Source organism: Photobacterium swingsii (assembly GCF_024346715.1).
Taxonomy (GTDB): Bacteria; Pseudomonadota; Gammaproteobacteria; order Enterobacterales; family Vibrionaceae; genus Photobacterium; species Photobacterium swingsii.
Genome location: NZ_AP024852.1, coordinates 576597 through 807282, shown reverse-complemented (window position 1 = coordinate 807282; position 230686 = coordinate 576597). Strand labels below are relative to the sequence as shown.

Sequence of the window (230686 nt, the reverse complement as noted above, 5' to 3'; positions counted from 1 at the left end):
CATAATCAGACGATGACAGCACGACCCTATCGTGCCATGTCTGTGGATCAAAGGTATCGAGTTGCAGAATACTTTGACAATCACTGAGCATAGCATCAACCCGCACCTTCAACTGCTCCGCCTTTGGGGTTTTCAGTAGCTGATTACCATCACGAACTAACAAGGGATCACCAAAAATATCACGCAGTTGCGTCAACTGGCGGCTAACCGCTGACTGCGTCAGATGTAACTTGGTCGCTGTTCGGCTAACGTGACATTCTTCAAGCAAAACTTGTAACGTCACCAGTAGGTTTAGGTTGATGTTTTTCATACTGCGTTTGCTATCTCATCTAAGTATTGGCGCTTACACTTTAGCAATCGGAGCAAAGTTACCTTGAGTTAGCTTCGCCAAGTCTTGTGGTGCTAATTCAATTTCTAGACCACGACGCCCCGCACTAACACAAATGGTATCGTAGCCTTGTGCAGAAGCATCGATGAAGGTTGGTAAGCGTTTCTTTTGCCCCAACGGACTAATACCGCCCACAATGTAACCTGTGGTTTTCTCTGCAATTGTAGGATCAGCCATGTCGGCTTTCTTACCACCTGCCGCTTTTGCCGCCGCTTTTAAATCCAACATCCCAGCCACAGGCACCACAGCAACAGCCAGTTTTTTCGGATCGCCATTTAGGCTAAACAGCAGGGTTTTAAACACTTGTTCAGGGTTTTGCCCTAACGCCTCTGCCGCTTCTAAGCCAAAATTAGTGTTAGCCGGATCGTGCTGATACTGGTGCACGTCATAATTAATGCCTTGTTTTTTAGCCAATTTAATCGCCGGCGTCATAATAATATCTCTCTTTTATTTGTAATACGCCAGTATGATGCTGGCATCCAAATATCATACGCTTTTCATCAAATAAAAAAATGGCTCCTTAATAGGAGCCATTCATTAACGGAAAAATATCAGAGTTTAAAGGTAAGTGATTTCACCTTTTGGTGCGAACTTGTTCACATCGACTGGGCTGTTTTTCTCTAGGAACTCTTTTAGAACTTCAGCATCCACAAAGCCAGTATTTACATAGCCAGGGTGGTCAGCCAATTTAGGGTAACCATCACCACCTGCAGCATTAAAGCTAGGCACGGTAAAACGGTATGTCGCTTTAGGATCGAGTTTCTTACCGTTGAGAACAACGTTGCTTACTTTACCATCTGCAACTGTCATTGAAATACCGTAGAACTGTGCATAAGCGCCTGAATCAACAGGTTTAGTCGCAACAACATTTAAGTAATCAAGTACTTCAGCACCGCTCATGTCAGTGTAAGTCACGATATTACCAAACGGCTGCACAGTTAATACGTCTTTGTAAGTGATATCGCCTGCTGCGATAGAATCACGCACACCGCCAGAGTTCATTACTGCGAAGTCCGCTTTAGCACGTTGCATGTGCGATGCCGCAATTAAGCGACCTAGGTTCGTCTGCTTAAAGCGAACAACGTTGCGATCCCCTTCCAACTTACCGTTTGATTCCGCAATCTTAACGTTAAGCTGTTCTTGGCCTTTTTCTTGGTAAGGCGTTAGGAAATCAAGTACTTCCTCATTTTGCGCAATTTCATCTTGAATGAAGACACGTTTCTTCGAGCCATCGGCTAGTTTCACTTTTTTCTTCAAGTTCACTGGCACTAAGTCATAGCTCACCATGCGTAACTCACCGTTTTGGAATTCAAAATCGGCACGACCTACGTATTTACCCCATTCATGAGCTTGAACAATCCAAGTGCCATTTTGATTATCTGGCTTACATGCATCACCTGGCTTGAAATTCTTGTTGTACATGTTTGGACCTTCCATGCACACAGGTTCTTGCGAGTGACCACCCACGATCATATCCAGATCGCCTTCTTGCAGGTAACGAGCCAACGCCACATCACCCGGTGCATTCACACCACGGTTACCATTTTCATAGTGGCCCATGTGCGTCGCCGCAATAATCACGTCTGGATTTTCAGTTTCGCGTAACTCAGCAATGATCTTTTTCGCTTCAGCTTTAGGATCGCGGAATTCAACCCCGCCAATGTATTCTGGGTTACCAATTTTCGCTGTATCTTCAGTTGTTAAACCAATAACCGCGATTTTAATACCTTGCTGTTCGAAGATTTGGTATGGCTGGAATAAACGTTTACCCGTTTTCTTATCGTAGATGTTAGCCGACAAGAATGGGAAGTCAGCCCAACCTTCTTGCTTGCGCAGTACATCAAGTGGGTTATCAAATTCGTGGTTACCCAATGCCATCGCATCGTAACCCAGCATGTTCATGCCTTTAAAGTCGGGTTCTGCATCTTGAAGATCAGATTCTGGTACACCCGTATTGATATCACCACCAGAAAGAAGCAACGTGGTGCCACCTTCAGCTTTTACTTCCGTGCGAATTTGGTCAAGCAAGGTTTTACGTGCTGCCATACCATACTCACCGTATTTGTTTTCCCAAAAACGGCCATGGTTATCATTCGTGTGAAGGATAGTAATTTTGTAAGCTTTATCAGCATCCCAAGTCGGCGCGTTACTATCAGCTTGGCTTGCACAACCACTAAGTACTGCAAGTAAAGCTGCACTTAATGCAGTTTTCGCGAATAGGCGTTGCTTCATGAATATCACCTTAAGTCAGTTATTATTATTCCTTTATGCCACTACTCTTTGTCGTGCCTAAAAGGACAACTATTAGAAGTAGAAATCAGCGTTAGTTTAAAAGAATTACTGTTACCAAGGGCATCCATTTCATGAATATGTTGGTTAGATCACCATACTATGGTGCTAATTGCCTGATTTATTGCAAAATTGCATAAAAAAGCTCTACCGAAGTAGAGCTTAATAAAAATTGGCGTCATCTATGCTAGCTAATAATAGCTTCTATACCATTTAGGCCGTTGTTGCTTCACGTGCCGCGTGTTTTACAAATACAGCAGCAATCGCAGCAATGGCTAAGAAGAAGCAGTAATAAGAGTGGCTAACCACTTCTAGCGGCGAAAGCCCAAAGACTGACCCCAATAACAAACCTTGGGCACCGTATGGCAAAATACCTTGAACAACGCACGAGAAAATATCAAGTAAGCTGGCTGCACGACGTGGCGTTACACCATTCGTTTCCGCCAGTTCACGCGCAACACCGCCCGAAACGATAATTGCAACAGTATTATTGGCTGTACAGCAGTTTGTTAAGCTCACAAGGCTAGCAATACCTAGCTCACTCGCTCGCAAGTTTTGCCCTTTAGAATGCGCTTTACTAAACACATTGATCACACGGCTAATCAGCTGGGTAAGGTAGGCTAAGCCACCCTGTTGACGCATGAGTTCCCCCATACCACCAATCAACATCGACAGTAAAAAGATCTCTTGCATGTTACCAAAGCCTGCGTAAATATCTTTAGCATAAGTCGCAAGGCCGTACTCTTCTGTCACGGCTAAACCAACACCACCAGCCAGAACAATACCTAAACTCAGAACAACAAACACGTTAACACCTGATACCGCAAGTACCAAAATGGTGATGTACGGCAATACTTTGAGCCATTCAACATCGCCAGTTGCAGGCACTTCAGTCGCAGTGCTACTAAACGCAAATAACAAAATCGCCGCGATCGCAGCAGGCAAAGCGATACCGATATTCTCTTTGAATTTATCGCGCATCTGGCAGCCTTGCGAGCGTGTCGAAGCAATCGTTGTATCAGAGATAATGGATAAGTTATCACCAAACATTGCGCCGCTTAACACGACGCCAGCAGTCAACGCAACGTCCATACCTGCCGCTTGCGCAATACCAAGTGCAACAGGTGCGACAGCAGCAATCGTCCCCATAGAAGTACCCATTGCCGTAGCAATAAAAGCAGAAATAACGAAGATACCCGGTAGGATCAAGCTTGACGGTAGCATCGACAAACCAAGATTAACGGTCGCATCAACTCCCCCTGTCGCTTTCGCTACAGAAGCAAATGCACCCGCTAATAAATAAATCATACACATAGCGATAATATCGCCATGGCCGACCCCTTTAATAAACTGCTCAATAGCTTTGTTCAGCTTATTTTTGCTGATCAATAATGCAACCACAACAGCAGGCAATGCCGCTACAGGTGCTGGTAATTGATAGAAAGCAAAATCTACACCTTGAAAGGTTAAATAACTCCCTACACCAATAAAAAGTGTTAAGAAAACACCGAGTGGTAAAAGAGCAAGTGCTGACGGAGCAATAGGCTGGCCAGACTGAGATTGTGTTGTGTTCGACATGATGGCTATAGACATCTATTTTAGAATTTGGCTTAGACTAAAACTAACCTCTAACAGAGTCAACATCTAGACGTCTAAACATCCAAATAACCATTAAAATCCTAAATGGTATGAAATCACAAAATTACTATAAAACCTGATGAATAGATTGCTCATTAACTATAGAATATACCGATCGACATACCATAAATCGGTTTTAGAGCATCCTTCATGAATCTAACAATGAAACAAAAAATACTCGGTAGTGTACTAACTGCAATACTGCTAGTTACGGGTACTTTGACTTGGCTTGCCGCTGGCGAACTTTTCTCACAAAGTCGCAGTGGTATATATGCCCGCGCAACCAGTGTCACGAATGTGGCAACCAACGCGATTAATTATTGGATCAACGAACATAAAGCCATCCTAAAATCCACATCCCAAATTACAGATCCAAAACAGCAGCAAGCTGTTATGCAAAATGCTAAAGAGATAGGTAAATTCAATGATGTCTTTTTCGCTGATCTAAATGGCAACATGTACCTTGCTGGTACAACTCAACCTCTTGCGGGGTTTGATGCCCGCTCTCGTGACTGGTATCAACAAGCATTAAATGCATCTAGCGTTGTAACTTCAGCTCCCTATAAAGGTGCAAACAATAACCAAACGATGCTGACTTTTTCTACCCCTGTACGAGAAAATGGTCGAACTATTGGTGTTATGGGCGCAGATATTACCCTAAGTTCACTTCAAAACACGATCACCAGTTACAACTTAGGAGAAAACGCCCATGCCATGCTTTTAACTCAGCAAGGCACCATTCTGGCTTACCATAATAACCAGTTAATACTAAAATCCCTTTCTCAACTCGCTCCTGAGCTAACTGTTGAGCAGATCAATAGCGCGATGAATGAGCACAGCATTCAAATTTATGAAGAAAATAAGCAACAAAAGCTTATCTATTTTGGTCAAATTGCCGCAAGTAACTGGATTTTTGCCATTCAAATGGATCGTGCAACAGAAGAAGCCAGCCATAACCAACTACTGCAAAACCTTATTTTGGCTGCCGCTCTAGGTACGATTGCATCAATAGTTGCCACTTATTTCATCATTAATTATCTATTTAAAGATCTCGCCAAAATATCAGCGGCATTAGCTGATATTGCAAATGGTGAAGGCGATTTAACTCAACGTATTGAACCACATAGCGAAGATGAAATCGGCCAACTCGCCCTGAACTTCAATCGATTTGTTAGCAACATGCACCAAATGGTAATACGTCTACGCGATGTATCTGATTCATTGGGTCAACAAGCACAAACAACAGCCTCGCAAGCTGAAGAGCGCAGCACGAGGATTCAGCACCAACAAGATGAAATCAATATGGTTGCAACGGCGATTAACGAAATGGCAGCGGCAACCCAAGAAATCGCAGGCAATGCTGACAACACAGCGCAGACATCCGGTGAAACAGTTAGCGCTGCGGAACATGGTTCAGAGCAAGTTATCCAAAGCCAGCACTCTATTTCAAGCTTGGCTGGCGAGGTAGAAACGGCAACAGGTGTGATTGGTGAATTGAACACTCATGCTCAAAGCATCAATACTATCTTGTCTACAATTCAAGGCATTGCCGAACAAACTAACCTACTTGCACTGAATGCCGCCATTGAAGCCGCGCGTGCCGGTGAACAGGGACGTGGATTTGCCGTCGTTGCCGATGAAGTCCGCGTACTCAGCCAACGCACGCATGCATCAACCCAAGAAATCCAGCAGATGATAGAAACCTTGCAGCAAACAACAGGCCGTGCGGTGGGCATCATGGAAAACAGTCGCCACCTAGCCGAAACCTCAGTTGATGATGCAAATGCTGCCTCTGCCAGCCTCTCGCAAATTAATAATGCCGTAACCAATATCAGTGATATGGCAACGCAAATAGCCTCTGCTGCTGAAGAGCAGTCATCGGTTACAGAAGAGATCACCCGAAATACGCAAGGTATTCGTGATGTGTCTGATGAGTTAGCACTTGAAGCCGATGAAGCCGCGCGACAGGCCGCTGAGCTATCTCAGCTATCACATGAATTACAGCAAGAGATAAACCGCTTTAAACTGTAACGCGTTAGCAGTATTAGGTTATTCGCACTAACTTTGCCCATTTAAAAGCCTGATGTTCAGTAACAGCATGAGCATTAGGCTTTTTATAACGTATATACGATTTATTTAAGCCAAACACCCATTTATGTTTATACATAATTCAATATCACTGCAGCTAATTTATATCATTGCCCCACATTTATATTTTTTCCCAAACCCCACCATTTATAAATCTTAATAAGCAATTAAATGCAACTTAGTTAGCATCACCTCAGTAACATTTCTATTTTACCGCATTATTTTTGACGTTTTATGAATGCCACGCGTCATAAAAAACACGCGTCATTTCCTATAAATAAAAATATTAATAAATTAATTAAATACCCGTGCATATTAAAAAGTATGTTTATAAACTTAGGTTCCCTAATCGTTCCTGAATACTACAGTGAAGTAGACCATGACATTAACATTAAAACAAAAACTCATTGGTGCTAGCCTCTCGGCAGTTGTACTAATGGCAACAGCCTTAACTTGGCTGGCAGCAAGCCAACTCAACGACCAAACCCGAAATGGTGTTTATTCACGCGTTAACAGCCTATCAGCAGCTGCAACTGATGGGATCAGTGACTGGGTTAACATCCGCCGTGACATCGCCAGTGCATTTAACGATCATACAGAGCAAGCTGATGTTGTCCCTTTCCTGCAACAAGCACGTAATGCTGGTGGGTTTGACGATATTTTCTTTGGTACACCACAAGGTGACATGTACCGCTCTCATCCTGAACGTAACCGAGCTGACTACGATCCACGTACTCGCCCTTGGTACAAAGATGCAAACAGTGCTGGCAAACAAATTATTACTACCGCCTATCAAGACGCCATCACAAACGCACTATTAGTTACGATTGCTGAACCGGTTCGTAAAAATGGTCAGCTGCAAGGTGTTGTTGGGGCAGATGTTTTAATTGATCAGCTGATTGAAGATGTCATTAACCTAGACGCAGGCAAAAATGCTTACGCTATGTTGATTAATAAGCAAGATGGCACCTTCTTAGCACACCCAGATAAGTCTTTATTACTGCAACCGATTAATCGCTACAGCAGCGCCTTTTCACTATCGACAATCGAAGCACAAATGCGCTCAGAGCAGATTGAAGATATGCAAATCAAGGGTGTTGATAAGCTAGTTTATTTTGCTGCTATTCCAAATACTGATTGGATTCTTGGCATCGAAATGGATCAAGCAACAGAAGAAGCCAGCATGCATAGCTTAATGAGCCAGCTATTCATCACTTCTATTATTATTACCATTATTGTGGTTGCAATCGTTGCTTGGTTGGTGAACTTCTTGTTCCGCGATCTTATGCGTGTTTCTGACGCCTTAGCTGAAATTGCATCAGGTGAAGGCGATCTAACACAACGCCTAGAGCCTCGCAGCGAAGATGAAATTGGTATGCTAGCGCATAATTTCAACCGCTTTGTCGGCAATATGCATCAAATGGTGATTCGCTTACGTGATGTATCGGATTCATTAGGCCAACAAGCGCAAACTACCGCAGCACAAGCAGAAGAACGTAGTACACGTATTCAGCACCAACAAGACGAGATCAATATGGTTGCCACTGCGATTAACGAAATGGCAGCAGCAACACAAGAGATCGCAGGCAATGCAGATAACACCGCGCAAACATCAGGTGAAACGGTGAGTGCAGCAGAGCATGGTTCAACTCAGGTGACTCAAAGTCAGCACTCTATCTCTAGCCTTGCCGGTGAAGTTGAAACAGCAACCGGTGTGATTGGCGAGTTAAACACACACGCCCAAAGCATCAACACTATCCTTTCAACCATTCAAGGGATTGCCGAGCAAACTAACCTACTTGCATTGAATGCTGCGATTGAAGCTGCTCGTGCAGGCGAACAAGGCCGTGGTTTTGCCGTAGTTGCCGACGAGGTACGTGTACTGAGCCAACGCACTCATGCTTCCACCCAAGAAATTCAGCAAATGATTGAGACACTGCAGCAAACGACTGGTCGCGCTGTTGGTATCATGGAAAATAGCCGCCACTTAGCTGAAACCTCGGTTGATGACGCAAACGCAGCCTCTGCAAGCTTGTCACAAATTAATACTGCTGTGACCAATATTAGTGATATGGCAACACAGATTGCTTCTGCTGCTGAAGAACAATCCTCAGTGACTGAAGAGATCACCCGTAATACCCAAGGTATTCGCGATGTATCCGATGAACTCGCTTCTGAAGCCGATGAGGCAGCACGCCAAGCCGCTGAACTGTCTTCACTATCACATCAGCTACAACAAGAAATTAACCGCTTTAAGCTGTAAATAGAAAAAACACGATAAACAAAAAGGGTATCACTGATGAAGTGATACCCTTTTTTATCGTCTGTTAGTAATACCTAACTAGGCAACGATTAACGATCTGCGCTGTTCTAGAAATTAAATAAAATTGCCGATACCGCTAATACCCCAACCACCAAAATAAAGTGGTTACTCACCTTGCCACGGTAGTGACGTAAAGACTCCACTTTATAAACCGCAATAACAGGCATAATAAATAAAATCATAGCAATCACAGGGCCAGAGAACGCCTCCATCATACCGAGAATACTTGGGTTCATGACTGCCGCCCCCCAAATGCTCAGCATCATAAAGACAATGCCCACTTTATCCGTTGCGTTAGAAGATAAACGTGAGTGCTTACGCACCAGGCCGTTAAAGCTTTCGCGTGCCCCTAAAAAGTGGCCGAGGAAAGAAGAAGAAATAGCGATAAAGGCAATCACTGGACCAAGCAGAACAATGAATGGATTATCATGAATGTTCGCAAGATAAGATAACACAGAGACATTTTGCGCTTTGGCTTCTAATAACTGTGCAGGGCTGAGACTTAACACACAGGAAAAAACAAAAAACAGTACAAAACCAATGAGCATCATCGAGGTGCGCTTTAGAATATGCTCTGCTTTTTCTGTTGCCGCTTTCGCGTAATGACGACGCTGTGCTTGAGCAAAACTTGAAATAGCAGCGGCATGACTGAAAGCAAAGACAGTCACAGGTACAGATAACCATACCGTCAATGAAAAATCACCGATGCTCGGCATTACACTCATAGTGGGTAAATGCCAATTAGGGATCATGTACAGTGAAAGACCAAATAGAATGGCAGCCAGAGGGTAAACAATTACCTCGAATGCTTTGAGCATCACTTTCTCACCAGCCAACATAATAGTGATCATGCCCAAGACTAATAAGCCAGAAAGCACAATACGAGATGGTGAAGCAAAACCAAGCTGGTTAACAATAAAACTATCGACTGTGTTGGTTAAACCCACGCCATAGATCAACAAGATTGGAAAAATAGATAAAAAATACAAAACCGAGATCACCAAGCCCGCAGAGCGGCCAAAGTGCTCTTCCACAACATCAGTAAAATCGGCTTGATCATTGCGTGAAGATAGCACAAAACGCGCTAAACCCCGGTGTGCGAAATAGGTCATCGGGAAAGCAAGCAATGCCATTAATACCAAAGGCCAAAAACCACCCGCCCCAATATTAATCGGTAAAAATAAAATACCCGCGCCAACGGCGGTACCAAACAGGCTAAGCATCCAACTTGTATCGTGTTTACTCCATGAAGAACTGGACACGCCTTCATTGCTTAATGGTATATCTTGAGATAATGACACGTTACAACCTACTTCTGCGGAATTAAAATCTGGTCGAAGTATATCGGCTTGGCATTTAATTCTCACAAAGTGAACGACAAACATCTCGCTCCACAACCATGAAATATATAGTTACATAACCCACTATAAAAGCGATGAATAACTCATTAACCTAGAAAAATAAGATGCCACAGAGTTATTCACCGAATTTTTCCAATTTTCATTTTTTTATTACTGAACAAAAAAGCCCCAGTAAGCGAACTTACTGGGGCTTTCTGCTAGTGTCCTAGCGTACAAGCACTGACAATTAGTTAATTTCGATTGGCTCGAAAGACTTCACTAGATCATCAAGTTGTTTAATTTGTTTCAGGAACGGCTCTAGCTTATCCAATGGGAAGGCCGATGGTCCATCACAAAGCGCCTGATCCGGTGTTGGGTGTGCTTCCATAAATAGACCTGCAATACCAGCTGCAAGACCACAGCGTGCAAGATCAACTGTTTGCTCACGACGACCACCAGAAGCGGCACCAAGCGGATCACGACACTGCAGAGAGTGTGTCACATCAAAGATAATAGGGCTGCCTTTTGAGGCTTTTTTCATCACATCGAAGCCAAGCATATCGACAACTAAGTTATCGTAGCCGTGTAGAACACCACGTTCACAAAGGATGATGTTTTCATTACCACACTCAGCAAACTTTTCTGTGATATTGCCCACTTGGCCAGGGCTCATAAACTGTGGTTTTTTCACATTAATCACAGCCCCTGTTTTCGCCATAGTTTCAACAAGATCAGTTTGGCGAGCAAGGAAAGCAGGAAGTTGAATTACATCAACCACGTCAGCAACAGGCTGTGCTTGGTGGTGCTCGTGGATATCCGTAATGATCTTCACGCCAAACGTATCTTTTAGCTCTTGGAAGATCTTCAGGCCTTCTTCCATACCAGGACCACGGTATGAATGTACAGATGAACGGTTAGCTTTATCGAAAGATGCCTTAAATACATAAGGGATACCAAGCTTATCTGTCACCTCAACATAGTGCTCACAGATCTTCATCGCTAAATCGCGAGACTCTAGCACATTCATGCCACCAAATAGGACAAATGGCTTATCGTTTGCTACATCAAGATCGCCAACGCGAACTACTTTCTGTTCCATCATTATCTTTTCTCTTTATTAGTGAAGGGTCAGCGGCTCTTCGTTCAGGGCTGCGACTTGCAACTTCAATAATTCAGCTGCGGGGTCTTCAGGGCATTGTTCTATAAAATAGCTATAGTCAGACGCGGCAGCATGGCTACAGTCCAACTTTTGGTAGATATAGCCGCGATCACGGATTTCATGTGGATCATCAGGCTGCATCTTCAAAGCAAGATCACTACAACGCAATGCATCGGTGTATTGTTCTTCACGCAACAACGCGCTTTTCATGACTGTTAACCAACGCTTAATGATGTCGCTATTGGTCGCATTGGCTAAGTCAGCATCACCAATTTGAGCGAATGGGCCTTTTGCCCCTTTAAGCCAACCGCGCAAAGTACGCATGCTCAAAAACTCGCCATCAAACGGGTTGATATACTGAACCTCACCTTGGTACCACGTTACTTTTAAAATAAACTGAGTTGGAAAGCCGACACTACTAACGGGTAAATCAAGGTGATTAGCCAAATAAAGAAAAATAGCGCCTAAACTAACAGGAATGCCACGCTTACGATCTAATACTTTGTCTAAGTAGATATTATCAGACGAGAAGTATTGCTGCTCATCACCTTCAAAGCCCCACTCTCGATAGAATAAACGAATTAAACCATCCAATCGTACATGTGGGTTAGGCTCATCCATCAAAGCATGCTCAGCTTCTTTCGCCATACGCTCAAGTTGGATTTGTACCCAACCTTTCGGAAAGGCAGGGTCCGTCAAAGCAGTCATGGCTAATGCCCCTTCAACAAGCGGCATTTGCTCTAATTCTTCATGGCTAAAGTTCACGTTAATCACCCTAGAAATGATGTTTTGGTCATCGCAATATTTGCAGCTGCCACAACCCAGCCTAACGCACCAAAATAGGCGAACGTTTTAAAGACTTTGTTCTTACCATATTTCAATGTGAAAAAGCCCAATGCAATGTACGCCAGAACACAACTTAGTTTTTGTGTTAACCAGCTACCTGCTTCGGTAAAAGGCATGAAACCCGTAATGAAGATCAGCGCCACACCTGACAGCAATAAAATAGTATCAACCACGTGCGGGGCTATTTTGAGGAATTTTTTCTCATTCAACGTTGAGTTTGCCATCATCAAGCAGTAGCGGATCGTAAATAACAATACACTTAAAACAATGGCCAACATGTGAATGTGTTTAGCAGCTGCATACATAGTTTTATCTCTCTATCCTTGCCAACACCCAAAGGTTACGCGATCTAACCCTGCGTAATCTTGAGCGGTTTCTACTTGGGTATACCCCAAATCCTGTAAAATCTGACGAACGGCTTCACCTTGCTCGTAGCCATGCTCCATCAACAGCCAACCATTAACCTGAAGGTGCTGACGACCTTGCTCACTGATAATACGAATATCAGCAAGACCATTATCAGGCGCAACCAATGCCGTTAATGGTTCAAAGCGAACGTCACCTTGCGATAAATGCGGGTCTTGATCGTCAATATAAGGCGGGTTACTCGCAATCACCGCAAACTGATCATCTGCCGTTAATGGGCTATACCAGCTACCGGATAAAAACGTAGCATTGGTGATACCTAAACGCTGACCGTTTTCAGTTGCGAGTTGTGCGGTCTCAGGACGAAGATCAATACCAACCACAGATGCATCAGCACGCTCAGAGGCTAACGCTAATGCAATAGCCCCTGTTCCTGTCCCTAAATCCAAGACTCGGCATGGCTGGCTTGGCATTTTATCTAAAGCAAGCTCCACTAAGCGTTCGGTATCAGGGCGAGGGATCAAGGTGTGCGGTGCAACTTTCAAAGGCAGTGACCAAAATTCGCGTTCGCCAATAATATACGCCACCGGTTCACCATCAAGACGGCGGGCAAGCAAAGTATCAAATGCAATTTGCTGTTGGTCGTCTAAGGTTTTCTCTGGCCATGTCAGCAAATAACTGCGTGGTTTATCGAGAACATGACAAAGTAATACCGCAGCGTCAATATGCGGGCTATCAGAGCCCGCATCGGTCAATTGCGCTGTAGTTTGCTTAAGCAAAGCGTCAATCGACAGCGCCATTAGTTTTGTTCAGCCATAGCAGCAAGCTGATCCGCTTGGTGCTCAACCAATACTGGTTGAATCAAGCTATCTAAATCACCTTCCATAACTTCGTTTAGACGGTAAAGAGTCAGCGTGATACGGTGATCCGATACACGACCCTGTGGGTAGTTGTATGTACGAATACGGTCTGAACGGTCACCCGAACCTAGCAGGTTACGACGTGTGCTTGCTTCCGCTTCTTGACGACGCTCTTCTTCTGCTTTGATGATACGCGCAGCCAATACAGCCATCGCTTTAGCTTTGTTTTTGTGCTGTGAACGCTCATCCTGACACTCCACAACAGTGCCTGTTGGTAAGTGCGTAATACGAATTGCTGAATCCGTGGTGTTAACGTGCTGACCACCCGCGCCTGATGCACGGAATGTATCAATTTTTAAATCTGCCGCTTTGATCTCTGGAAGCTCAGCTTCTGGGATCTCTGCCATGACAGCAACGGTACAAGCCGATGTATGAACGCGGCCTTGTGATTCTGTCGCTGGTACACGCTGTACACGGTGGCCACCAGATTCAAATTTTAAAATACCGTAAGCGCCTTCACCGTTTACTTTCGCGATCATCTCTTTGTAACCGCCTTGCTCTGAACGGTTTTCGTTGATCACTTCCATACGCCAACCTTGACGTTCTGCATATTTGCTATACATACGGAACAAGTCACCCGCGAAGATACCTGCTTCATCACCACCCGCACCTGCACGGATTTCGACAAAACAATTGTAATCATCGTTAGGATCTTTCGGGATCAATAGAACTTGCAGCTCATCTTCCAGACGAATGATGTTCGCTTTCGCGTCTTTCACTTCTTCTTGCGCCATTTCACGCATTTCAGGATCGTCTTCTTGAGCCATTTCTTCAGCCGCTTCCAAATCTTCTTTCGCTTGCTGGTATGCTTGGAAAGCTTTGGTCACTTCTTCTAACTGAGAATATTCACGTGACAAAGCACGGAATTTATTTTGATCAGCCAATACATCAGGATCACCAAGAAGGTGTTGAACCTCTTCGTAACGCTCAACCAAAGTTTCTAATTTAACTAAAATGGACGGTTTCATAATTCACTACAAATCAATGTTCTGTTTATGGCGATAAGCAACATCTCTGTTCAAGATGCTTAACTTACCGCCTCGAATAGGACGTCGTTATTTACTTTTGGCGCTTAGACTCTGCGAATCTAACCCTAGGCTTTCACGAATCACGGCTAGCTTTTCCGGTTCACCATGGTGAGCCGCTTGCTGCATAGCGCGCGTTGGGGCATGAATCAACTTATTGGTGAGCTTGTTACTTAACTCGGTTAATACCTTTTCAGGATCACCACCATTCGCCAGTAACTGTAGACTCCGACCCAACAAATCTTGTTTAATTTCATCAGCATGGCAGCGATATTGACGAATACTATCAACCGCTTCCAACGAGCGTAACCAGCTCATGAAAGCAGCACTTTCTTCACTAACAATGGCTTCAGCCTGAATCGCTGCAACTTTACGCTGTTCACGATTTCGATTCACAATACTTTGTAAATCATCCACCGTGTAAAGGTACACATCGTTCAGATCACCCACTTCTTGCTCAATATCACGCGGTACGGCGATATCTACTAATAGCATAGGCTGATGACGGCGTGCTTTGATCGCTTTTTCTACCATCCCTTTACCCACAATAGGTAATGGGCTAGCAGTTGAACTGATAACAATATCCGCACGGTGAAGATGTTCAGGGATCTCAGGGAGTCCGATCACCTCGGCACCGAATTCTTTCGATAATCCCGCTGCGCGTTCTTTGGTGCGGTTAGCAACTATCAGGTTATTACAGCCTTGCTCAACAAGGTGGCGCGCCACAAGCTCAATGGTTTCACCAGCACCAACCAGTAAAACCGTTGCTTCCGACATCGACTCAAAGATCTGTTTCGCTAAAGTGCAGGCAGCAAAAGCGACAGATACGGCATTACCGCCAATATCAGTTTCTGTTCGAACTCGCTTCGCTACAGTAAAGGTTTTGTGAAACAGTTTCTCAAGCATGCCATGCACAGCTTGGTGCTCACCAGCATCAGAATACGCTTGTTTAACCTGACCTAAAATTTGCGGTTCACCTAATACCAATGAATCTAAACCACAGGCAACGCGCATTAAATGGCGTACTGCAGCTTGTTCTTCATGGAAGTAAAGGCTTGGCATGAGCTCATCAGCAGACAACTGATGAAATTGGCTTAACCAATCAATAAGCACACCTGGCCCTGCCTGAGTGACGTCGCAATACAGCTCCGTGCGGTTGCACGTAGAGATGATAACGCCACTATTCACGTCAGGGTGTGCGCCTAGCTCATGTAGGGCGGCTGTTAGCTTATCTGGAGAAAAAGCCACTTTTTCACGCAAGTCTACAGTCGCAGTATTGTGATTGATGCCTAATGCAAGCAAGGTCATGGAGACGGTGTACCAACTTCGCCAAATGAAAAGATCTAGGGCGGGATTTTACTTGATGCCCCACCGTAATAAAAGGAATCAGGCAGAATCATTCATCATAGAGTGCACATTTGTCGCTTTTCAGATGCTATTTTATCCAGTCATCGACAATAAACATCATAAATGGAAGCGCATAAAATTGCTCATCAATTCAATGCTAAGCATGTGCTTATGTTGAATATTTTCACTTTATCACCTCGGCTTTTATTTGGCTTATCGCTCATTTACCGCTATTGTTTGCCCAAACTAACGAATGAGTCATGTGCCATGAATTTATCCGTACCCGCACTGTTTAAACGCCCTTATCGCATGCTTAGCAGTGCCTTAATGCTAATTTTTTTGGCCGGTTGTGCCCAACAAGCTCCGATTCAATCGACCAATTGGCAAACCCATAAGTATGCCTTGGAGCAGCTCAGTCAATACCAAGCAAAAGGCAAACTCGGCTATAAAGGCCCCGATCTGCGCTTCGGTGCCAACCTCGTTTGGAAAACGGCCCCACAAAAAGACCATCTACTACTCACTAACTTTTTGGGGAGCACTTTATTAAAACTCGACACAACGGAATCTGGTGCAACTTTAATCGACAACAATGGACGTCGCCATCAAGGATCCAATGCCGCGGTATTAGTTCAGCAACTCACAGGCATTAATCTTCCCATTGAACAAATGCGAGATTGGCTGATTGGTCTGCCAACAGCTGCGGATAGCTACCAGCTTAATGAGCAAAACCTTGTCAGCTATTTGGCGAAAACGATGGGCAGTCAAACCTGGGAAATGACGTTTGATGAATACGACTATACTACCCAGCCTATACTCCCTAAAAAAATGCAGCTCACCCAAGGCGATCAACGCATTACCCTTATCATTCACTCTTGGTCTTTGAAATAAGTTATGAATAGCCCAGTACTTACCCAAACCACTCGCTGGCCTGCGCCTGCAAAACTCAACCTATTCTTATACATCACAGGTCGTCGCCCTAACGGCTATCACGATTTACAGACCTTATTTCAGTTCTTGGATCACAGCGATACACTTACCATCACCGCCAATAATAGTAATGAAATCACTATTACCCCGGCGATTGAAGGTGTACCAACAGAAGAGAACCTGATTTACCGCGCGGCCGATGCACTCCGTAAAGCAGCAGGCATTGAAGCCGGTGCCGATATTCATATCGACAAGATTTTACCTATGGGTGGCGGTTTGGGGGGCGGTTCATCTGACGCCGCGACCACTTTGGTTGCTTTAAACTATTTATGGCAAACCAAACTAAGCGTTGAACAACTGGCCGAGATAGGCTTAGCACTCGGTGCGGATGTGCCCGTTTTTGTCCGTGGTGTCAGTGCGTTTGCTGAAGGTGTGGGAGAGCAATTACAGCCGGCGCAACCAGAAGAAAAGTGGTATTTAGTTGCCAAACCTGATGTGAGCATCGCAACCGTCGATATTTTCACCCATCCTGATTTAACGCGAGACAGTGAAAAACGCAGCTTGAATGCACTATTGGCAGGCACTTACGAAAACGATTGCGAAAAAATAGTAAGAAGACTGCACCCTGAGGTTGATAAGGCGCTTTCTTGGCTGTTAGAATATGCGCCGTCAAGATTGACTGGTACTGGCGCATGTGTGTTTGCTGAATTTAGCACTCATCGCGAGGCCATTGCAACACTGGACAAATTACCTAACTGGCTCCACGGATTTGTCGCAAAAGGTGTCAACACATCTCCCTTATTGACAGCCTTGAGCACACTTTCTTCGGATGGTCAGTAACTACAACTTGGACGCAACCCTGAGGTTTCCACCGTGCCTGATATGAAGCTGTTTGCTGGTAACGCTACACCAGAACTAGCCCAACGCATTGCTGACCGTCTATACATCTCTCTTGGAGATGCGACTGTTAACCGTTTTTCTGATGGTGAAGTATGTGTTCAGATTAATGAAAACGTTCGCGGTAGCGACGTATTTATTATTCAATCAACTTGTGCACCAACTAACGACAACCTAATGGAGTTAGTTGTAATGATCGATGCACTTCGTCGTGCATCTGCAGGCCGTATTACTGCTGTTATCCCTTACTTCGGTTATGCTCGCCAAGACCGCCGCGTCCGTTCTGCTCGTGTGCCTATTACTGCAAAAGTCGTTGCTGATTTCCTTTCAAACGTTGGTGTTGACCGCGTTCTGACTGTTGACCTACACGCTGAGCAAATCCAAGGCTTCTTCGATGTTCCAGTTGATAACGTATTCGGTAGCCCTGTGCTACTTGAAGACATCCTGGCGAAGAAACTGGAAGATCCAGTTGTTGTATCTCCAGACATCGGTGGCGTTGTTCGTGCTCGTGCTATCGCTAAATTACTAGACGATACTGACATCGCTATCATCGATAAGCGTCGCCCTCGTGCGAACGTTTCTCAGGTAATGCACCTGATCGGTGACGTTGAAGGCCGTGACTGCATCATCGTTGATGACATGATCGATACTGGCGGTACGCTATGTAAAGCAGCAGAAGCACTGAAAGAGCGTGGCGCTAAGCGTGTATTCGCTTACGCAACTCACCCAGTATTCTCTGGTACAGCAGTACAAAACATCCGTGAATCAGTAATCGATGAAGTTATCGTCACTGACTCAATTCCACTATCCCAAGAAATCAAAGACACAGGTCGCGTATCTGTTCTGACACTTTCTGGCATGTTAGCGGAAGCTATTCGTCGCATTAGCAACGAAGAATCAATTTCAGCAATGTTCGAGCACTAATCGAGCGAAGCAGGAACTGATAAACGCCTCGCTTTTGCGGGGCGTTTTGCTTTTAGGGCTATAACAACCTTATTGGGCAATAACCGCGATCCGTATCAATCTTTCCTCGTTTGGTATAACATAGCGCGCGTTTTCAGCCTAAGACGAGAGAAATCAAGCGTGAGTAACCAAATTCGTCTACTAGTTGGCCTGGCAAATCCGGGCCCTGAGTATGCTAGAACTCGCCACAATGCCGGCGCATGGGTCGTCGAAGAATTAGCGCGTGTTCATAACATCAACTTGCGAGAAGAATCAAAATACTACGGTCTGACTGGCCGGATCATGGCGAATGGCCAAGATCTCCGCTTGTTGATCCCAACAACATTCATGAACCTGTCAGGTAAATCTGTGGCAGCACTGGCGAATTTCTACCAAATTAAACCGGAAGAAATCCTAGTGGCGCATGACGAGCTCGATCTTCCGCCTGGAGTAGCGAAATTCAAGAAAGGCGGTGGACACGGTGGGCACAATGGTCTGCGTGACATCATCAGTAAAATGGGCAACAACAAAGATTTCTATCGCTTACGCGTTGGCATAGGCCACCCTGGCGACAAGAATAAAGTCGCCAATTTTGTTCTGGGTAAAGCGCCTGCTAAAGAGCAAGAATGTATCGATGCTGCGGCCGATGAAGCCGTACGTTGCATGGACATCTTACTCAAAGATGGGCTCAATAAAGCACAGAACCGACTACATTCATTCAAAGCAGAGTAGAATTTTTTAATCTGCTTGTGAGTTTTTATTAGTAATGTTTGTCACGTGAGGTTTTATCTACCGTTAACGTGACACTGAGTAATCACCAAAAGGGTTTAATACCATGGGTTTTAAATGCGGCATCGTTGGTCTTCCAAACGTTGGTAAATCAACACTATTTAACGCTTTGACAAAAGCAGGTATCGAAGCAGCTAACTTCCCGTTCTGTACTATCGAGCCAAACACTGGTGTCGTACCTGTGCCAGATCTACGTCTTGACGCGCTAGCTGAAATTGTAAATCCAGAGCGTATTTTACCAACAACAATGGAATTCGTAGATATCGCGGGCCTAGTCGCTGGTGCATCTAAAGGTGAAGGCCTTGGTAACAAATTCCTAGCAAACATCCGTGAAACCGATGCTATCGGCCACGTTGTACGTTGTTTTGAAAACGACAACATTGTTCACGTTGCAGGTAAAATCAACCCGCTAGACGATATCGAAGTGATCAACCTTGAGCTAGCACTGGCTGACCTTGACACGTGTGAGCGTGCAATTCAGCGTCAAGCTAAGCGCGCTAAAGGCGGTGATAAAGATGCTAAATTCGAAATCACTGTGCTTGAGAAGCTACTGCCTACATTAACTGAAGGCGGTATGGTACGTTCAATCGAACTAGCCAAAGAAGAGCTAGCAGCAATTGATTACCTTCACTTCCTAACAATCAAACCAACCATGTACATCGCTAACGTAAGCGAAGATGGCTTCGAAGATAACGAATTCCTAGACATGGTGATTGAATACGCTGCTAAAGAAAATGCAGTAGTAGTACCGGTTTGTGCGGCTATCGAATCTGAAATTGCAGAGCTTGACGATGCAGATCGTGAAGAATTCCTTGCTGATATGGGTATTGAAGAGCCAGGCCTAAACCGTGTTATCCGTTCGGGCTACGAACTACTGACGCTACAAACTTACTTCACAGCTGGTGTTAAAGAAGTACGTGCTTGGACTATCCCTGTAGGTGCAACCGCGCCACAAGCAGCAGGTAAGATCCACACCGACTTCGAAAAAGGCTTTATCCGTGCTGAAGTAGTAGGTTACGACGCATTCATCGAGTTCAAAGGTGAAAGCGGTGCAAAAGAAGCAGGTAAGTGGCGTCTAGAAGGTAAAGATTACATCGTTAAAGATGGCGATGTGGTTCACTTCCGCTTCAACGTATAACTCTAAAGACGTTACAAGCGCATTTTGATGCATAATTTATTATAAGCCAGCATGATTGCTGGCTTATTTTTTACCTCTCGTTTAGCGATAACTTCTTCTAATAACCCAGACAAAGCAAGTGTTTATCCGCATAAACAAGCTAGCTTCGTGTGCCAATCATTCATTTCGCCCAAATATCCATCGAACAAGGCGATTTTATTGAGATTTTCAAAAAAACTGTTGACGCTTTTCGCTGGTATGAGCATAATGCGCCCCGTTCCCAAGTTAGCGGTCAGTCATCTGGCAGCAAGATTTGAAGAACGATTATGGCTACGTAGCTCAGCTGGTTAGAGCACATCACTCATAATGATGGGGTCACAGGTTCGAATCCCGTCGTAGCCACCATTTCTCTTCTTGAGAAATCATCGAAAGATGTAAAACTTTACCAGATGCGGACGTGGCGGAATTGGTAGACGCACCAGATTTAGGTTCTGGCGCCGAGAGGTGTGAGAGTTCAAGTCTCTCCGTCCGCACCATTCTCTTGACTCAGTTAAGAGGGCCTAAACAAGAATTTAGGCAAGTTGCTTGGTTATGTAAATAATCGCTAGTAACGCTGTAGGGCTATCGCCAAGCGGTAAGGCAGCGGCTTTTGATGCCGCCATTCCCTGGTTCGAATCCAGGTAGCCCTGCCACATTTTATTATGTGGCTTATATTCAGAGTCTTTACTTTGTATACTGAGCGGCATGATCAAATAACTACTCATTGAGTAGAACAAAATGGCTACGTAGCTCAGCTGGTTAGAGCACATCACTCATAATGATGGGGTCACAGGTTCGAATCCCGTCGTAGCCACCATTTCTCTTCTTGAGAAATCATCGAAAGATGTAAAACTTTACCAGATGCGGACGTGGCGGAATTGGTAGACGCACCAGATTTAGGTTCTGGCGCCGAGAGGTGTGAGAGTTCAAGTCTCTCCGTCCGCACCATTCTCTTAACTCGGTTAAGAGGGCCTAAACAAGAATTTAGGCTAGTTGCTTGATTATTTGAATAATCGCTAGTAACGCTGTAGGGCTATCGCCAAGCGGTAAGGCAGCGGCTTTTGATGCCGCCATTCCCTGGTTCGAATCCAGGTAGCCCTGCCACATTTTATTATGTGGCTTATATTCAGAGTCTTTACTTTGTATACTGAGCGGCATGATCAAATAACTACTCATTGAGTAGAACAAAATGGCTACGTAGCTCAGCTGGTTAGAGCACATCACTCATAATGATGGGGTCACAGGTTCGAATCCCGTCGTAGCCACCATTTCTCTTCTTGAGAAATCATCGAAAGATGTAAAACTTTACCAGATGCGGACGTGGCGGAATTGGTAGACGCACCAGATTTAGGTTCTGGCGCCGAGAGGTGTGAGAGTTCAAGTCTCTCCGTCCGCACCATTCTCTTAACTCGGTTAAGAGAGCCTAAACAAGAATTTAGGCAAGTTGCTTGGTTATGTAAATAACCGTTAGTAACGCTGTAGGGCTATCGCCAAGCGGTAAGGCAGCGGCTTTTGATGCCGCCATTCCCTGGTTCGAATCCAGGTAGCCCTGCCACATTTTATTATGTGGCTTATATTCAGAGTCTTTACTTTGTATACTGAGCGGCATGATCAAATAACTACTCATTGAGTAGAACAAAATGGCTACGTAGCTCAGCTGGTTAGAGCACATCACTCATAATGATGGGGTCACAGGTTCGAATCCCGTCGTAGCCACCATTTCTCTTCTTGAGAAATCATCGAAAGATGTAAAACTTTACCAGATGCGGACGTGGCGGAATTGGTAGACGCACCAGATTTAGGTTCTGGCGCCGCGAGGTGTGAGAGTTCAAGTCTCTCCGTCCGCACCATTCTCTTAACTCAGTTAAGAGGGCCTAAACAAGAATTTAGGCAAGTTGCTTGGTTATTTAAATAATCGCTAGTAACGCTGTAGGGCTATCGCCAAGCGGTAAGGCAGCGGCTTTTGATGCCGCCATTCCCTGGTTCGAATCCAGGTAGCCCTGCCACATTTTATTATGTGGCTTATATTCAGAGTCTTTACTTTGTATACTGAGCGGCATGATCAAATAACTACTCATTGAGTAGAACAAAATGGCTACGTAGCTCAGCTGGTTAGAGCACATCACTCATAATGATGGGGTCACAGGTTCGAATCCCGTCGTAGCCACCATTTCTCTTCTTGAGAAATCATCGAAAGATGTAAAACTTTACCAGATGCGGACGTGGCGGAATTGGTAGACGCACCAGATTTAGGTTCTGGCGCCGAGAGGTGTGAGAGTTCAAGTCTCTCCGTCCGCACCATTCTCTTAACTCGGTTAAGAGAGCCTAAACAAGAATTTAGGCAAGTTGCTTGGTTATGTAAATAACCGTTAGTAACGCTGTAGGGCTATCGCCAAGCGGTAAGGCAGCGGCTTTTGATGCCGCCATTCCCTGGTTCGAATCCAGGTAGCCCTGCCACCATTTAACTTAATGGTGTGCACAACGTAAGTTGAATATCATTGCTGAGTATGCGGACGTGGCGGAATTGGTAGACGCACCAGATTTAGGTTCTGGCGCCGCAAGGTGTGAGAGTTCAAGTCTCTCCGTCCGCACCATATTCTTTGTTCTCTTTCACTAGAGTCCAAAGTAAAAAAGATCATAATCATGCTCACCAATTGCTGATTATGTGATGCAATAAGTAAGAGACAATTCGTTAAGCAATTAACGATATAAAATGCGGACGTGGCGGAATTGGTAGACGCACCAGATTTAGGTTCTGGCGCCGCGAGGTGTGAGAGTTCAAGTCTCTCCGTCCGCACCATTCTCTCTTATCTTATTCTTTCTCCTCGCCGAGAAAATTCGTTCTCTTAATCGAGTAACGCTGTAGGGCTATCGCCAAGCGGTAAGGCAGCGGCTTTTGATGCCGCCATTCCCTGGTTCGAATCCAGGTAGCCCTGCCATCATTTATACTTAATGATGACAGACAACGTAAGTTGAATATCATTGCTGAGTATGCGGACGTGGCGGAATTGGTAGACGCACCAGATTTAGGTTCTGGCGCCGCAAGGTGTGAGAGTTCAAGTCTCTCCGTCCGCACCATATTCTTTGTTCTCTTTCACTAGAGTCCAAAGTAAAAAAGATCATAATCATGCTCACCAATTGCTGATTATGTGATGCAATAAGTAAGAGACAATTCGTTAAGCAATTAACGATATAAAATGCGGACGTGGCGGAATTGGTAGACGCACCAGATTTAGGTTCTGGCGCCGCGAGGTGTGAGAGTTCAAGTCTCTCCGTCCGCACCATTCTCTCTTATCTTATTCTTTCTCCTCGCCGAGAAAATTCGTTCTCTTAATCGAGTAACGCTGTAGGGCTATCGCCAAGCGGTAAGGCAGCGGCTTTTGATGCCGCCATTCCCTGGTTCGAATCCAGGTAGCCCTGCCATCATTTATACTTAATGATGACAGACAACGTAAGTTGAATATCATTGCTGAGTATGCGGACGTGGCGGAATTGGTAGACGCACCAGATTTAGGTTCTGGCGCCGCAAGGTGTGAGAGTTCAAGTCTCTCCGTCCGCACCATATTCTTTTTTCTCTTTCACTAGAGTCCAAAGTAAAAAAGATCATAATCACGCTCACCAATTGCTGATTATGTGATGCAATAAGTAAGAGACAATTCGTTAAGCAATTAACGATATAAAATGCGGACGTGGCGGAATTGGTAGACGCACCAGATTTAGGTTCTGGCGCCGCGAGGTGTGAGAGTTCAAGTCTCTCCGTCCGCACCATTCTCTCTTATCTTATTCTTTCTCCTCGCCGAGAAAATTCGTTCTCTTAATCGAGTAACGCTGTAGGGCTATCGCCAAGCGGTAAGGCAGCGGCTTTTGATGCCGCCATTCCCTGGTTCGAATCCAGGTAGCCCTGCCATCATTTATACTTAATGATGACAGACAACGTAAGTTGAATATCATTGCTGAGTATGCGGACGTGGCGGAATTGGTAGACGCACCAGATTTAGGTTCTGGCGCCGCAAGGTGTGAGAGTTCAAGTCTCTCCGTCCGCACCATCATTTAGAAACCCACCTTTTGGTGGGTTTTCTTTTACCTACTGCAAGTTAAAGATACATCTATCAGTAGTTTCATTGGATTGATATTTTGTATCTTTGCAAAAGACTTAGAGTGGCTTTCCACTCTTTTTACAACCTCAAAAATCGTATCTCTCTGGTTGTTAAGCCGAATGTTTTTAATAACATTCGGCTTTTTCTTTATCTGACTATTCGTTACCCCAATAAATGGATATAAAAAAGACGAGCATTTAGGCTCGCCTCTTTCTGTAAAGTCATTATTTTAAGCGACAGTTACATTCCCATCGCATACTTCAACACTTGTTTTTTTATTGGTCCTGCTTTCTCGGCCACTTTTAAGCCAATGTTGCGAGCAATTTTCAGCGGTAATAAATCATTGCTGAATGTGGTGTAGAAAAAATCCATCCCCGTTTGCATGACTAGATTATCGGGGCGACGACGGCGTTCGTACTTTTTAAGTACATCTTGTTCTGCCCAATTTTTCCCAGCTTTCTCTACTTCATGTAACAGCACATCTACATCTTTAAAACCGAGGTTAACCCCCTGACCGGCTAATGGATTAATCGTATGTGCAGCATCGCCCAATAGCACAACATTATCTTGGTAATACTGTTGAGCATGACGACGCGTTAACGGAAAACTTCCCCAGTTAACCACAGTGAACTCACCAACCTCAGCAGGAAAATGCCCTTTCACTTCCACAGCCAGTTGCTCGGCTGTCATGGCTGACAATTGCTTGATACGCTGCGGGCTGTCATACCACACCAAAGACCCCTGATGGCCGACTAACGGCAAAAACGAACGCGGCCCTTTGGGTGTAAACCACTGCCAAGTGATATCTTGCTGAGGCAGAGCGGTTTCAATATTAATCAACATACAGTGCTGTCGGTAATCCCACGCTGTAATACCTATGCCTGCTTGCTGACGCACCTGTGAGTTCGCCCCATCAGCGCCCACAAGTAACTTAGCTTGTAACTGACGCCCATCGTCCAATGTGACAACAACGCCATCAGTCACCTTTTCGCTACCGGTCATTCTGGTTGGACACAGCAAGGTAAGATTAGGGTAATCCACAAACTGCTGCCAAAGCCCAAGTTGAATCAAACGATTTTCAACGATAAAGCCTAGACGATCCAGTTGCATCTCATCGGCACTAAATCGTGTACGGCACTCAGGATGATCCCAGGTTTCTAAGCGCTTAAACGGACACACACGCATCCCTTGAATCGCTTCCCACGCCCCAAGTCGATTCAATAGTCCTACCGAGTTAGGCGAAATTGCCGAGACACGCAAATCCATCGGCTGGCTTGCTTCAAACTCTTGGGGTTGCTGGCCTTCTAATACCGCTACACGTAAGCCGTATTGCGCCATACCAACAGCCGTTGCTGCCCCCACCATGCCGCCACCGGCAATCACTACATCAAACTGTTCCATACACTTATCTCATTGTTTGGCTGCTGATATTTTACCTTGCTAGAACCATAATGCGAGTACTCAACCTTAGCAACTGAACTCACCCCAAAAAACCACAATTTATTCGGGGTGGCGAGGATCTAGTCAGACACCTGATAAAGCAGTACAATACGCGGCTTGCTGGCGGTCTCGCACTCAAAATGAGGCCTACCGCCTTCCGAGCAATGTTGAATGCAATAATTGAACACTACGAGCGAAGAGTTAGACATGGCTAAGAAACTGCTTATTAAAACCTGGGGCTGCCAGATGAACGAATACGATTCATCGAAAATGGCCGATCTTCTCAATGCCTCAAACGGCTTCGAGCTAACGGAAATCCCAGAAGAAGCAGATGTTCTGCTACTGAATACCTGCTCAATCCGTGAAAAGGCGCAAGAAAAAGTTTTCCACCAGCTAGGCCGTTGGAAAACCCTAAAAGACAAAAAACCTGATCTTGTGATTGGTGTGGGTGGTTGTGTAGCAACCCAAGAAGGCGATTCTATTCGCAAACGTGCACCTTATGTTGATGTTATTTTTGGCCCACAAACCCTACACCGTTTGCCAGAAATGATTAAGCGTTCAGGTACCGATCATGCACCTGTTATGGATATTTCTTTCCCTGAGATTGAGAAATTCGATAACCTACCAGAACCACGTGCCGAAGGTGCAACGGCTTTCGTTTCTATCATGGAAGGCTGCTCTAAGTACTGTACTTACTGCGTAGTACCTTATACGCGCGGTGAAGAAGTCAGCCGCCCATTAGATGACGTGCTATTTGAAATCGCCCAGCTTGCAGAGCAAGGCGTACGTGAAGTTAACCTACTGGGCCAAAACGTTAACGCATACCGCGGTGCAACACACGATGATGAAGTGGCAACGTTTGCCGAATTATTACGTCTAGTGGCAGCCATTGATGGTATCGACCGTATTCGTTACACCACCAGCCACCCTATCGAGTTCACTGACGATATTATCGAAGTGTACAAAGATACACCGGAAGTGGTGAGCTTCCTTCACTTACCAGTACAAAGTGGTTCAGACCGCATTCTGGCTAACATGAAGCGCCCACATACTGCGATCGAGTACAAATCAAAGATCCGTAAATTGCGTAAAGCACGCCCAAATATTACGATCAGCTCTGATTTCATCGTGGCATTCCCGGGTGAAAGCGATCAAGACTTCCAAGATACCATGAAGCTGATCCGCGAAATTGATTTTGATATGAGCTTTAGTTTCATCTTCTCAGCACGTCCAGGTACGCCTGCTGCGGATTATCCATGTGATCTTCCTGAAGAAGTGAAGAAAGAACGCTTGTATGAACTACAGCAACAGATCAATACTCAAGCTATGCGTTACTCACGTCAAATGCTAGGTACTGAACAACGTATCCTTGTAGAAGGCCCATCACGCAAAAACATCATGGAGCTTCGCGGTCGTACCGAGAACAGCCGTGTTGTGAACTTTGAAGGTTCTGCAGAGCTTATTGGCCAGTTTGTTGATGTTAAAATCACAGATGTGTTCACTAACTCACTACGTGGTGAAATCGTACGCACTGAAGCTGAAATGAACCTACGTATTGCTGTCTCTCCAACCGAGATGATGGAAAAAACACGTAAAGAAGATGAATTGGGTGTTGGCGTATATACTCCATAGTATAAGACGCACGTCCTAAAGCTCGCCTTTAGGCCAATGCCCTGATACGAAAGCCGCCCGTCACTGTGGGCGGCTACAATGAGAGGCAAATCTTGAGCAAAATTATTACTGTTGAATTAAACCTGGAACCTATCGATAACCAGCGCCTTTCCAGCCTTTGCGGCCCTTTCGACGATAATATAAAACAACTAGAACGCCGTTTGGGTGTCGAAATTAACCATCGCAGCAGCCATTTCTCTGTTGTTGGCCAACCTCATACTGCCGACGCCGCTGCTGAAATACTGAAAAACCTGTATGTCGATACCGCACCTGTTCGTAATACGATTCCTGATATCGAACCTGACCAGATCCATCTTGCGATCAAAGAGTCTGGTGTATTAGAGCAAACTACAGAGTCATCAATCCCTTACGGTAAAGAAATTCATATCAAAACCAAAAAGGGGATCATTAAGCCACGTACGCCAAACCAAGCGCAATACATAGCTAACATGGTAACCCATGATATTACCTTTGGTGTTGGCCCTGCCGGTACGGGTAAGACTTACCTCGCAGTAGCTGCGGCAGTTGATGCACTAGAGCGTCAAGAAATCCGTCGTATTCTGCTCACACGACCTGCAGTTGAAGCGGGTGAGAAACTAGGTTTCCTTCCGGGTGATTTAAGCCAGAAGGTTGACCCTTATTTACGTCCGCTATACGACGCACTGTTTGAAATGCTCGGCTTTGAGCGTGTTGAGAAGTTAATTGAACGAAACGTAATTGAAGTTGCCCCATTAGCTTATATGCGTGGTCGTACTCTTAACGATGCCTTCATCATTTTGGATGAAAGCCAAAACACCACAGTGGAACAAATGAAAATGTTCCTAACACGTATAGGTTTCAATTCGCGTGCAGTGATCACAGGTGATGTGACCCAAATCGATTTACCGCGTGGCGCCCGTTCAGGTTTACGTCATGCGATTGAAGTATTATCGGAAGTTGATGAAATCAGTTTTAACTTCTTCCAAGCTGACGACGTTGTCCGCCACCCTGTGGTTGCTCGTATTGTTCAGGCTTATGAAGTGTGGGAAACCGCCGATCAGAAGCAGCGCAAACAAGCAGAGCAACGCCGACGTGATGAACAAGCTGCACTGCTTGCAGCCGCAACACCAGCAATAGAACCAGAAAAGAGTAATTAATGGCTATTTATCTCGACCTGCAACATGCAACCGAAAATCAAGCAGGCTTACCAAACGAAGCTGATTTTCAGCAATGGCTAGATGCAGCTGTCACCCTATTTAAAGCCGATGCGGAAATGACTATCCGTTTGGTGGATGAAGAAGAAAGCCATGCGCTAAACCATGAGTACCGTGGTAAAGACAAATCAACCAATGTGTTGTCTTTCCCATTTGAAGCGCCCCCAGGCGTAGAGCTTGATCTGCTAGGTGACCTCATCATCTGCCGTCAGGTTGTTGAGAAAGAAGCAAAAGAGCAGAATAAACCGCTAAATGCCCATTGGGCACATATGGTTGTACACGGCAGTCTCCATCTGCTAGGTTATGACCATATTGATGACGAAGAAGCAGAAGAAATGGAAGCGTTGGAAACAGAAATCATGCAAAAAATGGGATTTGCTGATCCCTACGCTGACGACAATCTGTAACTTGTTACACCAATCGCTATCCATCATTCAGTTGGATAGCTACCGTGGCTTAGACCACTTAATTGACATGAAAAGTGATGAACGAAGATAACTCGCAAAATTCTGAAGGTCCGAGTAGAAAGTCCTTCTTTGAACGTATTGGCCAATTGTTTCAAGGTGAACCACAAAACCGTGAAGAGCTGGTCGAGGTATTCCGCGATTCGGAAGAAAATGATTTGATAGACCACGACACCCGCGACATGCTCGAAGGTGTGATGGAGATAGCAGAAATGCGTGTGCGGGACATTATGATCCCACGCTCTCAAATGGTCACGATCGAACGTTCTCAGAAGCTTGAAGACCTTATTGATTTAATTGTTGATGCTCAACACTCACGCTACCCTGTGATCAGTGACGACAAAGACCATGTAGAAGGTATTCTACTGGCTAAAGATTTACTGCGTTACTTGATCCCAGACTCTGAACCTTTCGATATGGACAAAGTCCTCCGCCCTGCGGTGGTTGTGCCTGAAAGCAAACGAGTTGATCGCTTACTCAAAGAATTCCGCGAAGAACGCTACCACATGGCGATCGTTGTGGATGAATTTGGTGGTGTATCGGGTGTTATCACTATCGAAGATATTCTTGAGCAAATCGTTGGCGAAATCGAAGATGAATTCGACGACGAAGAAGAGCAAGATATCCGTCAGTTAAGTAAGCATACCTATTCGGTAAAAGCACTGGCGACCATAGAAGATTTTAACAACTTATTCCAAACGGCATTCAATGATGACGAAGTGGATACTGTAGGCGGCTTAGTCATGACCAGCTTTGGTCACTTGCCAGCCCGTGGTGAAGTTGTTGAATTAGATGGTTACTCGTTTAAAGTCACGTCAGCTGACAACCGCCGTGTGATCCAGCTTCAAGTCACGATCCCACATGAAGCGCATCAGCCAACGACGACTACTTAATTAGTTTTAGATGATGAATAAAGCCTTTTTCATCTCCCTTGGGCGGCCTTTATTGGCCGCTTTTGCGGGAGCGTTAGCGACCTTATCGTTCGCACCGTATAATATCTGGCTCCTTGCCCCTGTATCACTCGCACTCTTTTTCTGGTTACTCCTCAATCAAAGTATTAAGCGCTCTGCCGTCATTGGCTTTAGCTGGGGCTTAGGCTTATTTGGTACAGGGATCAGTTGGGTGCATGTCAGCATTGACACCTTTGGCGGTATGCCAAAAGTAGCCAGTGTCTTCCTCATGACTTCACTGATCAGCTACCTGGCGCTGTATCCTCTGATTTTTGGTGCCCTATTCAATCGCTTTAACCAAGGTCGCCCTTTCCAGCAGCTCCTACTGAGTGGGCCGGTATTATGGCTCTTGCTCGATTGGCTTAGGGGATGGGCATTCACAGGCTTCCCATGGTTATGGATGGGCTATGGTCAAATTGATTCTCCACTTTCAGGCTTAGCACCCATCTTTGGGGTAGAAGGGATCACCCTCGCTTTAGTGCTGATCAGTGCTGGTATTGTGGCGGCAGTTTCAGATCGCAACTGGAGACCTTTACTGGTTCCCGCTGTAGTGATCGCTTTTTCACTGCTTGTTCACGGTGCGCAATGGGTCACTCCCAATAACGATAAAACCGTCGATGTTGCGTTAGTGCAAGGTAATGTACCGCAAGAGCTAAAATGGCTCCCGAGCGAACGCTGGCCAACCCTGATGAAATATATCGACTTGACCCGCGAAAACTGGGACGCTGATTTAATCATTTGGCCTGAAGCCGCAATTCCAGCGCTAGAAGCGCACCTTCCTTCGTTTTTACAAAACCTAGATGAAGTCGCGCGCGAAAATAACAGCACTGTGATTACAGGCGTTTTAGATCAAAAAGACAACGGTGAATTCTTTAATAATATCTTAACCTTAGGTAAAAATAACGATGATGGCTACGACTACGATCACGCCACCCGTTACAGCAAGCATCACTTGCTACCTTTTGGTGAATTCGTCCCATTCGGTGATTTGTTACGACCGATTGCGCCATTTTTTAATTTACCCATGTCCTCATTTAGCCGAGGTGACTTTGTTCAACCAAACTTAGCAGCGAATGGCTACAACCTTGCGCCTGCATTATGTTATGAGGTGGCATTCAGTGAACAGGTTCGCCAAAACGTGAATGTCGATACCGACTTGCTGTTAACCCTATCGAATGATGCGTGGTTTGGTACTTCTATTGGCCCATTCCAGCACATGGAGATTGCGCAAATGCGTTCACTCGAATTGGGTAAGCCTCTATTACGTGCCACCAATACAGGCGTAACGGCAGTGGTTGATCATATGGGACAAATCACGAAACAAATTCCGCAATTTGAAACGGCAGTCCTACGGGCGAAAGTTACCCCTACGGATGGCTTAACGCCTTATACCAGCTTAGGAAGTTGGCCGCTCTACGGTTATGCCTTATGGTCGCTGGCATTATCTATGGTCTTGATTCGCCGTCAACGTGGTGGGTTTAGAGAGATCCAAACGGATCAACCGTAACAAAGCCTAACAAAACCTGAAAAGACGAAGATTAACGCTTCGTCTTTTTTTTCATCTTGCTAAGATAGAAATAATTACCGCTGTAAAGGATGCCGCCATGAAAACCGTTCACCGCCTCTTCACTATGTTTAGCGCGCTAGCATTACTCTGTATCGCAACAGGATCTGTTGCAAAAGAAGATATCGAAACCCGCGCATCTCTTGAACACTTTCAGCAAGCACAACAAACCCAGCCCTTTTTTGATTCCGCTTATGGCTACGCTATTTTTCCGTCAGTCGGTAAAGGCGGCTTTTGGGTTGGCGGCGCATACGGCACAGGCACAGTATATAAAGATCAAACCATCGCAGGTTTTGCCAAACTGTATCAAGTCTCAGTCGGACTTCAATTTGGTGGCCAGTCATACAGCCAAATCATGTTTTTCCAAGACCAACGCTCGTATGAACGCTTTATCAGCGGCAGTTTTGAACTTGATGCCCAGGCCTCTGCTGTGGCACTAACGGAAGGTGCACAAGCACGTGCGGGGACGACAGGTGTTGGAGCTGGCTCAGGTAAGAACTTTGTTGAAGCTAACTACACCAACGGCATGGCTATTTTCACCTATGCTAAAGGTGGCATGATGATCGAAGCATCTTTGGCTGGGCAAAAGTTTAGCTACGAGCCCATCAGCGCGGCCACAGAGCAAGTGAAAGCACTTAATCAAGATAATACAGCACCGGCTGAACAAGGTGCGCCCGTCAGTGATCTAACCTCACCTGTAGGTGAAGATAACGCACCTACCGTAATTTTAGCGCCACCGTTAGAAGAATAAATAATAGTGAAGTCATAAGGCGGTTCTTATTGCCGCCTTCCTTCGAAGAATCGAACCTGCAATACACCATAATTCATCATGGTTCTAACGATGAATATCCCTCATATACAACAAAAATGCTCACCTTTTACATCAACGATACTCGCTAGGTTAAATCACGCCACCCATATAAAGCCGAACGCATATCACCATAAGCAGATTAACGCTTGCAACCCATTTATTATTTACTTGATACCCCTTCCTATTCCCGTTTTTTATCCTGCAAAATAAAATAAAAGGAGAACACTTGGTTGTGAGGAAGCCCTTCCTCATCACAATAAAACCAAACGAATAAGCCTTGTCTTGTTCTATTTGGTATCACAATCAAGGATAGAAAATGAGAACCATACCGACTCTTCTGGCTATGCTCATTGCTAGCAGCCCTGTTTTTGCCAATAACAACACCCTCATAACCGATCAAGTCATTGTTAAATACCGTACTAGCAGCCCTGTTATGCGAGCAACGGCGTCACCAATGATTGATGGCATCACCCACTTACAGCAAAGCCTCAGTGCCGATGTCCAATACATCCGTCCAAGTGCAAACGGCACTCACGTACTCAAGGTTACCGATCAGGCCAAACTCGAAGCCGTAATCGAGCAACTACAGCAAGATCCAAATATCGAATATGCCGAGCCTGATCGCATTATGTGGCCAACAGCCATCCCAAATGATCCTGGGTATAACCTTCAATGGCATTATTCTGATCCCACCAGCGGTATCAATATGCCCAAAGCATGGGACGTTACAACTGGCGGTTCAGAAGTCATTGTTGCCGTGATCGATACCGGGGTTCGTTTCGATCACCCAGATTTAATCAACAACTTACTTCCTGGTTATGACTTCATTAAAAATGCAAAGGGGGCGCGAGATGGTGATGGCCGCGATAGCGATGCTACCGATGAAGGTGATTGGTTAGTCGCAGGACAATGTGGACAAAACTACCCGCCACAAGATCGAAACTCATCGTGGCACGGAACCCATGTTGCAGGCACCATTGCAGCAGAAGGCAATAACAGCCAAGGGGTGACTGGAGTAGCTTGGAATACCCGTATCGTCCCAGTGCGAGTCCTTGGTGCGTGCGGTGGCTACACCTCTGACATTACCGATGGTATGCGTTGGGCTGCTGGTTTGCCAGTTCCCAATGCGCCAGCCAACCCATATCCAGCACAAGTCCTTAATTTAAGCCTTGGTGGTCAAGGGGCTTGTGGCTATGCTTATCAGCAAGCCGTTAATGATGTACGCGCTCAAGGCGCAACCATTGTCGTAGCTGCTGGTAATGACAACCTGAATGTTCGTGATTTTAGTCCAGGTAATTGCCAAGGCATTATCTCGGTTGCTTCTAATAACAAGGAAGGCAATCGTGCATTCTATTCCAACTATGGCGATCTCATTGATATCACAGCACCAGGCGGCGGCCGCTCTGGTGGCATCCTATCAACCTTTAACTCGGGTAAACGTCAAGCAGGCGAAAACAGTTACAGCTACTCAATGGGCACCAGTATGGCTGCCCCACATGTAGCAGGTATCGCTGCGCTTATGTACTCACTCGATCTAAGCCTGACACCAGATCAAGTCGAGCAATATATCACTGAAACATCACGTCCTTTCCCTGCTGGTAGCAGTTGCAATACTTCAGAGTGCGGTACAGGTATTGCCGATACTTTTGCAGCACTACAACGCGTGAAAGGGATCAGTCCAAACCCGCAACCCGGTACTGTCGATTGCAGCACCTATCAAGTATGGGCAGAAAATACCGTATACCAGAGTGGCGATCACGCTCAACAAAATGGGATTGCTTACCGCGCACAATGGTGGACTCAAAACCAACCACCCGCTGATAACCACACCAACTGGGGAGTATGGGCCAAACTCGGGCAGTGTAAATAACGAATAGATGCGAGTGAATACGACAAGCGGGCTTAATCGCCCGCTTCTTATCGTCGATTAGAGTATAAAAAAATCATGGCGCTAAAGGTTGACGGGTAAATTGCTCGTGCCCACAGCGTATACAGGGTTCTAAACGTTTCACATGCGTATACATTTGATGGTGACCACAGTGCTCACAAACCAAATTACCCAAGCCAATGATCTCTCCCGCTTGATAAACCCCCTGGTGCTGGATATCCCCCATGACCTCACGCCACTCTAATTGGGTTTTATCCGTAATTTCAGCCAAACCGCTCCAAATTGTTTCGGACACCGCCTGATAAAATGGGCTTTCATCGAAAGGCTCTGAACTTTCTTCCACATTTTGCCCAAATTCAGCTAAATCACGTTTTAAATACGCAGAAATTAACGCCAACTCATCTTTGGTCATGTCACTAGCGGCTTGACGGTATTTTTCTGTCGTATCAATCCATTGATTAAGCTCCTCAGGGCTATGCTTCAAGGCTTCAGTTACTTTTTCAAGTAATGCTTCATATTCTGCTTTTTGCTTCGCCATATGTACCTCCTCCCCTTGAACCGACAACACAAGGCACCCAAAACACCACCTTAGGCAGCGATAAAGCAACAATAACTGTATCGAATTACCCTCAGCTATTGTTGACACCTTTACCTTTAGTTATTCTATGTCGATTATATTGAATGTGTTTGTACTCAACTCACAAAATCCTGGATGTCATCGATGCAAGAACAATATCGCCCACAGGACATTGAACAGAAAGTTCAAGAACACTGGGACAACAACAAGACCTTTGTTGTAAGTGAAGACCCTAATAAAGAAAAATTCTACTGTCTCTCCATGTTCCCGTACCCAAGCGGTCGACTGCACATGGGTCACGTTCGTAACTACACCATCGGTGATGTTGTTTCTCGTTACCAGCGTCTACAAGGCAAAAACGTAATGCAACCTATCGGTTGGGATGCATTCGGCCTACCTGCAGAGAACGCCGCGGTTAAAAACAACACCGCTCCCGCGCCATGGACTTACGAAAACATCGAGTACATGAAGAACCAGCTTAAAGCACTAGGTTTAGGCTACGATTGGGATCGTGAATTCGCAACCTGTACGCCTGAGTACTACCGTTGGGAACAAGAGTTCTTCACTAAGCTTTACAATAAAGGCTTGGTTTACAAGAAAACCTCTTCTGTAAACTGGTGTCCGAACGACCAAACTGTACTGGCTAACGAGCAAGTAGAAGACGGCTGTTGCTGGCGTTGTGATACCCCAGTAGAACAAAAGAAAATCCCTCAGTGGTTCATTAAGATCACCGAATACGCTCAAGAGCTACTCGACGATCTAGACAACCTAGACGGTTGGCCTGAAATGGTAAAAACCATGCAGCGCAACTGGATCGGCCGCTCTGAAGGTGTTGAGCTATCTTTCGCGGTTAACGGCGAAGAAGCACCATTAGAAGTGTACACAACACGTCCAGATACTCTTATGGGCGTATCTTACGTGGGTATTGCTGCGGGTCACCCTCTGGCAGAGAAAGCGTCTAAGAACAACCCTGAGCTTGCTGCATTCGTTGATGAATGTCGTAACACCAAAGTTGCTGAAGCTGAACTAGCAACAATGGAAAAGAAAGGCATGGATACTGGCCTAACGGCTATCCACCCGCTTAACGGTCGTGTTGTTCCAGTTTACGTGGCTAACTTCGTACTGATGGATTACGGCACAGGTGCTGTAATGGCGGTTCCAGCTCACGATCAACGTGACTTTGAATTCGCGACTAAGTACGGCATCGACATCATCCCTGTGATCAAACCAGAAGACGGTTCTGAGCTAGATGTATCAGAAGCCGCATACACTGAAAAAGGTGTACTGTTTGATTCTGGCGAATTCGATGGCCTAACTTTCCAAGCCGCGTTCGATGCGATTGCAGCGAAACTTGAAGCGGAAGGTAAAGGTAAGAAGACAGTTAACTTCCGTCTACGTGACTGGGGTGTTTCTCGTCAACGTTACTGGGGTGCACCAATCCCAATGGTAACAACGGAAGATGGTGAAGTTCACCCAGTTCCTGCTGACCAACTACCAGTAATTCTTCCAGAAGACGTGGTAATGGACGGTGTAACGAGTCCAATCAAAGCAGATAAAGAGTGGGCTAAAACCACCTTTAATGGTGAACCAGCACTGCGTGAAACCGATACCTTCGATACCTTTATGGAGTCGTCTTGGTACTACGCGCGTTACTGTTCACCACAAGCTGACGATATTCTAGACCCAGAAAAAGCGAACTACTGGCTACCAGTAGACCAATACATTGGTGGTATCGAGCACGCTTGTATGCACCTACTGTACTCTCGCTTCTTCCACAAACTGCTACGTGACGCAGGTTACGTAACCTCTGACGAGCCGTTCAAACAACTGCTATGTCAAGGTATGGTACTGGCTGATGCTTTCTACCACACTAATGACAAAGGCACCAAAGAGTGGATCGCACCAACGGATGTAGAAATCGAGCGTGATAGCAAAGGTCGCATCGAGAAAGCCGTCGATAACCAAGGCCGTGACGTAACTCACTCAGGCATGATCAAAATGTCTAAGTCGAAAAACAACGGTATCGACCCACAAGAGATGGTAGACAAGTACGGTGCAGATACCGTTCGTCTATTCATGATGTTTGCGTCACCTGCAGACATGACGCTTGAGTGGCAAGAGTCTGGCGTTGAAGGAGCTAACCGCTTCCTAAAACGTGTATGGAAATTGGTTAATGAGCATGCATCAAAAGGTGCTGCAGAAACTGTTGATGTCTCTGCGCTATCTTCTGATCAAAAAGCACTACGCCGTGATGTTCACAAGACCATTGCAAAAGTAAGCGATGATATTGGCCGTCGTCAGACATTCAATACTGCAATTGCTGCTATCATGGAACTGATGAACAAGCTAGCGAAAGCATCTCAAGAATCAGTACAAGATCGTGCACTGCTTGATGAAGCCCTAAAAGCAGTCGTTCGTATGCTTTACCCTATGACTCCACACATTTCTTACGAGATGTGGGAAGCGCTAGGTGAATCAAACATCGATTCAGCAATCTGGCCAACATTCGATGAAGCTGCGCTAGTTGAAGATGAAAAGACCATCGTCGTGATGATCAACGGTAAATTACGTGCAAAACTAACTGTTGCAGCTGATGCAACCGAAGAACACGTGAAAGAACTTGGTCTTAACGATGCAAACGCCGTGAAATTCCTTGACGGCCTTACCATTCGTAAAGTGATTTACGTTCCTGGTAAGCTACTGAACATCGTTGCGAACTAAGTTCACAACCTGATGACAGACTATCCCCGCTCAGGCGGGGATATTTTTATCTAGCATCGTCATAGCAACTACCAGTCAATCTAGGTTCTAATCAGATTGATTTCCCGCTATAGTCGATAAGTTTTCACTCTACTTAGGAGCTAATTTGGTGAAGGCTTTCTTTTCTTTAAAAAGCACCCTTAGACTACTTTCAGTCGCCCTACTTTCTCTTACTGTGTCTGCTTGTGGCTTCCACCTTCGTGGCACCTACATGCTACCCGATGAAATCGCCAAACTATCACTGACTAGCTTCGACCAATACGGCCAACTGACCCGTCTAGTAAAGTCACAATTTAAGTTGCATGGTATTGAAGCCGTGCCACCCTCAGCGACTGTACCTAATCTTCACTTAATCAGTGAAAGCAATGGTGAACGCACCCTGTCGCTCTACCAAAACAGCCGCGCCGCTGAATACGAGCTGAATTACTCAGTACGCTATAGTATTACGATCCCTAACAAAGCCAGTAAAACCTTCTCAACCAAAGTAACCCGTACTTTCCTTGATAACCCATTAACGGCACTGGCAAAGTCGGTTGAACGTGACATGATCAAAGACGAGATGCGAGAGCAAGCATCACGTCAAATATTACGTCAAATGGCGCGTCTAACGGCGACAATTGAAGCGCTTGACGAGCAAGAACTCGAAGCAAAACTGGCAGAAATGGAAGACACCAAAGCGGAAGATATGCCCGTATCAGGTACAAGTGCCAGCTACAACAGCACTAACACTGTCAACACAGAGGAAGTGAGCACAGTTGAGCCCGGCACAGAGGTAGGCACAAGCCAACCATGAGAGTTTACCCAGAACAACTGACGCAGCAGCTCAATAAAGGGCTGCGTCAAGCCTACTTATTATTTGGTAATGAACCACTCCTAAAGCAAGAGTGCGGTGACCAAATTAAGCAAGCAGCACAACAGCAAGGTTTCGATGAACGCCATAGTTTCACCATCGACCACCAGCTTGATTGGAATCTAGTACTCGATTGCTGTAACGCAATGAGTCTTTTTGCTGCGCGCCAAATCATTGAGCTAGAAATCCCAGAGTCTGGACTGAACGTCAACCAAGCCAAGTCACTGGTCGAAATATGTGACAGCTTACACAATGACATTCTGTTGCTGATCACTGGACCTCGTCTCAATAAAAAGCAAGAATCAGCCAAGTGGTTTAAAGCATTAGATAACCAAGGTTTATACTTACCTTGCAATACGCCTGACCCTCGTCATTTACCACGCTTTATTCAAGCGCGTTGCCAGCAACTCGGCCTTAAAGCGGATCATGAGTCCGTACAAATGCTGGCGCAATGGCATGAAGGGAATATGCTGGCACTTGCACAAAGTCTACAAAAACTCACCTTGCTATACCCAGATGGTGAGCTCAATATTGTTCGCTTAGAAGAAGCATTAAGCCGTCACAACCATTACACGCCTTTCCAACTGGTTGATGCCGTACTAGCAGGTCAAGCGAAACGCAGTCAACGTGTATTACGCCAACTTGAAGGCGAAGGCATTGAGGCAACCATTATCTTACGTACCCTGCAGCGCGAATTAACACAGCTGTATAAAATGCAAGAAATGGGCAAGAAAGGCACACCGCTGAATATCATTTTTGAACAATTTCGCATCTGGCAAAGTCGCCGCGAGATTTACATTGGCGCCCTTCACCGTCTTCCCTACGCCAGAGTGGTCAGCTTGCTACGCTTATTGACCCAACTAGAGATCCAAGTAAAAACGGATTTCGACACAAAACCATGGCCAGCACTGAGTGCGCTCTGTGCGGAGATGTGCGGGATAAGTACCCATACCGAGCCGACACCTTTTTAGTGCTTGTGTCGGATCAGGCTGTGCGTGTTATACTGCGCCGCTAAATTGTGACAGAGATCGATTTGTCGCAAACTATTAATCTATTATCACCAAATGAGGGGATTCCTTTGCAGGTTCAAGAACTACACGATTTTATTGTTGATAAAGTTGACGATATTAAAGCCCAAGACATCGTAACGATTGACGTACGTGGTAAGTCAAGCATCACTGACTTCATGGTTCTATGTACAGGTACATCAAACCGTCACGTATCTTCTATTGCAGATCACGTAAACAAAGAATCAAAACTGATTGATTTCCCTCCATTTGGTATCAGCGGTGAAGATGATGGCCAGTGGGTTATCGTGGATATGGGCGACGTTATGTTGCACATCATGCAGGAAGATTCACGTAGCCTGTACCAACTGGAGAAGCTTTGGAGCTAATCAATTATGAAGCTTCAATTGATTGCCGTTGGCACAAAAATGCCCAAGTGGGTTGAAGAAGGCTATAAAGAATACAGCCGTCGATTCCCAAAAGATATGCCGCTGGAACTCATTGAGATCCCAGCAGGTAAGCGTGGGAAAAATGCAGATATTGCCCGTATCTTACAAAAAGAAGGCGAAGCAATGCTTGCAGCGGTCCCTAAAGGTAACCGCATTGTCACCTTGGACATTCCCGGTAAACGCTGGGATACCGAACAACTGGCTGAACAGCTTGAAAGCTGGAAGCTAGACGCACGCGATGTTTCCATTTTGATCGGCGGCCCTGAAGGGTTATCACCTGCTTGTAAAGCAGCAGCCGAGCAAAGTTGGTCGCTTTCGCCACTCACACTACCGCACCCTATGGTACGTGTTGTCATGGCTGAAAGCTTATATCGCGCGTGGAGCATCACCGCAAACCATCCTTACCACAGGGAATAAGTGTCAATGAGACGACAGCGTACCCAGATCCGCGACCATCGGGCTGAGTCGGCGCTCTTTTTTCGCCGTGCTCTTGTCTCATTTATCGGCATTATCGTGCTGGTAGGCGTGCTGCTCACGAACTTGTACCACATTCAAGTAAGTGAGCATGACGACTATCAGACACGATCAAACGATAACCGTATTAAGGTTGTGCCTGTCGCGCCTAATCGCGGCATGATCTACGATCGCAATGGCATTTTACTGGCAGAAAACCGCCCAGTTTATGCGCTTGAAATTACCAAAGAAAAAGTACCCAATATTGAGGATACCTTTACACGCCTCAAAGTCCTGATGGGTATTACCGATGAAGACATCACTCGATTTGAAAAAGAACGCCGACATACACGTCGCTTCAAATCTATTCCTATAAAAGGCCAGCTTACCGAACAACAAGTTGCCCTATTCACGGTCAATCAGCACCGTTTCCCAGGGGTTGAAGTCAAAGCCTACCTCAAACGTTACTATCCTTACGGCGATGCACTCACGCATGTATTGGGTTATGTAGCCAAAATTAACGACCGTGACCTTGAGCGCCTCGAACGTGACGACAAAATCAGTAATTATAAAGCAACCCGTGATATCGGTAAGCTTGGTATCGAACGTTACTACGAAGATTTGCTGCACGGCACATCAGGCTACCAAGAAGTCGAAGTAAACAGCCGTGGCCGTATTATTCGTACCCTTAAGTATGTGCCGCCAATCCCAGGTAAAGACATCAAACTAAACTTGGATATTGATCTGCAACTGTTCGCGAAAGAACAACTTACCGTGCGCAGTAAAGATCCTGAAACAGGTGAAGAAATCGTAAAATATAAACGCGGCTCTATTGTCGTGATGGATCCTCGCGATTCAGCAGTTCTCGCCATGGTGTCTAGCCCAAGCTACGATCCTAACTTGTTTGTCCACGGTATTTCAGGGCCGAAATATCGCGCCTTGCTGAATGATATTAATCGCCCATTGGTTAATCGTGTCACGCTCGGTATTTACCCACCAGCATCAACGGTTAAACCTATGATCGCTGTCGCTGCCTTAACGGAAGGCGTAGTGACTGAGCGTACCGTACGAAATGACCCTGGTTATTGGAAAATTCCAAACTCGAATAGCCGACCATTCCGTGACTGGAAACGCTGGGGACATGGCAAGGTCAACATTCACAAAGCCATCGAAGAGTCAGTGGATACTTACTTCTATCAAGTGGCTTACGATCTCGGTATCGACCGATTGTCGGCTTGGATGACTAAATTTGGCTACGGTGAATACACAGGCATTGATATTCATGAAGAAAGTAAAGCCAACATGCCAACCCGTGAATGGAAACAAGCCCGCTTCCGCCAACCTTGGTATCAAGGCGATACCATCCCTGTCGGTATAGGCCAAGGGTATTGGACAGCAACCCCGCTGCAGATTGCCAAAGCGACAACGGTATTAGTGAACAATGGCATCGTTAGGGCGCCACACCTGCTGAAAGATATTATTGATGATAATGTCGAAAAGCCCGCCGTCTTTGACGAATACCCGCCAATCACAGGGGTTGACGACGAATACTGGGAAATTGCAAAAGATGGCATGAAACGCGTGCTATTTGGTGTCCGGGGTACCGCGCGCCGCGCCTTTTATGGTGCGCAATATAAAGCCGGTGGTAAATCAGGCTCGGCACAGGTATTTGGTTTGGCTGAAGATGAAAAATACAACGCTGAAGAGCTTGCTGAGCACTTACGCGACCACGCTCTCTTTACTGCCTTTGCACCATACGATAAGCCTGAAGTTGTAGTCTCTATGGTATTAGAAAATGCAGGGGGCGGTTCATCAAATGGTGGCCCTGTCGCTCGTCATATCTTTGACCATATGCTATTAAAACCACACCCACAAACAACCGACACAGTCTCGAACACTGAGGTGACCCAATGAGCATTATGGCCACGACAGGCAATAAGCGAACCCTGAGTGATCGCTTACATCTCGATTTTCCATTGCTGATGGGGATCTTGGCATTAATGTGTTTCGGCTTGCTTGTGATGTACAGCGCCAGTGGTCAGCACATTGAAATGATGGAACGCCAAGCTGTACGTATGGCGCTCTCACTGAGTGTCATGTTTGCCCTCGCACAAATCGCACCTCGTCACTATGAAACTTGGGCCCCTTATCTATTTGGCATCGGCTTGCTCTTATTGCTTGGAGTCTTGTTCTTTGGTGAAGCCTCAAAAGGTGCACAACGCTGGCTAAACCTCGGCTTTGTCCGCTTTCAGCCATCAGAGCTTATCAAGTTAGCCGTCCCACTGATGGTCGCCCGCTTTATTGGTAACAAACCCTTACCTCCAAGCTTTCGTAATATCGTGGTTGCATTAATGATGATCTTTATTCCCACGATATTGATCGCGAAACAGCCTGACCTCGGTACCTCTATTTTGATTGCGGCATCAGGTATTTTTGTTTTATTCCTATCAGGGATCAGCTGGCGCATCATTTTTTCTGCTGGTGTGCTTCTTGGGGCCTTTATTCCTGTTTTATGGTTCTTCCTAATGCGGGATTACCAACGAACACGGGTATTAACCCTGTTTAACCCAGAATCAGATCCTCTGGGTGCGGGCTACCACATTATTCAGTCAAAAATTGCCATAGGTTCAGGTGGACTCATAGGGAAAGGCTGGTTACATGGCACCCAGTCACAACTGGAGTTTTTACCTGAACGCCATACCGATTTCATTTTTGCGGTTATTGCCGAAGAATGGGGCTTAATTGGTGTAATGTGTTTATTGGCTATTTATTTATACATTATTGGCCGAGGGCTATTACTCGCGAGCCGAGCACAAACGGCCTTTGGTCGTATGATGGCAGGCAGTATTGTATTAAGTTTCTTCGTTTATGTTTTCGTTAATATCGGAATGGTCAGTGGTATTTTGCCTGTTGTCGGTGTACCGCTGCCATTAATCAGTTATGGAGGCACTTCAATGGTGACCTTGATGGCTGGTTTTGGCATTCTGATGTCTATCCATACCCATAGAAAAATGTTGTCAAAGGCGACCTAAATGCGTGTTATCTCCTTACTTATTGTCTTAATTCTGGCAGGCTGTAGCTCTACCCCTAGCGATGAGCGCTACGATATTGCTGAAGATGTGGCACCGGAACAATCGCCAACCTTAGATCATATTGAGGATGCACAACCTCGCTACGAGCCTAAAAGCCTCGCGGGCAACAAAGATTACACACTCCGTGGTCAGCGTTACGAGATCGTCAAAGACCAAAAAGGCTTCACTCAAGAAGGCAATGCGTCTTGGTATGGCAAAAAATTCCATGGCCACAAAACCTCCAACGGTGAAGTCTATGATATGTACTCAATGACTGCAGCACACAAAACGCTACCGTTACCGAGCTACGTCAAAGTCACCAATACCAACAATGGTAAAACCGCCATAGTACGTGTGAACGATCGTGGTCCTTTCCATGAAGGGCGCATTATCGATCTCAGCATGGCTGCCGCTTCCAAGCTTGATGTTATTAAGCACGGTACAGCGCCTGTAAAAATTGAGCTCATCACGATTGAAAAGCCAGCGTCTAGCGAAGAGTGGCACAGCGCTAACCCAAATCAGTATTTTGTTCAGCTTGCTGCAGTAAGTAATGAAGAAAAAGCGCAAAAAATTGCTGATCAACTAAAGGCCCAATTCCAAACCAAAGTGGATTTAATGAAGGTAGAAAAAACAGACATTTACCGTGTACGCTTAGGGCCTTATATCGATCGTGATGAAGCAATTTCACAACGTGACAAAGCAAAATCACAACAATATCCAAAAGCGTTTATCATTACATCCCAACGTTCTGTGGAACAAAAGTAACGTTTTACACTCAAATAAAACTAGCTGGATAATAGTCCTACCTTTTTCGGTCATCTTGCATCCAGCTGGTCAATAATACGGCCGAATATCTAGTCCGTAAGTTTGTCTCTGTCAGTTTTTCGCTAATCCCACCATAAGGAGCGATGTCAAAGGTGGTTGATTACTCTCAATCTGATATAGTGTGTCCAGTTTTTGACATCGCCCAATAAAGTTACATCAATCATGAAGAAATCTGCTGCAACTTTTCGATCGGTCGCTGCATCAGCTTTGATGCTGGCGTCGGTATCTGCCGTAGCGGCTCCAGCCGTTGTTCCTGAAGCCCCACAAATTGCTGCGAAAGGCTATGTTCTAATGGATTACCATTCAGGCAAAGTCCTTGCGGGCAACAAAGAATTTGTACAAATCCCACCTGCTAGCTTAACGAAAATGATGACCAGTTATGTTATTGGTCAAGAAATTAAGCGTGGCAACATCTCGATGGATGACACCGTTGTTGTCAGCAAAAATGCATGGGCGAAAAACTTCCCTGGCTCATCGAAGATGTTCATTGAAGTTGGTAGCGAAGTAAAAGTCTCAGATCTTAACCGTGGCATTATTATTCAATCCGGTAACGATGCCTGTGTTGCTATGGCTGAGCACGTTGCCGGCTCTGAAGATTCGTTCGTTGATCTCATGAACGGATGGGCAGAAAATATTGGCATGGATAAAACCCATTTTGCCAATGTTCATGGCCTAGATAACAACAACTTATACACCACACCGTATGACATGGCGCTACTCGGCCAAGCGTTAATTCGCGACGTACCCGATGAGTTCGCTATCTACAAAGAAAAATCATTCACTTACAATGGTATCACTCAGTACAACCGTAACGGTTTATTGTGGGATAAAAGCCTCAATGTAGATGGCATGAAAACAGGCCACACTAACAATGCGGGTTACAGCCTAGTTAGCACCGCGACAGAAGGCAAAATGCGCCTGATTGCTGTTGTGATGGGCACGAAGAGCGCCAATGCACGTAAAGCTGAAAGTAAGAAATTACTGAACTACGGCTTCCGCTTCTTTGAAACTGTATCACCACACAAAGCGAATGAAACTTTCGTCTCAGAAAAAGTCTGGATGGGTGATCGTAATGAAGTATCTTTAGGTGTTGATCAAGATACCTTTGTAACGCTTCCTCGCGGCCAAACTAAAGACTTGAAAGCCAGCTTTGTGCTAGAGAAAGAACTCAAAGCGCCAATTCAAAAAGGAACAAAAGTTGGTACGCTTTACTACCGTGTTGGTGATGAAGATATTGCTGAATACCCGCTAATTGCACTGAATGATGTAAACGAAGGCAGTATCTTTAGCCGTCTTGTTGACTACATCATGTTGCTCTTCAAAGGCTGGTTAAGCTAAGTTTTCTTCTCGAAAACAAGCAATTAAAAAGAGGTAGCTGAGGCTACCTCTTTTGCTATCTGCAGCTAAATCTCGCTAAACTGGCAGTCGGTAGCAAGATAGGTATAATAGCTCGCCTGAAATTGAGTTATCCCTTGCGGAATCCTGGAGTACAGAATGCAACAACAAGAACAGCCTAAACTAAAAGATCTGCTTGAGTTCCCTTGTAAGTTTTCATACAAGGTAATGGGTTTCAATAAACCTGAACTACCGGATCTTGTAGTTGAAGTGATTCAACGTCACGCGCCAGGCGACTACACCCCAACCGTTAAACCAAGCGGTAAAGGCACTTACAGCGCTGTTTCTGTCACAATTACAGCAACCTCTATCGAGCAAGTTGAAATTCTTTATAAAGAATTAGGCGAGATCGACATCGTTCGCGTTGTTCTGTAACTAGCGGCATCTAATACCCCTACAAATTGGCGGCTGAAATTTCAGCCGCCAAGCTTTATAATGCCAACCAAGAATAGCTCGGCCTAGCCGATATGAATTGGGTGATACAGTGCAAAAACATCTCATTATTCGACACCTAGGACGCCGTGACTACGAACCAACATGGCAAGCCATGCATGCGTTTACCGACGAGCGTACACCGGAAACAACCGATGAAATTTGGTTGGTCGAACACAATCCTGTATTTACTCAAGGTCAAGCTGGGAAAGCAGAACACCTGCTAAATACTGGCGATATCCCTGTGGTCCAAAGTGATCGTGGTGGCCAAGTGACCTATCATGGTCCTGGCCAATTGGTTGCGTATATCCTGCTCGATTTACGTCGTAATAAGCTAGGTGTACGTGATTTAGTCACACACATTGAAAATACAGTCATTCAAACGCTATCCCATTTTGGGGTAACGTCTAACGCCCGCCCTGATGCGCCGGGAGTGTACGTCAATAATCAAAAAGTATGCTCACTCGGTTTACGTATCCGTCGCGGTTGCTCTTTTCATGGCCTGGCACTCAATATAAATATGGATTTGGCGCCTTTCCTACGTATCAACCCTTGTGGATATGCAGGAATGGAAATGACGCAGCTTGCGTCACTGAATGGCCCATCAGAACTGACGGAAGTTCAGCCGGTACTTGTCGAAGAGCTTGTAAAACTGCTCGATTACCAGAGCGTTGAGTGGATAACGGAAAGCAATTAATTATGAGCAAACCTATAAAAATCGAACAAGGCGTCAAATACCGCGATGCCGATAAGATGGCCCTAATTCCTGTACGTAATGTGGCAGAAGAAGAAACGCCACAGGAAGTGCTGCGTAAACCTGAGTGGATGAAAATCAAACTTCCGTCAGACAGCAAGCGTATCCAAGAAATTAAATCAGCAATGCGTAAGAACAAACTTCACTCGGTATGTGAAGAAGCGTCTTGTCCAAACTTGGCTGAATGTTTCAACCACGGTACAGCAACCTTCATGATCTTAGGTGCTATCTGTACTCGTCGTTGCCCATTCTGTGATGTTGCCCATGGTCGTCCATTACCGCCGAATGCAGAAGAACCAGCGCACCTTGCTCAAACCATTGCTGACATGAAACTGAAGTATGTAGTGGTGACATCAGTTGACCGCGATGATCTACGTGATGGCGGTGCTCAACACTTCGCTGATTGTACGCGTGAGATCCGTGCGAAAAACCCATCAATCCACATTGAAACTCTCGTGCCAGATTTCCGTGGTCGCATGGATCGCGCACTTGAGATCCTACGTGATAACCCACCTAACGTTTTCAACCATAACTTGGAAACAGCGCCACGCTTGTACCGTAAAGCGCGTCCTGGTGCAAACTACCAGTGGTCACTGGATCTATTGAAGAAATTCAAAGAAATGCACCCAGAAGTACCAACAAAGTCTGGTGTAATGATGGGCTTAGGCGAAACCAAAGAAGAGATTATTCAAGTACTGAAAGATCTTCGTGCTCACGGCGTGACTATGCTGACACTAGGTCAATACCTAGCACCAAGCCGTCACCACCTACCCGTTGAGCGCTACGTGCCACCGTCAGAGTTCGACGAACTTAAAGAGATTGCATTAGAACTTGGTTTCACCCATGCAGCATGTGGTCCATTTGTTCGTTCTTCTTACCATGCCGATATGCAAGCGCAAGGTATTGAAGTGAAATAATTCAAACGAATTATCGCGACAATAAAAAACCGCTTCAGGCTTACGCCGAAAGCGGTTTTTTTGTATCAGATTTTCAACTAACCGTTAGCTTTTGCGGTTACTTGATTCAATCGCCTTACCAAAAACAGGGGCGATACTTTCTAATGCACGCTCTGTAATCGGCTTACCATCTGAGTCTGTGACGCTGAGCGAAGTTCGGTTACCCAAGTCACCCAATTGAAGCTTGTAAGTCGAATCATCAAGTTCTATTGGTTTAACACCAAGATCGGTCCAGAACTGATCATCAGGTGAACGGAATTTCACTTCAACGATACCTTGTGAACGGTTACGACCTTCGACGGTGAAGCCTAACTCATCAAGTAATGATGGCAAGCGTTCCCAGAACACGTTATACGGTGCACGTGCAATAATAACAGGCAGACCGCTACGATCTTGTCCCATTGTAATTGGGATTTGTTTCACCAACTCTTGCGCACGTAAACGGGCTTCTTCACGCACTTTTGCATCGTAGCGTGACGTCACCAAGTTAGTCATCAAGATGCTATAACGCTCTTTATTAATCACCGATACAGGCTCGTCTTTTTCGCCTTCACGCCAATCAATTAACGTAATTTGATAACTGTTGTCACCTGGCTTTTCAGACTTTTCGATCGTGTAACGGCTACTTACTTGCGTTTCGTCATCTTCATTGGTCCAAGAAACCCACTCAGTTTCTAAGCGACTTGCCGTTTGCTCTCGCAATGCGATGCCTTGCTCCGTAAGCATGGTTTTCGTTAATGACCAAACACCCGCTAACTCTTCGCTATTTGCTAATACCAAGGTAACACCGTCAGCATTTTTAACAACGCGAGCACCAGGGATCAATGCGAGCACTTGCTGCGGTGAGCGAATATCAACGCCCGCACCAATTTCACCGGCAAACGCTTGATTAGGGATTGCATACTCATTAGTAGCATAAGGCTCTGTACCTTCAGGCAACACCCAGTTGCTTAATGGCTTAGTTTCAAGATAAGTAAAATCCTGATTTGCCTGACGACGGCGTTCTTCACTACCCGAACATGCTGCCAAGCTGGCAACCATTAATGTCGTTAGTACGAACCTGTGTTTAGAATTCATTAATGCTCCTGCGCTCCTACGCGTTGCAAACTATTGCAGCACACCGCTCTCTTGCAATGCTTCAACCACTTTGGGTTGTGCTGACTCACTTAATACGGTTAATGGCAGACGTAACTCACCCAGCTCAATCAAACCTAGTTTATGCGCTGCCCATTTCACTGGGATTGGGTTAGATTCTACAAATAAGTTTTTATGTAAGCTCATTAAACGTGCATTGATTTCACGTGCAGCCTCAAACTGACCTTCGCGCGCCAATTTGAACATTTTTGCCATATCAGCCGCTGCAACGTTTGCCGTAACAGAAATCACACCATGACCACCGCGTTCAACAAACTCTAACCCAGTGGCATCATCACCGCTTAGTTGGATAAAGTCTTCGCCACAAAGTTCCCTAATTTGCTGCACGCGATCTAAATCAGCCGTTGCATCCTTAATACCCACGATATTGTCGATTTTCGCTAAACGCGCAACCGTCTCTGGTAATAGGTCAACAGCAGTACGACCAGGTACATTATAAAGGATTTGTGGTAAATCAGTGGCTTCAGCTATCGCTTTGTAATGCAGATATAAACCTTCTTGCGTTGGTTTATTGTAATAAGGGGTGACACTTAAACAACCCGCAACACCAGTACCAATGAAGAGTTTACTGAATGTAATGGCTTCGTGCGTTGCATTGGCGCCAGTTCCTGCAATAACAGGAATGCGACCGTTGGCAAGCTCGATAGTCTTAACAACAACTTTTACGTGCTCATCAACCGTTAATGTGGCTGATTCACCCGTAGTACCAACAGATACAATTGCATCTGTGCCTGCTGCAATATGATATTCCACCAAATTTGCTAGGCTAGTGTAATCCACTTCGCCCGCTTCATCCATTGGCGTGACTAGCGCAACCATGCTTCCTGAAAACATGTCCATCTCCCCTGTATATATATAACTTCATGGTACGATTGAGTGAATATAAACTCAAGCACGAGCGTAGGTAAAAGTACTATCTTGACAATAACTTGATAAGAAGTTGCTAGCGATGTCAGTTATCCCTGCTTAATACCTGTGCTACCATGCTTAAAAGCTAACAATACGACGTAGAGAATATGGAACATTACCTAGTTATTACTGCAGTTGGTACGGATCGCCCTGGCATCTCAGATGAAGTTACTCACTTGGTGACTCAATGTGGCTGTAACATCATAGATAGCCGTATTGCTCTGTTTGGCCATGAATTTACGCTCATCATGTTATTGTCTGGCAATGGCAATGCCATCTCACGCGTGGAAGTAACGCTGCCGCTCAAAGCTCAAGAGCATGAGTTACTCACCGTCATGAAGCGAACCTCTAAGCATAAAGCGCGCTTGTTCTCATACACTGCAGATTTTCATATCGAAGCAGATGATATGCCGGGGCTCATCGGCCAATTCACCCATTTTCTTGCCGCTCGAAAAGTCGATATCGCCTCATTAAGTGCCCATACTCATGAAGCCAGCGATACTGATAATACTGATCGTTTATTTATTCAAATCAGTACTAATATTCCCGAGGGTTGCAATCTCATGACATTACAAGAAGAATTCGAAGCCCTTTGCACCGATTTACTGGTGACAGGCACAGTCAATTTTGTTGGCCATAATCAATAAGGAAACACCATGAATACGTTGACCGCAGGTACTTTAGCCCCTGCTTTCACTTTACTTAATCAAGATGGCGAAGCGGTAAACTTAGCTGACTTTAAAGGCAAAAAAGTCTTGGCTTATTTTTACCCTAAAGCGATGACACCAGGTTGTACCGTTCAAGCTTGTGGCTTACGAGATAGCAAAGCAGAGTTAGATGCGCACAATGTTGTGGTATTAGGTATCAGTATTGATCCTGTAAAACGTCTGCCTAAATTTATCGAACGTGATAATTTAAACTTCACTTTATTATCCGATGAAGACCATGCCGTTGCCGATCAATTCGGTGTTTGGGGTGAAAAAAAATTCATGGGTAAAGTATACGATGGTCTTCACCGTCAAAGTTTCTTAATCAATGAAGAAGGTGTGATTGAACACGTTTTCAATAAGTTCAAAACCAAAGATCACCATGAAGTCGTACTAAGCTACCTAAATGAACAAGCGAACGCTTAATACATTATAGTGGTCTAGAAAGACTCAATGCCTGCGTTGCTCACCGCAGGCATTTTTATATGTTCGCACCCACCCTACGCTCAGCCATTAACGGCAAATCATAAAAATCGATATAATTCGACTTTCATCACTTTATTCATAAAAATCATCAATCAAACCTTGCTCTACAACCTCTACCTCAGATATAAAACCAGCCAGTTTGAAGTAAAACCAACAAGTAATATTAAGGATGATATTAATGAATGATACGCTACTTGGATTGATCTGGAACACCTCTCGCGCCGTACAAAATAAAGCGCAAAACACCGTAGGTTTAGTTTCGCCAGAACTCAATGCCGAACAAACGCTGATGCTGCTGAAAGAAGAAGACGGTTTACGCCCAATCGATATTGCCGAGCGTCTTATGCGCTCTAAAAGCTCAGTCACGAGTATCATTAAGACCGCACAACGCCATGGTTTAGTGGCGACTCGCCCTCACCCCCTGAAGGGCAACTCTAAGTGTGTTCACCTGACGAAAAAGGGCGTAATGATGTGCGATTCAGCGGGAAATAACATCCACTCACTGCTCGCTGAAGTACCGCAAGGTTTAACGCAAAAAGAAGTGGATACATGTCGTAAGGTGCTAGAGGTTACCCTCAACTGCTATCGTTAATACTTCTCTGGCTCGGTTAATATTCAGCTCTTACTGACGGCAGGGGCGTCATCGCCACTGAGGATAATGCTTAGATAAGCATAACTGGCGAAAACGCAGAAAAAATATAAAAAAATGGCGCATCTCAATGCGCCATTTTTCTCTATTAGCAAAATGTTATTACTCGGATTGTTCTATCAACTCATCCGCTTCTGTGGCTGAAAAAGCACTCCACACCGCTTTAACTAGGGTTGCTAATGGAATCGCAAAGAACACGCCCCAGAATCCCCAAAGCCCACCAAAGACCAACACCGCGATAATAATCGCCACTGGATGAAGGTTAACAGCCTCCGAGAATAAGATAGGCACAAGCACATTACCATCCAACGCTTGGATGATGCCATAAGCGACTAATAGCCACCAAAAGTCCGGCGAGATACCCCATTGGAACAAACCAACCATGGCCACAGGAATCGTCACCGCTGCCGCACCGATATAAGGGATCAACACCGAGAATCCGACTAAGACGGCCAGTAATAGGCCATAGCGTAAGTCTAAAATCACGAATGTGAGATAGCTGACCGAGCCGACGATAAGGATCTCTGTCACTTTACCGCGAATGTAATTCGAGATTTGCTGATTCATTTCCGCACCGACTTTACTCGCAAGACGGCGATTCTTTGGCAAGACGGAGCCTAAGATAGACAGCATTTCTTGCTTATCTTTAAGTAAGAAAAAGACCAGCAAGGGTACCAAAATAAGGTAAACACCGAGCGCAGCTAGACTTACCAACGAAGCAAGCGAACCTTTCACAACACTTTCACCCATACCCAAGACTTTTTCTCGTAGGGTACTCATGAAAGTATCAACTTGGTGTGGCTGCACAAAGTCAGGGTATCGTGACGGCAATGACGACACGTAACTCTGCAAATCATTAAACATGGTCGGCACATCAGACATCAAGTTACCAATCTGATGCCAGATAGTAGGCACAAGGCCAAATACCGCCATCACCATGAGTCCGACAAAGATCAATAAGACAACCGTCACAGACAAGGAGCGAGGCAAACCTATCTTATGCAAACGCGCAACGGGCCACTCCAGTAAATAGGCTAATACAATCGCCACCAATAGTGGTGCAATCAAATTTCCTAAGAAATAAATCGTTAAAAAGCCACCCACAAGGATAACCACCAGACTGGCTGCATCTGGGTCTGAAAAACGTCGCTTATACCAGCGATTAAACATATCGAGCATAACTGTCTCTATCTTTGCATTTTGGTGACAAAAAGAATCAGTGACTGCGGCGAGTCACTCTGTATTTCAATAGCATAACCATTATTGATTAAGTATCGGGGAATATCTTGTCTCGCGCCTGAATCAGAAACATGAATTTCCAGCTTTTGTCCCAAACTCAATGCGTTAACCGCTCTTTTGGCTAATAATAAGGCCATAGGGCAACGTTCAGTCATCAAATTAAGCAATTGCGTTTCCATTCCAGTGTGCTGACAGTTATTATCCATTCACGCATTGTAAATGACATCAGCTCGACAAAAAAGAAACCTGTACGGTGTTCTATTGTCTTATTGCTAATAGTCCCTGTTTTTCCTGGGCTAGCCCCAACAATTCAGACCAAAGGCGATTGTATTATTTCTATGTCCCGATTGAAGAAAGCCCCAGCTTATTTACTGATCACAGCATTGTTGAGTAGCAGTTTACCTATTCATGCTGAGACGTTTAACAGCTTACCAGAAATTGGTACAACTGCGGCTTCAACCCTTACAATAGAAAAAGAGCTAGAATATGGTGATGCCTACATGCGCATGCTACGTGCTAGCCGCCCGATCATCAGCGATCCTCTTTTGGCCGATTACGTCCAAGATTTAGGCCACCGTTTAGTCGCCAATGCCAACGATGTCCGTACCCCATTCAACTTTTTTCTGATCCAAAATCGTGAAATCAACGCCTTTGCCTTCTTTGGTGGTTATGTTGCCCTTCACAGTGGCTTATTTTTATATGCCAAATCAGAAAGTGAGTTTGCTTCGGTTGTTGCGCACGAAATTGCTCACATTACTCAACGCCACCTTGCGCGGAGTATGGAAGATCAAGCCAAGAAATCACCGGCGACCATGGCGGCAATGATAGGCTCACTCATGTTAGCAATCGCGTCACCTGAAGCGGGAATGGCTGCGTTACATGCAACCACAGCGGCTTCAGTTCAAGGCCAGATCAACTATACCCGCAGCAATGAAAAAGAAGCCGATCGCATCGGTATTGCAACCTTGGCTAAATCAGGCTTTGATGTACAAGCCATGCCACGTTTCTTTGGCCGCCTTGCCGATCAATACCGTTACGCCAGTAAGCCACCAGCCATGCTGTTGACTCACCCCTTACCGGAAGATCGTATTTCCGATACCCGCAGCCGTGCCAATCAGTTCCCAGCACGTCGTGTTGAACCTTCAGATCGCTACCTGCTTGCTCGCTCACGCATCGTGGCTCGCTTTGCAGGATTAGAAAGCGAAGCAGCTTTAGATTGGTTTGATCGTAAATTAAGAAAAGCCAAAGGCCAGCAAAAACTCGCGCTCAATTATGGTAAAGCACTGGTCTTGATTGACACAGGTAAGTACCAAGAAGCGCATGCCTTACTCGATCCTTTGCTTGTCGCTGAACCCAATAACCGCTTTTTCATTGACTCTGCAACCGATCTCGACATTGCAGAGAAGAAATATGATACCGCGATCAGTCGCCTACAAAGTGCATTAAAGCAAAGCCCAGAGCAAAAAGTATTGCGGTTAAACCTTGCCCATACCTATCAAGAAGCAGGAAAAGTCGACGACAGTCTCTCGATGTTATTACGCTACACCTACGATAATCCGAAAGATACCAATGGTTGGTATATGCTTGCTCAAGCGCAAGGTGAAAAGGGTAACCGTGCCGCCGAGCTCGCGGCTAGAGCAGAATTACTCGCACTACGTGGGTTGTGGGATAAAGCGATTAAAAACTACATTCAAGCGAGCCAACTGGTTGAAGTTAATTCTCTCGACCAAGCCCGTTACGATGCCAGAATCGATCAGCTGCGTTTATCTCGTGAGAAATTTGCAGCGTTGTAAGCACGCATAGCCCCTTACAACAACTGAAACCACCTATCGCGATCACACATCCCACGTGATCGCGATAGCAAAGCCACTGACACACGCCTTTCAATACCCCTGTATTCCCTTACAATGAAGCATAACTCCCACTTCGCTCAACACGTTACTGGGAGGTCTAAAATAAAATGGAGAAAATATGTCTATCTCAATCTACCACAACCCTCGCTGTTCAAAGAGCCGTGAAACATTAGCGCTACTTGAAGAGAAAGGCATTACCCCAACTATCATCAAATATTTGGAGCAAACGCCAACCGCAGCAGAACTTGAAGTCATCCTAAAACAACTAGGCTTTGATTCTGCCCGTCAAATGATGCGCACCAAAGAGGCTATTTATAAAGAGTTAGCCTTGGGTGATGCCAGCGTGACTGAAGCCCAGCTTTTTACTGCCATGACAGAAAATCCTAAATTGATTGAGCGCCCAATTGTTGTCAATGGCAATAAAGCGGCCCTTGGTCGCCCACCAGAGCAAGTATTGGATATTCTTTAATGCATTCTATATTGGTGCTGTATTACAGCCGTCATGGCAACACGCGACAGCTAGCGCGTCAGATAGCCCGTGGCATCGAGCAAGTCGATGACTGTGAAGCGGTGTTAAGAACAGTGCCAGACATTAATGAACAAGGGCTGCAAACGCAGCCCCCTCTTGATGGTGATCCTTGGGTTAGCCAACAAGACCTACAGACATGTTGTGGGTTGGCATTAGGTAGCCCAGTGCGTTTCGGTAATATGGCAGCACCGCTCAAACACTTTATTGATTCCACCAGCGCCCAATGGCTATCAGGTACCCTAATAGGGAAACCTGCGAGTCTCTTTACGTCATCATCGTCAATGCATGGCGGTCAAGAGACCACCTTGCAATCCATGATGTTGCCATTACTTCATCACGGCATGCTCGTCCTTGGTATTCCGTATTCGGAACCGCAACTGCACACCACAGAGCATGGTGGTACACCCTATGGCGCTTCTCACTTGAACCTGGGGGCTGGATTACATCAAGATGAAATGTCATTGGCACAAGCGTTAGGCAAACGTCTGGCACAAACGGCGAAGAAACTCGCGGAATAAGTACGTGGTGAGCTCAGTCAATATACCGACTTCACAAGCGACTTTAGCAACAAAACGGATCATCGAGATTAACAAGGAAGGTGTTCATGATCGCAATGCAACCCTTAACTCAAAACCTACGTTACTTTGCGCTAACCAGCAACCTGAGCTTATTGCTATGGGTGGCGCTATGGCAAGGTGTCATTTCGCCACACCCTCATCTTAATAACATCGTTATTATGATTATGTGGGTATTCCCGCTGCTATTGCCATTAAAGGGAATACTAGAAGCGAAACCTTATACCCATGCATGGGCAAATTTCATTTTGATGTTTTATTTTCTGCATGCACTGACCATTCTATGGGTGGAACCTGCAGAGCGCTGGCTCGCCGCCGTTGAGCTTGTGATTACATCTTGTGCCTTTGTTGGCAATATCATTTTTGCTCGCCAACGCGGCCGAGAGCTAGGCACAAAACTGCCGCGCCTGTCGCAAGTTGAAAAAGAAGAGCGAGCAAGGCATCAAGACAAGTAACATCTACATCCACACAAAATAAAACGGCTGCATCATAAATGCAGCCGTTTCTTTTAAAGGTTCTCTAATTCAATACACGTGCAGCACTAATGATTATGGCTGCCAATAAAACTGATTGTCTGCCGATACGCTTGATGGCACCACCTCAGAGCGTGTTGGCAGAGCGATATCGCTTTGCGCAGGTATGACCGCTGCTGGCGAATTTGTACCATCACCCACAATCACAGTATTGGTAGTGACATCTTCATTTGAACGCGTCACATCTAGATTGTCGCTGCTTCCACTTGCATCCATATCATTACCAGCCAAAGCCTGACCTGTGTAACTCCCCTCAGAAACCTGACTAATACGACGATCTAACAAAAGTTCGCGTTTGAAGGCCTCTTCTGTTGTCAGTAAGTTCACACCAAATAACACCTGATCAGCATGTAGACGCTGTACATCCACCGACGCAACAGAGCTCAAGCTTGTTAGCATACGTTCAAGCGTGAAAAAGTCTTCTGTTGTCTGAATGTTAGCAACACTAATGCTAAATAAACCTCGGCTTTCTCCGCCAAGCTGCACTGCGTATTTTGCCGCGAGTTGATCCGCAATTTGATTAACCATATCACGAGTAGCAGCGACTAACTCTCCGCTTACCTGGCCTTCCTTTGGCACCACTTGTGATGCAACTAAACGATCGGCCGACTGCTCAAAAAGCTGCCAAGATAATGAAACATTACTACCATCTTCACGAGCACGAACAATCAAAATGGCTTCAGGGTTATAACGCAAACTTGCATTGGCAACAGGTTCTACGAAACCACCCCATAAATCAGGCACGCTCACTGCGGTAATATCTTCAAAATCACCAATAGGCATTAAGATAGGCACACCACGTTGATTCGCCGCAGCATTCATTTCTGTTTGCAGCGGGTTGCTCGATTGATCCCACACAATTTCACGTTCACGGTTATTTTCTTTCACTAACCACACCAACACAGCTGGGCGCTGATCGCTCCATAACGTTGCGTTAGCTTGAGTTAATAAATTATGAACTTGCACGCGATCGAACGTCATGTCTAAAGTCTGCTGACCATTCAGTGAGCCAACACCGAATTGGCTGATGTATTGGCTAGAATTCGTTAGTGCCTTACGAATGACCTCATTGTCGACGACTTTACTTTGACCAGACACCTTCACCAGCACCTGCTCTAAGCCTTGCTGACGAGCGGTTTGTTCCGATTGCTTATCAGTGTCAGGAAGTACAACCTGAGCCTGATACAAGTTATTCACTGTGGCAGCATTCAAAGGCAACGCCAATAACGCCAACATAAAAAAAGCAAAACGCAGCATAGAAAACTCATTCATCATCTAGATATGTTCCGATCATAAGGTGATTTGCCTATCAGCAGCAACCTCTTAGCCCCGATATCGTGACAGATTTTAGTCAATCTTCATGTTTTTATACCTTTACGTCTTAATAACAGGCTTCTATAGGAAAAAAGTACGCTATCACCACAAAACCAAAGTGAAATATTGCATCGCTTACAGGAATTAGTGATACCTCGTACAAAAGGGATTAATCCACATCAGTGATAGAAAAAACTCTATTTCAAAGCATAGGTAATCGTTTGCTGCTGTGATAGGATTGCGCGATTTTATTTTTAGAAAACCAAATTTAGACAAGGTGGGTGAAAAAATGATGCAGGTACTCCAAGGCGCACAAATGTTATTTGTCGCATTCGGTGCATTAGTGCTGGTTCCGTTACTGACTGGCCTCGACCCCAATGTCGCCCTATTTGGTGCGGGTATAGGTACCCTTCTTTTCCAAGTGATCACCAAACGCTCTGTTCCTATCTTCCTCGCTTCATCTTTCGCTTTTATTGCTCCTATTATGTACGGCATCCAAACTTGGGGTGTGGCTAGCACCATGGGTGGCCTTATGATGGCGGGTATCGTATACGTCTTGATGGGCGCGGTGATTAAGGTACGCGGTGTAGGTATCATCCATAAATTGCTACCTCCTGTTGTCGTTGGCCCTGTGATCATGGTGATAGGTTTAGGCCTAGCACCTGCTGCAGTCAACATGGCGGTGGGTAAAAGTGGAGACGGCGGTATTCAACTGGTAAACGGTGACGCTGCCATTTGGATTTCAGCAGCTTCTCTATTAACCACGATTGCATTCAGTGTTTTCGCAAAAGGCTTCTTTAAGCTAGTACCTATCATGGCGGGTGTCGTGGCTGGTTATTGTGTGAGCCTAGGGTTTGGTGTTGTCGACTTCACACCTGTTACACAGGCAAGTTGGTTAGCGATGCCTAACTTCACTTTCCCTGAGTTCAATATCAATGCCGTGCTATTTATGATCCCTGTTGCGATTGCACCTGCGGTAGAGCACGTCGGGGATATGCTGGCCATTTCAAACGTTACTGGTAAAGACTACCTGAAAAAGCCGGGCCTACACCGCACAATGGCAGGCGACGGAATCGCAACCATTGCAGCATCTATGTTTGGCGCGCCACCAAATACTACATACTCAGAAGTTACGGGCGCAGTAATGCTAACCAAAGCCTTTAACCCTATCATCATGACATGGGCAGCCGTAACGGCACTGGTACTGGCGTTTGTGGGTAAACTTGGCGCAGTACTACAAACTATCCCCGTTCCTGTAATGGGCGGCATCATGATTCTACTGTTTGGTTCAATTGCTACCGTCGGCTTAAACACACTGATTAAAAACCAAGTTGATCTTCATAAAGCACGTAACCTAGTGATTGTGGCCGTCACCTTAGTATTTGGTATTGGCGGTATGGCTTTTGGTATCGGCGAATTCAGCCTTCAAGGTGTAAGTTTGTGCGGTATTGTCGCTATCTTGCTTAACCTTGTGTTACCCAACGATCTCGGTGAATCACACGTTGTTGATAATGCACAAATTGATAGCATTGAAAAATAACTGCTATTAACAAGCATAAAAACGGCAACCAAGATGGTTGCCGTTTTTTATCTAAGCCAAACTAATCGCTTAAATGACAAGATCAAAAAAGCCGAACCTAAGTTCGGCTTTTCATTATTTATAAATCAATTCGGCTTATTTAGTACCGAAGATTTTATCACCTGCATCACCAAGACCTGGAACGATGTAACCTTTATCGTTTAGCTTCTCATCGATTGCAGCGGTGTAAAGTTCAACATCAGGGTGCGCTTTTTCTAGTGCAGCAATACCTTCAGGCGCAGCAACAAGTACTAGTACTTTGAATGATTTACAGCCTTTCTCTTTAAGAAGATCCAGTGTTGCAATCATAGAACCGCCAGTTGCCAGCATAGGGTCAACAACCAGTGCGATACGCTCATCAATGTTAGATGCTAGTTTGTTGAAGTAAGGTACTGGCTCTAGTGTTTCTTCGTCACGGTAGATACCAACAACACTGATACGTGCGCTTGGCATGTGCTCAAGTACGCCATCCATCATGCCTAGACCAGCACGAAGAATTGGCACTACTGTTACTTTTTTACCTTTCAGTTGATCGATTTCTGCTGGACCATTCCAACCATCAATCGTCACTTTTTCCGTTTCGAAGTCTGCCGTTGCTTCATAAGTCAGCAAGCTACCAACTTCCGTCGCTAATTCACGGAAACGCTTAGTGCTGATATCACCTTCACGCATAAGGCCAATCTTATGTTTTACTAGCGGGTGTTTAACCTCAACGACTTTCATCTGTGACTCCTAACAGCAAAAAAATATAAAATCGAGCTATTGTACACGATACCCTTATAAATTTTAGCGACTCATTCACTTAAATACGCTTTTTTTGCGTGTTTGTTGCTTCTTTAAGCAAACGTTTGTCTGAATCTGTTTTTTCTCTCGATAAATCCGGCTTAAACCATAACCCATCATTCAATCCAAGCAATCGACCCCGCCATTTATCCACCCAGTTATTCGCATCGCGTTGTTTACCACCAGCCTAAATGGTCGAAAAAGCGAGTACTATTACGGAAAATGGCCAAACAAAAAATATTGACGCAAACGTTTCCCTTTCCGCCACGACTGCTGTTATCATACCCACGGTTTCTACTTCAGCAGCATTAAATAATCGCCTAATCAGTACGATTATTTAATGTGTTTGGTGTACATACCGTGAGGAAACTCTTGTGAGCGGCAATAATTCTTCTCTTAGTTACAAAGATGCTGGTGTTGATATCGATGCGGGTAATGCATTGGTTGATCGTATTAAAGGTGTGGTTAAGCGCACTCGTCGTCCTGAAGTCATGGGCGGCATTGGTGGTTTTGGTGCTTTATGCTCACTACCAACCAAGTATAAAGAGCCAGTATTGGTATCAGGCACCGATGGCGTAGGAACAAAACTACGTTTGGCGATGGATCTGAAACAACACGATACCATTGGTATCGACCTTGTTGCTATGTGTGTGAACGACCTTATCGTTCAAGGCGCAGAGCCGCTATTCTTCCTTGATTACTATGCGACAGGCAAACTCGATATCGATACAGCAGCGGCTGTTGTTGCGGGTATCGGTGAAGGCTGTGTGCAATCAGGTTGTTCTTTGATCGGTGGTGAAACGGCAGAAATGCCAGGCATGTACCACGGTGAAGATTACGACGTTGCGGGTTTCTGTGTCGGTGTTGCTGAAAAATCAGAAGTTATCGATGGTACAAAAGTAAAAGCTGGCGATGCGCTAATCGCAGTTGGCTCAAGTGGCCCACACTCAAACGGTTACTCGTTAATCCGTAAAATCATCGAAGTTTCAAATGCGGACCTAAACGAAGAACTTGAAGGCAAGTCATTAGCAGAACACCTGCTAACACCGACTAAGATTTACGTTAAGTCGACCCTGAAAATGATGGAAAGCTGCGATGTTCACGCGATTTCTCACATTACAGGTGGTGGCTTCTGGGAAAATATCCCGCGCGTATTACCTGAAGGAACAAAAGCCGTTGTTGACGGTTCAAGCTGGCAGTGGCCATCAATCTTCAACTGGCTACAACAGGCTGGTAACGTTGAAACTTACGAAATGTACCGTACTTTCAACTGTGGCGTTGGCTTAGTTATCGCACTCCCTCAAGAGCAAGCAGCACAAGCAATCGAAATTCTAAAAGCAGAAGGCGAGAATGCTTGGTTGCTAGGTGAAATTGCCAATGTAGGCGCTGGCGAAGAGCAAGTTGAAATCAAGTAAGGCAGTACGGCAATGAAAAATATCGTTGTTCTGATCTCAGGAAATGGCTCGAACCTTCAAGCAATCTTAGATGCTTGTGACAATGGCGCGATTGCAAATGCAAAAGTCGCCGCTGTACTATCTAACAAAGCAGATGCCTATGGTTTAGAGCGAGCTCGACAAGCAAAGGTCGATGCTTTACACCTCTCTGCCGCTGACTTTAGCGATAGAGAAACCTTTGATAAGGCGATGATTGATAAAATCGATGCCTATCAGCCTGACCTCATTATACTTGCTGGCTTTATGCGGATCCTAAGTGGCGATTTTGTTCGCCACTATCAAGGTAAGATGATTAACATTCATCCCTCGCTACTGCCTAAATACCCAGGGCTTCACACACATCAGCGTGCATTAGATGCCGGTGATGCTGAACACGGTACCAGTGTGCACTTCGTGACTGAAGAGCTCGACGGTGGCCCGGTAATTTTACAAGCTAAAGTGCCTATTTTTGCTGATGATAAGGTAGAAAACATTTTCTCTCGTGTCCAAGAGCAAGAGCACCGTATCTATCCGCTGGTCGCAAACTGGTTAATCAATGGCCGGCTTGCCATGATTAATGGACAAGCCGTGTTAGATGGTAATATTTTAGCGTCGCATGGTTACGCCACCGACGATTAAATTTGCTGAAACCATAAATAATAAAAAACGCAGCCAATGCAAATTGACTGCGTTTTTTTATAAATCGTGAAAAGCGAACTCGACCTTAAGCCTTTGCTTAATGGCTTTATTGCGATGACACTTGGTGAAAGATTTGCTCACCGAAGTGGAAAACATTCATCTCGCCTGCCGCCATTTTGTGCCAATTTTCATCATTGGTCAGCGGCTGGGTCGCAACAACAGTCACGACATCATTCGGTGTTGTTTCTTGATTGAAGTCGATAGTCACATCTTCATCAATCAATGATGCTTGACCAAACGGTGCTCGGCGGGTGATCCAATGCAAATTATTAGTGCAATATGTCACCACATCGTCACCATCACTCAGTAGCATGTTATACACGCCAAGCTGACGCAGTTCATCACAGCACTGTGCCATGAAACTATACAGTTCATCAGAATCCGTTGGGCGCTTAGGGAATTTCGCCTCAAGTTGATTCAGTAACCAACAAAAAGCCATTTCACTATCTGTATCGCCCACAGGCTGAAAACGCCCTGTCGCGAGCGATTGGTAACCTGTCAATTGACCATTGTGAGCAAAAGTCCAATATCGTCCCCACAGCTCACGGGTAAATGGATGAGTATTCTCTAAACAGACACCACCACGGTTCGCCTGACGAATATGGCTGACCACAGCACAGCTCTTTATCGGGTATTCCTGCACTAACTCAGCGATACGCGATTTACAGCTTGGGTTAGGATCTTTAAAGGTACGAAAGCCTTTCCCTTCGTAAAAGGTAATCCCCCAGCCATCACGATGTGGGCCGGTATTTCCCCCTCGTTGCATCAAGCCAGTAAAGCTGAAGCAAATATCGGTTGGCACATTGGCGCTCATGCCAAGCAATTCACACATATTCCTTTATGCCCTTTCTTAAAAGCTAAGCTTAATTGTATTTTACATAAGGTTAGTTGTACTTGCTCAGCCAACTAACCTCAAGTAAAAGGGCTATTCAGCGGCCATTTCCTTTTCAACAAGCATGATCAAGATGTGAATGATCTTAATGTGTACTTCTTGAATACGGTCAGCAAAGCCAAAGTGTGGAACGCGAATTTCAACATCCGCAAGGCCAGCCATTTTACCGCCATCCTTACCTGTTAATGCAATCACTTTCATGCCTTTCGCATGTGCCGCTTCAATCGCTTTTAAGATGTTACCTGAGTTGCCTGATGTTGATAAACCAAACAACACATCACCCGTTGAGCCAACAGCTTCTAGGTAACGTGAAAATACGTGGTCATAGCCAAAATCGTTACTTACACACGACAGATGACTTGGATCGGAAATCGCGATACCAGGGTAACCAGGGCGGTTTTCACGGTATCGACCCGTCAATTCTTCTGCGAAGTGCATAGCATCACAGTGAGAGCCACCATTACCACATGACAATACTTTACCGCCCTGCTTGAAAGACTCAGCCAGTAATTTAGCAGCCGCTTCAATATCGGCCATGTTTTTGTCATCACTTAGAAAGCGGTTTAATACGTCAGCAGCTTCGGTTAGCTCTGCACGAATAAGATCTTGGTACATAGGCTATTCTCTTATTATTCGTTAATGCGCGCTGAAAAAAGGGCGATTTATCGCCCCTTACAATTACGCGCCAGTACCAGCAGTGTACAAAGAAACAGTCGCAGGTGTCGACTCCTGAACCGAGACATTGTCAGCGTTTTGCGCTAATTGCTGACGTAATGCTGCAACATCCGCCACTAGCGCAATATTTTCACCCATCAACACACCGGCATTGGTCAGTTTTACTGCCACATGTGGGGCGACACCGTAAAGGTACACGGGATAATCACGGATACGGTCTACCGCATTTTCCAAAGCATGTATCGCCGTAATATCTATGGTTGTTACATCGGTAAAATCCAGTACCACAGCGCGTGTATTGCTGAGCGTGTTATCGATCACAGCGAAGGCTTTTTCACTGGCGGCAAAAAATAACGGGCCATTAATATCATAAACCACCACATCGTCACCTAATTCTAGGTGTTGATGAGATTGGCTGACTGAAACCGTTGTCAAACTCGCAATGCGTTGAATGAACAGTACACCCGCAAGCAATAAGCCCACGACGACGGCAACCACCATATCGAACACTACAGTTAAGCTGAAGCAGGTCAACAAAACCGCAACGTCACGGCGTGGGGCAACTTTGAGTGTATGAACAAAATGCGGCGCTTCAGACATATTCCAAGCAACCATAATCAGCAAGCCCGCCAAAGCACTCATCGGTACGTAAGACAAAGCCGGCGCCAACACTATCATGGCCGCTAGCACAAATAACGCATGCACTATCGCTGACAATGGTGAGAAACCACCAGCACGAATATTGGTTGCGGTACGTGCAATAGCAGCAGTGGCTGGAATACCACCAAAGAATGGTACTACCATGTTTGCTAAACCTTGCCCCACTAGCTCGGCATTCGGGTTATGCTTTTTACCTGTCATACCATCGGCTACGACAGCACAAAGTAAAGACTCAATACAGCCTAACATCGCAATAGTGAAAGCCGCTGGTAACAAATCCATGACCAAGGCCCAGTTCATGCCATCATCACCCCAAGGCAAAATAAACTGAGGTAAGACTTGTGGGATACCTTGACCAATTAGGTCACCAATTTGATATTGGAATTTTTCACCCAATAAGCCGACATGCGATCCTGTCATGTTATTCACAAATAAAGCGATAACAGTACCGGTTAGCAAAGCTACAACATGCGGTGGAATACGGGTTTTCAACTTAGCCCAACCAATGAAGATCGCAATAGTCGCTATACCTACCGCAGCATCCGCACCATTAACCGTAGGCAGCGCATGTGCATACGCCATCACCTTTTCAGGAAAATGAACAGGATTAGTGGCAACCTGTAAACCCAACAAGTCTTTCAGCTGCAAAAACGCAATCACAAGGCCAATACCCGCTGTGAATCCCGTGGTCACAGGGTAAGGTACATACGCCACTAACTGACCAAGGCGTAATACCCCCATCACAACCAAAATCATGCCTGACATTAACGTCGCCAGCATCAAGCCAGATAAGCCGTACTGCTGAGTGATCGGTAATAAAATAACGACAAACGCCGCTGTGGGACCCGTAATATTAAAACGAGAACCACCAAATAAAGCAGCCAGTAAACCAGCGACAATAACCGTATATAGACCATGCTGCGGCGGAACGCCCACAGCAATCGCTAGAGCCATACCCAATGGAATAGCTACAACACCTACGGTAATACCCGCAATTAAATCAGCACGAATTTTGGAGAAAGAAAAGCCTTCCTCCCACGCTTGTCGCAAAGCATGAAATAACAACACAACGAGCTCCTGCTATTAAGCAAAGATTCAACAGAAATAGCTGTCAACCCGAGAGAGGGATTCCGGCGGGCATGTGTCAGTCGGAGTTCGGGTAAGGCAACAAATATAGATGGATATTGTCACTGAGGATGAGCAGTTAACCGACAATTCATCACACTTAAGCAAGGAAGTATGATGGGTGGCTTAATAACAAACGGCTCAGGAACGTGAGCAACATCACAAGATATGCGTATGTTAGACCTATTTACTTTTTTAGCAAGGTCAAAAATGCATCTTACTGATCTTAGTCAACCCCAGTCATAGCAAGGGCTTCACGGCGTCTGGTTATGTAACTGTTCACTTTCAGAGCAGAAAAGTATTTTACATTTCATTAAAAAAGCACTTACAATTATCACAAGTGGTAAGACCTCTTACCTAGCATAAAACGTACCTACAACGACACACATAATTAAAAAATTAGTCGCACCAAGATTAAGGAGAATCACCATGGTCACTTTTGTGTACCTGCTCGGTCTGATCGGTTTAATCGGGTTACTCGCCTACCATCGCGCGAACCTACGTACTTTTACGCTCGCTATTGCAGCGGGTCTCGCTATTGGCACTGCGCTCAATGTCACGGGGCAGTTTAGCTGGCTAGCTTTCTTAGTCTTGGCTATCCCTTTAAATATTCCATCGGTGCGCAAACAGCTACTCAGTAAACCCGCTTTAGGCATGTTTAAAAAAGTGATGCCGGAAATGTCACGCACTGAAAAGGAAGCCATTGATGCCGGCACTGTGTGGTGGGAAGCTGACTTGTTCCGCGGTGCACCTGACTGGAACAAAATGCATGATATTCCCGCGCCACGCTTAAGTGCAGAGGAAAAAGCTTTTCTTGACGGCCCTGTCAATGAAGTGTGTCGCATGACCAACGACTACCAGATCACCCATGAACTCGCAGATTTACCCCCTGAAATTTGGCAATATTTAAAAGATCACAAATTCTTCGCCATGATCATCAAGAAAGAATACGGTGGTTTAGATTTCTCTGCTTATGCGCAATCTCTTGTCCTGCAAAAACTGACCGGTGTCTCGGGGGTACTATCGTCAACCGTCGGTGTGCCTAACTCTTTAGGCCCAGGTGAGTTGCTGCAACACTACGGTACGGAAGAACAGAAAAATCACTACTTACCTCGCCTTGCAGAAGGCAAAGAAATTCCTTGTTTCGCACTGACCAGTCCTGAAGCGGGATCTGATGCAGGATCTATCCCTGATTTTGGTATCGTCAAGAAAGGCATGTGGCAAGGTGAAGAAGTACTAGGGATGGAGCTAACGTGGAACAAGCGTTACATCACACTGGCTCCTGTCGCGACTGTGCTTGGTCTCGCTTTCAAACTCTTCGATCCTGATCACCACCTCGGTGATGAAGAAGAGCTAGGTATCACCTGTGCGCTTATTCCAACCGATATTCACGGGGTAAAAATCGGTCGCCGCCACTTCCCGCTCAATGTGCCGTTCCAAAATGGACCAACTCAAGGTGAAAAAGTCTTTGTGCCTATTAGCTTTATTATTGGTGGGCAAGAGATGGCCGGTCAAGGCTGGCGTATGTTAGTGGAATGTTTATCGGTCGGGCGTGGTATCACCTTACCGTCAAACGCCACTGGCGGTTTAAAAACGGCTGCACTCGCTACAGGGGCGTATGCTCGTATCCGTCGCCAATTCAAATTACCTATTGGTAAAATGGAAGGTATTGAAGAACCATTAGCACGTATTGCTGGTAATACTTATGTTATGGATGCCGCGAGTAGCCTAACGGTTGCTGGGATCGATCTTGGTGAAAAACCCTCGGTGATTTCCGCTATCGTCAAATACCACTGTACCCATCGCAGCCAACAGAGCGTGATCGATGCAATGGATATCGCGGGTGGTAAAGGCATTTGTATGGGACCAAGTAACTTCCTCGCGCGGGGTTACCAGGGGGCACCAATTGCCGTTACGGTAGAAGGCGCAAACATTCTCACTCGATCCATGATCATCTTTGGACAAGGTGCTATTCGCTGCCATCCTTATGTGCTGGCGGAAATGAATGCGGCCTATAATGATAATGAAGAACAGGCTCTCAACGAGTTTGATAACTCACTGTTTGGCCATGTTGGCTTCGTGATCAGTAATGTTGTGCGTTCTTTCTGGTTTGGTTTAACGGATGGTCGCGGTTCAAGCGCACCACGCAAAGATCAAACAACCCGCTATTATCAACAGCTCAACCGCTATAGTGCCAATCTTGCGCTACTTGCCGATATTTCTATGGTTGTCTTAGGCGGTTCACTGAAACGTAAAGAGCGTCTATCTGCACGATTAGGCGATGTACTGAGTCAACTCTACCTAGCGTCTGCCACACTGAAACGCTTTAGTGAGGAAGGTGAGAAAAAAGATGACCTACCGTTAGTTCACTGGGGAATGCAAGATGCATTACACCAAACAGAACAAGCCTTAGACCAGTTTTTACGTAACTTTCCGAATCGCCCTGTCGCAGGCTTATTGCGTATTGTCCTTTTCCCTACGGGGCTTGGACGTCAAAAGCCAACCGATAAATTAGACCATAAAGTCGCTCGTATTTTACAAACACCGTGTGAAAGTCGTAGCCGCTTAGGTCGTGGTCAATTCTTCGAAGCTGTCGAAAACAATGCAGTGGGTATGATGGAGAAAACCTTGAAAGACATCTTGGCTGCTGAGCCTATCTACGATCGCGTCTGCCAAGCTGCAGGAAAAAAATACCCATTTATGCAGCTAGATAAATTAGCGGATACAGGCTTAAGCCTCAATGCAATCAATGAGCAAGAAGCCGAGCTATTACGTAACGCTGAAATCGGGCGACTCCGTACTATTAACGTCGACGATTTTGACCCGCAAGAACTCGCAGCAGCACCATTGCAAGCCGATAAACCTATGGGCAATGCCGCATAATAACTCGTCATCTCTCTAAACAGAGATAGAAACTGGATCAAAAAAGGGAAGCTGCGGCTTCCCTTCTTGTACTTGGCGACTTAAAGCAATAAGTCAGACCTGTATTACGTACTTTCTATTAAGAATTCAGTATCGCACTAATGACTCAACCACAGGCTTTCACTAAGCGGATTTTGCCTCTTCTTCCGCGCTATCGCCTTCGCTTTCCACTTCATCCAAGGCTTGTGCTATTACTTTTTTCGTTTTCCACTTACGCCAAATAAAGCCACCAGCGACCACTAAGACAATCAAAACAATATTGCCACCAATAATGACCTTCATCGCCTTTGAGCGAGCTTGTGCTCGTTCTGCAGCTAAGCGAGCATCTTCTTCCGCCTGTGCCTTGAGTTGCTGTTGATGACGGAAGTCTTCTAAGTTTCTATCCAGCTGTAGCTCAGCCTGAATCGCAAAATGTTTTGTCGGCAGACCAAAAATCAGTTCACGATTATTCAGTAAATCTGTCGCGTACAACCAACCAGACCAAGCGTACTGACCGGGTTCACCAATATTAGGAATGGTGAATTTCAACCCTTCTTGCTCACCTGTCGCATGGCCTTGGGTAATTGTTGACTTGCCTTCGGGATCGACCTGCTCAATATGAGCCGCTAAGGAGCCAGGCACAATTGCTCCCATCTCAGGCGTCACCACAAACTGGTGAGGCTCCACTTGATCACGCCCTTGAATAAAATCAGCCGTCAAAGGGGGCGGATAAATCAAAACTTGCTGTTCAAATGTTCGTAAAAATATGCCATTTCGCGATGATACCCGAGCTCGGTATTTTCCTGGTTGAATATCGACTGGTAGTGCAATAGTGAACACGCCATCACCAGGATATTCGTCAAACCCAATACCGTCATCCGCAAATTCACCCAAGATAATCGGACTTGGACGGGATTTTTCAGGGAGTTCATCAGGGTTTTCGACGTATTCTAAAAATTCAACTTGCAGCTTTACTCGATCAAGGAAATCACGAGACGTGAGCAACTGATCATTTTGTAGTAAGCGCGCAGTAAATTTCAACGTTTCTGATTGATAAAGGCGAGATGGTAAGTCATCAATATCTAAGCGAAGGTTCGATAGGACATCAATTTTATTTTTAGGTGTTACACGCCCAACAGCTTGCCATGGCCCGGGCATTGGATTTTCGATAGAAATAATATCGATCCCCTGCTCTTCGTACCAGGATACGTTGTCAGGGTGGCGCCACGCATAATACTTAGTGCCATCAGGGCGAACCAGCACGACAGAATTACTCTCTTTGTCGCGCTTCACCATAAAAGAAACCTGATCAACAGTCGGATCAACACGGAAACGGTTATCGAGCCATGACATCTGCGTACTTTCTTGCCCCCAAGAAAGTAACGGTAGAAATAGCAGCAATATCAATAACCGTGGCATATATCTCCTACTGGCGCCACATCGGGTCACCTTTGATCACATCTAAACGCTCTTCATGCGCTTTTAATTCATCGGCAGATGCACGGATAACCTTTAATGTTTTGCGACCAGAAGCCAAACGTTTGATGACTTTTTCGACACCATCCTCATTACTATCATCTGCACTTAATGCGAGGGAGGTTTGACCACCCGTCATCATTAAGTAGACGTCAGCAAGGATCTCGGCATCGAGTAAAGCGCCGTGGAGCGTACGGTGTGAGTTATCTATACCGTAACGAGAACATAAAATATCAAGGTTATTTCGTTTGCCCGGGAATAGCTTTTTAGCCATATCCAAGGTATCTGTAACCTTACAAAAATCTTCGGTTTTCCCTATTGATGGATCGAGCTTACTAAACTCATAATCCATAAAGCCGATATCGAAGGGCGCATTATGCGCGACAAGCTCGGCCCCTTGAATAAAATCCATAAACTCTTGGTGGATCTCACCATAAGTCGGTTTATCCAATAAGAATTCATCGGTAATACCATGAACACCGACCGCTTCTTCATCAATGGCACGATCCGGTTTGATGTAAACGTGGAAGGTGTTACCCGTGAACTTGCGGTTGACGATTTCAACAGCACCAATTTCAACAATACGGTGGCCCTCATAGTGTGGGCCCGTCATATTCATACCTGTGGTTTCGGTATCGAAGACTATAATTCGGTGATCAGTAGCTTTTTTCATAATGGCGATTGTGTCAGACTCAAGTTTTCTCTAAGACGCATACTATCAAATATGGCCAAGCAGGTAGACATTTTCACAGACGGATCGTGTTTAGGTAACCCAGGTCCAGGTGGATACGGGACAGTTTTACGCTATAAACAACACGAAAAAGAACTTTCCGCAGGCTATTTCATGACAACAAACAATCGTATGGAGCTACTCGCAGCCATCGTAGGATTAGCCAGCTTAAAAGAACCGTGCATGGTCGATTTAACTACCGATAGCCAATATGTCCGCCAAGGCATTACGCAGTGGATTCATAATTGGAAAAAACGTGGATGGCAAACCGCAGATAAGAAGCCCGTCAAAAATGCCGATTTATGGCAGCAACTCGATGCTGAAACCCAACGCCATACCGTGAGTTGGCACTGGGTTAAGGGGCACGCAGGTCACCCAGAGAATGAGCGTTGTGATGATTTAGCACGTGCGGCAGCTGAATCGCCAACACAACCAGATGAAGGTTACCAAGCCGCTTAGTTAACACGTAATGGGGCTAATTGACGCCGCAATTTCCACGTCGGTTTGATCGGTTTCAGTGGGTAAGTCCGTTTTCTTGCAACAATAAAGTACAGCCCACCTAGCGATGGAAAGTGCTCCGACAGTGCACTTTCCGCCCACGCTGAACATGCAAGATGGCGAGTAGCTGGAAGTATGGCAAACTTATCGCTGTAAACCACTTCATAATTCAGAACGCCCAGCCAATCTTTTACCCGCATAGGCATGAACATTTGCCCATTCCACGGATACTTCTTCCTATTCCAAGGCAGTAGACCTTTCACACCGAGCCAGCTCACAGGGTTTGACCCCGTTAAGATCAAATAGCCATCATCAACCATAACGCGATCAACTTCACGCAACAAACGGTGAGGATCATTACAATAATCAAGCTGGTGCGCGAGTAAACAGGTATCAAACGATTTTTTTACAAAAGGCAAGTGCAGCGTATCTGCGATGACGTTATGTAACGGATTATACTGATCAATACATACCTGATGTTGGATGTTACAATGCCCACTAGCGAGTTCACAACTGAGCCCTCCAAGTTTCAGCATATGATAGCCAAACAGCTTTGGACACCACTCATCAAGATGTGCCTGTAGCTGCTCCGCCATCCATTCGCCATGCTTCACTTGTGACCAAGTGTATGGCGCTTCAATATGTTTTAATGTCCGCGCTGGCTTCATATGTATTGCTCAATACCTTAAAGGTTGGAGACAAATTTAATGCTAACGATTCAAAGCATACCTGCATTTAATGACAATTACATCTGGCTAATTCACAGTCAAGATAATCATTGTGTGGTTGTCGACCCCGGCGATGCCACCCCTGTTATCAAGGTATTAGAAGAGCAACAACTCACTTTGGATGCCATCTTAATTACGCACCATCACCATGATCACATTGGTGGGATCAGCGAACTAAAGCGCTATGCACCACAGTGTAATATCGTAGGGCCAGCCAACGAGCCGATTCCAGGGTTATCCCAGTCAGTATCTGACGGTGATCAGGTCGAACTCTTTGGCGAGCGTTTTATGGTATTGGGCTTACCTGGACACACCCTTGGTCATGTCGCTTATGTCGGTGATGAAAAGCTTTTCTGTGGTGACACTCTCTTCTCTGCAGGTTGCGGTCGTTTATTTGAAGGCACACCTGAACAAATGTTTAATTCACTACAAAAGCTTGCTGCGCTGCCTGACGAAACTGAAGTCTATTGTGCGCATGAATACACCTCGAGCAATTTATCTTTTGCGCTAGTCGCAGAACAGACCAATCCACATCTACAACGCTACCGTGAAGAAGTCAGCCGTAAGCGAGCCCAAGGGATTAGCACTATCCCATCCACTATGGGACAAGAAAAATTAATTAATCCTTTCTTACGCTGTGATCAACCAAGTATCAAAAAAAGCGTTGCTGATAAGGCAGTTAATGACAGTGACCTTGAAACCTTCGCAGCACTACGTCGTTGGAAAGACGAATTTTGACCTGTGTCACTTGTCACTAAGGTGGTTGGACAAGTATTATCACCAACCATTTTGGCTTTAGGCAGGAACAATGAAGTCCCGATTTTTTTTAGCAAGTGCGCTATTTCTGGCTGGTTGCCAATTAACAAATACAGTAGAAGAACAAGCAAATACAAATCAAGAGCCCAAAGAGGCTTCAACGCAGATTAAACCTGCGAAGACTGTTGTCACTCCTCCTGTTGTCAAACCAGAAATCAAAGTGATCACGCCACAAGAACAAGAAGACTTGTGGCTTCGTATTGGTATGCAAATCGATACCGATGCCATCCCAGAAAATAAAGATGTTCGACGCTACCGCAACTGGTACCTAAAACATCCAAACCATCTTGAAACTGTCGCGAAACGCGCAGAACCTTTCTTGTACTTAATTGTTGAAGCGGTTGAAGAGCGAGATCTACCGCTCGAGCTTGCACTCTTGCCTATCGTTGAAAGCTCATTTGACCAATTTGCCTACTCGCATGGCCGTGCTGCTGGTCTTTGGCAAATTACGCCCCCTACAGGCCGTAGCTTTGGCTTAGAGCAAAACTGGTGGTATGACGGTCGCCGCGATGTTGTAGAGTCAACACGTGCTGCGCTAGACCTTCTCGAGTACCTTAACCGTAAGTTTGATGGCAACTGGCAGCATGCGCTTGCCGCCTACAACACAGGGGAAGGTCGAGTATTCCGTGCAATTCGCAATAACAAAGCCGCAGGCAAGCCTACTGATTTTTGGTCACTGAGTTTACCAAAAGAAACCAGTGGCTATGTTCCTAAGCTTTATGCCGTTGCTGATGTGATTAAAAACCAGAAGAAGTATGGTTTGTCTATCCCTATGGTAGCGAATAAACCTGCTGTGGCCGTCGTTAAACCCGGCATTCAAATGGATTTAGGCATGGCAGCGCGTTATGCCGGTATTAAAACGGCTGAGTTACAAAAACTAAATCCAGCGTATAACTCTTGGGCGACATCGCCTGATAACAATAACGACCTGCTACTGCCTATTAATAAGGTGGCTCGCTTTAATAAACAATTTGCTGCGAGTAACCATCAAGGCATGAAAGTTGTTCGCCATAAAGTCAAGCCTGGTGACTCACTCAGCGTATTAGCGAAGCGTAATCACACTTCAGTGAAGCAAATCCAACGTGCAAACAACATGACAAACACAAACATTCGTGTTGGTAAGCACATCCTGATCCCTGTTGCACTTCAAGATGGTCAAAGTAGCGAACTATCAACAGCACTTCAGCAAGTACGCAGTCAAAGTAGTCATGGCGGTGGTTACCGTACCATCTACAAAGTAAAATCTGGTGACAGCTTGTGGACCATTGCCCGCAAACAGAATGTATCCATCGACCAATTAACCAAGTGGAATGGTTTAAGTAAAAAGAAAACTCTGCGTATCGGTCAGAAACTAACCATTTGGAAAGACAGTAACGATGGTGAAATAATCCGCACGGTTTATTACAAAATCCGCCAAGGCGATAATCTAAGTACGATTGCAAAACGTTATAAAGTTAAAGTCGCTGACGTTGTAAAATGGAACCAGCTAAGTGGCCAAAAATACCTAAAGCCAGGCCAGCAACTCAAACTGTATGTTGATGTGACTAAGGTAAGCGTATGAGCCCGTCTAAAAACCCACTCGTAGCAATAGTCGATATTTTCCGTTCTCCTATCGACTGTTTTGCGGCTGTTCATGAACGTCCCAAATGGTCATGGCTAGCGTATCTTCTGATCATGTTTGGCTCCGTTATTATGTGGGGGGCCTATTTCAACAATGTTGATTTACCTTGGTTACAGCAAGCACTGACAGCACAGCTAAGCAATGTTGATCATGAGGTCCAGCAAGCTTGGCTCACCAAAGAAGTACTGCTTGCCGGTGAAGTATTCAGTGATCTTGTTGGGCGTACCGCTGTACTATTTATCTTAGCGCTATGGTTAAACCTTGCGACTAAAGGTAGCCAGTACACGATCAGTTTTGGCAAATGGCTAGCAGCATCATGCTTTATCATGATGCCATCGGTTATTGGCGATCTCGCCAGCTATATAAACATTATGTTTAATCCGGCAAACATATTGCCAAATGCAGCCGATCTAAACAGCTTTAACGGCCTACTTAAGTTACCACTAAACAATCCATGGTCGCCTTTCATGACGACCATGCCATTGTTAGCACCTTGGTATATTGCACTGACCTATGCGGCTGTTGGCGCATGGACAGACTTTGATCGTGCCAAAGCTATCATAGTTGCAGCACTACCTTGGTTGCTGGTTATTGTTGTGTGGCCACTGATGATCGCGCTGGCGTAATCTTAAAGCTCGCAATAATAGGATTATGATCGGAGGCATCAGTTAATGGTGCCTCCGCTTTTTTAAGTATCAAACCTCGGTAATACAAATGATCTAATGGCTGGCCAAGTATTTTGATCCGTTGATCATTACCCAGCTCTATCTCTCGTAGCCCTAGCCTTTCCCTCATCGCCTCTACAATATCTAACCTTGCTTGACGCCAGCTATTAAAATCACCTGCTAAAATCATAGGGCCAGTATGGCTCGCTAATACACGTTCCAGCTTTGCCATCTGGTCTTCATATTCTTCAACACCCAAGGTGAAATTCACACCATGCAAATTAACAACCGCTAAAGCTTGCCCGTTAGATAACTGATAACGTGCAAAGAGCGCCGATTTAGGTAACCGTAACCAAGGCTCCATTGACAGGTAAGCACAGGTTTTATTTGCACTCGCACTCGATAAATTCATAACGCCTGCCGATGTATCTAAGAACTTAAATGCATTAGCCATGGTAACTTGCCATGAAGCATTGCGTAGATACTCAGCTAAACCAAGAGTAAGATTAGCTTCTTGTAATAATACCAACTGACTATCGGCACTGTATTCTTTCAGTGCTTTTTGCCAGTTTTCACGCTGCTGTTTATAAATATTCCATACAGTAACGTCCAGCTCACCATTACGATCAAGCGGTAAGACATGATCCTTGTCTACGCAGTTGTATGAATACTGTGGCATCACACTCTTTATATCAGCAGCCACTTCAGGTGTTTCAGTCACTTTAAATGACCACTCTGTAAAACTAACAACGCTTATTATCGCTAGTAGAATAATAGATACTAAAATTCGTATATAACGCGCCATTTTACCTCCAATAAAAAAGCATAAGTTCTCACTTATGCTTCATCTAACAGTAGCGTCACTTATCGACGTATCTTACCGCGCACCTATTAATAATGCTCGCCATTATCATAATAAGCACCTGGTGTTAGCGCTGTAAAAATAACAGCAACATCTTGGTTCTCATTTGCCATCGCTTGACGAACAAGCGCTGTAAGATGCACAGCAACAGCATCTTGAACCTCTTGGCCACGATCGAACCAAAATACTTCAACAAAAGGATATGCTTGAGAAACCTTACCGTCAAAAACGAAGGTTGAAGGTATATGTTCGATCGTAAAATCTTCTCGAGGGCAGTTCATCAATGGTTGTAGCGCATCAACAAGCTGAATAGAGATCGCTTGTACATGCTGCGTATCGATTGCACGAAAACGAAGGTGAGGCATGGTTGTTCCAGTGTTTATATATGAAAATCACAAGATATCACCTCCTATGCGTTTTCCACACCAACTTTAGATGCCTTTTACTGGTTATTTTGTCTTAAGGTAAATTTTGTTAAGCTCAAACACACAATAAAACAGCGAACAATTAAACCACTCCCATGAATAAACTTATACCGCTATTATTCCTAATCTTTGTACCTGCTCTATATGCAAACAGCGATCATGATAGTCGCATCACTGCACTGGAGTATCAAGTAAGCCAACTGACTCAGCAAGTATATAAACTTCAGGCTCAACTGAATAACCAAAATCAGAACAGCAACTCAGCACAGCATATGTATCAGTGCCGACTGAGTGTCTTTACTAAGGAATACAGAGAACGTTCAACCAGCCGAGGGCAAGCAATCGCAAGCATTATCGATCAATGCACTGACTCTAACGATGATATGTTTTGTAAACCAGAAAGCGTTGAATGCTCAAAATACTAAGGGCATTGCCTTATAAGCCTAATGATCTTAGCAAATCATCAACTCTAGCAATAAACACAGCCTATCTTTTGATCATAAACACTCGAAATGAAAAGGCGCCAGCACTTCAGCTAGCGCCTAAAACCGATAAAGCCCCTCTTAACGGCCAAAATCAAAAAGATGTAACTGCACTGATGAGAACTCATTACAGATACACTTCATAAGACATACAAATCGCGATTTCGAAATAATTATATATATAAAAACAACTGAGAAGTGGATTCAGCTGTATATAAATAAGTAGAAATACTGGAGTCAATACCAAACCAGAACCACATCAAATTTACAGATAACAAACAAACTAAGTAACTTTTACTTTATCGATATCATCTAATTAAAGAGTGATAGTTATTATCTCAGTCGAAAGTGTAATAAAGCAACACTCGTTAAGTCATTAATACTTAGAGAAAAAATAAATTTACACTTATCACTTACAAAGCTAATTTTCGCACCTACCACCAACTATTTCATGCTAGGATTGCCGCTTTTGATAAACATATTACTTTAGACATTCATATGAAAGAGAACGATAAAAAAAACTTTCTATTTAGCCCTTTCCAGCAAGTGGTTATTAACCTAAAAGAAACCTATAACACATTTTTGTTTAGTGGCTTACTGACTATTGCGATTGCTTTATCTTACGCTGCTATGTCTTTTGAAACGACAGGCATAGTCGATACTATCTATTTATATAGTATACCACTGTATTATTATGCTCTAGTTTTAATAATACCTATTATTACTTCTTCACTTCATATATGGAGAGTTGGGGTTTACTTCTCTTTATTTTCAAAATCCATATTAGATCTATTTCTTTTGACCAATCTAGCTGTTTTCAAGATTTATAATTTTCACATTGATATTGTGTTTTTAGAAATGGTAATGAAAGACTTTCAAGGATTTGGATTTTCTTTCGGAGCGCTATTATTATCAACGCTGGTAACTACAATTATATTTTTCGTTAACTTCCTACCTGTATTGTTCAACAGTAAAGCTCGTAAAACCCTATTAATAAACATGCTTGCTTTGATAATACTTATTTGTAATCAGATCATTCATGCTGTTGGTTTTTATTACAATACTACCAATATAACAAGTCATACTCCTGTATTTCCTTACTACTATCCAACAACATCACATGGACTAGTAAGTGATATCTCTGAAGTGATACCTAGTATCGGTTATCAAGCTAATACTGATAACGTAGGTTTAAACCTAGATTACCCCAAAAAAGCTCTTAAATTTGAACATGTAGCAGATAGAATGAATATCCTTCTAGTTGTGCTTGAAAGTTGGAGGTTTGATAGCTTAACCCCTGATGTTATGCCAAATATGTATCAGTTTTCAAAAATAGCGACAAACTATACCAACCACTATAGTAGTGGAAATGTGACTGTATCAGGATTATTTGGATTGTTTTCTGGTTTGCATCCAACATATCTAACGTATGCTCAATCTCAACCATTGCAAAACCAAAGCTTACTTACAAGGCGTCTAAGTGACTTAAACTATGATATTGATATTTATACATCAACAAACTTAGAGCGATTTAATCTTAAGCCTATTTTTTTTGGCGATATAAATGATGATAATTACCATTATATAGATGATGGACGATCGTTCGAAAATGATAAAGCTTTAAATGATACATTAATTTCATCCTTATCAGAGCAATCTATTACCCCTTGGTTTAAGTTTATATTCTATAATTCTTCACATAGTTTTTATGACTACCCTGAAAGCCATGAAAAGTACACCCCTGTCGCAATGAATGAGTCTGCATTTTTAAACACAAATGAAGAGTCTATCACCTCTGTATTTAATAAATATAAAAACTCACTACATTATATTGATACGTTATTTGAATCTATAGAAAATAAACTTCGTGAAACAGGGCAACTGGAAAAAACCGTTATTATTATTACAGGCGATCACGCTGAAGAGTTTAATGATAATAAGGTAGGTCATTGGGGTCATGGTTCAAACTATAGCAAATACCAATCGAAAGTACCGCTAATAATCTATCGACCAAAAAACAAATCACAAAGCGTCGAAGCTAAGACAACAACCCACGTAGATATCGCTCCAACTTTATTAAAAAACTATTTAGGCGTTAAAGATGATGCCAATTCGTTTAGTTCTGGCATAGATATATTAGATAATAACAAATCTGATGATCAACGTTCATTCATCATAACTAGCTATAAAGACACCGGATACTTTATTGAAAATAAAATATATTCAAATGGTGTCATTTACTCTCATTACAATGTAGATAATGTCATGAGAAAAATAAGCGAAGTAGATACTCAAGCTATACTTAAGTTAAAACAAGAATCTATAAAATTCATATCTAATCCATAAAGTAATTCACTTATTTTACTCTAAAACAAAGAACGGCCCCATATTGTGAGCCGTTCTTGTGTATCAAATAACTAAATATTAGATCAACATATCATCTCCACACGCCAGTGCCTCTGCAAGCGCCTTAAAGATGGCAGGGGTGGAGAGAGCCGAACGTCCAACACGCGCTGATTGTCGGTAGCGGTGAATCCGCTGCTTGAACACTAAACACCAGAAACGAAAAAGGCTCCAGCATTTCTGCTAGCGCCTTAAAGGTGGCAGGGGTGGAGAGAGCCGAACGCCCAACACGCGCTGATTGTCGGTAGCGGTGAATCCGCTGCTTGAACACTAAACACCAGAAACGAAAAGGCTCCAGCATTTCTGCTAGAGCCTTAAAGATGGCAGGGGTGGAGAGAGCCAAACTCCCACACGCGCTAATTTTCGGTAGCGGTGAATCCGCTGCTTGAGCACTAAACACCAGAAACGAAAAAGGCTCCAGCATTTCTGCTAGAGCCTTAAAGGTGGCAGGGGTGGAGAGATTCGAACGCCCAACACGCGCTGATTGTCGGTAGCGGTGAATCCGCTGCTGAACACTAAACACCAGAAACGAAAAAGGCTCCAGCATTTCTGCTAGAGCCTTAAAGATGGCAGGGGTGGAGAGATTCGAACTCCCAACACGCGGATTTGGAATCCGCTGCTCTGCCAATTGGAGCTACACCCCTATTAGTTATTTTAAAGACTTAACTCTGTCTGAATAAGTGGCGGAGCGGACGGGACTCGAACCCGCGACCCCCGGCGTGACAGGCCGGTATTCTAACCAACTGAACTACCGCTCCACACGGTGATAAACAGTCAACTGTCTATCCGATACACGTTGTTCAATACGTATATCTAAATTTGAAGCCTGGCGATGACCTACTCTCACATGGGGAGACCCCACACTACCATCGGCGCTATTACGTTTCACTACTGAGTTCGGCATGGGATCAGGTGGGTCCATAATGCTATGGTCGCCAAGCAAATTCGGGTTATTTACCGCCATCAGGCGATAAATACAATCTGGGAAAATCTAACTAGTGTTTACAATATCGTTCAAACACGTCATTCAAGTGCTTATGGAGTCCGTAAAACCCCTTGGGTGTTGTATGGTTAAGCCTCACGGGCAATTAGTACAGGTTAGCTCAATGCCTCGCAGCACTTACACACCCTGCCTATCAACGTCGTAGTCTTCGACAACCCTTTAGAGACCTTAAAGGTCTAGAGATGACTCATCTTGAGGCTCGCTTCGCGCTTAGATGCTTTCAGCGCTTATCGATTCCGAACGTAGCTACCGGGCAATGCGATTGGCATCACAACCCGAACACCAGCGGTTCGTCCACTCCGGTCCTCTCGTACTAGGAGCAGCCCCTCTCAATCATCTAACGCCCACGGCAGATAGGGACCGAACTGTCTCACGACGTTCTAAACCCAGCTCGCGTACCACTTTAAATGGCGAACAGCCATACCCTTGGGACCGACTTCAGCCCCAGGATGTGATGAGCCGACATCGAGGTGCCAAACACCGCCGTCGATATGAACTCTTGGGCGGTATCAGCCTGTTATCCCCGGAGTACCTTTTATCCGTTGAGCGATGGCCCTTCCATTCAGAACCACCGGATCACTATGACCTGCTTTCGCACCTGCTCGAATTGTCATTCTCGCAGTCAAGCGGGCTTATGCCATTGCACTAACCTCACGATGTCCGACCGTGATTAGCCCACCTTCGTGCTCCTCCGTTACTCTTTGGGAGGAGACCGCCCCAGTCAAACTACCCACCAGGCACTGTCCGCACCCCCGATAAGGGGGCGACGTTAGAACATCAAGCATACAAGGGTGGTATTTCAAGATTGCCTCCACCCCATCTAGCGACGAGGTTTCAAAGGCTCCCACCTATCCTACACATGTAGGGTCAATGTTCAGTGCCAAGCTGTAGTAAAGGTTCACGGGGTCTTTCCGTCTAGCCGCGGGTACACAGCATCTTCACTGCGATTTCAATTTCACTGAGTCTCGGGTGGAGACAGCGTGGCCATCATTACGCCATTCGTGCAGGTCGGAACTTACCCGACAAGGAATTTCGCTACCTTAGGACCGTTATAGTTACGGCCGCCGTTTACCGGGGCTTCGATCAAGAGCTTCGACCGAAGTCTAACCCCATCAATTAACCTTCCGGCACCGGGCAGGCGTCACACCGTATACGTCATCTTTCGATTTTGCACAGTGCTGTGTTTTTAATAAACAGTTGCAGCCACCTGGTATCTGCGACTCCCTACAGCTTAGAGAGCAAGTCTCATCACCGTGAGGAGCGTACCTTCTCCCGAAGTTACGGTACCATTTTGCCTAGTTCCTTCACCCGAGTTCTCTCAAGCGCCTTGGTATTCTCTACCTGATCACCTGTGTCGGTTTGGAGTACGATTACGTATAACCTATCGCTTAGAGGCTTTTCCCGGAAGCATGGCATCAATGACTTCATCACCGTAGTGACTCGACATCAGGTCTCAGCCTTAAGATAGTCCGGATTTGCCTAAACTATCAGCCTACACCCTTGAACTTGGACGACCGTCGCCAAGCCCACCTAGCCTTCTCCGTCCCCCCATCGCAGTTATAAGCAGTACAGGAATATTAACCTGTTTCCCATCGACTACGCCTTTCGGCCTCGCCTTAGGGGTCGACTTACCCTGCCCCGATTAACGTTGGACAGGAACCCTTGATCTTCCGGCGAGGGAGTTTTTCACTCCCTTTATCGTTACTCATGTCAGCATTCGCACTTCTGATACCTCCAGCAGCCCTTACAGACCACCTTCAACGGCTTACAGAACGCTCCCCTACCCAATATGACAAGTCATATTGCCGCAGCTTCGGTGTATAGCTTAGCCCCGTTAAATCTTCCGCGCAGGCCGACTCGACCAGTGAGCTATTACGCTTTCTTTAAATGATGGCTGCTTCTAAGCCAACATCCTGGCTGTCTGAGCCTTCCCACATCGTTTCCCACTTAGCTATAACTTTGGGACCTTAGCTGGCGGTCTGGGTTGTTTCCCTCTCCACGACGGACGTTAGCACCCGCCGTGTGTCTCCCGGATAGTACTTACTGGTATTCGGAGTTTGCAAAGGGTTGGTAAGTCGGGATGACCCCCTAGCCTTAACAGTGCTCTACCCCCAGTAGTATTCGTCCGAGGCGCTACCTAAATAGCTTTCGGGGAGAACCAGCTATCTCCAGGTTTGATTGGCCTTTCACCCCTAGCCACAAGTCATCCGCTAATTTTTCAACATTAGTCGGTTCGGTCCTCCAGTAAGTGTTACCTCACCTTCAACCTGCCCATGGCTAGATCACCTGGTTTCGGGTCTAATCCTAGCAACTATGACGCCCAGTTAAGACTCGGTTTCCCTACGGCTCCCCTAAACGGTTAACCTTGCTACTAAAATTAAGTCGCTGACCCATTATACAAAAGGTACGCAGTCACCCAACAAGTGGGCTCCTACTGCTTGTACGTACACGGTTTCAGGTTCTATTTCACTCCCCTCACAGGGGTTCTTTTCGCCTTTCCCTCACGGTACTGGTTCACTATCGGTCAGTCAGGAGTATTTAGCCTTGGAGGATGGTCCCCCCATGTTCAAACAGGATATCACGTGTCCCGTCCTACTCGTTTTCACTTGTAATGCGCTGTCGGTTACGGGGCTATCACCCTGTATCGCCAAGCTTTCCAGCTTGTTCACCTAACGCAAGACTAGCTTAAGGGCTAATCCGATTTCGCTCGCCGCTACTGTCGGAATCTCGGTTGATTTCTCTTCCTCGGGGTACTTAGATGTTTCAGTTCCCCCGGTTCGCCTCGTTACGCTATGTATTCACGTAACGATAACTGCTTATGCAGTTGGGTTTCCCCATTCGGAAATCCCAGTCTCAAGTGATTTTTACTATCTAAACTGGGCTTATCGCAAGTTAATACGTCCTTCATCGCCTCTGACTGCCAAGGCATCCACCGTGTACGCTTAGTCACTTAACCATACAACCCCAAGAGGTCTGTATGTTCAAACAACCAAGGTTGTGTGTCTGATAAGGACACAAATTGGTTTTTCGCCGGACTCATACACAAGACACTTGAATGTGTGTTGTTTTGAGAACTCGTATTTTCTTTCGAAAATACTATTGTCATTCAATCATTCGATTGAATGTACTAGTCAGCTTTCCAGATTGTTAAAGAGCATGTGTTTCTGATTCTATAAAATAGAAACGAGATCCACTTTTTAACGACACTCGCTTCAAAAAGAAGAAAATGCATTTAAAGAGTGGTGGAGCTAAGCGGGATCGAACCGCTGACCTCTTCGCTGCCAGCGAAGCGCTCTCCCAGCTGAGCTATAGCCCCATAGGGTATTCATTTTTACGTTTAAGAAAGAATGGTGGGCGATACCGGGCTCGAACCAGTGACCCCCTCCTTGTAAGGGAGGTGCTCTCCCAACTGAGCTAATCGCCCACGTGTCTAATAAGATATTAATTATCTTAAAAGAAAGTGGCGTCCCATAGGGGAGTCGAACCCCTGTTACCGCCGTGAAAGGGCGGTGTCCTAGGCCTCTAGACGAATGGGACTAAGTCTTTCTTGCTAAATGTTGTTGGGCAACATTTAGCGCTCTTTTACATTTCGACCAAGCAATCTGTGTGGACACTGCATTAAACAAGCAGTCTATCGTTAAGGAGGTGATCCAGCCCCAGGTTCCCCTAGGGCTACCTTGTTACGACTTCACCCCAGTCATGAACCACACCGTGGTAAACGCCCTCCCGAAGGTTAAGCTATCTACTTCTGGTGCAGCCCACTCCCATGGTGTGACGGGCGGTGTGTACAAGGCCCGGGAACGTATTCACCGTGGCATTCTGATCCACGATTACTAGCGATTCCGACTTCATGGAGTCGAGTTGCAGACTCCAATCCGGACTACGACGTACTTTCTGGGATTCGCTCACCATCGCTGGTTGGCAGCCCTCTGTATACGCCATTGTAGCACGTGTGTAGCCCTACTCGTAAGGGCCATGATGACTTGACGTCGTCCCCACCTTCCTCCGGTTTATCACCGGCAGTCTCCCTGGAGTTCCCACCATTATGTGCTGGCAAACAAGGATAAGGGTTGCGCTCGTTGCGGGACTTAACCCAACATTTCACAACACGAGCTGACGACAGCCATGCAGCACCTGTCTCAGAGTTCCCGAAGGCACTAAGCTATCTCTAGCGAATTCTCTGGATGTCAAGAGTAGGTAAGGTTCTTCGCGTTGCATCGAATTAAACCACATGCTCCACCGCTTGTGCGGGCCCCCGTCAATTCATTTGAGTTTTAATCTTGCGACCGTACTCCCCAGGCGGTCTACTTAACGCGTTAGCTCCGAAAGCCAGTGTTCAAGACACCAACCTCCAAGTAGACATCGTTTACGGCGTGGACTACCAGGGTATCTAATCCTGTTTGCTCCCCACGCTTTCGCATCTGAGCGTCAGTCTTTGTCCAGGGGGCCGCCTTCGCCACCGGTATTCCTTCAGATCTCTACGCATTTCACCGCTACACCTGAAATTCTACCCCCCTCTACAAGACTCTAGTCTGCCAGTTCAAAATGCTGTTCCGAGGTTGAGCCCCGGGCTTTCACATCTTGCTTAACAGACCGCCTGCATGCGCTTTACGCCCAGTAATTCCGATTAACGCTCGCACCCTCCGTATTACCGCGGCTGCTGGCACGGAGTTAGCCGGTGCTTCTTCTGCAGCTAACGTCAAATGATAGCGCTATTAACACTACCACCTTCCTCACTGCTGAAAGTACTTTACAACCCGAAGGCCTTCTTCATACACGCGGCATGGCTGCATCAGGGTTTCCCCCATTGTGCAATATTCCCCACTGCTGCCTCCCGTAGGAGTCTGGACCGTGTCTCAGTTCCAGTGTGGCTGATCATCCTCTCAGACCAGCTAGGGATCGTCGCCTTGGTGAGCCTTTACCCCACCAACTAGCTAATCCCACCTGGGCTAATCTTGACGCGAGAGGTCCGAAGATCCCCCTCTTTGGCCCGTAGGCATTATGCGGTATTAGCTATCGTTTCCAATAGTTATCCCCCACATCAAGGCATATTCCCAGGCATTACTCACCCGTCCGCCGCTCGTCAGCGAAGTAGCAAGCTACTTCCTGTTACCGCTCGACTTGCATGTGTTAGGCCTGCCGCCAGCGTTCAATCTGAGCCATGATCAAACTCTTCAATTAAAGTTTTGTTGGTCTTGCGACCGGCTCAATGAATACTGATTGAACATCGATAACTAGAAGCTAGTCATGATATTCGAATTGACTGTGCCAACTTACTCTCACTACCGAAGCAGTAAACTTAAATTGTATTGGTCACTCAGTTCATTGATATAATCTTTTTTGACTATTCATTTCACGAGTGCCCACACAGATTGCATGGTCAAATTGTTAAAGAACATACTGACAAATCATTCAGGCGAACCGTCTTATTCCGTGTCAGTGAGGACGCATTATAGGGAGTTCCCAAAAGCTGGCAACCCCTAAATTCAAAAAAAAACACCAACCGCACACTTTTTAAACAAAAGCGATTTAATCTGTACTTAAAACCTCTACTTTCCCGCTTTCAATCGGGTATTGCTCTAAAGGGAAATGGCAAGCAACACTATGATTCATTGATAAATACTGTTTTTGAGGCTGGTTTGTTCGACACTTTTCCGCAGCATAGCGACAGCGGGTATGAAAGCGACAACCATCGGGAGGATTTATCGGTGAAGGCAGCTCACCTTTAAGCATTATTCTAGTTTTATTACGTAGCCTTGGGTTAGGTATAGGTATTGCCGACAATAGTGCTTGGGTATACGGATGGAGAGGCTGGCGATACACGCTGTCTGTCGGGCCTGTTTCTACAATCTTTCCCAAATACATAACGGCAACACGATCTGATATGTGTTTTACAACTGATAAATCATGAGCGATAAATATCAGCGATAAATGAAGCTCCTGCTGCAAAGACAAGAGTAAATTAATAATTTGCGCCTGCACAGACACATCCAAAGCCGATACCGATTCATCGCAGACTAACAACTTCGGCTTTAGCGCAATAGCGCGTGCAATCCCAATACGTTGCTTTTGCCCACCTGAAAACTCATGAGGGTAACGCTCGGCAGCGCTTTCAGACAAACCTACCTTTACGAGCAGCTCTTTCACCCAAGTCTTACGCTCTTTGGCTGTGCCTATATTATGAATGATGAATGGCTCTTCGATAATCATGCCAACAGTGTGGCGAGCATTAAGTGAGTCGGTCGGGTCTTGAAAGACAATTTGCATATCTTGTCTTAATACCCGCATCTCTTTTACTGATAACGCCGTAATATCTTTACCTTCAAAATATATCTGCCCGGCAGTCGGCTCAAATAATTTCAGTAGCGTTCGTCCTAGCGTACTTTTACCACATCCAGACTCTCCGACCAGCCCTAGTGTTTCGCCTTTTTTTAAACTAAGGCTAACCCCATCGACGGCTTTTACTGAATAGCCTTTTCGTAAGATACCGCCCCCCGAATGAAAGTGCTTTTCAAGGTTTTCAATCTTTAATAATTCCGTCATTAGTCTACCTCTCGCCAATGATGGCAACTTACACGATGCGTTTTGTCTAACAACTCCCAAGGTGGTTGCTGATACTCACATTTCGTCGACATAAATTGACACCGCGTGCAGAAACGGCAGCCTTCAGGCATTTCATCTAATTGAGGTACATTACCAGAGATGGTTTGTAGCGGCTGTTTATGGCCAACATTCAATGTAGGCATTGATTGCAATAAGCCCCTACTATATGGATGTTTAGGTTGTTCAAATAAGGTGAACACATCACAGACCTCAACGGCTCTCCCCGCATACATCACCACAACCTCATCACACATTTCTGCCACAACGCCTAAATCATGGGTGATGAAGATGATAGCCATCCCAGTCTCTTGCTGTATCTCTCGCATCAAATCGAGGATCTGCGCTTGAACAGTCACGTCCAGTGCTGTAGTTGGCTCATCACAAATCAACACATCAGGCTGGCATGCTAACGCAATCGCAATCATCACTCGCTGGCGCATACCGCCAGATAAGTTGTGCGGATATTCAAAAATACGTTGCTCTGGTGACGGAATACCGACTTTGGTAAACATAGACAGCGCGTAATCGAATCGTTGCCGTTTATTAAGCTCTGGTCGATGAAGCTCTAATACTTCATTGATCTGTTTGCCTATGGTGTGTACTGGGTTCAGCGCTGTCATTGGATCTTGAAAGATCATTGATATTCGATTACCCCGCATCTGGTAGAGCTCATGCGGGGCTAATCCGAGCAAATCAATACCATCAAAATTCACTTTTCCCGCAACAACTTGCCCATAAGGCCGTGGTAAAAGCCCAATGATCGACATGGCTGTCACACTCTTACCACAACCTGATTCACCAACGATGCCTAATGTTTTTCCTTTTTTCACCTCAAATGACACACCATCGAGCACCCTAACCACACCATTATCCGTAGTGAACTCGGTCTCAAGATCACACACAGATAAGATTACCGAGTCTGCCATTTATTCTTTCTCCGGTGCTAAGCGCTTATAAGTTTCATCGACAACCGTCATAGGTTCAAACGCCTCGCCTTTTTTCACTGCTGCTTTGGTATTTTTGTATTCCACAGGGTCGATCCAAAACGTACCATAATCACGGAAAGTCCCAGTTGTGAATAAGAATTTGGTCAGTTTTGTCATCGCAGGTTTAGGATATTTCAACCAACGCCAGTAACCTTCACGGGTATAAGGCACCATGTAGCCTGGAATAATGACATTAGCCTCACTCACTAGCTGTTGAATTTGGCGAGAAACCGCTTTTTTCTTTTCAAGATCGAATTCAGAACGGTAAGACATGATGAGGGTATCGAGTTCAGGAGAACTAAAATTGGTAAAGTTGTTATTTTGAATCTTATTCGCATTATCTGAGTGGAAATACTCCCAATAAGCAGGGATTTCAGACGTGCCCATTCGATGAAAAGACAGCTGGTGCTTTTTCTCTAGTACATATTTAAATGCTGACGAACCATCCACAAGGTTAAGTGTCAACTCTAGCCCTGCTTCTTTGGCTTGCTCTTTTAAATACGCAATTCTCGGTGTGTGTTGGGCGTAACCATAAGTCACTGCAAAGGTTAATCGCTCCCCTTTGCTATTGATGCGAATACCATCGCCACCGACTTTATCAAAGCCAGCCTCTGCAAATTTTTGCGCTGCCAATTCAGGGGCAAAGGTCGGTGCAGTAATAGTATTATTGGTATAGTCACCGTGTCCAACTCCGACTCCATTAGGCAGGCGCGTGTAATCATTGCGAAGCAACTTAGAAATCATGCCATCAAAGTCAATAGCATGTGCCAACCCTTCTCGAATAACTGGGTTATCGAGCTTATCTTTGGCTGTATTGATCCATATACCGCCAGCCCCCTCTGGCACTTGGTTGTAGCCCCAAAACTTATGAATATAACCTTGCTGATAAGGCTTGGTATTTGATTTTTCATGCCAAAGCGATGGAATAAGTAAGGCAAACGTATCTATGTTTCCTTTCTCAAAATGCTTCTTCGCGATATCGTTATCACGGATGACTTTGATGCTGATTTTTTCAACGTTATAACGGTTCTTAAAATAGCGGTTAGAGTATCCCCACCAATCTTGGCCGATATGCTTAAATGTGAGTGACTTGCCTTTTTTCACTTTATCTAAGTAATAAGGGCCTGCAGATGGTTCAGCTTTGAAATTGTATCTACGAACAAAGTTATCATCGATGCCATCATTATTTTTATCATCTTTCGGTTGATAAAAGTGCGCAGGACGAGGTTGGAAATTACTATAAATCATCAAGTCTTCACGGTTTCGCGGTTTTGTCGACACAACCGCAAACGTATGATCATCGTACTTCACAACTTCTTTGATCTGTTCAGTGTAATGCTGGTTATACCAAGGGTCGATGATGTCTTTTGAACGCATCAGTGTCAGAACAAAAACGAAGTCATCCGCTGTTATCGCTTCACCATCAGACCACGTCGCTTTCGGGTTGATTTTAAAGTAAACCGTTTTGTTATCATCCCCGTAAGCCCATTCATCGGTAATTTCAGGAATCCACTTATTTGTAACTGGGTGACGAGTAACAGAGGCAGGGCGATTATCCACGAGCCATGAACGAAATGCCCCATTTGAGTCAGGGCCGATCACACGAAATGTCTGAGGGAAACTTTGGATATAAGTCCGAAATTTGCCACCAAACTGTGCTTCTTCAGAGGCAAATAATGGCTCATTTGAATTCGAGATCCAGGTTAGGTTGTCAGGTAGTTGCGCCGCTTGCACAGTAAAATGAAAAGCTGTCGCAGCCATTGCAACAGAAAGCGTTAAACACTTCATCGTTATACATCCTTGTGTTAGTGATGAATCAAATTTTCGTATCAGCCTGATTTAAATATAGCGGGTGTATTTTTTAGGGTCGAACGCCTCTCGTATGGCTTCACCGATAAAGGTCACCATGACCAATACCACTACGATGGCCGTAACGACAGATATCACAATCCATGGAGAATCAAGGTTTGATTTCCCTTGCTGTAATAAGTCGCCCCAACTCGGCGTCGGTGGCATGAGCCCTAACCCTAAATAATCAAGCGCCGTCAACGCAGTAATGTTTGCGGCTATCGTAAAGGGAGCGAGTGTGACTATCATCACCATGGTATTAGGCAAGATATGCTTAAACATAATCCGTGTCGTCGATGCCCCTAAAGCTCTCGCTGCCATCACATATTCTCTCGCTGATTCTTTATAAGTCATGGTTCGCATATACCAAGTCATCCCCATCCAGCCAAAGAGCACATTGATGGCGACAAAGAGTGAGAATGTTGGCTGAGTTATCGATACGAGAATCATGATGACGTATAAAAATGGCACCATCGACCATATTTCAATCACACGTTGAGCAATAAGATCAAACTTCCCCCCCAAAAATCCCATCGCACAGCCAACCGCGACGCCTATGGTGTAAGAAATAAGCATGGTGCTTAATGCAAACCCCATTGCGATACGAAAGCCATATACCAAACGCGCAACAATGTCTCGCCCAATAGTGTCGGTTCCTAAATAATGCCGGTCTGTCGCACTTGGTGCTGTCGGTGGGAAATCACCGCTAAAATCTTGCTCATAGGGATCCCATGGAATAATAGGCAGTAATACCCAATTACCCTCCTGTTGCTGCTGATATAAAGCTTGAAGCTCGCGGTAATTAGCTTCTTTTTCATAGCCCAAACCAAAGTCAGAACCTGATCGCACATCACTTAATACGGGAAAAGACCACTCACCGTTATAGCTTACGATTAACGCTTTGCTATTGATAAACAGCTCTGCGACCAATGAAAATAGTAATAAAAAAGACAAGGTAATAAACGAATAATAACCACGTTTAATTTGTTTAAATCGACGTAACTTACGGCGAGTAAGAGGGTTAATATTCATCAGCTTAGGCTCCAAACTTCACACGAGGATCGACCACAGCAACACACATATCCGACAGTATGTTACCTATCATCAACATGACAGCATTTATCGCGACTATCCCCATCACAACGGGGTAATCACGCTCCATGATGGCCTCATAGCCAAGCAACCCTATCCCATCGATATTGAAAATAACTTCAATCAAAAAAGAGCCTGTCATAAAGAAAAGCAACGAATTACCAAAATGACTCGCAATAGGAATTAAGCTATTACGCAAAGCATGCTTACGAACAGCCACTTTGAACGGCAACCCTTTGGCAATCGCTGTTCGGACATAATCTGCCGATAAATTTTCCATCAGGTTATTCTTCATCGTCATGGTTAGCGTGGCAAAATCACCAATGAGGTAACAGATTAACGGTAGCACTGCATGCCACATAATATCTTTCAGCTGTTCTGCAAACGTCTCATAATCATCAAAGTCATCACCTACAAAGCCCCCCATAGGAAACCATTCAAGGTGATAACTAAACAAAGTAATTAATAAGATACCCACCACATAACCAGGTAACGCGTAGCCAACAAAAATCAAAATAGAAGAAGAGGAATCAAACACGCTGCCATGGCGCATGGCTTTAAAATAACCAAGGGGAATAGAAATAAAGTAGCTGATAAAGAAGGTCATGCCGCCATAAAAAGCAGACACTGGAATACGCTCAGCAATCATATCCCAAACAGGTTCGTAGTAACGCGTTGACTCGCCAAAGTCGAAAACAACAAGTTTACTCAACCAATCACTGTATGCTTCAAAAACCGGCTTATCTAAACCATAAAACGCATTTAGCTCAGCAATTTGATCATCAGAGAGCGCATTACTTCCTCCAACTGCTGTACTTGTGGCTTGTACATCACCTTTCGCTTGCATACTCGCCAGCAAGCGCTCAACAGGGCCGCCAGGCACAAACCGCGTAATAGTAAATATCAGTAGGGTTACACCAAGAAAAGTTGGGATCACCAATATTAATCGGCGTAAAAAATATGACAACATCGACGACACTCCTTGTCGTTATTTATTTTGTCGCACTATATTGGAGTTTAATACTATATCAAAACCAATAACAAGGATTATCACTCAACTCAAATATGTCACATCATAGGCGCTAACTATGTCCTAGGTGATTTATTGCTAACAATGAAGAATGAAAAAGTAAATACCGTGTCAATTTCAACTCAATAAAAACATAAAAGTAAAATAGCACTCCCAAAGGAAATTAAGTCACATCATCAACGAAATAACTATATTTCAACTCAATTCACCATGACAAGCTACTAAGTCAACATTTAACTATCACCCCCTCCCTAATAATTAGAATAATCACCATAAAATGAACATTGACCATGCCATATACAAAACTGTAACAATATTAAAGTAAACACCGTCAATAATATGGTTAATGGATGAACATGATGGACATAACAAATATAAAGAGGAAAGGAATTCCCAAAAGGTATGACTATCTATTGCTAATAATTAGCTTGCTACTTGCCAATACTAGTTATGCAGATATGAGTAATGTCAGCGGTTATGTATCAATGACATACTCTTCAAATTATGTTGATACAAATGATCACCGTAGTATTCGAAATTTAAATTGGTCTGGTAACCTTAATTACACATTTAGTGATAATACTATTTATGTCGATTCTGGGGGTTACCGTGTATATGAAGATGACGTCGGCACATATTTAACCGATACGATAATTGGTATTAGAAACAATCAGTATTATCAATGGGAAGAGACAGGTAACATTGGATATGCAATTCAATTTACGTTACCAACTTCAGAATTCTCTAAAAAAGATAAACTCTATACTGCACTGCGACTTTCAATACCAATCACCAATAAATGGGGAAATATTAACTATTTTTTCACCCCGAGAGTTAAAAAGAATTTTCATAAATATAAAACAGCGGGAGACAAAAACTTAACCGAGTGGGTTGCATCTATCAACACAGGTATTGGCTATCAATGGCATGATTTTACAGCTAAGCTTTCACTGCTTGGTGGAACAGCTTGGAGCTACCACGGTACACGTAGAGACTGGAACTATTCAGGGGCACTCTCTGGTATTTGGCAAATAACACCACATTTTTACACCGCACTATCAACATCCAATTCTGGCGTTTATTTTGATGCTGAACGTGGCACTGTTGGCAACATAGACATCTTCGATCTTAATACAGCGAACTATTCCATAGCTGTTGGGTATTCATTTTAAATACAAAAGGAGTTTGTATGAAACGATCACTGGTCGCATCAAGCATTATCTCTGCGTTATTTCTCGCAGGATGTGGTGCTGATAATCAAAGCTATGATCTTGTTGAAAGAGATCCTCATCAAGTAACCAAGCGAGAAATAAAAACGGATCAAGTTTATCTTTATATGCCATCGATGGCGAAAGCGCCACGTTATGCAGTTAGTATGGCGCCATTCATGCAAGGGCAAGAAAAACTGGTTCGATTTTTCTATACCGAAGAAGGATTAGAAGTACGTCAACTTAGTCCTGATGTTATTAGCCAAGCACAAATTAATAATAATGATTTTGGTCGCTGGTCTGATGTTGATACAAATTTAAGTCCACTAATAAAACTGCCGGGTACATATCAAGATTATCGCTGTAAAGAAGATGCATACGATGACTGTACAAATAAAGAAGAAGAAAATACAGACGATAATGTCAATTGGAAAGATAAGAAATTCTTTACTCCTGACTATACAAAATTGGCGGTATTAGAAAGAGACTGGGATGATTTATTCACCTATTCAACGGGATGTTATACCGCAGTAGGTCCAGCCCGACTGGCGACTGATTGGGAAGGTTATGAATTAAAAGATGGTGCGCTGAATATAGAACTGGAACAAGATTATCAAATATCTAATCAGTGGAGCTGTCTCGTTAATGCTTTATTCCAAGGTGATGATGGTATCGACTTTAATAACCTGACTTTTACGGTTTCAAACTTTTATTCGTTTGTCCCTCTGAGTGCCGTGCAGAGCCAAGATTATGAGCCTGTTCTTTACCCTAAAGGCGATGAAGATACTTTTGGTATGTTTGCCTCACAAGTCTCTCGCCCCGACCACCTAGGAAACAATACCCAAGATGGTAACCGTATTCACTACATGCACCGTTTCAACCCGACACAAGGAAGTGTCGACTATCACTTATCCGATAGCTTCGATATAAACCCAGCAACCCAGTTTTATAAGCAAATCACCATAGATGTGATAGACAGGATCAATCCGCAACTAACTAAAGTTGGCGTACCTAGTATTACTTTGCATCAACCTTCTGGTAAGCGCTCTGGCGATCTACGCTACAACGTGATCAACCTTATCCACGAACCGCTACAAAATGGATTAGCAGGATACGGACCTTCAGCAGTCAACCCCGTTACAGGGGAGATTGTTCATGCACATGTTAACCAATATTCAGGTGTATTAGAGAGCATCGCTTACCGTTTATGGGATCGCATCGCGATCCAATATAACCAAGGTAATGTTAAGCCAATGCCAAAACAGGAAAACGAGCAACTATCTGCTGCACCCGTTGCTTTATCGTATTCCACTCCTGATGGCACCCCCCTCGAAAGCAATGCTGATTTAATCGTATCGGTCGCCTCAAATACTTTACCACCAGCAGCACAAATGCAGGCCAGTGAACCGATTGATAACGCATTAAAAGCCTTAAACGAACTTAACCAAATCCCTCAAGATACGCTGACCCCGCTTGACCTAGTCGAAATTAACGAACTCGAAAAGCGCCTATGGGCCGAACACAATATGTTTCCTGTTTCGAGCTTATGGTCGAGTACCACGGAAAAAATGCTGCCCACTATGGTCGTTGCCGGTCAGTCAATCGATTTTACCTCTGAGGATGCCTATGTATGGTCAGACAATGAACGTACCCAACTGAAACGCTGGGACCAGCTAACCATAGAGCAACAGACACATGTCGGTCGTATTTTGGCTGGTATTTACTATGCAAAAACCTTAGTTCATGAAATAGGTCATAACTTAGGGTTACGCCATAACTTCCAAGGCAGTAATGACGATACCAACTTCTTCACCAAACAGCAGGCGCATAATCACGGCCTAAAATACATCCCAGCGTACAGCTCTATCATGGACTATAACCCATCAATGATGGATGCATTACCTGTCTTTGGCCTCTACGACAAAGCCGCATTGCGTTTCGCTTACAAACGCCAAGTTGAAGTATCCACATTCGGTTCAGCATCAGAGGCCGATGCCGTATCACCAAAATACTTTGACTTAAGTGTTTATGATAAAGAACTCAAAACTGCTTTCTTTGCTGAAAATACTCACTTAGATCCACGCTTAAGCGATGGTGTTTTAAGTGCTGCAGTTAATGACGCCGTATTAGACGATAAGTGGAGTGATAAAGTCCCAGGCGATAAGGTTTTGCGTGAATTCAAATACTGCACCGATGGCAATGTCAGCTTAAACACTGACTGTAATCGCCATGACGAAGGTCGAAATCATAGTGAGATCAACAATTATAACTGGCAGCGTTACTACGAACATTTCTCGCTAAGCACCCAGAGAAATAATCGTAAAAACTTTGATGAATCAACACTAAGTGATTACGCCATTGGCCGCGTCAACACTTTCATGAATTGGCGTGAAAACATTCAAATGTTCGATCGTATGTCACAATACATAGGTTGGAGTGATGCCGACCGTCTATTCATTGCTCAAACGGACCCTGTCTGTACCGGCCAAATGGAAATATGGCCAGTGTCAGATTTTAACTTCGATTACTTCTGTGGCATGGCGCAAGGCATTGATGAACTCAGAAATAACCTTGTAAATCTGGTTATTCAGCCAGATCATCAGTGTGAAGTTCAAAATGCAGTTGGTGAAGTGAGTTACCGTACACTGAACGATGTCATTTACCAAAGTGCGGTGCGCAGCCAGCTCGCTCAAGGGGAAGTACCACAAAGCTGCTTCCATCCAGCGATTGAGTCCTACTTAACCAGCCAAGGGCAAACACTGTTAGCTGAAGCGGGCAAAATGCTCAACAGCGGTAAAGCCCCCAATGTGAACCCGAAGTTTAATTATGTCGGTATGTTTGATTACTACGGTTTCTGGCCCGATAAATTTGCCGCAATGGCAGCCTTGTTAGAGCGAGATGGTATCCGACGCACCACTGATCGGACCGATAGTGCTTTGGTTGATTTGCCTTACATTGTCCCAACGGGTGGTAATGGTTATATCAACTACGATATCTTTACAATCTTGCTTGATGATATCGCCCTTGGTACAAACAATGCTCAAACCATACTCGGTACTCAATTATTCAGAGACCGAGAAGGCAACGCAGTTGCACCACAAGGTGACTTCACAACCTTTGAGCTAAATACCAAAGTAGAAGCGGCCCCTTACTACGCCAAGAACCTCAAGCGCTTCTATAACTTGCCTCACAAAGGTGAATACAGCCAAATTGAAGCACTACTCAAGCTGGTAGTGCAGTTTAGTGATAGTCAAACAGGCTATTACACCCATGGTGATAAGTTAGCGCAGTATGTTTCATTACGTAGCAGTAACGATCATGTGAGCCAACTCGAAACCTTTGTCCGTAAAAATGGCCAAAGCTACTACGCCAGTCCTGCCAACGGGTTGGCATTCCAGATGATTCAGTTTATCAAGGAACTAAACCAGCTTCTTGATCCCAATATCGATAACAGCACACTCAAGTTAAAGCACATCACACTGGCTCAGTTTGACGAGACTAAACAGCAAGCGAAACTCCTTAAGCTCGCCAACCGTTATCAACAGGTACTAGAAATTTTACCACTGGATAACCGCTAAGTAAGTATTATCCAAAACGAAAACAGGTCGCCTAAGCGACCTGTTTTTTTAGCAATAGGTAAAGAATGCGACTTACTTCGCTGCAACCCATGCTGGTACATCTGCGACGCTATCTAGCACAACCGATGCAAGGCTCTCGCCTTCTTCAGTCACAGGCTTACCTGTACGAACCAGAATTTTAGTGCCTACGTTGGCTGCTTGCGCCGCTTTCATGTCATCGGTTTTGTCACCGATCATGATTGAGTTTTCCATATCAATTTTTAGGAAATCTCGCGCAGAAATAAACATACCTGGGTTCGGTTTACGGCACTCACATGCTTGTAAGTAATCGCCTTGGCCTTCCGTTGGGTGGTGAGGACAGTAGTAAATACCATCGAACTCAACGCCATTATCAACAAAGTTCCAATCCATCCACTCTGTTAACGATAGGAATTCATCCTCAGTGTACATACCACGTGCGATACCCGCTTGGTTCGTCACCAGTACCAGCATGTAACCCATTTCTTTTAATTTCTTACATGCTTCGAAGACACCCTCGATGTATTCAAAATCATCTACAGTGTGAACATAACCGTGGTCAACATTAATGACACCATCACGATCGATAAAAACTGCTGGTTTGGCCAAAGGAAAGCCCTCTATATATCATTTAGCTTGATTATGGCACGGCAGCAGTTGCGATTCATCTATTTACAGCTTTAAGGGAGCATATAGAGAGGAGGGATTTAACTTGGTATTTCAAATCACGATTTCATTTAGCCGTCTAGACGTAAAAATATCTATTGACTTAGCCATCCAGACTGCTAATCTCGGTATCAACATAACGCGATTTAATTCAACTTTTCGCACAAACGCGTTACAAATACAATACGTATGACGACAAAACGCATTATTTTATCTGGTATCTAGGAAGTTCGATGATAGAAATAAAACGAGTAGACAAAGTGTTTTATCAGGGAGAGTTAGAAATACATGCTCTGCGTGATATTAACCTTACCATTGAACAAGGTACCATCTTCGGTGTTATTGGCTCATCAGGTGCTGGTAAAAGCACACTGATCCGCTGTGTCAATTTACTTGAGCGCCCAAGCAACGGCCAAGTGATAGTCGATGGCGTTGATCTCACGCAGCTATCTAACCACGAGTTAACCCTTGCTCGCCGTAAGATCGGTATGATCTTTCAACATTTCAACCTGCTTTCATCGCGTACTGTATTTGATAATGTCGCCCTACCCCTTGAGTTGGCGAATAAACCAAAAGCAGATATCAAAGCCAAAGTTACTGAATTACTTCAACTTGTTGGCTTAGCGGATAAACACCACAGCTACCCTGCCAATTTAAGTGGTGGGCAAAAGCAACGTGTAGCGATTGCGCGTGCTCTGGCCTCTGATCCCAAGGTACTGCTGTGCGACGAAGCCACCAGCGCTTTAGATCCAGCAACAACCCAATCAATTTTAACCTTACTCAAAGAGATCAACAGCAAACTAAAACTCACCATTTTGTTGATCACCCATGAAATGGATGTCGTGAAAAATATCTGTTCAAAAGTCGCCATCATAGGTGATGGTGAGTTAGTAGAAAAAGGGCCAGTTGGCGATATTTTTGCTCATCCCAAAACGGAACTTGCTCGTGAGTTTATTCGCTCAACATTGGATCTGTCGATTCCAGAAGATTACAAAGCACGCATGACACCTGAGCGTATTGAAGGCAGCTATCCGCTGATCCGCTTAGAGTTTACTGGCGCATCTGTCGATGCACCGCTTATCAGCCAAGTAGCACGTGAATTCAACATTGACATCAGTATCTTAAGTTCAGATATGGATTACGCAGGTGGTGTCAAATTTGGCCTGATGCTGGCAGAGTTTTATGGAACGGAACAAGCAGCCGATAATGCGGTAGCCTTCCTTCGTGATCACAAAGTTAACGTGGAGGTGCTAGGTTATGTTGCTTGATTCTATTGCGACTTGGTGGCAAACCAACGAACGTCTGGTTCAACTACTAATTGAAGCCCTGGGCCAAACTCTTACCATGGTATTAGCATCGGGACTGATTGGCTTTATACTGGGTATTCCACTCGGTGTGGCACTGCACCTCACTAAAGATAATGGCCTCATGGCCAATCCTAAATTTAATAAAGTATTGGGCATAGTGGTCAACATCGGTCGCTCTATTCCATTCATTATTCTATTAGTCGCGATCATTCCCTTTACTCGCTTTATTGTCGGTAGCTCAATCGGAACCGCAGCGGCAATTGTTCCACTCACCGTCGGTGCCATTCCGTTTATTGCTCGCTTAGTGGAAGGTGCCTTACTGGAAGTGCCAACGGGTCTGGTTGAAGCCGCGCAAGCGATGGGAGCTAAACCAACTCAAATCATCACAAAAGTGCTTTTGCCTGAAGCGCTGCCAGGCATCATTAACGCAGTAACAATTACACTCGTGACGCTAGTTAGCTATTCCGCAATGGCAGGAACTGTCGGCGGTGGTGGCCTAGGGGATGTGGGCATTCGTTATGGTTATCAACGCTTTGATGGCACTGTAATGGCAATCACCGTCATTATGTTGGTTATCTTAGTCCAACTGATTCAATCGATAGGTGATCACTTAGTCAAACGTGTCGACCACCGCTAATCTTAGTATCAGGTAATAAAAACGTATCATTCAAACACAACAACATATTATGACAGCGAGTTAGCTGAATTAACTCGCTAAAAAAATCAGGGAATACCCCATAAAGGAGAAGCAACATGGCGTTTAATCTAAAAAACATTTTTGCCGTCGCAGGCCTAGCCTCTGCACTTGTACTAACAGGCTGTGGTGAAAAAGAAGCTGCGGTTGATAATACCAAGATTAAAGTTGGGGTAATGGCAGGGTCAGAAGCACAGGTGGCAGAAGTCGCAGCTAAAGAAGCCAAAGATAAATATGGTCTTGATGTTGAGCTAATCACCTTCACAGACTACGTATCACCAAACGCAGCGCTTGAAGAAGGTTCGATTGATGTCAATGCGTTCCAACACAAGCCTTATCTTGATCAGCAAATTACTGACCGTGGCTACAAATTCACAGTCGCTGGTAACACCTTTGTTTACCCAATCGCGGGTTACTCAAACAAAATTAAATCGGTTGATGAGCTTCAAGATGGCGATCAAGTAGCTGTTCCAAACGACCCAACTAACCTTGGTCGCTCACTGCTGCTACTGCAACAACAAGGTCTACTAACGCTAAAAGACGATGCTGGCCTAGCGGCAACAGTGCTTGATATTGTTGATAATCCAAAGAACCTAAAGATTGTTGAACTAGAAGCCGCTCAACTTCCACGTTCACTCGATGATGTGAAGCTTGCCATTATTAACACCACTTACGCGAGCAGCATTAATCTAACGCCTGAGCGTGACGGTGTATTCGTTGAAGATAAAGAGTCGCCATATGTAAACCTGATTGTTTCTCGCCAAGACAATGTTGATGCTGAGAATGTAAAAACGTTTGTAAAAGCATACCAATCAGAAGCAGTTTACACGGCAGCCAAAGACATCTTCCAAGGCGGTGTAGTGAAAGGCTGGTAATCCACCCTTCTCTATATGCGTCACTAGAGACTCACTGACCAATACAAAGCCCCTTACTAGGGGCTTTATTGTATCTAGTTTTTGTTATACCTAGCCTTTGCTATATAACTCACGACCCACAATAACAGACTACTTTTTCTTACCACCGCTGCCTTGCACAGCCTTAAACCGTGGATTTGATTTGCAAATCACGTAAACGCGGCCTTTGCGCTTTACAATTTGGCAATCACGGTGGCGCATCTTCGCACTCTTAAGCGAGCTTAATACTTTCATCATCTTATCCCTTTACTGAACCAATCTGACCAAAGCGACGGTTAAAGTTAGCCATACGCCCTTCAGCAGAAATAACACGCTGTCTACCGGTATAAAATGGATGTGATTCCGACGATACATCCAAGGTGTAATACGGGTAATCCTTGCCATCTTGCCAAGTGATTGTGCGATCGGTTTGAAGTGTTGACCCAATCAGAAAATATTTATCAACGCTAGTGTCGTGAAACACAACGGTTCGGTATTCAGGATGGATACCCGATTTCATGATGCTATCCTTATTATTTACTTTTGGTTTAAACGTTACATTATAACAATTGTTATAATGTAACACTTGATAGCTATTCTCAACAACTCCTTCCTTGTATATTTATGATAAAGTTTCTGCATCCTCGTTAACTTGAATGCGTGTATGTCTGTTTCTATCGAACCTATTGGTGTTATTCACTCTCCATACAAAGAGAAATTTGCGGTGCCTCGCCAACCTGGACTCGTGCCCAGTGCGCGCGCTGAAATCGTATTGCAAGGTGACGCTAACAGTGCCGAAGCGGTTCGCGGCTTAGAGCAATTTAGCCATTTGTGGTTGTTATTTTTATTTGATCAAAATCTCGAAGCCGGATGGCGCCCAACGGTTCGACCACCTCGTCTTGGTGGTAATGAGCGTATTGGCGTATTTGCTAGCCGTGCGACCTTCAGGCCAAATGGCATCGGTATGTCTGCGGTAGAATTAAAAGGGGTACGTCATCAAAATGGCAATGTGATCATTGAACTAGGCGGCGTTGATTTGGTTGATGGGACCCCTATCGTCGATATCAAACCTTACATCCCGTATTCCGATAGCTTACCGGATGCACAAGGCGGATTTGCGGCTGAAGAACCAGAAACCTTACCAGTGATGTTTAGCGATTCAGCCATTAAGCAGCTACAACCAAGCAAAGCCAGTTATCACCAGGCCGTGATCAGTGAAGTGCTGGCGCAAGATCCACGCCCAGCCTACAAAAAAGGGAAAACTGACAATAAACAATACGCCGTACATCTGTTTAACTATAATGTCAGGTTCACCGTGAGTTTTGACGCCATTACCGTTACCGCGTTAGAGCCAATTGATGACGAATCCTTTGGCGCGTAATGGATTAGCTGATAATATAGATCCCTTCACATAAATTTTTATCAACAAACGGATACCATCAATGCGTACCAGTAAATATCTTCTTTCTACCCTGAAGGAGACCCCAAATGACGCAGAAGTTATTAGCCACCAGCTAATGCTTCGTGCAGGTATGATCCGTAAGCTGGCTTCAGGTCTTTACACTTGGCTGCCTACTGGTCTGCGTGTTTTACGTAAGGTCGAGAACATCGTTCGCGAAGAAATCAACAATGCAGGTGCAGTTGAAACTTTGATGCCCGTTGTTCAGCCATTTGAACTTTGGGAAGAAACAGGTCGCTCAGAAAAAATGGGCCCTGAACTACTTCGCTTTACTGATCGTCACGCTCGTCCGTTTGTACTTAGCCCAACAGCTGAAGAGGTTATCACTAGCCTTGTACGTAACGAAGTTAGCTCTTACAAACAGCTTCCGCTAAATCTGTACCAAATCCAGACTAAATTCCGTGATGAACGCCGTCCTCGTTTTGGTGTAATGCGTGCACGTGAATTCAGCATGATGGATGCTTACAGCTTTGACATCGATAAAGAAGGCCTACAAAAGTCTTACGATGCAATGCACGACGCTTACTGTAAAGCGTTCGATCGTATGGGTCTTGAGTACCGTCCAGTTCTGGCTGACTCAGGCGCAATCGGTGGTAGTGGCTCTCAAGAGTTCCACGTACTGGCTGAGAGCGGCGAAGACTTGATCGCATTCTCAACAGAATCTGATTACGCAGCAAACATCGAAAAAGCAGAGGCACTTGCACCTGCTACTGAATGTGCTGCACCAACACAAGAAATGACGCTTGTTGATACGCCAAATGCAAAAACAATTGCTGAACTTGTTGAGCAACACGGCCTGGCTATCGAGAAAACAGTTAAGACACTATTTGTTAAAGCATCAGATGACATTGATGCCGACATCGTTGCACTGATTATCCGTGGTGATCACGAGCTTAACGAAGTAAAAGCTGAAAACTTGAAAGAAGTTGCGGCTCCACTAGAGATGGCAACGGAAGAAGAAATTCGTGCACTGATCGGTGCTGGCCCAGGTTCACTAGGCCCTGTTGGTCTAGAGCTGCCATTCATTGTTGACCGCACGGTTGCAGTAATGAGTGACTTTGGCGCAGGCGCTAACGTTGACGATAAGCACTACTTCGGTATTAACTGGGGTCGTGACGTTGAACTAGGTCAGGTTGAAGATTTACGTAACGTTGTTGAAGGCGACCCTAGCCCATGTGGTAAAGGTACCCTGCAACTAAAACGTGGTATCGAAGTAGGTCACATCTTCCAATTAGGTACAGCCTACTCGGAAGCTATGAACTGTGGCGTGCTTGATGCTAACGGTAAGCACTCAATCCTAGAGATGGGTTGTTACGGTATTGGTGTATCACGTGTTGTTGCATCAGCTATCGAGCAAAACTACGACGAAAACGGCATCATCTGGCCAGCAGCAATTGCACCTTTCCAAGTGTCTATCGTACCGATGAACATGGCGAAGTCTGCAGAAGTTAAAGAAGCCGCTGAAAAGCTATATGCTGATCTAACCGCAGCTGGTATCGACGTGCTATTCGATGACCGTAAAGAGCGCCCAGGTGTTATGTTTGCGGATCACGAGCTGATCGGTATCCCTCACACTATCGTTATCGGTAACCGTAGCCTTGAAAATGGCGAGATGGAATATAAAAATCGCCAAGACGGCAGCAAGGTTGGTGTACCTGTTGCTGAAATGGTTGAGTTTATTAAGCAGAAAATCGCTTAACCCCTCTCTCTAAATCATACCTTAAAGCCTCCCTTACGGAGGCTTTTTTATTGGCTCTAACCCGTCCTTACCGAAAAAGACTTATCCTGCCTAGCAAGACCTTGTATAGTTAAACAAGGATAGTTAGGGTGTTGATATGGCAAAGGATAAGCCTAAAATCAGTTTATTACTCAGCGGTGGTGGTGCGCGTGCAGCCTACCAAGTCGGTGTGCTCAAAGCCATTTCAGAATGGTATCCTCGTGTGCATCACAGCCCATTTTCAATCTACTGTGGAACTTCTGCAGGGGCGATTAACGCGACCTCTATAGCCTGTTACGCATCCTGCTTTCGCCTTGGAGTGAAAAAACTAGAATGGATTTGGGGGCGACTACATAGCCGCCGAATATTCAAATCCAGCCCGCTAGGAATGACAGGTTACTTAGCTCATCAATGGTATGCTCGCATGCAGGCCCAGCACCATGAAAGGCCGCCATTTGGGCTGCTCAACAACCGTCCATTACGTGAATTACTCAATCAAGTGAACAATTATGAACGGCTTGAGAAACAAATTATGGCGGGCAATTTAGACGGGCTCTCTATTACCGCATCTAGCTATAAAAGCGGCTTATCCGTCAGTTTCTTTCAAGGGCAACCTTATCTGAGTGAATGGGATCGGGCGAAGTCGAAAGGCCGCCGCGCTATGCTCAATACTGATCACTTAATGGCATCCGCCGCTATTCCCCTTGTATTCCCTGCCAGTCGTATCGGCCGACATTATTATGGGGATGGCTCCATTCACCAACTCGCACCACTGCGCCCTTCTCTCAAAATGGGCGCAGATAAAATCCTGATCATTAACTTAATCAACCAAAAGATAGAGCCCTCAGAGCACACCCAAACACCAGGACTCGCCACACTGGGAGGCCATTTAATGGATACTATCTTCAGTGATACCTTGACCGCTGATTTAGAGCATCTCGATCGCACCAACCGTTTATTGCAAACCTTACCTAACGATGCACGTGCTAAGCTCAACATGAAGGTAGTCGACCATATTCACCTTTTTCCTAGCCAGTCTTTTGAACCTCTCGCGCAAGATAATTACTGCTACCTCCCCCCCATGACACGTGCGTTAATGCGAATGATAGGAATCAGCCCACAAGATGATGCCGCTATTACCAGTTATATATTATTTGAACCGAGCTATATCAAATCACTCATACAGCTGGGATATGAAGATGCATTAAGCCAAGAAGTCAAACTGAGAAACTTTTTAAAATAGAATCAGTTAATTATTATCAAATTTAACAACAAACAGTTGATCGACGCTGAATTTTGCATATAGTAATTGCCCACCCTTTATTTCGATGATGATATGGATCCAGCTCTTTGGGATAAATTCGCTGACGCGCCACAGAAACCGAGACGAAAGCCACTCGGGGCTGACGTACGCTTATTGATCCTGCAGAAACTCCAAGGCAAGCTTGATTTAGCATTGTTATTTGAAATTTTCACTCGTGAAATGGAAAAGCAAGTTGATATTCATCGACTAATTTGGGAGCTAGAAGGAACAGCGACCCTGATCCGTCGTGGTAAAGCGACCGAGTTTCGCCAGACCTTTGTACTACGTTTTGGTGAAAATGAACTTGGCAAGCTCCAGTACTGCACCCCTTACAAATTAGACAAAGATGAAATTAACTTACTCCACACCTACCATCGCCTATTTGCGGGTCCATTAGCGAACGCAATTGAATACCGTCGAGTAAAGAACCTTGCGCTACAAGACTACCTATCAACCTTGGGTAATCGCACCAGCTTTGAGCAAGATATTCGTCATGCCATCGCCTTAAGCGAGCGTCGTAATGTTGGTTTAGTACTGATCATTTTTGATTTAGATAACTTCAAGCAGGTCAATGATCGTTTTGGTCATCTCGATGGTGACAAGGTAATACGCCGTTTTGCGACGATTTTAAAAGATGCTGTTCGCGCGACTGATCGCTGCTACCGTTTAGGTGGCGATGAATTTACAGCACTATTACAGCCAGCCACAGGTGAATCAGCAGGAAAGGTTGCAACACGTATCCAGCAGTTAATGAAACAAGATCAGACCTTGCGAGCACTTAATATCAGTGTGTCTTTAGGTTATGCGCATTACCAAAAAGGCGATACTTCAATCTCCTTGATTGATCGCGCTGATCGCCAGCTATACCAACACAAGCGTCAAAAATAACCGCCTAGCACATCAACATCCCTTTAAATCCTCTTTCTTAATATTGATCAAAGCCTGATTATTCACGGTATACTAATCTGCAAATGTGAATCATTCGCTGAATGTACCACCGCCCATACTGGTACCTTGAGCTAATGATTTAATTAAGGATGAACCAATGAAAGTACATGAGTGTTGTGAACTAATCCGAATGAACTATGCCCAAATTGGTGGCGGTGAACTCGGGTATATCCCTAATGCCATTCACTGTGCGGTTAAGGCGCTGGACTACGTGGCTGCTAATACAGATTTACCCAAAGAAGTTCGCGAGCGTGCCGCATACGCTGCTGCTAACCTATTGATGAGCGATCACGAGGACTAAGCATGAAGCTAACCAACTTTGAAACCATGGATCCGGTAATGCTGATGAGCATCGTCAATATGAAGATCCGCGATGAATTTGGCGATCTTGATGGCCTAGTTAAATATTACGAAATCGACAAGGCACAGCTAATAGCACGTTTAGCAAGTGCAGGGTTTGATTACTTACCTGAAGCAAAGCAATTTCGCTAAAGCGCCTCCCGCTCAGATTCACGGATTTAACACCATAAAAAACGGAAGCTAATGCTTCCGTTTTTGTGTTCATGTAGCGAGATATAACTAGCCTTTAAAAACAGGCAGTAGGTTTGCCATTGCCAGTAAATGGAAAGCAGCCGTCAATACCCCAAATGCAATCACAACATAAATTGTCACATTGCCACCTGGTACGACAAAGCCTTCTTGCTCTGGCACTCTTTGGCGCAATGTTTTAGCCAATATCGCCGGAATAATACAAGTCCAAATCGTTGCAGCCGCCCCCGCAAGACCAATTGCAGCAACAAAACCAAATGGCGCAACTAACGAGAAAACCAAAGGTGGCAAAAAGGTCACGCCCCAGGTTTTTAGTCGCCCTTGCTTAGTATCAGCAAAGCCAAAGAAATCAGCCAAGTAGTCGAACACACCCAGACCAACACCGATGAAAGATGAAACAATCGCGGCAATAGAAAAAATATGCAGTGCTTGTTGAATGCTGCTTGAATCTATCGCAGAGGTCAGTGCCGTCATTAATACATCTACACCGCCACCCGCAGCGACAACAGGGCCAAACGCTTCACGCGATACGTTACCAAAAATACAAATCACCCAGCCAAGATAAAACGTCAGTGCAATTAGTGTTCCGCCCAAAATCGCTTTTTTAGCTCGATTCTCATCTTGATAATAATCACGCATCGTACTTACCGAGTGGTGATAACCAAATGATGTTAGCGCAACAGGCAATAGTGCAAGTGCGTAAGCCGAATATGGCGTATCACCCTGACCCTGTTCAAACAAAACCGGCACACTAATATTCGACGCTAATCCAGAAATGCCCAACACAAAACTGATGATCATAAAGAGAATTAACACAATAGAGATACGATCAACAGCACGCGTTGAGTGTAAAACGAACGCAGAACACAATGCCACAAACAGAATTGATGCCAATTCACGCGACATGCCCAGCATTTCACTGAAGATCATGCCTGATGATGAAATATAGGCATAAAGTAAAATACCGCCAACAAAGTAAAGCGATAAGTTATTAACAACATTAACTTTGTTGCTTAATAAATCTTTGGTCACTGTATTGAATGAGGCTTTAAACTCGTAATGTTTCAGTGCTTCTAGCAACAACCATCCAGAAAGCGTCATCATGATCATAGTGAATGAGATGGCAGCCACACTCCACAACGTCCACGCTCCTGCACCGGCACTTGGCAGACCAAGCATGCCAGCCCCAACACAAACACTGGCGATAATACATGCGCCCCCAAGTGTGGATGGTTTACTCATAATGACTCCTAGACAAGATAACGGCAGTACAACAATGTATCAGCGTGCTAGTACAATAATATCTTCTGTTATTATTAGCAACTAGAGAATGACTAACTGAGCAATTATTCGTCACCTTATAGAAAGAATCATCATCACTACTAATTTCTACATTTTATCGGGCTGCACTTTTCTATCAGGATAATAACCTTAGCCGTCATAACCGTGATCGCGATTCACTTAAAAGACGCGGCACTAGATAGAAAAAAAGCCGCTTGATCATCAAATGATCAAGCGGCCTACTGTGCATGCAAAAATTGCTGTTAGTGCAATTATTTCATTTGAGCAAAATATGCTGCTACATTCGCAATATCGGTATCATTCAACATAGAAGCCTGTGGCTGCATCAACATAGCCATACCACCAGTGCGCTCTTTGTTTTTATAAGCTTTTAATGAATTAACAAGATACTGCTCATTTTGCCCTTTCAGGTTTGGGTAACCAGGGATAACAGCAATACCATCTACGCCATGACAAGCAGCGCAAATTGCGGCTTTAGCTTTACCCGCCGCAGGATCGCCAGCAAGAGCAGGTGCTGACATAACAGTGGCTAACAGTGCAAGTGTAAGAACTTTCTTCATGAGGTCCTCTTTTATAGTTGTAGTTTCCTGCTGGCAATTGTGCCTGCTTTACCTTTTCAATGCACTTTTAATATCAATTGGATAGCTTATTGTGCCAACTGAGTTCACACTCTTGCCCTTCAAAACCATCAACGACAAATAAGCCTGCAACAGCCACTAACTGATCGCCATAATAGATCAATGGGGTACGGCGTCTGTTCCAGCTCGGCACACCATATTCTTGGAATAGCTTCTTCAATTTACGCTTTCCAACTCGGCCAACGGGCTTCACATTCACCCCTTCAGGATTAAAGCGTACAGAGAGCATCTCATTGTCTTGAGGTAGACGCAGTTGACCATTAAGGCTTGGCATTAAGCTAATATCACCAAGCCCCTGAGGCAGTTTACATGGTGCAGATAAAGACATAGAAAGCTGTACTTGATGAATATCAGGCCACTGCTGCACTAAGTGTAAGCGTTGTTGATAACGACGGATCTGATGCTGTTGCCAATTCAATTGTGGATTCGCATCTTGTTGGGCTAACACGACCGACTGCCACACTTGATCGAGCTGAGCACAAGATGGCATCACAGCGCCTTGCTGTTGCAACCATTGTCGGATCAGGGCCTTCGCCAACCGCTCTTGTTTTAATACACTCAGCGCTAAACTACCATCCGCAGCCGTTGCAAGTGCTAGCTTGTCAGCTAACAATTCGTCGAGTAAGGCTTCTTGCTCACCACACAATGCTGCGCTGCGAGCCACTGCTTTTCGTAAACCCGGCCAACGCTGTGCGAGTAACGGGGTAACCTGGTGGCGTAAAAAGTTACGGTCAAAACGAGTATCTTGGTTACTGTCATCTTCGACCCATTCAAGCCCATGCTGCTCAGCATAATATTCAATGTCTGTGCGGTTCACTTGCAATAAAGGCCGAATATGCTGCCCTTTAGCAAACGGGGTTGAAGTAGGCATCGCCGCTAACCCCGCAGGCCCACTGCCTCGCTTTAGTGCTAACAATAAGGTTTCGACCTGATCATCTGCATGCTGCGCAGTCAGTAAGGCATCCCCACCTTTCATGTGCTTAGCTAATGCTTGATAACGAGCGTCACGGGCTGCTTGCTCAAGGCTATCGCCTGAATCTTGTACCAATACAACACGTTCAACATAATAGGGGATCCCCGCCGATTGTGCCCAGACTTGGCACTTATCCGCCCACTCATCGGCATAGCGATTTAAACCATGATGAACATGAACCGCAATACATTGATGATCAGGATGTAACCTAAGGTATTCCGCCATCACAGCCAGCAGTACACGAGAATCCATACCACCACTCAAAGCTAAAACAAAACGTTTAGACTCAGGAGAGTGAGATTGAAAGCAAGTTTGAAGGTGGCGATAGAGCAGCGAACAAGACATAACAACCATGATCGTTAAAAATAAACACGGCGTCAGTATACCAATGGGAATAAACAAGGCGTAGAGAGAAAAGAAAAACAGTCATAAAAAATGGGGCAGCCTGATTAGGCTGCCCCATAAAATTCTATCGCTTTAGTTACTCACTATCAGCAGTAGCCGTAACTCATCAAGCGTTGGTAACGACGCTCTAGCAAAGTTTCTGTATCTAATGCATCAAGCTCATCTAATGTTGCTTTAAATTGTGCTTTTAGCTTCTCAGCCATTAGCGCAACATCGCGGTGAGCACCGCCTAGCGGCTCTTCGATAATATTATCGATCAGCTCTAGTTCTTTTAAACGCTCTGCCGTAATACCCATAGCTTCTGCCGCTTGTGGGGCTTTTTCAGAATCACGCCATAAGATAGATGCACAGCCTTCAGGCGAGATCACAGAGTAAGTGGAGTATTGCAGCATGTTCACGCAATCACCAACACCGATAGCTAAAGCGCCACCAGAACCACCCTCACCCACAACGTTGCAGATGATTGGCACAGTCAGGCCCGCCATTGCTTTTAAGTTGGTCGCGATCGCTTCAGATTGACCACGCTCTTCCGCACCGACACCTGGGTATGCACCAGCGGTATCGATGAAAGTGATGATAGGCATTTTAAAGCGCTCAGCCATTTTCATTAAGCGAAGGGCTTTACGGTAACCTTCAGGCTTTGGCATACCAAAGTTACGCATCACTTTTTCTTTGGTTTCGCGACCTTTCTGATGACCAATCACCATCACTGGACGGCCATCAATACGAGCAATACCACCCACTAATGCTTTATCGTCAGCAAAAGCACGGTCACCCGCAAGTTCATCAAACTCTTCAAAGATGTGCTCAACGTAGTCAAATGTGTACGGACGCTGAGGGTGACGTGCCATTTGGGCAACTTGCCACGCACCTAAGTCACTGAATACTTTCTTAGTCAGTTCTAGGCTTTTCTTTTCTAGTTGTTCAATTTCTTTATCCAGATCAACCGACGCAGATTCATCACGACGAGAAACATCACGTAATGCTTCAATCTTGGCTTCTAGTTCAGCAATTGGTTGTTCAAACTCAAGAAAGTTCAGGCTCATACCACTCAAAATCCTTTTGTCTATCATCGTAAACGATCACAGACATTATTAATTAAACTCAAGCTCGACTTGCTTCTCACCCAGCAACCCTTTCAAATCAAGGATTAACTTATCACTAGGCGTTACACGCCATTCTGTGCCTAAGGTGAGTTTAGCGCGTGCGTTCGAGCGCTGATAATACACATTCACAGGTACTGTACCTGCTTTGTGTGGCTCCAGCACTTGGCTAAAGCGTGCAAAAAACTGTTCATCAATTTGCCCCTCGGTGACCGAGATGGCAAGACTTCTTAGGTGCTTTTCTCTTGCTTCTGAGATATCTAGCACTTCTCGCGCGGACATTTTAAGGCCACCATTGAAATCATCAAAGCTGACCTGTCCTGTTACGACCACAATTTTATCTTTTTCGATCAAATCGACGTAACGTTCTAATGCCTCAGAGAATAACATTACTTCCATTCGACCTGAACGGTCGTCTAATGAAATAACACCAATTCGTGTGCCGCGTTTTGTCGTAAACACTTTCGCGCCTATCACTAACCCAGCCACAGTCGCTACTTTATCACGTCCCGTCGGATTCGCATCTTTCAAGCGCCAGGTTGTGTAGTGCTTCAACTCAGATAAATAGGCATTTATCGGGTGGCCTGTTAAGTATAACCCTAACGTTTCACGTTCACCCTCTAGCCATACTGCATCTGGCCATTCAGGAATATTGGCGTAAGCGTGTTCTACTTCTTCAGGGGCGGCAGTTAATACCCCAAACATATCTGTTTGGCCAAAAGATTCAGCCTGATGGTGCTGGCTCGCGGCTTTAATTGCATCGTCTAATGTTGCCATCATTGCAGCACGGTTTGGACCAAGGCGATCCATGGCTCCTGCTTTGATCAACTTTTCTAATACGCGTTTATTCACTTTCTTGGTATCAATGCGCGCACAGAAATCAAACAAGTCTTTGAAGTGACCGCCTTTATTACGGGCTTCGATAATATTATCGATAGGGCCTTCACCCACCCCTTTTACCGCGCCAATACCGTAAACAATGGCACCGTTGTCATCAACATTAAAGCGGTATAGACCTTTGTTAACATCTGGCGGAAGCAGCTTGAGCTTCATACGTAGACATTCATCAACCAAGCCGATAACTTTATCTGTGTTATCCATATCAGCGGTCATTACCGCCGCCATGAATTCAGCAGGATAGTGCGCTTTCAGCCAAAGTGTTTGATAAGAAACCAATGCGTATGCAGCTGAGTGTGATTTGTTAAAACCATAGCCTGCAAATTTTTCTACCAAGTCGAAGATTTTCATCGCCAACTCGCCGTCGACGCCGTTCTTCACCGCACCGTCTTCAAAGGTAGCACGCTGTTTCGCCATCTCTTCAGGCTTTTTCTTACCCATAGCACGACGCAACATATCGGCGCCACCCAAGGTATAGCCAGACAGTACCTGCGCAATCTGCATAACCTGTTCTTGATACAGGATGATGCCATAGGTTGGCTCAAGAATTTCTTTGAGTGACTCGTGCTGCCACTTTTCATCAGGGTAAGATACCGCTTCTCGACCATGTTTACGGTCGATAAAGTTATCTACCATGCCTGATTGCAGCGGACCCGGACGGAACAAGGCTACCAGTGCGATCATATCTTCAAAGCAATCGGGCTGAAGACGTTTGATCAAATCTTTCATGCCGCGAGATTCCAACTGGAATACCGCTGTTGATTCAGAGCGTTGCAGCATCGCAAACGACTTAGGATCAGCCATTGGAATAGCGGCAATATTGACAGGCTCTTCACCATTAGCGACCAAACGTGGGTTGATCATCCCTAGCGCCCAGTCAATGATGGTTAATGTCCGTAGGCCCAAGAAGTCGAACTTAACCAAGCCTGCAGTTTCAACATCATTTTTATCGAACTGAGTAACGGGGTTACCACCTTCGGCATCACAGTATAACGGCGCAAAATCCGTGATAGTCGTAGGTGAGATAACAACACCACCGGCGTGCTTACCGGCATTTCGTGTCACACCTTCAAGAATGCGACACATATCAATCAGAGCTTTAACTTCTTCATCAGCATTGTAGACTTCACCGAGTTGCGGCTCAGCATCAAATGCCTTACTAAGAGTCATCCCTGGCTCAGCGGGGATCAGCTTAGAAATACGGTCAACAAAGCCATATGGGTGGCCCAATACTCGACCTACGTCGCGGATTACCGCTTTCGCCGCCATAGTACCAAAGGTGATGATCTGCGATACCGCATCACGGCCATACATTTCAGCAACGTGGTCAATAACCAAGTCACGCTTGTCCATACAGAAATCGATATCGAAATCGGGCATGGAGACACGTTCTGGGTTCAAGAAACGTTCGAACAGTAAGTCAAATTCCAGCGGATCCAAATCAGTGATATCTAGCGCATACGCTACCAATGAGCCCGCACCTGAACCACGACCTGGGCCAACTGGCACATCGTTATCTTTCGACCACTGGATAAATTCCATTACGATCAGGAAGTAACCAGGGAAACCCATTTGGTTGATTACGTCGAGCTCAACTTTTAAACGTTCGTCATATTCAGGACGGCGTTTGAGACGCTCTTCTTCATCTGGAAATAAGAACGCTAAACGGCGTTCTAAACCTTCTTCCGATACTTTGACCAAAAAGTCTTCAATGGTCATATCGCCGGTTGGGAAGTTCGGCAGGAAATACTCGCCAAGGCGAACGGTCACATTACAACGCTTAGCAATTTCTACGCTGTTTTCGAGTGCTTCAGGAATATCTGAGAATAACTCACACATCTCGTCTTCACTGCGTAAATATTGCTGATCGCTGTACAACTTAGGACGATTAGGATCAACAATGGTGTAACCATCATGGATACACACTCGAATATCATGGGCATCAAACTGATCGGCCGTTAAAAAACGCACATCATTGGTCGCGACCACAGGTAAATCTTGCTGCTCTGCCAGCTCTACCGCAAAGTGCAAGTACGCCTCTTCATCAGGACGCCCCGTTCGCACTAATTCAAGGTAATAGTTATCTTCAAAGTGTGTTTGATAAAACTCTACACAACGATTGATCAAGGTCTGATTGCCTTTCAGCAAGGCTTTACCAACATCCCCCGTCTTACCACCCGAGAGTAAGATTAATCCCTCTTTGTGCTCCACGAGCCACTCTTTATCAATCACCACTTGGTGATGATAATGACCACGCTGGTAGGCTTTTGAGATCAACATCGTCAGGTTTTGATACCCTTCGTTGTTTGAAGCCAGAATCGTTAAGTCACACAGCTCATCGCCCATTTCTTCCGATTTCACTTTGAAATCAGCACCAATGATAGGCTTCATGCCTGCACCGTGCGCTGCAAAGTAAAACTTCACCAAGCCACAAAGGTTAGTAAAGTCGGTCAATGCCATTGCGGGCATGCCCATTTCAGCCACTTTTTTCACCAATGGCGGTACTTTCGACAAGCCGTCGACCATTGAAAAGTCACTGTGAATGCGTAAATGAATAAAGCGAGGTTCTGCCATGACAACCAGATCAGATAGGTAATTTCGTGAAGGACATTGTGCCAGAAAACACCGCGAGGAGCGCGTTTCTGGCACAAATTTTTAGTGGGCGAATCAGAGCGTGTGCAACTCGATTAATCTATACCCAAAATACGTTTTACAGGCTTAAAGCTTTTACGGTGTTGCTCAATCGCGCCATGCACTTCCAATGCTTCGAAGTGTGCTTTAGTTGGGTAACCTTTATGCTTGGCAAAACCGTATTGTGGATACTGTGCATCCAACTCTTCCATTTCACGGTCACGGGTTACTTTCGCAATAATTGAGGCAGCACTGATTTCGGCCACTCGTAAATCGCCCTTTACTACTGCTTGCGCGTCCATCGGCAGCTGAGGGACTTTATTGCCATCAATTAGCACATAATCAGGTTGAACATGCAAACCGGCCACTGCTCGCTGCATAGCAACCATAGTGGCTTGTAGAATGTTTAATTCATCGATTTCTTCCGGCTCACAGCGCCCAAGCGACCACGACAGTGCTTTTTCTTTGATCTCATCAAACAATAGGTTACGTTTTTTTTCCGTCAGTTTTTTAGAATCCGTTAACCCTTCGATTGGATTATTAGGGTCTAAAATGACGGCGGCAGTGACCACTGCCCCAACGAGTGGGCCACGGCCAACTTCATCGACCCCGGCAATACAACTGGCTTGCGGGTACACAAATGGTTCGAATTCTTTCATGATCAATCTGCTTGTTGAGGCGTCGTTTTACCAATCAAATTCAGCACCGCTTGGGCTGCTTTTTGATCGGCGTTACAACGAATACGTTGATGAAGCTGACTAAATTCAGCCAATAATTCGCTGTTATCGGTACTGAGGTAATGATTCACCTGCTCTGCAAGTTTCTCTGGGGTGCAATTTTCTTGCAACAACTCAGGGACCAGTTCCTTATCCGCGAGGATATTGGGTAAAGAAACATACTTAGTTTTCAACATACGGCGCGCAATCCAAGCAGTGAGAGGCTTAACAATATAGCCCACCACCATAGGACGCTTCACGAGCATGCATTCCAGAGACACGGTACCTGATGCTAATAACACGGCATCAGAAGCAATCATCACATTACGCGCGGTATCATCAACCAGTACGAAATTCAGCTCAGGTGCGGTTTCTCGCCACGCTTGTTCAAACTGTTGACGACGTTTGTCATTCACCAAGGCAACGACAAACCCTAAATCAGGGTGTTGCTGCTGTAAACGCTGACAGGTTTCGATAAATGGCGCCGCAATCATGCTCATTTCACCACCGCGGCTTCCCGGCAATACAGCTAGCCAGCGCTTACTGTTATCTAAACCGAGCAAGTCACGTGCTGCTAGCTGATCGGTTTGCAACGGAATAGCATCCGCCATGGTATGGCCGACAAACTCACAAGGTACATTGAACTTATCGTAAAACGCTTTTTCGAACGGCAGGAAGGCCAAAACGAGATTCGTCGCAGCTTCGATCTTGAAAATCCGCTTTTGACGCCACGCCCATACTGACGGGCTGACATAGTGCACCGTTTTAATACCGCTATCTTTTAAATCGCGCTCAAGGCGCAAGTTAAAATCTGGCGCATCAATGCCAACAAAAACGTCTGGTAGGTTATCAGAGAAGTACTTAACCAGTTCTGCTTTTATTTTGAATAAACGCGGTAAGCGGCCAAACACCTCGACAATCCCCATTACGGCAAGCTCTTCCATATCGAATAAGGCTTCACAGCCCGCTTCGATCATGCGAGGGCCAGCCACACCGACAAATTCAGCGTCTGGGTATTGCTCTTTAACCGCTTTAATAAAACCGGCACCTAAAATATCGCCGGAGATTTCTCCGGCGACAATACCTATTCGAAGAGGTTTAGCCATTAACGAATAATACCGCGAGTCGAATTTTCAAATAATTTGACGAACAAACCAATCGATGGGAATTCTTTCGCCATTTCTTCTAATACAGGCTTCACTTCCGCCAAGGTTTTACCTGAACGGTAAATTTCTTTGTACGCACGACGAATTGCATGAAGCTCTGGCTTTTCGAAACCACGACGCTTTAGGCCTTCGATATTAATACCAAATGGCTTCGCATGGTTACCTTGCGCCATTACGTACGGTGGGACATCCTGAACCACAATCGAGCCACCGCCAATAAAGCTGTGTGCGCCGACAGTACAGAACTGGTGAACGGGTGATAACGCAGAAATAATCGCGTAATCTTCAACATTAACATGACCCGCTAAAGTCGCGTTGTTGCCCATGATGATGTTATCACCCACAACACAGTCGTGAGCAATGTGGACGTTGACACAAAATAGGTTATCGCTACCAACAGTAGTTACACCCTTATCTTGCACGGTTCCACGGTGCATCTGCACACTTTCGCGGATAACATTGCGATCACCAACCACAAGGCGAGTCGCTTCACCGTTGAATTTCTTGTCCTGACACTCTTCGCCAATAACCGCAAACGGAAAGATGCGGTTATCCTGACCAATGACTGTAGGGCCTTTAATCACAACATGAGACATCACTTCTGTGCCGTCGCCAATTTCTACATCTTTAGTAATGTAGGTAAATGGACCAACCGTCACGTTCGCGCCGATTTTAGCCCCTTCTTCAACTACAGCAGAAGGGTGAATTTGTGCCGTTTCGTGAATCATTAAAACTCTCGTCTTGCGCATTTTAGTTCAGCAGAGCAAACAACTTCGCCATCAACTTTTGCTACACCATTAAACATAGCAATACCGCGACGTTCTTTTAAGTATTCCACTTCGATGATCAGCTGATCACCAGGGCCTACAGGCTTACGGAACTTGGCTTTATCAATACTAGCAAAGTAGTAAAGCTCGTTTTCAGCAGGAGCACCAAATGTTTTGAATGCTAATAAGCCAGTCGCCTGTGCCATCGCTTCCAAGATCATCACACCTGGGAAAACTGGCATTTTTGGGAAGTGACCAGTAAATTGTGGCTCGTTCACTGAAACGTTTTTGATAGCCGTTAATGTTTTGCCTTCATCGTAATCTGTTACGCGGTCGATCATTAAGAACGGGTAACGATGCGGAAGAAGCTCTTGAATCTCAGTGATATTTAACGTTTTGTTCTCGCAAGTCAAAACTTGAATTCCTGTCAGTAAAGTGAAACACAAAGTAACGATATTACTTTGGTTATTCAATTCGCTGCTATTTCAAAGCTGAATTCAATGAATCAAAGCTAAAATAGCAAGGAAGTGAAGTGTCCTACGTGTTGTTACCCGTAGAACACAATCGCACGTTGCCGATTTATATCGGCATACATGGCAAAGGCATTAGCCCTCGTCGTCTAATTTTTTCTCAACCGCACGTAAGCGTTTGTTCATTTCGTCAATTTTCATGACGCGAGCAGCTGTTTTACGCCACTCTTTATTTGGCTGCACTGGAATACCTGACGAGTAGAAACCCGGTTCAGTAATTGGGCGCATCACCATTGCCATACCAGCAACCGTCACACCATCACAAATTTCCATGTGGCCATTGAACACGCTCGCACCGCCAATGAAGCAGTTTTTACCTACAGTCAGGCTACCAGCCATTACGGTTGCACCAGCAATCGCCGTATTTTCACCAATTGACACATTGTGTGCAATTTGACATTGGTTATCGATGATAGCGCCATCATGAATGATGGTGTCATCTAACGCACCACGGTCAATCGTGGTACAAGCACCGATTTCGACACGGTTACCAATACGCACAGAGCCTAGCTGCGGGATTTTGATCCAGTTGCCACGGTCGTTGGCATAACCAAAACCGTCTGAACCTAATACAGTGCCAGATTGTACTAGACAATCAGAACCTAATGTCACGCGGTGGTAAACAGTTACATTTGCCCATAATTTGGTGTTAGCACCAATTTCAGCTTCTTTACCAACAAAACACCCCGCACCAATTTGCACGTTATCACCCAGTTTAACACCAGATTCAATCACGGCATTGTGGCCAACCACGACTCCCTCGCCCATCACAACATCGTCTGCAATTTGCGCGGATGCCGCAATGTCTGAGGCTGCTTTTGGCGTAGTATCCAGTAACTGTGCAACTAACGCATAGCCAAGGTAAGGGTTAGCCATTACCAAAGCGTTACCTTCAAAGAATGGGCGATCGCCTTCTTGCAGCATGACTGCTGACGCTTTGCAATCAGCAAGTTGTTTACGGTACTTACTGTTTGAAATAAATGTAATTTGACCTTCACCTGCTTGCTCAGTGCCAGCAATAGAGTGAATTTCGACAGTGCCATCACCATGAAGCTCTGCACCTAATTTATCTGCTAATTCAGCAAGGGTAATTACAGCCATTGGTTACCTTATCTTTTTTGTTATACGCCACCGTTAGGGTCAGAGACGACAAAGCTGCCATGCGTAAAACGCATAGCAGCTTAGGTTATCTGTGGCGCTTTAATCAATTATTTTACAGCAGAGATAACCTTGCTTGATAGGTCATCTTTAGGGTCAGCGTAAAGTACAGCTTGTGCATCAACAACGATGTCATAGCCTTCTTTTTTCGCCACACTTTGAATTGCTGTACGGATTTTCATCACTAGTTTTTGCTCTTCTTCAGCGCCGCGACGACGTTGATCTTCTTGAAGTGCTTTTGCTTTTAACTTGTAGTCAGAATCAAGTGATGCAAGTTCACGTTGAATCTTGGTACGGTCAGATTCGCTAAGCAGCTCACCATCACGTTTCGCTTTATCAACTTTGGTTTTCATGCGATTTTCGATGCTACGAAGTTCATCGATTCGATCTTTAAATTCGCTACGTAATTTTTCTGTCACATTATAGCGTTTAGCCAGCTGTTGCATGGCCTGACCTGTTGCGACGTAACCTACTTTTTGTGCCGCTTCAGCTGCTTGTGCATACATAGACGACGATAAAATTACTAGGCTAAGGCCTGCTGCTTTCATCCATTGTTTCAAAAGAGTTCTCCTCAAAAAATTAGAATGTCTGTCCGATTGTGAAGGTAAAGAATTCTTCTTGGTCGCCATCGTACTTCTTAAGCGGACGAGCAATCGAGAATACCAGTGGGCCCATTGGAGACATCCACTGAAGTGCGGCACCGTATGACGCACGAATTAATGATGGATCAGAGTAGTCATACAGGTACTTACCATCAGTATCTTTCAGGTCGTACTCGGTATCCCACACTGAACCCGCATCCACAAACAGACTGGTGCGAATTTGGTTTTTAAATTCTTCCGATGCAAATGGGGTTGGTACAATCAACTCCATGCTTGCTAATGCAATGGCGTTACCACCCGCTGCATCTTTGGTACCTGTTGCACAGTTGTTGTTACCAGATGGACCACCACCCGAACAACCTTCAACATAAACAGCCTTAGGACCAACAGTGTTTGAACGGAAACCACGCAAGGTACTAAAGCCACCCGCGTAGAAGTTCTCGTAGAATGGCATTAACTGATCACTGCCATTATCTGTCTTACCGTAACCATTACCATAGCCCACTTTACCACGCAGTAAGACAGTGAAATCGTGGCCTTCATTCAATGGAATGTATTGGCGCACATCGTACTGCATCTTAAAGTACTGCGCATCAGAACCAGGGATTGTCATACGGTATGATGCACGCTGGTGATTACCTGCTGTCGGGAAATAACCACGGTTTAAGTTATTACGTGACCACGAAACCGACCAGTCAAAGTCATCCAATTCGATAATATTCTCACCACGGTCAAAACCATGGATCGCTTTAAATTTCTCGATTTGGTAATACTCGCGAGTATTCGAGATTTTGTTGTGATCGTAACCTACACCAAACTCAAAGAAGTTTAGCTCATCAAATGGGAAACCCCATGTCAGGCTGGCACCATAACTTTGGTTGGTATAGTCGGAGATATTCGCGTTTGATGCTTCAAACTCGTTGTAGTAAATCTTACCACCCAAGCTGATGCCATCTAACGTAAAGTACGGATCACGGTAGTCTAAACTGATATTCTTTTGGTATTTATTGGTCATCGCATTGATACCAAAACGTGTACCTGTACCTAAGAAGTTATCCTGTTGTAGACCGGCCTGAAAACTAATGCCCGATTCAGTACCATAACCAATACCGAAGTTCACGCTACCAGCATTCGCTTCTTTTACGTTATAGGTCACATCCACCTGATCATCTGTGCCAGGTACGCGTGTCGTCTGAACATCAACGGTTTCAAAGAAACCGGTACGGCTCAAACGCTCTTTACCACGCTCCACCGATTTCGAATTCAGCCAGCTGCCTTCCATTTGACGCATTTCACGACGCAATACTTCATCTTTGGTGGTTGTGTTACCAGAGAAGCCAATATTACGTACGTATACACGCTTGCCCGATTCAACGTTAACAAGCAGCGACACTTCATTCGTGTCATCGTCAAAATCAGGAATGGTTGTGACTTGCGGGTACGCATAGCCCGATTCACCTAGCTTACGTTTAATCGCTTCTTCAAGCGCTGTTACTTGCGCGCCGTTGTAGATGTCACCATCTTCAAAGGTCACCAGTTTATTCAGATCATCTTGACGGCCTGCCACTTCACCACGGAATTGCACACCTTTAACCTTGTATTGATCGCCTTCATCGATTTTCAAGGTGATATAAACACCTTTCTTATCAGGAGAGATCGATACTTGAGTCGATTCAAGCTTGTACTTCAAGTAACCATTATTTAAGTACTGAGAACGCAACACTTCCATATCACCCGCAAGCACCTGTTTCTGATACTTTTCATTGGCGAGGAAGTTCCACCACGGCACATTGGCCTGTAGGTTGAATTTGCCGCGTAACTCATCATCGGTAAACACTTCATTACCGATAAAGTTAATCTGCTTTATGGTTGCTGATACGCCTTCAGTAAAAACGAACTTAAGGTCAGCACGGTTGCGTGGTAGCGGTGTTACAACCGCCTGCACTGTCGCATTATACTTACCCACACTGTAGTAAAAGTCTTCCAGACCTTTTTCAATCTTACTCAGTGTGGTGCGATCTAAAGCTTCACCAACTTGAATATTGGAAGCATTTAAGTTTTCTTTGAGCTGCTCTTCTTTGATCGCTTTATTGCCTGAGAACGAAATATTAGCGATGGTTGGACGCTCCAACACTTTCACCAATAACACGTCACCATCACGATAAACTTTGATGTCTTCAAAGTTACCAGAAGCAAATAGCGCTTGAATAACATCAGCGATATCACGGTCGTCGACCGTGTCACCAACTCGTACAGGCATCTTCAATAGTGCAGCACCTAACGTTACTCGTTGAAGACCTTCAAATCGAATATCGTCGACTACAAATTGTTCAGCACTCTGCGCCATACTACTGCTTAGCAGTAGCGATGCGACCAACAGTTTTTTCATCGCCATTACTGTTCTGATTATTCCTTGCTAAAAACGCATTTATTAAAGGCGGGTAAAATCATTGAATAGCGCTACGGCCATTAACGCAACCAAAATGGCTGAGCCCACTCTGTAGCCTATGTCCTGAACACGTTCAGAGACAGGTCGGCGTGTTACAGCTTCAATAGCGAAGAACATCAAGTGTCCACCGTCTAATACTGGAAGCGGCAACAAATTCACAATACCTAAATTCACACTGATCAAAGCAAGAAAGCCAAGGAAATAAACCAAGCCGTAATCGGCCGTCATTCCAGCACCCTTTGCTATTGAAATAGGGCCACTTAGGTTTTTCACCGCCACATCGCCCGTTACAAGCTTAGTGACCATATCAAATGTTAGTGTGACTAATTGCCACGTTTTCTCTGCCGCTTTACCAACAGCTTCAACAGGGCCAAACTGCAAGTTAATACGGTAAGACTCAGGCCAAGGTTCAACCGTCGGCGCAAAACCTGCATAACCAATGGCTTCGCCGTCAGCTAGCGTTTTGGTTTTAGGTGTTAATGTAAGCGACACCGATTCACCATCACGCTCTACCTCGATGATCAAAGCTTGCTCTGGGTGTGAACGTACTGCATCCACCACCTGCTGCCATTGCGTCACGGGCTGGCCATCAATCGCTGTAATGCGATCATTTAACCGCATATCGGCAGCAATTGCTGCACCATCATCGACAAGTTGTGAAATAGAGAGCGTAATCTCAGGGGTGTAGGGTTTCATCCCTAAACTTGCCATTACTCGCTCTGTTTCAGGATCAAAGTACCAGTACTCTAGATCCAACGTTCTTTCGACAATCGCACCACCGTCAGGTTCCGTTGCCGTAATCACCATTCGCTTATCGCCAATATGCGAGATCATCGCCATATTAACGGATTCCCAATCTGCGGTTTTGATACCTGAAATTGATTTAAGTTCCATTCCAGATTCAATTCCTGCTTGGGCAGCAATAGATTGCGGTGCAACCTCACCGACAACTGGCTTCACCGCAGGCACACCAATCAGGTAAACCACCCAATAAGCAAAAATAGCAAAAATGAAGTTCGCTACCGGGCCTGCCGCTACAATCGCACTGCGTTGCCATAACTTTTTATTATTAAATGCTTCATGACGACGGGCCTCAGGCACGTCATCGACTCGCTCATCGAGCATTTTGACGTAACCGCCCAGCGGGATCATCGCTAAGGTATATTCAGTGCCATCTTTGCCTTTCTTTTGCCAAATCGCTTTACCAAAACCTATAGAAAAGCGTTCAACAAACACACCACAACGGCGAGCAACCCAAAAGTGACCAAATTCGTGGACTGCAATCAGTACACCAAGCGCAACAAGAAATGCGCCTAAATTCCATAAAATGCCTGTCATTTTGCTACCTTAGCAATCTCTTCCTGAGCTAAAAGTCGTGCCATTCTATCTAGCTCAATCACACATTCCAAGTCAGTTGGTTCCGCCTTGGGTGCTGTTTCTAAGACTAATTGATTTATCTTAGCAATATCAGTAAAGCGAATGCGCTTATCTAAGAATGCAGCAACGGCTTCTTCATTCGCAGCGTTCAACGCTGTGGTTGCTGCTTGCCCACTGTAACACGCATCCATCGCAAGTTTCAGACATGGATAGCGGTCAAAGTCTGGCTGTAAGAAGGTAAACTCACCCACTTGGCTAAAATCGAGCGGCGCCACTCCAGCGTCTACCCTTTTAGGATAGGACATCGCACAGGCAATCGGAGTTCTCATATCAGGTAATCCCATCTGTGCTAGCACCGAGCCATCCGTGTATTGCACCATAGAATGAATCACAGACTGAGGATGAATAATTACCTGCATTTTCTCACGCGATGCGTTAAACAACCAACGCGCTTCAATGTACTCTAAGCCTTTATTCATCATAGTGGCAGAATCAACCGAGATTTTCGGTCCCATCGACCAATTGGGGTGTGCGATGGCCATCTCTGGCGTAACAGCATCCAATTCTGCAATGTCTGTGTAACGGAACGGGCCACCAGAACCAGTTAACAATATCTTGCTGATGCCGTGTGCATTAAGATCACAGCGTCCCATTTTGCGTTGAATTTCAGCAGGTAAGCACTGAAAAATCGCATTATGTTCACTATCAACAGGTAATAATTCCGCACCATATTCTTCGCACGCATCAATAAACATCTGCCCCGACATCACTAGGGCTTCTTTATTTGCCAGTAAAATGCGTTTACCCGCTTTAACACCGGCCATGGTCGGCATTAAACCAGCAGCACCAACAATGGCAGCCATGACAGTATCGATCTCATCCAGTGCTGCAATCTGACACAAGCCTTGCTCACCAGCTAGCACTTGAGTTGTCATCTGATGTTCCGCTAGGCGTTGTGCTAGCGTTGCTGCAGCCTTTTCACTCGCCATTACGGCATACTGTGGTTGCCACTGACAACAAAGCTCAAACATCTTATCGCTGTTTGAGCCTGCGCCTAATGCAACAACATCAAATAATTCAGGATTTTGTGCTGCAACAGCCAGTGTGCTTGTTCCGATTGAACCAGTCGCACCTAAGATTGATAACTTACGCATACATCACTTCATTTGGCTTGAAAAAGGTAGCTACCAAGTAGCTACCTTTGAATGGGAGGTAATCACTACCAGAGGTAGAATAGAGCAAAGACGGGAAGCGCAGCAGTTAGACTGTCAATACGGTCTAAAATACCACCGTGGCCAGGTAAGATAGTGCCACTGTCTTTAATACCAGCAACACGCTTAAACATGCTTTCAACTAAGTCGCCAAGTACAGAAATAACAACTGTAATCATGGCTATCGCTAGTAGCGACCCCACACTTGAAAACGGAATATTCATCAAAGATGCACCGCTCCAAGCAATGAACATCGCCAACAAAGCACCACCTAATAAGCCTTCAATTGTCTTATTTGGACTTACTGACGGCGCCATTTTGTGTTTACCAAATCGCTTACCCGTGAAATACGCACCTGTATCTGCTGCCCATACAATAAAGCATACAAGCATTACAAGTTGTGAGCCATGATACGGAGATTCGGCGTAGTTAACAGCGCGAAGCAATAAAATGCCCCAAAAGAAAGGAAGAAGGGTTAATACACCAAAGATGCCTTTCAATAACGCTGATGATGACCAAAGTTTAGCACTACTTGGATAAGTAATGGCTAAGGTAGATGCCACCAACCACCAAATGCCGCCTACTGCGAGCATAGCACGATGGGAATCTGCCACAGCTGATAGTGCAGCAACATCCGTTGGCATCACAACCAAAGATGCACCAAAAATTAATGTGAACAGGCTAACGATTTGTACGCGGGCGCTGCCATTAATAAACTGAGTCCATTCCCAAAAGCCCACCATAGTAATCGCGGCAAGTGCCACAATAAAAGCAGGAAAAGGTAGGAAGAAAATACCCGCAATAACCAAAGGCGCGAGAATCAATGCCGTTATAATTCGTTGCTTAAGCAAGCTGCATCCTCTTTATATCTTTTTATTGTTGAAGCAATGCTTGAAGCTGCTCACCAGTGCAGCCAAAACGACGCTCACGGTTCACAAACCATGCCATCGCATTCGCAAAGCTGTCTTCATCAAAATCTGGCCAGTGTTGTTCACAAAAGTACATTTCTGCGTAAGCCATTTGCCAAAGCATGAAATTACTAATGCGTGATTCACCACTGGTACGAATTAATAGGTCAACATCAGGTAATCCTGCGGTGGTTAAACCCTCTGCTAACATATCTTCGGTAATATCTTCTGCTGTTAAACCGTGTTCAGCCACTTGAACAGCAAGACGCTTAGTTGCTTGAAGGATGTCCCACTGGCCACCGTAGTTTGCTGCTACATTCAATACCATGCCAGTATTGCCTGCCGTCAGCGCTTCAGCAGCAGCGATTTTGTCTTGTAGACGCTGACTAAAGCGACTTGTATCACCGATGATCTTCAAGCGAATATTATTTTTGTGCAGACGTTTAACTTCACGACCTAAAACAGTCATGAACAACTCCATCAATAATGAAACTTCCGCTTCTGGACGGCGCCAATTTTCACTACTGAACGCGAATAAGGTGACAACTTTAATGCCAAAACGATTCGCTACAGATACTGTTTTACGCACAGCCTCTACACCCGCTTTATGACCGAAAACGCGAGCTTTGCCCTGCGCTTTAGCCCAACGGCCATTGCCATCCATGATCACTGCAACATGCTTAGGAAGGCTGTCGATGCTCAGTGGGGTGTCAGTTGTCGAATCCGACATAAATCTTCCTCAAAAAAAAACGCTGTGCTGCACGCACAGCGCCTTAACTTAGATAAAGCTAATGAGCTGAGAAGAATTAAACTTCCATTAACTCTTTTTCTTTAACTTCTAGTACTGCATCGATGTTCTTCACTGCAACGTCTGTCAGTTTCTGAATTTCATCTTGTGCGCGGTGATCATCATCTTCAGAAATTTCTTTGTCTTTCAGAAGACCTTTAACGTCTGCGTTAGCATCACGACGGATGTTACGAACAGCAACACGGCCTTGTTCTGCTTCCGCACGAACAATCTTAACAAGGTCACGACGACGCTCTTCCGTTAGTGCTGGAAGTGGAACACGGATAACCGTACCCGCTGACATTGGGTTTAGACCCAGGTCAGACATCATGATTGCTTTTTCTACTTTAGGCGCTAATTCTTTATCGAATACAGTGATCGCCAGAGTACGAGAATCTTCAGCAACAACGTTAGCAAGTTGCTTAAGCGGTGTGTTTGCACCGTAGTATTCTACGTAAATAGTGTCTAGTAGGCTTGGGTGCGCACGACCTGTACGAATCTTAGCCAGCTGGTTTTTTAGCGCTTCAACGCTTTTTGCCATGCGCTCTTGCGCATCTTGTTTAATTGCATCAATCACGATTAATATCCTTGATTATTCGGTCACTATAAAGGGCCCTATAGAGCCCCTTACGAAAATTAGTCGTTAGCGATCAGCGTGCCTTCTTGCTCACCCATCACTACACGGCGAAGAGCGCCTGGCTTATTCATGTTGAAAACACGAATAGGCATAGAGTGGTCACGAGCAAGAGTAAATGCAGCTAAGTCCATCACTTTCAGTTCTTTTTCAAGAACATCATTGTAGCCCAGCTTATCACAAAGAACAGCATCAGGGTTTTTAACTGGATCATCTGTGAACACACCATCAACTTTCGTTGCTTTTAGCACCACGTCAGCTTCAATTTCGATGCCGCGTAGACACGCAGCTGAATCCGTTGTGAAGAATGGGTTACCCGTACCCGCAGAGAAGATCACTACACGGCCTTGACGTAACTGGCTGATAGCGTCAGCCCAGTTGTAGTTATCACATACGCCGTTAAGAGGGATTGCAGACATTACTCGAGCGTTCACATAGGCACGGTGAAGTGCGTCACGCATCGCAAGACCATTCATAACAGTTGCTAGCATGCCCATGTGGTCGCCCACAACTCGGTTCATACCCGCTTCAGCTAGACCAGCACCACGGAACAAGTTACCACCACCGATAACAAGGCCAACTTGAACACCCAGTTCAATCAGTTCTTTAATTTCTTGCGCCATACGGTCAAGAACTTGTGCGTCGATACCAAAACCTTCTTCGCCTTGTAGCGCTTCGCCACTCAGTTTAAGCAGAATTCGTTGATAAGTCGGTTTAGGGTTTGTGGTCATTAGGATTACCTTCCAGGCTTACAATTGAGATATGGAGTTGTAAAAAGACCGCAGCCTTGGCTACGGTCTTTGGAGTTCTTTTACAAGAAGGATTAACCCTTCTGTACTGCTGCTACTTCTTCAGCGAAGCTCATTTCTTGAGCTTTCTCGATACCTTCACCAACTTCAAGACGGATGAAGTTAGTTACTGTAGCGCCTTTAGCTTTCAGCATTTGACCAACAGTTTGAGATGGGTCCATGATGAATGCTTGACCAGTTAGAGAAACTTCGCCTGTGAATTTCTTCATGCGGCCAACAACCATTTTCTCTGCGATCTCTTGAGGCTTGCCAGATTCAACAGCGATAGCTACTTGAATTGCTTTCTCTTTCTCAACTACGTCAGCTGGAACGTCTTCTGGGTTAACGAACTCAGGCTTAGATGCAGCAATGTGCATTGCAACGTGCTTGATAGTTTCTTCGTCAGCTTCACCAGCAACAACAACACCGATACGGTCGCCGTGACGGTAAGAACCAACTTTAGCGCCTTCGATGAACTCAACACGACGGATGCCGATGTTCTCACCGATTTTAGCTACTAGAGTAACGCGTTGCTCTTCAAACTTAGCTTGAAGTGCTGCGATGTCTAGACGCTCAGCTAGTGCTACATCTAGAACTTCGTTAGCGAATGCTAGGAAGTTTGCATCTTTAGCAACGAAGTCAGTTTGACAGTTAACTTCTAGAAGAGCTGCAACACCGTCAGCATCTTTGATTAAGATAGTACCTTCAGCAGCAACGTTACCTGCTTTTTTAGCAGCCTTTGCAGCACCGCTCTTACGCATGTTTTCGATTGCTAGCTCGATATCAGCGTTAGCTTCAACAAGTGCTTTTTTACATTCCATCATGCCTGCGCCAGTACGTTCACGCAGTTCTTTAACTAGGGCAGCTGTAACTGTTGCCATTGTCATATCCTCAGTTTTAAATACTCGGTATAAAAATCAGGGGCCTAAGTAGGCCCCTGCTAACCATTCTTAGTTTACGCAAGGTAACTTAAGAAGCTCAAATAAAGGAGCTTTGGCTATTACTCAGCTACGTAGCCTTCTTCAGCTTGCGCTGCGATGTCTTGGTTACGTGCTTCTGTAACAGTTTTCGCTACCGCACCAGTGTAAAGCTGGATAGAACGGATTGCGTCATCGTTACCAGGGATAACGAAGTCTACGCCGTCTGGGTTAGAGTTAGTATCTACTACTGCAAATACTGGGATACCCAGGTTGTTAGCTTCTTTAATTGCGATGTGTTCGTGATCTGCATCGATTACGAACATAGCGTCTGGTAGACCAGCCATGTTCTTGATACCGCCAAGAGATTTCTCAAGCTTTTCCATTTCACGAGTACGCATTAGCGCTTCTTTCTTGGTTAGCTTGTCGAAAGTACCGTCTGTAGACTGAACTTCTAGATCTTTTAGACGTTTGATTGACTGACGAACAGTTTTCCAGTTAGTCAACATACCGCCTAACCAGCGGTTGTTTACGTAGAACTGGTCACAGCTTACTGCTGCTTCTTTGATTGATTCGCTGGCTGCGCGCTTAGTACCAACAAAAAGAACTTTACCTTTACGAGCTGCAATCTTGTTGATTTCAGCTAGAGCGTCGTTAAACATTGGTACAGTTTTTTCTAGGTTGATGATGTGTACTTTGTTACGAGCACCGAAAATGAATGGCTTCATTTTTGGGTTCCAGTAACGAGTTTGGTGACCGAAGTGAACACCAGCTTGAAGCATGTCGCGCATTGATACAGTTGCCATTGAATATTCCTCTATGGGGTTAGGCGTCCACATATCCCATCCTACCGACCCTCTATCTGCATTTGCCGAAGCAATCGCAGCGGGCACCCCGGAGCATGTGTCGATATGTGTGAGTGATTAATAAAGTTTAGTGTAAATACATCTAACCCAGTGAAGTGCGAGGCTTCAACCTGAATTAGCACATTTACGGCGCGCTTTATACCATATAAAGCCATCAATAATCCAGCCAAATATGGTTCTAGCGCGAAACTTGGTTTTCATATTGCCCCCTCGCTGATAACATGAGAGGTAAACCGTAATTCGTAGAGAAGATTGAATGACTATCAAGATCAAAACGCAGGAAGAAATCGAAAAAATGCGCGTTGCAGGTCAACTGGCTGCTGACGTATTAGAGATGATTGAACCTCACGTAAAGCCGGGTGTGACAACAGAAGAGCTTGACCGAATCTGTCACGAGTTCATCACTAAAGAGCAAGGTGCTATTCCTGCTCCTTTGAACTACCACGGTTTCCCGAAATCTATCTGTACGTCAATCAACCACATCGTATGTCACGGTATTCCGGCTGAGAAAGATGGTAATGAAGGCCAAAAATTTGGCAAACCCGCTATCCTACAAGACGGTGACATCGTGAACATTGATATCACGGTTATCAAAGACGGCTATCACGGCGATACTTCAAAAATGTTTGAAGTTGGTGAAGTATCACTAGAGAACAAACGCCTTTGCCGCGTAGCGCAAGAAAGCCTGTACCTTGCGATTAAAAAAGTAAAACCTGGTGCAAAACTGGGTGAAATCGGTACAGCTATTCAAAAATTCATCAAAAACGGTAACAGCCGTTTCTCTATCGTAAAAGATTTTTGTGGTCACGGTATCGGCAACGAATTCCATGAAGAACCGCAAGTGGTTCACTACAAAAACAACGACCGTACTGTACTAAAAGCAGGTATGTGTTTCACGATTGAGCCGATGATCAACGCAGGCAAATTTGGTTGCTTAGTCGATGATGAAGATGGTTGGACAGTCTACACAGTCGACGGTAAGAACTCGGCACAGTGGGAACACACACTACTGGTAACAGACACAGGTTGCGAAGTGTTAACCCTTCGCAAAGAGGAATCACTTCCTCGCTTTGTAAACAACGCATAATCAAAAAAGCCGACGATAACGTCGGCTTTTTTATAAGAACTTCTCCACCTTCATCATACGGCATGGACAGCAATGACAGATACTTTGGCTCACTCAAACCATGGCTGCAATCAGCAGCACTTACGCGATGAACTCGAACAATTTGCCGATCTGCAAAAAGCACAGTTTCTCGCTAAAAGACCAGTCACAGAGCTAGTACACGCACGATCTCATTTTATTGATAGCCTACTCCATCGCCTCTGGCGTCACTTTCAATTTCATGAGATCCCAGGGCTTGCGCTCATTGCTGTTGGTGGCTACGGCCGCGGCGAATTACATCCCCTGTCTGATGTCGATATCCTGATCCTTAGCCAAGCGGCTTTAGACGAATCAACAGGAGAGAAAGTTAGCCAGTATCTGACCTTATTATGGGATTTACGGCTCGACGTTGGCCATAGCGTGCGTACCATTGAGCAATGCATAGAGATTGGTGCTAACGATTTGACCGTTGCCACCAACCTGCAAGAAGCTCGTCAAATCTGCGGCTGCGAAGACACCTTTCTTGCGCTCGAAGAACGGGTGCATGCAAACGACTTCTGGCCAAGCGAAACCTTTTTTCAAGCCAAGCTCGATGAACAAATCAAGCGCCATGCTCGCTACCACGATACCACCTACAATTTAGAACCTGATATTAAATCAAGCCCAGGGGGTCTGCGGGATATCCACACCTTAAGTTGGATCGCACGTCGTCATTTTGGTGCCACCAGCCTCTTAGAAATGAGTCGTTTTGGTTTTTTAACCGATGCAGAATACCGCGAACTTGTCGAATGCCAAACGGCGCTGTGGCGAATCCGTTTTGCACTCCATATTGAGTTACGTCGCTACGACAACCGCCTCACTTTTGGTCATCAAGCATCCGTGGCTGAAAACCTCGGATTTATTGGCGAAGGTAACCGCGGTGTCGAGATGATGATGAAAGAGTTCTATCGCACCCTAAGACGGGTATTAGAACTCAATAAAATGCTATTGCAGTTGTTTGATCAGGCTATTTTAAATAACGGTGAAGAACGCGAAGTCATCCCTTTGAGTGACGATTTCCAAATTCGAGGCCACTTAATTGAAGCCACTAAGCCCGCCCTTTTTCAAGCACGCCCAGAAACGATTTTGGATTTATGTTTACACGTAGCTGCAAACTCCAGTATTGAAGGGATCGCGGCACCAACACTGCGTCAACTGCGAACGGCGCGTCGTCGTTTAAATGTGTTTTTGGTTGAGATCCCAGCGGCGCGTGAAAAATTCATGGAATTGGTTCGCCAACCCAACGCACTACAAAAAGCCTTTCGCCTCATGCATCGTCACGGTGTTTTATCTTCGTATTTACCACAATGGAGTCAAATTGTTGGTCAGATGCAATTCGACTTATTCCATGTCTATACGGTCGATGAACACAGCATACGCGTACTCAAAAACCTGAATAAGTTCAACGATCCAGAGAACCGTGAACGCCACCCAATTTGTTGCGAGGTGTACCCTAGGATCATCAAAAAAGAACTACTCCTGATTGCTGCGATTTTCCATGATATTGCCAAAGGTCGCGGGGGCGATCACTCAGAACTGGGGGCTGTCGAGGCTTATGATTTCTGTATCTTGCACGGGTTATCGCGCCCTGAAGCCAACATCGTCTCTTGGCTCGTTAAACACCACTTACTGATGTCGGTTACCGCCCAACGTCGTGATATTTATGATCCTGAGGTCGTGACGGAGTTTGCCAAGACAGTGCGAGACGAAGAGCGACTGGATTATTTGATTTGCTTAACCGTTGCCGATATTTGTGCAACCAACCAAGACTTGTGGAATAGCTGGAAACGTACCCTGCTGGCTGAGCTGTATTACTCAACCCAAAAAGCACTGCGTCGTGGGTTAGAGAACCCGCCTGATATTCGCGAACGTATTCGCCATAATCAACAATTAGCCTCTGCGTTGTTGCGCAGCCAAAACTTTGCACCACGCGAAATTGAAGTCTTGTGGCAGCGTTTTAAAGCCGATTACTTCTTACGCCACACGCACAAGCAGCTGGCATGGCATGCAGAGGCAATGCTACACCACGACCATGAAAAGCCGTTGATTTTATTGAGTAAAAAAGCCACCCGAGGAGGAACTGAAGTCTTTGTTTATTGTAAAGATAAACCAAAACTGTTCTCCGTTGTGGTTGCTGAACTTGATAAGAAAAACTTGAGTGTACACGATGCCCAAATCATGACCAGCAAGGATGGCTATGCGCTTGATACCTTCATGGTGCTCGACCCAACAGGCAAAGCGCTAAACGAAAACCGCCATAACACGGTACGCCGTGCGCTGGTGAATGCATTAACGCACATGAAGTCAGATCGTAAGAAAAAGCGCGCCCCGCGAAAACTTCTGCATTTTAACGTCAAAACCAAGGTCGATTTCTTGCCAACGAAAACAGGCAAGAAAACCATGATGGAGTTAGTCGCACTTGATATGCCGGGGTTACTCGCCAAAATTGGCGCCGTATTTGCCAAACTGCATATCAGCTTACAAGCCGCAAAGATCACCACGATTGGTGAACGAGCAGAAGATTTCTTTATCTTAGTCAATGAGCATGGAAGTCAATTAACCGAAGAAGAACAACAAGCCTTAAAAAACGAGCTTATCGCCAAACTCGCTCACCCTGAGTAAGCGAAAAAACAGTACGCCCTTATTGATTTAGGCTGCCAGTAAGGGCGATCTCGCCCACATATCCTCGCCTCTTTACAAGCATCCCTCCTACAAACTTGCTACATTATTTGAACAAGTTGCACGATTTCCACCAACCGCTCCACATTAATGAGGCCCTTATGTATCCAAACCTCACTGGCATTGGTATTGAACTTCCAGAAACTATCGAGCGTTATAGCCTGCGCCAAGAAGCTGCGAACGATATTCTTAAAATTTACTTCAAAAAACGAAAAGGCGAACTGTTCGCTAAAAGCGTCAAATTCAAATTTCCTCGCCAACGTAAATCTGTTGTAGTCAATAGCGGTAGTCGCGAATACAAAGAAGTCACCGAGATCAACCGAAACCTCACCCATATCATTGATGAGCTTGATAAAATAACTAAGCGCAAATACGTTGAAGTAGATGTTAAAAAGAAAATATTAGGCGATCTTCGCCACTTAGAACAAGTGGTAAGTCATAAGATTGCAGAGATTGAAGCCGATCTCGAAAAGCTCAAATAGTCGCGAATATAAATCGCCATCAACAAAAAAGCACATCGCCTTTCTACTGGCCATGTGCTTTATATTCCACGCTTCACCACATTATCTGGTGTTAATTATACTGGTTGGCCTGAACTGCCATATTTCAAGCGACTTTCTTTAATAACCCGCCCAACCAAGGGATCACCACCTCTAACGCATCAAAGTTTACGCAGGCATCAACGTCTAGCCGTGGTGCTAATGGTTTAGCCTGCAACTGTTGAAGCAGCTCATCAAACTGACGGCCACCGCCACAATAACGATCTTCGCCATAGCTCGAATCTCCTAATGCCACCACACCATAATGCATCGCTGGCATTAACGGGAATTGATCACTTAGCGCCATAAACAATGGCAATAAATTATCAGGGATCTCCCCCTGCCCCGTGGTTGATGAAATCACCAACACCATATCTTGCTGATAAGCGACAAAGTCACTCAATTCAGGGTCAAGATACACTTGGGTTAAATGGCCGCTTTCATTTAATTTTGCCGCCACTTCTTCTGCGACATCTTCCGCGCCACCAAATACCGAACCGACGAATACGCCAATTTTTGCCATCGCTTCCTCGCTTAGCCTTTCAGGCTGACAGTTAGATCCCTTTAGTATTAGAGTGGTCGGCATTGATAAAAGTTGCAAACAATTTAAGTGGTTAAATCATGCGCTTTCAGAAGCACACATCAAGGAAATAGGCCAATCAAACGCAGCCATTACGCGTAGCCATGGCTCATCAACATTAGCGCGAATATCTAGCGCTTCACCGGTAATTGGGTGTGCAAACTGCAAGCGAGATGCATGTAACATCAAGCGATGGCAATCATAATTTTCACGGAACATGCGATTATGACGGCCATCACCGTGGTTCACATCACCAATTATGTGATGGCTTAAATGGTGCATATGGCGACGCAGCTGGTGCTTACGCCCAGTTTCTGGTTTCATTTCCACTAAACAGTAACGGCTGGTGCTATAGCGTCCAACGGGAATATCGGTTTCAACTGTGGCTAATGGCGCATAAGCCGTCACGGCCTCTTGCGCTTCTTGCTCTTCACTGGCATTTTTATCCGCAATTTTATCCAGCTCTTTTTTCAACGGATAGTCGAGCACAGCCGCTTCTTTGATCCAACCACGTACCACGGCATGGTAAGTTTTATGGATATCGCGACCAGCAAACAGTGGCATCATCTGCGCGGCAATTTCGCTCGATAAACCAAAAATCAATACACCTGAGGTCGGACGGTCAAGGCGGTGTAAAGGGAAAACGTGCTGGCCAATTTGGTCTCGCAGCGTTTGCATCACAAACTGTGTTTCATGGCTATCGAGCCAAGAACGGTGCACTAACATACCTGCCGGCTTATTCACCGCCACTAGGTATTCATCTTGGAATAATATTTCGAGTTCCATTAGGCTCACTTCGCTTTCATTAAATTATCGAATTCATTGCACACCGCTAATATTCCCTCGTAGCCTTGCTCATTTTTCATGGCTTCTTCAACATAAGGGGCAATCTCAAATTGCGTCGGCAAAGGAAAATGTGAGGCAATTAACTGCGTCATCTTAGGAATAAAAATCCATTGCAACCACTGAGCACACGACAAGGTATCAATCGCAAAAGGTTCGACACTCGCCAGCGCTTGCGCACTCGGGGAAGATATTTCCCATTGTTGATTTTGCTGCATCGTTTGTTGCAGTTCATCCAGTAATCTTTGGCAATGATGGTATTTATCCATTTCATTTATTCCAACGCGGTGAATTCAGGCGCGCAAGGATACCATCTCGCACGCAGAGTCCATATAATCAAAGAACCATTTAGGAGTAATCAAAGATGTCCATGGATAATTTTCATACCCTCACCCAACTATTAGACAATGCTGGCTGCCAATACAAAATATTTGATCTTGGCCGCCGTGTTTGTGAAATCGATGTTGATCAATTTAAAGCCGTCGAAGAGAACCGCCAACCTTATCCATGGCCATTGCAACAGCATGCTCATTTATCCATTTCTTTCTGGCAAGCAGGTAACACCCCTTGGATTTGGTTCTTACGCCTACCTCTCGATGAGCGGGGTTTATTAAAACAAGCCGCTGTGGGCGACTTCATCAAGTATGTGATTGAAGCGATGGGCGCAACACTTAACAGCGAGCCAACTGAAGAAGAACAAGAAAAACTGGCAGCTAACCCTTATACCTTCAAGCCCAACGATGACAAGATGGCGATCTTTCATGCCCAACTACGCCAACGTTTATCACTCTCTTCGAGCCAATACTACGAGCATGCTCAGCATTATCTCACAGGCGAATTAGGCTGGGAGCAATGGCAAGGTGTTGGCCTGCAAGGTTTAGCTGATGTGTGTGCACGTATGAAGCAAGAAAACAACACCACGCTGATCCGCAAAGGGATCAACAAGCTGCCAATGACACCGCTTTATGCTTTACTGGGCTGTTTAGAGCACTGTGAACTGCCACAAAGCCTTGCAGAACGCTTACAAGAACGTCTCACACTTGAGTGTGCGCAAACTGATCCCGATCTCTTCCTGATTGCGGCTTTATTACGCGCAATGGCAGGGGTTGATGCTCAGCAGCTTAGCATGGCGATTAAAGCAGTATTATCTCAACCTGCGCTTTGTCACCCCGAAGTATTGGTTGCGATTGCAGGTCGCTGCTGGAACGGCTTAACGCAAGCAGACATCGCCAGCGAATTCTTATTGCGCTTAGCACAAACCAAAGATCAAACCTTATTTAATCAGCTATTCACCGATCTCGTTATGCTGCCTTTGTTACGTGGCATCATGCTGCAAGTGTTACATAGCCAAGCAAACCCTGAGCTGGTCGCTGCCATTACTCAGCTGCAGCAACATGCGCGCAGTCAGTAATCACTGCACATTTTAGATTGTTTACAAGGAAGGTAATTTGACCAATTTATTTTGGATTGTCACAGTATCCTTTGGTTGCTTTCTGTTTTGGCAACAACGCCGCCAAACAGAACTGGCGCAGAAGTTCATAGAACAGCGCTGTGAAAAATTAGGATTACAGCTACTCAGCACTGCACGCGGTTCGCATAAACTGCGCGATGAGCAACAGTGGCATTGGCACACTGTGTATTGGTTTGAATTTTCAGCGGATGGTCAAGATTACTACCAAGGGTACATAGTAATGAAAGGGTTTAGGCCTATGCGTTTTTATGTGCCCCCGCACCACTTACCGGATGAGTATTAGCGACAGTTGCTCAAATAGCAGATACAAAAAAAGCAGCCTAGGCTGCTTTCTTTATAATACCAATCGATCAATCTCTGTCTGTCTTGGTATTGGGCACGTATCACTCCCGCTCCTTCCCCAAAAAGAGCGGGCGCGACTTGCGTCGCGCCCTTAGGTCTTACTTGCAGCAATCCCGCTACTATGGTGCTCCCTGCATCCATCCTTTGAATCGCTGTAATCCGTCAGCGCAATCCTTAAATCTTCGTCCTGAAGTTGTCCTGTGGCCTTACCTTGACCCGTCGTTTCATCCTGATCCGACTCTCGTCTCCGTCCTGGAGGTGTCCTTTACTTCGTCCTGGAGGTGTCCTTTACTTCGTCCTGAAGTGTTCCTTTATGCCTCAATCCTAGAGGTGTCCCTGACTTCATCCTGAAGTGGTCCATTTGTCATCCTGACCAGCAAGTAATCCTTACTTACTATTACCGAATCCTTCGGTTTTCCCTTCACAGTCCATGTACGATATATCGTCCTGATACACCGGTCTCATCCTGAGACTGCCCAAATCCTTGGCTATTTCCTGTTCCGTTCCGTCAGTTCCTTCCGACACCAATAAGATTACGCTTATCCCATCTAGATTGAACCCTTGTAAGAAAAAACATCTTATTGCCTTGATAATAAGAAAATAACCAAACAACACAAAACACATAAATAACAACAACTTAACAGGACGCACTTCTATTTATTAGCACGTCATTCTCGCTTTATCCCACAGCTTTGTAAGAGATCTCGCACAAAGAGATCAGAGATTTATCTATATTTACTGATTAGCAAGCAGCGGCAAAGAGGAAACGTCAATGAAAAAGAGAGCCAATGAATGCACTAGAGGGTGCAGTTATAACAAGAGGAAGAGATACGAGCCTAGATGGGCACTTATAAATACTAGCGTGACATTTGTAGCGGCATAGCTAATTTGGCTAACTCTGTTCTGAATGGGAAATTTAAGCCCCATAAAAAGAACGGGCGCAACATTGCTGTTGCGCCCTTAGGTCTTACATGCAGCACTCCCGCTACTATAGTGCTCCCTGCATCAATCCATGATCAGCTTATTTCCAAGCGTAATTCCTAACCTAGAGTTGTCCTTCGGTTGTTCCTTGACCCGTCGCCACATCCTATGTCGACTCTCGCTCCGTCCTGGAGGTATCCCTTACTTCATCCTGAAGTGATCCTTTATGCCTCTGTCCTAGAGGTGTTCCCTAACTTCGTCCTGAAGCGAATCCCTTATGCCTCTGTCCTAGAGGTGTTCCCTAACTTCGTCCTGAAGTGATCCTTTATGCCTCTGTCCTAGAGGTGTTCCCTGACTTCGTCCTGAAGTGATCCTTTGTATCCTTACAGCCAGCATCCTGCTCGCATCAACGTATCCGTTCGTTGTCCTTTCGCTGTCCTAGCGAGTAAGCACTCCGACTTACTTCCCTCATCCTGAGGTCGGTTCGTTCCAAAAACCGTTTCCAAGTTCCAATGCCAGTGTCCCTCTGACACGATAGATATTACGCGATTTAACTCACCCAACAACCCACCAAATACTACTTTATGGCTAGTCATATACATGTAACCACACCAAACGTTAAGATAAGCCATTGTTTTATAATAAAAAGGCCGCGAGAGTGCGTGTAAACATACAAGTCTATCTGTCTTTTTCCCACAGTCTTGTAAGAGATCTCTCACAAGCAACAAGGTGTATATCTAAATGGCGCTAAAAGCATGCTCGTTAAAAGATCAGAAGTAACATATATTCGACAATAAAAACCAACAACCACCAGCATAATTAGTCACAGAATAAACACTTTTATTACAAGGTTCATATCTCCGCTCTTCCTCACTCCTCGCCTATACTTAGTGAGTTAGCCAAGGATCACTTTAGTTAGGGTTTATTCCAACCAAAGGGGAAGTGCGATGGAAACCTTTAACCATAATCTCAGCCACCTGTTTAGTCAGTTAGGGCTCAATGACTCCCAAGCATTTATCGAGCAATTTTTAGCAAGCCACCGCTTAGAACAACATGAGTCGCTCTCTGAGGCGACGTTTTGGCAACCCTCGCAAAAACGTTTTCTCAAAGAATCACAAGAACAAGATGCCGATTGGTGTGAAGTGATTGATCAATTAGATGCTTTACTACGAAAATAAACACTCAGCATTTAATAGTGACCCACAAGGAACACCATGTCAGAGATTAGCCAAGATTTAGAGCAAGCGATCCACTCGCTGGTCACAGAAGGAAAGGAGCCATCTGTTGCTTTAATTAAATCACGCCTAACCAGCCCACTGCCGATGCCATTGATCATCAAAGCGCTTCAGGCGTGGAAGAAAAACGCCAAAGTACCCAAAATTGAAAAAACCACACCAAGCTTAACGGCGGAACAACGTATCACACAACTTGAGCAGCAAGTCGCTGCATTGAGTGCTCGTCTAGCCAAGCTTGAAAGCCAGAACTAAGTGCCCCACCAGTCAGCACAGCGAAATAAAAAGGACGAAACATCACTGCTTCGTCCTTACTCTTTATTCCATCGTGCCAATAATCGCTTGAATAATAATTCGGATTAAACCTACTGAAAATCCCACGATAGATTTGAGACAATTCGGCAATCATCACATTTAAAGTGGAACAGATCATGGATCGGCTCATCAAGCGCCCAGTCACCGCCACACTTAGGGCAAGAGCGCTTCTGCTCGTCAGCCAAGCTCTTCCCACCCACTTGATATTGGTAGTAATAGGTTGGGATCTTAGTGATGTATTCAATACGACCGCGTAAGTCCCAACCACGTCGAAACAGGTCGCTATCAGCATCTTTAATTTCATGCAATGTGGCATGTTCAGCTTTACAGCCACCCGCCATTTGCACTTCATCGCAGGCCTGCCACTCTGTTTGCCATTTAACGATCGACTTATGATCGCCATTTAATACAGGTGGTACACGATACAGTGGGATGGGCATTAATGTTTCACCACAGCGCAATGGCGAACAAGTATGAACGAAGGTGGTATAGATCACTTGCCATGACGGCGCAAAATTTTCAGCTGCAGCTTCCGAATTCAGATCGCGCCCCAGCACCTTCACTTTGGGTGCTAACAAACTCGCGTTTGATAGGCGATTTAAACAGGCTTTCACGCTATCGCTATTAAACTGAGCGTGCAGGCTATCAACTTCAGGGCACACTGCCCGTACGCGAAAGATCGCTTCATCCATCACAATCGGAAACTCACGTCCCAACACTTGGCCGTTATAACGCAGCGCATCCATCAAACCATTAATCGCCTGATCAACGGCCGATATTGTGGTGTTATCAAAACACTCAAAGCTCATTTCAACAACGTACATGCTTTAATCCTCACGTACGATAGGTTCAAGTCGAGTCAAAAAACTTTCGACATCAGCCGCCAGCACATCACGCTTATCTTTACCTAAGGTTTCGACAATGACTTGGCCTGTCAAATTACAAATTGAGATAACTTTATCTTCAGCCGCTAACGCACCAATGAACACCGTCGGTTTTAGTTTTAAGCGACGCTGTGTCACTAGGTGGCCGAGAATGTTTTCTTGTAAGCGCAAAGTGTCTTCTTCACTGAATGATTGCAGCAAATCAAATTCTAGATCGCCAAACTTCGCCGCCATATCACCGCTATACTGGCTAGCGTAAAAAGCAACGATGTCTTCATGCAGTGTCAGTTCAATCCCTTTCTCGACTGCCGCTAAGTCACCCATAGGTTCACGGGCTACCGCTTGCCACATCACCTCATCACCCGAATCATGCTCAACACATGGTGATTGAAGCCCAACTAAGTCTTCACTACGGGGAAATGTGTGCCCAGCATCATGCCACGCTTTCATAAAACGGACTGAAAAATCAGATAATGCGTCCGTAACTGGATGATTCATTCGCAACCTCATTAAAGATTAAGTAAACTTTGGGTATTCTAATCCAAGAGTGTCCAAGACAGTATGAGCAAATATAAAGACGCGGCAGAATTAGCGGATTTAACGTTAGGTCAAAAAACTGAATACGCTGATAAATATGATCCTTCACTGCTGCAAGCCGTTCCACGTAGCCTTAATCGTGACGATCTCGCCCTTGGCGATGAACTGCCGTTCACTGGCTATGACATTTGGACACTCTATGAATTGTCATGGTTAAACGGTAAAGGCTTACCACAAGTGGCTATCGGTGAAGTACGTTTGCCTGCCAATAGTCCAAATTTGATCGAATCTAAATCGTTCAAGCTCTATCTTAACAGCTTTAACCAAACACGTTTTAACGACTGGCAAGAGATTGTTGAAACACTGCACAAGGATCTAACAGCATGTGCAGGCCAAGACGTCGACGTGACTATCCAACCTTTAACTGATTTTACTGATGAAGCTATCGTAAACTTCAGCGGCGAGTGCATCGATGATCAAGACATTGAAATCACAGAATACGATTTTAATGCCGATCATTTAGAAGGTGCTGCTGAAGGCGACGTGGTAACAGAAGAACTGCATAGCCACCTGTTAAAATCAAATTGCTTAATTACCAATCAACCAGATTGGGGCAGCGTGCGCATTTCTTACAAAGGTAAGCAAATCAACCGCGAAAAACTACTGCGCTACCTAGTGTCATTCCGTAATCACAACGAATTCCACGAACAATGTGTTGAACGTATTTTCAGTGACATTATGGCATTCTGCCAACCTGAGTTACTGACGGTTTACGCACGTTACACGCGTCGTGGCGGCTTGGATATTAACCCATACCGTACCAACCAAGGTAAAACACCAAGTAACAACTTCCGTCTTGCTCGCCAGTAATCCAAACTCTGCGATACAGATGTAAAATAAGTCCAGCAAAAGCATGCCCTTTGCTGGACTTGATTGCCTAAGCCAGTATATTAGACCACTGTGTTTATTGTGGTTTAAGAGAAAATATGAATTTTTGCCGTTGGCTTTTTTGCGCTTTCCTAATTTGCTTCCTCCCTTTTAGCGCTTCAGCAAAAATCTACACAACGCCGATCCTTGCGGAAGCACATGACTTACTGCAAACCAGTCCAGAGAAATCACTTCGTATTACTGATCGCTATCTACAACAACGCCGTATGAGCGATCAAAGTGAAAACTCGCGTGTGCATGTTAATGATGACGCCGATCACTCAGTGCGTACTCCACTAAACACAGTCAATGCAATGCAAATTAAAGCACGTGCCCACTCATTGCTGAATCAACCAGATCGTGCGATAAGCACCATTAAGAAAGCGATTAAACTTGCCCAAGAAAACGACCTCGAATTTACCATTATTGAAACCCAACTAATTTATTCCAAAATCTATTGGGAAAACCTGCAAAACAGTGTGTTGGCATTAAAGCTACTCGACAACATTGATAACACTATCAGCCAATCTGAGCCGCTCAAACTCACTAAGCAAGTCAAAGTGCTGCAATACGAAACGTTATTGCAACGTGCCGTCATAGAATCAGCAGTAGGCACTGAAGAGAAAGCAGAAAAATTATTTAGCAAAGCAAAACGCTTGTTAACCAATTTAGATAACACAACAGCCTTGATTGAGTACCAATTAACCCTTGGTCAGCATTACTTGCTGTACAACCACTATGACTTAGCGCTGGATCGCCTGCTAAGTGGCTATTGGCTCTCAGTTGAAGAAGACAATAAAGCGCAGACAGCAGTCGCGAATTTAGGTTTAGCGACCTTATTTGAGCAACGCAGTGTGTTTGATAAAGCCCTAGAGCATGCGACCCAAGCGGGTGAGTTTTTCGAGCACTTTAAACGCACCCAGCCGTTAGCGAAAACCCTCGCCCTTATCGCTTCGATCTATGAGCAGCAAGGCCGTTACAACTTAGCCTTAGTGCATTACTTTAACGCCTTGGATCAAGAGAGCCAGTTAAAACATGATGGACGCTCTTCACAGCTATACCTCAATATTGCACGCGTCTACCTACAGCTTTATAACTACCCGAAAGCTGAGCAATATCTCCAACAAGCGCGCCAGATGGCGAAAAAGTCAGGTAATGAAGCCTTGAATGCTGACACGTTATTGCTGGAAGGTAAGCTACAACTGGCTGAAGGGCACATTGCGAAGGCAATCTCGACATTACAGTCAGGGCTATTGGCAGCAAGTCGTATCGGCCAGTTGAATTTGCAGTTACAAGGTGAGGTCATCTTATCGCAAGCCTTTGAGCAAAATGGCGATTACTACAATGCCTTGCTCAGCCAACGCCGCTATGAACAATTGTTTGAACGCCAGCAAAAGACCCAGCTCAAAAGCAATGTTGAAGTCTTCAAGCAACAACAGCGCATGATGGAACGTTCTTTAATGCTCGAAGAGCTAGAACGCCAACAATTTGAAAGCGAAAAAGCCCTCTACCAACAGCAGCAAGTTAGTATTTTCCTTATTAGCTTATTACTGGTGGTTAGTATTGTCCTATGGCGCCGCCATAGCGTGGCAAACATGTTGCAAAACCGCTTTAAACAGCTACGTACTGAGTTTTATACCCACCCTCGCAGCGGACTACGAAACCTGCGAATGCTCAATGCACGTCTGCCCGATTCACTCCAACAAAGTAGCGCCAACTTCGAACAATGGCACTTAGGTGACATCATTAATGAGCCACTTAGCGACCGTTTACGCTTCGCGCTGATTGAGATCCCGTTCTTAAAACACATTTACTTGGAACGAGGCTATCAGCAAGGGTTAGAGATGGAACGCCAACTTGGTGCTTATTTCCAAAATGAAGTATGCAAGCCTGCGCGCTTGTACCATTTCTCCGATGCGATGTTCTTGTACATTGAACCCAACTCGCGCCTTAACAGTGAACCATCACAGCTTGCCGATTCCATTCAGCAATTAATTGATGGTTTTATCGCCGATCGACACATAGATAATAAAGTTCGAATTGGTATGGCTGAATACCCATTTCTGCCTCGTGCTTACACCGCGATAAACGACCAAGAATTAATTGATATTCTGCTTATGGCAACCAATGCCGCACGCTTGAATAATAAGAAAGAGCAAGGAAGTCAATGGGTTCACTTAAGTGCTATTGATGCCGCCCCAGCAGCCAGCTTTGCCAGTGACAACATCCGTAAAGCCTGCATTCAAGGGATCAATAATGGGTTAGTCAAAGTACAAGCATCCACACGCTTAGAATTTTGTTGGAATAACGATCACGATTCTGATGATCAGGTCAATAAAATCCTCTAGAATTCGCAATTAGTGCCGCTACATCAATAGTGGTTACTATGTTTTTGTTACTATACGCGCCATAGTTGTGGTTCCGTTTTCTTCTATAACTTTATATAGCGATTACTTTAGGTATGCCTTACCCTCGTGACTGACGTAAATGCCGTTGTTTCTGAAGTGAGTAAATTGAAACAACGCCTAGATCAAGCTCAACTCTCTTTCCGTGATGCCTCACTCAAGTCGCGTCGCGAGATTGTTATTTTAAAGCGCCTGATCACCCGTCTATCTGTCGCATGCAGAGGTATAGACCAAGAACTTGATGCTAAGTTAGTTGAACTACGCAATGACTTAGAGCAGCCCAAAGATATTAGTAAACTGATCCCACGCTTAGCCTTGATTGAGCGACTTGTCACTCGTCAAGCAGCGTTAACGGAACAAGCTAGCCAAAACCTTGAGCAACACATCCACTTGAGTGGCGAGACACTCAATCGCGTGCGTGGACTACCAGCACAGCTCAAACGTGACCTTCGTAATATTCTATCGGCAAACCCAGATAGTTTAGGGGACAATCACAATCGCCTAATACGCTTATTAGAGCTGTATGAAAGTGCAGTCAAGTTACTCTCGACCTCGACGAATCAGCAGCAAAACAACAGCATAGATCAAGATGTATTAGTGCACCTCAGCAGTGAACTGCAACACTTGATCACTGAACTCGACTTCACCGATGACAACAGCACTGTGTTATTGGAAACTCGTAATAAGCTATTAGCTGGCGTCACAGCAGAGAGCCTCACTGAGCAAGCTCTCATTGTTTTACGGTTAGTGATCAATGGCCACCATCAAGACCGCCGCTCAACGCAAAAGTTTGTCGATGGCGTACACAGTGACTTAGCTGCCATCAAGAAAACGGCCCATCAAAACCTTGGTCAATCCAATGCCTTGCTAGAACAGCGAGCGACGGTGATATCCGAATTTTCTGCTTTGTCCCACCAAATGCAGCAAGGACTAAAAGAGCAAGAAAACCTAGAAACATGGCGTCCCCAACTAGAAACCATTAGTACAGAGCTGCATACCTTAATTGAGCGTACTCACGCGTTAGAAAAACGTGAACGAGAGCTGCTGGATCAGTTGGCGTACAATGAAAATAAAGTCATCAGTCTTTATGAAAAAACCGCAGAGCACCACCAATCGTTAAACCAGCAAGAACGAAAGATGTTCTTAGACCAATTGACGAAAGTGTATAACCGCGCTGCATTCAACGATCGCTTAGAGCATGAATACCGCCGTTGGCTGCGTTATCAACACCCACTGTGCGTGGCTTTACTGGATCTCGATAACTTTAAAGAGACCAACGTTAATTTTGGCTATGTGGCTGGTGATAAAGCACTAAAAATCATCGCACGCACTATCCATCAATGCCTTGACGATACCGATTTTATTGCCCGTTTTGACGGCGATAAGTTCATGGTGATCATGCCGGATACGACAGAAGAAGAGCGAACGAAACGTATCAATACCATTCGTGAAACAGTTTCCCAGCTGCCCTTCCATTTTCGCGATCAACAAGTCTCTATCACCCTGTCTATCGGGGCGACGATGTTTGATGCCAACGATACTCCTCCGAATATTATCGAACGCACTCAAAAAGCGCTCAATACTGCAAAGAGTACAGGTGCAAACCGCCTTAGCTGGATAGCCTAAACCTCACACCCTCTGCATTTATTACTAGGCAAACGTGTTATTGCTGTGTAATGTAAAATTAAGCTACTGATATTAAATAGCAAAAAGCAAATCCTGCTGACTATACTAATATTTATGCTTAACGATGAGATTCGCTATAACCAACAACAATCAATATCGAATCTATCTCAACAGCTACACCTCAGTATTAATAACTAAATAATAAAAACGAATTCGCACACCCGTAAATATTGGGTATACACCTCGTTTTCCCCTCAGCAATCGCTGTTTTTGATGATCAGGGAGGTCACCATGATTACCCATATCAGTCCCGTTGGTAGCATGGATCTGCTATCACAACTCGAAGTTGATCGCCTTAAAGCGACCGCTTCTAGCGATATTTACCGTCTTTACCGTAACTGCTCACTGGCAGTGCTCAACTCTGGTAGTCACACCGATAACTCCAAAGAACTACTGGAAAAAAATAAAAGTTTTGATGTTAACGTGATGCGTCGTGAGCGTGGTATCAAGCTTGAACTGATGAACCCACCTGAGCACGCCTTCGTCGATGGCAGGATCATCCGTGGTATTCAAGAACACATGTTCTCCGTTCTGCGCGATATTGTGTACGTGAATATGCACGTCCAACAGCGCAACGACTTAAACCTCACGAGTGCACCGCATATCACCAACTTCGTGTTCAGTATTTTACGTAACGCCCAAACCCTGCGGGCAGGCGAAAGCCCTAACATGGTGGTGTGTTGGGGAGGCCACTCGATCAATCCCATCGAATACCAATACACCCGAGAAGTCGGCCATGAACTCGGCCTGCGTGAACTCAACATCTGTACGGGTTGTGGCCCCGGTGCCATGGAAGGGCCAATGAAAGGAGCGGCAATTGGTCACTCTAAGCAGCGCTATGGTGAGAGTCGTTTTCTCGGATTAACCGAGCCATCAATTATTGCGGCAGAGCCACCGAACCCTATCGTAAATGAATTAGTGATCTTGCCTGATATCGAGAAACGCTTGGAAGCCTTTGTTCGCGTCGGCCACGGTATTATTATTTTCCCTGGTGGTGCCGGTACTGCCGAAGAGCTACTGTATATTCTGGGGATTCTGATGGAGCCAGAAAATGAATCACAACCCATGCCATTAGTTCTTACGGGGCCAAAAGAAAGCGAAGCCTATTTCCGTACCTTAGATAGTTTTATTCGCGATACTCTAGGCGAAGCCGCCACCAAGCATTATCAAATCGTGATCGACAACCCTGCGGAAGTTGCTCGTATCATGAAAAATGCAATGCCGCAGGTGAAAGAGCACCGCCTCGCAACAGGGGATGCCTATAGCTATAACTGGTCATTGAAAATCCCACCTGAATTTCAATTACCGTTCGAGCCAACCCATGAATCCATGGCAAGTTTAGATTTGCACATGAATCAACGCCCTGAACACTTAGCCGCTAATCTGCGCCGTGCTTTCTCTGGTATCGTTGCAGGTAATGTGAAAGAAGAAGGGATCCGTGAAATCGAACGCAAAGGCCGGTTTAAAATTAATGGCGATAGCGTGCTGATGAAACGCATGGATAGGCTGCTGAAAAATTTCGTGGAACAACAGCGTATGAAACTACCAGGCTCGAAGTACGAACCCTGCTATGAGATCGTCACTGCGCCAGCAGTAATGAAATAACACAATTTAACGCGTACAATAAAGGGCCTGTTTAGGTCCTTTTTTTGTGTGCTATGTCTATTCATCTTGTTGTTATTGATGCTTTAAACCTTATCCGCCGTGTTCATGCTGCTCAACCAGGTGAACCTAATGTCGATAATACAGCCAAAGTTTGCTGTCAGGCGCTAGAGAAAATCATTAACAACAGCCAACCGACTCATATTGTGGCTGTGTTTGATCACCACAGCGATGACCGTGGTTGGCGGGCAGAATTACTGCCACATTACAAAGAAGGGCGTAAGCCTATGCCTGAAGAACTGGCACTCGGCATGGACAAAATCCAAGATGCTTTTATGGCTCTCGGCATAGATTCATTACTATCCGATGGCGATGAAGCCGACGATTTAGTCGCGACCTTGGCGCTCAAAGTAGCTTCACGCAACCAACAGGTCACTATCGTCTCAACAGATAAGGGCTATTGCCAATTACTCCAGCCAACCTTACGGGTACGCGATTACTTCCAACAACGTTGGCTAGATGCCCCTTTCGTTAAAAAAGAATACGGTATCGCGCCAGAGCAGCTAACAGATTACTGGGGATTAGCAGGGATTAGCTCGAGTAAAATACCCGGTATTACTGGTATCGGGCCTAAAGCTGCGGTGGAATTACTAAGCCTTTACCCAAGCTTAGAAGCGGTATTATCTGCGACCGACCTTCCTAAGAAATGGCAAAAGAAAATCACGGGCAACGAAGCAATGGCCCGTGCCAGCAAACAAGTATCATCATTGAAAACTGATTTAGAGTTAGGCTTCAACCTTCAGGACATCCGCTATCAAACCCCCTGAGTAATACCAATCGACGTAGTCTAGCTAACGCACAATAAAAAAGCGGCCCCATGATAGAGGCCGCTTTTTTGTATCTCGTTCAGCTAACAGGCGTTATCACAAACCTATTAGTATGCAGAGCGGTTATCTGTACGTTGGATGTGCACCGTAATTTCTTCACGGTCATGGTATAGGTGTTTCGCTTGTAGCTTAAACTTCACACCATTTTTAACCAAGTACAGCTTTAAGTTTTCAATATCTTGCAGTACTTCGTCGTAACGACCTTTCATTGGTAGTTTCAGGTTGAAGATTGCCTCTTTCGCCCATGCTTTAATTAGCCAGTCACCCATTAAGTGTGCAACGCGTGCAGGCTTTTCAATCATGTCACACACAATCCAAGTGACATTCTTGCGCGGCGGTTCAAATTTAAACCCATCTACTTCATGGTGCTTAACTTGGCCGGTATCCATCAGGCTTTGTGCCATTTGGCCATTATCAATCGCGTGAACGAACATTGAGCGCTTCACTAATTGGTACGTCCAACCACCTGGACACGCACCTAAATCCACGCCCCACATACCTGGTGCTAAACGCTCATCCCATTCTTCACGAGGGATAAATACGTGAAAAGCTTCTTCCAATTTAAGGGTTGAACGGCTTGGTGCATCCGATGGGAATTTCAGACGAGGAATACCCATGAAGAACTGAGAGTTATTGTTCGTAAATGAATAACCTACGTAGCAACAACCTGGAGCAATAAAGCACACATGTAATGCTGGGCTCCAAGTGCTGTCTTGTGCGTGCAGGATTTCTTTCTTACGCATCGCTTGGCGTAGCGGCACAGTAAATTTACGGCAGAACTTCAGCAGCTCTTTAGCTTCATTGGTATCTGGTGTTTCGATACGTAGCTCACCACAACGCGGGAAATCTTCAACCGCCGCTAAAATAGGTGAAATACGATCATCTTGCGGTAAATCAGTTAACAGCGGTTTCGCTGCAAACATTTGACGCGCAAAAATAAGCGAAGAGAATGGCTGTAGTTTAATAAACTTCTGCGCATCACCTTGCTGATAAAATTCAAACACAACAAAACCGGTGTTGTTTTTCACCCGAGGGAAACCATACAACTCCAGTTTGTTTGCTTTGTCTTGAACTTCACCGGCACATTCTTTTTCAAAGCCTGGACGACAGTATAAAATTACGTGATTCACTTTGAACCCTCAGCTGAACGCCAAGCAGCGACAGTTAACGCTACCCAGCCAAAAATAAAACAAAACCCACCCAGTGGTGTGATGGGGCCAAACCATTTAATGCCCGTTAATGCGAGCGCATACAAGCTGCCACTAAAGCACACAATGCCCGCACCGAAAAATAGGGCTGCGTATGATACCGCTTTTGACGGCAGAATGCGTGCCCATAATCCACATCCGATCAAGGCAACCGAATGTAAACCTTGATACTGAACCCCAGTCTTAAACACATCAAGTAGATACGGCGATAGCTGGGCTTTCAATCCATGAGCGGCAAAGGCCCCTAACATGACAGTAATCGCACCACTCAGCGTCGCACAAACCAAAATCCAGCGAGCACGGTTTGCTACAGTATGATCAAACTTAGCAGAACTCGTCATGACTTAGTGTCCTTTGGGCTGGGTACAACGCAGGATGAAATCAACCAACTGACTCACAACCAAAGCGCGATTGTCAGCTTCAGTATGGCCTGATTTTTTACGTGGTTTGAAACCATGATCGCCATCAGGCAAAAAAGTGGTTTCCACTTGCTCACTGTATTGCCACGCTTCTACTTCAGGTTGGGTACCAAACGTATCGCGCTCGCCTTGTAAGATCAGCGTCGGTGTTGTCATTGCTTGCAAATGCTCACCACGAAAGTTCTCTGGTTTACCCGGCGGATGAAATGGAAAACCAAGGCAAGCAACCCCCTTCACGCGCGATTGACAATTCTCAACATCGGGTACTTCTGCAGCTATATCGCTGACCATAATACTGGCCATACGGCCACCCATTGATTTACCACCAATCACTAAACGCTCAGATTCATGGGCCTTAATATGACGTAAAAAGTCGACTAACAGCTTAGGTTGACGATCGGGTGGACGTTTTTTCCCATCTTCACGGCGTTTTACCATGTAAGGAAAATCAAACCGCACCACGCGAATACCATGTTTTGCAACATGTTGGGCGATATCTGTCATGAATTCATGATCCATCCCTGCCCCAGCACCATGAGCAAACAAGAAGGTCGCTTTGGCTTCTTCGACACTCGGCCCATCGATTAAGTAGGTCGGAAAATCGAGGCTTTGCTCCTGCTGTGAGTTTGCATTTTGTATCGTGTTCGAAGTATTAGTCGACATCAGGCATGTCCTCTTGTTCACGTGCCGCTTTCGTTAGCACCCAATCACGGAACACTTGAATACGGCCAGTATCTGCCTGCTTTTCTTGGCAAACAATATAGAACGCATTTTTGCTCAATAGCACTTCATCAAACGGACACACTAAACGGCCAGCTTCAAGTTCTGGCTGTGCTAATACATTATTGCCCAGCGCAATCCCCTGTCCATGGACAGCAGCCTGCAACACCATGGTTGAGTGACTGAAAATAGGCCCCTGGTTTACGTTGGTACCGGCAATATTGTATTGGCGAACATAGTTCTTCCACTCTTTACGTGACGTATCGTGTAATAACGTATGCAGCTTCAAGTCATCTAGCGAATGCAGGGGTTTTAGCCCGTTAAGCAGCATAGGCGAGCAAACAGGCATTAAGAATTCTTGGTACATTTTATCAACGCGTAAACCCGACCAATTTCCACGTCCGTAATAAATTGCTACATCGACGTCATCAGTGAGCGATCCTTCGTCCAAATCGACCGCTTTAATACGCACATCAATATCGGGGTGTTTCTCATTAAAATCACTCAAACGAGGCACCAGCCATTGGATAGCAAAACTAGGAGGTAAACTAATGGTTAACGCCCCTTTCGCACCTCGTTCTAACACCTTATCTGTGGCATCTGATATTGCAGAAAAGATGTCTTTTATGTCGAGAAAATAACTTTGCCCCTCTTCCGTCAGCAATAATGAACGATTACGGCGACGAAATAATTTGAGCCCTAAAAATTCCTCAAGCGCTTTAATTTGGTGGCTTACCGCAGCTTGTGTGACAAATAACTCTTCGGCTGCACGAGTAAAACTTAAGTGTCTTGCTGCTGCTTCAAACACTTTTAATGAATTGAGCGGGGGTAAACGTCTCGACATACTTTTCCTACCTGACCATAACATTAGTTTTTTTTATGGTAATCATTATAAATTGTCCATTGCTCAAGTGCTACATAAACCCTATTATTCGTTTCGCAGCTGAGGGGTAGTACAAGTTTTTTGCTCTGTAGCATTTGTACTTAACCAATGTTGCGATGTTGTGTTTGCATATTGTCCGAGTTGTGTCGGATCGGTAGTTATCTACCAATTTTTACTTCCTGTATATTTGACCTGTCTGTCAAAATCATTTTTAGCACTGCGCCCCAACGCAGTGCTTTTTTTTTGCCAAAAAAGCGGGACTTATCACCTTACACGCCCCTCATACCCAAAATTGGCAATTTAGAGTACAATTGCGAGCTTGAATAACAGCTAGTGACCACCATGACTGCACAATTTTCTATCGATGCGATTCGCACCCAGTTTCCAGCCTTACAGCAAACCTGTAATGGCCAGCCTTTAGTGTATTTAGATAGTGCAGCAACTGCGCAAAAGCCGCAGGTGGTGATCGACACCATTCAACAATATTACAGTGGTCAAAATGCCAATGTGCATCGTGGCAGCCATTCGCTGACCGCTAAAGCAACCGCCAAGTTCGAGCACGCCCGTGAAACCGTCCAGCACTTTTTGGGGGCGGCGAGTAACCGAGAGATTATTTGGACTCGTGGTGCAACAGAAGCGTTAAACCTGATCGCACAAACGTATGCTCGCCAGACTTTACAGCCCGGCGATGAAATTCTTGTCAGTGAGTTAGAACACCATGCCAATATTGTTCCTTGGCAGATCGTAGCTGAGCAAACTGGCGCTAAAGTGGTAAAGATTCCGATGCATTCGGATTGCTCACTCGATATGAATGCCTTTCGCCAATTACTGTCTGAAAAGACCCGAATTGTCGCAATAGCCCATATCACTAACGTCACGGGTACCCGTAACCCTATTGAGCAAATGATTACCGAAGCACATCAATACGGTGCCGTCGTTGTAGTTGATGGTGCACAAGGTGTTGTGCATGAAGCAATTGATGTACAAACACTAGATGCTGATTTCTATGTATTTTCTGGCCACAAATTGTTTGCCCCAGCAGGTATTGGCGCACTATATGGCAAGCTAGCATTGCTTGAAGCAATGCCACCTTGGCATGGTGGTGGCAAGATGGTCGAAAAAGTCAGCTTTAACGGTACCACCTACTCTGGTGTGCCGGGAAAATTTGAAGCCGGAACTCCCAATGTGGCGGGTAGCTTAGGCCTTGCAGCCGCCATCGATTGGTTTAACGCAATCAACCAATCACAAGCCGAGCAACACATTGCCCACCTTCGTCAGCGTGCTATCGAGGGAATTAAAGACATTGAAGACTTACGCATTGTTGGACTACAAGAACACGCAAGTCTGTTTTCTTTTGTGGTTAATGGTGTGCATCATCAAGACATAGCAACCCTACTCGATCAGCAAGGTGTTGCGCTTCGTGCTGGCCACCATTGCGCCCACCCTATGCTTGATGCGTTAGGCTTAACAGGCACACTGCGCGTTTCGATTGCGCTCTATAATACTGAACAAGACATTGACTGTTTTATCGCAGCGCTACATAAAGCCTGTAGCCTGCTATAAGGAAAGACCATGACATTACCGCACCACCCGTTTGGGACTGAAATCACCGCTGACGATATTGTCGCGCAAATGCAAACAGCAAAAGGCTGGGAAGATCGTTACCGTACCGTGATTCAATTAGGCAAAAAGCTTCCCGTATTACCCGATGAATTTAAGCTCGCCGATCTCACCGTCAGTGGTTGCGAAAGCCTTGTTTGGTTAACGCACGATAATCAAAACGGTGTGTTTCATTTTGCCGCCGATTCAGATGCTCGCATCGTGCGCGGTTTAATTACTTTGGTGCTTGCTGCATACGAAGGAAAAACAGCGGATGCCATTTTGGCCTTTGATATTGATGGATATTTTGACCATTTAGGTTTAATTGAGCACCTCAGTCCATCACGTGGCAATGGGCTTAAAGCCATTGTTGAGCAAATTAAAGTGACAGCTACAAACACGTGAACACTTCAAATTAAATAACAAAAAAGCGGCTCCGTATCACTACGCAGCCGCTTTTTTATATTCTGGATAGAGTGTGAACAACACCCATTATTTTAAGTGTTTTTGCACGAGCTTTTGTAAAACTCGAGACACAGCAACAAAACCAAAGGTCGCCGTCACCATAGTCGCAGCACCAAAACCACTCGCACAATCCATACGCTTTGGTCCTTCCGCTGTTGCTTTCATATTACACACCGAACCATCAGCTTGCGGGTATTTCAACTGCTCGGTTGAATACACACAGTCAATACCAAACTTGCGCTTAGGATTCGTCGGGAAGTTATGATGACGACGCAGCGTATCACGCAGTTTTTTCGCCAGTGGATCTTGAATCGTCTTGGTCAAATCGGTGATTTGAATCTGAGTCGGATCGGTTTGACCACCCGCGCCCCCGGTAGTGATTACCTTATATTTATTACTCTTACAATGCGCCAGCAAAGCAGCTTTCGGCTTCATGCTGTCAATGGCATCTAAGATGTAATCGTAGCGACCATCGATGTACTCACGAATGTTCTCTGGCGTAATAAAATCATCAATCAAATTGACCTGACACTCAGGGTTGATGAGCTTAATCCGTTCCGCCATCACTTCAATTTTGCTCTGACCTACAGTGCCTGTCATCGCATGGATTTGGCGGTTAATGTTCGTCACACAGACATCATCCATATCGATCAGGGTCAGCTCACCAATACCTGAACGCGCTAACGCTTCTGCTGCCCATGAGCCAACACCACCAATACCGATCACACAAACGTGTGCAGCACGGTAAATCTCTACTTCACTGTTACCATAAAGGCGACGTGTGCCACCAAAACGTTGGTTATAACTGTCTGAGGCTGGGGTATCTAATTCGCGCATAGGATGTTCACTGCTAGGTCGTTCAGATAAAGAATGAGCGCGTGTTATACGCGCTCTATTAAGAATTGTCCAGTTTGCTCAAGCGATGGAAAAGGCAAACAAAGGATAAAAATGGCAGCGGGTTTGCTAAGAAATAACCCGTTATTCAGGCTTAATTGCCTGCGCAGGCACAAGCCAAGGATCGGCTGTGGCCGTATTCGGTAAGCCTAGCTTCCACACCCGTCCAAAATGCTTGTAGTGCCCAGCATCAATACCCGCCTGCTCACCCATACCATGGTAAAGGTCGAGGTGGTTTTTCTTCACTGCACCACCTGTATCTAAGGCCATCAATAATTTCAGGACATGTTTACCATTCCAGTTTCCTTCACTATCGAGCTGAGGGACCTCTGCTAAGATCACACTGCCCATAGGTAAGTATTCACGATCAGCTGCAACAGATGCATGCGCTAATAGTGGGATACCCGCTGTTCCCATTACATCCAAGCTCTCTTGCGGCTTAAAGAAGACATACGATGGGTTTTGCTCTAGCAGCTCGCGGACAGTGGCTTCATCTTGCTGTCCCACCCAATCTGAAATGGCTTTGAGCGACATTTTCTCTCGTGGTACTTCATCGCGCTCAATCAGAATACGACCGATACTGACGTAAGGGTGGCCATTTTTACCTGCGTATGCGAAATATTGCAGCTCATCATTATCTTCAAAATGGACAAAGCCACTGCCTTGTACTTCCATCATAAAAACATCAAGCATAGAAGCACTATAACCGAGTTCTAATTGTTGACCCGCCAATACCCCTTTGTTGATCTCCGCCCGCGTAGGGCACTTACCATCACACTTTGGCATACCATAAACAGGGTATTTAAACGTTTCGTTTGCTTGGTGGCGTAATTCGATCACTGGCGAAAAATAACCAGTGAACATCACATTGCCATAACCATCACCGCCACCCATTTGCGCAGCTTGAATACCGTAATTAGCTAACTCAGCAGGATCACCTGAGTGCGCAGCCCAACTCTGAATTTGGTTATAAAGTGGAAAATACTTCTCTGCCATTGATGGCGAACGCTCAATCACTTTCGTCATCTGTGCATCAAATTGACTGTAATCTCGGACTTTATCCGAGTTTACCGATTCAACCTGATTCAAGACTTGCTCGAAATCACCATCAAGGTACTGCTGCCCTCTATCGGTGGGTTTAGCACAACCAGCCAAACCAATAATGCACACTGCAATAGTAAAATGACGAAACACAAAAAGCCTATATAGGTTAAAGAAATCAACAACAAGTATAACAAGCTCGCCAGAAAACGAGCTATTGAGTTTGTAAAAAGCAGGTCAGTATTTATGTCTAAGTATTTTTATTCACCGACTACTTCGCACGACGGTCATGAATACTGCCAATCTCTTCTTTTTTTCCAGCCGCTCCCCCAGCATTTAATCCAGCACTGACAATGGCGCTAATCGTCGAAATACCATAGCCTGTAAGAGAAAAGCCGGTACCGACGGGAGAAGTACCTCCCCAGCAAATATCGGTTGATCCTGTTGTACCAGTGGCTGCCTTGTGATCTATCATCGAGGTGTTAGCATCATCAATACAGCCTCCCATGCTCTTGGTCACACCTTTTAATCGTTTGGGATCAACATCAATTCCAATCGCAAACAAGTTCAGTTTAGGGTAATCATTCTTAATTTTCTCACACAAGCCATGCTCACTCAGCTTTTGCAATATATTCGAGTGATCGATGACCTCCCCATTCTTATACCGCACATCATCACTAAGATTTGGTCGATCCCCACCACCTAAAATAACAACCATTGTCGACTGCTTCTCTTTGTCCCCATGATGGTGGTAGTCATTCAGTGCTTGTAGAATACCTTGATATGATGCACTCCAACCGCCAATGTAACTCCCTGGCTGATGAGCACTACTTTGAGTGATTGGCGAATTAGAAGTAAATGAGTTAATTAATCCTAAATATCCACTTACCTTATTTTTTTCTGTATTAAATTTAGGGTTGGTAATCGATACTGTCATAAAGTTGCCACGACAAAGGCGATTATCAGGAAACGCCATTAGGTTTGATTCTCGTGACGTATCAGCTAAAGAATTACGCCTCGCAATAGAGTTTACGGTGTCTCTATAATCAATATGCTTCTCAGCATCAGGTAGCCATTGACCCATGGTGCCTTGAAGGTTGTAAGTTTCATTAACATAGGTACCAATCGCATCTTTTCGGTTTAATGCTTCACCCATGGTTAACCATTTAATATTTTGGTGGTTCCAGTCAATTTCACCAAAACCTTTATCAACCCCCGTCCCATTAATACGGTTTTCTTCGCTCTCACTGTAAAAATCAAGATGGTTTTGGCAAAGCGGCAAGTTACGACTGCCTGATTGATCATTTGAATAATTAGATGTACGAGTATCAAAAGGGAAAACGGCTACATTACCTTCAATCGGTTCAACGTCCTCTTTACTCTTATCAACCGAGATCCCCTGCTTACGATTGATGAATTCATGGGCTAATTGGTGTGCTATAAATAATTTTGCCGTCTGGTGTTTATAAATATTGCTACCTGGGTATTTAATCTGACATGTATTGCTATTCATGTTAAGAGAATGATCCATAACTAAAAAAGCATCACTGACTCCAGACTTAATTGCAATTTTTTTCGCCGCAGCGAAATTACTTATATTCTGAGTTTCATCAAATGACGGTACGCTTACCATATCCATCCAAGAATCATGCTCTGTTGATGCCGCAACTTTATACTGCAGATATTCAACCGTGTGCTCTTTTTTATCTATGGTTACCTGCTCTTCACCACTCTTATAGTAAATTTTTAGCTCTGGTAAAGTAGACTCTGCATCAGGTAAATAACTTCTCGCAACTTTCGTGACTAGCGCTTGATTTTTTACATCATCGCCCTCTTTCGCTTCTTGAGCAGCCAGCAACAAAGAAGCCGTTTCAAGTGCATCTCCCAGACGGGCTTTATTATTCAAGTAGCGGGCGCCTTCAACACCGAGTGCCGTCAAACTCGCAAGCGCAATAAAGATTAAGACGAACCAAATTGCAGCCACACCTGACTGTCGCTTGAAAGAATGCATAATTAGCGGCCTACATTAATACTGGAAGAGCGAATAACAATGGGTGATTCAGATGATTGAGTAAAACGCTGAAATAAGTCAGGGCTTTCATAACATACCGTCACTCTATACATAGGCATATAGCGTTTTTTATTGGTATAAGGTGTGAGTGCCGTAAATTCAGACTTATCTGATGGCTTACAGCCTAATTTACTATTTCCTCTATAATTAGCCTTTGGCATATTATGTAAAAACTCAGCCTTCTTGGTCTGTTTCTTAAAGTGTGCCTCTTCAACAATTAACGCGTATTTACTTTCATCAAAGCCAACTCTTTGCCGTGATAATGTACTTTTTACAATGCGATCAATTTGATCGACATCTTCTGGCAACAAGTGTTCTCTTACTTTTTTTGATTGAGGAGATGAATATAGCGCACTACGATCACGAACAATATTGACCATCGAATAACTTAAATTATCTAGCTCACCTTGAATCGTCATTTTTGCAGCCAAATCCCCAGCAAACATCATACACATTGCCAAAGCACCCAATACGAATGTTAACTCGATTGCCACAGAGCCCTTTTGGTGGGGCATTGGATTTATAAACACCACGTATTTAAACCTCTCGACGAGCAAATTCTTGTACAGCAATAACTTCACGGTGAATAGGAAACGAGGTATAGCTACCTAAACGAATCAATGGCTTGTAGTTATATGTTAATTGGTAAGACGCGATAGGCGCTTGAGATGCATGCTGTGTTTTAATGTAATGATCTTGGGCTAATGCGGCTATATTGGGGTATAACTTCATATCCACGATAAACTCATCGTTTTGACTCATTACCCCCCACAATGAAAAGGCGTTTTCCTTCAGTTTCTTTCTAAATTCTTTTTCAAATTTATCTTCACTATCAATTTCTAAGACTTTGATGTCTCTTGTCACTTCAGACGCAGCAAAATTAACAACCGCCACAGTATAGTTTCTTAGCCCTATATCCATAATCATGACGGTAATAAACCATAAGACAATGAACCCAAGGGCAAATTCAATACTCGCAATCCCTTTTTGTCGATGATAATTATATTTCATGCCGCACTTCAATATACCCAAAAGATATACCTATAAAAACTAACCAGTCAAATTAATGACACTCATATAATTAATTCTACAAATTTAGGCATACGAAACAAGTTTCGAGTTATATATTAATTCAATGGCTAGCAAGATTTATATTAAAAAGAGGAGAGAAACGTATAGGGAAAACACCACAAGTAACTGATTTGAATAAAATAAAAATCACCAACATAAAAATTAAAGAAAATATGCTGCTTTCTATTTAAAAGGGGAAAACTAAATACCAATTATAAATAATATTAAACATCGTACTCTAGCCAGCTAAAACAGAGTCAGTTTTAACCCAACCTTCTCATTTCAATTAAAACTTAATTCAAAGAATTAAATATAGCCTTGCTACATGTTGGTATTTTAAAATGCGTAATTATTCCCTTGCGGAATTTACATCCTATAGTACTTGTCGGCTAAACATCGAGGTGTAATGTAGCGGAGATTTACGCATAAACTGACCTGAGTAATAAACGTATTCATACATGTCATCGCCAAATTGATAGCTCAGGGTATTACCATCCCAGTCATAATGGGTACTGACAACTCGCCCGTTAACATAAACACCATCGGGACGTAACTCAAAACTGTCCGAGGCGTACTCAGCAACAGCCTGCTCTGTCCATACTCCATCAATATTAACAGGCGGCTCAGGCAGTAACCATGCATAGGGCACCACACCTGTGGTCACCAACCCCACCATAGTGGTTCCACAAGCAATCACTCCCAGTAAGAAAGTCGTTTGCAGGCGCTTTTTCGCTGATTTTTGTTTCGGGGCTGCTTTAGTCATAACTCGGTCAAAAAATACTGACGTCTAACCTTTATCTACTCGGTACATTAAGTATCACGTTCGATAAAAAAATAATTATTCATGAATCGATAACGAGATCTTGAAGCAAAAAAAATAATTGGCGACACTGGGACTATCAAAAGTCACACATGGATGTCTAACTTTGAAAAATCGCAGTACTGAACTTGTCAAAGGATTCCGTCAATCTGCTCCCTACGTCAATGCTCATACCGGCAAGACAATTGTTGTCATGCTTGGCGGCGAAGCCATAGATGATGCCAACTTTACCAATATCGTCAACGATATTGCACTGTTAAATAGTCTAGGGCAGCGCATTGTCGTGGTGTATGGCGCCCGCCCTCAGATCAATCAATTGCTAAAAAAACATGACTATTCAACACCATATCACCAAGGCATTCGTGTCACCGATGAACCAGCTCTAAATATCGTAAAACAAGCTGCTGGGCTGCTTCAGCTTGATATTACCGCTCGGTTTTCCATGGGGCTCAATAATACCCCGATGGCGGGATCACAAATCAACGTCGTCAGTGGCAACTTCATCATCGCCCAACCTCTAGGGATCAATGAAGGTGTAGATTATGCTCACAGCGGGCGTATCCGCCGAATTGATTGCGATGGTATTCATCGCCAACTCGACCAAAATGCCATTGTCTTGCTTGGTCCTGTCGCGAGTTCAGTCACGGGTGAATGTTTTAACCTCACCTCTGAAGAAGTAGCGACACAACTCGCGATAAAGTTAAAGGCTGATAAGCTCATTGGCTTCTGTTCTGAGCAAGGTGTGATCGACCTTCAAAATAACGTCATTTCAGAGCTACTGCCCAACGAGGCTGAAACTGAATTACAACGACTCGTCTCCGCCGAACAAGATGGCTGTGGGACGGCACGTTTTTTACGCGGCGCGATCAGTGCCTGTCGTGCAGGTGTGCCACGTAGCCACTTAATCAGCTACAAGGAAGACGGAGCGTTAATCCAAGAACTCTTCTCACTAGATGGTATTGGTACTCAAATCGTGATGGCCAGCGCGGAAAAAGTCCGTACGGCGGGTATTGATGATATCGGAGGGATCTTAGATCTTATTCGTCCACTGGAGCAGCAAGGTATTTTGGTGCGTCGTTCTCGTGAACAGCTAGAGCAAGAAATTGAGCTATTTACCATTATTGAGCGCGATGGCTTGATCATTAGCTGCGCGGCACTATACCCCTTCCCTGACGATAAAATTGCCGAGATGGCTTGTGTGGCGGTGCACCCTGATTTTCGTGATGGTGATCGTGGGGCCTTACTGCTTAACCGCTTGCGTCAGCAGGCTAAAGAGCAAGGCTTAAAGCAACTGTTTGTGTTAACCACCCAGAGCTTACATTGGTTCAGAGAACAAGGCTTTGTGGAGTCAAAAGTCGAGCAACTGCCCATGGAAAAACAAGCCCTGTATAACTTCCAACGCCGCTCTAAAATTCTCACTCTAGAATTATAATCCTATGATCAACAACGCCAGCACAAGCTGGCGTTGTCAATGTTTTAACCTGATGGGACTAGCATTAGCTTAATAAGCGGGCTAATCCACTAGCACGTTCCGTGCTGATACGTACTGCGCGGGTCACCACATCCGGCTGGGCAAAAAAGTGTAGCCTTGCCTTGGCACGCGTCACGCCGGTATACACTAATTCACGTGTTAAGATCGGGCTATAATCTTTCGGTAACACCATCAAGGTATCAGCAAACTCAGAGCCTTGTGATTTGTGGACTGTCATCGCATACACAGTTTCATGCTCTGGCAAGCGGCTTGGTAACACCCCATAAATACTGCCATCGGGCATTTCAAAATACACACGCAGTCGAGGTGTGCTTGCACCATCATTTGAGCCATTGCTTGGTTCATACATGGCGATACCAATATCACCGTTATACAAGCCTAAACCATGATCGTTGCGGGTGATCATCACAGGGCGACCAAGGTACCAAGTATCATCACTGGTGCTGATTTTTCCTGCGCGCTCTAACCCTCGCTCAATACGCTGATTTAAGCCCTGTACACCAAAATCGCCTTCTCGTAGTGCACACAACAAACGTACTTGTGAAAATGCAGCCAGCACGTCAGACGGTGAGGCTTGTTGCTCAATGAGATCTAAATAATCGCGGTAAAAATTCACCGTCATTTTAATCAAGGTTTGGTAGTTATCCGCTGATAACGGATAATTACGAATATCCGCAAAACCTTGCTCCCAAACACGATCCACCAGCTGAGGCTTGCCACTGTTAATGGCTTTCGCTAACTGACCAATCCCAGATTTGGCATGGAAGCGGTAACTTTTTCTCAACATGCATAAGCTATCAGCAACAGTGCTAACCCCTTGCTGCGCTGATGACAACTGATAGCCCGTTAGCTGATTCAGCTGTGTGGCTTGTTGCGAGCTATAGCCTTGATCAATAAAGGCACAAATATCCCCCAGCACCGCCCCTGCTTCGACTGAAGCGAGCTGGTCTTTATCCCCCAGCAAAATCAATTTTGCATGTGGCGGCAAAGCATCAAGCAAACGAGCCATCATAGGTAAATCAATCATCGAAGCTTCATCAACCACCAGCACGTCTAAGTGCAATGGGTTATCACGATGATGACGAAAATCAACACTATTTGGGATAGCACCTAATAACCGATGAATGGTACTCGACTGCGTCGGGATATTTTCTTTGACTATGGCATCCACCGAGAGTGATTTCACCGCCGAGCCAATAGATTCCGTCAAACGTGCGGCCGCTTTACCGGTCGGGGCCACCAACTTTATCGTTGGTGCTTCTTGCCCTGCGGTTAAATCCACTTCCATCACTAAGGCCGCTAATAACTTCGCCACTGTGGTGGTTTTACCTGTTCCTGGACCACCCGATATCACGGCAAACTGACGTGTTAACGCCATCGCAGCCGCCACCTTCTGCCAATTCAAGCAAGCAGAAGTGGGTACTAACTTATCTAACGCGGCCAAGTCACCAATTTGAGATGCTTGTTGTAAGACAGCATCAATCGCCGACCAATCCAGAGCGGCTGGCGCTATCACATCGAGCTTATCGCAAACCTGTTCTCGACGTGCTTGTGGCGTATCTGTCTCACGGCCTTTAAATGCCGCTAGCGCTTCGTATAAGAAGCCATAAGTCCGTGGGAATAAGGCATCAAGTACAGCTGTCATATCACTCGCCAATGCACTTGGCGCTGCGGCTTGCGCTGTATTAGTAAGCTTCTGCGCGACAATTTTCTCAAAATGCCAGTAACGGTGCAGATAGAGGCGCTGGTCAGTAAGCACTAACGGTGTGGCCGATTGCCCATCCGATACCACAGGCAACTCAGCTAAAATCGTCGCCCAACGGTTAAAATCAGGTAACCCTTCAAGCAAAGCTACCGAGTACTTAATGGGTAAATCCATCACGCGTTTAGTGCTTTTTTCATCCAGCACTAAACAGACATTCCCCTTGCCTAATTCATGGCTCACCCATGCCGCCAACAGGGCAACCAAGTCGTGGTACTCATGATACGATTCGCCAACTCGTTGCGCGATAAATTTAGCAAACTGATAATCGAGCGGACGCAGTACGCCTTGTTTCGTGAGATCCTGTAATCGCTTAAGCATCAATCTGCTCTCCATCAATTAGCTGTTCTAATTCTGTAAGTAGTTGCTCACTTGGCTTCGCATGGAAGATACCACTGTCACTGCCCGCTTCAATACCGCGTAAAAAGAGGTAATACACCCCACCAAAATGGGTTTCATAGTCATAATGAGGAATACGACTACGCAAGAAACGCTGCAGAGCCAAGGCATAAATTTGATACTGCAAATCATAACGGTGATCACGCATCGCTTCGACTAACTGCTGGCCACGGTAAACCGATGGATCATCCCCTAAGTGATTCGATTTCCAATCGAGGACGTAATACTTACCTTGGTGTTCAAACACTAAATCGATAAAGCCTTTTAGCATGCCGCTTACGGTCGCAAAACCTAGCTCACCAGCTTTGGCTGACACCTCATCATGCTTAGCAATCACTTTGGTTAGCATAGGAGCGGCCAATAATTCGATAGGCAGCAAAAACTCCATCTCGGTTAAGCGCTGTGCGGGCGTTTTATCCCCCAAACGCATCGCGTCACCATCTAAGGAACACTGCAATACATCACGGATCAATTGCTGTAAGACAGGCAACCATTCCAGCTCGTAGTTTTCTTTTTGCAGTAACTCCGTCAAGGTCGCCACGGTTTCAGGGCTATCGACGGACGCAGTAAATTCAATTTCTTCAAAGACGGTATGCAAGAATGTACCTGGCCGCGCACCACGTGGGAAAGTATAAATCGAGTATTCAGGCTCTAACGCTAAAGCGTGCTCATCATCAGGTGATACCGCATCAGCCGTCGCATCGATTGCCGAGTCAGTGTCAAAACCAGGCAAATCAAAGCTACTGTCATACGAATTGTGGTGGCCTTGTTTAACCAAACTTGAATAGCTGGTCATCCACCAGTTTCGTTCAATGCTGGCGTTAAATTGGTTGGCCATTAATGCAGGAGCATCCTCTTCGATGGCTTGCCACTTATCACTCGGTAATACAGGCGGCTCTGCCACTGTTATTGCAGGGAGGCTTTCCGCTAGCTTCGCCAGTGCGATCTCCAGATCGCTAATCCCCCCTTCTTGACCATTTTGTACCAAGTACCCCATCGCAGATTGATGTAAGCCAGTTGGCTCTTTGGTACTGCGACCATTGCGAATCGGCGCCATACCCACAAAACAGCCGTACACCGCCCGTGTTAATGCCACATAAATCAGACGCAAGTCTTCGGCTAACCGTTCTTTATCAGCCTTCTCTAACGAATCAGCTTGCTTAGTAATATCCAAAATGGTCAAGTTTTGCTGCTCATCGTGGTACTTCGCTTCACTGGCCGCACGATAACTGCACACAAAGGGCATAAACACCAAATCGTATTCCAACCCTTTGGATTTATGGATAGTCACGATCTGAACCAAGTTACGTTCAGATTCTAATCGCTGGATTTGATCGTCAGCATTGCCATTAGGTTCAGCAACATGTTCCGCTAACCAGCGCAGTAAGCCATAGTCACTATCAAGTGTTTGGCTAGCTTGCTGCAATAACTCACCAATATGCAGTAAATCCGTTAAACGCCGTTCACCACCGTCTTCTGCTAATAATCGCTCAGCAATGGCATTGCGGCTCATCACCGCACGGAGCATTGGCATCACACCACGGCTTAACCATAATTTACGGTAATCTCTAAATTCAGTCACCGCGGTTTCCCAGCGGGTTTCATCGTTATTCAATAAATCCAAATCCGCCGCGGTATAAGCAAATAAACTCGATGCTAACGCCGCCCGCAGTGCTCGTTCATTTTCAGGGGTTAATACTGCTTGTAACAACCGCTGAATATCGGCCGCTTCAGCACTGCCAAACACACTATCTCGGTTAGATAAATACACACTGGCAATGCCTTGCTCGGCCAGCGCGTGGCGGACTAATTTACCTTCGCTCCCTGTGCGCACCAAAACGGCAATATCGCCCGCTTGAATCGCTTTCTTGTGGTCTTTATCTTGGAAATAGGCGCTATCTTGCTGCGATTGGGTCAAAATATCTTGGATTTTAGCAGCCGTCGCCTCCGCCATTACCTCTTGGTAATTACCTTTGGTAACAGGTTTACCATCCAAGCTCTCTTGATGCCAAAACGTCAGCGCATGCTGTGCCTGACCAGCGAGCCACCAGCTACGATCTGGCGCTTTAGGGCTATGATCAACCGATAAAAACTGAATATCTTGGTCATACATAAATGGGCTATCAGGATGCTCAAATACCTGATTGACCGAAGCGATCATATCGGCGGTTGAACGCCAGTTTGTCCCTAGGGTGTAGTGATCAGTTACCTGACGGCGCGCTTGAATATAGGTAAAAATATCCGCACCACGGAACGCGTAGATAGCCTGCTTCGGATCACCGATCATGAACAAGCCACAACCACTTTGTTTGGCTGTGTCTGTGGTATAAATATTACTGAAAATACTGTACTGCAGCGGATCGGTATCTTGGAATTCATCGATCATTGCCACTGGATATTGGCTGCGAATGCGATCCACTAATAAGTCATCACTGTCGTTATCAATTGCTGCCGACAACTGCGTCAGCAAATCATCAAACGATAACCAGCCTTTACGTTGCTTGGCCTGCGCCAGTAATTCTCGACACTCTGCAATCGCATGAGCTAATAGCGGATCGCGTAAGTTAGCCGGGTTATCCAATAACTCAGCAACCGCGGCAAACACTTCATGCTCTGGCGGGTTATCTTTCGATTTTTCAATCAAGATCTGCTGATGAAAACGCTCAAGCTTATCGGGCAAGTCATAGTTCACCGTTGGCGTTGCTGCCCACTGCGACACTTGCTCTAACCAAGTTGGTAAACTTTTTTTGGTATAGCTGCGTTTGTTGACACCAGAACCCGCAATTAAAGGTTCTAAATCTGCTTGGTGTTCACACCATAGGGCTTTCAAACTATCCAAGCGCTGCAGATTTTGTTGGTGAAGATCGGCCAAGGATTCCGTCATCGCATCGATGCTGAGCTTCACCGGCGCGCCGGTTAAACTGCCACCTAAATCTTTCAATAAGGCTGCTGGTGATGACCAAATATTACGAACTTCTTGTGCCAAGGCATGCGGTAAGTGATAAAAAGTACGACGCCAATAATCCGCAGCCACCATGCTTTTTAACTGGCTTTCATCAGTCACGAATTCATTATTAAAACGACTGCCCGACTCAAACGCATTTTGAGTCAGCATCCGCTGACAAAAACCGTGAATGGTATAGATGGCCGCTTCGTCCATCTGGCGCTCGGCTTGTAATAAAATTTGAGCGGCCGTTTTATGATCTTGAATCTCTTCAAGCAAAGGCTGGATCACAGGATCATTACTCACCCCACGGCTAAACGCTAAGCGTGCATCATGGATACGAGCACGAATACGATCGCGTAACTCTGCGGTAGCCGCTTCAGTAAAGGTCACCACCAAAATTTGATCGACATTGAGTTCAACCTTATGACGGCTATCAGCACTGCCATGACCTAACAGCAAGCGTAAATATAAGCTGGCAATGGTAAAGGTTTTTCCTGTCCCAGCTGAAGCTTCAATTAAACGCGCCCCGTGCAGAGGAAACGTCATCGGGTGCAGTGTATTTGCGTTATTATTCATCCCCGTTGCCCTTCTCTACGTTGGATTTTACTGTTAGTGATCGTTGTGTTGGCGCAACTAACATTGCGCTGACGCTAGGTAATATCTTTGGTGTCATCAAGGTTCACCTTGCTGAATATCTTCAGTTAGCGTTTAGCTCGTTATTCATCACGATCTAATGTGATCAACAACTTAGAAATAAACACTCGCCTGCTTGAATAAGTTTTCTATCTATCAATGTGAGAGACTTCTCACAGTTTAACGCTATCGCTTTGGTTAGTATCGCAGCCAGAAACGTGGTCACCTCTGGACCGGTGGCCGTACAGCGAACACCCTACAAATAAGAATGATTTGCTGACGGCCACACTACTTCCTCGCTATTCTTCTACTTTTTCACTATTTAGTACCGCAGCTTGCAATATTCTACTGGCGAGTTGTGACGCATCATTGGCCACATTATCATCCCATACTGGCCATACGCGTGCGATATAACTGTCTGCACCTTCACCAGCAAATAAGTAACCATCATTGAAGGTATCAGCCATTTTCTTCAAGGCTTTTTGAATAGTCTCGTCGTCATCTTTGAAACTTCCATCGCGCCCGATCCTCGCTTGGATCCCTGCCAGTGCTGTTTTAGGGAAATACGCTAATGGTTGATTTAAGCCATCAAAATACAGCTCGATAATGTCTTGTAGATACTGGCGTGCAGTTTGAGCATCAATAGGAAGCAAACGCCGGTATTCATCATTACCAATCAAGTGCGTTATCTTCTGAGCCTGAACTTGATTTGGGTTTTGCGGCTGCATTGCCGCCAAGCAGAGATGATCGATCCATGCAATCAGCAGATCTTGGGCTCGTATTTTACCACTACGATAGCGTACCAAGCCGGATTGATAACCTTGCTTAAGCCAACCTTGTAGGTTCACCTTGTGACCTTGATAACTAAAGGTTAAGTCAACTTCCTGATCATCTAAAGGAGCATGAATTAACGGGAAAATCTGCTCGGTGAGCGCCAAGACATCATTGCGGGTGATCGCTAAATCTAAATCCCCAAACGCCGCAACAGGTAGCCGTCCAGCCGCTTTTTGTTGCGCCGAGAACTCATCGAAGACAGCATTTTCATCTTGGTTTGCTAACTTGGCGTCCAAGAGTTGTTGCAATAACTGCTCCCGCATTAAGTAACCGTCTAAGCCGTTAAGCGTGAATGGTTCATCATCTTCTGTAATGCCCATAGGTGGCTCAAAGAAGACTTTTAAACGGCGATTAAAGAAGTAACGTACAGGCAAACGCCAAAAACGTTGCAGTTCAGATAAATCAAGCTCTAGCACTTTGTCATCAGCCAGCGGCTCTGGTTCCAGTGCCGAAAGTTGGAAAGCTTGTCCTGCCTGCCCTTTACGCTCTGCCGCAGGCAGCCATTCAACCGCATAGCTAGCGTTGTCACCTTCAAACGCACTTGGGCTAAATGGCACCAAAGGATGGAAGTGATTCAAGTGATGCTTGATCTTGTCCGCCGATTGATCGACAGGCAATGTTTCATCACCAGCAAGGCAGTAACCCTGCTGACAATACTCCACCAGCTCACTCACTAATACTGATGGAACTTTCTCGGTGTTATCTTGAATCGAGCGACCGACATAACTGATGTACAGGGTTTGCTGCGCAGATTGGATCGCTTCTAAAAATAGATAACGGTCATCATCACGACGAGAGCGATCTCCCGCTCTGGTGCGTCCATCCATCAGGTCAAACCCTTCTGCGGGCATGCTGCGAGGATAAGCGCCATCATTCATACCAAGCAAACTCACCACTTTGAAGGGAATCGAGCGCATTGGCATCAGGGTACAGAAGTTCACTTGCCCCGCTAAGAAGCGCTGACTCACGCGCTCGCCAGACAATTTACCGGTTAGGTATTCGGTCAAGACGCGTGGGGAAATCGGCGCACTATAATGGGCATCATCTAGTTGTTCTTGTAAGCGATGTAAACATTCCCGAATCGATTTAAGTACCAGTTCACCATCAATATCGACCGCAAAACAGTCATCCAACAGCTGATTCAAAATCAGAGTCCAATCCGTTACTGACTGCGATTGGGCTAAACCGTGGCGATAATCAATTAACTTGTCGATAAAACTGGCTAACTGACCCGCAATTTCAGCATCGAGACCCTGCACTTCTTCATAAGCAGAGATACCATCAAACAAGCCAGCCTCGTACGGCATCGCATAGCCCAATAACATCCGCTGGATGCCAAACAACCAGGTGTTTTGTTGCTGTGCAGGCAAATCGAATTGGCCTGCGGTTTGGCTATCAAGCCCCCAACGTACACCTACTTCTTCGATCCAGCGTTTTACTTTCTCGAAACTATCACTATCAAAGCCAAACTTGGCCATAACAGCAGGAACTTCTAACAGTTCGAGTAATTCAGAGGCTTGGCAACGACTTTCAGGCAATGTCAGTAAGCGTAAGAAAGCCAACAGAATAGGGTTTTCTTGCTCGGCAGTACGGTCAGAGATCGAAAATGGAATATAACGATTACCCGGTGCATTACCAAATACCGCTTGAATCGCAGGACTATAAGCATTGATGTCCGACACCATCACGATGACATCGCGTGGCTTTAAGCTGCTATCAGCATCGAACATCGCCAATAGCTTGTCATGCAACACTTCCACTTCACGCATCGGGCTGTGGCAAGCATGAATAGAAAGTGATTGATCATCTAACATCACCGCCAGTTTATGGTGGCTTGAATCTAAAATGTCGTCGTTTTGGCGATCTTCTAAATTCAAAATATCGGCTTGGATTGAATGCAACAGCGAATCACGCTCAATGTCCGCGAAGGCTTCAATTTCATTGGCCTGCATTTCGGACATTAAGAATAAATTATCGCGACCCAGTTTTCCCATCGATGCCAACAAGCTATTACCGACAGCATCGGTGTGCATCTCATCGATCACATTATCTTCAATGCTGCCTTTAAGCTGCTCGGCCATCTCACCTTCTTCGCTGTGATCATCAAGCCACTTTACTTGTAAACGATTTTTCGCCGCTAAGCGCGCAAGATACTTACGATCACGCACTTCGCCCCAGTAATAACGACAAGGGTTGGTAAACATCAGGTGTACATCAATATGCTCACCCAGTGCGGCCAACGCATCCATGTAACGTGGCGGCAACGATGAAATACCAAACACAAACAAACGCTTTGGTAAACCTTCTGGTAATTCACCTTCAGCAGCACTGGCGGCATAGTTAGTGAGGGTCTCGATAAAATGATCATACAGGTTGGCGCGATGATACGGCGACTGGCCCAAAGCCAATGTCTGATCATAGAGTGCTTGCCATAAAATAGGCTGCCATGGGTGATCATCCCCGAGTTCTTTAACGGTTTCCCCCGCTTCCCACTGCTGCACCCACTCAGGACGGTATACCAAGTATTGGTCGAAGATATCTGCAATTTTCTCTGCCAATTGGTAAATTTTTAAACCATCGTCGTCACCCTCTAAATACCGCTTGAGGGGCTCAAACTCATCGAGTGCTAACTGCTGTGGCAACACCTCCATTAACTTCCATGTCATTGATTCTTTGTTGAATGCACTCCGCGCAGGCACATCACTCAACACCTTGGTGAACATGGTCCAAATAAAAGTAGCGGGTAATGGAAATTCAATGTTGGCGGCAATACCAAACGATTTCGCCAATTCCAACTTTAACCACTGTGACATCCCAGGGCTTTGAACCAAGATTTGTTCTTGTTCAAACGGGTTATCGAGCGGTTGCAAGCGAATGAGTTCAACCAGAAGGGATTTCAGCACATCAAGCTGATTAGAGTGATAGACAGTAAACACGCAGATATCTCACAAAAAAGAGAAAGTTATACGAATTGTCTACCAATAGCGGGGATGCGGCAAATAGAAAGGCATTGAATAAACCACATTATTAACTGCAAACGCTAAACAAGTTGTTACCTGTCTAGCGTTTGCTCAATATAGATGGCTAATGATGTGTACAGCCCAAAACTTAAACTTGTTGTGACTGAAGTAGAGGCTGGAATAAACGGCTGATAGGACGGTAATGAGCAAGGTAGCGCAGCGCAACATAACTCACGATAACAGTCGCAATCACTAATTCAATTTGCCCCAATAAGAACACTTGCTGCACATATTCGTCACCAAAACCAAAGTTGGTCATCCAAGCTGCCGATTTAAATAATGCCGTTGCACTGATCACGATTGGGAAAGTAAAAGCGGCGTAACCTGCACTGAATGGCAAACGCAGTAAGCGATAAAAAGCCACATAAATCACAAAGGTCATCAATACCGCTATACCGATCAACAAACCAATCACCACAGGTGAAGGAACAGGTGTCACCGTTAGGTAACCCGCCAATGATAGGCTCGCAGGCGCCGCCATAATCGCAATCGTCGGTTTTGCGTTGTCATGAATTTCATGGCTGAAAATTAAACGGTAGATCATCAGTGGCAACATAACGGCATAGGCAACCATACCAAACACCAACAAACCTTGCGCTAAAGGTAATAACTCGCCGCCAGGAAACGCGACATCCGCAACTATGATACCAACAGGCGGTACAAACCAACTTGGTACCATGTGGTGTAATTCAAACTCTACCGCACGGTGATAAATAAAGAGTGCTAGAAACGCCACATGTAATGCCACGGCAAAGAGCCATAAGCCTTGGCTGAATACAGGGTAAAACTGACCTAACGCTTTCGATACCACCATGGTTGCCATTGCATAAGTAGGCACAACACTCCCCACGACTGGATGAGAAAGATCAGTCCATAGCATTTTTGGGTGGAAGATAAATTTAACGGTCAAAATCACAAGTAATACTGCCGCAATGCCCGCACCGATTTGTTGGCCCAAACCACCTAAATCGGCGACATTTTCCCAACACCAACCTAAACTGGCGATACCTAATGCTAGTCCTGCCATTGGGGTTGGTGCACCCGCAACTTTACGTTTTGTCGCTTTAATCATGACATCTCTCCACCAGCCATTTCATGGGCTGAGAACACATTCTGAACACAAAATGGAGTGTATCTAACTCTATTGTTTTATAATAACTGAATATATTTAACGTAAGGTTAAGTCATGCTTAACCCTATAACTTGCATTATATTAGCAACTTTTGTCGGGTAAGAATATGGCGCATCCCATCGCATTAAAACAACTGAATGTATTTGTCACTGTCGCCCAAGAAGGCACGATTACCGCTGCAGCAGAGAAATTATTTCTGTCAAAACCCGCAGTGAGCATGGCATTAGCTGAACTTGAAAAACAGCTCGATCACAAATTATTTGATCGCAATAACAACCGGTTAATCATTAACGAACAGGGCAAACGGCTATTACCTTTGGCCGATGAATTGCTTGCGCGCAGCCAAACCATCGAACAATTGTTTAATCAAACAGGGCCAGCAACAGGTCAGTTGCGTATCGGTTCCAGTGATACCGTTGGCAATCAACTCACGCCTTTTTTGCTGCGTGATTTTCGCCACTATGCTAAACATGATGATCAATCTTTGTTCATCTCGAATACCAGCCAGATCTGCCACATGCTAAGTGAATTTGAACTTGATGTCGGATTAGTCGAGGGCAAAGTACAGCAAGCCGATTTAGTGATTGAGCCTTGGCTTGCCGATGAAATGGTGGTTGTTTGCCATCCAAACCATCCACTCACTCAAATAAAGAATTTACAGATCTGCGATTTGGAGCATTCAGAATGGATTTTACGGGAGGCGGGATCAGGCACCCGAGAGTTTTACCTTAATCGTATTGCCCCGCGACTAGAGCATTGGCATCAAGCCTTTGAGCTCAACACGACAGAGGCGATTATCAACTGCTGCGCAGCAGGACTCGGTGTGACGTGCTTGTCTAAATTTGCCGTTCAGCACGCAGTTAACGATCACCGTTTGGTGATTTTGCCACTGCCGCTCGATATGCAGCGTCAGTATTGGCTGCTATACCACAAAGAAAAATACCAAAGCCCACTAATGGAAATGTTCTTATCCTTCGCGCAACAATGGCATTTTTCTCAATAGAGATAGAACCTTGCAACGCCCCTAGAGACGGTTATCACCGCAACTAAAGGCAATAATTTGGCTGATCTGACACAAAGGTCGGCCAGATTCTTGCTGCCAATCATTAAAAGCCGCTAATGTCGCTTGCTGGGATTTTTTGGTATCACGACCACCATCAATCACCCCGATATTACGTAAATAAGCCTCAACATCCCCACTCAAAATAAAGGTGTCTTTCCCCATAATACGCAGTGTATAGGGGCCCGTATTACCACCAAGTCGCTTGCCGTTTTTCTTAAGGTACTGCCATAACCCAATAATATCTTCAGAAGGCCACTGTGCCACCATATTGGCAAACGAGCCATATTCACAGGCCGCTTGGTGGATCATACGGGCATTTTCAGGAATGGTCATGACTTTGCCTAAGTGACGAATAATCGCAGGATCGGTTGCTTTTCGTTCCCACATTTCCGTTGGCATCAAGAGCATTTTTTCGATATCAAAACCGAAGAACACTTCTTCAAAATTGGGCCACTTTGCTCGTACCACTTTCCAGCTCATGCCCGATTGAAATACTTTTTGGCTAAAGGCAGCCAGCCAGCGATCATCTGGGATCTGCTGAAGTTGCTCTGGCGAAAGTGCGACAGATAACAGGCTCTCAAGGGCTACATCGCCCCCTTTTCGTTCTGCCGCTCTTGCATAAATCTGATCAAATTTTTCTCGCACCATCACATAACACCGCTTATCACTGGACATAGCCCTTGATGCTACTGTATAAACAGCCAGTAAATCAATTCGGAGAGGGTGACCATGGCTGTTATCGTCAAATATGTGGTTGAGCGCAACGGAGAAGAAAAGATGACTTTCACCTCTAAGTCCGAAGCCGACGCATACGACAAAATGTTGGATATGGCTGACGAAATGTTTGCTTTACTTGGTGAAAGCGAACTATTCGAAGACGAAGCAAAGCAAGAAGAGCTATCTATGTTCTTGGCGCAAAAGCGTGAAGAAGTACTCGTAGCACTGGGTGCAAAAAAAGCAAAAGCTGCCCCAAAAAAGAAAGTGGCTAAACCTGAAGTTGTAGAAGATGCACCTCAGGAAGATGCGGCTTAATTTTTACTTTTTGTACATATCCTAAAAACCTCCTTCTGGAGGTTTTTTTATGACGATAATTTCACTTCATTTAGCTCGCTTCGCCCATTTTTATCAGATCTACGTCATTTTTCACTGATTGCCCTCTCCCCCCTTCTATATTCTGACAACTCACTTTATGATGAAGGTAACGATATATAGACGAATTTAGTGCTATGGCACTTACGAAATGGAGAACAATTCAATATGGCTAGCTTTTCTCTTGCCTTAGGTACTGCAACGAAAAACCGTGACGGTAAAATCATCGAAGCATTTTTCCCAAGCCCTGTTTTAAACCCAACAGATGCTTTGGTTGACGCAGTAGCCGCTGTGGTTGATTACAAAGAAGGCAACCAAGCGATTGAAATCACTCCTGCTCAGTGTGCTGATTTACAAGCAGCTTTCGCTGCAGCCAGCGACGACAAGCATGCACAATTTGCCGCTAAAGCAGCAAACTCTTCACAACCGCTTGTGGTTGTTATTCTTGCAACCGATGAAGCGCCAACGTCTGTTTCTGAAGCCTTCCTGAAGCTACAACTGATCTCTCACCGTTTAGTGCAGCCACACGGTGTTGTTCTGGATGGCGTATTTGGCCTTCTACACAATATCGCATGGACTAACCAAGGCCCTATCGATCTACCAGAATTAGCCGATCGTCAAATTGAAGCTCGCCTAAACGGTGAAGCATTAACTGTCGATTGTGTCGACAAATTCCCTAAAATGGTTGATTACATTGTCCCTGCTGGTGTGCGTATTGCTGATACATCACGTGTACGTCTTGGCGCCCACGTTGGTGAAGGTACAACCGTTATGCACGAAGGTTTCATCAACTTCAATGCAGGTACGACTGGTGTAAGCATGGTTGAAGGCCGTATTTCTGCAGGTGTAATGGTCGGTAACGGCTCTGACATCGGTGGTGGTGCATCTATCATGGGTACGCTTTCTGGTGGCGGTAAAGTCGTGGTTTCTATTGGTGAAAACAGCCTACTTGGTGCTAACGCAGGCCTTGGTTTCCCACTGGGCGATCGTTGTACGATTGAATCTGGCTTATACGTAACGGCGGGGTCTAAAGTTCGTATGCTTGATGCATCTGGCCAAGAGGTAGAAGTCGTAAAAGCACGCGATCTTGCCGGTAAACCTGATCTTCTGTTCCGTCGTAACTCAGTAACAGGCCAAATTGAATGCCTAACGAACAAGAGTGCGGTAGAGCTAAACAGTGAGCTTCACAGCAACAACTAATTCAAATTATCTTCCATAAGATATATATGACAAAGGCTGCCAATGGCAGCCTTTTCTATTTATAGCGATCTTTGAGAATACAGCTTTTTAATTACTAATAACCACGCCCAGTTAAACCATAGCTACTTGATTCTGAAGTACACTCATTTAAATAATCGGCATTCACGACCGTCGCCACCGATTGACGCCCCGAACAATAGTCAAAACGCCCTTTTAAATACCCTGCGCGATATTCTTCGTATTCAGTTTCACTCAACGCCCCTAAATCAACCAAGCGCTTCTCATTGAGTTCACGGTATCCTTGCTCACCGTGGTAAGCCCCGAGTGCCTGCCAGTTTTTTTCTTCTGTCAGGCCGCTTTCATACGGGGATGTACAAGCTGCTAACCATAGGATCATTCCTGCTGCTACTATCACTTTCATCATACTTGCATCCTCTGCCACTGAGGCTTTGCCACATCATTGTTATAATATGAATCCGTATTATGTGAACCGCTCTTTAGCGCACGAGAAAACGCCTCGTACCATTAAAGGCTACAATAAGTATGGTCGAAATCACTCAATCTGACAGAGCAAGTTGCCTTTAATTCAGTGCGGCAGCCGCTTCTCTCCCACTGGCAGAATGGCTGCCACTGTAAATCAAAGCTAAGCCAACGATAGCAGCACCAAACATCACCAAACCTAAATGCCAGAGCTGACTAATCCCAATGTGCAATAGAAAGCTGCTGATCAAAGATGCGATGATCATTTGGCAGGCGCCAGATAGTGCCGACACAGTGCCAGCTTTCTGGGCGTAAGGCATTAACAGCAGTGATTGTGCACAAGGAAAGGCCATCCCATTGGCCATCGCCAATAGAAAGTGCCCACTACTGACAGTAATAGGGGAAAGTGGAGCAAAAATAAAGATAGCCCCTGACACAACATGAATGAGTGGCGTCAATTGTAAGACTCGCATCGTGCCTAATAGCGGCCGAACTCGCTGACACAATAAGCCACCGCACAATAAACCAATTGCAGGGATCATTGCCCAAAGTGCGTATTCATCAGAGTCCATGCCTATTTGTACCTGCATGATAAAAGGCATTAAAGAGATCGACACCACGACCAAGGTAAAATTAACCCAACCTATTCCTGCGAAGCTCATAAAATGACGCTCACGCAGCAAAGAGAAATAGGAAAATGCCAATACAGAAACAGACTGTGGCCGCGAAGTTACCGCCAATGTCTCTTTAAAGAAAAAGATCAGTATTAACCAAATACAGCTGATATAAGCCAAAAGTAAAATAAAGACACTCTGCCAGCCTAAATAGTGGTTCACCATGCCGCCAATAACAGGGCCAATGATGGGTGTGAAAGCGGCAACAATTGAAACCCATGTCATGGCCTTTACAAAACTTTGATTCTGGTAGCTATCCCGCATGGTTGCACGTGCTAATACACCCACACTGCCTGCGCCAAACCCCTGCATGATTCGACCTGTTAGCAAGCCAGAAAAATTGTCACTCTGACAAACAGCCACCACTAAACCCAATATCGCAATTGACAATCCAGCTAATAACACAGGCCGACGGCCAAACACATCAGATAAAGGTCCGTATATTAATTGGGAAGAACCAAACATCAGCAGGTACCCCGAAACTAAAAGCTGAGTTTGATCTGTGGTGATCGCAAGATCTTGTGCGATCCAAGGCAATGAAGGAAAAACCAATCCAAGGCTTAGCTGCCCAATACTGACGATTAAGCACGCTAGTAATAAAGGCTTCCAGTTAAACGCTTCCATCCAATACCTCCACCTCACGAATAGTTATTCTATTATGCATTGATAGTGATTAAAGGATTAGCAGCGCGAAAATAAGAAATACTTTCCTATCTGGAAACAATAAACAACAAAGCCGAGGCAAGGCTCGGCTTTGTTAGTAAACAGTTGTTATATAAAGATTCTTCGACGAGTAAGCTAGGTCTCACTTCACAGGGTGCTAGCGATACTAGCCCTTCGCTGACCCGTTACGACCACAGCTTTAATCGTGTTTTTTAATACAATAGGTCAATGGGTTCTTCAGTGAAAACTTGCTGCCAGTAGTTTGCACATTCCCTTTTTTCAATGCCACCAAGATTTCACGGTGCACTTTGATAATAGAAAAAAAGCGAACCACCATAAAAACAATAAAAGCAGGCATCAGCACTTGTGCCATAGGTGCTGATTGCAATACGAAGTCATTCAATAGCCAAACCGCGAGCATGAGCAACATCAAATACAGTGAATGTGGCTTAATCACAATGTTTACCTCTGTTTCAGATTCACTGCGCTCATAAAAAAACGTCATACTTACCTCAGATCATAGCCTTATTTCAGCTTATAACCCTCTCATATTGAGAAGGAAATGTACAAACACAGCCAGTAATCAATCGTTACAGCGCGTAACAAACACAATTTCACGTATTCACGTATTCACGTTCATTGATGTCGATAACGCTTCATCCACCAGCACAATGGGGTAACCTTTCGAACACTTTTCAACCCGACCACGAATGCCATACGCTTGCTGTAAAATATCAGGGGTCAATACTGATTTCGGCTCCCCCATCGCCAGTAGTCCATGTGGGCCTAACACTAATAGTTGGTCACAAAAACGTAGGGCTAAATTAATATCGTGAATCGCGACAAGGCCAATCGCTTGGCATTGTTGGATCTCTTGTTTCACAGTTTGCAACACGCTAATTTGCCAATGTAAATCAAGTGCGCTGGTCGGCTCATCCAGCAAGAGTAACTGAGGTTCACGGATCAATACTTGCGCCAAACCAATCATTTGCCGCTGTCCACCCGATAACTCACTCAAACGTTTAAACGCTAAATGGCTGATCCCTAATTTGGAAAAAGTGTGTTCAATCATTTGCTCAATATACGACTTACTTAATTCAGGCTTCACCGCCCGACAAGCACTAAAAGCGATCTCATAAGCAACGAGGCTGGTTGCTTGTGGCAAGGTCTGTGGCAAGTACCCCATACACCTAGCACTCTGTGCCACCGCCATCTTATCCACGCTCTCACCGTTTAATGTCAGCTCTCCATGGAAAGGTAACAAGCGTGCCATTGCACGTAATAATGTCGATTTACCCACTCCATTAGGGCCAAGTACAGCGACTAAGCTTCCTGCTGGTATTGAGGGCAATGAGAGGCTCTTAATTATCGGGGTATTGCGATAACCCACGCTGAAATTATCCAGTAATAACGACATGGCTACACCCTCCCTTTTTGCGACAATATCAAGCTCATAAAGAATGGAATACCAATCAAGGCCGTTACTATTCCTATCGGTAAAATCACACCTGTGACTAAGCTTTTGCTAGCAATGGAAGCCAAGGATAAAAGTAACGCCCCAGCAATCGCGCTACCAGGCAAGAAAAAGCGATGATCTTCACCTAACAGTATTCTAGCTATATGCGGGCCGACTAAACCAACAAAGCCAATTTCACCCACAAACGCAACAGCAACGGCAGTGAGTACACTGACCCGTAACAACACCATTAAACGCATACGCTCGACACGAATACCAATGCTACGGGCCTGATCTTCGCCTGAACGGATCGCCGTCATCGCCCATGCTTGGCGCAAAGACAGTGGAAAACAAATAACCAAAACCGCAGTAACAACCAAGACCTTATCAATACTGGCTCGCGCTAAGCTCCCCATCGTCCAAAATACGATTTGCTGAAGTGCATTACTATCCGCAATGAACATCAACAGGCTCACCATAGCGTTTAATGCAAAGAACAAGGATATGCCAAATAGGATCACAGTATTAACCGACGCCCCTTGGCTGCGTGATAAGATCACCACCAGCAGTGATGCCGCCAGAGCGAATAAAAAGGCAAATAATGGCAGGACAAAATTGAAACCAAACGGTAACCAACGCCAATCAAATAAAATGGCAACGGCCGCCCCCAATGATGCTGCAGCACCAATCCCTAAAGTAAATGGACTTGCCAGTGGGTTATTCAAGGTGGTTTGCATTTCAGCCCCAGCTAAACCTAATGCAGCACCAACGACAACAGCCATCAGGGCATAAGGGATCCGTACATCAAAAATAATCACTCGCTCTACCGCATCGAGACTGTCAGGGGCCGTTAATGCTTGCCAAATTACATCTATCCCCAAATGAGATGGCCCCGTTGCCGTATCGAAAGCCCAAGCGATCACTAACGCTAATAACATACTGCTCAGCAAGAGCGTCCGTTTAAAGACAAATCGTCGATAACGCTGAGACAGTGAAAGCGCCGCTTCCTCTTTCGAAGTCGCTGATACCAACTGAGTATCCATAAGTGTTCCTTTTCTTCTCATGACAGGCCATTTACCTACAGCGTTTTCCAACCAACAAAAACGCCAAACCGGAGTCACCAATTTGGCTTCTCCGGCACAGTGCAATTCACAATAATTAACGGCGACAGTCGCTATTGTTCAGTACCATCGCTGTCATTAAATCTCACTCTATCGTTTTAAAATCAGCATCCTACAATGCCATCCAATAGGTACCGTTAAATGAAACGGGCTGATAGCGCTGATAAAGTGTTCTCAATGTTTGCTCTGGCTCTAGCTGGGCAAAGGTGATGGGATAAGCCCATTTAGCAAAGGTTTGTACAGCGACAATATTAAGCGGAGTATTGTAGAAATGATGCCAAATTGAATAAGCGCGTTTGTTTTGTACTGCCGTTAACTCTTTTAGTGGGGCTTGCTGAGTGATCAATGCTAGCGAATGGTGCGCCGTTGTTTTATCGATACTGGTACCCAATACAATAAATTGCGGTTCTTCTTTTTGGGTTTCAGTCGAGCCAATGGCCGTACCAATATAAAGATCAGGCTGGTGTGTTAATAAATACTCTTGATTCATCACCCCAACCGAACCCGGTATTAATGGTAAAGCGATGTTCTTAGCTCCAACAAAATCGAGCATTTGTGCCACCATGCCGCGCGCCATGGTTTCACAGCACTCGCTACTTAAGCCCACTCGACTATGTAAAAAAACACTGGGCGACGGCTTATCTTTTAATGCAGCGAGTCCCTGTTCAACTTTGGCTAATTCAGCATTATAAAAATTTATATAGTCTGTTGCTTGCTGTTCACGCCCTAGCACTTTCCCCATAATCGCTAAGCTTTTGGTGGTATTTTTCATCGGATTTTTACGAAAATCGATAAACACCACCGTCACACCAGCTCGCTCTAAAATCGCGATAATGTCACTATTTCGTGCACTCGGGCCATGCCCCTCCACACCAAAAATAGCGACATCAGCTTTCAGCGCTAGCGCTGTTTCTAAGCTAAAAGTATCCGAAGCACCTTTACCAAATAGAGGGACTGTGTCTATTTCAGGAAAAGCGGCTTGATATTGCTGGTAAGTATCTGGGTCAACAATTTTTAGATCCCCCATCATCCCTGCGACACGGGAAAACAGTTTATCGCCTTCTAAAATGGCTAAAGCCGGAATGTAACGACTTTCACCTAATAAGATTCGGTTTACCTGCTTAGGTAAGACAACCTCACGCCCCGCTAAGTCCACAAGGGTATCAGCCGCCACAGCACGACAAGTCATCACGCTGACCAAGATAACGAACACCCCCATAACGCCTGCACGCCATCCTATTCTTTTTTTACGGTTCATCCTTTTCCCTTCTCTTTCTTTCACTGTATTCGAGCAGCTTGGCTGCAAACTCAAGTACTTCTATTTTTTATAATTAGATAAACGCAAAAAAGAGGAGCCAAGCTCCTCTTCGTATTTCGCACCATTAAAATGCGTATGACGCACTCACGCGAATATCACGGCCTGCCTCAAGCGTTCCTTGGGCAATATCACCATTGTTGCCATAGCTGGCATGATCACGATAAGCCTTATCCAGCAAGTTTTTCACCGCCAGTGTTAGCTTAAGATCATCATTTGTCAGTGGTAGCCATTGGGCATAAATGTCATGAACAGCATAACCCGCCTTTTCATCATAGCCCGTTGCTACATCCGTTAAACGCTGAACGTAGCGGCCGTTATAACCAATTTCTACACTATCAAGCACTTGATAATTAACATCAGCGACCCAAGTATCCCCAATCGCAGTACCTATCCCTTTGGTATCATCATTAAGTGGCTGGCCATTTAACTCAGGACGCGAGCGGTTATAACTCAGCCCCGCACGAACAAGATCCCACTGATAGCCAGCACGAGCGGTAAAGCCTTTAGTTTCTAGCTCACCAAGGTTGGTCAGCTCACGAGGTTTCGTCTCGGTTTCACCAACCACATCTTTTACTTTCGTGATATAACCCACTGCCGATAGGCTTAAACCATTGTTATGCCAGTTAATGCCAAGCTCCGTATTTTTCGCCCGCTCTTCTTTACGGTCTGCGCTACTTTTAGCGCCATCGAGCTTAAATATTTCACGGATCTGCGCACCACGAATCGCCTCTGCGTAACCAGCATGAAGGTTTAAACCCGATACAATTTCATAATTCAAGCCGATGTTAGGACTAAAGCCACTGTGTTTTAGACTCGATCCTTTTGATTCATCTAATGTGTATTTGTCGTAGCGCCCACCGACAGTTAGTAATAAGGCTTCCATCAACTGAAAGTCACCTTGTAGATAAGCACTCGCGACTGTCCCTTCATCTTTATCCGAGCCATAAATTGGGCTGCCTAACGACCCCTCATCGCTACGGTATTCAACACCATAGGTAAGCTGATGATGGCCCAGCGTGCTGGTGTTACGAAGGTCTCCACCGTAACTTTTTGCATCACCAAGGTAGTCCCCCCAAGGGCCTTCAATATGATTCAGCGAAGTATCGGTATTATATAAAGTGACATCCAAAGCGACCCAATCATTGCGACTAGGGTCAAAGGTGTAATTAGCCGTAATGGTTTCGCGGATCATTTCTTGATTGATAGGTGCATTTTTCTTACTAGGCACCCATTGTGGTCGGTGATATCGAAAAGCTTCATCTTCACGGCGATCGTAACTAAGCGTTAGCTTTTGCGAATCGGTAATATCACCAACAAGCTTTAAGAAGCCAACTTTGTTTTCCGCTTCCGTATAGGGCTGTTCTTGGCCATTACCATCGGTAAAATTGCCATGATCGCTATATGAAATTGTCGCTAATGCACTGATTTTATCTGTCAGGTACCCATAACCACTGACACTGGCTTTATAGCCTTTCGTATTATCGTAATAGCCCCCTTTCACCAAGGCACCGTATCGTTCGCCATTACGAAGTAAATCTTCAGGATTTTTGGTTTTGAAGCGAATGGTTCCCCCCAGCGCACCCGGTCCATTGGTTGCGCGACCAGCCCCTGCTGCAACTTCAACTTGTTGAAGCAACTCAGGTTCAATGGATAATCGGCCTTGGTGATGATAAATATTGCCCGATTGCGTTGCGCCATCAATAGTGACATTGAGCATGTTATCTTCTAAACCACGAACATAGATTTTCTGCGAGACACTCGAACCACCACCAATAGAGACTTCAGGATCGGCACGAAAGATGTCACTTAAATCATTCGCTTGGCGTTTATCTAATTGATCTGCATCGATCACGACTTCGGTCATTTGTAACGGATTCCCCGTCACCACTAGGGTTTCATGATTCGCGTCTGGGCTTTGAGCAGCAGTCGTACCACTGATAAATGCAGCAGAAATAGCAAGAGTAAGCTGAGAGAGGTTTAATGTACGGCCATGTATCATTTTATCATTCCAACAATAATGAGAACTATTATCAATTTAAGCTATTCTCTATAGTTGGGAGGTTGCTGTAAACGGTTTTTACAACTGTTACAAGCCAAGTTAAAACATTAAAAATCAAATAGATACAAAGAAGCCTTCATGACAATAAACTTGCCATGAAGGAAGAAAAGAAATGTTATTTTTACACTTAGGATTCACTCGAACTAAGCGAAACGATACCCTTTACCATGCGAGGTTTGTAGGCGCTCGGCAGACATGCCCGCAGCCACCAGCTTTTTACGAACGCGACTTAAGTGCATATCTAGGCTACGATCATAAGGGCTAAACTCTCGTGCTAAGACCTGACGGTATAAATACGATTTACTGAGAACCTCTGCGGGTTGTGACACCAAAGTCCATAGTAATTTAAACTGAATGGGGGTCATTGAGATAGATTGCTCATTGACAGTAACACTTAAACGCTGGCGATCCATTTTCAGTTCACCGACCACGAGCTCATGACGTTTTTCAGGCGACACGGTATCAGTATTAAGCCGCCGTAAGATTGCCATCGCACGATACACGAGCTCTTTTAGCGGACGCTGTTGCGTTATGTAGTCATCTGCACCATGCATGAAGCCATTCATACAATCTGCCATTTGATAATGAGCCGCGATTAAGATAATCGGAATACCGGTGAATTGGCGACAACGTTTAAGTAATGTTAACCCTGACATTTCTGGTAACTGCATTGATAAAATAATTAAATCAATGCCACCTTCAGCGACAACGCCCTGTACTTCGTTACCTGCCGAGCATCGGCGTACCACAAAGTTTTCAAGCCAAAATTGCTCGCTGATCTGCTGACTTAATCCTTCATTGGGTTCAACAATCAGCACAGTCATCGAGTGCTGTCTAATCCTTGATGCCATGAAATTCCCTGCCTGACTTTAATTACCGCTAATGAATGTAGTTATAATACTCTCGCACCCAATTGATAATGATTACCAATTAGATTGTAAGCATTAAACTACTTATGCACCGAATATGCAATCACTAACACATAAACTTTGCGTCATAAGTCATAACTTTTGCAACAAATCACCAACACTCTTTAGACTGCCAAAACCGAATCTAAACTTATGTTTTTAAAGTAAAGTTCCAACTTTTTTTTATCATGTAATAGCGTCTTTTTTACATCATGTCCAAACCACTCCAAAGATGCTGAAACCGAAGGTTTATTCGCAACCCCTTGTAAAAAAGCGTTATAGTCGAGCGCCCCATTGAATAAAGGCACCATGCCTTGCCGAGTCCCAGCTGGTGAATAAACATTTTCAGGGCTAAAAACAGACAGTTGCTCTCGTGATTGAATATTCTTCAAATGATAATGACCAATATGCTCAATCACTTGCCGATGAAACGCCACGGGATCCGCCCCTGCCTCCCACACGTGCAGCGTATCAAAGTTCAGTTTCAAGGCTGGATGGTTCACTTCTTCCAATAAACGTAATGTTGATGTTGGCGTATCAGCCAAGGTGTTAGGATGAGTTTCAACCAACACATCAAGCCCACTCTCTGCAGCATACTGACAGATATCTCGCAAACGCAGTGTCATTTGTTGACGCTGTACGGCATCAACATCATCACTGGCTTGATGGCCAGCAAAAGTACGAACTTTCCCTGTTTGCCAATAATCTGCTAAACGGCAAATATGGGCACACTTTTGATTGGCAGCATGGCGATCACCGACAAGGGGTAAATAATCACTCAGCATGGATATTGATAACCCCATATCTTGCAGCCACTTCGCATCATATTGTGGCTGATGCTCTAAGCCTATCGCGTGTACTCCCCACAACTCGATACCATCAAAAGCATGTGTGCGTGCCCACTCTGCCAAATTTTCTAGTGATACGAGATGATGCCGAAATGAAATCGTACATATAGATAAATGCATCTAACCCTCCTTTGCCGCACTCATTAGCGGTAAGTCATTTAACTCGCACCAGTCTTGGTACACCTCATACAAACGTCGCTTTATTGTATTTTCTGTGCGGTTTTGCTTATCTAATAAGGTATCAATACGCTTCACTAACGCCATGTCCTTGGTTTCCGCAAGTTTCATGATCTGATATTGAATTCGAGAGTAAGTCTGGATGAGATCTTCAATAACATCGCACCAGTTTTCAAAGTCATCATCATTCAATCCCAATGCACGCCAAAAGAAAGCCAACCCATGCTCATAAGCATATTTACGCACTGCGATGACGCGAATTTCACGTACAGCAAATGTAAGCTGCTCTAAGGTTAGTGATTTATCTTCATCAAGATGTGCATGCACTATGGTGCGAATAGCGGCCGTCAGAGGATTCGCATCTGGCAAAAAACATGCAATAAAGTAGGCTTGAATATCACGATTACAAGCTGGTTTCGCATCCTTCTCATCAAACCAATAGCCGCCAGCAACTGTCGGCTGAATGATGGCATTCACAATTCGCTGCGTCGGTAGTTCTCCTTCCCAACGAAAGTCAGGATCAGACATATATAACCGCTCTGGATCTGCGGTGTGTTGTAACATCACATAATGAGGGAAAGGGTTTTGGCTGAATTTATTATCACGCTCAGGTAACTGATACATGTCCAGCATCACCATTACATGTTGTGTTGCCTCTTTCTCGGTCAGTAACGACATTAAGCGATCAACGTTGGTCGCTTTAGAAGCGGTTTCCTCATACCACGGCTGTACAGCTACACCATACAAGCGCTGGTACCAGGCACGAAAAGAATGATGATCAATATCGGAGGAGTGGTAACACAATTGATAATGCTCATTAATGGTAAATTCCGCATCCCAAACGCCAAAGTAAAAAGGACGATGATCGATACTGGCACGTTTTAACAATTCACAGACGCAGCTAACAAAACAATGCACTTTCACATCTTCAAACTCTTGCTGTGCCGGTGGCTGCTCCTTGATTTCATTAGCCAGCTGCGCGTTATCTACGCGAGCTAAAAAATCCGCTAAGCTAGCAACTGTGGCATAATCATGCTTTGATAAGTTCCCATCGGGTACGGATAAACCAAGATCAAGCTCTAAATGTAATATCAGCTGCAGCGTCAACACTGAATCAAGATACAAATCTTCATTGAGACGGGCCGTTTCAGTAAATGCCGCTAAATGTACGCTTTGCATGTTTTCCCTAAGCACTTTTTCTATTGCGTTCACAATCGCATCACGAGTCATTTTACGCTCCTTACCCTAGTGCAGGGATTGCAATCCCACGCTCAGCTAATGCTTTACGGCTAATTTTTCCGTTCGCTAATTTTTCAATATGCTCGACTTGTTCAATATCAACGGGCAGTTGAAAAGACGCTAGACGCGTACTACACCAATGACGAATGCGGCTAGGTTCTAGCCTCTCTGAAGCGATAAACTGTAAGCACACCCTATCACCAGCAAGCGAGTCGTGACGCTTGAAGATCACGGCCTCACTGACTTCAGGCAACTCCATTACGACATCTTCAACATCTTTGGGGTAAACATGTAGACCTGCGACATTTATGGTGTCATCCAAGCGTGATACAAAACACAAAACGCCTTGCGCATTGTAGTAACCGAGGTCATGTGTATGGATACTTCGGCCATCAGCTGTAATTTTAATTTCAGCAGGTGTATCGCGACTTTCTCCCGCCTCGACAATGAGGTGAGGTAATGGGTAACCCAGCTGATCCGCGCCTTGTGTATCCGCATTCACGGCAATACAGCCAACTTCAGAACAACCATATTGCTGAAAAACATGGTCTGTTTTCGTTTTCAATGCCATGAACCACTCTTGCGGGATCACGGTACCAGAGGTCATCACGGCATGGATACGTGCTGTAGATGGGTACAACTTCACCACAGATTGAATTAGTGTTGGTGATGAATACAGCAAAGGCTTTTCTGTTGTAAGCAGCTTTTTGATCAGATATTTAGGATTAATATTACTAATAATAACGGGCTTGAGACCCCGTTTTAGCGCAACCAACACACCCGCGATCAAGCCATAAGAATGCGTAATTGGGCAGGCAATTAATGGCGTCATTGTATTTGGCTGGGTAAATGTCACGACATAACTGGTTAGCTCTTTCTCGATCATTTCCCAGCTGCGAGTAATCACTTTCGGCTCGCCCGTTGTTCCTGAGCTCGTTTGCACCAATACAGGCTGAACATCATTATCACTAGGATCTATGGTTTGCCGCGTCAGCACCATACAATGTTCACCGCTTTCAATCAGCAGATAATGGCACTGCGCCCTATCCGCTAAACGTTTTGCTGCTAACCGTGGGGTTTGCGCATAAATAGGATACAAAGAGCCACCTTGGGCTTTTACGTATAAACATAGTGCTAACCAATAAGCAGGATCGCTACAGCACACAGCGATACGTTTTCCTTGGCACTGTCCAAGCACAGGGTGATCAGAAAAAGTAGCATAAAGATCATCAAAATAATGCTGACCGTAATAGTCGTCATTTACGTAAATCATACAATCCTTGTTATTTGTCACATAAGGTTAAAATATTAGGAATCGCGTGATGGCACTCATCGCGAGAAGCCGCAAGTTTTCGCGTCATCAGCGATTCCGTCATAATGTGTGTGGTGTCGTAATGCAGACAAGCAAGGCGAGTAGCAAGTTCTGGATGCTGTATGGCATAACGCTTCAAACACTGGTTGACCAATGCCCAAAAAGCGCTTTCCTCAAAGTGATAGTGTGTTTCGATCAAGTACGAAACTTCTGTCAGATTAAATACAAAGAGCGTATCCATGACTAACTCTCGCAGTAATTCAACCGAACTCATCTCATAATAAAGATCGGGCGGAGCATCTTGATATAAAGGGCTTAATTCAGGAAAATCAGGTAACTGAGTGGGGTCCGCAAGAAAATCAGCGTGGTATTCAACACTCTCATGAAAGTCACGCACCATCAGACGCTCTGGCCACCCATCTTGGTGCACTAACACCATGTTCTGACCGTGAGCTTCCAACGCAACACCATGTTTCACCAACATATGCCACACAGGTGTGATAGCAACCTCAAACAAGCGTATTAACCATGTGGCTAAACCATACTTTTCAACCCAATCGCTAATAAAAGGTAAGCCATCACGCTCTATCATCATCAAGGCATTAAATGGGATCGCTTGCTGATTCGGTGCCAACTGGCTCTGGACACTTTCACGGAAAATCACCCCAAGCTGACCATCGGCTGGGGCTTGATTCAACGCACATTCAGGAGGCTGAAAGTGAATGCCGGCATACTCTTTGAGTGCTACCAAATGTGTTAATTCGGGATCACTCGCCACAATATTAGCTATCCACTCTGATATAGCAGGTGCACTGCAAATCGAGTGTGGTTCTAATGTGCGACGAGAAGAGGTATTCACCATATTCATCGGTAACTTAATATGGGCTTTTAACGGATCACTCACGTTCATTAAAGTGCGGACTGATTGAGTTGCACGATAAGCATCCCCTAGCTCACCAAGGTCAATCACGCTTTTGTTACGCTGGGCATCAAGAAGCCATGCTTGTTGCAGTTGCTGCCATTGCCAAGGGTGGATAGGCACTAAACCATAGGACTGCCAATCCCCTTGGTGTTGTGCAAGCAGCTGCGTTAATTGATGCCAATGGCGCTCGCCTAGTTCTTGCAGCCAGAAAGAGACAGGATCCAGTGGCAATTGTACGTTAAGGTAGCTCTGTTTCACGGCCAGCCAACGCAGAGAAAATGTTTGCCCCGCTTCAGGCCCATAGCTTTGATGATCATCTAAACTAAACCCAGTTCTCGCCTTAAAAGAGGGATGATAAGGATGACCTTCATCAAGGCTGGTTTCTAATTGGCTGTAATCACAACAGCGACGCGATAACACCATTGGCAGGTATTGTGTGTTCCATAAACACAAGGCGATCGTTTGTTGAAACTCATCATCCATAGCCGTTTTTACTCGAAAGCTTGTCGGCAAATCTTGCATGACATCGGTTAATGTCGGCTTGTTAAAATCAGAAGCCTGTGGATTTAACCTAAACTTCAATGAAGCAATATCAATACGAATGCGACCAAACGCCCCTTCTCTTCCCTCAACGGAATAATAATGCTCCCGCATCTGCCAACGAAAACAACATGTCTGTGCAGCAACCTCTTCACGAGTCACTGAAACGCATGCCTCAAATAATAATGCTTCGATTAACTGACGTAACACACGTAGCTCTGGCGATAAGCACGCCATCTTAGGCAATGGCATACTGTTTCTCCTTTGGCTCGGTTGTTAGAGAGGCCTTCGCCAATGGGTTGCTAAATTGGGTATATATCGCCTGCTCATTCTCTACAGTTAACTCATCAATATCATGCAACCGTGTCAGTAAGTTCGCTTTGCTAGGAATAAAATCTCGACTTAATAAACTATCGACAAAGCGGTACCCAGCCCCCGTTAAGCTTGTTTTTAATGCCATTAATCGCTGTTGAGCAAATAGCAGCAGTGTCGTTTCATCAATCAAACCATCCGCACCAAACCGACCAATAATTGAAAACAAGTGATTCACCATCAGGTAATAAGAGAAGCGATCAACAATCACCTGATCATCAAAATAAAGATCATGCACAGTGGCTGAACTGGGTTCGAGTGATTCAAGGTAGGTACGGTAAGCCGTCGATAGGTAAAACCCTTGATTATCACGAAAGTAGTAGGTGTCGGGGTATAAATCCATCAAAGCTATTACGCTGTTTTGCTGGTGTGCCTCAAGCGCGATACCGTGTTCGTCGTATAAGCGGATCATAGGATCTATCGCACAATCCCAATATCGCGCAAACCATTTCATACTAACTTGTGCCAGCGAAGCTGCCGTTTTCTCTACGAGGGTGGTGATGATGTCATGTAATAATGATTGCTGCCCGGGTAAAGGATCTTGTGTGAGGGCTGCTATGGTGACAGTATTTTCATCACGACCTTGTTGGAAAGGGTTATCACGAATAATGACTTCAAAGCCACTTTCAGAGTAACCAGGTAAATCAACCGTAATATAAGCAGGATCACTGACAATCTGAAAACTTGGATAACGGCTAGAAAAGCCTGTTTTATGATACAAACTAGCCATCACAACACCAGCCTCTAACTCATGACGTTTATTCACTCGAAGCGAATTGGTAATTTTGATTGGCAGTGAAAACTTATACATCCATGGAATAACAGGATTATAGAGTGAACGTACCGATGAGGTTGCAGTGAAAGACACGCCGTGCAAACCGCAATTGATAATGCGATGTTGCGATATCAATGCCATGACATGAGGTTGATGTAATAGCCATTGCGCCTGGATTGGGTGCATAGGCAAAATAACATAATCGGTGGCTTCAGCATCCTCTAGCGCTAGAGCTTCAACAGCCAGTGACTGTTGAATAATATCTTCAGCCGATAGTGATATTGCTGAGCGTTGGCACACGAGTGAACGTTCCACCTTAAAATAGTGGAGCATAAACTCGCCTTTCTGCTCAGGGGCATATAGTCGATGGTGATAATCCACCATACCTTGTCGACTTTTAGGTGTCGGATGCTGCCAATGACCAAACAATAATGCCTGCTCTGCATCAATGAAGCGGGTACTTTTCAGTAAAGGATCTGCGTGACGCTCAGTGATGTAACGCGCCATGATTTGTTCACTATCAATAATGCGCAGTACCAACTCTCGTTCTTTTCGACTCACAATAATAGGATCGGCATCGAGTGCTGAGTAGATCTCTCGCACTAACATAAACACAGCGTTCAGAGGTGTCTCTTGTTGCCACCCATGATTGCGTTGAAGCCATATGTCACCAAAACTATGTCGACCAACATTTGTTTTGTAGCTGACTTCAACCGCCAGTTTGCCTTCAAGGTGCGTCAAAGGAACTTCAACAACCCACAATCCTTCTCTCTCTGGCTGCTTTTTCGAACAATTATTCAGCTTTTGATACCACACGTTAGCCTGACTCCAATGACCTTGGTCAGCCTCTCGCAAGTAACAATTCATAAAAGCTTGAAAGGATGCATGTTCCGCTATGTTTTTCACACTCAAGCTCATTATCCTTCTACCTTAACAACCACCTAAGCCATATTTATAGTCCGCTCAGCGTGCCTGTTTTCCAACTCAAACACGTAACAGGGGAGATGATATTTGATGATATTGATTCTCATTTCAACACAAGTTACGTTTGTTACAAGGAAGGTTGAGTGTGCTTCAAAAGCAAGTTCAGCAGGCTAGTCTCCGATCGATAACTTAAGCACTATGGATGCATGATGCTTAAGTTCATGGATTGCTCCTTATGACGACACCTTATAATCGCGCCTTAGATGGAGCGGTACTACCGACCTTCTTTTATTACGCAATTCCGTCACTTTTTGGATTACTCGCTATCTCAACGGCTGGTGTCGTTGATGGTATTTTTGTCGGACGTTATTTAGGAGCGAATGCATTAGCGGCCATCAACCTATTGATCCCCTATTTCACCTTTATGTTTGCTATCGCCTTAATGGTCGCGATAGGCGGCTCTGTAGTTGCAGGTAAACACTTAGGCGAAAAAGACAACGTCAGTGCTAACGCTATTTTTACCCTCTCCTTACTGGCTATCCTCGCCTTTACCCTTGTGATGGCAATATTCAATATGTTTTTTCATTCAAAAATATTTGTCTTGCTCGGTGCGCCGCCAGCATTACATAACGAGATGTATCGTTATCTCTCCGTGATGTCATTCTGCTTCGTGATCCAACTGTCAGGCATGGTGTTGTATTACTTTATTCGAACGGATGGCAAACCTATGCTAGGAACTATCGCCTTACTGGTGGGCGCAGCAACGAATATCGCACTAGACGCATTCTTTTTAGGATACCTAAGGTGGGAAATTGAATGGGCCGCATGGGCAACAACCTTGGCACAAACAGGGCAGTGCCTGATCTTGCTTAGCTTTTTTTGTCACAAAGATCGGCAATTACACCTTACGCATACCGCATTAAAGATCTCGACTCTGATGCAAGCGCTATACAATGGCGTATCAGAATTCATCAATGAAATAGCAGTCGGGGTGGTGATATTTACTGTTCACTGGCTACTGCTTCGCCATTCAGGTACAAATGGAGTGGCTGGCTTTGCGGTAACTAACTATCTGCTATTTGTTGGTACTATGATTTTCTATGGGGTGATCGATGCTGTTCATGTGTTGATCAGCCAAAATTTTGGAGCAAAACAGCACCTTCGCGTTCAGCAAGTAATGGTAACATCAAGTATGACTGTTCTTTCAGTCAGCCTAGGTATGGTTACCCTCGCTTGGTTTTTACCGAGTTATATTACCGCTTTATTTCTCGATGATATAAATGACTCAGCAAGCCAACATGCCATGCTATTTATAAATCTTATTTGGCCATGCTTTATTTTCAGCGGATTAAACCTGCTCTTATCCGCGTATTTCACAGCTATCCAACAGCCTCGTCAATCCGCCTATATTGCACTATGCCGTGGGCTATTCTTACCCGTAGGCTTACTCCTTATTTTCGTTATGCTCAACACACCTTGGCACTTTTTAGTTGCTCTTCCTGTCGCTGAAGCCATGACCTTCGTTTTTGCTTTAACGCTTTACAACAAGCAACTTCCAAAGCAATTACAGTTTGTTTAGCACGCAGGCATACCAAAATAAGAAGTTAGGCATAAATTTCAGACGTAAAAAAGCCCAAGTCGTACTTTCTTATTTGCGAACAAAGGGGGCTTAGTATAAATGGCGGGGCGGACAGGACTTTATATAGATAAACTGCCACACCAAAAATCAGCGCGCCCCCGGCGTGACAGGCCGCTGCCTTCAAGGTAAAGAGGCTAACCAACTGAACGACCGCTTCCGCGTCATGATTCGCCAAAGTACAAATGTAAAAAAGCCCGAGTCGTAAGACTCGGGCTTAGTATAAGTGGCGAAACGGACAGGACTTCCCACACCGAAAATCAGCGCGCTCCCCGGCGTGACAGGCCGCCGCCTTCAAGGTAAAGAGGCTAACCAACTGAACGACCGCTTCCGCGCCATGATTCGCCAAAGTACAGATGTAAAAAAGCCCGAGTCGTAAAACTCGGGCTTAGTATAAGTGGCGGAGCGGACGGGACTCGAACCCGCGCCCCCCGGCGTGACAGGCCGCCGCCTTCAAGGTAAAGAGGCTAACCAACTGAACGACCGCTTCCGCGTAATGATTCGCCAAAGTACAGATGTAAAAAAGCCCGAGTCGTAAGACTCGGGCTTAGTATAAGTGGCGGAGCGGACGGGACTCGAACCCGCGACCCCCGGCGTGACAGGCCGGTATTCTAACCAACTGAACTACCGCTCCACACGGTGATAAACAGTAATCTGTCTATCCGATACACGTCGTTCAATACGTATATCTAAATTTGAAGCCTGGCGATGACCTACTCTCACATGGGGAGACCCCACACTACCATCGGCGCTATTACGTTTCACTACTGAGTTCGGCATGGGATCAGGTGGGTCCATAATGCTATGGTCGCCAAGCAAATTCGGGTTATTTACCGCCGTCAGGCGATAAATACAATCTGGGAAAATCTAACTAGCGTTTACAATTTCGTTCAAACACGTCATTCAAGTGCTTATGGAGTCCGTAAAACCCCTTGGGTGTTGTATGGTTAAGCCTCACGGGCAATTAGTACAGGTTAGCTCAATGCCTCGCAGCACTTACACACCCTGCCTATCAACGTCGTAGTCTTCGACAACCCTTTAGAGACCTTAAAGGTCTAGAGATGACTCATCTTGAGGCTCGCTTCGCGCTTAGATGCTTTCAGCGCTTATCGATTCCGAACGTAGCTACCGGGCAATGCGATTGGCATCACAACCCGAACACCAGCGGTTCGTCCACTCCGGTCCTCTCGTACTAGGAGCAGCCCCTCTCAATCATCTAACGCCCACGGCAGATAGGGACCGAACTGTCTCACGACGTTCTAAACCCAGCTCGCGTACCACTTTAAATGGCGAACAGCCATACCCTTGGGACCGACTTCAGCCCCAGGATGTGATGAGCCGACATCGAGGTGCCAAACACCGCCGTCGATATGAACTCTTGGGCGGTATCAGCCTGTTATCCCCGGAGTACCTTTTATCCGTTGAGCGATGGCCCTTCCATTCAGAACCACCGGATCACTATGACCTGCTTTCGCACCTGCTCGAATTGTCATTCTCGCAGTCAAGCGGGCTTATGCCATTGCACTAACCTCACGATGTCCGACCGTGATTAGCCCACCTTCGTGCTCCTCCGTTACTCTTTGGGAGGAGACCGCCCCAGTCAAACTACCCACCAGGCACTGTCCGCACCCCCGATAAGGGGGCGACGTTAGAACATCAAGCATACAAGGGTGGTATTTCAAGATTGCCTCCACCCCATCTAGCGACGAGGTTTCAAAGGCTCCCACCTATCCTACACATGTAGGGTCAATGTTCAGTGCCAAGCTGTAGTAAAGGTTCACGGGGTCTTTCCGTCTAGCCGCGGGTACACAGCATCTTCACTGCGATTTCAATTTCACTGAGTCTCGGGTGGAGACAGCGTGGCCATCATTACGCCATTCGTGCAGGTCGGAACTTACCCGACAAGGAATTTCGCTACCTTAGGACCGTTATAGTTACGGCCGCCGTTTACCGGGGCTTCGATCAAGAGCTTCGACCGAAGTCTAACCCCATCAATTAACCTTCCGGCACCGGGCAGGCGTCACACCGTATACGTCATCTTTCGATTTTGCACAGTGCTGTGTTTTTAATAAACAGTTGCAGCCACCTGGTATCTGCGACTCCCTACAGCTTAGAGAGCAAGTCTCATCACCGTGAGGAGCGTACCTTCTCCCGAAGTTACGGTACCATTTTGCCTAGTTCCTTCACCCGAGTTCTCTCAAGCGCCTTGGTATTCTCTACCTGATCACCTGTGTCGGTTTGGAGTACGATTACGTATAACCTATCGCTTAGAGGCTTTTCCCGGAAGCATGGCATCAATGACTTCATCACCGTAGTGACTCGACATCAGGTCTCAGCCTTAAGATAGTCCGGATTTGCCTAAACTATCAGCCTACACCCTTGAACTTGGACGACCGTCGCCAAGCCCACCTAGCCTTCTCCGTCCCCCCATCGCAGTTATAAGCAGTACAGGAATATTAACCTGTTTCCCATCGACTACGCCTTTCGGCCTCGCCTTAGGGGTCGACTTACCCTGCCCCGATTAACGTTGGACAGGAACCCTTGATCTTCCGGCGAGGGAGTTTTTCACTCCCTTTATCGTTACTCATGTCAGCATTCGCACTTCTGATACCTCCAGCAGCCCTTACAGACCACCTTCAACGGCTTACAGAACGCTCCCCTACCCAATATGACAAGTCATATTGCCGCAGCTTCGGTGTATAGCTTAGCCCCGTTAAATCTTCCGCGCAGGCCGACTCGACCAGTGAGCTATTACGCTTTCTTTAAATGATGGCTGCTTCTAAGCCAACATCCTGGCTGTCTGAGCCTTCCCACATCGTTTCCCACTTAGCTATAACTTTGGGACCTTAGCTGGCGGTCTGGGTTGTTTCCCTCTCCACGACGGACGTTAGCACCCGCCGTGTGTCTCCCGGATAGTACTTACTGGTATTCGGAGTTTGCAAAGGGTTGGTAAGTCGGGATGACCCCCTAGCCTTAACAGTGCTCTACCCCCAGTAGTATTCGTCCGAGGCGCTACCTAAATAGCTTTCGGGGAGAACCAGCTATCTCCAGGTTTGATTGGCCTTTCACCCCTAGCCACAAGTCATCCGCTAATTTTTCAACATTAGTCGGTTCGGTCCTCCAGTAAGTGTTACCTCACCTTCAACCTGCCCATGGCTAGATCACCTGGTTTCGGGTCTAATCCTAGCAACTATGACGCCCAGTTAAGACTCGGTTTCCCTACGGCTCCCCTAAACGGTTAACCTTGCTACTAAAATTAAGTCGCTGACCCATTATACAAAAGGTACGCAGTCACCCAACAAGTGGGCTCCTACTGCTTGTACGTACACGGTTTCAGGTTCTATTTCACTCCCCTCACAGGGGTTCTTTTCGCCTTTCCCTCACGGTACTGGTTCACTATCGGTCAGTCAGGAGTATTTAGCCTTGGAGGATGGTCCCCCCATGTTCAAACAGGATATCACGTGTCCCGTCCTACTCGTTTTCACTAATAATGCGTTGTCGGTTACGGGGCTATCACCCTGTATCGCCAAGCTTTCCAGCTTGTTCACCTAACGCAAGACTAGCTTAAGGGCTAATCCGATTTCGCTCGCCGCTACTGTCGGAATCTCGGTTGATTTCTCTTCCTCGGGGTACTTAGATGTTTCAGTTCCCCCGGTTCGCCTCGTTACGCTATGTATTCACGTAATGATAACTGCTTATGCAGTTGGGTTTCCCCATTCGGAAATCCCAGTCTCAAGTGATTTTTACTATCTAAACTGGGCTTATCGCAAGTTAATACGTCCTTCATCGCCTCTGACTGCCAAGGCATCCACCGTGTACGCTTAGTCACTTAACCATACAACCCCAAGGGGTCTGTATGTTCAAACAACCAAGGTTGTGTGTCTGATAAGGACACAAATTGGTTTTTCGCCGGACTCGTTATTTTCATTTCCACTTTTAAAAAAGTGAAGACAAAAACCAAGACACTTGAATGTGTGTTGTTTTGAGAACTCGTTTTTATCATTAAGATAAAAACTATTGTAATTGAATCTATTGATTCAATTTACTAGTCAGCTTTCCAGATTGTTAAAGAGCATGTGTTTATCCGAAGATATCCACTTTCTAATCACACTCTTGCGAATGTCTTTAGAAAGTGGCGTCCCATAGGGGAGTCGAACCCCTGTTACCGCCGTGAAAGGGCGGTGTCCTAGGCCTCTAGACGAATGGGACTAAGTACTTTCTAGAAAAATCACTTTATGATTTTTCACTCTTTTACATTTTAACCAAGCAATCTGTGTGGACACTGCATCAAACAAGCAGTCTATCGTTAAGGAGGTGATCCAGCCCCAGGTTCCCCTAGGGCTACCTTGTTACGACTTCACCCCAGTCATGAACCACACCGTGGTAAACGCCCTCCCGAAGGTTAAGCTATCTACTTCTGGTGCAGCCCACTCCCATGGTGTGACGGGCGGTGTGTACAAGGCCCGGGAACGTATTCACCGTGGCATTCTGATCCACGATTACTAGCGATTCCGACTTCATGGAGTCGAGTTGCAGACTCCAATCCGGACTACGACGTACTTTCTGGGATTCGCTCACCATCGCTGGTTGGCAGCCCTCTGTATACGCCATTGTAGCACGTGTGTAGCCCTACTCGTAAGGGCCATGATGACTTGACGTCGTCCCCACCTTCCTCCGGTTTATCACCGGCAGTCTCCCTGGAGTTCCCACCATTATGTGCTGGCAAACAAGGATAAGGGTTGCGCTCGTTGCGGGACTTAACCCAACATTTCACAACACGAGCTGACGACAGCCATGCAGCACCTGTCTCAGAGTTCCCGAAGGCACTAAGCTATCTCTAGCGAATTCTCTGGATGTCAAGAGTAGGTAAGGTTCTTCGCGTTGCATCGAATTAAACCACATGCTCCACCGCTTGTGCGGGCCCCCGTCAATTCATTTGAGTTTTAATCTTGCGACCGTACTCCCCAGGCGGTCTACTTAACGCGTTAGCTCCGAAAGCCAGTGTTCAAGACACCAACCTCCAAGTAGACATCGTTTACGGCGTGGACTACCAGGGTATCTAATCCTGTTTGCTCCCCACGCTTTCGCATCTGAGCGTCAGTCTTTGTCCAGGGGGCCGCCTTCGCCACCGGTATTCCTTCAGATCTCTACGCATTTCACCGCTACACCTGAAATTCTACCCCCCTCTACAAGACTCTAGTCTGCCAGTTCAAAATGCTGTTCCGAGGTTGAGCCCCGGGCTTTCACATCTTGCTTAACAGACCGCCTGCATGCGCTTTACGCCCAGTAATTCCGATTAACGCTCGCACCCTCCGTATTACCGCGGCTGCTGGCACGGAGTTAGCCGGTGCTTCTTCTGCAGCTAACGTCAAATGATAGCGCTATTAACACTACCACCTTCCTCACTGCTGAAAGTACTTTACAACCCGAAGGCCTTCTTCATACACGCGGCATGGCTGCATCAGGGTTTCCCCCATTGTGCAATATTCCCCACTGCTGCCTCCCGTAGGAGTCTGGACCGTGTCTCAGTTCCAGTGTGGCTGATCATCCTCTCAGACCAGCTAGGGATCGTCGCCTTGGTGAGCCTTTACCCCACCAACTAGCTAATCCCACCTGGGCTAATCTTGACGCGAGAGGTCCGAAGATCCCCCTCTTTGGCCCGTAGGCATTATGCGGTATTAGCTATCGTTTCCAATAGTTATCCCCCACATCAAGGCATATTCCCAGGCATTACTCACCCGTCCGCCGCTCGTCAGCGAAGTAGCAAGCTACTTCCTGTTACCGCTCGACTTGCATGTGTTAGGCCTGCCGCCAGCGTTCAATCTGAGCCATGATCAAACTCTTCAATTAAAGTTTTGTTGGTCTTGCGACCGGCTCAATGAATACTGATTGAACATCGATAACTAGAAGCTAGTCATGATATTCGAATTGACTGTGCCAACTTATTTTCACTACCGAAGCAGTAAACTTAAATTGTATTGGTCACTCAGTTCATTGATATAATCTTTTTTGACTATTCATTTCACGAGTGCCCACACAGATTGCATGGTCAAATTGTTAAAGAACAAACTGACTTATCGTTGCTGGCTAAGCGCCTTGCTCCGTGTCAGTGAGGACGCATTATAGAGACTTCGATCACATTGGCAAGGGGCTTTTTGAATTAATTACGTAAACAGCAACTAACCGAACAAAATTACATCAAAACATGAAAAAGCGGTCAAATAACAACGTCAAAGATACAAACTATAGTGATGCTTGCTCTTCCAACTCGTTTATTAATCCCTGCGGTAACGCTAATGCTTGGGACAATTGTGCTAAATATGCCTTTTCCATGAAGTGATCAATATCAATCGCGAGTAATGACACCAAATAGACTTCAGAGGCTTGTTCTAGGTTATTGACCTCCTTGGCTAGTAGTACAGGATCCAATGGCTCATTCATCCAACCAGCAATTAATGTTTCAATATTATCGTCAACACCTTGCTCATGTACCCATGACGTTATCGCTTGTTTTTCTTCGTCATCAATATGACCATCAGATCTTGCTGCAAACACCATGGCCTTTAATAGTAATAAGTTTTCAGGACTTATCGCTGTATTCTCTTGGTTAGCTGTATCTTTATTTAAAGAGCCTGCTTGTTCTTGATACACCACCGACTCACTAGGTTGATTTTGCTGCCACTTTTTATAAGCCTGATAAGCTAATGTACCCGCCACAGCCGTACCACCAACAACCGCGGCTTTCTTTCCGTATTTCGTCACCAATTTACGGCTTTTCTTATTACCCAGTAACGTCCCAAGTAAACCACCACCAACTGCACCTTTAAGCAAATCAGCCTTGCTTGATGAAGATCCTGATATGGAAGGCTTATCATCGCTCATCAATTTACTTGCTTGTCCTAGTAGCTGATCCATTAAACCTTTCATTCTCTTACCCCTTGACTGGCTGACACCTGTAATAGATGTACTCACAGTACAACGCTCAAAGTGAATCGAAAATGAATTCGCAGGTAAATTAAAGTAAAGGGAATAGATTGCACATCCCTCAGTATTTGTAGGAAAGAGAAGATAAAAAAACACCGAAGCAATCTCTCACCTCGGTGTTTCTCTTCGACATGGCCAAATCATGGATTAGCTATCGATTCAAGCGACTACTGCTGCGCAACAATTTTACCATCGGTTGCCACTATCTGGATTAGCTTACTCGGTACTAATTTGCCAGACAGAATATCTTGAGCCAGTGGGTTCTCAATATATTGCTGAATCGCACGTTTTAGTGGGCGAGCACCGTAAACAGGGTCAAAACCAGCTTGCGCAATTAACTCAAGTGCACTTTCGTCAAGTTCGAGTTGGTAGTCTTTCTCTTCAAGACGCTGAATCAAACGTTCAACTTGAATGCTAGCGATATGTTTGATGTTCTCTTGACCTAGCGGGTGGAACACCACTGTTTCATCGACGCGATTAATAAATTCAGGGCGGAAATGATGGCTCACCACATCCAGTACCATGTCTTTAATTCCGGCATAGTCCAGCTCTCCAAAATTCTCTTGGATACGATCTGACCCTAAGTTTGACGTCATGATGATGACACTATTACGGAAATCAACCGTGCGGCCTTGTCCATCGGTAAGGCGCCCATCGTCTAAAACCTGTAAAAGGATATTAAACACATCAGGGTGAGCCTTTTCGACTTCATCAAGCAAGATGACAGAATAAGGACGACGGCGCACAGCCTCTGTGAGATAACCCCCTTCTTCATAACCGACATAACCTGGAGGCGCACCGACTAGCCGAGCAACAGAGTGTTTCTCCATAAACTCTGACATATCAATACGTACCATATTATCTTCACTGTCGAACATAAACTTCGCCAATGATTTACACAGTTCGGTTTTACCCACCCCCGTTGGCCCCAAGAATAAGAAAGAGCCGATAGGACGATTAGGATCAGACAGGCCTGCTCGGCTACGGCGAATTGCATTCGATACCGCATCTACCGCTTCATTTTGACCAATCACACGTTTGTGCAGTGCTTCTTCCATCCGCAGTAATTTATCACGCTCACCTTCTAGCATCTTAGCGACAGGTATCCCCGTTTGGCGTGATAGCACTTCTGCAATCTCAGCTTCCGTAACCTTGTTACGTAATAAGCTCATTTCCTGCATTTCAGCTTGCGCCGCAAGATCGAGTTGCTTTTCCAGCTCTGGGATTCGGCCATATTGCAGCTCAGACATACGATTGAGATCACCAGCTCGACGCGCGATCTCCATATCCATTCGCGCTTGCTCAAGCTCTGACTTAATATGTTGCGTGCCTGACAATGCTGCTTTTTCGGCTTTCCATACTTCTTCTAATTCGGCGTACTCACGCTCTTTACTTTCAAGCTCAAGGTGTAAGTCATTTAAACGCTTTTGGCTTGCGTCATCACTTTCTTTCGCCAGCGCTTGTTGTTCAATTTTGAGCTGGATAATACGTCGCTCTAAACGATCCAGTGATTCTGGTTTAGAGTCAATTTGCATACGAATGCTGGACGCTGCTTCATCAATCAAATCAATTGCTTTATCAGGCAACTGGCGATCTGATACATAACGCTGCGATAAGCGGGCTGCCGCTACAATGGCTGGATCCGTAATTTCTACATGATGATGCAATTCATAACGTTCTTTTAGGCCACGTAAAATAGCCACGGTATCTTCTACCGTTGGTTCATCCACCAGCACTTTTTGAAAACGACGCTCTAGTGCCGCGTCTTTCTCAATATATTGACGATATTCATCCAGCGTTGTTGCACCAACACAATGCAATTCGCCACGTGCTAATGCTGGTTTTAGCATGTTGCCAGCATCCATTGATCCTTCGCCTTTCCCTGCGCCGACCATAGTATGCAGTTCATCAATAAAGAGGATAACGCTACCCTCTTCTTGCGATAATTCGTTTAAAACAGATTTCAGACGCTCTTCAAATTCACCACGATATTTCGCACCTGCAATCAATGCTCCCATATCCAGTGATAAAACACGTTTACTGCGCAATCCTTCAGGTACTTCGCCATTCACGATACGTTGAGCAAGCCCTTCGACAATAGCCGTTTTACCTACACCCGGTTCACCGATGATCACTGGATTATTTTTAGTACGACGCTGCAATACTTGGATTGTGCGGCGAATTTCATCATCTCGGCCAATTACCGGATCCAGCTTGCCTTGCTCTGCTCGCTCTGTCAGATCGATTGTAAACTTCTCTAACGCTTGGCGATTTTCTTCCGCGTTAGGATCATCAATATTTTGCCCACCACGCACTTGGTCGATGGCTTTTTCTACTTTAGCTGCGGTTAAACCGAGATCTTTCAGCAACTGCCCCAATGGGCCTTTGTCATCAACAGCCGCCAGGATAAATAACTCTGATGAGATATATTTATCTTTGCGCTTTTGTGCCAGCTTATCGCACATATTCAGTAGCATCCCCATGCTATGCGACAGCTGAACATCACCACCGATGCCAGTTACTTTAGGGAGTTTATCGAGTTGCTCAGATAAGCGAGAACGCAGCTGAGTGGTATCAACATCCAGCATGGTCAGCAATGGACGAATAGTGCTGCCATCTTGGTTGATCAACGCCAACATCAAGTGAACAGGCTCGATGTACTGATGGTCTCGTCCTAATGCTAGCGACTGCCCATCAGAAATAGCCATTTGAAACTTACTGGTAAATCGGTCAAGACGCATAAGTCCTCCCCTCTCGATATTATTTCTCAGTAATAGATATGGAGCTGATCTCTCAAAATTTCAACTTAACCACCAAGAGTTTATTGCGGTTAACAACCAAAATTCCGACAGCGATTATGCACAAACAGTCATATTAACTATTTGAGTCTAGTTTTTCGATAAATTAAATGGAATAGCATTCCTTATGTTGACAGCTAAATATAGAATGCCGTACCATTTAAACAATACGACGTTCCATATCGAGGAAAAAACCATGTTCAAGAAAGGCCTAACTACTTGCGCTGTTATCATTGCCGCACTTGCTTCATCTACTCACGTTATGGCTCAACGCGATATTCAAGAAAAACGCCAAGAAGTACGTCAGGAAGCTCGAATTGAGTCACGTACTGAAGCACGCATTGAAAACCGCCATAGTCCAAAGACTGTTGCAACCAATGTTGTCGTTATTCAAAATGCAATGCTACGTACTGTTAGCTATAACGGCATTGTGTTATTGCACGATACTGTTAACCAACGCTTCTACCGCGCAAAAGACAATGGTTACGAGGTTTATTCCGTTCCCTTTGGTGCGAATGTGGTTCAACTGTCACAAGCGAACCCGATGAACATCACTATCATTAACTAGTGTTGTTATTGCCAAATACAAAAAGCCCCATAAACACGACGTTTATGGGGCTTTTCTCTTTTAAAATCGGATGATTGGCCAGTGCTATTCAATCCAGATCAAACTTGCTTGACGACCAGTAATACCATCTCGGCGGTAAGAGAAGAAAGTCTCAGATTCAGTCACGGTGCAGTGCTCTCCCCCATAAATATGGGTAATACCGCTATGGCATAGGCGCTGATGAGCAAGCTGATAAATATCAGCTAGCCACTTTTCACCGTGTGCTGTAAACGCACACTCGGCTTCAGGAAGCACAGCCATAAACTGCTGGCGTACTTCTTCTCCCACTTCAAATTGTTGTGGGCCAATAGCAGGGCCTAACCACGCCAAGATCTCACCACTGGGTGCATCAAATAACGCTAACGCTTGCTCTATAATACCATCCACTAACCCACGCCAACCGGCATGCACAGCCGCAACTTGTGTTCCTGCCTTATCGCATAATAAAACAGGTAGGCAATCAGCGGTCATCACAGTACAAGCGATACCCGGCTGCTGGGTATAGCTACCATCAGCATCGACAGCTTCAAGCAACGGTTCGGTGAGTGTTAACACCCTTGTGCTATGGACTTGGTTTAACCAAGCTGGTGATGATGAAAGTCGCAGCTGTTGCTGCAAACTATCACGATGATGACACACAGATTGAGGGTCATCGCCAACATGCAAACCTAAGTTAAAACTTTGGTAAGGGGCGACGCTCGTACCACCTACTCTTGTTGTGCTAATTGCCTTTACATGAGCTGGCGCTGGCCACTCAGGAACAATATGCGCTGCCATCATCACATCCTTATAGATTTACTAACGAACTTAATGGCCGTTAGTAATCGTCTTCACCATTTTCGATTTTATCTTTGCGCAGAATGTCGATCATCGCCACCATATCGCTTGGTAGCGGAGCATGCCATTCCATCACCTCACCCGTTATTGGGTGAGCAAGGCGCAACATACGTGCGTGCAGTGCTTGACGATCAAAAGCACGCAGAGCAGCAATAAACTCATCCGAAGCGTGACGTGGTGGACGAGGACGACCACCGTACTGTACATCACCCACTAGCGGGTAAGTCAGGTAAGACATGTGAACACGGATTTGGTGAGTACGGCCTGTTTCAAGGCGTAGAACCAAACGCGTGTGTACGCGGAAGTGCTCAGCGACACGGTAGTGCGTAATCGCCGGTTTGCCCAACTCGTGAACAGCCATACAAATACGTTTCGTCGCATGGCGGCCGATTGGTTTTTCAATCGTACCACCACCGGTCATTTTACCGATAGCGATAGCTTCGTACTCACGCGTGATCTTACGCTTTTGCAGTGCTCGTACTAAACGTGTTTGCGCTTGGATCGTTTTCGCCACCACCATTAAGCCTGTGGTGTCTTTATCCAAACGGTGCACAATACCTGCACGTGGTACTTCAGCCAGTGACGGACAATGGTGCAATAATGCATTCAATACCGTACCGTCTGGTGTACCTGCGCCTGGGTGAACCACGAAATCGCGCGGTTTGTTGATCACGATAATATCGTCATCTTCGTACACGATATTCAATGGAATATCTTGTGCTTCCCAACGCACTTCATCTTCGATTTCTGCAATAATGTGTAGCTCTTCGCCACCCATCATTTTTGCACGTGGCTTATTAACGACTTCGCCGTTAACCGACACCATGTCACCAAGGATCCATTCTTTGATGCGAGATCGTGAATAATCTGGATATAATTCTGCAACAACCTGGTCTAGACGTTTGCCTAGCTGGCTCTCATTTACTGTATTTGTTAACTCTATTTGCTGTGCCATAGCGAACTTTTTCAAAAAGCGTGAGACTAAATGCCAAACGCTGAGTAAAATAACCTAATAGTGTCATTGTATCTGTTAACGGCTCTCACCGTAATGGATCACAGAAATAAAATTTTTGATCAAGGAATCTGATGCCGTAATGAAACGCCTGACTCTCACAGCGATTCTTGCTGTCGCCCTACTTTCGGGCTGTTCCAGCACAGAAGAAGTTGTGCCAGATGTGCCGCCTTCTGAGCTTTATGCCACAGCGCAAGAAGCACTACAAAGTGGTAGCTGGACAAAAGCCATCGAACGTTTGGAAACGCTCGATTCACGTTATCCATTCGGTGCCTACTCAGAACAGGTGCAGCTGGATCTAATTTATGCTTACTACAAAAACGACGATCTCGCGTTAGGTGAAGCCACCATAGATCGTTTTAACCGTTTAAACCCTGTCCATGAAAAAACAGACTGGGTAATGTATATGCGTGGTCTAACGCACATGGCACAGGATCGCAGCTTTATGCACGATTTGTTCAGTGTCGACCGTCATGACCGTGACCCTGTTCCTGCACGCACGGCATTCCGTGATTTTAAACGTCTACTCGATCGCTTCCCGAACAGCCAATATGCAGCCGATGCAAAAGCGCGAATGATTTTCTTGAAAAATCGTCTTGCTGATTACGAGCTAGCAACCGCTGATTTTTACGTTCGTCGTGAAGCCTGGGTCGCTGCGGTTAACCGTTGCCAACAAATCCAACGCTTATACCCAGATACAGAAGCTGCGCGTAAGTCATTAGACTTAATGCTAACGGCTTACGAAGCATTAGGGCTTGAAGAGCCAATTGCTAATACTAAAAAGTTAATCGCGCTCAATCCAAGTTAACAATAACGCCATAACAAAAAACGGCAGCCTCTATGGCTGCCGTTTTTTTTAATTCCACATTCTGAACCGTTTTCATTCAGCACTCATTGTCACCCAGCTTTAACGTGGCTCATCGAGTCAGATACAAAGCGGACAAAAATAACACAAGCGTTTGTAACTAATCGAAAAAGTCCCCTAGTCAGCACCAGCCGCCAGCGTTTTATCTTCCTTCATACTGCCCTAACCTGATCGGAATAAACAAGCCTTTTCGTGAAAGTTTTTTACGACAAAAGCGGTTTGATCACAGAATTATTCTGGATAAATTTAAAAAAAACAAAGCGTGATCCCGATCACATTATTGAATCCTGAATTTAGTAATCTGAATTCAACCCAACGAAGGGTAGCAAAAGAGGAAGATAATTATGACAGTAGAAATCACCGGCAAAAACCTAGATATCACCCCTGCTATCCGTGAGAGAATTGAACTTAAATTCAGTAAGTTAGAAAAATATCAAGTACCGCTAATTAACAAGCACGCTGTAATTAGCACAGAGCCAAATCGTCAATTTAAAGTAGAAGCATCTGCTGCTATTCCGGGAGGTAATATTGTTGCCTCAGCAGAGCACGACGACATGTATGGTGCGATTACTGAAGTTTATCAAAAACTCGAACGCCAACTGAATAAACAAGCGCATAAGCCTTCCGCGCGCCGAGCTAGCCATAGCAACAAGCCTGAGCTTGTCGAGGTAGAGGAAGAGGAAGAAGAAGCTGACGTATAACCGCAAGCTTTAAAGAGGAATTCATAACCAACCCCGCCTCGTGCGGGGTTTGTTTGTTCTTCTAGCTGCTTTATTCACCTTGACAACCACCCCCAACAACAATATGGTGATTTAGTCCCTTTGGGATACAAGGCTGTAAATAAATCATCACAAACAAGAAACGAATTATCTAACGATTATGTCTGACCTAAACCTGTTTTTCTTTACCTTCTTTTTTATGTCCCCTTAGTGGAGGCTATTCGTTGTGCAAGAAAGAAGATAAAGACGAATAGAAAGCCTCCCAAACGGGAGGCTTTTTTACATGTATCCAACACATATAAAGTATTAATCAATCAGCGACTGCGATAACAAGGATTCTTATGACAGACAAACTATATTCATTGGATGATATTCGTACGAATGTTAGCCGGATAGATAACGAACTACTGAAACTATTAGCTGAACGTCGCCAATTAAGCCTTGAAGTCGCAAAAAGCAAAATTGAAACCGCTAAACCCGTTAGAGACTTAACTCGCGAACAAGCACTCCTATTGCGCTTAGTCGATTCAGGTAAAGAGTTACAGCTAGACCCACAATACGTCACCCAAATTTTCCACACCATCATTGAAGACTCGGTGTTATACCAACAAGCCTATTTGCAAAAACTCACCAATCCTGAAAGTTTACAGCCCGTGGCACGTGTTTCGTTCTTGGGCTCGAAGGGCTCATACTCTCATCTTGCTAGCCGTAACTATTTCAGCAAAAAACAAACCCAACTGGTTGAAATGAGCTGCTCAACCTTCCGTGATGTGATTAATACTGTTGAAACAGGCAATGCAGACTATGGCGTCTTACCGATTGAGAACACCAGCTCTGGTTCTATCAATGAGGTGTACGACTTACTGCAACACACCAGTCTCTCGATTGTCGGCGAAATCACTCAACCTATCGAACATTGTCTACTGGTCGCGACAGACACTAGCCTAGAGAATATTAAAACGCTGTATTCGCATCCACAACCCCACCAGCAGTGCAGTGAATACTTACACGCGATGGGCGATATAGACCAAGAATACTGCTCTAGCACTGCGGAAGCGATGCAAAAAGTGGCCGAACTACAACGTAATGATGTCGCTGCTATTGGCAATGCATCCAGCGGAGAAATTTACGGGTTAACGGCGGTGAAATCTGGCATTGCGAATCAGCAAGAAAACTTCACCCGCTTTATTGTTGTTGCGCGTAAACCCGTCGAAGTCACCTCACTGATCCCAGCGAAAACAACCTTGATTATGTCAACGGCGCAAAAAGCAGGCTCTCTAGTTGAGTGTTTAGTAGTACTACGTAACCTCAACATCAACATGACTAAGCTTGAGTCTCGTCCTGTTATTGGCAACCCATGGGAAGAAATGTTCTATCTCGACGTAGAGCAAAATCTAAAATCAGACGTCATGCAGGAAGCACTTGAAGAGTTAACACGTTTAACCCGCTTTATTAAAGTATTAGGCTGCTACCCAAGCGAGAACGTGAAACCTGTTGATATCGAATTTTAATCGCCACAGGTCACTATCAACAAATAAGGGAGCTTTATGCTCCCTTTTGTTTAGCGCCTCACAGATAGCAATAACATCTAGCAGCCATCAGAAAAAATAGAGGTCACAAAGATCGTTTCGTTATTATTTTCGATGTTAGTTGCTTGCAAATAACACTGACTGTCATAAACAGCTTTGGCTGTCTTTTGAAAGCCAAACACCACTACATGCGGGCCTGTATGCCCATTCGTGACGCCGTTAAAAGCCTGGATATCGGTTTGCACTATATGGCCTAAATTGGTTTTACTCGCTACTGGGGTCCCATCAATCACGGCAATGCTCTTATTATTAACCTCAACAATAGCCTGACCCTTTTCGACACCGTTTAGTACCGCTTTACCATACACAATCCCCACAGAACTCTTGAGCGCACCTTCCAGACCACTGAGCGTGGCTTTTCTTGCATCACCCTGAATATTCATGAATTTTGGGGCTGCCGTCACGGCTAAAATACCGAGTACAACGATCGTCACAATCAATTCGATTAGGGTAAAACCTTTATTAGTCATTGTGAGCCACCATCGCCAAAGTTGCTCTCATTGTACCGTAACGCCATCAAGAACTACAGGTTTGACGAAAAACATCATACACATCCCCTTCAATGCAGATAACTGACCGAAAAAAGAGTACAAGAATAAAGAAGGACAGGAATAGCGAAGAATCAGTAAGTATTAAAGCGAGAATGGGAGGCCATTCTCGCTTCTGTATATCATTGAAGACTATGATCGATGCGTCGAATCGTTCGCTTGGCGTAATAACCCTTGGCTCTCAGTTAAAAAGTGTTGGGCGTAATCACCAAACCAATTTTCTACTTGATCAAAAGCTTGTGTAAAAGCCGCTTTATCTTGGCTTTCTAGCATAGTTATCGCTTCACCAAACCGTTGATGAAAGCGTTTGATCATCGCTAAATTTTGCGGCGCAGACATAATAATATCCGCATACAATTGAGCATCTTGAGCAAACAAGCGCCCTACCATGGCAAGCTCTAAGCGATAGATTGGTGAACTAAGCGAAAGTAACTGGTCTAATCGAGGGTCTTCTTCCGCAAGGTGCACACCATATACAAAGGAAGTGAAGTGACGCAGCGCTTGGATCAAGGTCATACCCTGATCATGCTCTATTGCACTGATCCGATTTAGACTCGCCCCCCAAATTTGGAATTGCTCAAGCAACCACTGGTAATGATCTGGGTTGCGCCCATCACAGTACACGATCACTTGCTTAGCCAAGCTTGGAATATCAGGGCCAAACATAGGGTGTAAACCAATCACAGGGCCTTTATGGACTTCTAGCATGGCTTGTAGCGGACCACTTTTTACTGAGGTTAAATCCGCTAAGATACAATCTGCAGGTAAGTTGCCTAGCTTGGCAATGACTTGTTCGGTTACATTAATAGGAACAGACACCACCACCATGCCAGCATCCGCTAGCATTTCATCGGCCTGATCCCACTCATCGCTACCCAGCTTACGTACTTGGTAACCCGACAATTCAAATAAACGGCAGAACAATCCCCCCAGCTGACCATGACCACCCACCACGACAATCGGGCGCAGATCAGGTTTAAGGCATTTAAAGCCAGAATCATTTTCGCTGGAGTAGGATTCACGCATGGTACGGCGCAAAATATCTTCAATCAGATCGGGTGGCACCCCTTTGCTCTCTGCTTCTTGACGACGCGACGCCAACATCGCAGCTTCACGATCAGGGGCATAAATAGGCAGTCCATGCTGACTTTTTACATGACCAACATCTTCTACTAATGACAGGCGGCGAGCGAGTAGCTCCACCATCTGGCGATCAACCTCATCGATTTGATCTCTTAATTTACTCAGTTCAGCAACCATGACTCTGCTTTCCGTACTTATTGATTACGTTCTTGTAAGAATGGGACTAACTCTTTATGCGCATGGCGTAGAAGGGATTCTGTATCTCCCCAATTAATACAGGCGTCAGTGATAGACACACCGTAAGCCATTTCCTCACGCGATAAATCCGCGCTTTGGTTACCTTCATTTATGTGGCTTTCTAACATCAAGCCTATGATGGATTTATTGCCTTCTCTGATTTGATGGATCACATCTTCCGCGACTAAAGGTTGACGACGGTAGTCTTTTCGAGAGTTAGCATGGCTACAGTCTACCATCAGGGATGGTGATAGACTCGCTGCGCTCATCTCGTTTTCACACTCTGTCACAGAAACTGAGTCGTAGTTAGTTTGCTTACCGCCACGTAAAATCACATGACCATCAGGGTTACCTTGAGTATTCAGTAGCGCAACTTGGCCTTGACGATTAATCCCCATAAAGCGGTGACCAGAAGCCGCAGCTTGCATCGCATTAATTGCCGTACCTAAACTGCCATCTGTGCCATTTTTAAAGCCAACGGGCATAGATAGACCACTCGCCATTTCACGGTGAGTTTGTGATTCAGTGGTACGTGCCCCAATTGCCGCCCAACTAAACAAATCACCAATGTACTGCGGGCTGATCGGATCCAGCGCTTCTGTTGCGAGAGGGATCCCCATTTCAACCAAATCAATCAGTAGCTGACGTGCAATGTGCAAACCTTCTTCCACTTCGAAAGAACCGTCTAAATGTGGGTCGTTAATCAAACCTTTCCAGCCTACCGTGGTGCGGGGCTTCTCAAAATACACACGCATCACGATGTAAAGCTGATCATCAAGTTGCTCTGACAGCTGCTTTAGTTTTTGGGCATACGCTTTCGCTGCATCAACATCATGGATTGAGCATGGACCACACACCACCAATAAACGGTGATCTCGCTTGTGAATAATATCCGCGATGGTTTGACGTGATTGTTGGATAAACGTAAAGGCAGATTCACTAACAGGCAGTTTTTGTTTCAGCTGATCGGGTGTGATCAATACTTGTTCGTCTTGAATATGAATATTATTTAGTTGGTCTTTTTGCATGTTGGCTTCCCTGTAAATCTGTCTAAGTCTTTTTATGCTAGCAGAATCTGCACTGCTTCATCTTGAGAGCCACATTAACAAGCCTTTTCCTTTCTTGGCAAGTGGGTGTAAAGATTATTTACCAAGTGTAATTATAAGTTTACAGCAGAATAAACATTGAGGTTATTCTGCAAAGCTGGTTACCATATTCCTAATCACCGTTATAGGCTGCCCCATGGAACTGATTTTCTCGCTTCTCCAACAACTCAGTGTGTATTTAGTTATCGCTTATTTACTGAGTAAAACCCCTTTATTCATGCCAATCACCACAATTTCAGGGCGATTATCTCAACGTTTTTCTTGCTACGTATTATTTTCTTTGTTTTGTATATTAGGCACTTACTTTGGTTTAAACATCGAAGACGCTATCGCTAACACCCGTGCAATCGGAGCGGTTATGGGGGGCTTGTTGGGGGGGCCTATTGTTGGATTTGCTGTGGGATTAACTGGCGGTATGCACCGCTATTCCATGGGTGGCTTTACCGATGTTGCTTGTGCTATTTCCACCACAATGGAAGGTGTAATGGGTGGTTTACTGCATTTATATTTAGTACGTTCTGGTCAGGTTGAGCAGCTATTTAAGCCTTTCATTGTATTCACCATTACCCTGTTTGCTGAAATTATGCAGATGTTTATTATCTTGGTTGTCGCGAAGCCTTTCGACCAAGCACTCCATTTGGTCAGTGCCATCGCTTTACCTATGGTGATTGCCAACTCGCTCGGTGCTGCACTATTTATGAGTATTATTCAGGATAGAAAAACGATCTATGAAAAATACTCAGCTGCATTTTCTAGCCGAGCCCTCAAAATTGCCCAGCGCTCAGTCGGTATTTTGAGCCAAGGCTTTAACAAAGAAACATCGAAAAAAATTGCCCAAATCGTTTATGAAGAAACTGGTGTGGGCGCTGTTGCGATTACGGATCGTGATAAGATTCTCGCGTTTATCGGCATTGGCGATGATCACCACCTGCCTGATACCCCCATTTCTTCAGGCTATACCCGTCGTGCCATTGATAACTGTGAACTGGTGTATGCCGACGGCTACGACATCCCGTACTGTTGCTCGCTGCATGAAAAATGTCGTTTAGGTTCAGCCCTAGTGATCCCGCTAATTGGTGGTAATAACGAGGTGCTGGGTACCATCAAACTGTACGAACCTAAGCGAAAGCTATTCTCCACCGTCAACCTCACCCTCGGTGAAGGCATTGCCAAACTGCTGTCGAACCAAATTTTGACTGGGCGTTATATCCAGCAACAAGCTTTATTGACCCAAGCCGAATTACGTCTGCTGCAAGCGCAAGTGAACCCGCACTTTTTGTTCAATGCCTTAAATACAATTAATGCGGTAATACGCAGAGATCCAGACAAAGCACGCGAACTTATTCAGCACTTATCGCAATTTTTCCGTCGCAATCTAAAACAAAATATTGAAACCGTGACCCTAAAAGAGGAACTGCAACATGTTCATGCTTACCTAGAAATTGAACTGGCTCGGTTTTCAGATCGTTTAACTGTACATGTGGATGTTCCCGACGCTTTACTGTCACTCAAAATACCGACATTCACCTTACAGCCTTTAGTCGAAAACGCCATCAAACACGGTACTTCGACCCTATTAGAGAATGGTATTATTCATATTCATGGCAAGGTCAACAATGAGGTTATTACACTCGTAGTCGCCGACAATGCAGGGTGCTACCAACCTGTCGGCGAAGAAAGTGGACTGGGTATGAAGATTGTCGATAAGCGGCTTAAAAATATGTTTGGCAAACAATTTGGTGTCAGTATGCAATGCCAAGCACAGGTATCCACCAAGGCGACAATTACCTTACCCGCCTCATTACTGACAAATGCCTTGGTATCAACTCAACGTACACTTTCTCAATCAACGTCGGCGGAGAATAACTCGCATGATTAAAGCACTCGTAATAGATGATGAACTATATGCCCGTGAAGAGCTGATCGATTTACTGACAGAAAGCGGTGAGATCGAGATCATTGGCGATTGTGCAAACGCGATTGAAGGGCTAAAAAAAATTAATATCCTCAAGCCCGACGTGATTTTTTTGGATATCCAAATGCCGCAGATCACGGGCATTGAAATGCTGAGCATGCTTGACCCAGAGACGATGCCGAAAGTGGTGTTTGTAACGGCTTACGATGAGTACGCGCTCAAAGCCTTTGAAGATAATGCCTTTGATTATCTGCTCAAGCCCGTTGAAAACGAACGGTTACGAAAGACCATCACCCGCCTTAAGCGTGAGTGTCTCAGCCAAGATTATTCTGCGATGACCAGCGAAATGCTAGAGCTGATCCCTTGCTGTGGCCATAACCGAATTATCTTGCTACGCCCAGATGAAATTGAAACCGCTTTTTCAGATCTATCGGGCGTGCATGTCATCACCCAAGACAACCAAGCGACGACACAACTCACACTAAAAGTGCTCGAAGAGAAAACCCCACTGATCCGTTGTCACCGCCAATACTTGATCCACCCGCAGGCAATCAGAGAAATCAAATTGCTGGAAAATGGACTCGCCGAAATCACAACTTTACATGGTTCACACGTGCCTGTGAGTCGCCGTTATCTCAAAGAACTCAAAGACAGGTACGGACTCAGTTAATCGCATTACCACATACCACTAACGCTCACCTCACTACCACTGGAGCACAAGCGTGCTCCAGCTCACACAACTAGAAATATCTTGCCACACCTAGCCAGCCACAAAAATAAACTATCAATATCAACTACTTGAAATAAAATCCATCGCTAACATCATTATTATTCATTCACATTCCTGAATTGTTGCTGACACGGTAAAAACCACTTAATGCTGCTATCAACCACTCATCATCGTATACAACCACTCACCGCTTTCCCCCGTGCATCCAAGATCCAAGTCCGTATGATGGCAGTATTAGCACTCCCCCAATAAACCACAGCGAGAAAACAAAATGACTTGGTTCTTACTCTGCGTTGCCGCACTCATAGGTGGATACTTCATCTACGGTGCATTCATTGAAAAAGTTTTTGGCATTAATGAAAATCGCCAAACACCGGCATACACCAAAACGGATGGTGTGGACTATGTGCCAATGTCGACCAAGAAAGTCTACCTTGTTCAGTTACTCAATATTGCAGGTGTAGGCCCAATCTTTGGCCCTATCATGGGGGCACTATACGGCCCTGCCGCTATGCTTTGGATTGTACTAGGCTGTATTTTCGCAGGGGCTGTGCATGACTACTTCTCAGGTATGCTGTCGGTACGTAACGGCGGAGCATCTGTACCGACACTAACTGGTCGCTACCTTGGCAACGGTGCAAAACATTTTATGAACATTTTTGCTATCGTACTGTTGCTACTTGTCGGTGTGGTTTTCGTTTCAGCACCAGCGGGTATGATCACCAACCTAGTTAACGAACAAACCAACATGGGCTTGTCGATGACAACCATGGTCGTAATTATTTTTGCTTACTACATTATCGCGACAATCGTACCTGTTGATAAAATCATTGGCCGTTTCTATCCACTTTTCGGCGCTCTACTGATCTTTATGTCTGTCGGCCTGATCACGGCAATCGCATTCTCAAGCGAGCACACCTTGCTTGGTGATTATGAAATGAGCCAAATGTTCACAAACATGAACCCAAACAATCTGCCACTGTGGCCTGCACTGTTTATTACGATTGCTTGTGGTGCCATCTCTGGTTTCCATGCAACCCAATCGCCACTCATGGCACGCTGTGTTGAAAATGAAAAGAATGGCCGCTTCGTTTTCTACGGAGCAATGATCGGTGAAGGTATTATCGCGCTGATTTGGTGTGCACTGGCTCTCTCTTTCTTTGGCTCGGTTGAATCATTAGCGGAAGCAGTGAAAAATGGTGGGCCAGGTAGCGTGGTTTACAACTCATCAATTGGTCTATTAGGCGTTGTAGGTGGTGTGGTTGCTTTCCTTGGTGTTGTTATTCTACCGATTACATCAGGTGATACCGCATTCCGCTCTAGCCGCTTAATCCTGGCTGAATACTTCAACATGGAGCAGAAAACACTGCGTAACCGCCTGCTGATGGCACTTCCTCTGTTCGTTCTCGGTGGTGTGTTGACCCAAGTTGACTTTGGCATCATCTGGCGCTACTTCGGCTTTGCTAACCAATCTACAGCCGTGATGATGCTGTGGACGGCGTCCGCTTACCTACTGCGCCATAACAAGCTGCATTGGGTTGCGACTATCCCTGCTATTTTCATGACAACCGTATGTATCACGTTCATCCTTAGCAATGCACAACTTGGTTTCGGTCTACCTATGACCTTATCAACCATTGTTGGCGTGGTAAGCAGCCTAACGATTACAGGGCTAGTCATTAAAAAATCAAAAGGTAAAGGCGAAACCGACCTTGCCGATGAAGACGATGGCAAACTAGAAACCGTTTAACCTATTGGTTCCCCCGTTCCCCTAACGATCTAAGCCAGCTTTCGAGCTGGCTTCTTTATGCCTTTAACACTCATCCATTATTACTATCATTATTTGATTAACCATACAGCTAACTGTATATTGCTCAAAATTTTCTGCTGGATCTAATCATGAACCTCCCCCGTACTTGCGGCTCGCTGGCCTTACTGGCGTGCTCGCTTATGCCTGCTACAGCTTCAGCCTACAATCAAGTTTACTTCCAAGGTGGATACTCAGAACTAAGCGTGGACGACAAACACGACAGCGGCTGGATCACCCAAGTTGGCTACTCGTATGCTCTCTCCTATTCGCTTGCGATCGAAACAGCGATCTTCTTTAACGCAAGTGGCACAGCTCCATTAACGGATGAAGACACACATAAAGAATATGTCGATTACCGTGGTGCAATTGTGGCAATGCGCGGAGAAATGCCTATCAGTAACCTGTTTTTAACTTACGGGAAAATCGGTGCAAACTATACCAGCCTGCAGTACAGCCATTGGGGAAATGGGCAACATGGTAGTGATGAGTTTGGCAGTTTTCGTCCTTATGTCGCGATAGGCCTTAAAGCACCTGTGAGCCATAACCTAATGATGAGTGGTGAAATGCAATACCTTGATATGGCAAAAGGTTTTCGGGCTAACACTTTCAGCCTTGGCCTTCATTTCATTTTCTAAATTTATACCAATGTCGCGAATAGGCTAATACCAGTCTAACTTAGTAACAGATCACTTTTGCCGATTCAAATCACTGAGAACAACAATCTACACCTTGTTCTCAGTACTTTTCCTACGCAAAACACTAAACTACCAAGTCGTCATCAGTAAAGTACTGTGCAGAAAAACAAAAAAAAGCCCACCAGAAGGTGGGCTTTTTCGATAAACGTCTTACACGTTCGATTACTTGCGAGCAAGTTTCTCTTTGATACGAGCCGCTTTACCTGAACGCTCACGTAGGTAGTACAGTTTGGCACGACGTACTAGACCACGACGCTTAACAGTAATGCTGTCAACGATTGGAGAGTGAGTTTGGAACGCACGCTCAACGCCTTCACCGTTCGAGATTTTACGAACTGTGAATGCAGAATGTAGACCACGGTTACGCTTAGCGATAACCACACCTTCGAACGCCTGTAGACGCTCACGGTCACCTTCTTTTACTTTTACTTTAACAACAACAGTGTCGCCAGGTGCAAAAGTAGGTAGGTCTTGTTTTAGTTGCTCGTCTTCGAGCTGCTTGATGATGTTACTCATTGGTGTATACCCTAGAATAAACTGATACTAAATTAATTAAATGCTTGCTCTATGTTCTCGGATAAACTCCGCGAGCAAGAATTCCTGATCGTCAGTCAGAGCTAGGTTTTCCAGGAGCTCTGGTCTTCTTAGCCAAGTACGGCCCAACGATTGTTTTAATCGCCAGCGACTAATGTCCTTGTGGTTTCCTGACAGTAATACTTTTGGTACTTCCTGCCCATCTAACGTTTCAGGACGCGTGTAATGTGGACAATCTAGCAAGCCATTTGCAAAAGAATCTTCCTCTGCTGACGCAAAGTCTCCCAGCACACCCGGAACAAACCGGACAACTGCATCAACTAACGTCATGGCAGGCAGTTCGCCCCCAGTCAGCACAAAATCCCCGATAGACCATTCTTCGTCTACCTCTTGTTGGATAATGCGCTCATCTACCCCTTCATAGCGCCCACAGATAAGAATTAAATTCTCATTCTGGGCTAACTCCTCAACACCTGCTTGATCAAGCTTACGGCCCTGAGGTGATAGGTAAATGACTTTAGCCTGACCTTCAACGGACTGTTTGGCAGCATGAATGGCATCGCGCAAAGGCTGCACCATCATTAACATACCCGGTCCGCCACCGTATGGTCGATCATCAACCGTACGATGTTTGTCATATGTAAAATCGCGGGGGTTCCACGTTTCTACTGACAAAAGGCCTTTTTTAACCGCCTGGCCTGTCACCCCATAATTGGTAATGGCATTAAACATGTCAGGGAAAAGGCTGATTATGCCTACCTTCATTTGTTCACCTATTACCGGGGATTAGAATCCAGGATCCCAGTCAACTTCGATCCGCTGAGCAGTGCGATCAATCGACTTGATGACCTGCTCATCGAGGAACGGGATTAAACGTTCCTTCTGCCCAAAAGCATCTTTTAGATTTGCCTTAACTACTAATACGTCATTTGAACCTGTTTCCAGGATGTCAGTTACCTTACCTAGGTCGTAACCTTCAGTAGTGAATACAGACATACCAAACAACTCACGCCAGTAGAATTCTTCATCCGACAGCGCAGGTAGCTGACCTGCAGGTACAGTTACTTCAGCATTCGTGAACACTTGAGCATCCTCGCGGATATCCAAACCTTCTAGCTTAGCAACCAACCCTTGGCCATGGCGTTTCCACGATTCAACGCGGAACTCTTTCCACTCGCCTTTAACTTTAATAAGCCAAGGCGCGTAAGAGAAAATGCTTTCAGATTGTTCTGTATAGGAAAAAACTTTGAGCCAACCCTTGATACCATAGGTGGCACCCAGTTTACCGACTACAATGTGGTCTTGGTTTTTTAAACTCATCGTTTCTCTTCTACCCAGATTTAAATACTAATTAAGCTGCTGCTTTCGCTGCGTCTTTGATTAGTTTAGCTGCGCGGTCAGATACTGTTGCACCTTGACCAACCCAGTGGTTTACGCGATCTAGATCAAGACGTAGACGCTCTTCTTGGCCCTTAGCAACAGGGTTGAAGAAACCGATACGTTCGATGTTACGACCGTCGCGTGCGCAACGTGAGTCAGCAACTACGATGTGATAGAAAGGACGCTTCTTAGCGCCGTGACGAGCCAAACGAATGGTAACCATATCGTCCTCTTTGCATTACTGTGAATAAAAATTGCCCCCGCTGAAACAACGGGGGCCGTGCCAAATTAAGCTCGGGAATTTTACTCTTTAAACTGACGAATGCAACTGCTTTAGCTAATTTTTCACCAGTTAACGGAAAAATCCCTATTTAATGTTTTCTTATCGACCAGGGAACATGCCGCCACCAGGCATCATGCCTTTCATCTGGCGCATCATATTCTTCATGCCACCCTTTTGCATTTTCTTCATCATTTTCTGCATTTGGGTGAACTGCTTAAGCAGACGGTTTACATCTTGTACCTGGGTACCAGAACCTGCAGCTATACGCTTCTTACGCGAACCTTTGATCAATTCAGGACGCTCACGCTCACCTTTGGTCATTGAATTGATGATTGCTTCCATCTGGTTAAACATTTTATCGTTAACCTGATCTTTCATGTTGTCAGGTAACTGAGACATGCCCGGCATTTTGTCTAGCATGCCCATCATGCCGCCCATGTTCTTCATTTGTTTTAGTTGGCTTAAGAAGTCTTCTAAGTCGAAACCTTTCTTTTCTTTAAACTTCTGCGCCAGCTTTTCAGCCTGCTCTTTATCAACATTACGCTCTAGGTCTTCGATCAGTGACAGTACATCACCCATACCAAGGATACGTGATGCCACACGATCCGGATGGAACGGTTCTAGCGCGTCGGTTTTTTCACCCACACCCAAGAACTTAACCGGTTTACCCGTAATATGACGCACAGATAACGCCGCACCACCACGCGCATCACCATCCACTTTGGTTAGGATCACACCGGTTAGCGGTAAGGTATCGTTAAAGGCTTTTGCTGTATTCGCGGCATCTTGACCTGTCATGGCATCAACCACGAACAAGGTTTCAACTGGGTTAGCAGCAGCATGGACGTCTTTAATTTCGTCCATCATCTCTTCATCGACGTGCAAACGACCAGCCGTATCGACAATCAAGACATCATAAAATTTAAGCTTAGCGTGTGCGACAGCATCATTAACAATGTCTACTGGCTTTTGATCGGCGCTAGAAGGGAAGAAATCGATGCCAATGTCAGACGCTAGGGTTTGCAACTGTTTGATCGCCGCTGGGCGATAAACATCGGCAGACACCACCAACACTTTCTTTTTATTACGCTCTTTTAAAAGCTTACCCAACTTACCGGCACTGGTTGTTTTACCCGCACCTTGCAGACCTGCCATTAAAATGACCGCAGGCGGTTGCGCTGCAAGATCTAGCTCTTCGTTAGACTCGCCCATTACCGCTTCAAGCTCAACCTGAACAATCTTAATGAACTCTTGGCCTGGTGTTAGGCTTTTAGATACTTCTGTACCTACCGCGCGCTCTTTTACACGCTTAACAAAATCACGAACAACCGGAAGCGCAACGTCCGCTTCAAGTAACGCCATACGTACTTCACGTAGCGTATCTTTGATATTGTCGTCGGTCAGACGGCCACGGCCGCTGATATTTTTAAGCGTTTTGGATAAACGCTCCGATAAATTCTCGAACATGTGCTACTCGCTCGTTTCGCAACAAAACTCTTTATACCCACAGAAAGATTAACAATTTAAACGTTAATTCTGCTCTCAAATGGACATAATTCTAATAAATTACCGCTAGTATACCGCAATCCTGCGCCTGCTTTCATGTAGCAATGGCGACTCTGTGTTCAGCAAGGTATAATTGCGACCTCTAACCATCATAGATAGTTACGCGTTTACTATGGATATGTTGATTGCCATTATGGCAGCTTGCTTCTATTTACTGGCTTTAGGCCTTGTTATTCCTGGCCTAACCAACAGTGATGGCATAAAAACCAAACCTGTTTTTATTGCTGCTTTGGCGGCAATAACCTTACATATCTTACTATTAAAAGATTTAATTCTCGGTGGTGTCGGCCAGAATCTGAGTATTCTGAACGTTGCTTCGCTGATCAGCTTCATGATCGCGACCCTTACCACCTTCGCCACGCTAAAAATGCGCGTGTGGTTTCTGCTGCCTGTCGTTTACAGCTTTGCTGCGATTAACTTAACAGCCGCTACCTTATTACCGGGCTCTTTTATTACCCATTTAGAAGGCCACCCGCAAGTTTTACTGCATATTTCTCTAGCCTTGTTCTCATATTCGACCCTAATGATCGCCACTTTGTATGCGATTCAGTTAGCCTGGCTCGATCACAAGCTAAAAACAAAGAAGAGTTTGCTGATAAATCCAAACATCCCTCCTTTAATGATGGTCGAACGTCAGCTTTTCAAGATCATTTTAGTGGGTAATACTCTTCTGACGATTACCTTAATCACTGGCTTTATCTTTATTCACGATATGCTAGTGCAAGGTAAAATGCATAAAGCCTTGTTATCACTGATGGCTTGGGGTGTTTACAGTACACTTTTATGGGGACATTTCCATAAAGGGTGGCGTGGTCGCCGCGTCGTTTGGTTCAGTCTAGTCGGGGCGTTCTTACTCACCCTTGCTTACTTTGGTAGTCGTTTCGTCAAGGAGATCATTATCGGCGGTTAATAAAACACCACTTTGATCATTGACACTCAATCTCAATCGCGTAGAACTATATTTATTACGTTGATCCACACAATCGTTATCGTTAAAGGACAGTTTTTTGGACGACATATCCACGGGAGTATTATTCTCCCTTCTGGTATTACTACTCGTCATTTCCGGTTATTTCTCCGGTTCTGAAACAGGCATGATGTCTCTCAACCGCTATAAGTTGAGGCACCTTGCAAACCAAGGCCACCGCGGGGCTAAGCGTGTTGAAAAGCTGCTTTCTCGCCCAGACCGTTTGATCGGCCTGATTCTGATCGGCAATAACCTTGTTAACATTCTCGCCTCTGCTATTGCGACAATTATCGGTATGCGCCTTTATGGTGATCTCGGTGTTGCTATCGCGACAGGTGCCCTCACCTTAGTAGTGTTGGTTTTCGCTGAAGTCACCCCAAAAACCTTGGCAGCGATTTACCCTGAACGCGTTTCATACGCGAGTAGTATTTTACTCAACCTACTAATGAAGCTGCTCTACCCATTAGTATGGTTCGTCAACGGCATTACCAACACTTTCTTACGTATCCTGGGCTTGAAAGTCGACAGCATGAACGACTCAAAACTCAGTTCAGAAGAATTACGTACCGTGGTAGATGAAGCTGGCGGCTTGATCCCTCGCCGTCACCAAGACATGCTGATTTCTATTCTAGATTTAGAAAATGTCACGGTTGAAGATTTGATGGTACCGCGCAATGAAATCGCGGCGATAAATATCAATGATGATTGGAAATCGATTGTGCGTCAGCTGAGTCACTCAGCGCATGGCCGCATTGTCTTATTCCGCGACACCATCGATGAAGTGGTTGGCATGCTACGGGTACGCGAAGCCTACCGTTTGATGATGGATAAAAACGAATTCAGTAAAGAAGTACTACTACGAGCAGCCGATGAAGTGTACTTCATTCCAGAAGGAACACCGCTGAACATTCAATTATTGAAATTCCAGCGCAATAAAGAGCGCATCGGCCTGATTGTCGATGAATACGGTGATATCCAAGGTTTGATCACGCTTGAAGACATTCTGGAAGAGATCGTAGGGGAGTTTACTACCTCGATTGCACCAACATTGGCTGAAGAAGTGACACCACAATCCGATGGTAGCTTGATCATTGAAGGCAGTGCGAATATCCGCGACCTCAATAAGAGCTTGAAGTGGGATTTACCCACCGATGGCCCTCGAACCTTAAACGGCTTGATCTTAGAACACCTCGAAGATATTCCTGATGCACAAGTCAGTATCCAAATCGATCGTTACCAAATGGAAATTGTCGAAGTCTCAGAGAACATGATTAAACTGGTAAAAGTGCTGCCAAGCCAGCTACAAAAAACGGGGTAATCTCCTTTAACTTCGCAAGATACAGCCGCAAAAAAGCCGACATGACGTCGGCTTTTTTTATTGGGTAACTGTCTTATATTATAGCTAAACGATTCAAACTACTTGACGCTTAGCTCATTGAGTAAACCCTGCGGTAATGCCAAATCATCGTTTTTATTCACATCGACACCTTGTTCAATAATACTCTTCGCGATCTGTTTGGCTTCGTCAAGCGAGTGCATGTTATAGGTACCGCATTGGTACTCATTGAGTTCAGGGATCTTCTCTTGCGATTCCACGGTCAACACATCTGCCATCGCTGCTGTCCAGCTTGCACCGACTTCGGCTTCTGTTGGCGTGCCAATCAAACTCATGTAGAACCCTGTACGGCATCCCATCGGTGAGATATCAATAATCTCAACACTGTCAGAGTTCAAATGATCACGCATAAACCCAGCGAACAAGTGCTCTAAAGTATGAATACCACGTTCTGTTAAAATTTCAGCATTGGGACGACAAAAACGCAGATCGAATACCGTAATCGTATCGCCCTTCGGGGTCGTCATCGTTTTCGCTACACGCACTGCAGGCGCGTGCATACGGGTGTGGTCAACGGTAAAACTGTCTAATAATGGCATTAATTCCTTCTCCTTTGCCTCGCTTGTACCTTTAATAGTACTCAACGTTTACGGCACTGTGTGATACCAAGCTAACTCAAATTGGTATTAAGTGCCGAAGTCAATCCTATTCAACGGCTGTTAGAACGACCACCAGCTACGATTATCATCTAACTCAGCCTTACACTGCTTAAGTTGCCAGCCATAGTTTTTGGCTTGTTGCTCAACTTTGCGCGAAATTTTCATCAGGGTCGGCTTACCTTTATAACTGCCACGTTTAAAGCCACCACGTCCTTCGTGATAAGCCAAATACTGGTTATACGCATCCCACTTTGAAACACCTAGCTGTCTGTTGGTCTCGCTGGTATACCAGCCAACAAATTGTAAGGCATCACCAAAATCGGTGCGAGAGCCGCCGTTGCGAGTCGCTTTTTGGTAATCAGACCATGCTGGATCTTGAGCTTGTGCATAACCATAAGCACTACTGACACGCCCCCATGGAATAAAACCTAATATATAGTCTTTAGGCGGGCGAGCATCGTGGCGAAAACTGCTTTCTTGTTTAATGAATGCCATTGCTACATGAATAGGGGTTCCCCAATCTTGCTGCATATCGATAGCATCTTCATACCAATCTGGGTTTTCACGGAAAATATTACACACATTGGATTGGTCTTTAGGCGGTGGCGTGGCGCAGCCTGTTAATAAGGCAAACACGCTAAAAAGCGAGAAAAGGCGCACTACCGAAAACATATTCTTACTCATTGGGAACTAAATGCACTCATGAAAGTCAGAATAAATGACTGGCAGTAAAACTGTCGTCATCCCTGCGAAATTGTTTTTTCTAGGCGGCAAGGTAGCCGCCTATTTTTTTGCCTGTCGTTTATCCATTAACAGGTTGGTTTACGATACTTAGATGGAACAAGCCATTACTTTAAATCAGCAAAGTAATCCGATAAGAAAGCATCCAAAGACTGAGTATCACTCTCTTCTATCGCTTTTTGCTTCTCTATCGACGCTGCTGCTTCTTGTTCAAACTCTTGCTGCGAATAAAACGCATAGCTACGTTGTTGTAACTGCTCGGCATGTTGTTGAGCCAATGATGCCCCAACATTTCCAATCCCTTCTTGCGCTTCAATCAATTTTAACATTTGTGCTGACAGTGTTAATTCTGGGTTGTTGATCCACTCAAGCAACTCTCGGCACGTTTGCTGGTAGCTATCATTGCCTGCCGCTTTATCCATGGCAATAGCAACTTCTTCTAGCTCAGCAAACACACGCTGGCCCCATGCTTGTACTGATAGGCGCTCACCATTACAACCAATCTTCAACATCAGATCAGGGTTACGACCATCAACCACAACGCGGTTCCAATTATCACGCCAGCATTCTAACTCGGCATCGTCCATTACTGCCGAAGGCGTTAATACTGCCCACGTTAGGAATAAATCTAGGAAACGTACTTGTTGTTCGGTGATACCAATCGGGCTAAATGGGTTCACATCTAGCGAACGAACTTCAATGTACTCCACCCCACCTCGGCTTAATGCTTCTGAGGGCTTTTCACCATCACGTGCAACACGTTTAGGGCGAATTGGGGCATACAGTTCATTTTCAATTTGTAGTACGTTGCTATTCAGCTGACGGTATTCTCCATCTACTTTCACACCAATATCAGCAAATTCAGCCGATGGTGTACGGATAGCTTTTTGTAAACCATCCACATACTGCTCAATGCTATTAAAACCAATTTTAAGCACACTTTGAGCGTTATTGGTGTAACCCAAATCGCTCAAACGTAATGCAGTAGCATTCGGTAGAAAATAGGTACCACAGCCTGTTTTCTTGAACTCTTGCTGAGTATCCGTGCTTTCTTTGATGAATGAGCCACATAACGCAGGCGAGGCACCAAACAAATACGGAATTAACCAACCAAAGCGGTAATAGTTACGGATAAGACCAAAATAGGCATCAGAGACTGAGGCTTGACGTTCCGCTTGTGATTGCTCACCAAACAGTTGCTCCCAAAACTCATCAGGGAACGAAAAGTTAAAGTGCACGCCTGAAATCACCTGCATCATGCTGCCATAGCGGTTTTTCAGCCCTTGACGATACAAAGTTTTCATTTGGCCGGAGTTTGATGAACCGTACTGAGCTAAAACAATATCATCTTCGCTGCCCACGAAACACGGCATCGACATAGGCCACAGCTTCTCATCACCCAACTGGGTGTAAGTGAACTGGTGGATATCACTAAGCTGCGACAAGAGATCACCGATATCACGCGAAACTGGCGTGATAAACTCAAGCAAAGATTCGGCGTAATCCGTCGTCACCCACTTGTTAGTCAGCGCAGAGCCTAATCCCGCAGGATGATACGCACTAGAAAGTTTTCCCTGTGGCGCAATACGCAATGCTTCGCGTTCTAAGCCACGGCCAATGCGAGTCAATGCGTCTGGATTTGCGGCAAGTTGCTGCAACCGTTGTGAAAAATCCATCAAAGCTGTTCTCATTTTTGATCTTATGTATAACAAACAAGGGTAATCATTATTATTGACGATTGCCACGATTATTCTGGCGTAATCTTGGTGAAACAATATTACTGTCCAGCAATAATCGTGACTTTATGACATTAATCTCAAGCGCAAAAACGCAGAGTTATTTCATTGTCGTCAATTCTTTTACTGGGATCGCTAGCGTTTCCAGCTGTGGTTTCAAGCTCTTCGCATCACCGACGATGATGATTTGATAATCTTCAGGCTTAAACCATTTTGTCGCGAGAGCATTAAGCTCTTGCTGTGTGATCGATGCTGCAATCTTATTTCTCTCACTGACATAATCTTTTGACAGTGAATACGTCAGCATTTGACCTAACAACTGGGCTTTTTTCGCGGGCGTCTCATAACTTAGCGCATCTTTCTGACCAACAGCTAAGCGCATAAATGCCAACTCTTTCTCTGTAATGCCGTCTTTGCTGATTTTATCTAGCTCGGCCAGAAACTCTTTCAACGCAGGCAAGCTTGCATTGGCACGCACCTGTGCATAGAACACAGACAGACCCACTTCTCGGCCACCACTTTGATACCCGCCAGCCCCATAGGTATAGCCTTTATCTTCACGTAAATTTAAATTGATACGGCTGTTGAAATTACCCGCTAGGTTAAAGTTAGCCAACTGGGTTTCATAAAGCTCACCTGTCGCATCAAACGGGAGACCTTGACGCACCAAGCGGATCACAGTTTGTGGGGCACCTGGCTTATCCACCAGCCAAATGGCTTGTTTCCCTAAACTTGGTAGTGTGAAATCTGATAGCTTAGGTTCAGGTTGCCCTTGCCACTTCGCCAAGAAATCTAAATTCTTAGTCAGCGTCGCTTGTTTAACATCACCAACAACCACTAGATCAGCACCATTAGGCGTGTAGAAATTGTGGTAGAAGGCTTTCACATCCGCCAAGGTTAACCCTTCCAGCGATGCTTTAGTGCCTTCACTTGGCTGGCTCATTGGCGTGTTTTTAAATAACACTTCACGGGTAGCTTGCGCGGCTAACCAATTCGGGCGCTGATGTTCGTACACAGCACCTTCAATAGCTTGGGCTTTCAAACGGGTAAAGTCTTGCTCACTGAAGGCAGGGCTAAACAACTTCTCTTGTAAAATAGCTAAAGTCGCAGGTAAATTTTTCGCCAGTGCCGTCACTGAGACGGTTGTCGTATACATGCCACTATTAAAGCTCACCGTACTGCCTAACACATCCAACTTCGATGATAGCGCTTCCGCACTAGATTGTGTGGTCGCTTCTCCCATCATCGCCGCGGTGAGAGCCGCTATCCCTTCTTTACCTTGTGGCTCAAAACGACGCCCTGCGGGTAGCATCAATTGAATTTCTACCGTTGGGGTTTCTTGATATTTAGTACCGAGTACCTTGATACCATTCGCTAAAGTAAACTCATACACATCCGGGAGTTTGGCTTCGACAGGCTTAGCAGGTTGAGGCATGATAGAGCGATCGAAATCATCCACAGGCTCACGTAACACCAGATCTTGCTCGGTAATTTTCTTATGTTCAGGCAACACTCGCTCTGCTGGTGTGTAATTAGGCTTGGCCGCTTGTAGTTCGGTTTTACCTTTTGGCACCACACTCAAGGTGACACTCGGATTACCGTTCAAGTAGCGCATGTAAGCCTGCTCCATGCTTTTCGTGGTGACAGCACGTAGGTTCCCCAGCTCTTGCTGCAAGTAGTTAGGATCGCCAAAAAAGGTTTCGTATGCCGCTAGCTGTGACACTTTACCGCTGACACTTTGTAAGCCAAAAATAGCATTGGCTTCTACCATGCCTTTTAACTCACTCAGCTCTTTTTCGCTAACGCCACGCTGCTCTAGTCCATCCAACACCGATGTGACTTCTTGACGAATCGCTTTCAAGTTACCCTTATCACCACTCTGCCCCATGGCATACACATACATAGTACAAGCCAGCTCTGCACAATCATGGAATGCACCAGCATCAACTACTTTGCCTGGTTTCACTAAATTCTGATAAAGCAGGCTATTTTTACCGCCACCAATCACTTTCGCCAGCATATCGAGCGATGCTTCATCTTTTGCGCCATTGTACGCAGTTGGCCACGCCATCATTAACATAGGTTGCTGAATTTTGTCTTCCAGCGTAATGAAACGATCACTGTCGATTTTGACTGGCCACTTGTCGGCTTTTTTAACTTCAGGACCACGCGGAATAGAACCAAAATATTTATTGATCCATGTTAGCGTCTGCGCCACATCAATATCCCCCCCTATGGTTAAGGTGGCATTATTGGGGCCATACCAGCGTAAGAAGAAGGCTTTCAAATCGTTAACATCGACACGGTTCAAATCTTCGATATAACCGATCGTTTGCCATGAATAAGGGTGCTCACGAGGATAAAGTGCTTCGCCAAGGCGCTCGTACATTAAGCCATATGGGCGATTTTCATAATTTTGTGCCCGTTCGTTTTTCACCGTATCGCGTTGAATTTCAAACTTACGTTGCGATACAGCCCCCAGTAAGAAGCCCATGCGATCAGACTCTAACCACAGCATTTTTTCCAGCTGATTAGCAGGAACAGTTTCAAAATAGTTTGTCCGGTCACGATTAGTGGTACCGTTTAGCGAACCTCCCGCTTCAGTGATCAAACGGAAGTGTTCTTGATCACCCACGTTTTCAGATCCCTGAAACATCATATGCTCAAAGAAATGAGCAAAACCTGATTTATCGGCCTCTTCACGTGCCGAGCCGACATGGTACGTCACATCAACATGCACCAAAGGATCGGAGCTATCTTGGTGCAAAACCACGGTTAAGCCATTATCGAGAACATACTTGCTAAAAGGGATCACAGGCTCATTCGGATCCGTTACCCCCACCTGTTCAACCAAACGAATGCCATCAGGAAGCGCAGCTGTCGCAGCCACTGAAGACGAAGAGACAGCAGCATACGCTGCATGAGAAGGGGCACCTGCCAGTGACAGCAGCGCCGCACTTAATAACCACTTTTGCACAAAAGACATCCTTATAAAAAGCCAACCACAATCATGGCCAACACGGAGTAACGTAGCGCTTTACCAATCATAATAATGAGAAAACTGAGCCAATGATGCATTCGCAACCAACCTGCAGCAAGACAGAGGGGATCACCAATGATAGGCAGCCAGCTAAAGAACAATGACCAGTAACCGTACTTTTTAAGCCATAATAAAGCTCTATGACCCTGTTTTTCATCAGAAGTTTTATCTGGTAGTAATCTACCTAGCCAATAATTGGTCATACCGCCAAGGGTATTCCCCAACGTCGCAACCGTAACAACTAGCCATACTGCGTTATCGCCTAATTTCAATGTGGCAACTAAGTTCGCTTCAGAGCCGCCAGGCAATAAGGTGGCACTCAAAAAACCGGTTGAAAACAACACCCATAACGCTGAGTCGCCATTTACTAATGTTGAAATCATGTATTACTGACTGCCAATAAAACTTTGCCGCGAGTACGTCCTGACTCTATGTGTTGATGCGCCTTAACCCCTTCCGCGAGCGGATAGGTTACCGCAACCTCAACACTCAACTGACCTTGCGCGATCATTTCAAGCATAGCGTTATTTTGTTCAATATTAGGGCTCACCAACATGCCTTCAGCCCTTAACCCTAGCGCTTCGGCTTGCTGACACACTTGATCGGCAGTGATCGTAGGGATCGTCACTACCCGACCGCCAGGCTTCACTGCTGCCAATGCAGCTAAACCAACTTCGCCCCCCATTAAATCGATCAGGACATCAACAGGTTCAACTTGTTCCATCAGCTCACCTTGGCGGTAATCGATCGCCGTTGCCCCGAGCTGTTCAATGAAGGCTTGATTATCCGCAGAGCCCGTCGCAAATACCTGCGCTTGCTTGGCAACAGCCAATTGCACCGCAATATGACCGACACCACCCGCACCAGCCAAAATTAAGACCCGATCATTGGCGTTAACTTTCACTTTATCGAGAGCTTGCCATGCCGTTTGTCCGGCTAAGGGTAAACTTGCAGCTGCTTGCAGCGATACATTATCAGGCAAGATACTCAGATCTGCCGCCGCCACATTGACATACTGGCTATACGCACCGCCCTCAAGCGGGAAGCCAATAAAACCACTAACACGTTCCCCTACGACTAGATGGGTCACATTGTCACCGACGGCTGCAACATGGCCAGCAATGTCATAGCCTGGTACCCAAGGCAAATTATTTTGATTCTGTGCTGCAGCCCAACCTAATCCTGCACGTGTTTTTGCATCAATCGGGTTTACACTAGAAAAGTCTACAGCAACCATCACTTGGTCATCTTGTGGCTCGGGTAACACAGAGGTTTGCAGCTGCAGCGTATTGGCTTCACCAAATGCAGTGATAGCGAGTTGTTGAGTCGAAGCGGGAAGCGAAGCCATTGGATAGAAAGCCATGATTTTTTCCTTATCGGGCTGTGAGCAGAGATAACACTCATCCTACTCTTATGGGTCTAGTTATACCTAACTCGTCGCGCAAAAAAAACGGGCAGCTTATTGCTACCCGTTTCAATATATGTCGGAATACCTATTTTACCTACGGACTGACTAAAGCTAATAAAATACCAGCCGCAACTGCCGATCCGAGTACACCCGCAACATTAGGCCCCATCGCATGCATTAATAGGAAGTTCTGAGGGTTAGACTCTAGCCCAACCTTGTTCACCACGCGGGCTGCCATAGGTACAGCAGACACGCCAGCCGCACCAATAAGTGGGTTAATATCTTCTTTACTAAAGCGGTTAAGCAGCTTCGCCATTAACACCCCGCCGCCAGTCCCGACGCTAAACGCCACCGCACCTAATAATAGAATACCTAAGGTTTCAAGCTGCAAGAAGGTATCCGCTTCCAGTTTTGACCCCACACCGAGGCCAAGCATGATGGTCACCACATTGATTAATTCATTCTGTACCGTGTTAGATAAACGATCCACGACACCAGATTCACGCATCAAGTTACCTAAACAGAACATGCCTACTAAAGGCGTAGCTGAAGGTAAGAAAAAGACGGTCATCATCAACACAGCCAATGGGAATAAGATCTTTTCTGCTTTGCTGACATGACGTAGCTGTTGCATTTTGATCTTACGCTCTTCCGGTGACGTTAACGCTTTCATGATCGGTGGCTGAATAATAGGAACCAACGCCATATAACTGTACGCGGCAACAGCGATAGCACCAAGCAAATCAGGCGACAATCGGCTGGCGAGGAAGATCGCCGTAGGGCCGTCAGCACCACCTATGATGGCGATCGATGATGCATCCGCCATACTAAACTCCATCCCAGGCACCAAGTTCAGTAAGATCGCACCAAACAGAGTGAAGAAGATACCAAACTGTGCCGCAGCACCGAGTAATAGGGTTTTGGGGTTAGCAATCAAAGCGCCAAAGTCCGTCATGGCCCCCACCCCCATAAAGATCAAAAGCGGGAAAATACCGGTTTCAATCCCTACGTGGTAGATGTAGTACAACAAGCCACCTTCTTCGGTAAAGCCAGCATTGGGGATATTCGCTAAAATTGCCCCAAAGCCTATCGGCAATAACAACAAAGGCTCAAAACCTTTTCGAATTGCCAAAAACAGTAAGCCA

General features: G+C 45.2%; 191 protein-coding genes, 33 tRNA genes, 6 rRNA genes and 1 other annotated feature (2 of these 231 only partly in view). Of the genes, 108 read left to right on the top strand and 122 right to left on the bottom strand.

Going from position 1 to position 230686, the window contains the following annotated elements; genetic code table 11:
• The 4 genes from OCU77_RS04035 to OCU77_RS04020 all read right to left on the bottom strand — a co-directional run.
• Nucleotides 1–310 carry the start of a LysR family transcriptional regulator gene (locus OCU77_RS04035; protein WP_048900996.1) on the bottom strand. 608 nt of this gene lie to the left of the window's left edge, so only the first 310 of its 918 coding nucleotides appear in the window; it begins with the start codon at nt 308–310; its stop codon lies beyond the left edge, outside the window.
• 33 nt (nt 311–343) lie between these two features.
• Entirely contained in the window at nt 344–820 is a 477-nt protein-coding gene (gene ybaK, locus OCU77_RS04030; RefSeq protein WP_048900995.1) for a Cys-tRNA(Pro) deacylase, read from the bottom strand.
• Between the two features lie 126 nt (nt 821–946).
• Entirely contained in the window at nt 947–2620 is a 1674-nt protein-coding gene (gene ushA / locus OCU77_RS04025; protein WP_048900994.1) for a bifunctional UDP-sugar hydrolase/5'-nucleotidase UshA, read from the bottom strand.
• A 270-nt stretch (nt 2621–2890) separates the two neighbouring features.
• Nucleotides 2891–4255 carry a Na+/H+ antiporter NhaC family protein gene (locus OCU77_RS04020; protein WP_048900993.1) on the bottom strand — a complete coding sequence of 455 codons (1365 nt, stop codon included), beginning with the start codon at nt 4253–4255 and terminating at the stop codon, nt 2891–2893.
• Nucleotides 4256–4465: 210 nt separating this feature from the next.
• On the opposite strand from OCU77_RS04020, the gene OCU77_RS04015 reads away from it, so the two are divergent.
• The gene (locus OCU77_RS04015) at nt 4466–6346 is read left to right on the top strand and encodes a methyl-accepting chemotaxis protein (RefSeq protein WP_048900992.1); all 1881 of its coding nucleotides are present in this window, start codon (nt 4466–4468) and stop codon (nt 6344–6346) included.
• A gap of 436 nt (nt 6347–6782) precedes the next feature.
• Complete coding sequence (locus OCU77_RS04010; protein WP_048900991.1) at nt 6783–8666, top strand: methyl-accepting chemotaxis protein; 1884 nt, start codon at nt 6783–6785, stop codon at nt 8664–8666.
• A 107-nt stretch (nt 8667–8773) separates the two neighbouring features.
• Here OCU77_RS04010 and OCU77_RS04005 read toward each other — a convergent pair whose 3' ends face one another.
• The 7 genes from OCU77_RS04005 to hemA form a co-directional block, all read right to left on the bottom strand.
• Nucleotides 8774–10027 (bottom strand): aromatic amino acid transport family protein, encoded by a 1254-nt coding sequence (locus OCU77_RS04005; RefSeq protein ID WP_048901002.1) that lies wholly within the window; start codon nt 10025–10027, stop codon nt 8774–8776.
• A gap of 286 nt (nt 10028–10313) precedes the next feature.
• Nucleotides 10314–11168, bottom strand: coding sequence for a 3-deoxy-8-phosphooctulonate synthase (gene kdsA, locus OCU77_RS04000; RefSeq protein WP_048900990.1), 855 nt, complete (start codon nt 11166–11168; stop codon nt 10314–10316).
• Between the two features lie 15 nt (nt 11169–11183).
• The gene (locus OCU77_RS03995; RefSeq protein ID WP_048901001.1) at nt 11184–11960 is read right to left on the bottom strand and encodes a SirB1 family protein; all 777 of its coding nucleotides are present in this window, start codon (nt 11958–11960) and stop codon (nt 11184–11186) included.
• A gap of 35 nt (nt 11961–11995) precedes the next feature.
• Entirely contained in the window at nt 11996–12376 is a 381-nt protein-coding gene (locus OCU77_RS03990; RefSeq protein ID WP_107302316.1) for a SirB2 family protein, read from the bottom strand.
• 12 nt (nt 12377–12388) lie between these two features.
• The gene (gene prmC, locus OCU77_RS03985) at nt 12389–13237 is read right to left on the bottom strand and encodes a peptide chain release factor N(5)-glutamine methyltransferase (protein WP_048900989.1); all 849 of its coding nucleotides are present in this window, start codon (nt 13235–13237) and stop codon (nt 12389–12391) included.
• Nucleotides 13237–14325 (bottom strand): peptide chain release factor 1, encoded by a 1089-nt coding sequence (prfA, locus tag OCU77_RS03980; RefSeq protein WP_048900988.1) that lies wholly within the window; start codon nt 14323–14325, stop codon nt 13237–13239. Before prfA ends, prmC begins: the two co-directional genes overlap by 1 nt.
• 87 nt (nt 14326–14412) lie before the next feature.
• Complete coding sequence (hemA, locus tag OCU77_RS03975) at nt 14413–15690, bottom strand: glutamyl-tRNA reductase (RefSeq protein ID WP_048900987.1); 1278 nt, start codon at nt 15688–15690, stop codon at nt 14413–14415.
• 306 nt (nt 15691–15996) lie between these two features.
• On the opposite strand from hemA, the gene lolB reads away from it, so the two are divergent.
• The 30 genes from lolB (at nt 15997) to OCU77_RS03825 (ending at nt 24486) form a co-directional block, all read left to right on the top strand.
• A complete protein-coding gene (lolB, locus tag OCU77_RS03970; RefSeq protein WP_048901000.1) occupies nt 15997–16617 on the top strand; it encodes a lipoprotein insertase outer membrane protein LolB in 621 nt (206 codons plus the stop codon).
• A 3-nt stretch (nt 16618–16620) separates the two neighbouring features.
• Complete coding sequence (gene ispE / locus OCU77_RS03965; protein WP_048900986.1) at nt 16621–17496, top strand: 4-(cytidine 5'-diphospho)-2-C-methyl-D-erythritol kinase; 876 nt, start codon at nt 16621–16623, stop codon at nt 17494–17496.
• Between the two features lie 33 nt (nt 17497–17529).
• On the top strand, nt 17530–18477 hold the full coding sequence (locus OCU77_RS03960) for a ribose-phosphate pyrophosphokinase (protein ID WP_048900985.1): 948 nt from the start codon (nt 17530–17532) through the stop codon (nt 18475–18477).
• Between the two features lie 159 nt (nt 18478–18636).
• Nucleotides 18637–19227 carry an aminoacyl-tRNA hydrolase gene (pth, locus tag OCU77_RS03955; protein ID WP_048900984.1) on the top strand — a complete coding sequence of 197 codons (591 nt, stop codon included), beginning with the start codon at nt 18637–18639 and terminating at the stop codon, nt 19225–19227.
• 103 nt (nt 19228–19330) lie between these two features.
• Nucleotides 19331–20422, top strand: a complete 1092-nt coding sequence (ychF, locus tag OCU77_RS03950) for a redox-regulated ATPase YchF (RefSeq protein ID WP_107302315.1) — start codon at nt 19331–19333, stop codon at nt 20420–20422.
• A 307-nt stretch (nt 20423–20729) separates the two neighbouring features.
• Nucleotides 20730–20806 (top strand) — tRNA-Met (locus tag OCU77_RS03945).
• A gap of 46 nt (nt 20807–20852) precedes the next feature.
• Nucleotides 20853–20937: transfer RNA gene (locus OCU77_RS03940), tRNA-Leu, on the top strand.
• An 81-nt stretch (nt 20938–21018) separates the two neighbouring features.
• Nucleotides 21019–21093: transfer RNA gene (locus tag OCU77_RS03935), tRNA-Gln, on the top strand.
• 87 nt (nt 21094–21180) lie between these two features.
• Nucleotides 21181–21257 (top strand) — tRNA-Met (locus OCU77_RS03930).
• A gap of 46 nt (nt 21258–21303) precedes the next feature.
• Nucleotides 21304–21388, top strand: a tRNA-Leu gene (locus OCU77_RS03925).
• A gap of 81 nt (nt 21389–21469) precedes the next feature.
• A tRNA-Gln gene (locus OCU77_RS03920) sits at nt 21470–21544 on the top strand.
• An 87-nt stretch (nt 21545–21631) separates the two neighbouring features.
• Nucleotides 21632–21708: transfer RNA gene (locus tag OCU77_RS03915), tRNA-Met, on the top strand.
• A gap of 46 nt (nt 21709–21754) precedes the next feature.
• A tRNA-Leu gene (locus OCU77_RS03910) sits at nt 21755–21839 on the top strand.
• Between the two features lie 81 nt (nt 21840–21920).
• Nucleotides 21921–21995, top strand: a tRNA-Gln gene (locus tag OCU77_RS03905).
• 87 nt (nt 21996–22082) lie between these two features.
• Nucleotides 22083–22159, top strand: a tRNA-Met gene (locus tag OCU77_RS03900).
• A gap of 46 nt (nt 22160–22205) precedes the next feature.
• A tRNA-Leu gene (locus OCU77_RS03895) sits at nt 22206–22290 on the top strand.
• 81 nt (nt 22291–22371) lie between these two features.
• Nucleotides 22372–22446: transfer RNA gene (locus tag OCU77_RS03890), tRNA-Gln, on the top strand.
• A gap of 87 nt (nt 22447–22533) precedes the next feature.
• Nucleotides 22534–22610, top strand: a tRNA-Met gene (locus OCU77_RS03885).
• A 46-nt stretch (nt 22611–22656) separates the two neighbouring features.
• A tRNA-Leu gene (locus OCU77_RS03880) sits at nt 22657–22741 on the top strand.
• Between the two features lie 81 nt (nt 22742–22822).
• Nucleotides 22823–22897, top strand: a tRNA-Gln gene (locus tag OCU77_RS03875).
• A 52-nt stretch (nt 22898–22949) separates the two neighbouring features.
• A tRNA-Leu gene (locus tag OCU77_RS03870) sits at nt 22950–23034 on the top strand.
• Nucleotides 23035–23155: 121 nt separating this feature from the next.
• Nucleotides 23156–23240: transfer RNA gene (locus tag OCU77_RS03865), tRNA-Leu, on the top strand.
• A gap of 64 nt (nt 23241–23304) precedes the next feature.
• A tRNA-Gln gene (locus OCU77_RS03860) sits at nt 23305–23379 on the top strand.
• Between the two features lie 54 nt (nt 23380–23433).
• Nucleotides 23434–23518 (top strand) — tRNA-Leu (locus OCU77_RS03855).
• A 121-nt stretch (nt 23519–23639) separates the two neighbouring features.
• Nucleotides 23640–23724, top strand: a tRNA-Leu gene (locus OCU77_RS03850).
• 64 nt (nt 23725–23788) lie between these two features.
• Nucleotides 23789–23863, top strand: a tRNA-Gln gene (locus tag OCU77_RS03845).
• Between the two features lie 54 nt (nt 23864–23917).
• Nucleotides 23918–24002: transfer RNA gene (locus OCU77_RS03840), tRNA-Leu, on the top strand.
• A 121-nt stretch (nt 24003–24123) separates the two neighbouring features.
• A tRNA-Leu gene (locus OCU77_RS03835) sits at nt 24124–24208 on the top strand.
• A 64-nt stretch (nt 24209–24272) separates the two neighbouring features.
• A tRNA-Gln gene (locus OCU77_RS03830) sits at nt 24273–24347 on the top strand.
• Nucleotides 24348–24401: 54 nt separating this feature from the next.
• Nucleotides 24402–24486, top strand: a tRNA-Leu gene (locus OCU77_RS03825).
• 291 nt (nt 24487–24777) lie between these two features.
• Here the strand turns inward: OCU77_RS03825 and OCU77_RS03820 are convergent.
• The gene (locus OCU77_RS03820) at nt 24778–25938 is read right to left on the bottom strand and encodes a 2-octaprenyl-3-methyl-6-methoxy-1,4-benzoquinol hydroxylase (protein WP_048900741.1); all 1161 of its coding nucleotides are present in this window, start codon (nt 25936–25938) and stop codon (nt 24778–24780) included.
• Nucleotides 25939–26184: 246 nt separating this feature from the next.
• On the opposite strand from OCU77_RS03820, the gene miaB reads away from it, so the two are divergent.
• The 7 genes from miaB (at nt 26185) to OCU77_RS03785 (ending at nt 34500) form a co-directional block, all read left to right on the top strand.
• Nucleotides 26185–27609, top strand: a complete 1425-nt coding sequence (gene miaB / locus OCU77_RS03815; RefSeq protein WP_107302314.1) for a tRNA (N6-isopentenyl adenosine(37)-C2)-methylthiotransferase MiaB — start codon at nt 26185–26187, stop codon at nt 27607–27609.
• Between the two features lie 89 nt (nt 27610–27698).
• Nucleotides 27699–28784 (top strand): PhoH family protein, encoded by a 1086-nt coding sequence (locus OCU77_RS03810; protein ID WP_107302445.1) that lies wholly within the window; start codon nt 27699–27701, stop codon nt 28782–28784.
• Nucleotides 28784–29248, top strand: a complete 465-nt coding sequence (gene ybeY, locus OCU77_RS03805; protein ID WP_048900739.1) for an rRNA maturation RNase YbeY — start codon at nt 28784–28786, stop codon at nt 29246–29248. Before OCU77_RS03810 ends, ybeY begins: the two co-directional genes overlap by 1 nt.
• A 77-nt stretch (nt 29249–29325) precedes the next feature.
• Nucleotides 29326–30198, top strand: coding sequence for a CNNM family magnesium/cobalt transport protein CorC (gene corC / locus OCU77_RS03800; RefSeq protein ID WP_048900738.1), 873 nt, complete (start codon nt 29326–29328; stop codon nt 30196–30198).
• A 13-nt stretch (nt 30199–30211) separates the two neighbouring features.
• Nucleotides 30212–31762 carry an apolipoprotein N-acyltransferase gene (gene lnt / locus OCU77_RS03795; RefSeq protein WP_048900737.1) on the top strand — a complete coding sequence of 517 codons (1551 nt, stop codon included), beginning with the start codon at nt 30212–30214 and terminating at the stop codon, nt 31760–31762.
• A 97-nt stretch (nt 31763–31859) separates the two neighbouring features.
• On the top strand, nt 31860–32570 hold the full coding sequence (locus OCU77_RS03790) for a lipid-binding SYLF domain-containing protein (RefSeq protein WP_048900736.1): 711 nt from the start codon (nt 31860–31862) through the stop codon (nt 32568–32570).
• A 376-nt stretch (nt 32571–32946) separates the two neighbouring features.
• Nucleotides 32947–34500 (top strand): S8 family serine peptidase, encoded by a 1554-nt coding sequence (locus OCU77_RS03785; RefSeq protein WP_084711896.1) that lies wholly within the window; start codon nt 32947–32949, stop codon nt 34498–34500.
• Nucleotides 34501–34573: 73 nt separating this feature from the next.
• Here OCU77_RS03785 and OCU77_RS03780 read toward each other — a convergent pair whose 3' ends face one another.
• Complete coding sequence (locus OCU77_RS03780) at nt 34574–35056, bottom strand: zinc ribbon-containing protein (protein WP_048900735.1); 483 nt, start codon at nt 35054–35056, stop codon at nt 34574–34576.
• Between the two features lie 183 nt (nt 35057–35239).
• On the opposite strand from OCU77_RS03780, the gene leuS reads away from it, so the two are divergent.
• From leuS to lipA, 12 genes are all read left to right on the top strand, one after another.
• Entirely contained in the window at nt 35240–37816 is a 2577-nt protein-coding gene (gene leuS, locus OCU77_RS03775; RefSeq protein ID WP_048900734.1) for a leucine--tRNA ligase, read from the top strand.
• 148 nt (nt 37817–37964) lie between these two features.
• On the top strand, nt 37965–38648 hold the full coding sequence (locus OCU77_RS03770; protein WP_048900733.1) for an LPS-assembly lipoprotein LptE: 684 nt from the start codon (nt 37965–37967) through the stop codon (nt 38646–38648).
• Complete coding sequence (gene holA, locus OCU77_RS03765; RefSeq protein WP_048900732.1) at nt 38645–39676, top strand: DNA polymerase III subunit delta; 1032 nt, start codon at nt 38645–38647, stop codon at nt 39674–39676. The genes OCU77_RS03770 and holA overlap by 4 nt, the downstream gene beginning before the upstream one ends.
• A 107-nt stretch (nt 39677–39783) precedes the next feature.
• Nucleotides 39784–40101 (top strand): ribosome silencing factor, encoded by a 318-nt coding sequence (rsfS, locus tag OCU77_RS03760; protein WP_048900743.1) that lies wholly within the window; start codon nt 39784–39786, stop codon nt 40099–40101.
• Nucleotides 40102–40107: 6 nt separating this feature from the next.
• A complete protein-coding gene (gene rlmH, locus OCU77_RS03755; RefSeq protein WP_048900731.1) occupies nt 40108–40578 on the top strand; it encodes a 23S rRNA (pseudouridine(1915)-N(3))-methyltransferase RlmH in 471 nt (156 codons plus the stop codon).
• A 6-nt stretch (nt 40579–40584) separates the two neighbouring features.
• Entirely contained in the window at nt 40585–42528 is a 1944-nt protein-coding gene (gene mrdA / locus OCU77_RS03750; RefSeq protein ID WP_048900730.1) for a penicillin-binding protein 2, read from the top strand.
• The gene (mrdB, locus tag OCU77_RS03745; protein ID WP_048900729.1) at nt 42525–43646 is read left to right on the top strand and encodes a peptidoglycan glycosyltransferase MrdB; all 1122 of its coding nucleotides are present in this window, start codon (nt 42525–42527) and stop codon (nt 43644–43646) included. Before mrdA ends, mrdB begins: the two co-directional genes overlap by 4 nt.
• Nucleotides 43647–44450 (top strand): septal ring lytic transglycosylase RlpA family protein, encoded by an 804-nt coding sequence (locus OCU77_RS03740; protein ID WP_048900728.1) that lies wholly within the window; start codon nt 43647–43649, stop codon nt 44448–44450.
• A 222-nt stretch (nt 44451–44672) separates the two neighbouring features.
• Nucleotides 44673–45848 carry a serine hydrolase gene (locus OCU77_RS03735; protein ID WP_048900727.1) on the top strand — a complete coding sequence of 392 codons (1176 nt, stop codon included), beginning with the start codon at nt 44673–44675 and terminating at the stop codon, nt 45846–45848.
• Nucleotides 45849–46004: 156 nt separating this feature from the next.
• Nucleotides 46005–46280, top strand: coding sequence for a DUF493 family protein YbeD (gene ybeD / locus OCU77_RS03730; RefSeq protein WP_048900726.1), 276 nt, complete (start codon nt 46005–46007; stop codon nt 46278–46280).
• 109 nt (nt 46281–46389) lie between these two features.
• Entirely contained in the window at nt 46390–47034 is a 645-nt protein-coding gene (gene lipB, locus OCU77_RS03725; protein ID WP_048900725.1) for a lipoyl(octanoyl) transferase LipB, read from the top strand.
• Nucleotides 47035–47036: 2 nt separating this feature from the next.
• Nucleotides 47037–48008, top strand: a complete 972-nt coding sequence (gene lipA, locus OCU77_RS03720) for a lipoyl synthase (RefSeq protein WP_048900724.1) — start codon at nt 47037–47039, stop codon at nt 48006–48008.
• 84 nt (nt 48009–48092) lie between these two features.
• On the opposite strand, the gene bamC is transcribed toward lipA, so the two are convergent.
• Both bamC and dapA read right to left on the bottom strand, forming a co-directional pair.
• On the bottom strand, nt 48093–49124 hold the full coding sequence (bamC, locus tag OCU77_RS03715; RefSeq protein WP_048900723.1) for an outer membrane protein assembly factor BamC: 1032 nt from the start codon (nt 49122–49124) through the stop codon (nt 48093–48095).
• Between the two features lie 30 nt (nt 49125–49154).
• On the bottom strand, nt 49155–50036 hold the full coding sequence (gene dapA, locus OCU77_RS03710; RefSeq protein WP_048900722.1) for a 4-hydroxy-tetrahydrodipicolinate synthase: 882 nt from the start codon (nt 50034–50036) through the stop codon (nt 49155–49157).
• Nucleotides 50037–50218: 182 nt separating this feature from the next.
• Here dapA and OCU77_RS03705 point away from each other — a divergent pair, with 182 nt between their 5' ends.
• The 3 genes from OCU77_RS03705 to OCU77_RS03695 all read left to right on the top strand — a co-directional run bounded on the left by OCU77_RS03705 (nt 50219) and on the right by OCU77_RS03695 (nt 51896).
• On the top strand, nt 50219–50758 hold the full coding sequence (locus tag OCU77_RS03705) for a glycine cleavage system protein R (protein WP_048900721.1): 540 nt from the start codon (nt 50219–50221) through the stop codon (nt 50756–50758).
• Between the two features lie 9 nt (nt 50759–50767).
• Nucleotides 50768–51244, top strand: a complete 477-nt coding sequence (bcp, locus tag OCU77_RS03700; protein ID WP_048900720.1) for a thioredoxin-dependent thiol peroxidase — start codon at nt 50768–50770, stop codon at nt 51242–51244.
• Nucleotides 51245–51482: 238 nt separating this feature from the next.
• A complete protein-coding gene (locus OCU77_RS03695; protein WP_048900718.1) occupies nt 51483–51896 on the top strand; it encodes a MarR family winged helix-turn-helix transcriptional regulator in 414 nt (137 codons plus the stop codon).
• Nucleotides 51897–52055: 159 nt separating this feature from the next.
• Here OCU77_RS03695 and OCU77_RS03690 read toward each other — a convergent pair whose 3' ends face one another.
• Both OCU77_RS03690 and OCU77_RS03685 read right to left on the bottom strand, forming a co-directional pair.
• Nucleotides 52056–53132, bottom strand: a complete 1077-nt coding sequence (locus OCU77_RS03690; protein ID WP_107302313.1) for an AI-2E family transporter — start codon at nt 53130–53132, stop codon at nt 52056–52058.
• Between the two features lie 8 nt (nt 53133–53140).
• Nucleotides 53141–53371 (bottom strand): sulfurtransferase TusA family protein, encoded by a 231-nt coding sequence (locus OCU77_RS03685; RefSeq protein WP_048900717.1) that lies wholly within the window; start codon nt 53369–53371, stop codon nt 53141–53143.
• 159 nt (nt 53372–53530) lie between these two features.
• Between OCU77_RS03685 and bepA the strand changes: the two genes are divergently transcribed.
• The 4 genes from bepA to OCU77_RS03665 all read left to right on the top strand — a co-directional run bounded on the left by bepA (nt 53531) and on the right by OCU77_RS03665 (nt 56604).
• Nucleotides 53531–54985 (top strand): beta-barrel assembly-enhancing protease, encoded by a 1455-nt coding sequence (gene bepA / locus OCU77_RS03680; protein WP_048900716.1) that lies wholly within the window; start codon nt 53531–53533, stop codon nt 54983–54985.
• A gap of 178 nt (nt 54986–55163) precedes the next feature.
• Nucleotides 55164–55514, top strand: a complete 351-nt coding sequence (gene arsC / locus OCU77_RS03675; RefSeq protein WP_048900715.1) for an arsenate reductase (glutaredoxin) — start codon at nt 55164–55166, stop codon at nt 55512–55514.
• Nucleotides 55514–56092, top strand: coding sequence for an NAD(P)H:quinone oxidoreductase (wrbA, locus tag OCU77_RS03670; RefSeq protein WP_048900714.1), 579 nt, complete (start codon nt 55514–55516; stop codon nt 56090–56092). The genes arsC and wrbA overlap by 1 nt, the downstream gene beginning before the upstream one ends.
• A gap of 86 nt (nt 56093–56178) precedes the next feature.
• Entirely contained in the window at nt 56179–56604 is a 426-nt protein-coding gene (locus OCU77_RS03665; RefSeq protein ID WP_048900713.1) for a DUF2069 domain-containing protein, read from the top strand.
• A gap of 93 nt (nt 56605–56697) precedes the next feature.
• Here the strand turns inward: OCU77_RS03665 and OCU77_RS03660 are convergent, their stop codons facing one another.
• Entirely contained in the window at nt 56698–57957 is a 1260-nt protein-coding gene (locus OCU77_RS03660; protein ID WP_239686079.1) for a DUF2066 domain-containing protein, read from the bottom strand.
• A 328-nt stretch (nt 57958–58285) separates the two neighbouring features.
• On the opposite strand from OCU77_RS03660, the gene OCU77_RS03655 reads away from it, so the two are divergent.
• Nucleotides 58286–59536, top strand: a complete 1251-nt coding sequence (locus tag OCU77_RS03655; RefSeq protein WP_107302312.1) for a uracil-xanthine permease family protein — start codon at nt 58286–58288, stop codon at nt 59534–59536.
• Between the two features lie 135 nt (nt 59537–59671).
• Here the strand turns inward: OCU77_RS03655 and upp are convergent, their stop codons facing one another.
• On the bottom strand, nt 59672–60298 hold the full coding sequence (upp, locus tag OCU77_RS03650; RefSeq protein ID WP_048900712.1) for a uracil phosphoribosyltransferase: 627 nt from the start codon (nt 60296–60298) through the stop codon (nt 59672–59674).
• A 434-nt stretch (nt 60299–60732) separates the two neighbouring features.
• Here upp and purM point away from each other — a divergent pair, with 434 nt between their 5' ends.
• Both purM and purN read left to right on the top strand, forming a co-directional pair.
• Nucleotides 60733–61773, top strand: a complete 1041-nt coding sequence (gene purM / locus OCU77_RS03645; protein ID WP_048900711.1) for a phosphoribosylformylglycinamidine cyclo-ligase — start codon at nt 60733–60735, stop codon at nt 61771–61773.
• Nucleotides 61774–61785: 12 nt separating this feature from the next.
• Nucleotides 61786–62430, top strand: a complete 645-nt coding sequence (gene purN, locus OCU77_RS03640; protein WP_048900710.1) for a phosphoribosylglycinamide formyltransferase — start codon at nt 61786–61788, stop codon at nt 62428–62430.
• A 106-nt stretch (nt 62431–62536) separates the two neighbouring features.
• Here purN and OCU77_RS03635 read toward each other — a convergent pair whose 3' ends face one another.
• The 3 genes from OCU77_RS03635 to dauA form a co-directional block, all read right to left on the bottom strand.
• Complete coding sequence (locus OCU77_RS03635) at nt 62537–63322, bottom strand: class II glutamine amidotransferase (protein WP_048900709.1); 786 nt, start codon at nt 63320–63322, stop codon at nt 62537–62539.
• A gap of 93 nt (nt 63323–63415) precedes the next feature.
• On the bottom strand, nt 63416–63997 hold the full coding sequence (gene lpcA, locus OCU77_RS03630) for a D-sedoheptulose 7-phosphate isomerase (RefSeq protein ID WP_048900708.1): 582 nt from the start codon (nt 63995–63997) through the stop codon (nt 63416–63418).
• 63 nt (nt 63998–64060) lie between these two features.
• Nucleotides 64061–65785, bottom strand: a complete 1725-nt coding sequence (gene dauA / locus OCU77_RS03625; protein WP_048900707.1) for a C4-dicarboxylic acid transporter DauA — start codon at nt 65783–65785, stop codon at nt 64061–64063.
• Between the two features lie 486 nt (nt 65786–66271).
• Here dauA and fadE point away from each other — a divergent pair, with 486 nt between their 5' ends.
• Nucleotides 66272–68725, top strand: a complete 2454-nt coding sequence (gene fadE, locus OCU77_RS03620; protein WP_107302311.1) for an acyl-CoA dehydrogenase FadE — start codon at nt 66272–66274, stop codon at nt 68723–68725.
• A 162-nt stretch (nt 68726–68887) separates the two neighbouring features.
• Here the strand turns inward: fadE and OCU77_RS03615 are convergent, their stop codons facing one another.
• Both OCU77_RS03615 and dnaQ read right to left on the bottom strand, forming a co-directional pair.
• Nucleotides 68888–70162 carry a TIGR03503 family protein gene (locus tag OCU77_RS03615; protein WP_107302310.1) on the bottom strand — a complete coding sequence of 425 codons (1275 nt, stop codon included), beginning with the start codon at nt 70160–70162 and terminating at the stop codon, nt 68888–68890.
• A gap of 7 nt (nt 70163–70169) precedes the next feature.
• Nucleotides 70170–70892 (bottom strand): DNA polymerase III subunit epsilon, encoded by a 723-nt coding sequence (gene dnaQ / locus OCU77_RS03610; RefSeq protein WP_048900706.1) that lies wholly within the window; start codon nt 70890–70892, stop codon nt 70170–70172.
• Nucleotides 70893–70943: 51 nt separating this feature from the next.
• Between dnaQ and rnhA the strand changes: the two genes are divergently transcribed.
• Nucleotides 70944–71408, top strand: coding sequence for a ribonuclease HI (rnhA, locus tag OCU77_RS03605; RefSeq protein ID WP_048900705.1), 465 nt, complete (start codon nt 70944–70946; stop codon nt 71406–71408).
• On the opposite strand, the gene OCU77_RS03600 is transcribed toward rnhA, so the two are convergent.
• The gene (locus OCU77_RS03600; protein WP_107302309.1) at nt 71405–72115 is read right to left on the bottom strand and encodes a methyltransferase domain-containing protein; all 711 of its coding nucleotides are present in this window, start codon (nt 72113–72115) and stop codon (nt 71405–71407) included. The two genes, rnhA and OCU77_RS03600, sit on opposite strands and share 4 nt — an antisense overlap.
• A gap of 39 nt (nt 72116–72154) precedes the next feature.
• Between OCU77_RS03600 and gloB the strand changes: the two genes are divergently transcribed.
• The 3 genes from gloB to OCU77_RS03585 all read left to right on the top strand — a co-directional run bounded on the left by gloB (nt 72155) and on the right by OCU77_RS03585 (nt 75238).
• Nucleotides 72155–72913, top strand: coding sequence for a hydroxyacylglutathione hydrolase (gloB, locus tag OCU77_RS03595; RefSeq protein ID WP_048900704.1), 759 nt, complete (start codon nt 72155–72157; stop codon nt 72911–72913).
• Between the two features lie 70 nt (nt 72914–72983).
• A complete protein-coding gene (locus OCU77_RS03590; RefSeq protein ID WP_048900703.1) occupies nt 72984–74552 on the top strand; it encodes a lytic transglycosylase in 1569 nt (522 codons plus the stop codon).
• Nucleotides 74549–75238: a YIP1 family protein gene (locus tag OCU77_RS03585; protein WP_048900702.1), complete on the top strand. Its 690-nt coding sequence runs from the start codon at nt 74549–74551 to the stop codon at nt 75236–75238. The genes OCU77_RS03590 and OCU77_RS03585 overlap by 4 nt, the downstream gene beginning before the upstream one ends.
• On the opposite strand, the gene OCU77_RS03580 is transcribed toward OCU77_RS03585, so the two are convergent.
• Together OCU77_RS03580 and OCU77_RS03575 are read right to left on the bottom strand one after the other, a co-directional pair.
• A complete protein-coding gene (locus tag OCU77_RS03580; protein WP_048900701.1) occupies nt 75201–76082 on the bottom strand; it encodes an endonuclease/exonuclease/phosphatase family protein in 882 nt (293 codons plus the stop codon). The two genes, OCU77_RS03585 and OCU77_RS03580, sit on opposite strands and share 38 nt — an antisense overlap.
• Before the next feature lie 86 nt (nt 76083–76168).
• Nucleotides 76169–76504 carry a DUF1904 domain-containing protein gene (locus OCU77_RS03575; protein ID WP_048900700.1) on the bottom strand — a complete coding sequence of 112 codons (336 nt, stop codon included), beginning with the start codon at nt 76502–76504 and terminating at the stop codon, nt 76169–76171.
• 155 nt (nt 76505–76659) lie between these two features.
• On the opposite strand from OCU77_RS03575, the gene OCU77_RS03570 reads away from it, so the two are divergent.
• Both OCU77_RS03570 and OCU77_RS03565 read left to right on the top strand, forming a co-directional pair.
• Entirely contained in the window at nt 76660–76989 is a 330-nt protein-coding gene (locus OCU77_RS03570) for a hypothetical protein (protein ID WP_048900699.1), read from the top strand.
• Nucleotides 76990–77544: 555 nt separating this feature from the next.
• Complete coding sequence (locus OCU77_RS03565) at nt 77545–79392, top strand: sulfatase-like hydrolase/transferase (RefSeq protein ID WP_048900697.1); 1848 nt, start codon at nt 77545–77547, stop codon at nt 79390–79392.
• A gap of 124 nt (nt 79393–79516) precedes the next feature.
• Here the strand turns inward: OCU77_RS03565 and OCU77_RS03560 are convergent, their stop codons facing one another.
• The 14 genes from OCU77_RS03560 to OCU77_RS03495 form a co-directional block, all read right to left on the bottom strand.
• Entirely contained in the window at nt 79517–79996 is a 480-nt protein-coding gene (locus OCU77_RS03560) for a hypothetical protein (protein WP_261855996.1), read from the bottom strand.
• A gap of 20 nt (nt 79997–80016) precedes the next feature.
• Nucleotides 80017–80093 (bottom strand) — tRNA-Trp (locus OCU77_RS03555).
• A 37-nt stretch (nt 80094–80130) separates the two neighbouring features.
• Nucleotides 80131–80207: transfer RNA gene (locus OCU77_RS03550), tRNA-Asp, on the bottom strand.
• Nucleotides 80208–80273: 66 nt separating this feature from the next.
• A 5S ribosomal RNA gene (gene rrf, locus OCU77_RS03545) occupies nt 80274–80389 on the bottom strand.
• Nucleotides 80390–80516: 127 nt separating this feature from the next.
• A 23S ribosomal RNA gene (locus tag OCU77_RS03540) occupies nt 80517–83408 on the bottom strand.
• A gap of 284 nt (nt 83409–83692) precedes the next feature.
• Nucleotides 83693–83768 (bottom strand) — tRNA-Ala (locus OCU77_RS03535).
• A gap of 32 nt (nt 83769–83800) precedes the next feature.
• Nucleotides 83801–83876: transfer RNA gene (locus OCU77_RS03530), tRNA-Val, on the bottom strand.
• 37 nt (nt 83877–83913) lie between these two features.
• A tRNA-Glu gene (locus OCU77_RS03525) sits at nt 83914–83989 on the bottom strand.
• Nucleotides 83990–84090: 101 nt separating this feature from the next.
• Nucleotides 84091–85633, bottom strand: a 16S ribosomal RNA gene (locus OCU77_RS03520).
• The 16S, 23S and 5S rRNA genes sit together here with 5 tRNA genes alongside, the layout of an rRNA operon.
• Before the next feature lie 348 nt (nt 85634–85981).
• Nucleotides 85982–86995, bottom strand: a complete 1014-nt coding sequence (locus OCU77_RS03515) for an ABC transporter ATP-binding protein (RefSeq protein ID WP_107303092.1) — start codon at nt 86993–86995, stop codon at nt 85982–85984.
• Nucleotides 86995–87981 (bottom strand): ABC transporter ATP-binding protein, encoded by a 987-nt coding sequence (locus tag OCU77_RS03510; protein ID WP_048899962.1) that lies wholly within the window; start codon nt 87979–87981, stop codon nt 86995–86997. The genes OCU77_RS03515 and OCU77_RS03510 overlap by 1 nt, the downstream gene beginning before the upstream one ends.
• Nucleotides 87982–89829, bottom strand: coding sequence for an extracellular solute-binding protein (locus OCU77_RS03505; protein ID WP_107303091.1), 1848 nt, complete (start codon nt 89827–89829; stop codon nt 87982–87984).
• A 51-nt stretch (nt 89830–89880) separates the two neighbouring features.
• Nucleotides 89881–90921, bottom strand: coding sequence for an ABC transporter permease (locus OCU77_RS03500; protein WP_390624761.1), 1041 nt, complete (start codon nt 90919–90921; stop codon nt 89881–89883).
• A 4-nt stretch (nt 90922–90925) separates the two neighbouring features.
• A complete protein-coding gene (locus OCU77_RS03495) occupies nt 90926–91951 on the bottom strand; it encodes an ABC transporter permease subunit (RefSeq protein ID WP_107303090.1) in 1026 nt (341 codons plus the stop codon).
• A 416-nt stretch (nt 91952–92367) separates the two neighbouring features.
• Here OCU77_RS03495 and OCU77_RS03490 point away from each other — a divergent pair, with 416 nt between their 5' ends.
• Both OCU77_RS03490 and OCU77_RS03485 read left to right on the top strand, forming a co-directional pair.
• Nucleotides 92368–93183, top strand: coding sequence for a hypothetical protein (locus OCU77_RS03490; protein ID WP_144414922.1), 816 nt, complete (start codon nt 92368–92370; stop codon nt 93181–93183).
• A gap of 17 nt (nt 93184–93200) precedes the next feature.
• On the top strand, nt 93201–96797 hold the full coding sequence (locus OCU77_RS03485) for a zinc-dependent metalloprotease (protein ID WP_107303089.1): 3597 nt from the start codon (nt 93201–93203) through the stop codon (nt 96795–96797).
• A 72-nt stretch (nt 96798–96869) separates the two neighbouring features.
• Here OCU77_RS03485 and gmhB read toward each other — a convergent pair whose 3' ends face one another.
• Complete coding sequence (gene gmhB / locus OCU77_RS03480; protein ID WP_048899960.1) at nt 96870–97424, bottom strand: D-glycero-beta-D-manno-heptose 1,7-bisphosphate 7-phosphatase; 555 nt, start codon at nt 97422–97424, stop codon at nt 96870–96872.
• 290 nt (nt 97425–97714) lie between these two features.
• Here gmhB and metN point away from each other — a divergent pair, with 290 nt between their 5' ends.
• The 3 genes from metN to OCU77_RS03465 all read left to right on the top strand — a co-directional run bounded on the left by metN (nt 97715) and on the right by OCU77_RS03465 (nt 100357).
• Nucleotides 97715–98749 carry a methionine ABC transporter ATP-binding protein MetN gene (gene metN / locus OCU77_RS03475; RefSeq protein WP_107303088.1) on the top strand — a complete coding sequence of 345 codons (1035 nt, stop codon included), beginning with the start codon at nt 97715–97717 and terminating at the stop codon, nt 98747–98749.
• A complete protein-coding gene (locus OCU77_RS03470; protein ID WP_048899959.1) occupies nt 98739–99425 on the top strand; it encodes a methionine ABC transporter permease in 687 nt (228 codons plus the stop codon). Before metN ends, OCU77_RS03470 begins: the two co-directional genes overlap by 11 nt.
• 116 nt (nt 99426–99541) lie before the next feature.
• Nucleotides 99542–100357 carry a MetQ/NlpA family lipoprotein gene (locus OCU77_RS03465; protein WP_107303087.1) on the top strand — a complete coding sequence of 272 codons (816 nt, stop codon included), beginning with the start codon at nt 99542–99544 and terminating at the stop codon, nt 100355–100357.
• Between the two features lie 129 nt (nt 100358–100486).
• Here OCU77_RS03465 and ykgO read toward each other — a convergent pair whose 3' ends face one another.
• Both ykgO and OCU77_RS03455 read right to left on the bottom strand, forming a co-directional pair.
• Nucleotides 100487–100630: a type B 50S ribosomal protein L36 gene (gene ykgO, locus OCU77_RS03460; RefSeq protein ID WP_048899969.1), complete on the bottom strand. Its 144-nt coding sequence runs from the start codon at nt 100628–100630 to the stop codon at nt 100487–100489.
• Nucleotides 100631–100634: 4 nt separating this feature from the next.
• Entirely contained in the window at nt 100635–100895 is a 261-nt protein-coding gene (locus tag OCU77_RS03455; protein ID WP_048899958.1) for a type B 50S ribosomal protein L31, read from the bottom strand.
• A gap of 144 nt (nt 100896–101039) precedes the next feature.
• Between OCU77_RS03455 and tsaA the strand changes: the two genes are divergently transcribed.
• The 6 genes from tsaA (at nt 101040) to OCU77_RS03425 (ending at nt 106294) form a co-directional block, all read left to right on the top strand.
• Nucleotides 101040–101756 (top strand): tRNA (N6-threonylcarbamoyladenosine(37)-N6)-methyltransferase TrmO, encoded by a 717-nt coding sequence (tsaA, locus tag OCU77_RS03450; RefSeq protein WP_048899957.1) that lies wholly within the window; start codon nt 101040–101042, stop codon nt 101754–101756.
• A 61-nt stretch (nt 101757–101817) separates the two neighbouring features.
• On the top strand, nt 101818–103533 hold the full coding sequence (locus OCU77_RS03445; RefSeq protein ID WP_048899956.1) for a proline--tRNA ligase: 1716 nt from the start codon (nt 101818–101820) through the stop codon (nt 103531–103533).
• A 136-nt stretch (nt 103534–103669) separates the two neighbouring features.
• On the top strand, nt 103670–104794 hold the full coding sequence (locus tag OCU77_RS03440; protein WP_107303086.1) for a patatin-like phospholipase family protein: 1125 nt from the start codon (nt 103670–103672) through the stop codon (nt 104792–104794).
• A 93-nt stretch (nt 104795–104887) separates the two neighbouring features.
• Nucleotides 104888–105742, top strand: a complete 855-nt coding sequence (locus OCU77_RS03435) for a GGDEF domain-containing protein (protein WP_048899955.1) — start codon at nt 104888–104890, stop codon at nt 105740–105742.
• Between the two features lie 157 nt (nt 105743–105899).
• A complete protein-coding gene (locus tag OCU77_RS03430; RefSeq protein WP_048899954.1) occupies nt 105900–106103 on the top strand; it encodes a YaeP family protein in 204 nt (67 codons plus the stop codon).
• 2 nt (nt 106104–106105) lie between these two features.
• A complete protein-coding gene (locus tag OCU77_RS03425) occupies nt 106106–106294 on the top strand; it encodes a DUF4250 domain-containing protein (protein ID WP_048899953.1) in 189 nt (62 codons plus the stop codon).
• An 87-nt stretch (nt 106295–106381) separates the two neighbouring features.
• Here OCU77_RS03425 and OCU77_RS03420 read toward each other — a convergent pair whose 3' ends face one another.
• The 20 genes from OCU77_RS03420 to rpsB all read right to left on the bottom strand — a co-directional run bounded on the left by OCU77_RS03420 (nt 106382) and on the right by rpsB (nt 129116).
• Nucleotides 106382–107593, bottom strand: coding sequence for an aromatic amino acid transporter (locus OCU77_RS03420; protein WP_048899952.1), 1212 nt, complete (start codon nt 107591–107593; stop codon nt 106382–106384).
• Nucleotides 107594–107904: 311 nt separating this feature from the next.
• Nucleotides 107905–108213 (bottom strand): c-type cytochrome, encoded by a 309-nt coding sequence (locus OCU77_RS03415; RefSeq protein WP_048899951.1) that lies wholly within the window; start codon nt 108211–108213, stop codon nt 107905–107907.
• 73 nt (nt 108214–108286) lie between these two features.
• The gene (gene tilS, locus OCU77_RS03410; protein ID WP_048899968.1) at nt 108287–109609 is read right to left on the bottom strand and encodes a tRNA lysidine(34) synthetase TilS; all 1323 of its coding nucleotides are present in this window, start codon (nt 109607–109609) and stop codon (nt 108287–108289) included.
• A 146-nt stretch (nt 109610–109755) separates the two neighbouring features.
• Nucleotides 109756–110715: an acetyl-CoA carboxylase carboxyl transferase subunit alpha gene (gene accA / locus OCU77_RS03405; RefSeq protein WP_048899950.1), complete on the bottom strand. Its 960-nt coding sequence runs from the start codon at nt 110713–110715 to the stop codon at nt 109756–109758.
• A gap of 48 nt (nt 110716–110763) precedes the next feature.
• Nucleotides 110764–114243 (bottom strand): DNA polymerase III subunit alpha, encoded by a 3480-nt coding sequence (dnaE, locus tag OCU77_RS03400; protein ID WP_048899949.1) that lies wholly within the window; start codon nt 114241–114243, stop codon nt 110764–110766.
• Between the two features lie 113 nt (nt 114244–114356).
• Complete coding sequence (gene rnhB / locus OCU77_RS03395) at nt 114357–114959, bottom strand: ribonuclease HII (RefSeq protein WP_048899948.1); 603 nt, start codon at nt 114957–114959, stop codon at nt 114357–114359.
• A 2-nt stretch (nt 114960–114961) separates the two neighbouring features.
• Nucleotides 114962–116122: a lipid-A-disaccharide synthase gene (gene lpxB / locus OCU77_RS03390; protein WP_048899947.1), complete on the bottom strand. Its 1161-nt coding sequence runs from the start codon at nt 116120–116122 to the stop codon at nt 114962–114964.
• Entirely contained in the window at nt 116122–116910 is a 789-nt protein-coding gene (gene lpxA, locus OCU77_RS03385) for an acyl-ACP--UDP-N-acetylglucosamine O-acyltransferase (protein ID WP_048899946.1), read from the bottom strand. Before lpxA ends, lpxB begins: the two co-directional genes overlap by 1 nt.
• Nucleotides 116910–117362 carry a 3-hydroxyacyl-ACP dehydratase FabZ gene (gene fabZ, locus OCU77_RS03380; RefSeq protein WP_048899945.1) on the bottom strand — a complete coding sequence of 151 codons (453 nt, stop codon included), beginning with the start codon at nt 117360–117362 and terminating at the stop codon, nt 116910–116912. Before fabZ ends, lpxA begins: the two co-directional genes overlap by 1 nt.
• A gap of 192 nt (nt 117363–117554) precedes the next feature.
• The gene (gene lpxD, locus OCU77_RS03375) at nt 117555–118580 is read right to left on the bottom strand and encodes a UDP-3-O-(3-hydroxymyristoyl)glucosamine N-acyltransferase (RefSeq protein WP_107303085.1); all 1026 of its coding nucleotides are present in this window, start codon (nt 118578–118580) and stop codon (nt 117555–117557) included.
• Nucleotides 118581–118687: 107 nt separating this feature from the next.
• Nucleotides 118688–119197 carry an OmpH family outer membrane protein gene (locus OCU77_RS03370; protein WP_048899943.1) on the bottom strand — a complete coding sequence of 170 codons (510 nt, stop codon included), beginning with the start codon at nt 119195–119197 and terminating at the stop codon, nt 118688–118690.
• 19 nt (nt 119198–119216) lie between these two features.
• The gene (bamA, locus tag OCU77_RS03365; protein WP_048899942.1) at nt 119217–121634 is read right to left on the bottom strand and encodes an outer membrane protein assembly factor BamA; all 2418 of its coding nucleotides are present in this window, start codon (nt 121632–121634) and stop codon (nt 119217–119219) included.
• A gap of 36 nt (nt 121635–121670) precedes the next feature.
• Nucleotides 121671–123026, bottom strand: a complete 1356-nt coding sequence (rseP, locus tag OCU77_RS03360) for a sigma E protease regulator RseP (protein ID WP_048899941.1) — start codon at nt 123024–123026, stop codon at nt 121671–121673.
• Nucleotides 123023–124219 carry a 1-deoxy-D-xylulose-5-phosphate reductoisomerase gene (gene ispC / locus OCU77_RS03355; RefSeq protein WP_107303084.1) on the bottom strand — a complete coding sequence of 399 codons (1197 nt, stop codon included), beginning with the start codon at nt 124217–124219 and terminating at the stop codon, nt 123023–123025. The genes rseP and ispC overlap by 4 nt, the downstream gene beginning before the upstream one ends.
• Nucleotides 124220–124284: 65 nt before the next feature.
• A complete protein-coding gene (locus tag OCU77_RS03350) occupies nt 124285–125127 on the bottom strand; it encodes a phosphatidate cytidylyltransferase (RefSeq protein WP_107303083.1) in 843 nt (280 codons plus the stop codon).
• A gap of 22 nt (nt 125128–125149) precedes the next feature.
• Entirely contained in the window at nt 125150–125914 is a 765-nt protein-coding gene (locus tag OCU77_RS03345) for an isoprenyl transferase (RefSeq protein ID WP_048899940.1), read from the bottom strand.
• Nucleotides 125915–125990: 76 nt separating this feature from the next.
• The gene (frr, locus tag OCU77_RS03340) at nt 125991–126548 is read right to left on the bottom strand and encodes a ribosome recycling factor (RefSeq protein WP_048899939.1); all 558 of its coding nucleotides are present in this window, start codon (nt 126546–126548) and stop codon (nt 125991–125993) included.
• Between the two features lie 59 nt (nt 126549–126607).
• On the bottom strand, nt 126608–127336 hold the full coding sequence (pyrH, locus tag OCU77_RS03335) for a UMP kinase (protein WP_048899938.1): 729 nt from the start codon (nt 127334–127336) through the stop codon (nt 126608–126610).
• Between the two features lie 92 nt (nt 127337–127428).
• On the bottom strand, nt 127429–128274 hold the full coding sequence (gene tsf, locus OCU77_RS03330; protein ID WP_048899937.1) for a translation elongation factor Ts: 846 nt from the start codon (nt 128272–128274) through the stop codon (nt 127429–127431).
• A gap of 119 nt (nt 128275–128393) precedes the next feature.
• Complete coding sequence (gene rpsB, locus OCU77_RS03325) at nt 128394–129116, bottom strand: 30S ribosomal protein S2 (protein ID WP_048899936.1); 723 nt, start codon at nt 129114–129116, stop codon at nt 128394–128396.
• Nucleotides 129117–129432: 316 nt separating this feature from the next.
• Here rpsB and map point away from each other — a divergent pair, with 316 nt between their 5' ends.
• The 3 genes from map (at nt 129433) to OCU77_RS03310 (ending at nt 133481) form a co-directional block, all read left to right on the top strand.
• A complete protein-coding gene (gene map / locus OCU77_RS03320; RefSeq protein WP_048899935.1) occupies nt 129433–130263 on the top strand; it encodes a type I methionyl aminopeptidase in 831 nt (276 codons plus the stop codon).
• Nucleotides 130264–130335: 72 nt separating this feature from the next.
• Nucleotides 130336–132942, top strand: coding sequence for a bifunctional uridylyltransferase/uridylyl-removing protein GlnD (glnD, locus tag OCU77_RS03315; protein ID WP_048899934.1), 2607 nt, complete (start codon nt 130336–130338; stop codon nt 132940–132942).
• Nucleotides 132943–133100: 158 nt separating this feature from the next.
• Entirely contained in the window at nt 133101–133481 is a 381-nt protein-coding gene (locus tag OCU77_RS03310) for a DUF3461 family protein (protein WP_048899933.1), read from the top strand.
• Nucleotides 133482–133605: 124 nt separating this feature from the next.
• Here the strand turns inward: OCU77_RS03310 and OCU77_RS03305 are convergent, their stop codons facing one another.
• The 3 genes from OCU77_RS03305 to OCU77_RS03295 all read right to left on the bottom strand — a co-directional run bounded on the left by OCU77_RS03305 (nt 133606) and on the right by OCU77_RS03295 (nt 135230).
• Nucleotides 133606–134061 (bottom strand): flavodoxin, encoded by a 456-nt coding sequence (locus OCU77_RS03305; RefSeq protein WP_048899932.1) that lies wholly within the window; start codon nt 134059–134061, stop codon nt 133606–133608.
• Between the two features lie 96 nt (nt 134062–134157).
• A complete protein-coding gene (truC, locus tag OCU77_RS03300; protein WP_048899967.1) occupies nt 134158–134904 on the bottom strand; it encodes a tRNA pseudouridine(65) synthase TruC in 747 nt (248 codons plus the stop codon).
• Nucleotides 134905–134909: 5 nt separating this feature from the next.
• Entirely contained in the window at nt 134910–135230 is a 321-nt protein-coding gene (locus OCU77_RS03295) for a YqcC family protein (RefSeq protein WP_048899931.1), read from the bottom strand.
• 101 nt (nt 135231–135331) lie between these two features.
• Here OCU77_RS03295 and OCU77_RS03290 point away from each other — a divergent pair, with 101 nt between their 5' ends.
• The 4 genes from OCU77_RS03290 (at nt 135332) to OCU77_RS03275 (ending at nt 139182) form a co-directional block, all read left to right on the top strand.
• Nucleotides 135332–136372 (top strand): DUF3549 family protein, encoded by a 1041-nt coding sequence (locus OCU77_RS03290; RefSeq protein ID WP_048899966.1) that lies wholly within the window; start codon nt 135332–135334, stop codon nt 136370–136372.
• Nucleotides 136373–136409: 37 nt separating this feature from the next.
• Nucleotides 136410–136715 carry a DUF3301 domain-containing protein gene (locus tag OCU77_RS03285; RefSeq protein ID WP_048899930.1) on the top strand — a complete coding sequence of 102 codons (306 nt, stop codon included), beginning with the start codon at nt 136410–136412 and terminating at the stop codon, nt 136713–136715.
• A 1927-nt stretch (nt 136716–138642) separates the two neighbouring features.
• Nucleotides 138643–138873 (top strand): DUF2789 domain-containing protein, encoded by a 231-nt coding sequence (locus OCU77_RS03280; RefSeq protein WP_048899927.1) that lies wholly within the window; start codon nt 138643–138645, stop codon nt 138871–138873.
• A gap of 36 nt (nt 138874–138909) precedes the next feature.
• Nucleotides 138910–139182 carry a hypothetical protein gene (locus tag OCU77_RS03275; protein WP_048899926.1) on the top strand — a complete coding sequence of 91 codons (273 nt, stop codon included), beginning with the start codon at nt 138910–138912 and terminating at the stop codon, nt 139180–139182.
• A gap of 110 nt (nt 139183–139292) precedes the next feature.
• Here OCU77_RS03275 and OCU77_RS03270 read toward each other — a convergent pair whose 3' ends face one another.
• Together OCU77_RS03270 and syd are read right to left on the bottom strand one after the other, a co-directional pair.
• Nucleotides 139293–140066 (bottom strand): Zn-ribbon-containing protein, encoded by a 774-nt coding sequence (locus OCU77_RS03270; protein WP_048899925.1) that lies wholly within the window; start codon nt 140064–140066, stop codon nt 139293–139295.
• A 3-nt stretch (nt 140067–140069) separates the two neighbouring features.
• Nucleotides 140070–140624, bottom strand: a complete 555-nt coding sequence (gene syd, locus OCU77_RS03265) for a SecY-interacting protein (protein WP_048899924.1) — start codon at nt 140622–140624, stop codon at nt 140070–140072.
• Between the two features lie 63 nt (nt 140625–140687).
• On the opposite strand from syd, the gene queF reads away from it, so the two are divergent.
• From queF to xni, 5 genes are all read left to right on the top strand, one after another.
• A complete protein-coding gene (queF, locus tag OCU77_RS03260; RefSeq protein ID WP_048899923.1) occupies nt 140688–141533 on the top strand; it encodes an NADPH-dependent 7-cyano-7-deazaguanine reductase QueF in 846 nt (281 codons plus the stop codon).
• Between the two features lie 116 nt (nt 141534–141649).
• The gene (locus OCU77_RS03255) at nt 141650–143938 is read left to right on the top strand and encodes a tetratricopeptide repeat protein (protein WP_048899922.1); all 2289 of its coding nucleotides are present in this window, start codon (nt 141650–141652) and stop codon (nt 143936–143938) included.
• A 126-nt stretch (nt 143939–144064) separates the two neighbouring features.
• A complete protein-coding gene (locus OCU77_RS03250; RefSeq protein WP_048899921.1) occupies nt 144065–145621 on the top strand; it encodes a GGDEF domain-containing protein in 1557 nt (518 codons plus the stop codon).
• A 291-nt stretch (nt 145622–145912) separates the two neighbouring features.
• Nucleotides 145913–147286: a nucleotide 5'-monophosphate nucleosidase PpnN gene (gene ppnN, locus OCU77_RS03245; RefSeq protein WP_107303082.1), complete on the top strand. Its 1374-nt coding sequence runs from the start codon at nt 145913–145915 to the stop codon at nt 147284–147286.
• Between the two features lie 53 nt (nt 147287–147339).
• On the top strand, nt 147340–148110 hold the full coding sequence (gene xni / locus OCU77_RS03240; RefSeq protein ID WP_048899920.1) for a flap endonuclease Xni: 771 nt from the start codon (nt 147340–147342) through the stop codon (nt 148108–148110).
• 107 nt (nt 148111–148217) lie between these two features.
• Here the strand turns inward: xni and rlmM are convergent, their stop codons facing one another.
• The 4 genes from rlmM to OCU77_RS03220 are packed head-to-tail and all read right to left on the bottom strand — an operon-like array spanning nt 148218 to nt 151361.
• On the bottom strand, nt 148218–149300 hold the full coding sequence (gene rlmM, locus OCU77_RS03235) for a 23S rRNA (cytidine(2498)-2'-O)-methyltransferase RlmM (protein WP_048899919.1): 1083 nt from the start codon (nt 149298–149300) through the stop codon (nt 148218–148220).
• A complete protein-coding gene (locus OCU77_RS03230) occupies nt 149297–149719 on the bottom strand; it encodes a DUF423 domain-containing protein (protein ID WP_048899918.1) in 423 nt (140 codons plus the stop codon). The genes rlmM and OCU77_RS03230 overlap by 4 nt, the downstream gene beginning before the upstream one ends.
• A gap of 3 nt (nt 149720–149722) precedes the next feature.
• Complete coding sequence (locus OCU77_RS03225) at nt 149723–150460, bottom strand: alpha/beta family hydrolase (RefSeq protein ID WP_239686038.1); 738 nt, start codon at nt 150458–150460, stop codon at nt 149723–149725.
• Nucleotides 150450–151361: a transcriptional regulator GcvA gene (locus OCU77_RS03220; protein WP_107303081.1), complete on the bottom strand. Its 912-nt coding sequence runs from the start codon at nt 151359–151361 to the stop codon at nt 150450–150452. The genes OCU77_RS03225 and OCU77_RS03220 overlap by 11 nt, the downstream gene beginning before the upstream one ends.
• Nucleotides 151362–151742: 381 nt before the next feature.
• Here OCU77_RS03220 and csdA point away from each other — a divergent pair, with 381 nt between their 5' ends.
• Nucleotides 151743–152963 carry a cysteine desulfurase CsdA gene (gene csdA, locus OCU77_RS03215; protein WP_048899917.1) on the top strand — a complete coding sequence of 407 codons (1221 nt, stop codon included), beginning with the start codon at nt 151743–151745 and terminating at the stop codon, nt 152961–152963.
• Between the two features lie 9 nt (nt 152964–152972).
• Nucleotides 152973–153404: a cysteine desulfurase sulfur acceptor subunit CsdE gene (gene csdE / locus OCU77_RS03210; RefSeq protein WP_048899916.1), complete on the top strand. Its 432-nt coding sequence runs from the start codon at nt 152973–152975 to the stop codon at nt 153402–153404.
• 87 nt (nt 153405–153491) lie between these two features.
• Here the strand turns inward: csdE and tcdA are convergent, their stop codons facing one another.
• The 6 genes from tcdA to OCU77_RS03180 all read right to left on the bottom strand — a co-directional run bounded on the left by tcdA (nt 153492) and on the right by OCU77_RS03180 (nt 159304).
• Nucleotides 153492–154301, bottom strand: a complete 810-nt coding sequence (tcdA, locus tag OCU77_RS03205) for a tRNA cyclic N6-threonylcarbamoyladenosine(37) synthase TcdA (protein WP_048899915.1) — start codon at nt 154299–154301, stop codon at nt 153492–153494.
• A 141-nt stretch (nt 154302–154442) separates the two neighbouring features.
• Complete coding sequence (mltA, locus tag OCU77_RS03200) at nt 154443–155552, bottom strand: murein transglycosylase A (protein ID WP_084711844.1); 1110 nt, start codon at nt 155550–155552, stop codon at nt 154443–154445.
• A 118-nt stretch (nt 155553–155670) separates the two neighbouring features.
• Nucleotides 155671–157410, bottom strand: a complete 1740-nt coding sequence (locus OCU77_RS03195) for a TadE/TadG family type IV pilus assembly protein (protein ID WP_048899914.1) — start codon at nt 157408–157410, stop codon at nt 155671–155673.
• A gap of 2 nt (nt 157411–157412) precedes the next feature.
• Entirely contained in the window at nt 157413–157964 is a 552-nt protein-coding gene (gene tadF / locus OCU77_RS03190; RefSeq protein ID WP_162845633.1) for a tight adherence pilus pseudopilin TadF, read from the bottom strand.
• A gap of 43 nt (nt 157965–158007) precedes the next feature.
• Nucleotides 158008–158481: a TadE/TadG family type IV pilus assembly protein gene (locus OCU77_RS03185; RefSeq protein WP_048899912.1), complete on the bottom strand. Its 474-nt coding sequence runs from the start codon at nt 158479–158481 to the stop codon at nt 158008–158010.
• 433 nt (nt 158482–158914) lie between these two features.
• On the bottom strand, nt 158915–159304 hold the full coding sequence (locus OCU77_RS03180; RefSeq protein WP_048899911.1) for a DUF2850 domain-containing protein: 390 nt from the start codon (nt 159302–159304) through the stop codon (nt 158915–158917).
• Between the two features lie 163 nt (nt 159305–159467).
• Between OCU77_RS03180 and argA the strand changes: the two genes are divergently transcribed.
• A complete protein-coding gene (gene argA, locus OCU77_RS03175) occupies nt 159468–160793 on the top strand; it encodes an amino-acid N-acetyltransferase (RefSeq protein ID WP_107303080.1) in 1326 nt (441 codons plus the stop codon).
• Nucleotides 160794–160857: 64 nt separating this feature from the next.
• Here the strand turns inward: argA and recD are convergent, their stop codons facing one another.
• The 4 genes from recD to OCU77_RS03155 all read right to left on the bottom strand — a co-directional run bounded on the left by recD (nt 160858) and on the right by OCU77_RS03155 (nt 171520).
• A complete protein-coding gene (gene recD, locus OCU77_RS03170; protein ID WP_048899910.1) occupies nt 160858–162936 on the bottom strand; it encodes an exodeoxyribonuclease V subunit alpha in 2079 nt (692 codons plus the stop codon).
• The gene (gene recB / locus OCU77_RS03165; protein WP_107303079.1) at nt 162929–166537 is read right to left on the bottom strand and encodes an exodeoxyribonuclease V subunit beta; all 3609 of its coding nucleotides are present in this window, start codon (nt 166535–166537) and stop codon (nt 162929–162931) included. Before recB ends, recD begins: the two co-directional genes overlap by 8 nt.
• Before the next feature lie 356 nt (nt 166538–166893).
• Nucleotides 166894–170364: an exodeoxyribonuclease V subunit gamma gene (gene recC, locus OCU77_RS03160; protein WP_048899909.1), complete on the bottom strand. Its 3471-nt coding sequence runs from the start codon at nt 170362–170364 to the stop codon at nt 166894–166896.
• Nucleotides 170365–170536: 172 nt separating this feature from the next.
• Nucleotides 170537–171520 carry a TDT family transporter gene (locus tag OCU77_RS03155; RefSeq protein WP_048899908.1) on the bottom strand — a complete coding sequence of 328 codons (984 nt, stop codon included), beginning with the start codon at nt 171518–171520 and terminating at the stop codon, nt 170537–170539.
• 166 nt (nt 171521–171686) lie between these two features.
• Between OCU77_RS03155 and OCU77_RS03150 the strand changes: the two genes are divergently transcribed.
• Nucleotides 171687–172583, top strand: a complete 897-nt coding sequence (locus OCU77_RS03150) for a LysR substrate-binding domain-containing protein (RefSeq protein ID WP_048899907.1) — start codon at nt 171687–171689, stop codon at nt 172581–172583.
• Nucleotides 172584–172604: 21 nt separating this feature from the next.
• Here the strand turns inward: OCU77_RS03150 and OCU77_RS03145 are convergent, their stop codons facing one another.
• Nucleotides 172605–173291 carry a DNA-3-methyladenine glycosylase I gene (locus tag OCU77_RS03145; RefSeq protein WP_048899906.1) on the bottom strand — a complete coding sequence of 229 codons (687 nt, stop codon included), beginning with the start codon at nt 173289–173291 and terminating at the stop codon, nt 172605–172607.
• Nucleotides 173292–173372: 81 nt separating this feature from the next.
• On the opposite strand from OCU77_RS03145, the gene OCU77_RS03140 reads away from it, so the two are divergent.
• Entirely contained in the window at nt 173373–173675 is a 303-nt protein-coding gene (locus OCU77_RS03140; RefSeq protein WP_048899905.1) for a YebG family protein, read from the top strand.
• A 225-nt stretch (nt 173676–173900) separates the two neighbouring features.
• Nucleotides 173901–174932, top strand: a complete 1032-nt coding sequence (dapD, locus tag OCU77_RS03135) for a 2,3,4,5-tetrahydropyridine-2,6-dicarboxylate N-succinyltransferase (protein ID WP_048899904.1) — start codon at nt 173901–173903, stop codon at nt 174930–174932.
• A gap of 94 nt (nt 174933–175026) precedes the next feature.
• On the opposite strand, the gene OCU77_RS03130 is transcribed toward dapD, so the two are convergent.
• From OCU77_RS03130 to OCU77_RS03070, 13 genes are all read right to left on the bottom strand, one after another.
• Nucleotides 175027–175356 carry a DUF2799 domain-containing protein gene (locus OCU77_RS03130; RefSeq protein ID WP_048899903.1) on the bottom strand — a complete coding sequence of 110 codons (330 nt, stop codon included), beginning with the start codon at nt 175354–175356 and terminating at the stop codon, nt 175027–175029.
• A gap of 157 nt (nt 175357–175513) precedes the next feature.
• Nucleotides 175514–176710, bottom strand: coding sequence for a multidrug effflux MFS transporter (locus tag OCU77_RS03125; RefSeq protein WP_048899902.1), 1197 nt, complete (start codon nt 176708–176710; stop codon nt 175514–175516).
• A gap of 238 nt (nt 176711–176948) precedes the next feature.
• Entirely contained in the window at nt 176949–177254 is a 306-nt protein-coding gene (locus tag OCU77_RS03120) for a hypothetical protein (protein WP_048899901.1), read from the bottom strand.
• Between the two features lie 117 nt (nt 177255–177371).
• Nucleotides 177372–178166, bottom strand: coding sequence for an ABC transporter ATP-binding protein (locus OCU77_RS03115; protein WP_048899900.1), 795 nt, complete (start codon nt 178164–178166; stop codon nt 177372–177374).
• Nucleotides 178167–178168: 2 nt separating this feature from the next.
• Nucleotides 178169–179248: a FecCD family ABC transporter permease gene (locus tag OCU77_RS03110; protein WP_107303078.1), complete on the bottom strand. Its 1080-nt coding sequence runs from the start codon at nt 179246–179248 to the stop codon at nt 178169–178171.
• A gap of 190 nt (nt 179249–179438) precedes the next feature.
• Entirely contained in the window at nt 179439–180584 is a 1146-nt protein-coding gene (locus OCU77_RS03105; protein ID WP_084711843.1) for an ABC transporter substrate-binding protein, read from the bottom strand.
• Nucleotides 180585–180708: 124 nt separating this feature from the next.
• A complete protein-coding gene (locus OCU77_RS03100; RefSeq protein ID WP_107303077.1) occupies nt 180709–182643 on the bottom strand; it encodes a TonB-dependent receptor domain-containing protein in 1935 nt (644 codons plus the stop codon).
• 203 nt (nt 182644–182846) lie between these two features.
• Complete coding sequence (locus OCU77_RS03095) at nt 182847–183554, bottom strand: response regulator transcription factor (protein ID WP_048899899.1); 708 nt, start codon at nt 183552–183554, stop codon at nt 182847–182849.
• Between the two features lie 182 nt (nt 183555–183736).
• Nucleotides 183737–184579: a sugar phosphate isomerase/epimerase family protein gene (locus tag OCU77_RS03090; protein WP_107303076.1), complete on the bottom strand. Its 843-nt coding sequence runs from the start codon at nt 184577–184579 to the stop codon at nt 183737–183739.
• Nucleotides 184580–185866: a DUF6005 family protein gene (locus tag OCU77_RS03085; RefSeq protein ID WP_048899898.1), complete on the bottom strand. Its 1287-nt coding sequence runs from the start codon at nt 185864–185866 to the stop codon at nt 184580–184582.
• Nucleotides 185867–185876: 10 nt separating this feature from the next.
• Complete coding sequence (locus OCU77_RS03080; protein ID WP_048899897.1) at nt 185877–187148, bottom strand: AMP-binding protein; 1272 nt, start codon at nt 187146–187148, stop codon at nt 185877–185879.
• A 10-nt stretch (nt 187149–187158) separates the two neighbouring features.
• Entirely contained in the window at nt 187159–188901 is a 1743-nt protein-coding gene (locus tag OCU77_RS03075; protein ID WP_048899896.1) for an IucA/IucC family protein, read from the bottom strand.
• A complete protein-coding gene (locus OCU77_RS03070; RefSeq protein WP_244915188.1) occupies nt 188888–190702 on the bottom strand; it encodes an IucA/IucC family protein in 1815 nt (604 codons plus the stop codon). Before OCU77_RS03070 ends, OCU77_RS03075 begins: the two co-directional genes overlap by 14 nt.
• Before the next feature lie 253 nt (nt 190703–190955).
• On the opposite strand from OCU77_RS03070, the gene OCU77_RS03065 reads away from it, so the two are divergent.
• The gene (locus tag OCU77_RS03065; protein WP_048899894.1) at nt 190956–192299 is read left to right on the top strand and encodes an MATE family efflux transporter; all 1344 of its coding nucleotides are present in this window, start codon (nt 190956–190958) and stop codon (nt 192297–192299) included.
• Between the two features lie 455 nt (nt 192300–192754).
• Here the strand turns inward: OCU77_RS03065 and OCU77_RS03060 are convergent.
• The 8 genes from OCU77_RS03060 to clpB form a co-directional block, all read right to left on the bottom strand.
• Nucleotides 192755–192846 (bottom strand) — tRNA-Asp (locus OCU77_RS03060).
• Between the two features lie 67 nt (nt 192847–192913).
• A tRNA-Asp gene (locus OCU77_RS03055) sits at nt 192914–192990 on the bottom strand.
• Nucleotides 192991–193056: 66 nt separating this feature from the next.
• Nucleotides 193057–193172 (bottom strand): 5S ribosomal RNA (gene rrf / locus OCU77_RS03050).
• 127 nt (nt 193173–193299) lie between these two features.
• Nucleotides 193300–196191 (bottom strand): 23S ribosomal RNA (locus tag OCU77_RS03045).
• Between the two features lie 298 nt (nt 196192–196489).
• Nucleotides 196490–196565 (bottom strand) — tRNA-Glu (locus OCU77_RS03040).
• Nucleotides 196566–196663: 98 nt separating this feature from the next.
• Nucleotides 196664–198206, bottom strand: a 16S ribosomal RNA gene (locus OCU77_RS03035).
• A 393-nt stretch (nt 198207–198599) separates the two neighbouring features.
• Nucleotides 198600–199283, bottom strand: a complete 684-nt coding sequence (locus tag OCU77_RS03030; RefSeq protein WP_048900813.1) for a tellurite resistance TerB family protein — start codon at nt 199281–199283, stop codon at nt 198600–198602.
• Between the two features lie 224 nt (nt 199284–199507).
• Nucleotides 199508–202081 carry an ATP-dependent chaperone ClpB gene (clpB, locus tag OCU77_RS03025; RefSeq protein ID WP_048900814.1) on the bottom strand — a complete coding sequence of 858 codons (2574 nt, stop codon included), beginning with the start codon at nt 202079–202081 and terminating at the stop codon, nt 199508–199510.
• Nucleotides 202082–202334: 253 nt separating this feature from the next.
• Here clpB and OCU77_RS03020 point away from each other — a divergent pair, with 253 nt between their 5' ends.
• Nucleotides 202335–202706, top strand: coding sequence for a hypothetical protein (locus tag OCU77_RS03020; protein ID WP_048900815.1), 372 nt, complete (start codon nt 202335–202337; stop codon nt 202704–202706).
• A gap of 84 nt (nt 202707–202790) precedes the next feature.
• Here OCU77_RS03020 and pgeF read toward each other — a convergent pair whose 3' ends face one another.
• Together pgeF and rluD are read right to left on the bottom strand one after the other, a co-directional pair.
• A complete protein-coding gene (pgeF, locus tag OCU77_RS03015; RefSeq protein ID WP_390624760.1) occupies nt 202791–203525 on the bottom strand; it encodes a peptidoglycan editing factor PgeF in 735 nt (244 codons plus the stop codon).
• Nucleotides 203526–203562: 37 nt separating this feature from the next.
• Complete coding sequence (gene rluD / locus OCU77_RS03010; RefSeq protein WP_107303055.1) at nt 203563–204537, bottom strand: 23S rRNA pseudouridine(1911/1915/1917) synthase RluD; 975 nt, start codon at nt 204535–204537, stop codon at nt 203563–203565.
• 139 nt (nt 204538–204676) lie between these two features.
• Here rluD and bamD point away from each other — a divergent pair, with 139 nt between their 5' ends.
• From bamD to pheA, 3 genes are all read left to right on the top strand, one after another.
• The gene (gene bamD, locus OCU77_RS03005) at nt 204677–205402 is read left to right on the top strand and encodes an outer membrane protein assembly factor BamD (RefSeq protein ID WP_048900817.1); all 726 of its coding nucleotides are present in this window, start codon (nt 204677–204679) and stop codon (nt 205400–205402) included.
• 401 nt (nt 205403–205803) lie between these two features.
• The gene (hpf, locus tag OCU77_RS03000) at nt 205804–206160 is read left to right on the top strand and encodes a ribosome hibernation-promoting factor, HPF/YfiA family (protein ID WP_048900818.1); all 357 of its coding nucleotides are present in this window, start codon (nt 205804–205806) and stop codon (nt 206158–206160) included.
• 181 nt (nt 206161–206341) lie between these two features.
• Nucleotides 206342–206462 (top strand) — a sequence feature (Phe leader region).
• Between the two features lie 57 nt (nt 206463–206519).
• Entirely contained in the window at nt 206520–207689 is a 1170-nt protein-coding gene (gene pheA / locus OCU77_RS02995; RefSeq protein WP_048900819.1) for a prephenate dehydratase, read from the top strand.
• A gap of 77 nt (nt 207690–207766) precedes the next feature.
• Here the strand turns inward: pheA and OCU77_RS02990 are convergent, their stop codons facing one another.
• The 3 genes from OCU77_RS02990 to OCU77_RS02980 form a co-directional block, all read right to left on the bottom strand.
• The gene (locus OCU77_RS02990) at nt 207767–208237 is read right to left on the bottom strand and encodes a type II secretion system protein (RefSeq protein ID WP_053111903.1); all 471 of its coding nucleotides are present in this window, start codon (nt 208235–208237) and stop codon (nt 207767–207769) included.
• Nucleotides 208238–208447: 210 nt separating this feature from the next.
• Nucleotides 208448–209575 carry a bifunctional chorismate mutase/prephenate dehydrogenase gene (tyrA, locus tag OCU77_RS02985; protein ID WP_107303056.1) on the bottom strand — a complete coding sequence of 376 codons (1128 nt, stop codon included), beginning with the start codon at nt 209573–209575 and terminating at the stop codon, nt 208448–208450.
• A 17-nt stretch (nt 209576–209592) separates the two neighbouring features.
• Entirely contained in the window at nt 209593–210663 is a 1071-nt protein-coding gene (locus OCU77_RS02980; protein WP_048900820.1) for a 3-deoxy-7-phosphoheptulonate synthase, read from the bottom strand.
• 214 nt (nt 210664–210877) lie between these two features.
• Here OCU77_RS02980 and OCU77_RS02975 point away from each other — a divergent pair, with 214 nt between their 5' ends.
• The 4 genes from OCU77_RS02975 (at nt 210878) to OCU77_RS02960 (ending at nt 215831) form a co-directional block, all read left to right on the top strand.
• Nucleotides 210878–212620 carry a sensor histidine kinase gene (locus OCU77_RS02975; RefSeq protein ID WP_107303057.1) on the top strand — a complete coding sequence of 581 codons (1743 nt, stop codon included), beginning with the start codon at nt 210878–210880 and terminating at the stop codon, nt 212618–212620.
• Nucleotides 212613–213326 carry a two-component system response regulator BtsR gene (gene btsR, locus OCU77_RS02970; RefSeq protein WP_048900821.1) on the top strand — a complete coding sequence of 238 codons (714 nt, stop codon included), beginning with the start codon at nt 212613–212615 and terminating at the stop codon, nt 213324–213326. Before OCU77_RS02975 ends, btsR begins: the two co-directional genes overlap by 8 nt.
• A 331-nt stretch (nt 213327–213657) precedes the next feature.
• Nucleotides 213658–215136 (top strand): carbon starvation CstA family protein, encoded by a 1479-nt coding sequence (locus OCU77_RS02965; protein ID WP_048900822.1) that lies wholly within the window; start codon nt 213658–213660, stop codon nt 215134–215136.
• 200 nt (nt 215137–215336) lie between these two features.
• Complete coding sequence (locus OCU77_RS02960; protein WP_048900823.1) at nt 215337–215831, top strand: outer membrane beta-barrel protein; 495 nt, start codon at nt 215337–215339, stop codon at nt 215829–215831.
• A 222-nt stretch (nt 215832–216053) separates the two neighbouring features.
• On the opposite strand, the gene rplS is transcribed toward OCU77_RS02960, so the two are convergent.
• The 5 genes from rplS to ffh form a co-directional block, all read right to left on the bottom strand.
• A complete protein-coding gene (rplS, locus tag OCU77_RS02955; RefSeq protein WP_048900824.1) occupies nt 216054–216407 on the bottom strand; it encodes a 50S ribosomal protein L19 in 354 nt (117 codons plus the stop codon).
• Between the two features lie 36 nt (nt 216408–216443).
• Complete coding sequence (trmD, locus tag OCU77_RS02950; RefSeq protein WP_048900825.1) at nt 216444–217190, bottom strand: tRNA (guanosine(37)-N1)-methyltransferase TrmD; 747 nt, start codon at nt 217188–217190, stop codon at nt 216444–216446.
• A 21-nt stretch (nt 217191–217211) separates the two neighbouring features.
• Nucleotides 217212–217745, bottom strand: coding sequence for a ribosome maturation factor RimM (gene rimM / locus OCU77_RS02945; protein WP_048900826.1), 534 nt, complete (start codon nt 217743–217745; stop codon nt 217212–217214).
• A gap of 31 nt (nt 217746–217776) precedes the next feature.
• Entirely contained in the window at nt 217777–218028 is a 252-nt protein-coding gene (gene rpsP / locus OCU77_RS02940) for a 30S ribosomal protein S16 (protein WP_048900827.1), read from the bottom strand.
• Nucleotides 218029–218187: 159 nt separating this feature from the next.
• Nucleotides 218188–219555: a signal recognition particle protein gene (gene ffh / locus OCU77_RS02935; protein ID WP_048900828.1), complete on the bottom strand. Its 1368-nt coding sequence runs from the start codon at nt 219553–219555 to the stop codon at nt 218188–218190.
• A gap of 211 nt (nt 219556–219766) precedes the next feature.
• On the opposite strand from ffh, the gene OCU77_RS02930 reads away from it, so the two are divergent.
• Both OCU77_RS02930 and OCU77_RS02925 read left to right on the top strand, forming a co-directional pair.
• Nucleotides 219767–220564, top strand: a complete 798-nt coding sequence (locus OCU77_RS02930; protein WP_048900829.1) for a cytochrome C assembly family protein — start codon at nt 219767–219769, stop codon at nt 220562–220564.
• 97 nt (nt 220565–220661) lie between these two features.
• Nucleotides 220662–221939 carry an HlyC/CorC family transporter gene (locus OCU77_RS02925; RefSeq protein ID WP_048900830.1) on the top strand — a complete coding sequence of 426 codons (1278 nt, stop codon included), beginning with the start codon at nt 220662–220664 and terminating at the stop codon, nt 221937–221939.
• Between the two features lie 98 nt (nt 221940–222037).
• Here the strand turns inward: OCU77_RS02925 and luxS are convergent, their stop codons facing one another.
• The 7 genes from luxS to OCU77_RS02890 all read right to left on the bottom strand — a co-directional run.
• Nucleotides 222038–222556 carry an S-ribosylhomocysteine lyase gene (luxS, locus tag OCU77_RS02920; protein WP_048900831.1) on the bottom strand — a complete coding sequence of 173 codons (519 nt, stop codon included), beginning with the start codon at nt 222554–222556 and terminating at the stop codon, nt 222038–222040.
• A 120-nt stretch (nt 222557–222676) separates the two neighbouring features.
• Nucleotides 222677–223288, bottom strand: coding sequence for a transglycosylase SLT domain-containing protein (locus OCU77_RS02915; protein ID WP_048900832.1), 612 nt, complete (start codon nt 223286–223288; stop codon nt 222677–222679).
• A gap of 176 nt (nt 223289–223464) precedes the next feature.
• Nucleotides 223465–225036 (bottom strand): glutamate--cysteine ligase, encoded by a 1572-nt coding sequence (gene gshA, locus OCU77_RS02910; protein ID WP_193391682.1) that lies wholly within the window; start codon nt 225034–225036, stop codon nt 223465–223467.
• A gap of 157 nt (nt 225037–225193) precedes the next feature.
• Entirely contained in the window at nt 225194–228070 is a 2877-nt protein-coding gene (locus OCU77_RS02905; protein WP_048900834.1) for a M16 family metallopeptidase, read from the bottom strand.
• Between the two features lie 11 nt (nt 228071–228081).
• The gene (locus OCU77_RS02900; protein WP_048900835.1) at nt 228082–228516 is read right to left on the bottom strand and encodes a YqaA family protein; all 435 of its coding nucleotides are present in this window, start codon (nt 228514–228516) and stop codon (nt 228082–228084) included.
• Entirely contained in the window at nt 228513–229496 is a 984-nt protein-coding gene (locus tag OCU77_RS02895) for an NADP-dependent oxidoreductase (protein WP_244915187.1), read from the bottom strand. The genes OCU77_RS02900 and OCU77_RS02895 overlap by 4 nt, the downstream gene beginning before the upstream one ends.
• A gap of 139 nt (nt 229497–229635) precedes the next feature.
• On the bottom strand, nt 229636–230686 hold the 3' portion of the coding sequence (locus OCU77_RS02890; RefSeq protein ID WP_048900836.1) for a sodium ion-translocating decarboxylase subunit beta. Its footprint extends 83 nt past the window's final position; the window shows 1051 of its 1134 coding nt (coding positions 84–1134); its start codon lies beyond the right edge, outside the window; its stop codon occupies nt 229636–229638.

Bases quoted from the DNA above. Each gene is read 5' to 3' on its own strand.
- OCU77_RS03095 (WP_048899899.1), bottom strand. From the start codon at position 183,554: ATGGCATCAAGGATTAGACAGCACTCGATGACTGTGCTGATTGTTGAA.
- OCU77_RS03420 (WP_048899952.1), bottom strand. From the start codon at position 107,593: ATGAGTAAACCATCCACACTTGGGGGCGCATGTATTATCGCCAGTGTT.
- OCU77_RS03275 (WP_048899926.1), top strand. From the start codon at position 138,910: ATGTCAGAGATTAGCCAAGATTTAGAGCAAGCGATCCACTCGCTGGTC.
- trmD (WP_048900825.1), bottom strand. From the start codon at position 217,190: ATGAAGGTAGGCATAATCAGCCTTTTCCCTGACATGTTTAATGCCATT.
- OCU77_RS03690 (WP_107302313.1), bottom strand. From the start codon at position 53,132: ATGCTCGATATGTTTAATCGCTGGTATAAGCGACGTTTTTCAGACCCA.
- OCU77_RS02960 (WP_048900823.1), top strand. From the start codon at position 215,337: ATGCCTGCTACAGCTTCAGCCTACAATCAAGTTTACTTCCAAGGTGGA.
- OCU77_RS03130 (WP_048899903.1), bottom strand. From the start codon at position 175,356: ATGATGAAAGTGATAGTAGCAGCAGGAATGATCCTATGGTTAGCAGCT.
- OCU77_RS04010 (WP_048900991.1), top strand. From the start codon at position 6,783: ATGACATTAACATTAAAACAAAAACTCATTGGTGCTAGCCTCTCGGCA.
- bepA (WP_048900716.1), top strand. From the start codon at position 53,531: ATGTCCCGATTGAAGAAAGCCCCAGCTTATTTACTGATCACAGCATTG.
- btsR (WP_048900821.1), top strand. From the start codon at position 212,613: ATGATTAAAGCACTCGTAATAGATGATGAACTATATGCCCGTGAAGAG.
- recB (WP_107303079.1), bottom strand. From the start codon at position 166,537: ATGAATAATAACGCAAATACACTGCACCCGATGACGTTTCCTCTGCAC.
- OCU77_RS02980 (WP_048900820.1), bottom strand. From the start codon at position 210,663: ATGCAAAAAGACCAACTAAATAATATTCATATTCAAGACGAACAAGTA.
- tilS (WP_048899968.1), bottom strand. From the start codon at position 109,609: ATGTCTTGTTCGCTGCTCTATCGCCACCTTCAAACTTGCTTTCAATCT.
- tyrA (WP_107303056.1), bottom strand. From the start codon at position 209,575: ATGGTTGCTGAACTGAGTAAATTAAGAGATCAAATCGATGAGGTTGAT.
- pyrH (WP_048899938.1), bottom strand. From the start codon at position 127,336: ATGACCACAAACCCTAAACCGACTTATCAACGAATTCTGCTTAAACTG.
- OCU77_RS03695 (WP_048900718.1), top strand. From the start codon at position 51,483: ATGAATGATACGCTACTTGGATTGATCTGGAACACCTCTCGCGCCGTA.
- OCU77_RS03505 (WP_107303091.1), bottom strand. From the start codon at position 89,829: ATGAAGTGTTTAACGCTTTCTGTTGCAATGGCTGCGACAGCTTTTCAT.
- lpxA (WP_048899946.1), bottom strand. From the start codon at position 116,910: ATGATTCACGAAACGGCACAAATTCACCCTTCTGCTGTAGTTGAAGAA.
- OCU77_RS03655 (WP_107302312.1), top strand. From the start codon at position 58,286: ATGATGCAGGTACTCCAAGGCGCACAAATGTTATTTGTCGCATTCGGT.
- lpxD (WP_107303085.1), bottom strand. From the start codon at position 118,580: ATGGCTGTAATTACCCTTGCTGAATTAGCAGATAAATTAGGTGCAGAG.
- accA (WP_048899950.1), bottom strand. From the start codon at position 110,715: ATGAGCCTGAACTTTCTTGAGTTTGAACAACCAATTGCTGAACTAGAA.
- tcdA (WP_048899915.1), bottom strand. From the start codon at position 154,301: ATGCGCGAATTAGATACCCCAGCCTCAGACAGTTATAACCAACGTTTT.
- OCU77_RS03220 (WP_107303081.1), bottom strand. From the start codon at position 151,361: ATGTCGAGACGTTTACCCCCGCTCAATTCATTAAAAGTGTTTGAAGCA.
- hemA (WP_048900987.1), bottom strand. From the start codon at position 15,690: ATGACCTTGCTTGCATTAGGCATCAATCACAATACTGCGACTGTAGAC.
- OCU77_RS03075 (WP_048899896.1), bottom strand. From the start codon at position 188,901: ATGCCATTGCCTAAGATGGCGTGCTTATCGCCAGAGCTACGTGTGTTA.
- rplS (WP_048900824.1), bottom strand. From the start codon at position 216,407: ATGAGTAACATCATCAAGCAGCTCGAAGACGAGCAACTAAAACAAGAC.
- OCU77_RS03280 (WP_048899927.1), top strand. From the start codon at position 138,643: ATGGAAACCTTTAACCATAATCTCAGCCACCTGTTTAGTCAGTTAGGG.
- OCU77_RS03575 (WP_048900700.1), bottom strand. From the start codon at position 76,504: ATGCCTCACCTTCGTTTTCGTGCAATCGATACGCAGCATGTACAAGCG.
- OCU77_RS03090 (WP_107303076.1), bottom strand. From the start codon at position 184,579: ATGCATTTATCTATATGTACGATTTCATTTCGGCATCATCTCGTATCA.
- OCU77_RS03435 (WP_048899955.1), top strand. From the start codon at position 104,888: ATGGATCCAGCTCTTTGGGATAAATTCGCTGACGCGCCACAGAAACCG.
- OCU77_RS03820 (WP_048900741.1), bottom strand. From the start codon at position 25,938: ATGGAACAGTTTGATGTAGTGATTGCCGGTGGCGGCATGGTGGGGGCA.
- csdA (WP_048899917.1), top strand. From the start codon at position 151,743: ATGACTGCACAATTTTCTATCGATGCGATTCGCACCCAGTTTCCAGCC.
- OCU77_RS04015 (WP_048900992.1), top strand. From the start codon at position 4,466: ATGAATCTAACAATGAAACAAAAAATACTCGGTAGTGTACTAACTGCA.
- prfA (WP_048900988.1), bottom strand. From the start codon at position 14,325: ATGAAACCGTCCATTTTAGTTAAATTAGAAACTTTGGTTGAGCGTTAC.
- OCU77_RS03635 (WP_048900709.1), bottom strand. From the start codon at position 63,322: ATGTGTGAATTGCTTGGCATGAGCGCCAATGTGCCAACCGATATTTGC.
- ykgO (WP_048899969.1), bottom strand. From the start codon at position 100,630: ATGAAAGTATTAAGCTCGCTTAAGAGTGCGAAGATGCGCCACCGTGAT.
- OCU77_RS03065 (WP_048899894.1), top strand. From the start codon at position 190,956: ATGACGACACCTTATAATCGCGCCTTAGATGGAGCGGTACTACCGACC.
- OCU77_RS02915 (WP_048900832.1), bottom strand. From the start codon at position 223,288: ATGTTTTCGGTAGTGCGCCTTTTCTCGCTTTTTAGCGTGTTTGCCTTA.
- holA (WP_048900732.1), top strand. From the start codon at position 38,645: ATGAGAGTTTACCCAGAACAACTGACGCAGCAGCTCAATAAAGGGCTG.
- OCU77_RS03445 (WP_048899956.1), top strand. From the start codon at position 101,818: ATGCGTACCAGTAAATATCTTCTTTCTACCCTGAAGGAGACCCCAAAT.
- mrdA (WP_048900730.1), top strand. From the start codon at position 40,585: ATGAGACGACAGCGTACCCAGATCCGCGACCATCGGGCTGAGTCGGCG.
- OCU77_RS03560 (WP_261855996.1), bottom strand. From the start codon at position 79,996: ATGCTGGAGCCTTTTTCGTTTCTGGTGTTTAGTGTTCAGCAGCGGATT.
- OCU77_RS02930 (WP_048900829.1), top strand. From the start codon at position 219,767: ATGGATATGTTGATTGCCATTATGGCAGCTTGCTTCTATTTACTGGCT.
- OCU77_RS03155 (WP_048899908.1), bottom strand. From the start codon at position 171,520: ATGATTAAAGCGACAAAACGTAAAGTTGCGGGTGCACCAACCCCAATG.
- OCU77_RS03615 (WP_107302310.1), bottom strand. From the start codon at position 70,162: ATGCCACGGTTATTGATATTGCTGCTATTTCTACCGTTACTTTCTTGG.
- lipA (WP_048900724.1), top strand. From the start codon at position 47,037: ATGAGCAAACCTATAAAAATCGAACAAGGCGTCAAATACCGCGATGCC.
- OCU77_RS03465 (WP_107303087.1), top strand. From the start codon at position 99,542: ATGGCGTTTAATCTAAAAAACATTTTTGCCGTCGCAGGCCTAGCCTCT.
- arsC (WP_048900715.1), top strand. From the start codon at position 55,164: ATGTCTATCTCAATCTACCACAACCCTCGCTGTTCAAAGAGCCGTGAA.
- OCU77_RS03430 (WP_048899954.1), top strand. From the start codon at position 105,900: ATGAAAGTACATGAGTGTTGTGAACTAATCCGAATGAACTATGCCCAA.
- OCU77_RS02895 (WP_244915187.1), bottom strand. From the start codon at position 229,496: ATGGCTTTCTATCCAATGGCTTCGCTTCCCGCTTCGACTCAACAACTC.
- hpf (WP_048900818.1), top strand. From the start codon at position 205,804: ATGACAGTAGAAATCACCGGCAAAAACCTAGATATCACCCCTGCTATC.
- metN (WP_107303088.1), top strand. From the start codon at position 97,715: ATGATAGAAATAAAACGAGTAGACAAAGTGTTTTATCAGGGAGAGTTA.
- glnD (WP_048899934.1), top strand. From the start codon at position 130,336: ATGACAGATACTTTGGCTCACTCAAACCATGGCTGCAATCAGCAGCAC.
- OCU77_RS03290 (WP_048899966.1), top strand. From the start codon at position 135,332: ATGGATAATTTTCATACCCTCACCCAACTATTAGACAATGCTGGCTGC.
- OCU77_RS03780 (WP_048900735.1), bottom strand. From the start codon at position 35,056: ATGGCGAAGCAAAAAGCAGAATATGAAGCATTACTTGAAAAAGTAACT.
- OCU77_RS03150 (WP_048899907.1), top strand. From the start codon at position 171,687: ATGGCGCATCCCATCGCATTAAAACAACTGAATGTATTTGTCACTGTC.
- rpsB (WP_048899936.1), bottom strand. From the start codon at position 129,116: ATGGCAACTGTATCAATGCGCGACATGCTTCAAGCTGGTGTTCACTTC.
- OCU77_RS03140 (WP_048899905.1), top strand. From the start codon at position 173,373: ATGGCTGTTATCGTCAAATATGTGGTTGAGCGCAACGGAGAAGAAAAG.
- OCU77_RS03295 (WP_048899931.1), bottom strand. From the start codon at position 135,230: ATGGATAAATACCATCATTGCCAAAGATTACTGGATGAACTGCAACAA.
- OCU77_RS03510 (WP_048899962.1), bottom strand. From the start codon at position 87,981: ATGGCAGACTCGGTAATCTTATCTGTGTGTGATCTTGAGACCGAGTTC.
- OCU77_RS03740 (WP_048900728.1), top strand. From the start codon at position 43,647: ATGCGTGTTATCTCCTTACTTATTGTCTTAATTCTGGCAGGCTGTAGC.
- mrdB (WP_048900729.1), top strand. From the start codon at position 42,525: ATGAGCATTATGGCCACGACAGGCAATAAGCGAACCCTGAGTGATCGC.
- fadE (WP_107302311.1), top strand. From the start codon at position 66,272: ATGGTCACTTTTGTGTACCTGCTCGGTCTGATCGGTTTAATCGGGTTA.
- bcp (WP_048900720.1), top strand. From the start codon at position 50,768: ATGAATACGTTGACCGCAGGTACTTTAGCCCCTGCTTTCACTTTACTT.
- OCU77_RS03735 (WP_048900727.1), top strand. From the start codon at position 44,673: ATGAAGAAATCTGCTGCAACTTTTCGATCGGTCGCTGCATCAGCTTTG.
- pgeF (WP_390624760.1), bottom strand. From the start codon at position 203,525: ATGATGGCAGCGCATATTGTTCCTGAGTGGCCAGCGCCAGCTCATGTA.
- ispE (WP_048900986.1), top strand. From the start codon at position 16,621: ATGAATAGCCCAGTACTTACCCAAACCACTCGCTGGCCTGCGCCTGCA.
- OCU77_RS03580 (WP_048900701.1), bottom strand. From the start codon at position 76,082: ATGGCGCGTTATATACGAATTTTAGTATCTATTATTCTACTAGCGATA.
- upp (WP_048900712.1), bottom strand. From the start codon at position 60,298: ATGAAAGTCGTTGAGGTTAAACACCCGCTAGTAAAACATAAGATTGGC.
- dapA (WP_048900722.1), bottom strand. From the start codon at position 50,036: ATGTTTTCAGGAAGCATGGTTGCGCTAGTCACGCCAATGGATGAAGCG.
- tsaA (WP_048899957.1), top strand. From the start codon at position 101,040: ATGTCTGTTTCTATCGAACCTATTGGTGTTATTCACTCTCCATACAAA.
- bamD (WP_048900817.1), top strand. From the start codon at position 204,677: ATGAAACGCCTGACTCTCACAGCGATTCTTGCTGTCGCCCTACTTTCG.
- rlmH (WP_048900731.1), top strand. From the start codon at position 40,108: ATGAAGCTTCAATTGATTGCCGTTGGCACAAAAATGCCCAAGTGGGTT.
- OCU77_RS03030 (WP_048900813.1), bottom strand. From the start codon at position 199,283: ATGAAAGGTTTAATGGATCAGCTACTAGGACAAGCAAGTAAATTGATG.
- leuS (WP_048900734.1), top strand. From the start codon at position 35,240: ATGCAAGAACAATATCGCCCACAGGACATTGAACAGAAAGTTCAAGAA.
- ushA (WP_048900994.1), bottom strand. From the start codon at position 2,620: ATGAAGCAACGCCTATTCGCGAAAACTGCATTAAGTGCAGCTTTACTT.
- pheA (WP_048900819.1), top strand. From the start codon at position 206,520: ATGACAGACAAACTATATTCATTGGATGATATTCGTACGAATGTTAGC.
- dapD (WP_048899904.1), top strand. From the start codon at position 173,901: ATGGCTAGCTTTTCTCTTGCCTTAGGTACTGCAACGAAAAACCGTGAC.
- OCU77_RS03225 (WP_239686038.1), bottom strand. From the start codon at position 150,460: ATGTCGACTAATACTTCGAACACGATACAAAATGCAAACTCACAGCAG.
- OCU77_RS03120 (WP_048899901.1), bottom strand. From the start codon at position 177,254: ATGACGTTTTTTTATGAGCGCAGTGAATCTGAAACAGAGGTAAACATT.
- OCU77_RS03590 (WP_048900703.1), top strand. From the start codon at position 72,984: ATGAAGTCCCGATTTTTTTTAGCAAGTGCGCTATTTCTGGCTGGTTGC.
- OCU77_RS03415 (WP_048899951.1), bottom strand. From the start codon at position 108,213: ATGAAGAAAGTTCTTACACTTGCACTGTTAGCCACTGTTATGTCAGCA.
- OCU77_RS04020 (WP_048900993.1), bottom strand. From the start codon at position 4,255: ATGTCGAACACAACACAATCTCAGTCTGGCCAGCCTATTGCTCCGTCA.
- OCU77_RS03570 (WP_048900699.1), top strand. From the start codon at position 76,660: ATGAATAAACTTATACCGCTATTATTCCTAATCTTTGTACCTGCTCTA.
- OCU77_RS03515 (WP_107303092.1), bottom strand. From the start codon at position 86,995: ATGACGGAATTATTAAAGATTGAAAACCTTGAAAAGCACTTTCATTCG.
- lnt (WP_048900737.1), top strand. From the start codon at position 30,212: ATGAATAAAGCCTTTTTCATCTCCCTTGGGCGGCCTTTATTGGCCGCT.
- OCU77_RS03080 (WP_048899897.1), bottom strand. From the start codon at position 187,148: ATGATTTACGTAAATGACGACTATTACGGTCAGCATTATTTTGATGAT.
- OCU77_RS03180 (WP_048899911.1), bottom strand. From the start codon at position 159,304: ATGACTAAAGCAGCCCCGAAACAAAAATCAGCGAAAAAGCGCCTGCAA.
- OCU77_RS03125 (WP_048899902.1), bottom strand. From the start codon at position 176,710: ATGGAAGCGTTTAACTGGAAGCCTTTATTACTAGCGTGCTTAATCGTC.
- lpcA (WP_048900708.1), bottom strand. From the start codon at position 63,997: ATGTACCAAGATCTTATTCGTGCAGAGCTAACCGAAGCTGCTGACGTA.
- ybeY (WP_048900739.1), top strand. From the start codon at position 28,784: ATGGCTATTTATCTCGACCTGCAACATGCAACCGAAAATCAAGCAGGC.
- OCU77_RS03020 (WP_048900815.1), top strand. From the start codon at position 202,335: ATGTTCAAGAAAGGCCTAACTACTTGCGCTGTTATCATTGCCGCACTT.
- OCU77_RS02965 (WP_048900822.1), top strand. From the start codon at position 213,658: ATGACTTGGTTCTTACTCTGCGTTGCCGCACTCATAGGTGGATACTTC.
- ybaK (WP_048900995.1), bottom strand. From the start codon at position 820: ATGACGCCGGCGATTAAATTGGCTAAAAAACAAGGCATTAATTATGAC.
- rseP (WP_048899941.1), bottom strand. From the start codon at position 123,026: ATGACAGGCATTTTATGGAATTTAGGCGCATTTCTTGTTGCGCTTGGT.
- OCU77_RS03100 (WP_107303077.1), bottom strand. From the start codon at position 182,643: ATGATACATGGCCGTACATTAAACCTCTCTCAGCTTACTCTTGCTATT.
- OCU77_RS03490 (WP_144414922.1), top strand. From the start codon at position 92,368: ATGATGGACATAACAAATATAAAGAGGAAAGGAATTCCCAAAAGGTAT.
- map (WP_048899935.1), top strand. From the start codon at position 129,433: ATGACTATCAAGATCAAAACGCAGGAAGAAATCGAAAAAATGCGCGTT.
- ychF (WP_107302315.1), top strand. From the start codon at position 19,331: ATGGGTTTTAAATGCGGCATCGTTGGTCTTCCAAACGTTGGTAAATCA.
- rnhB (WP_048899948.1), bottom strand. From the start codon at position 114,959: ATGAAAGAATTCGAACCATTTGTGTACCCGCAAGCCAGTTGTATTGCC.
- syd (WP_048899924.1), bottom strand. From the start codon at position 140,624: ATGAATCATCCAGTTACGGACGCATTATCTGATTTTTCAGTCCGTTTT.
- ffh (WP_048900828.1), bottom strand. From the start codon at position 219,555: ATGTTCGAGAATTTATCGGAGCGTTTATCCAAAACGCTTAAAAATATC.
- OCU77_RS03685 (WP_048900717.1), bottom strand. From the start codon at position 53,371: ATGGAAACGCAATTGCTTAATTTGATGACTGAACGTTGCCCTATGGCC.
- OCU77_RS03110 (WP_107303078.1), bottom strand. From the start codon at position 179,248: ATGGATACTCAGTTGGTATCAGCGACTTCGAAAGAGGAAGCGGCGCTT.
- OCU77_RS03310 (WP_048899933.1), top strand. From the start codon at position 133,101: ATGTATCCAAACCTCACTGGCATTGGTATTGAACTTCCAGAAACTATC.
- prmC (WP_048900989.1), bottom strand. From the start codon at position 13,237: ATGGCGCTGTCGATTGACGCTTTGCTTAAGCAAACTACAGCGCAATTG.
- OCU77_RS03665 (WP_048900713.1), top strand. From the start codon at position 56,179: ATGATCGCAATGCAACCCTTAACTCAAAACCTACGTTACTTTGCGCTA.
- OCU77_RS03790 (WP_048900736.1), top strand. From the start codon at position 31,860: ATGAAAACCGTTCACCGCCTCTTCACTATGTTTAGCGCGCTAGCATTA.
- recD (WP_048899910.1), bottom strand. From the start codon at position 162,936: ATGCTTAAGCGATTACAGGATCTCACGAAACAAGGCGTACTGCGTCCG.
- ispC (WP_107303084.1), bottom strand. From the start codon at position 124,219: ATGCGTAAGTTATCAATCTTAGGTGCGACTGGTTCAATCGGAACAAGC.
- gloB (WP_048900704.1), top strand. From the start codon at position 72,155: ATGCTAACGATTCAAAGCATACCTGCATTTAATGACAATTACATCTGG.
- OCU77_RS03195 (WP_048899914.1), bottom strand. From the start codon at position 157,410: ATGCATTCTTTCAAGCGACAGTCAGGTGTGGCTGCAATTTGGTTCGTC.
- lolB (WP_048901000.1), top strand. From the start codon at position 15,997: ATGAATTTATCCGTACCCGCACTGTTTAAACGCCCTTATCGCATGCTT.
- luxS (WP_048900831.1), bottom strand. From the start codon at position 222,556: ATGCCATTATTAGACAGTTTTACCGTTGACCACACCCGTATGCACGCG.
- OCU77_RS03785 (WP_084711896.1), top strand. From the start codon at position 32,947: ATGAGAACCATACCGACTCTTCTGGCTATGCTCATTGCTAGCAGCCCT.
- xni (WP_048899920.1), top strand. From the start codon at position 147,340: ATGTCTATTCATCTTGTTGTTATTGATGCTTTAAACCTTATCCGCCGT.
- OCU77_RS03485 (WP_107303089.1), top strand. From the start codon at position 93,201: ATGAAACGATCACTGGTCGCATCAAGCATTATCTCTGCGTTATTTCTC.
- tsf (WP_048899937.1), bottom strand. From the start codon at position 128,274: ATGGCAACAGTTACAGCTGCCCTAGTTAAAGAACTGCGTGAACGTACT.
- OCU77_RS03185 (WP_048899912.1), bottom strand. From the start codon at position 158,481: ATGAAATATAATTATCATCGACAAAAAGGGATTGCGAGTATTGAATTT.
- lpxB (WP_048899947.1), bottom strand. From the start codon at position 116,122: ATGGCTAAACCTCTTCGAATAGGTATTGTCGCCGGAGAAATCTCCGGC.
- OCU77_RS03115 (WP_048899900.1), bottom strand. From the start codon at position 178,166: ATGTCGTTATTACTGGATAATTTCAGCGTGGGTTATCGCAATACCCCG.
- OCU77_RS03440 (WP_107303086.1), top strand. From the start codon at position 103,670: ATGGCAAAGGATAAGCCTAAAATCAGTTTATTACTCAGCGGTGGTGGT.
- kdsA (WP_048900990.1), bottom strand. From the start codon at position 11,168: ATGATGGAACAGAAAGTAGTTCGCGTTGGCGATCTTGATGTAGCAAAC.
- rpsP (WP_048900827.1), bottom strand. From the start codon at position 218,028: ATGGTTACCATTCGTTTGGCTCGTCACGGCGCTAAGAAGCGTCCTTTC.
- OCU77_RS03600 (WP_107302309.1), bottom strand. From the start codon at position 72,115: ATGAAGCCAGCGCGGACATTAAAACATATTGAAGCGCCATACACTTGG.
- OCU77_RS03705 (WP_048900721.1), top strand. From the start codon at position 50,219: ATGGAACATTACCTAGTTATTACTGCAGTTGGTACGGATCGCCCTGGC.
- OCU77_RS03500 (WP_390624761.1), bottom strand. From the start codon at position 90,921: ATGAATATTAACCCTCTTACTCGCCGTAAGTTACGTCGATTTAAACAA.
- OCU77_RS03085 (WP_048899898.1), bottom strand. From the start codon at position 185,866: ATGACTCGTGATGCGATTGTGAACGCAATAGAAAAAGTGCTTAGGGAA.
- OCU77_RS03990 (WP_107302316.1), bottom strand. From the start codon at position 12,376: ATGTATGCAGCTGCTAAACACATTCACATGTTGGCCATTGTTTTAAGT.
- OCU77_RS02900 (WP_048900835.1), bottom strand. From the start codon at position 228,516: ATGATTTCAACATTAGTAAATGGCGACTCAGCGTTATGGGTGTTGTTT.
- wrbA (WP_048900714.1), top strand. From the start codon at position 55,514: ATGCATTCTATATTGGTGCTGTATTACAGCCGTCATGGCAACACGCGA.
- dnaQ (WP_048900706.1), bottom strand. From the start codon at position 70,892: ATGAAAAAAGCTACTGATCACCGAATTATAGTCTTCGATACCGAAACC.
- OCU77_RS03345 (WP_048899940.1), bottom strand. From the start codon at position 125,914: ATGTCGGATTCGACAACTGACACCCCACTGAGCATCGACAGCCTTCCT.
- queF (WP_048899923.1), top strand. From the start codon at position 140,688: ATGAGCAAATATAAAGACGCGGCAGAATTAGCGGATTTAACGTTAGGT.
- miaB (WP_107302314.1), top strand. From the start codon at position 26,185: ATGGCTAAGAAACTGCTTATTAAAACCTGGGGCTGCCAGATGAACGAA.
- OCU77_RS02975 (WP_107303057.1), top strand. From the start codon at position 210,878: ATGGAACTGATTTTCTCGCTTCTCCAACAACTCAGTGTGTATTTAGTT.
- OCU77_RS03585 (WP_048900702.1), top strand. From the start codon at position 74,549: ATGAGCCCGTCTAAAAACCCACTCGTAGCAATAGTCGATATTTTCCGT.
- OCU77_RS03995 (WP_048901001.1), bottom strand. From the start codon at position 11,960: ATGCCGCTTGTTGAAGGGGCATTAGCCATGACTGCTTTGACGGACCCT.
- clpB (WP_048900814.1), bottom strand. From the start codon at position 202,081: ATGCGTCTTGACCGATTTACCAGTAAGTTTCAAATGGCTATTTCTGAT.
- OCU77_RS03495 (WP_107303090.1), bottom strand. From the start codon at position 91,951: ATGTTGTCATATTTTTTACGCCGATTAATATTGGTGATCCCAACTTTT.
- OCU77_RS03660 (WP_239686079.1), bottom strand. From the start codon at position 57,957: ATGATGAATGAGTTTTCTATGCTGCGTTTTGCTTTTTTTATGTTGGCG.
- truC (WP_048899967.1), bottom strand. From the start codon at position 134,904: ATGGAACTCGAAATATTATTCCAAGATGAATACCTAGTGGCGGTGAAT.
- OCU77_RS03470 (WP_048899959.1), top strand. From the start codon at position 98,739: ATGTTGCTTGATTCTATTGCGACTTGGTGGCAAACCAACGAACGTCTG.
- OCU77_RS03565 (WP_048900697.1), top strand. From the start codon at position 77,545: ATGAAAGAGAACGATAAAAAAAACTTTCTATTTAGCCCTTTCCAGCAA.
- rluD (WP_107303055.1), bottom strand. From the start codon at position 204,537: ATGGCACAGCAAATAGAGTTAACAAATACAGTAAATGAGAGCCAGCTA.
- OCU77_RS03270 (WP_048899925.1), bottom strand. From the start codon at position 140,066: ATGTACGTTGTTGAAATGAGCTTTGAGTGTTTTGATAACACCACAATA.
- ppnN (WP_107303082.1), top strand. From the start codon at position 145,913: ATGATTACCCATATCAGTCCCGTTGGTAGCATGGATCTGCTATCACAA.
- OCU77_RS03425 (WP_048899953.1), top strand. From the start codon at position 106,106: ATGAAGCTAACCAACTTTGAAACCATGGATCCGGTAATGCTGATGAGC.
- OCU77_RS03105 (WP_084711843.1), bottom strand. From the start codon at position 180,584: ATGAACCGTAAAAAAAGAATAGGATGGCGTGCAGGCGTTATGGGGGTG.
- OCU77_RS02990 (WP_053111903.1), bottom strand. From the start codon at position 208,237: ATGACTAATAAAGGTTTTACCCTAATCGAATTGATTGTGACGATCGTT.
- corC (WP_048900738.1), top strand. From the start codon at position 29,326: ATGAACGAAGATAACTCGCAAAATTCTGAAGGTCCGAGTAGAAAGTCC.
- dnaE (WP_048899949.1), bottom strand. From the start codon at position 114,243: ATGGCAGAACCTCGCTTTATTCATTTACGCATTCACAGTGACTTTTCA.
- OCU77_RS03455 (WP_048899958.1), bottom strand. From the start codon at position 100,895: ATGAAATCGGGTATCCATCCTGAATACCGAACCGTTGTGTTTCACGAC.
- OCU77_RS03255 (WP_048899922.1), top strand. From the start codon at position 141,650: ATGAATTTTTGCCGTTGGCTTTTTTGCGCTTTCCTAATTTGCTTCCTC.
- bamA (WP_048899942.1), bottom strand. From the start codon at position 121,634: ATGGCGATGAAAAAACTGTTGGTCGCATCGCTACTGCTAAGCAGTAGT.
- purN (WP_048900710.1), top strand. From the start codon at position 61,786: ATGAAAAATATCGTTGTTCTGATCTCAGGAAATGGCTCGAACCTTCAA.
- rimM (WP_048900826.1), bottom strand. From the start codon at position 217,745: ATGAGTTTAAAAAACCAAGACCACATTGTAGTCGGTAAACTGGGTGCC.
- OCU77_RS03145 (WP_048899906.1), bottom strand. From the start codon at position 173,291: ATGGTGCGAGAAAAATTTGATCAGATTTATGCAAGAGCGGCAGAACGA.
- rnhA (WP_048900705.1), top strand. From the start codon at position 70,944: ATGGCCAAGCAGGTAGACATTTTCACAGACGGATCGTGTTTAGGTAAC.
- bamC (WP_048900723.1), bottom strand. From the start codon at position 49,124: ATGAATTCTAAACACAGGTTCGTACTAACGACATTAATGGTTGCCAGC.
- ybeD (WP_048900726.1), top strand. From the start codon at position 46,005: ATGCAACAACAAGAACAGCCTAAACTAAAAGATCTGCTTGAGTTCCCT.
- OCU77_RS03230 (WP_048899918.1), bottom strand. From the start codon at position 149,719: ATGACGAGTTCTGCTAAGTTTGATCATACTGTAGCAAACCGTGCTCGC.
- csdE (WP_048899916.1), top strand. From the start codon at position 152,973: ATGACATTACCGCACCACCCGTTTGGGACTGAAATCACCGCTGACGAT.
- OCU77_RS03305 (WP_048899932.1), bottom strand. From the start codon at position 134,061: ATGGCAAAAATTGGCGTATTCGTCGGTTCGGTATTTGGTGGCGCGGAA.